185 protein-coding genes, 3 rRNA genes and 1 riboswitch (2 of these 189 running past the window's edge) are annotated in these 230,686 nt (G+C 73.5%); of the genes, 50 read left to right on the top strand and 138 right to left on the bottom strand.

Annotated elements, in window-relative coordinates:
- The 5 genes from ACQPYD_RS09175 to ACQPYD_RS09155 all read right to left on the bottom strand — a co-directional run.
- A protein-coding gene (locus tag ACQPYD_RS09175; RefSeq protein WP_433700580.1) for a DUF5682 family protein crosses the window boundary here: on the bottom strand, window positions 1-3,566 show its 5' portion. Its footprint begins 163 nt before the window's first position; 3,566 of the gene's 3,729 nt are visible here — the first part of the coding sequence; the start codon lies at window positions 3,564-3,566; its stop codon lies off the left edge, out of view.
- 5 nt (window positions 3,567-3,571) lie between these two features.
- Complete coding sequence (locus tag ACQPYD_RS09170; protein ID WP_267949027.1) at window positions 3,572-4,714, bottom strand: ATP-binding protein; 1,143 nt, start codon at window positions 4,712-4,714, stop codon at window positions 3,572-3,574.
- A 180-nt stretch (window positions 4,715-4,894) separates the two neighbouring features.
- Window positions 4,895-9,748 (bottom strand): hypothetical protein, encoded by a 4,854-nt coding sequence (locus ACQPYD_RS09165; protein WP_433700579.1) that lies wholly within the window; start codon window positions 9,746-9,748, stop codon window positions 4,895-4,897.
- Window positions 9,745-10,638, bottom strand: a complete 894-nt coding sequence (locus tag ACQPYD_RS09160) for a DUF4132 domain-containing protein (RefSeq protein WP_433700578.1) — start codon at window positions 10,636-10,638, stop codon at window positions 9,745-9,747. The genes ACQPYD_RS09165 and ACQPYD_RS09160 overlap by 4 nt, the downstream gene beginning before the upstream one ends.
- A gap of 347 nt (window positions 10,639-10,985) precedes the next feature.
- Window positions 10,986-11,951 carry a heme o synthase gene (locus ACQPYD_RS09155; protein WP_433700577.1) on the bottom strand — a complete coding sequence of 322 codons (966 nt, stop codon included), beginning with the start codon at window positions 11,949-11,951 and terminating at the stop codon, window positions 10,986-10,988.
- Window positions 11,952-12,623: 672 nt separating this feature from the next.
- On the opposite strand from ACQPYD_RS09155, the gene tkt reads away from it, so the two are divergent.
- From tkt to ACQPYD_RS09125, 6 genes are all read left to right on the top strand, one after another.
- The gene (gene tkt, locus ACQPYD_RS09150) at window positions 12,624-14,717 is read left to right on the top strand and encodes a transketolase (protein WP_433700576.1); all 2,094 of its coding nucleotides are present in this window, start codon (window positions 12,624-12,626) and stop codon (window positions 14,715-14,717) included.
- Between the two features lie 84 nt (window positions 14,718-14,801).
- On the top strand, window positions 14,802-15,908 hold the full coding sequence (tal, locus tag ACQPYD_RS09145; RefSeq protein WP_433700575.1) for a transaldolase: 1,107 nt from the start codon (window positions 14,802-14,804) through the stop codon (window positions 15,906-15,908).
- A gap of 138 nt (window positions 15,909-16,046) precedes the next feature.
- The gene (zwf, locus tag ACQPYD_RS09140) at window positions 16,047-17,612 is read left to right on the top strand and encodes a glucose-6-phosphate dehydrogenase (protein ID WP_433702003.1); all 1,566 of its coding nucleotides are present in this window, start codon (window positions 16,047-16,049) and stop codon (window positions 17,610-17,612) included.
- Between the two features lie 28 nt (window positions 17,613-17,640).
- Entirely contained in the window at window positions 17,641-18,567 is a 927-nt protein-coding gene (locus tag ACQPYD_RS09135; protein ID WP_267949021.1) for a glucose-6-phosphate dehydrogenase assembly protein OpcA, read from the top strand.
- Window positions 18,564-19,310: a 6-phosphogluconolactonase gene (gene pgl / locus ACQPYD_RS09130; RefSeq protein ID WP_355013467.1), complete on the top strand. Its 747-nt coding sequence runs from the start codon at window positions 18,564-18,566 to the stop codon at window positions 19,308-19,310. The genes ACQPYD_RS09135 and pgl overlap by 4 nt, the downstream gene beginning before the upstream one ends.
- Before the next feature lie 159 nt (window positions 19,311-19,469).
- Complete coding sequence (locus tag ACQPYD_RS09125) at window positions 19,470-20,072, top strand: pyridoxamine 5'-phosphate oxidase family protein (protein ID WP_433700574.1); 603 nt, start codon at window positions 19,470-19,472, stop codon at window positions 20,070-20,072.
- An 81-nt stretch (window positions 20,073-20,153) separates the two neighbouring features.
- Here ACQPYD_RS09125 and ACQPYD_RS09120 read toward each other — a convergent pair whose 3' ends face one another.
- The 7 genes from ACQPYD_RS09120 to ACQPYD_RS09090 all read right to left on the bottom strand — a co-directional run bounded on the left by ACQPYD_RS09120 (window position 20,154) and on the right by ACQPYD_RS09090 (window position 32,095).
- Entirely contained in the window at window positions 20,154-21,014 is an 861-nt protein-coding gene (locus tag ACQPYD_RS09120; RefSeq protein ID WP_433700573.1) for a MerR family transcriptional regulator, read from the bottom strand.
- Between the two features lie 213 nt (window positions 21,015-21,227).
- On the bottom strand, window positions 21,228-22,730 hold the full coding sequence (locus ACQPYD_RS09115; protein WP_433700571.1) for a UDP-N-acetylmuramoyl-L-alanyl-D-glutamate--2,6-diaminopimelate ligase: 1,503 nt from the start codon (window positions 22,728-22,730) through the stop codon (window positions 21,228-21,230).
- 683 nt (window positions 22,731-23,413) lie between these two features.
- Window positions 23,414-25,540: a multicopper oxidase family protein gene (locus ACQPYD_RS09110; RefSeq protein WP_433700569.1), complete on the bottom strand. Its 2,127-nt coding sequence runs from the start codon at window positions 25,538-25,540 to the stop codon at window positions 23,414-23,416.
- Between the two features lie 204 nt (window positions 25,541-25,744).
- Window positions 25,745-27,355: an alpha/beta hydrolase gene (locus ACQPYD_RS09105; protein WP_433700568.1), complete on the bottom strand. Its 1,611-nt coding sequence runs from the start codon at window positions 27,353-27,355 to the stop codon at window positions 25,745-25,747.
- A 142-nt stretch (window positions 27,356-27,497) separates the two neighbouring features.
- On the bottom strand, window positions 27,498-29,072 hold the full coding sequence (locus tag ACQPYD_RS09100; RefSeq protein WP_433702002.1) for an alpha/beta hydrolase: 1,575 nt from the start codon (window positions 29,070-29,072) through the stop codon (window positions 27,498-27,500).
- 332 nt (window positions 29,073-29,404) lie between these two features.
- Window positions 29,405-31,567 carry a CRISPR-associated protein gene (locus ACQPYD_RS09095; protein WP_433700566.1) on the bottom strand — a complete coding sequence of 721 codons (2,163 nt, stop codon included), beginning with the start codon at window positions 31,565-31,567 and terminating at the stop codon, window positions 29,405-29,407.
- A gap of 153 nt (window positions 31,568-31,720) precedes the next feature.
- The gene (locus ACQPYD_RS09090) at window positions 31,721-32,095 is read right to left on the bottom strand and encodes a hypothetical protein (RefSeq protein WP_267949013.1); all 375 of its coding nucleotides are present in this window, start codon (window positions 32,093-32,095) and stop codon (window positions 31,721-31,723) included.
- A 376-nt stretch (window positions 32,096-32,471) separates the two neighbouring features.
- Here ACQPYD_RS09090 and ACQPYD_RS09085 point away from each other — a divergent pair, with 376 nt between their 5' ends.
- Complete coding sequence (locus ACQPYD_RS09085) at window positions 32,472-33,623, top strand: hypothetical protein (RefSeq protein ID WP_433700565.1); 1,152 nt, start codon at window positions 32,472-32,474, stop codon at window positions 33,621-33,623.
- Window positions 33,624-33,745: 122 nt separating this feature from the next.
- Here ACQPYD_RS09085 and ACQPYD_RS09080 read toward each other — a convergent pair whose 3' ends face one another.
- From ACQPYD_RS09080 to ACQPYD_RS09055, 6 genes are all read right to left on the bottom strand, one after another.
- Window positions 33,746-35,863: a TIGR03986 family type III CRISPR-associated RAMP protein gene (locus ACQPYD_RS09080; protein ID WP_433702001.1), complete on the bottom strand. Its 2,118-nt coding sequence runs from the start codon at window positions 35,861-35,863 to the stop codon at window positions 33,746-33,748.
- 158 nt (window positions 35,864-36,021) lie between these two features.
- The gene (locus ACQPYD_RS09075) at window positions 36,022-36,783 is read right to left on the bottom strand and encodes a hypothetical protein (RefSeq protein ID WP_433700563.1); all 762 of its coding nucleotides are present in this window, start codon (window positions 36,781-36,783) and stop codon (window positions 36,022-36,024) included.
- Window positions 36,784-36,842: 59 nt separating this feature from the next.
- On the bottom strand, window positions 36,843-38,495 hold the full coding sequence (locus ACQPYD_RS09070) for an RAMP superfamily CRISPR-associated protein (protein WP_433700562.1): 1,653 nt from the start codon (window positions 38,493-38,495) through the stop codon (window positions 36,843-36,845).
- Window positions 38,492-40,729, bottom strand: coding sequence for a hypothetical protein (locus ACQPYD_RS09065; protein ID WP_433700560.1), 2,238 nt, complete (start codon window positions 40,727-40,729; stop codon window positions 38,492-38,494). Before ACQPYD_RS09065 ends, ACQPYD_RS09070 begins: the two co-directional genes overlap by 4 nt.
- An 82-nt stretch (window positions 40,730-40,811) precedes the next feature.
- Window positions 40,812-41,495, bottom strand: a complete 684-nt coding sequence (locus ACQPYD_RS09060; protein WP_433700559.1) for a hypothetical protein — start codon at window positions 41,493-41,495, stop codon at window positions 40,812-40,814.
- Window positions 41,492-43,396 (bottom strand): hypothetical protein, encoded by a 1,905-nt coding sequence (locus ACQPYD_RS09055; protein ID WP_433700558.1) that lies wholly within the window; start codon window positions 43,394-43,396, stop codon window positions 41,492-41,494. The genes ACQPYD_RS09060 and ACQPYD_RS09055 overlap by 4 nt, the downstream gene beginning before the upstream one ends.
- A 362-nt stretch (window positions 43,397-43,758) precedes the next feature.
- Between ACQPYD_RS09055 and ACQPYD_RS09050 the strand changes: the two genes are divergently transcribed.
- A complete protein-coding gene (locus ACQPYD_RS09050; RefSeq protein ID WP_433700557.1) occupies window positions 43,759-43,938 on the top strand; it encodes a hypothetical protein in 180 nt (59 codons plus the stop codon).
- 255 nt (window positions 43,939-44,193) lie between these two features.
- On the opposite strand, the gene cas6 is transcribed toward ACQPYD_RS09050, so the two are convergent.
- Window positions 44,194-45,153: a CRISPR system precrRNA processing endoribonuclease RAMP protein Cas6 gene (gene cas6 / locus ACQPYD_RS09045; RefSeq protein WP_433700556.1), complete on the bottom strand. Its 960-nt coding sequence runs from the start codon at window positions 45,151-45,153 to the stop codon at window positions 44,194-44,196.
- 264 nt (window positions 45,154-45,417) lie between these two features.
- Here cas6 and ACQPYD_RS09040 point away from each other — a divergent pair, with 264 nt between their 5' ends.
- A complete protein-coding gene (locus tag ACQPYD_RS09040; protein ID WP_433700555.1) occupies window positions 45,418-46,443 on the top strand; it encodes a hypothetical protein in 1,026 nt (341 codons plus the stop codon).
- A 12-nt stretch (window positions 46,444-46,455) separates the two neighbouring features.
- Here the strand turns inward: ACQPYD_RS09040 and ACQPYD_RS09035 are convergent, their stop codons facing one another.
- Window positions 46,456-48,249, bottom strand: coding sequence for a solute symporter family protein (locus ACQPYD_RS09035; protein ID WP_433700554.1), 1,794 nt, complete (start codon window positions 48,247-48,249; stop codon window positions 46,456-46,458).
- Window positions 48,249-48,680: a DUF485 domain-containing protein gene (locus tag ACQPYD_RS09030; RefSeq protein WP_433700553.1), complete on the bottom strand. Its 432-nt coding sequence runs from the start codon at window positions 48,678-48,680 to the stop codon at window positions 48,249-48,251. The genes ACQPYD_RS09035 and ACQPYD_RS09030 overlap by 1 nt, the downstream gene beginning before the upstream one ends.
- Before the next feature lie 529 nt (window positions 48,681-49,209).
- On the opposite strand from ACQPYD_RS09030, the gene ACQPYD_RS09025 reads away from it, so the two are divergent.
- Window positions 49,210-49,485, top strand: coding sequence for a hypothetical protein (locus ACQPYD_RS09025; RefSeq protein ID WP_433700552.1), 276 nt, complete (start codon window positions 49,210-49,212; stop codon window positions 49,483-49,485).
- Between the two features lie 173 nt (window positions 49,486-49,658).
- Here ACQPYD_RS09025 and ACQPYD_RS09020 read toward each other — a convergent pair whose 3' ends face one another.
- From ACQPYD_RS09020 to ACQPYD_RS08990, 7 genes are all read right to left on the bottom strand, one after another.
- Entirely contained in the window at window positions 49,659-50,756 is a 1,098-nt protein-coding gene (locus tag ACQPYD_RS09020; protein WP_433700551.1) for a GNAT family N-acetyltransferase, read from the bottom strand.
- Between the two features lie 198 nt (window positions 50,757-50,954).
- Window positions 50,955-52,160, bottom strand: coding sequence for an imidazolonepropionase (hutI, locus tag ACQPYD_RS09015; RefSeq protein ID WP_433700550.1), 1,206 nt, complete (start codon window positions 52,158-52,160; stop codon window positions 50,955-50,957).
- Entirely contained in the window at window positions 52,160-53,497 is a 1,338-nt protein-coding gene (locus tag ACQPYD_RS09010) for a formimidoylglutamate deiminase (RefSeq protein ID WP_433700549.1), read from the bottom strand. The genes hutI and ACQPYD_RS09010 overlap by 1 nt, the downstream gene beginning before the upstream one ends.
- 128 nt (window positions 53,498-53,625) lie before the next feature.
- Complete coding sequence (locus tag ACQPYD_RS09005) at window positions 53,626-54,867, bottom strand: allantoate amidohydrolase (RefSeq protein ID WP_433700548.1); 1,242 nt, start codon at window positions 54,865-54,867, stop codon at window positions 53,626-53,628.
- Complete coding sequence (hutU, locus tag ACQPYD_RS09000; protein ID WP_433700547.1) at window positions 54,864-56,522, bottom strand: urocanate hydratase; 1,659 nt, start codon at window positions 56,520-56,522, stop codon at window positions 54,864-54,866. Before hutU ends, ACQPYD_RS09005 begins: the two co-directional genes overlap by 4 nt.
- A 56-nt stretch (window positions 56,523-56,578) precedes the next feature.
- Window positions 56,579-58,126 carry a histidine ammonia-lyase gene (gene hutH, locus ACQPYD_RS08995; protein ID WP_433700546.1) on the bottom strand — a complete coding sequence of 516 codons (1,548 nt, stop codon included), beginning with the start codon at window positions 58,124-58,126 and terminating at the stop codon, window positions 56,579-56,581.
- Between the two features lie 131 nt (window positions 58,127-58,257).
- Window positions 58,258-58,998 (bottom strand): MerR family DNA-binding transcriptional regulator, encoded by a 741-nt coding sequence (locus tag ACQPYD_RS08990; protein WP_433700545.1) that lies wholly within the window; start codon window positions 58,996-58,998, stop codon window positions 58,258-58,260.
- 260 nt (window positions 58,999-59,258) lie between these two features.
- Here ACQPYD_RS08990 and ACQPYD_RS08985 point away from each other — a divergent pair, with 260 nt between their 5' ends.
- Window positions 59,259-60,020, top strand: a complete 762-nt coding sequence (locus tag ACQPYD_RS08985; protein ID WP_433700544.1) for an IclR family transcriptional regulator — start codon at window positions 59,259-59,261, stop codon at window positions 60,018-60,020.
- Here ACQPYD_RS08985 and ACQPYD_RS08980 read toward each other — a convergent pair.
- Window positions 60,012-60,692: a hypothetical protein gene (locus ACQPYD_RS08980; RefSeq protein WP_433700543.1), complete on the bottom strand. Its 681-nt coding sequence runs from the start codon at window positions 60,690-60,692 to the stop codon at window positions 60,012-60,014. The two genes, ACQPYD_RS08985 and ACQPYD_RS08980, sit on opposite strands and share 9 nt — an antisense overlap.
- Window positions 60,693-60,824: 132 nt before the next feature.
- Between ACQPYD_RS08980 and ACQPYD_RS08975 the strand changes: the two genes are divergently transcribed.
- Window positions 60,825-61,082 carry a hypothetical protein gene (locus ACQPYD_RS08975; RefSeq protein WP_330157184.1) on the top strand — a complete coding sequence of 86 codons (258 nt, stop codon included), beginning with the start codon at window positions 60,825-60,827 and terminating at the stop codon, window positions 61,080-61,082.
- Window positions 61,083-61,456: 374 nt separating this feature from the next.
- Here the strand turns inward: ACQPYD_RS08975 and ACQPYD_RS08970 are convergent, their stop codons facing one another.
- The 10 genes from ACQPYD_RS08970 to uvrC form a co-directional block, all read right to left on the bottom strand.
- Window positions 61,457-61,834, bottom strand: a complete 378-nt coding sequence (locus ACQPYD_RS08970; protein WP_433700542.1) for an RNA polymerase-binding protein RbpA — start codon at window positions 61,832-61,834, stop codon at window positions 61,457-61,459.
- An 81-nt stretch (window positions 61,835-61,915) separates the two neighbouring features.
- A complete protein-coding gene (secG, locus tag ACQPYD_RS08965; protein ID WP_267948988.1) occupies window positions 61,916-62,152 on the bottom strand; it encodes a preprotein translocase subunit SecG in 237 nt (78 codons plus the stop codon).
- A gap of 290 nt (window positions 62,153-62,442) precedes the next feature.
- The gene (tpiA, locus tag ACQPYD_RS08960) at window positions 62,443-63,219 is read right to left on the bottom strand and encodes a triose-phosphate isomerase (protein ID WP_355013410.1); all 777 of its coding nucleotides are present in this window, start codon (window positions 63,217-63,219) and stop codon (window positions 62,443-62,445) included.
- A gap of 72 nt (window positions 63,220-63,291) precedes the next feature.
- Complete coding sequence (locus ACQPYD_RS08955; protein ID WP_433700541.1) at window positions 63,292-64,476, bottom strand: phosphoglycerate kinase; 1,185 nt, start codon at window positions 64,474-64,476, stop codon at window positions 63,292-63,294.
- A 136-nt stretch (window positions 64,477-64,612) separates the two neighbouring features.
- A complete protein-coding gene (gap, locus tag ACQPYD_RS08950) occupies window positions 64,613-65,617 on the bottom strand; it encodes a type I glyceraldehyde-3-phosphate dehydrogenase (RefSeq protein WP_267948985.1) in 1,005 nt (334 codons plus the stop codon).
- Window positions 65,618-65,948: 331 nt separating this feature from the next.
- Window positions 65,949-66,929 carry a DNA-binding protein WhiA gene (gene whiA, locus ACQPYD_RS08945; RefSeq protein WP_267948984.1) on the bottom strand — a complete coding sequence of 327 codons (981 nt, stop codon included), beginning with the start codon at window positions 66,927-66,929 and terminating at the stop codon, window positions 65,949-65,951.
- Between the two features lie 201 nt (window positions 66,930-67,130).
- Window positions 67,131-67,523, bottom strand: coding sequence for a DUF488 domain-containing protein (locus ACQPYD_RS08940; protein ID WP_433700540.1), 393 nt, complete (start codon window positions 67,521-67,523; stop codon window positions 67,131-67,133).
- 38 nt (window positions 67,524-67,561) lie between these two features.
- Window positions 67,562-68,536, bottom strand: coding sequence for a gluconeogenesis factor YvcK family protein (locus ACQPYD_RS08935; protein ID WP_433700539.1), 975 nt, complete (start codon window positions 68,534-68,536; stop codon window positions 67,562-67,564).
- Between the two features lie 253 nt (window positions 68,537-68,789).
- Complete coding sequence (gene rapZ, locus ACQPYD_RS08930) at window positions 68,790-69,674, bottom strand: RNase adapter RapZ (protein WP_267948981.1); 885 nt, start codon at window positions 69,672-69,674, stop codon at window positions 68,790-68,792.
- Window positions 69,671-71,698, bottom strand: coding sequence for an excinuclease ABC subunit UvrC (gene uvrC, locus ACQPYD_RS08925; RefSeq protein WP_433700538.1), 2,028 nt, complete (start codon window positions 71,696-71,698; stop codon window positions 69,671-69,673). The genes rapZ and uvrC overlap by 4 nt, the downstream gene beginning before the upstream one ends.
- A gap of 231 nt (window positions 71,699-71,929) precedes the next feature.
- On the opposite strand from uvrC, the gene ACQPYD_RS08920 reads away from it, so the two are divergent.
- The gene (locus ACQPYD_RS08920; protein ID WP_433700537.1) at window positions 71,930-73,063 is read left to right on the top strand and encodes a mechanosensitive ion channel family protein; all 1,134 of its coding nucleotides are present in this window, start codon (window positions 71,930-71,932) and stop codon (window positions 73,061-73,063) included.
- Between the two features lie 78 nt (window positions 73,064-73,141).
- Here the strand turns inward: ACQPYD_RS08920 and ACQPYD_RS08915 are convergent, their stop codons facing one another.
- From ACQPYD_RS08915 to ACQPYD_RS08850, 14 genes are all read right to left on the bottom strand, one after another.
- A complete protein-coding gene (locus ACQPYD_RS08915; protein ID WP_267948978.1) occupies window positions 73,142-73,528 on the bottom strand; it encodes a Rieske (2Fe-2S) protein in 387 nt (128 codons plus the stop codon).
- A 133-nt stretch (window positions 73,529-73,661) separates the two neighbouring features.
- Window positions 73,662-74,363 (bottom strand): RDD family protein, encoded by a 702-nt coding sequence (locus ACQPYD_RS08910; RefSeq protein ID WP_433700536.1) that lies wholly within the window; start codon window positions 74,361-74,363, stop codon window positions 73,662-73,664.
- A 221-nt stretch (window positions 74,364-74,584) separates the two neighbouring features.
- Complete coding sequence (gene uvrA / locus ACQPYD_RS08905) at window positions 74,585-77,419, bottom strand: excinuclease ABC subunit UvrA (protein ID WP_433700535.1); 2,835 nt, start codon at window positions 77,417-77,419, stop codon at window positions 74,585-74,587.
- Window positions 77,420-77,752: 333 nt separating this feature from the next.
- Window positions 77,753-78,772, bottom strand: coding sequence for a TerC family protein (locus ACQPYD_RS08900; RefSeq protein ID WP_433700534.1), 1,020 nt, complete (start codon window positions 78,770-78,772; stop codon window positions 77,753-77,755).
- 370 nt (window positions 78,773-79,142) lie between these two features.
- Entirely contained in the window at window positions 79,143-80,225 is a 1,083-nt protein-coding gene (locus ACQPYD_RS08895) for a glycosyltransferase family 4 protein (RefSeq protein WP_433700533.1), read from the bottom strand.
- On the bottom strand, window positions 80,222-81,844 hold the full coding sequence (gene murJ, locus ACQPYD_RS08890; RefSeq protein WP_433702000.1) for a murein biosynthesis integral membrane protein MurJ: 1,623 nt from the start codon (window positions 81,842-81,844) through the stop codon (window positions 80,222-80,224). Before murJ ends, ACQPYD_RS08895 begins: the two co-directional genes overlap by 4 nt.
- A gap of 10 nt (window positions 81,845-81,854) precedes the next feature.
- Window positions 81,855-82,925, bottom strand: coding sequence for a hypothetical protein (locus tag ACQPYD_RS08885; protein ID WP_433700532.1), 1,071 nt, complete (start codon window positions 82,923-82,925; stop codon window positions 81,855-81,857).
- On the bottom strand, window positions 82,922-84,025 hold the full coding sequence (locus tag ACQPYD_RS08880; protein WP_433700531.1) for a copper transporter: 1,104 nt from the start codon (window positions 84,023-84,025) through the stop codon (window positions 82,922-82,924). Before ACQPYD_RS08880 ends, ACQPYD_RS08885 begins: the two co-directional genes overlap by 4 nt.
- The gene (steA, locus tag ACQPYD_RS08875) at window positions 84,022-85,194 is read right to left on the bottom strand and encodes a putative cytokinetic ring protein SteA (RefSeq protein ID WP_433701999.1); all 1,173 of its coding nucleotides are present in this window, start codon (window positions 85,192-85,194) and stop codon (window positions 84,022-84,024) included. The genes ACQPYD_RS08880 and steA overlap by 4 nt, the downstream gene beginning before the upstream one ends.
- 207 nt (window positions 85,195-85,401) lie before the next feature.
- Window positions 85,402-87,111 carry a DNA repair protein RecN gene (gene recN / locus ACQPYD_RS08870; RefSeq protein WP_433700530.1) on the bottom strand — a complete coding sequence of 570 codons (1,710 nt, stop codon included), beginning with the start codon at window positions 87,109-87,111 and terminating at the stop codon, window positions 85,402-85,404.
- A 75-nt stretch (window positions 87,112-87,186) separates the two neighbouring features.
- Window positions 87,187-88,113, bottom strand: a complete 927-nt coding sequence (locus ACQPYD_RS08865; RefSeq protein ID WP_433700529.1) for an NAD kinase — start codon at window positions 88,111-88,113, stop codon at window positions 87,187-87,189.
- 111 nt (window positions 88,114-88,224) lie between these two features.
- Window positions 88,225-89,025, bottom strand: a complete 801-nt coding sequence (locus tag ACQPYD_RS08860; RefSeq protein WP_433700528.1) for a TlyA family RNA methyltransferase — start codon at window positions 89,023-89,025, stop codon at window positions 88,225-88,227.
- A gap of 21 nt (window positions 89,026-89,046) precedes the next feature.
- Window positions 89,047-89,226, bottom strand: a complete 180-nt coding sequence (locus tag ACQPYD_RS08855) for a hypothetical protein (protein ID WP_267948969.1) — start codon at window positions 89,224-89,226, stop codon at window positions 89,047-89,049.
- A gap of 30 nt (window positions 89,227-89,256) precedes the next feature.
- A complete protein-coding gene (locus ACQPYD_RS08850; RefSeq protein ID WP_433700527.1) occupies window positions 89,257-89,988 on the bottom strand; it encodes a membrane fusogenic activity family protein in 732 nt (243 codons plus the stop codon).
- 195 nt (window positions 89,989-90,183) lie between these two features.
- Between ACQPYD_RS08850 and ACQPYD_RS08845 the strand changes: the two genes are divergently transcribed.
- Both ACQPYD_RS08845 and ACQPYD_RS08840 read left to right on the top strand, forming a co-directional pair.
- Complete coding sequence (locus ACQPYD_RS08845; RefSeq protein ID WP_267948967.1) at window positions 90,184-90,534, top strand: SCP2 sterol-binding domain-containing protein; 351 nt, start codon at window positions 90,184-90,186, stop codon at window positions 90,532-90,534.
- A gap of 52 nt (window positions 90,535-90,586) precedes the next feature.
- On the top strand, window positions 90,587-91,876 hold the full coding sequence (locus ACQPYD_RS08840; protein ID WP_433700526.1) for a DUF1015 domain-containing protein: 1,290 nt from the start codon (window positions 90,587-90,589) through the stop codon (window positions 91,874-91,876).
- Here the strand turns inward: ACQPYD_RS08840 and ACQPYD_RS08835 are convergent.
- The gene (locus ACQPYD_RS08835; RefSeq protein ID WP_433700525.1) at window positions 91,857-93,356 is read right to left on the bottom strand and encodes a serine hydrolase domain-containing protein; all 1,500 of its coding nucleotides are present in this window, start codon (window positions 93,354-93,356) and stop codon (window positions 91,857-91,859) included. The genes ACQPYD_RS08840 and ACQPYD_RS08835 overlap by 20 nt on opposite strands.
- Before the next feature lie 392 nt (window positions 93,357-93,748).
- On the opposite strand from ACQPYD_RS08835, the gene ACQPYD_RS08830 reads away from it, so the two are divergent.
- On the top strand, window positions 93,749-94,756 hold the full coding sequence (locus ACQPYD_RS08830) for an HAD-IIA family hydrolase (protein ID WP_433700524.1): 1,008 nt from the start codon (window positions 93,749-93,751) through the stop codon (window positions 94,754-94,756).
- Window positions 94,757-94,773: 17 nt separating this feature from the next.
- Here ACQPYD_RS08830 and ACQPYD_RS08825 read toward each other — a convergent pair whose 3' ends face one another.
- Window positions 94,774-95,292 carry a single-stranded DNA-binding protein gene (locus ACQPYD_RS08825; RefSeq protein ID WP_433700523.1) on the bottom strand — a complete coding sequence of 173 codons (519 nt, stop codon included), beginning with the start codon at window positions 95,290-95,292 and terminating at the stop codon, window positions 94,774-94,776.
- A 350-nt stretch (window positions 95,293-95,642) separates the two neighbouring features.
- Here ACQPYD_RS08825 and ACQPYD_RS08820 point away from each other — a divergent pair, with 350 nt between their 5' ends.
- Both ACQPYD_RS08820 and ACQPYD_RS08815 read left to right on the top strand, forming a co-directional pair.
- Window positions 95,643-96,641 (top strand): MBL fold metallo-hydrolase, encoded by a 999-nt coding sequence (locus tag ACQPYD_RS08820; RefSeq protein WP_433701998.1) that lies wholly within the window; start codon window positions 95,643-95,645, stop codon window positions 96,639-96,641.
- Between the two features lie 65 nt (window positions 96,642-96,706).
- On the top strand, window positions 96,707-97,114 hold the full coding sequence (locus ACQPYD_RS08815) for an N-acetyltransferase family protein (RefSeq protein ID WP_433700522.1): 408 nt from the start codon (window positions 96,707-96,709) through the stop codon (window positions 97,112-97,114).
- Here ACQPYD_RS08815 and ACQPYD_RS08810 read toward each other — a convergent pair.
- Both ACQPYD_RS08810 and ACQPYD_RS08805 read right to left on the bottom strand, forming a co-directional pair.
- A complete protein-coding gene (locus tag ACQPYD_RS08810; RefSeq protein ID WP_433700521.1) occupies window positions 97,090-97,518 on the bottom strand; it encodes an NUDIX hydrolase in 429 nt (142 codons plus the stop codon). The genes ACQPYD_RS08815 and ACQPYD_RS08810 overlap by 25 nt on opposite strands.
- 65 nt (window positions 97,519-97,583) lie before the next feature.
- The gene (locus ACQPYD_RS08805) at window positions 97,584-98,273 is read right to left on the bottom strand and encodes a hypothetical protein (protein WP_433700520.1); all 690 of its coding nucleotides are present in this window, start codon (window positions 98,271-98,273) and stop codon (window positions 97,584-97,586) included.
- A gap of 54 nt (window positions 98,274-98,327) precedes the next feature.
- On the opposite strand from ACQPYD_RS08805, the gene ACQPYD_RS08800 reads away from it, so the two are divergent.
- Window positions 98,328-99,158: a hypothetical protein gene (locus ACQPYD_RS08800; RefSeq protein WP_433700519.1), complete on the top strand. Its 831-nt coding sequence runs from the start codon at window positions 98,328-98,330 to the stop codon at window positions 99,156-99,158.
- A gap of 246 nt (window positions 99,159-99,404) precedes the next feature.
- Here the strand turns inward: ACQPYD_RS08800 and rrf are convergent.
- From rrf to tyrS, 4 genes are all read right to left on the bottom strand, one after another.
- Window positions 99,405-99,520, bottom strand: a 5S ribosomal RNA gene (gene rrf, locus ACQPYD_RS08795).
- A 107-nt stretch (window positions 99,521-99,627) separates the two neighbouring features.
- Window positions 99,628-102,720: ribosomal RNA gene (locus ACQPYD_RS08790) — 23S ribosomal RNA — on the bottom strand.
- A gap of 365 nt (window positions 102,721-103,085) precedes the next feature.
- Window positions 103,086-104,617 (bottom strand): 16S ribosomal RNA (locus ACQPYD_RS08785).
- Together the 16S, 23S and 5S rRNA genes form the textbook arrangement of a ribosomal RNA operon.
- Before the next feature lie 807 nt (window positions 104,618-105,424).
- On the bottom strand, window positions 105,425-106,723 hold the full coding sequence (gene tyrS / locus ACQPYD_RS08780) for a tyrosine--tRNA ligase (RefSeq protein ID WP_344186024.1): 1,299 nt from the start codon (window positions 106,721-106,723) through the stop codon (window positions 105,425-105,427).
- Between the two features lie 215 nt (window positions 106,724-106,938).
- Between tyrS and ACQPYD_RS08775 the strand changes: the two genes are divergently transcribed.
- The 3 genes from ACQPYD_RS08775 to ACQPYD_RS08765 all read left to right on the top strand — a co-directional run bounded on the left by ACQPYD_RS08775 (window position 106,939) and on the right by ACQPYD_RS08765 (window position 108,883).
- Window positions 106,939-107,181, top strand: coding sequence for a hypothetical protein (locus tag ACQPYD_RS08775; RefSeq protein WP_433700518.1), 243 nt, complete (start codon window positions 106,939-106,941; stop codon window positions 107,179-107,181).
- Window positions 107,174-107,782, top strand: coding sequence for a TetR/AcrR family transcriptional regulator (locus ACQPYD_RS08770; RefSeq protein WP_433700517.1), 609 nt, complete (start codon window positions 107,174-107,176; stop codon window positions 107,780-107,782). The genes ACQPYD_RS08775 and ACQPYD_RS08770 overlap by 8 nt, the downstream gene beginning before the upstream one ends.
- 411 nt (window positions 107,783-108,193) lie before the next feature.
- The gene (locus ACQPYD_RS08765; protein ID WP_433700516.1) at window positions 108,194-108,883 is read left to right on the top strand and encodes a GmrSD restriction endonuclease domain-containing protein; all 690 of its coding nucleotides are present in this window, start codon (window positions 108,194-108,196) and stop codon (window positions 108,881-108,883) included.
- Between the two features lie 49 nt (window positions 108,884-108,932).
- Here ACQPYD_RS08765 and ACQPYD_RS08760 read toward each other — a convergent pair whose 3' ends face one another.
- The 32 genes from ACQPYD_RS08760 to ACQPYD_RS08605 all read right to left on the bottom strand — a co-directional run bounded on the left by ACQPYD_RS08760 (window position 108,933) and on the right by ACQPYD_RS08605 (window position 148,177).
- Complete coding sequence (locus ACQPYD_RS08760; RefSeq protein WP_433701997.1) at window positions 108,933-109,343, bottom strand: hypothetical protein; 411 nt, start codon at window positions 109,341-109,343, stop codon at window positions 108,933-108,935.
- 245 nt (window positions 109,344-109,588) lie between these two features.
- The gene (gene lhgO / locus ACQPYD_RS08755) at window positions 109,589-110,812 is read right to left on the bottom strand and encodes an L-2-hydroxyglutarate oxidase (RefSeq protein WP_433700515.1); all 1,224 of its coding nucleotides are present in this window, start codon (window positions 110,810-110,812) and stop codon (window positions 109,589-109,591) included.
- A gap of 122 nt (window positions 110,813-110,934) precedes the next feature.
- The gene (locus tag ACQPYD_RS08750; protein ID WP_433700514.1) at window positions 110,935-111,390 is read right to left on the bottom strand and encodes a DUF742 domain-containing protein; all 456 of its coding nucleotides are present in this window, start codon (window positions 111,388-111,390) and stop codon (window positions 110,935-110,937) included.
- Window positions 111,380-114,022, bottom strand: coding sequence for a nitrate- and nitrite sensing domain-containing protein (locus ACQPYD_RS08745; protein ID WP_433700513.1), 2,643 nt, complete (start codon window positions 114,020-114,022; stop codon window positions 111,380-111,382). The genes ACQPYD_RS08750 and ACQPYD_RS08745 overlap by 11 nt, the downstream gene beginning before the upstream one ends.
- Window positions 114,023-114,295: 273 nt before the next feature.
- Complete coding sequence (locus ACQPYD_RS08740; protein WP_433700512.1) at window positions 114,296-115,213, bottom strand: sirohydrochlorin chelatase; 918 nt, start codon at window positions 115,211-115,213, stop codon at window positions 114,296-114,298.
- A gap of 157 nt (window positions 115,214-115,370) precedes the next feature.
- Window positions 115,371-115,967 carry a GTP-binding protein gene (locus tag ACQPYD_RS08735; protein WP_433700511.1) on the bottom strand — a complete coding sequence of 199 codons (597 nt, stop codon included), beginning with the start codon at window positions 115,965-115,967 and terminating at the stop codon, window positions 115,371-115,373.
- Window positions 115,948-116,442 carry a DUF742 domain-containing protein gene (locus ACQPYD_RS08730; protein ID WP_267948949.1) on the bottom strand — a complete coding sequence of 165 codons (495 nt, stop codon included), beginning with the start codon at window positions 116,440-116,442 and terminating at the stop codon, window positions 115,948-115,950. Before ACQPYD_RS08730 ends, ACQPYD_RS08735 begins: the two co-directional genes overlap by 20 nt.
- The gene (locus ACQPYD_RS08725; RefSeq protein ID WP_267948948.1) at window positions 116,439-116,873 is read right to left on the bottom strand and encodes a roadblock/LC7 domain-containing protein; all 435 of its coding nucleotides are present in this window, start codon (window positions 116,871-116,873) and stop codon (window positions 116,439-116,441) included. The genes ACQPYD_RS08730 and ACQPYD_RS08725 overlap by 4 nt, the downstream gene beginning before the upstream one ends.
- A gap of 1 nt (window position 116,874) precedes the next feature.
- Window positions 116,875-119,394: a nitrate- and nitrite sensing domain-containing protein gene (locus ACQPYD_RS08720; protein ID WP_433700510.1), complete on the bottom strand. Its 2,520-nt coding sequence runs from the start codon at window positions 119,392-119,394 to the stop codon at window positions 116,875-116,877.
- A 355-nt stretch (window positions 119,395-119,749) separates the two neighbouring features.
- Window positions 119,750-121,168: an argininosuccinate lyase gene (gene argH, locus ACQPYD_RS08715; protein ID WP_433700509.1), complete on the bottom strand. Its 1,419-nt coding sequence runs from the start codon at window positions 121,166-121,168 to the stop codon at window positions 119,750-119,752.
- 100 nt (window positions 121,169-121,268) lie between these two features.
- Window positions 121,269-121,802 carry an arginine repressor gene (locus tag ACQPYD_RS08710; RefSeq protein WP_330157761.1) on the bottom strand — a complete coding sequence of 178 codons (534 nt, stop codon included), beginning with the start codon at window positions 121,800-121,802 and terminating at the stop codon, window positions 121,269-121,271.
- Window positions 121,799-122,746 carry an ornithine carbamoyltransferase gene (gene argF / locus ACQPYD_RS08705; RefSeq protein WP_433700508.1) on the bottom strand — a complete coding sequence of 316 codons (948 nt, stop codon included), beginning with the start codon at window positions 122,744-122,746 and terminating at the stop codon, window positions 121,799-121,801. The genes ACQPYD_RS08710 and argF overlap by 4 nt, the downstream gene beginning before the upstream one ends.
- On the bottom strand, window positions 122,743-123,951 hold the full coding sequence (locus ACQPYD_RS08700) for an acetylornithine transaminase (RefSeq protein WP_433700507.1): 1,209 nt from the start codon (window positions 123,949-123,951) through the stop codon (window positions 122,743-122,745). Before ACQPYD_RS08700 ends, argF begins: the two co-directional genes overlap by 4 nt.
- Window positions 123,948-124,952 (bottom strand): acetylglutamate kinase, encoded by a 1,005-nt coding sequence (gene argB, locus ACQPYD_RS08695; RefSeq protein ID WP_433700506.1) that lies wholly within the window; start codon window positions 124,950-124,952, stop codon window positions 123,948-123,950. Before argB ends, ACQPYD_RS08700 begins: the two co-directional genes overlap by 4 nt.
- The gene (locus ACQPYD_RS08690; protein WP_433700505.1) at window positions 124,949-125,725 is read right to left on the bottom strand and encodes a bifunctional ornithine acetyltransferase/N-acetylglutamate synthase; all 777 of its coding nucleotides are present in this window, start codon (window positions 125,723-125,725) and stop codon (window positions 124,949-124,951) included. Before ACQPYD_RS08690 ends, argB begins: the two co-directional genes overlap by 4 nt.
- 18 nt (window positions 125,726-125,743) lie before the next feature.
- Window positions 125,744-126,772 carry an N-acetyl-gamma-glutamyl-phosphate reductase gene (argC, locus tag ACQPYD_RS08685; RefSeq protein ID WP_433701996.1) on the bottom strand — a complete coding sequence of 343 codons (1,029 nt, stop codon included), beginning with the start codon at window positions 126,770-126,772 and terminating at the stop codon, window positions 125,744-125,746.
- A gap of 149 nt (window positions 126,773-126,921) precedes the next feature.
- Window positions 126,922-128,367 (bottom strand): NAD(P)/FAD-dependent oxidoreductase, encoded by a 1,446-nt coding sequence (locus ACQPYD_RS08680; protein WP_433700504.1) that lies wholly within the window; start codon window positions 128,365-128,367, stop codon window positions 126,922-126,924.
- Between the two features lie 165 nt (window positions 128,368-128,532).
- Window positions 128,533-129,027, bottom strand: coding sequence for a MarR family winged helix-turn-helix transcriptional regulator (locus ACQPYD_RS08675; protein ID WP_433700503.1), 495 nt, complete (start codon window positions 129,025-129,027; stop codon window positions 128,533-128,535).
- A 242-nt stretch (window positions 129,028-129,269) separates the two neighbouring features.
- Window positions 129,270-130,496, bottom strand: a complete 1,227-nt coding sequence (locus ACQPYD_RS08670) for an aspartate aminotransferase family protein (RefSeq protein WP_433701995.1) — start codon at window positions 130,494-130,496, stop codon at window positions 129,270-129,272.
- Window positions 130,497-130,981: 485 nt separating this feature from the next.
- Entirely contained in the window at window positions 130,982-133,471 is a 2,490-nt protein-coding gene (pheT, locus tag ACQPYD_RS08665; RefSeq protein ID WP_433700502.1) for a phenylalanine--tRNA ligase subunit beta, read from the bottom strand.
- Entirely contained in the window at window positions 133,471-134,589 is a 1,119-nt protein-coding gene (pheS, locus tag ACQPYD_RS08660; RefSeq protein ID WP_330157755.1) for a phenylalanine--tRNA ligase subunit alpha, read from the bottom strand. The genes pheT and pheS overlap by 1 nt, the downstream gene beginning before the upstream one ends.
- 178 nt (window positions 134,590-134,767) lie before the next feature.
- On the bottom strand, window positions 134,768-136,006 hold the full coding sequence (locus tag ACQPYD_RS08655) for a sensor histidine kinase (protein WP_378554910.1): 1,239 nt from the start codon (window positions 136,004-136,006) through the stop codon (window positions 134,768-134,770).
- A gap of 533 nt (window positions 136,007-136,539) precedes the next feature.
- Window positions 136,540-137,382 (bottom strand): TrmH family RNA methyltransferase, encoded by an 843-nt coding sequence (locus ACQPYD_RS08650; RefSeq protein ID WP_433700501.1) that lies wholly within the window; start codon window positions 137,380-137,382, stop codon window positions 136,540-136,542.
- A 28-nt stretch (window positions 137,383-137,410) separates the two neighbouring features.
- Window positions 137,411-137,782 carry a 50S ribosomal protein L20 gene (gene rplT / locus ACQPYD_RS08645; protein ID WP_378779806.1) on the bottom strand — a complete coding sequence of 124 codons (372 nt, stop codon included), beginning with the start codon at window positions 137,780-137,782 and terminating at the stop codon, window positions 137,411-137,413.
- Window positions 137,783-137,950: 168 nt separating this feature from the next.
- Window positions 137,951-138,145, bottom strand: coding sequence for a 50S ribosomal protein L35 (rpmI, locus tag ACQPYD_RS08640; RefSeq protein WP_267948934.1), 195 nt, complete (start codon window positions 138,143-138,145; stop codon window positions 137,951-137,953).
- A 183-nt stretch (window positions 138,146-138,328) separates the two neighbouring features.
- A complete protein-coding gene (gene infC, locus ACQPYD_RS08635; RefSeq protein WP_267950310.1) occupies window positions 138,329-138,895 on the bottom strand; it encodes a translation initiation factor IF-3 in 567 nt (188 codons plus the stop codon).
- A 423-nt stretch (window positions 138,896-139,318) separates the two neighbouring features.
- On the bottom strand, window positions 139,319-140,140 hold the full coding sequence (locus ACQPYD_RS08630; protein WP_433700500.1) for a shikimate dehydrogenase: 822 nt from the start codon (window positions 140,138-140,140) through the stop codon (window positions 139,319-139,321).
- Window positions 140,140-142,854, bottom strand: a complete 2,715-nt coding sequence (gene mltG / locus ACQPYD_RS08625) for an endolytic transglycosylase MltG (protein WP_433700499.1) — start codon at window positions 142,852-142,854, stop codon at window positions 140,140-140,142. Before mltG ends, ACQPYD_RS08630 begins: the two co-directional genes overlap by 1 nt.
- Complete coding sequence (ruvX, locus tag ACQPYD_RS08620) at window positions 142,854-143,339, bottom strand: Holliday junction resolvase RuvX (RefSeq protein ID WP_267948931.1); 486 nt, start codon at window positions 143,337-143,339, stop codon at window positions 142,854-142,856. The genes mltG and ruvX overlap by 1 nt, the downstream gene beginning before the upstream one ends.
- Window positions 143,340-144,493: 1,154 nt before the next feature.
- Window positions 144,494-147,163, bottom strand: a complete 2,670-nt coding sequence (gene alaS / locus ACQPYD_RS08615; RefSeq protein ID WP_433700498.1) for an alanine--tRNA ligase — start codon at window positions 147,161-147,163, stop codon at window positions 144,494-144,496.
- 334 nt (window positions 147,164-147,497) lie between these two features.
- The gene (locus tag ACQPYD_RS08610) at window positions 147,498-147,788 is read right to left on the bottom strand and encodes a hypothetical protein (protein WP_433700497.1); all 291 of its coding nucleotides are present in this window, start codon (window positions 147,786-147,788) and stop codon (window positions 147,498-147,500) included.
- Window positions 147,785-148,177, bottom strand: a complete 393-nt coding sequence (locus tag ACQPYD_RS08605) for a DUF948 domain-containing protein (protein WP_267948928.1) — start codon at window positions 148,175-148,177, stop codon at window positions 147,785-147,787. Before ACQPYD_RS08605 ends, ACQPYD_RS08610 begins: the two co-directional genes overlap by 4 nt.
- Before the next feature lie 382 nt (window positions 148,178-148,559).
- On the opposite strand from ACQPYD_RS08605, the gene ACQPYD_RS08600 reads away from it, so the two are divergent.
- The gene (locus ACQPYD_RS08600) at window positions 148,560-150,122 is read left to right on the top strand and encodes a serine/threonine-protein kinase (protein WP_433700496.1); all 1,563 of its coding nucleotides are present in this window, start codon (window positions 148,560-148,562) and stop codon (window positions 150,120-150,122) included.
- Between the two features lie 246 nt (window positions 150,123-150,368).
- Here ACQPYD_RS08600 and ACQPYD_RS08595 read toward each other — a convergent pair whose 3' ends face one another.
- Both ACQPYD_RS08595 and ACQPYD_RS08590 read right to left on the bottom strand, forming a co-directional pair.
- A complete protein-coding gene (locus ACQPYD_RS08595; protein ID WP_433700495.1) occupies window positions 150,369-151,766 on the bottom strand; it encodes a replication-associated recombination protein A in 1,398 nt (465 codons plus the stop codon).
- A gap of 76 nt (window positions 151,767-151,842) precedes the next feature.
- Window positions 151,843-153,897, bottom strand: a complete 2,055-nt coding sequence (locus tag ACQPYD_RS08590; protein WP_433700494.1) for a SpoIIE family protein phosphatase — start codon at window positions 153,895-153,897, stop codon at window positions 151,843-151,845.
- A 582-nt stretch (window positions 153,898-154,479) separates the two neighbouring features.
- Between ACQPYD_RS08590 and ACQPYD_RS08585 the strand changes: the two genes are divergently transcribed.
- The gene (locus ACQPYD_RS08585; protein ID WP_267948924.1) at window positions 154,480-154,623 is read left to right on the top strand and encodes a hypothetical protein; all 144 of its coding nucleotides are present in this window, start codon (window positions 154,480-154,482) and stop codon (window positions 154,621-154,623) included.
- A gap of 103 nt (window positions 154,624-154,726) precedes the next feature.
- Here ACQPYD_RS08585 and aspS read toward each other — a convergent pair whose 3' ends face one another.
- Both aspS and ACQPYD_RS08575 read right to left on the bottom strand, forming a co-directional pair.
- Window positions 154,727-156,487: an aspartate--tRNA ligase gene (gene aspS, locus ACQPYD_RS08580; RefSeq protein WP_433700493.1), complete on the bottom strand. Its 1,761-nt coding sequence runs from the start codon at window positions 156,485-156,487 to the stop codon at window positions 154,727-154,729.
- A 266-nt stretch (window positions 156,488-156,753) separates the two neighbouring features.
- On the bottom strand, window positions 156,754-157,431 hold the full coding sequence (locus ACQPYD_RS08575) for an MBL fold metallo-hydrolase (RefSeq protein ID WP_267948922.1): 678 nt from the start codon (window positions 157,429-157,431) through the stop codon (window positions 156,754-156,756).
- Window positions 157,432-157,881: 450 nt separating this feature from the next.
- Between ACQPYD_RS08575 and ACQPYD_RS08570 the strand changes: the two genes are divergently transcribed.
- Window positions 157,882-159,114: a DUF349 domain-containing protein gene (locus ACQPYD_RS08570; RefSeq protein WP_433700492.1), complete on the top strand. Its 1,233-nt coding sequence runs from the start codon at window positions 157,882-157,884 to the stop codon at window positions 159,112-159,114.
- 94 nt (window positions 159,115-159,208) lie between these two features.
- Here ACQPYD_RS08570 and ACQPYD_RS08565 read toward each other — a convergent pair whose 3' ends face one another.
- The 14 genes from ACQPYD_RS08565 to pyrR form a co-directional block, all read right to left on the bottom strand.
- Window positions 159,209-159,898, bottom strand: coding sequence for a hypothetical protein (locus tag ACQPYD_RS08565; RefSeq protein ID WP_433700491.1), 690 nt, complete (start codon window positions 159,896-159,898; stop codon window positions 159,209-159,211).
- Between the two features lie 182 nt (window positions 159,899-160,080).
- Complete coding sequence (gene metK / locus ACQPYD_RS08560) at window positions 160,081-161,274, bottom strand: methionine adenosyltransferase (protein WP_267948919.1); 1,194 nt, start codon at window positions 161,272-161,274, stop codon at window positions 160,081-160,083.
- Between the two features lie 299 nt (window positions 161,275-161,573).
- Entirely contained in the window at window positions 161,574-162,764 is a 1,191-nt protein-coding gene (gene coaBC / locus ACQPYD_RS08555) for a bifunctional phosphopantothenoylcysteine decarboxylase/phosphopantothenate--cysteine ligase CoaBC (protein ID WP_433701994.1), read from the bottom strand.
- Window positions 162,765-162,975: 211 nt separating this feature from the next.
- Entirely contained in the window at window positions 162,976-163,242 is a 267-nt protein-coding gene (rpoZ, locus tag ACQPYD_RS08550) for a DNA-directed RNA polymerase subunit omega (protein WP_267948918.1), read from the bottom strand.
- Between the two features lie 143 nt (window positions 163,243-163,385).
- A complete protein-coding gene (gene gmk / locus ACQPYD_RS08545; protein ID WP_433700490.1) occupies window positions 163,386-163,973 on the bottom strand; it encodes a guanylate kinase in 588 nt (195 codons plus the stop codon).
- A 319-nt stretch (window positions 163,974-164,292) separates the two neighbouring features.
- Window positions 164,293-164,616 carry an integration host factor, actinobacterial type gene (gene mihF, locus ACQPYD_RS08540; RefSeq protein ID WP_267948916.1) on the bottom strand — a complete coding sequence of 108 codons (324 nt, stop codon included), beginning with the start codon at window positions 164,614-164,616 and terminating at the stop codon, window positions 164,293-164,295.
- 414 nt (window positions 164,617-165,030) lie between these two features.
- Complete coding sequence (pyrF, locus tag ACQPYD_RS08535) at window positions 165,031-165,738, bottom strand: orotidine-5'-phosphate decarboxylase (protein ID WP_433700489.1); 708 nt, start codon at window positions 165,736-165,738, stop codon at window positions 165,031-165,033.
- A gap of 319 nt (window positions 165,739-166,057) precedes the next feature.
- Complete coding sequence (locus ACQPYD_RS08530; RefSeq protein WP_433700488.1) at window positions 166,058-166,999, bottom strand: dihydroorotate dehydrogenase; 942 nt, start codon at window positions 166,997-166,999, stop codon at window positions 166,058-166,060.
- A 37-nt stretch (window positions 167,000-167,036) separates the two neighbouring features.
- On the bottom strand, window positions 167,037-167,936 hold the full coding sequence (locus ACQPYD_RS08525; RefSeq protein ID WP_433700487.1) for a dihydroorotate dehydrogenase electron transfer subunit: 900 nt from the start codon (window positions 167,934-167,936) through the stop codon (window positions 167,037-167,039).
- A 296-nt stretch (window positions 167,937-168,232) separates the two neighbouring features.
- Entirely contained in the window at window positions 168,233-171,535 is a 3,303-nt protein-coding gene (carB, locus tag ACQPYD_RS08520) for a carbamoyl-phosphate synthase large subunit (RefSeq protein ID WP_433700486.1), read from the bottom strand.
- Window positions 171,536-171,551: 16 nt separating this feature from the next.
- A complete protein-coding gene (carA, locus tag ACQPYD_RS08515; RefSeq protein ID WP_433700485.1) occupies window positions 171,552-172,697 on the bottom strand; it encodes a glutamine-hydrolyzing carbamoyl-phosphate synthase small subunit in 1,146 nt (381 codons plus the stop codon).
- 59 nt (window positions 172,698-172,756) lie between these two features.
- Complete coding sequence (locus ACQPYD_RS08510; protein ID WP_433700484.1) at window positions 172,757-174,058, bottom strand: dihydroorotase; 1,302 nt, start codon at window positions 174,056-174,058, stop codon at window positions 172,757-172,759.
- 159 nt (window positions 174,059-174,217) lie between these two features.
- Window positions 174,218-175,126 (bottom strand): aspartate carbamoyltransferase catalytic subunit, encoded by a 909-nt coding sequence (locus tag ACQPYD_RS08505; RefSeq protein WP_267948909.1) that lies wholly within the window; start codon window positions 175,124-175,126, stop codon window positions 174,218-174,220.
- Window positions 175,126-175,734 (bottom strand): bifunctional pyr operon transcriptional regulator/uracil phosphoribosyltransferase PyrR, encoded by a 609-nt coding sequence (gene pyrR, locus ACQPYD_RS08500; protein ID WP_433700483.1) that lies wholly within the window; start codon window positions 175,732-175,734, stop codon window positions 175,126-175,128. Before pyrR ends, ACQPYD_RS08505 begins: the two co-directional genes overlap by 1 nt.
- 558 nt (window positions 175,735-176,292) lie before the next feature.
- On the opposite strand from pyrR, the gene bldD reads away from it, so the two are divergent.
- Together bldD and ACQPYD_RS08490 are read left to right on the top strand one after the other, a co-directional pair.
- Entirely contained in the window at window positions 176,293-176,787 is a 495-nt protein-coding gene (gene bldD / locus ACQPYD_RS08495) for a transcriptional regulator BldD (RefSeq protein WP_013154123.1), read from the top strand.
- Between the two features lie 271 nt (window positions 176,788-177,058).
- Window positions 177,059-177,673 carry a GNAT family N-acetyltransferase gene (locus ACQPYD_RS08490; RefSeq protein WP_330157733.1) on the top strand — a complete coding sequence of 205 codons (615 nt, stop codon included), beginning with the start codon at window positions 177,059-177,061 and terminating at the stop codon, window positions 177,671-177,673.
- On the opposite strand, the gene metF is transcribed toward ACQPYD_RS08490, so the two are convergent.
- Window positions 177,585-178,514 (bottom strand): methylenetetrahydrofolate reductase [NAD(P)H], encoded by a 930-nt coding sequence (gene metF / locus ACQPYD_RS08485; RefSeq protein WP_433701993.1) that lies wholly within the window; start codon window positions 178,512-178,514, stop codon window positions 177,585-177,587. The genes ACQPYD_RS08490 and metF overlap by 89 nt on opposite strands.
- Before the next feature lie 203 nt (window positions 178,515-178,717).
- Between metF and ACQPYD_RS08480 the strand changes: the two genes are divergently transcribed.
- From ACQPYD_RS08480 to ACQPYD_RS08465, 4 genes are all read left to right on the top strand, one after another.
- Window positions 178,718-179,809: a polyprenyl synthetase family protein gene (locus ACQPYD_RS08480; RefSeq protein ID WP_433700482.1), complete on the top strand. Its 1,092-nt coding sequence runs from the start codon at window positions 178,718-178,720 to the stop codon at window positions 179,807-179,809.
- A gap of 112 nt (window positions 179,810-179,921) precedes the next feature.
- On the top strand, window positions 179,922-181,235 hold the full coding sequence (locus ACQPYD_RS08475) for a DUF418 domain-containing protein (protein ID WP_433700481.1): 1,314 nt from the start codon (window positions 179,922-179,924) through the stop codon (window positions 181,233-181,235).
- Window positions 181,236-181,303: 68 nt separating this feature from the next.
- Complete coding sequence (locus ACQPYD_RS08470) at window positions 181,304-182,197, top strand: SDR family oxidoreductase (RefSeq protein ID WP_433700480.1); 894 nt, start codon at window positions 181,304-181,306, stop codon at window positions 182,195-182,197.
- A gap of 152 nt (window positions 182,198-182,349) precedes the next feature.
- Entirely contained in the window at window positions 182,350-183,354 is a 1,005-nt protein-coding gene (locus ACQPYD_RS08465) for a zinc-binding dehydrogenase (RefSeq protein ID WP_433700479.1), read from the top strand.
- A 270-nt stretch (window positions 183,355-183,624) separates the two neighbouring features.
- On the opposite strand, the gene thiE is transcribed toward ACQPYD_RS08465, so the two are convergent.
- Together thiE and ACQPYD_RS08455 are read right to left on the bottom strand one after the other, a co-directional pair.
- Window positions 183,625-184,293, bottom strand: a complete 669-nt coding sequence (gene thiE / locus ACQPYD_RS08460) for a thiamine phosphate synthase (protein WP_433700478.1) — start codon at window positions 184,291-184,293, stop codon at window positions 183,625-183,627.
- A 132-nt stretch (window positions 184,294-184,425) separates the two neighbouring features.
- On the bottom strand, window positions 184,426-184,803 hold the full coding sequence (locus ACQPYD_RS08455; protein WP_267950307.1) for an Rv2175c family DNA-binding protein: 378 nt from the start codon (window positions 184,801-184,803) through the stop codon (window positions 184,426-184,428).
- A 107-nt stretch (window positions 184,804-184,910) separates the two neighbouring features.
- Window positions 184,911-185,024, top strand: a riboswitch (TPP riboswitch).
- A 28-nt stretch (window positions 185,025-185,052) separates the two neighbouring features.
- On the opposite strand from ACQPYD_RS08455, the gene thiO reads away from it, so the two are divergent.
- From thiO to thiI, 7 genes are all read left to right on the top strand, one after another.
- Complete coding sequence (gene thiO / locus ACQPYD_RS08450) at window positions 185,053-186,261, top strand: glycine oxidase ThiO (protein WP_433701992.1); 1,209 nt, start codon at window positions 185,053-185,055, stop codon at window positions 186,259-186,261.
- Window positions 186,262-186,269: 8 nt separating this feature from the next.
- Entirely contained in the window at window positions 186,270-186,485 is a 216-nt protein-coding gene (thiS, locus tag ACQPYD_RS08445) for a sulfur carrier protein ThiS (protein WP_433700477.1), read from the top strand.
- Between the two features lie 2 nt (window positions 186,486-186,487).
- Entirely contained in the window at window positions 186,488-187,270 is a 783-nt protein-coding gene (locus ACQPYD_RS08440) for a thiazole synthase (protein ID WP_433700476.1), read from the top strand.
- Window positions 187,271-187,750: 480 nt separating this feature from the next.
- Entirely contained in the window at window positions 187,751-189,718 is a 1,968-nt protein-coding gene (gene pknB, locus ACQPYD_RS08435; protein ID WP_433700475.1) for a Stk1 family PASTA domain-containing Ser/Thr kinase, read from the top strand.
- A 179-nt stretch (window positions 189,719-189,897) separates the two neighbouring features.
- Complete coding sequence (locus tag ACQPYD_RS08430; RefSeq protein ID WP_267948898.1) at window positions 189,898-190,554, top strand: response regulator; 657 nt, start codon at window positions 189,898-189,900, stop codon at window positions 190,552-190,554.
- A gap of 164 nt (window positions 190,555-190,718) precedes the next feature.
- Window positions 190,719-191,744, top strand: coding sequence for a 6-phosphofructokinase (locus tag ACQPYD_RS08425; RefSeq protein ID WP_267948897.1), 1,026 nt, complete (start codon window positions 190,719-190,721; stop codon window positions 191,742-191,744).
- Between the two features lie 340 nt (window positions 191,745-192,084).
- Window positions 192,085-193,374, top strand: coding sequence for a tRNA uracil 4-sulfurtransferase ThiI (gene thiI / locus ACQPYD_RS08420; protein WP_433700474.1), 1,290 nt, complete (start codon window positions 192,085-192,087; stop codon window positions 193,372-193,374).
- A gap of 66 nt (window positions 193,375-193,440) precedes the next feature.
- Here thiI and aroF read toward each other — a convergent pair whose 3' ends face one another.
- On the bottom strand, window positions 193,441-194,487 hold the full coding sequence (gene aroF / locus ACQPYD_RS08415) for a 3-deoxy-7-phosphoheptulonate synthase (RefSeq protein ID WP_267948895.1): 1,047 nt from the start codon (window positions 194,485-194,487) through the stop codon (window positions 193,441-193,443).
- A gap of 384 nt (window positions 194,488-194,871) precedes the next feature.
- Between aroF and ACQPYD_RS08410 the strand changes: the two genes are divergently transcribed.
- The gene (locus ACQPYD_RS08410; protein WP_433700473.1) at window positions 194,872-195,525 is read left to right on the top strand and encodes a molybdopterin-dependent oxidoreductase; all 654 of its coding nucleotides are present in this window, start codon (window positions 194,872-194,874) and stop codon (window positions 195,523-195,525) included.
- Here the strand turns inward: ACQPYD_RS08410 and macS are convergent.
- From macS to ACQPYD_RS08395, 3 genes are read right to left on the bottom strand one after another with little or no spacing between them, the layout of a single operon-like run.
- Complete coding sequence (macS, locus tag ACQPYD_RS08405) at window positions 195,489-196,751, bottom strand: MacS family sensor histidine kinase (protein ID WP_433701991.1); 1,263 nt, start codon at window positions 196,749-196,751, stop codon at window positions 195,489-195,491. The two genes, ACQPYD_RS08410 and macS, sit on opposite strands and share 37 nt — an antisense overlap.
- A gap of 57 nt (window positions 196,752-196,808) precedes the next feature.
- A complete protein-coding gene (locus ACQPYD_RS08400; protein WP_433700472.1) occupies window positions 196,809-197,720 on the bottom strand; it encodes a hypothetical protein in 912 nt (303 codons plus the stop codon).
- On the bottom strand, window positions 197,717-198,514 hold the full coding sequence (locus ACQPYD_RS08395; protein ID WP_433700471.1) for an alpha/beta hydrolase: 798 nt from the start codon (window positions 198,512-198,514) through the stop codon (window positions 197,717-197,719). Before ACQPYD_RS08395 ends, ACQPYD_RS08400 begins: the two co-directional genes overlap by 4 nt.
- 404 nt (window positions 198,515-198,918) lie before the next feature.
- Between ACQPYD_RS08395 and ACQPYD_RS08390 the strand changes: the two genes are divergently transcribed.
- Entirely contained in the window at window positions 198,919-199,737 is an 819-nt protein-coding gene (locus ACQPYD_RS08390) for a lysophospholipid acyltransferase family protein (RefSeq protein ID WP_433700470.1), read from the top strand.
- Window positions 199,738-199,834: 97 nt separating this feature from the next.
- Here the strand turns inward: ACQPYD_RS08390 and ACQPYD_RS08385 are convergent, their stop codons facing one another.
- Together ACQPYD_RS08385 and ACQPYD_RS08380 are read right to left on the bottom strand one after the other, a co-directional pair.
- Entirely contained in the window at window positions 199,835-200,782 is a 948-nt protein-coding gene (locus ACQPYD_RS08385) for an ROK family glucokinase (protein WP_267948891.1), read from the bottom strand.
- Window positions 200,783-200,923: 141 nt separating this feature from the next.
- Entirely contained in the window at window positions 200,924-201,397 is a 474-nt protein-coding gene (locus ACQPYD_RS08380) for a hypothetical protein (RefSeq protein ID WP_433700469.1), read from the bottom strand.
- Window positions 201,398-201,936: 539 nt separating this feature from the next.
- On the opposite strand from ACQPYD_RS08380, the gene ACQPYD_RS08375 reads away from it, so the two are divergent.
- Window positions 201,937-203,736, top strand: a complete 1,800-nt coding sequence (locus ACQPYD_RS08375; RefSeq protein WP_433700468.1) for an AMP-dependent synthetase/ligase — start codon at window positions 201,937-201,939, stop codon at window positions 203,734-203,736.
- A gap of 337 nt (window positions 203,737-204,073) precedes the next feature.
- On the opposite strand, the gene qcrB is transcribed toward ACQPYD_RS08375, so the two are convergent.
- Genes qcrB through ctaE form a run of 4 tightly spaced genes read right to left on the bottom strand, consistent with a single transcriptional unit; the run spans window position 204,074 to window position 208,447 of the window.
- On the bottom strand, window positions 204,074-205,726 hold the full coding sequence (gene qcrB / locus ACQPYD_RS08370; RefSeq protein ID WP_433700467.1) for a cytochrome bc1 complex cytochrome b subunit: 1,653 nt from the start codon (window positions 205,724-205,726) through the stop codon (window positions 204,074-204,076).
- Between the two features lie 3 nt (window positions 205,727-205,729).
- Window positions 205,730-206,872, bottom strand: a complete 1,143-nt coding sequence (qcrA, locus tag ACQPYD_RS08365; RefSeq protein ID WP_267948887.1) for a cytochrome bc1 complex Rieske iron-sulfur subunit — start codon at window positions 206,870-206,872, stop codon at window positions 205,730-205,732.
- On the bottom strand, window positions 206,865-207,803 hold the full coding sequence (gene qcrC / locus ACQPYD_RS08360; RefSeq protein ID WP_433700466.1) for a cytochrome bc1 complex diheme cytochrome c subunit: 939 nt from the start codon (window positions 207,801-207,803) through the stop codon (window positions 206,865-206,867). Before qcrC ends, qcrA begins: the two co-directional genes overlap by 8 nt.
- 17 nt (window positions 207,804-207,820) lie before the next feature.
- Entirely contained in the window at window positions 207,821-208,447 is a 627-nt protein-coding gene (gene ctaE / locus ACQPYD_RS08355; protein WP_433700465.1) for an aa3-type cytochrome oxidase subunit III, read from the bottom strand.
- Window positions 208,448-208,928: 481 nt separating this feature from the next.
- On the opposite strand from ctaE, the gene ACQPYD_RS08350 reads away from it, so the two are divergent.
- The 3 genes from ACQPYD_RS08350 to trpD all read left to right on the top strand — a co-directional run bounded on the left by ACQPYD_RS08350 (window position 208,929) and on the right by trpD (window position 210,749).
- Window positions 208,929-209,366 carry a hypothetical protein gene (locus ACQPYD_RS08350; RefSeq protein ID WP_267948885.1) on the top strand — a complete coding sequence of 146 codons (438 nt, stop codon included), beginning with the start codon at window positions 208,929-208,931 and terminating at the stop codon, window positions 209,364-209,366.
- A gap of 20 nt (window positions 209,367-209,386) precedes the next feature.
- On the top strand, window positions 209,387-209,509 hold the full coding sequence (locus ACQPYD_RS08345) for a hypothetical protein (protein WP_267948884.1): 123 nt from the start codon (window positions 209,387-209,389) through the stop codon (window positions 209,507-209,509).
- A 154-nt stretch (window positions 209,510-209,663) separates the two neighbouring features.
- Window positions 209,664-210,749, top strand: coding sequence for an anthranilate phosphoribosyltransferase (gene trpD / locus ACQPYD_RS08340; protein ID WP_433700464.1), 1,086 nt, complete (start codon window positions 209,664-209,666; stop codon window positions 210,747-210,749).
- Window positions 210,750-210,820: 71 nt separating this feature from the next.
- Here the strand turns inward: trpD and ACQPYD_RS08335 are convergent, their stop codons facing one another.
- The 3 genes from ACQPYD_RS08335 to ACQPYD_RS08325 are packed head-to-tail and all read right to left on the bottom strand — an operon-like array spanning window position 210,821 to window position 213,618.
- The gene (locus tag ACQPYD_RS08335; protein WP_433700463.1) at window positions 210,821-211,096 is read right to left on the bottom strand and encodes an Lrp/AsnC family transcriptional regulator; all 276 of its coding nucleotides are present in this window, start codon (window positions 211,094-211,096) and stop codon (window positions 210,821-210,823) included.
- Window positions 211,097-211,151: 55 nt separating this feature from the next.
- Window positions 211,152-211,916, bottom strand: a complete 765-nt coding sequence (locus tag ACQPYD_RS08330; protein ID WP_330161823.1) for a rhomboid family intramembrane serine protease — start codon at window positions 211,914-211,916, stop codon at window positions 211,152-211,154.
- Window positions 211,894-213,618 carry a DEDD exonuclease domain-containing protein gene (locus ACQPYD_RS08325; RefSeq protein WP_433700462.1) on the bottom strand — a complete coding sequence of 575 codons (1,725 nt, stop codon included), beginning with the start codon at window positions 213,616-213,618 and terminating at the stop codon, window positions 211,894-211,896. Before ACQPYD_RS08325 ends, ACQPYD_RS08330 begins: the two co-directional genes overlap by 23 nt.
- Before the next feature lie 131 nt (window positions 213,619-213,749).
- On the opposite strand from ACQPYD_RS08325, the gene ACQPYD_RS08320 reads away from it, so the two are divergent.
- The 5 genes from ACQPYD_RS08320 (at window position 213,750) to ACQPYD_RS08300 (ending at window position 219,644) form a co-directional block, all read left to right on the top strand.
- Window positions 213,750-214,031 carry a hypothetical protein gene (locus ACQPYD_RS08320; RefSeq protein WP_267948878.1) on the top strand — a complete coding sequence of 94 codons (282 nt, stop codon included), beginning with the start codon at window positions 213,750-213,752 and terminating at the stop codon, window positions 214,029-214,031.
- The gene (locus tag ACQPYD_RS08315; protein ID WP_433700461.1) at window positions 214,028-215,419 is read left to right on the top strand and encodes an NYN domain-containing protein; all 1,392 of its coding nucleotides are present in this window, start codon (window positions 214,028-214,030) and stop codon (window positions 215,417-215,419) included. The genes ACQPYD_RS08320 and ACQPYD_RS08315 overlap by 4 nt, the downstream gene beginning before the upstream one ends.
- Window positions 215,420-215,808: 389 nt before the next feature.
- Window positions 215,809-216,810, top strand: a complete 1,002-nt coding sequence (locus tag ACQPYD_RS08310; RefSeq protein ID WP_267948876.1) for a C40 family peptidase — start codon at window positions 215,809-215,811, stop codon at window positions 216,808-216,810.
- 342 nt (window positions 216,811-217,152) lie between these two features.
- Complete coding sequence (locus ACQPYD_RS08305) at window positions 217,153-218,196, top strand: NlpC/P60 family protein (RefSeq protein ID WP_433700460.1); 1,044 nt, start codon at window positions 217,153-217,155, stop codon at window positions 218,194-218,196.
- A 299-nt stretch (window positions 218,197-218,495) separates the two neighbouring features.
- The gene (locus ACQPYD_RS08300; RefSeq protein ID WP_355013271.1) at window positions 218,496-219,644 is read left to right on the top strand and encodes a glycosyltransferase family 4 protein; all 1,149 of its coding nucleotides are present in this window, start codon (window positions 218,496-218,498) and stop codon (window positions 219,642-219,644) included.
- A 23-nt stretch (window positions 219,645-219,667) separates the two neighbouring features.
- On the opposite strand, the gene ACQPYD_RS08295 is transcribed toward ACQPYD_RS08300, so the two are convergent.
- The 4 genes from ACQPYD_RS08295 to ctaC all read right to left on the bottom strand — a co-directional run bounded on the left by ACQPYD_RS08295 (window position 219,668) and on the right by ctaC (window position 224,281).
- Entirely contained in the window at window positions 219,668-220,978 is a 1,311-nt protein-coding gene (locus ACQPYD_RS08295; RefSeq protein WP_433700459.1) for an Ig-like domain-containing protein, read from the bottom strand.
- 252 nt (window positions 220,979-221,230) lie between these two features.
- Window positions 221,231-221,656, bottom strand: a complete 426-nt coding sequence (locus ACQPYD_RS08290) for a cytochrome c oxidase subunit 4 (RefSeq protein WP_267948872.1) — start codon at window positions 221,654-221,656, stop codon at window positions 221,231-221,233.
- 10 nt (window positions 221,657-221,666) lie between these two features.
- Entirely contained in the window at window positions 221,667-223,334 is a 1,668-nt protein-coding gene (ctaD, locus tag ACQPYD_RS08285; protein WP_433700458.1) for an aa3-type cytochrome oxidase subunit I, read from the bottom strand.
- Entirely contained in the window at window positions 223,334-224,281 is a 948-nt protein-coding gene (ctaC, locus tag ACQPYD_RS08280) for an aa3-type cytochrome oxidase subunit II (protein WP_433700457.1), read from the bottom strand. Before ctaC ends, ctaD begins: the two co-directional genes overlap by 1 nt.
- Before the next feature lie 411 nt (window positions 224,282-224,692).
- Between ctaC and ACQPYD_RS08275 the strand changes: the two genes are divergently transcribed.
- A complete protein-coding gene (locus ACQPYD_RS08275; RefSeq protein ID WP_267948869.1) occupies window positions 224,693-224,941 on the top strand; it encodes a sulfurtransferase TusA family protein in 249 nt (82 codons plus the stop codon).
- 177 nt (window positions 224,942-225,118) lie between these two features.
- Here ACQPYD_RS08275 and rpsD read toward each other — a convergent pair whose 3' ends face one another.
- The 7 genes from rpsD to ACQPYD_RS08240 all read right to left on the bottom strand — a co-directional run.
- The gene (gene rpsD / locus ACQPYD_RS08270) at window positions 225,119-225,730 is read right to left on the bottom strand and encodes a 30S ribosomal protein S4 (RefSeq protein ID WP_433700456.1); all 612 of its coding nucleotides are present in this window, start codon (window positions 225,728-225,730) and stop codon (window positions 225,119-225,121) included.
- A gap of 363 nt (window positions 225,731-226,093) precedes the next feature.
- The gene (locus ACQPYD_RS08265; protein WP_267948867.1) at window positions 226,094-227,065 is read right to left on the bottom strand and encodes a carbohydrate kinase family protein; all 972 of its coding nucleotides are present in this window, start codon (window positions 227,063-227,065) and stop codon (window positions 226,094-226,096) included.
- A 233-nt stretch (window positions 227,066-227,298) separates the two neighbouring features.
- Entirely contained in the window at window positions 227,299-227,646 is a 348-nt protein-coding gene (locus tag ACQPYD_RS08260; protein WP_267948866.1) for a HesB/IscA family protein, read from the bottom strand.
- Between the two features lie 295 nt (window positions 227,647-227,941).
- A complete protein-coding gene (gene pspAB / locus ACQPYD_RS08255; RefSeq protein WP_433700455.1) occupies window positions 227,942-228,541 on the bottom strand; it encodes a PspA-associated protein PspAB in 600 nt (199 codons plus the stop codon).
- A 44-nt stretch (window positions 228,542-228,585) separates the two neighbouring features.
- Window positions 228,586-229,506 (bottom strand): zinc metalloprotease HtpX, encoded by a 921-nt coding sequence (gene htpX / locus ACQPYD_RS08250; protein ID WP_433700454.1) that lies wholly within the window; start codon window positions 229,504-229,506, stop codon window positions 228,586-228,588.
- 345 nt (window positions 229,507-229,851) lie between these two features.
- On the bottom strand, window positions 229,852-230,130 hold the full coding sequence (pspAA, locus tag ACQPYD_RS08245) for a PspA-associated protein PspAA (RefSeq protein ID WP_330161715.1): 279 nt from the start codon (window positions 230,128-230,130) through the stop codon (window positions 229,852-229,854).
- Window positions 230,127-230,686, bottom strand: the 3' portion of a protein-coding gene (locus ACQPYD_RS08240; protein ID WP_433700453.1) for a PspA/IM30 family protein. Its footprint extends 184 nt past the window's final position; the window shows 560 of its 744 coding nt (coding positions 185-744); the start codon falls outside the window, past its right edge; the stop codon is at window positions 230,127-230,129. Before ACQPYD_RS08240 ends, pspAA begins: the two co-directional genes overlap by 4 nt.

Here is a 230,686-nt window from a genome sequence, read left to right as displayed (position 1 = left end):
GCGAGCGCGCGTACCTCGGCCAGGGTGCGGGACAGGTTCCCGCCCTCCTCGAAGTCGGTGACGAGCGCGACGATCGTCCTGCTGGGGACCCCGACCTTCGCCCGGGTGTGCGCCAGCCCCGCGCCGATGTCGGTGCCGCCGCCCACGGACACCTCCAACAGGAGGGACAGCGGGTCCGGCACCCGGTCGGTGAGGTCCACGACCTCCGTGGAGAAGGTCGTGAACGACACGCTCAGCGCGGGCAGGCCGTGCAGGACCGCCGCGACGAGGGCCGCGTAGACCGTGGAGCGCTCCATCGACCCCGACACGTCCACGACGATGTGGACGTGCCAGTCCGCGCTCCGCCGCGCCCTGGTCCGGAAGACCGGCGCCTCGGGGACCAGCAGCGGTCCGTCCGGGCCGGGGCGGACCGTGCGCAGGTTGGCGCGGACGGTGCGGCCGAGGTCGAGCGGCCCGCCGCGCCGGCGGGTGGGGCGCGGCACGGACAGGCCCGACAGCGCGGGGCTCATGCGGCGCGCGAGCTGCCGCACCAGCTGCTCCGTGATCGCCGCGACCAGGGGCCGCAGCTTGGCCAGACGCGCCTCGGGCAGCGCCCCGGCCAGCGAGAGCACCTGTTCGAGCAGGTCGACGGAGGCCGTGACCCGGCCGGGGTCGAGGCGGTCGAGGGCGTCGGCCCGGCCGCGCGCGGCGGCCCGGCCCAGCACCTCCTCGCGGACCGTGCCGCCGAAGAGGTCCTGGAGCTCCTCGTCCCACCGGCGCGCGGCGGGTTCGGGGCTCCCGTCGCCGCCCCTCGCGCCGGGGCGGTCGGAGGTCTCCTGGGAGCCCTCCCCGTGGCCGCGGCCGTACAGCTCGTCGAGCGCCGCCGACGCCCTGCGGGCCAGGGGCCCGCCGCCCCGGGGCCGGCGCCCGAGGACGAGCCGCCACCGGTCCGCCGCCCCGATGGCGTGCGGGACGGACGGACCGGCGGTGTCCCCCGACCCGGTGGGAAGCGGTGCGGAGGGGGCGCCGGGGCCGTCCGCGGCCCGGCTGCCGGCGGCGGGAGCGGCGGTCCCCGCCCCCGAGGGGGCCGCGTCCGCGCCGTGGAGGAGCCCCGGCACCAGGGCCTCCAGGGCCGCTCGTGCGGCGGCGTCCGCTCCGGCCAGCGCGAGGGCCAGCTCCGGCGGCGCCTCCAGGCGGGCGTCCACCTCGCCGATCCTCTCGGTGACCGCGTCCAGGAAGCGCGAGCGCGCCGCAGCCGACAGCGCCTCGAACCCCTCGCGCAGGGCGGGCAGCCGCGTGAGGAAGCCGGGGTCGGGCCAGGCCTCCACACGTGCCGTGAGCGCGTCCAGGACGCCGGCGTCGGCCTCGACCACGGGGGCGGCCACGGTCAGGGCCCCGGCCAGGCGCAGGGCGAGCGGCCCGCCCCCGGCCGCCGCCTCCACCCAGCCGGCCAGGCGTACGGCCATGTCCCCGGGCGCGAGGTCGCCCAGGAGCATCAGCGCGGCGGAGGCCGCTCCCTGGGCGAGCGGCCCGCCGCTCTCGGCGAGCAGTCCCAGGTGCCACAGGAGTCGCTGGGACCCCACCGCGCCGGGAATCGGCGCCTGGTCCTGGACCAGGCGCACGACCCGCAGCAGCGCGGCGGCGTCCGCCGGGTCGGTGCTGCCGGAGACGCCCGGGACGGAGGCGACCGCCGCCTCGGCCAGCCGCACGCGCAGCCGGTGCAGGGGCTCGGGGGCGCGCGGCATGCCCGGCACCTGGCCCGAGACGACGCGTTGGACCCGGTCGTGGAGCTCCACGGCGTCGGACAGGCCCGCCCGCGGCAGCACCTCCTCCCGGACGCGGTCGCCCAGTTCGGCGGCCAGGTCGGTCAGGGCGCACTCGGCGGCCTGGGTGAGGAGGGCGCCGGCGGCCTCCGGTGTCAGGGAGCCCTCCCCGCCGTCGCCGGCGTCGCGGAGGCGTGCGGCGACGCGGCCGCGCGCGGCCTGTTCGAGGGTGGGCCCGTAGCAGGACGCGAGTTCGAGGGTGGCGCCGGTGGCCGGTGTCCAGCGCGCGGTCCACAGGCGGCCCAGGGTCTCCCCGTCGGCGGTGGGCCCGCCCTGCCGGGGTTCGGCGTAGGAGACGCCCGCCGCGTACAGGCGGTGGAGGGCGATGTGGCGTTCGCGGTCGCGGCCGCCGCGCAGGGGGTCCAGTCTCAGGTCCCGGCCCTCCTCGCCCGGTCCGGGCAGGCCGAGCCGGCGGAGGAGGGAGGCGGCGTCGGCGACCAGGCCGGAGACCGGGGCGCCGGGGGCGGGGGCGCCGCGCCGGGAGCCGACCAGCTCGTGCTGGGCGGCACGGGCCAGGGCGCGGGCCCGGCCCAGGGGCTCGCCCTGGGCGAGAGCGCCGGAGAGGCCCTCCACCAGCTCGCGGCGGCCCGGGGCGGGCAGTCCGCGCAGGGCCGCGAGGTCGCGGGCCATCCGGTAGGCGGCGGTCGTGTCGGGCACCCCGCACACGTGCCCGTCCGCGCGCAGGCGGCCGCCGATGGCGGACAGGCGCCGGACGGCCGCGCGTTCGACCCCCTCGGGGTCTCCCCCGGCCGCGTGGACGTCCTGCTGCCACTCGGGGTCCCGGATCCCGGCCGGGTAGCCGGAACGCGAGTCCAGGAGGGCGAAGGTGTAGGGGATGAGGGCGGTGGAGACCCCCTCGCCGGGCTGCTCCCCGGGTACGGGGACAGCGATCCCGCCGGTGGCCGGGAGGCCTTCCGGCTCGGGCCCCCTCAGGAACGCCGCCGCGGCGGTGTCCGGCGCGCCGCCCGGGTCCCCCTCCCCCGGCGGCCGGACCGCGGCGGGCAGGGCGTGCGGGGGGAGGAGCGCGGCGGCGTGGAACGCGCCCACGACCGCCACGGGCCTGGCGGCGCCGATCTCGCCGATGCGGCGCCGCATCCAGGTCTCGCGGGCGCGGTCCCGGGCTCCCACCCCGCCCGCTCGGAGGGCGGCGGCGCGGTGCGCCCACCCCAGGGCGAGGGCCGCCCTGCGGACCCTCTCGGGGGCGGCGCCGTACGAGCGCGCCTCCACCAGCCGGTCCCACAGCTCCTCCCCGTCCTCGACGCCGGCGGCGCGCAGCAGCGCGCGGTCCGGTGCCGGGCCCTCGGCCGGGCCGGCGCCGCCGTCGTCGACGACGGCCAGGGAGGCGGGCAGGTCCACGGCGTGCACGGGCACGCCCCGGGCACGCGCCCAGCGGACCGCCGCGAGCTCGGGCGAGAAGTCGGCGAAGGGGTAGTAGGAGTGCTCCCCCCGCCCGGCGTCGCCGAGCACGAGGGCGACCGGGGCCACCGTGTCCGGGTGGCCCAGCCACTCCAGCCACGGCCCGGCCTCCAGCGGGAGTTCGACGAGCACGGCGTCGGGGTCCGCCGCGTCCAGGAGCGCGGGGACCGCCGCGGCGAGCACGGGCGAGTGGTGGCGCACCCCGATGAGGAGGGGATCCGTGCACGCCGCCAGCGCCTCGGGGACGGCTGCGGCCCCCGTCGGCCCGCAGAGGAGCTCTGCGGCGTCCGGCGCCGGGGCCCCGCCCGCGGCGGGCGAGGGCCCCCGGTGGTCCGGTTCGTGGGACACGCGGCTCACTCCCCCACGACGTGGCGCAGCTCGTACAGGCGCTTCCACAGCCGGGCCCCGTTCTCCGCCCGGTGGCGGATGGCGGAGTCCCAGTAGGCGAGCAGGCGCCCCTGGTCGTCGGGGTCGTCCTTGCGGACCGCTCCCAGCAGGTAGCCGGGGACGAGGGCGAGGGGGTCGGCCGCCCCCAGGTAGGCGGTCTGCAGCCCGAGGGAGGTGGTGACGCCCACCGCCTCGGCGGTGCTCATGACGGTGGTGGGCCGCTCCACGGGCCAGCCCTCGACGGAGGCTCCGGAGCGCAGGTCCCGGAAGGCGGTGACCAGCGCTTCGAGCACGGCGTCGTCCACGGGGAGCTCGTGGCCGTGGCGGGCCAGCGCCGTGCCCGCCTGGCGGCGCACGAGGTCCACCTCGGCCTCCAGGTCGGCGATGGGCGGGACCACCTCGAAGTTGAAGCGGCGCTTGAGCGCGGCGCTCATCTCGGACACGCCCCGGTCGCGCAGGTTGGCGGTGGCGATCACGTTGAAGCCGGGCCGCGCCAGGAACTGGCCGTCGTCGGTGAGCTCGGGGACGGCCATCCGCCGGTCGGAGAGCAGCGAGACCAGGGAGTCCTGGACCTCGGGCAGGCAGCGGGTGACCTCCTCGACCCGGACGACGCGGCCCGTCCGCAGCGCCGTGAGCACCGGGGAGGGCGCGAGGGCGTCGACGGTGGGGCCCTTGGCGAGCAGGAGCGCGTAGTTCCAGCCGTAGCGCAGGTGTTCCTCGGTGGTTCCCGCGGTCCCCTGCACGGTGAGCGAGCCGGTTCCGCTGACGGCGGCGGCGAGGAGTTCGGACAGGAGCGACTTGGCGGTGCCCGGTTCGCCGACGAGCAGCAGGCCGCGTTCGCCCGCGAGGGTGACGACGCAGCGCTCGACGAGCCCGCGCTCACCGACGAACTTGGCGGGGATCTCCATGCTCGAGGGGAGCCCGTCGACGGGGGCGGGCAGCCGCAGCGCGGCGCCGCCGCTGCCGACGACGAAGGTCACGACGGCGCGGGGGGTGAGCCGCCAGCCGGGCGGGCGCGGCCCGGGGTCGTGGGCGGCGAGGAAGGCGAGTTCCCCGGCGTACCGGAGTTCGGCGGGCTCGATCTGGACGTCGGGCGCGGTTTCTGGCACCGCTTCTCCTCGGGGTGGGTTCTGGTCGGGTCTGGCGGGGACGGGCGGGGCCGGTCCGCGCGGCGCGGAGGACGCCCGCGGCGGCCGGGGGCGCCCCGGCCGGCTCCGGCGGTGCGGAGCCGGCGGGGAACGGGTCCCGGTCCGCGTCCGTGCCCGGGGGCGCGGCCGCGGACCGGCGGGCTACCGGCCGGGCCGGTCCCCGTCGCGGAAGCGTCCCCATGCCTCGGCGAAGAGGTCCGGCAGGGGGCGGGCGGCGTGGAACCTCACCAGCCGGCCCGAGGGCAGGCGGTTGCTCCGTGCGCCCAGGTCGTACAGCGGCAGCTTCCACGCCTCGTACGGCAGGTTGGGCGCCTTGGCGTCGGTCCAGGGGCCGGGGACGAACACCGAGCGCCCCGACCGGGAGCGCTTGGCGGTCAGCACGAGGTCCGTCGCCGCCAGCTCGGCCTGGACCTTCTTGTGGCGTGCGGGGGTCCACCCGTTGACCGCGCGGATCCTGCGGTCGGTGGGTTCGAGCAGCGTCAGCAGCTGGAGGTACAGGCGGGCGGCGTCCGGCGAGAGCCCGAGTTCGGCGCGGGCCTCCTCCAGGATCCCGGGGGCCGAGGCGGCCGGGTCGTGCTCCCGGGCGCCCTCGGGCAGCTTCCCGGAGGAGACCCGCTCGGCCAGGGAGGTGAAGCCCTCGCCGAGCAGGAGTTCGACCTCCGCGAGGACCCCCTGCCCGGCGTAGCCCGAGCCGTCGGCCACCACGCTCCGCAGCACCCTCGAACGGACGTCCCGTCCCAGCCCGGACGGGCGGAACCACACCTGCAGCACGCCGCGGCCGTCGGCCGTCAGCACAGCCACGCCGTTGTCGGCGCTCTCCGCGAACGGGGTGCCGCCCGCGGGGTCGCGGTAGGGTTCGCCCCCCACCTCCTCCAGGCGCCGCCGGGCGTCGGTGACCCACATCGCCCCCACGCCGAGCAGCAGCCCGGGGGCGCCCAGCAGCTCCCGGACCGCGGCCAGAGTGGCGGGGACGCCCTCGCGCACCGGGTCCCCCGCGGGGAGCTCGTTGCAGGCCCACGGGACGAGGTGGGCGAGGTCGACGAGGACGGCGCTCAGCCGCCCCGCCTCCACCGTGGTGTGGAGGAGTTCCGTGTAGGCGTGGTGGCGGCTCTCGGACAGCCGGAGCCGTGAGACGACGTCGCGGTCCAGGGCCGCCTCACCCGTGTGGTCGGCGAGGAGGCGCAGCCGCTGGAGGCCGACCCGGTCCAGCCCCGACGCCCCGAACGCCGTCAGGGTGGACTCCGGCAGGGCGAGCCGGCGTCCGAAGCGGGCGTTCCACGCCCGGGCGACGCGTTCGGCGACCCCGGACACGCCTCCCGGCTCCCACAGGGCGGCGATGCCCTCCGGTGTTGCGGGCAGGGCCTCGCGGTACAGGTCGAGCACGTCCTGCGCGGTGACGCCGGCGAACTCCTCGGCGGCGAACTTGGCGCCGACCGCCGACAGTCCCAGCTCGCGCCGGGCCAGGTCGGGGACCGCGCCCCCGCCGGCCCACCACGGGGCGCGCAGCAGCAGTTCCGCGGCCTCCGGGATCAGCCCTGTGTCCCCGGCGAGGGCCTCCGCGGCGCCGGGGTCCCAGGGGATCGGGCCCCGTTCGGCGACGGCGGCGGTGAACGCGGTGAGCTGGGCGGCGTCGCCCCAGGCCAGGTCGGCCCGGCGGCGCTCGTACCCGGCCCCGGGGGACTCCGAGGACGGGGTTGCGCCCGTGCGGGCCTCCACGAAGGTGTGCACGGTGCCGCGCTCGGAGCGCTCCTCCGCGCCGGGGACCCTGGAACGGACCCCCACGTCGGCGCGGCGGATCCCCTCCCCCGCCAGGGGCGTGAACTCCTCCCCGCCGACGACCCTCCCCGTCTCCACGGTCGCGGCGCGGTCGGCGAAGAGGGTCCCCGACCACCTCCGCAGGAAGTCCAGCAGGGCTGCCCGCTCGTCCTCGCCGACGGCGGGCAGGGCGGCCTGCCAGGCCAGGGCGCCGATCCGGCCGAGGAGGACGCTCCAGTCCGCGCTGGTGAGGGGCCGGTCCGCGAGTTCCCCCGCGCCGGCCTCCCCCCGCAGGAACCGGGAGGTGGCCTCCAGGTGGGCCCTGGCGTCGTGGTCGTCCCTGCCCAGGACGGGGAGGAAGCGGTACAGGCCGCGGGCCAGGGGCTCCGACTCGGGCCTCCTCTGCGCGCGCTCCACGGTCCGGCGGATCCCGGCGAGGTAGTCGCCCAGCTCCGCCCGGAGCCCGGCGGCCGAGTGCGCGAACCCGGCGACGTTCCGGACCAGGCTCTCGTCGGGGACGGCCCCGTCCGCGGAGAGCAGTGCCCCGGCCGCCTTCGGGGTGAGCTCGGTGCCCGCCGTCCCGTCCGCGCGCCGCTCCGTCTCGGCCGCGTCCAGCAGCGGGCCCAGGTCGGCCGCGGACACGCGGCGCAGGAGGGCGGACGAGCGGGGGTCCCTCACCGTCATGAAGTGCCAGAACACGGGTTCGGGGAGGTAGGGGACGCCCCACTTGGCGGTGCACTCGCAGGCGGCGCCCGTGTGGCAGCTCCAGACCTGCCCGGAGCCGTCTGCCGCCAGGAGGGTGGCGCCCCCGGCGCCGCTGAGCGCGTGGGTGGCGCCGCCCGGGGCGGTGAACAGGGCGGCCGGGACGGTGGAGGCGTAGGAGTGGCGCCCCCTCCCGTCCGGGACGCGCACCTCGGCGGAGCGCCCGTCGGGGGCGGTGATCCGGAAGTCGGTGTGTCCCGCGCCGCGGCCGAGCCAGACGACCGCGAACCCGGCGACCCCGTGGGCCCCTCCGAGGGGGGAGCCCTCCGTCGGCCCGTCCAGGGGGCCCAGCGTGCAGGCGTGCAGGAGGAGCCTCTCCCCTTCTGCGAGGGGCTGCTCCTCCAGGAAGGCGGGCAGGCTCCCGCGGCCCCGGTCCCCGGTGGCGGGGTCCGTCTCGTGCAGCCGGCCGCGGTCCAGCACCCAGTGGGTGCGGCCGTCGCCGAGCACGTGGCGGTCGGCCTTGCCGGGGTCGTCGCCGGCCCGGACGGCGCGGTGGCCGCCCATGCGGGCGCCGTCCGCGGTGAGCTGGGCGACCCCCGGGCTCCCGCCGCGCGCCCCCCAGGAGTACACGGCGGAGCCGTAGCCGGAGAACACGAGCACGGTGTCGGGGTCGGTGGTCCAGTAGCCGCGGTTCTCGCGGTCGGCCCGGTAGACGACGAGGAAGGCCCCGTCGGCGTACACGGCCCGGACGTCCCTGGCCCCCGCCGGCAGGCGGGGCACGTGCTCGGCGACCCGGCCGCGCGGCCCGACCGCGATCACCTTGGCGGCGGAGGCCAGGGTGAGGACGGGCCAGCTGGCGGTGCCGCTGATCCCGGGACCCTTGCCGGTACCGGTCGCTCCGAGCTCCCTGGCGGCCTCCTCCAGCGCCTCCCAGGCGTACTCGCCGACGATCCCGGCGCGCAGGGTCACGGCGAGCGCCCCGGCGACGTCGACGGACTCCAGCTGGGCGAGGCGGTCGGGGAAGGCCCGGAAGGCGTCGCCCCCGACCTCGGACCTGAGCTGCCCCAGGTGGAGGCCGAGCTGGGCCAGGGCCGTCCCGCCCATGGCGCCGACCAGCTCTCCGAGCCGCCGGTCCACGTAGGGGTGCAGGTACTCGTGGGGCAGCAGCTCGTCCAGGACCCGGCCGTGGTGCCGGCCGTACCCGGTGGCGGAGGCGGCGAGCACGGGTTCCCACACGGGGTCCGCCCGCACGTGGGCGAGGTCGCGCCGGGGGGCTCCGCTCCGGTCGACCACCCAGGACTCCAGGTCCAGGGCGGCCTCCTCCGGCGGGAGCACGGGCACGCCCAGTTCGAGGCACAGGTCGAGGAGCACCGGGGAGATCTCGCCGCGGAACCGGCTGCCGCGCCCTCCGAGGCCGACCGGGTCGCCGTCGGCGCGCAGGCGGCCGGCGAGGCGCGGCACCAGGTCCAGGAGGCGGTGCGGCACGCTCCGCCGCCAGCCCCGGCAGTGGGAGACCATCCGGGAGAACCAGGCCGCGGCGCCTCCGGGGACCGGCCGGGCCGGGTCGGCGAGGAGGTCGACGGCCCCGGCGTCGTCGAGCATCTCCAGCCACCACTGCTGGAACGCGGCCCCGCCGGAGACGAAGAGGCCGAGCAGGGCGCGGGCGGCGTCCTCGTCGGAGCGGCCCAGGGCGACCAGGCCCGGCCGCGCCGCCTTCCAGAAGCCCTCCGGGGCCGAGGACGTGGCGGGCACGGTGAGGAGCTCCCGCAGGACGTCGGCCTCCTCACGGGCCGGGTCGAGCCCGGCGGCCCCGGCGAGGGAGCGGATCTGCTTGGGCAGGCCGGTCCAGGGCGGGAGCCCGCCCAGGGTCCGGCGGATGCTGAGCTCGCGGAACTCCGCGTAGGCGCGGGCGGGCTCGTAGCGCGCGGCGAGTTCGGCGGCGTGCCCGGCCAGGGCCTTGACCGTGAGGGCGCCGGCGAAGGCGAACTCCAGGAAGGCCTCCCGGCGGGTCGCCTCGTCCACGGGCAGGCTGTAGACGCGTTCGGCCTCGCGGGCGCGGCCGAACATGACGGCGGCGGTGCGCGCGTTGTCCGCCGCGACGAACGCGCGGCCCGCCTGCTCCCAGTAGGAGGGCAGGTGGTGCAGGGGCACGCCCTCGGCGATGCGCGCGAACTCGTCGGAGGCCGGGCCGGGGCGGTTCGCGGCCAGGCGGGCCGCGCGTTCCATGGGGCGGACCAGGGCGAGCGCCTCGGCGCGGCGCTCCGGGTCGTTGACCAGTGCCCACTCGGGGTAGCCGAGGCCGCGCGGACGGGCCAGCGCCAGGGGTTCGGAGGCCTCCTCCACGGTGAAGCCGAGGAAGTCCAGGGCCGCGTCCTCGGCGGGGGCGAGGGTGTCGGGGACGAGCCGCACGACGGTGCGCCCGCCCAGCGCGGGGTGGGTGTAGGCGCGGGCGCGGACGGTGTCGGCGGCGCCGTCGGCCGGGGCGTCCAGGGGGGCGAGGCCCGCCTCGAGGAGGCCGGCGCCGGTGGTGGTGGTCACGACTGCGTCGTCTCCTCTTCGGTGTTCCTGCGGCCGGCGTGGATCAGCTCGGCCATGCGGATGCCCTCGGACCAGGCGATGGGTCCCACGTCGCCGAGCCGGAGGGGGCGCTCGGCGTCGTCGACCCACAGGAGCCGGCCGGTCGCGGTCTCGTAGTCGGGCGCGTCCGAGCCGATCCAGTAGCGGGCCTGGACCGGGCGCCCCCGCTCCGTGACGCGGCAGACGGCGTAGCCCCCGCGGACCGTGAACCCGTACCGCTGGGCGCGTCCGGTGGCGTGGCGCAGCTGGTCGAACTCCCCGCCGGAGTAGTCCTCGACGGCGGTGGCCCCGGCCTCGACGGCGTCGGGCTTGCGGTGGATCGCGCGGGTGAGCTGCGGCAGGCGCTGGGTGATGCCGAGTTCGAGGGCGAACTCGCGGACGTCCTCCAGGTCCTCGAGGAGGACGGGGTGGGCCGGGACGACCCGGTCGGCGTCCAGCCAGACGCTCTCGGCGTCCAGGTCCAGGACGCCGATCCGGCCCCGGTCGTCCACGCCCCGCAGGAAGCCGCCCTCGCCGCCCCCGGCCGGGACGACGAAGAGGTCGGTGAGCAGCTCCCTCCAGGCGGGGTCGGCCCACACGCGGGCGATCACGGAGGCGGGCACGGGGAGGGAGCCCAGGAGCCAGGACTCGACCCGTTCGACGCACTCGCGCTCGTGGAGTTCGAGCCGGAGCAGGACGCCGCGGAGGTGTTCGGCCTCGGCGGACTCGCGCACCTTCTTGGGGACGGTCTTGAGCCTGCGGCCCCTGGCGTTGCGGCACACGAGGGAGGCGCCGTCGAGGGCGAGCGCGTAGCCGTCCGGGCCGTCGGTCCAGACCGGCTCGGCGGCAGGGGGTGGGGAAGTCGTTGCCATGGTGAGGTTATAGCGGTGACCGGTGACAACACGGGACGCAGCCGTCGTAGGCGCCTTCTCCGCCACGAAGGGTGGCGTTCCCGTGCACCGCGGGTCACCGCCGCCGCGCGGCCGGGGGCCGCCGGGCCGACTCCCACCCCGCGCTCCGCGCCGGCCCCGCGCGGCCGGGACGCGGCGGCGGGGGCCGGTCGCCCGCCACGGCGGATATGCCCCGCGGGGCCGCGTCGATCTGCTTCTCCGCCTGCTCCACGCGCTTCCCCGCCGCCGCGCACGCGCGGGGCCGCGGGCGGCGGACAGCACGGTGGCGCCGCCCCCGAGGGGACGGCGCCACGTGTGCGTCGGCGGGGTCAGCCCAGCGCGTTCGCGATCAGCGGGTCGACGGTGACCGCCACGAACAGCAGCGCCAGGTAGGCGTTGGACAGGTGGAAGAAGCCCATCGTCTTGAGCTGGGCGCCGGTGACGCCCGCCCGGGAGCGGCTGAGCAGGCGGTGCGCCTGGAACACCAGCAGCGCGCCGAGGGCGACGGCGACCGCGCCGTAGAACCAGGTGGTGCCGGCGACGGGCCAGAAGACGACCGACACGACGGCGGTGGCCCAGCTGTAGAGCACGCACTCCAGCAGGACCCGGCGGTCGCTGGCGACCACGGGCAGCATCGGCACCTTGGCCTGCGCGTAGTCCTCCCGGTAGCGCATGGCCAGCGTCCACGTGTGCGGCGGCGTCCAGAAGAACACGACCAGGAACAGGACGAACGGCGCCCAGTCGAGGCTGTCGGTGACGGCCGCCCAGCCGATCAGCACCGGCATGCACCCGGCGATGCCGCCCCAGACGACGTTCTGGGCCGTGCGCCGCTTGAGGAGCAGCGTGTAGACGAAGATGTAGAACAGGATCGCGAAGACCGACAGCGCGGCCGACAGCAGGTTCACGAGGAGCGCGAACCCGACCGTGGAGCCGACCGCGAGCACCAGCCCGTAGGTGAGGGCGCCCCGGGGGGTCACCAGGTCCATCGCGCCGGGACGCTGCCTGGTGCGACGCATCTCACGGTCGATGTCGCGGTCGATGTAGCAGTTCATCGCGTTCGCGCTGGCCGCGGACATCGTGCCGAAGAGGAGGGTGGCGACCGCGGTCCACAGCGGTGGCACGCCTCCGGCGGCGACGAACATCACCGGGATGGTGGTGATGAGGAGGAGTTCGATGACGCGGGGCTTGGAGAGCGCCACGTAGGCCTTGACGTACTCGCCCGTGGTGGCCCTGCGGGGGGCCTCGGGTTCGTGGCCGTCGGGGGTGGTGCCCGGTACGCGGTTCGTGAGCGCCATCAGTGCCGCGCCCTCACGGCCGGACGGCTCGCTCGCGTCCCCACGGGGGGTACCGGCTCGGTTTCAGACACGCGGATACCTCGACAACTCTCGGGATTTCGACACTGCTCGCCACGCGGGGCCGAGCGGACCGACAAAGCGTCAGGAACGGCGAAAACCCCGTCAACGACATACTGTAGTACTTCCTCGCGGGGACCGTGGACCAGCCCCCTCACAACGAAAGGCCCTGGTCCCGGCTCCGCGGATCGCACACGGGCCGCCGGGTGTACAGAAGGGTCGCACACGCCCCGTCGCTCATCCAGCCTGCCACGCGCCGGGGTCCCCCGGGCACGGGCCTCCCGCGGCGCACGGCCCGCGCCCCTCCGGACCAGCGGAGCTACCACACGGTAATGAGAGGTGTCGGGCAACGACATCCCGGGGCGCGGACGATAGGCTCGAACACGGCCGAACCTGTCGTGGTCTCCCGGCCGCGGCGGCCGTCGCCGGGGGCACCACCGATGACGCGTCCGCGCCTTGACAACCGCAGCGCGGCCCGCCCTCCCGCACCCCTCACGGCCCCGTCCCTCCGGCGGGCCGTCCCGGGGCGCCCGGCGCCGCCGATGACCAACGCAACCGACGCACCCAGCCCGCAGCCCGGGCGCGAGGGGTGCCCGAGAAGGAGAACGAAAGTCCGTGAACGCCCACACCCCGCAATCCCTGGAGTGGTCGGACCTCGACCTCCGCGCCGTCGACACGGTCAGGGCGCTGGCGATGGACGCGGTAGAGAAGTCGGGTAACGGACACCCCGGCACCGCGATGAGCCTGGCTCCCGCCGCGTACCTGCTGTTCCAGAAGGTCATGCGCCACGACCCCGCCGCGCCCGACTGGGTCGGCCGGGACCGGTTCGTCCTGTCGATCGGCCACTCCAGCCTCACCCTGTACATCCAGCTCTACCTCGCCGGATACGGGCTGGAGCTGGACGACCTCAAGTCCCTGCGCCAGTGGGACAGCCTGACCCCGGGCCACCCCGAGGTCGGCCACACCGCCGGTGTGGAGACCACCACCGGCCCGCTGGGCCAGGGCGTGGGCAACGCCGTCGGCATGGCGATGGCGGCCCGCCGCGAGCGCGGCCTGTTCAACCCCGAGGCCGGTCCGGGCGCGAGCCCGTTCGACCACCACGTCTACGCGTTCTGCTCCGACGGCGACGTCCAGGAGGGCGTGAGCCACGAGGCGAGCGCCCTGGCCGCCACCCAGAACCTGGGCAACCTCATCATGATCTGGGACGACAACCAGATCTCCATCGAGGACGACACCCGCATCGCCCACTCCGAGGACGTGGCCGCGCGCTACCGCGCCTACGGGTGGCACGTGGAAGAGGTCGACTGGACCTCCACCGGCTCGTACGTGGAGGACATCGACGCCCTCTACCAGGCGATCCTGCGCGGCAAGGCCGAGACCGAGCGTCCGACCTTCATCAAGCTGCGCACCGTCATCGGCTGGCCCGCGCCCAACGCGCAGAACACCGGCGCGGTCCACGGCGCCGCCATGGGCACCGACGAGATCTCCGCCACCAAGCGCATCCTCGGCCTGCCGGACGAGCCGTTCGGGGTCCAGGACGACGTCATCGAGCACACCCGCAAGGCCCTGGAGCGGGGCAGCGAGGCCCGCGCCGAGTGGCAGACCGCCTTCGACGCGTGGCACCAGGGCGCGGGCGAGCGCGCCGAGCTGTTCGACCGCCTCGCCGCGGGCAAGCTCCCCGACGGCTGGGAGGAGGCGCTGCCCACGTACGAGCCCAGCGAGAAGGGCGTCGCCACCCGCAAGGCCAGCGGTGACGTGCTCTCGGCCCTGGCCCCGGTGCTCCCGGAGCTGTGGGGCGGCTCCGCCGACCTGGCCGGGTCCAACAACACCACGCCCAAGGGCGAGCCGTCCTTCCTGCCGTTCGAGCGGGCCAGCAGCAAGTTCCCCGGCAACCCGTACGGGCGCGTGCTGCACTTCGGCATCCGCGAGCACGGCATGGGCTCGATCCTCAACGGCATGGCGCTGCACGGCCCGACCCGCCCCTACGGCGGCACCTTCCTGGTGTTCAGCGACTACATGCGCCCGGCCGTCCGCCTCGCCGCGCTGATGAGGCTGTCGGTCACCTACGTGTGGACGCACGACTCCATCGGCCTGGGCGAGGACGGCCCCACCCACCAGCCGGTCGAGCACCTGTGGGCGCTGCGCGCCATCCCCGGCCTCGACGTGATCCGCCCGGCCGACGCCAACGAGACGGCCGTCGTGTGGCGCGCGGTCATGGAGAACTCCGGCCGCCCGGCCGCGCTCGCCCTGACCCGGCAGAACGTGCCCGTCCTGGACCGGTCCGAGTACGCCCCGGCCGAGGAGGCCGTCAAGGGCGGCTACGTGCTGGCCGAGGCGACCGGCGGATCTCCGGAGGTCATCCTGCTGGCGACCGGCAGCGAGGTGCAGATCGCCGTGGAGGCCCGCAAGGTCCTGGAGGAGGCCGGAACGCCCACCCGCGTCGTGTCCATGACGTGCGTGGAGTGGTTCGAGGACCAGAGCGAGGAGTACCGCGAGAGCGTGCTGCCGTCGTCGGTGCGCGCCCGCGTGTCCGTCGAGGCCGGCATCGCCATGGGCTGGCGCTCCTACGTCGGCGACGCCGGCGAGTCGGTGAGCCTGGAGCACTTCGGCGCCTCTGCCCCGTACCAGACCCTGTACGAGAAGTTCGGCTTCACCACCGAGGCCGTCGTGGAGGCGGCTCGCAAGAGCGCCGCCAGGGCCGGACGCTGACAGCGCGGGTCCCGCCGTCGCCCGGCGGGACCCGCTCCCCTTGTGCGAGAGGGCGGCAACGCCCGTGAGGAAGGCGCGAACACCATGAGCAACCCACTCGAGGACCTGTCCGGGGCAGGCGTGTCGGTCTGGCTGGACGACATCAGCCGCACACGGCTGCGGACGGGCAACCTGACGGAGCTGATGACGACCCACAAGGTCGTCGGCGTCACGTCCAACCCGAGCATCTTCGACAAGGCGCTGTCCGAGGGCGACGCCTACGACGAGCAGGTGAGCGAGCTCGCCGCGCGCGGCGTCTCGGTCGAGGAGGCCGTGCGCCTGCTCACCGCCTACGACATCCGCTGGGCGGCGGACACCCTCCGCCCGGTGTACGACGCCACCGACCGCGTCGACGGCCGGGTCTCCCTGGAGGTGGACCCGCGCATGGCCATGGAGACCGAGCGCACGGTCGCCGAGGCCAAGGCCCTGTGGTGGCTGGTCGACCGCCCCAACCTGATGATCAAGATCCCCGCGACCGCGGAGGGCCTGCCCGCCATCACCCGCGTGCTGGGGCTGGGCATCAGCGTCAACGTCACGCTGATCTTCTCCCTGGAGCGCTACCGCCAGGTGATGGACGCGTTCCTGGAGGGCATGGAGCTGGCCCGCGCCAACGGCCACGACCTCTCCCGGATCCAGTCCGTGGCCTCGTTCTTCGTCAGCCGCGTGGACACCGAGGTGGACAAGCGGCTGCGGGCGATCGGCACCGAGGAGGCCACCGCCCTCCTCGGCCGCGCCGCGCTCGCCAACGCCCGCCTGGCCTACCAGGCCTACGAGCAGGTGTTCGAGGGCAAGGAGTGGAAGGCCCTGGAGGCGCTCGGCGCCAAGCCCCAGCGCCCGCTGTGGGCCTCCACCGGCGTGAAGGACCCCGCCTACGAGGACACCCTCTACGTCACCGGGCTGGTCGCGCGCGACACCGTCAACACGATGCCGCAGGCCACCCTGGACGCCGCCGGCGACCACGCGGTGGTCACGGGCAACACCGTGCTCGGCAGCTACGCGCAGGCCCACGCCGACTTCGCCGCCCTGGAGGCCGCGGGCGTGAACCTGACCGAGGTGTTCGGCCACCTGGAGACGGACGGCGTCGCCAAGTTCGTCGCCTCGTGGGAGAGCCTGCTCAAGGGCCTCTCCGAGAAGCTGGCCGCCTCGGCCTGAGGCGCCCCCTCCCGGGCCGCGGGCCCGGGAGGGCCCCCACCCCCGGTCCCCGTCGCCGCCCGCGCCCCGGAGGCGCGGGCGTCCGGCCACCGCCCACCGGCCGCTCTCAGAAGGAAGAGACCTGTGAAAGAACCGGTGATGCCCGGAGCGGTACCCAACCCGCTCCGCAACGCCCTGGACCGCAGACTGCCCCGCATCGCCGGCCCCAGCGTGCTGGTGCTGTTCGGTGTCACGGGCGACCTGGCCAGGAAGAAGCTCCTCCCCGCGATCTACGACCTCGCCAACCGGGGGATGCTGCCGCCGGGCTTCGGCCTGGTGGGGTTCGCCCGCCGCGACTGGGAGGACCAGGACTTCGCCGAGCAGGCGCACGAGGCGGTGCGCAAGTACGCGCGCACGCCGTTCCGCGAGGACGTGTGGCGCCAGCTCAGCGAGGGCGTCCGGTTCGTACAGGGCGACCTGGACGACGACGACGCGTTCGACCGCCTGGCGGAGACCGTGCGCGAGCTCGACACGGTGCGCGGCACGGGCGGGAACTACGCGTTCTACCTCTCGCTGCCGCCCAAGCTGTTCCCGACGGTGGTCAAGCAGCTCAAGCGGTCCGGCCTGGCCGAGCCCGGCGAGGACGACGGGCCCGCGGGCGGGGGCGGCCTGCGGGTCACCCCCTGGCGCCGGGTGGTGATCGAGAAGCCGTTCGGCCACGACCTGGAGAGCGCGCAGGAGCTCAACGCGGTGGTGGACGACGTGTTCCCGCCGTCGTCGGTGTTCCGCATCGACCACTACCTCGGCAAGGAGACGGTCCAGAACATCCTGGCGCTGCGCTTCGCCAACACCCTGTTCGAGCCCCTGTGGAACCGCAGCTACGTGGACCACGTGCAGATCACCATGGCCGAGGACATCGGCGTGGGCGGACGCGCGGGCTACTACGACGGAATCGGCGCGGCCCGCGACGTCATCCAGAACCACCTCCTGCAGCTCCTGGCCCTCGTCGCCATGGAGGAGCCGATCTCCTACAGCGCGGACGCGATCCGCGCCGAGAAGGAGAAGGTCCTGGCCTCGGTGTCGCTGCCGGAGGACCTGGGAACCGGGACCGCCCGCGGCCAGTACGCCGCGGGATGGCAGGGCGGCGCGGCGGTGCGGGGCTACCTGGAGGAGGAGGGCATCCCCTCCGACTCCGTGACCGAGACCTACGCGGCGCTGAAGCTGGCGGTGGACACCCGCCGCTGGTCGGGGGTGCCGTTCTACCTGCGCACCGGCAAGCGGCTGGGCCGGCGGGTGACGGAGGTGGCCCTGGTCTTCCAGGCCGCCCCGCAGCAGATGTTCCCGCGCACCGACGTCAGCGAACTGGGGCAGAACGCCCTGGTGCTGCGCATCCAGCCGGACGAGGGCGTCACGCTGCGGTTCGGCTCCAAGGTGCCGGGCGCGAGCATGGAGGTCCGTGACGTGAGCATGGACTTCACGTACGGGCAGTCCTTCACCGAGGCCAGCCCCGAGGCGTACGAGCGGCTCATCCTGGACGTGCTCATCGGCGACCCGCCCCTCTTCCCGCGGCAGGAGGAGGTCGAGCTCTCCTGGCGCATCCTCGACCCGGTCGAGGAGTACTGGGCCGCGTCGGGCCGGCCCGAGCAGTACGGCTCGGGCACCTGGGGCCCGGAGTCCGCCGAGAACCTGCTCGCCAGGGACGGCCGCCAGTGGCGGCGCCCGTGACCAGCCACGACCACGCGGGGAGGAACCCATGACGCTCTACCTGCCGCGCACCACGACGTCGCAGATCACCGAGGCGCTCATGTCCGAGCGGCTCAGCGTCGGCGGCGGCGCCATGAACATGGTGCTGACCCTGGTCATCGTCACCGACGAGGCCGACCACTACGACGCCGTGCGCGCCGCCACCGAGGCGGGCCGCGAGCACCCCTCGCGCGTGGTGGCCCTGATCCGGCGCGACCCCGACGCCGAACCCGCCATCGACGCCGAGATCCGCAGACCCGGCACCTCCGGGCCGGGCGAGGCCGTGCTGCTCCGGCTGTACGGTCCGCTCGGCGAGCACGCGGACTCGGTGGTCACCCCGCTGCTGGTCCCCGACGCCCCCGTGGTGGCGTGGTGGCCGGGCGCGGGCCCCCTCAACCCGGCCGCCGACCCCGTGGGCCGCCTGGCCCAGCGCCGCATCACCGACGCGCTGCGCGCCCCCGACCCGTTGCGGGACCTCGTGGAGCGGGTGGCCCACTACCGCCCGGGCGACACGGACCTGACCTGGACCCGGCTGACGCCGTGGCGCTCGCTCCTGGCCAGTGCCATGGACCAGCCGTGCGGGTGGGTGAACTCGGCGAGGGTGACGGCCGAGGCGCACTACCCGAGCGCCGAACTGCTGGCGGCGTGGCTGTCGGACCGGCTGGAGGCGCCCGTGGAACGGGCCGTCTCCCACGGCCCCGGGCTGACCGAGGTCAGGCTGACCACCTCGGAGGGGGACATCGCGGTCTCCCGGGTGGACGGCAGGGTGGCCACGCTGTCGCGGTTCGGGCAGCCGGACCAGACGGTGGCGCTGGCACGGCGCGGCGCCGCACTGGCGCTCGCCGAGGAGCTGCGCCGCCTGGACGCCGACGAGACCTACGAGAGCGCGGCCCACCACCTGGGTCCGCTGCTCGCGGAGAGCGGAGCACGAGGATGAGCGAACCGGAGATCGTCCGCCACGCGGACGCCGCGGGGCTGGCCGACAGCGTCGCGCTGAAGCTGGTCAACATGATCGTCCAGGCCGAGGCGGACAAGCGTGACTTCCACCTCGTCCTGACCGGTGGCGGGATCGGCATCCGCGCCCTGGAGGCGGTGCGCGACCACGCCAACGAGGCCGGGATCAGCTGGGCCCACGTCCACCTGTGGTGGGGGGACGAGCGCTACCTGCCGGACAAGGACCCCGAGCGCAACGAGACCCAGGCGTGCGCGGCGCTGATCGACTCGATCTCCGTGCCGAGCCACCAGGTGCACCCGATCCCCGCCTCCGACGGGCTGGACGGGGGCCAGGTGGAGCACGCGGCGACCCGCTACGGCCGGGAGCTGGCGGTGGCGGCGCGCGGGAAGGGTCCCGTGCCCGTGTTCGACGTGTGCCTGCTGGGGGTCGGCCCCGACGCCCACGTGGCCTCGCTGTTCCCCGGCTTGTCGGGGGTGCGCGAGGACGAGGCGTCCGTCGCCGCGGTGCGCGACTCGCCCAAGCCGCCGGCGGAGCGGGTGACGCTGACGCTGCCCTCCATCCGTGCGGCCCGCGAGGTGTGGGTGCTGGCCTCGGGCGAGGGCAAGGCCGAGGCCGTGCGCCTGGGGCTGGCCGGGGGCAGCGTGGACGAGGCCCCGGTGGCCGGCGCCCGCGGCGCGGAGAGGACCGTGTTCTGGGTGGACGAGGCCGCGGCCTCCGAGCTGTAGCGCGCGACGGCGCGTGCGGGCGCCCCGGCCGTTTCCGGCCGGGGCGCCCGCGTGTCCGGCCCCGGAGCGGGCCGCGGCGGCGCCCGGGGCGCGCCCGGTGGCCGCATCCGGCCGGTCCCGCCCCGGGCAGCGGCGCCCCCTCCTGCCAGAATGGCCGCCATGGCGAACATCCACGACACCATCGGCCCACGGCTGGCCCGGTTCCTCCTCGACCAGCCGGTGTTCTTCGTCGGCACGGCGCCCCTGGGCGCGGAGGGCCACGTCAACGTCTCCCCCAAGGGCATGGACGGCACCTTCGCCGTGCTCGGCGAGCACCGGGTGGCCTACCTCGACTACACCGGGTCGGGCACCGAGACCATCGCCCACCTGCGGGAGAACGGCCGCATCGTGCTGATGTTCTGCGCCTTCGACGGACCGCCGAACATCGTCCGCCTCCACGGCCGGGGGCGTGCCGTCCTGCCCTCCGAGGCCGGGTTCGAGGACCTCCGCTCCCATTTCCCCAAGGAGCGCACACTCGGGCAGCGGGCGGTCATCGTGGTCGACGTCCACCGCGTCTCCGACTCGTGCGGCTTCTCCGTCCCCCTGATGGACGTGCGCGGCGACCGCGACCTGCTGGACCGCTACCACGAACGCCGCGATCCCTCCTACTTCACCGACTACTGGCGGACACGCAACGCCACCAGTATCGACGGCCTGTCCGGCGTGCCCGAGCCGTCCGGTCCGGAGGCGGGGACGCCCGAGGACGCCCGCACCCGGGCCTGAGGGGCGCCGGGCGCGGGAGCACGGGCACGGTGGGTGGCGGGCACCGCGCGCGGACCCTTCCCCGCGCCCCGGCCGCGTGGCTCAGGTGACGTCCCCGGCCTCACCGAGCGGGCGCAGGCGCACGGCGGTCTCCGTCCCGTCCCCGTGCAGGATGTGGCGCATGCACGAGTGGTCGGGGAAGAGGCCCTCCGGTGTGTGCGCCAACAGCTGGAGGTGGGCCATGGCGTACTTGGGCGTCGAGTTCCGGCCCGGGAGGCGGATGGACAGCTCCTCCCTGGCCTCGAAGTCCTGCACCTCGACCTCCCCGGCCAGGGCCGCCAGCGCCTCGGCCCCTGCGGCGACCGGGACCTTGGCCACCCAGTGCGGGCCCTCCGGGGTGAGTGCCCTCTCCCTCTGCTCGGCGGTCTCCCCGGACCAGGCGAACCAGGGGGCGCCCGTGACGGCGGCGCCGTGTTCCGCCGCCAGGGCGCCGAGCTCCGCCACCGTGGCCGTGACGGCTCCGGTGACCGCGTCCCAGTCGTACTGGTCGGGCCGGCCCCCTCGCCGCTCCACGGCGACCGGGGGGACGGTCCTCGACAGGACCGTCGTCCCCGGCGCCTCCCCGCGCCGGACCCCGGGCGGGTCGGTGAGGAGTGCGCGGGCGGTGGCGATCGCCTCGTCCTCGGCCCCGCGCCGGCGGTGCAGGGCCCCGGTGTGCTCCTCCAGCAGTGCGGCGGCGGTGTCGGGGGCCTCCAGTGCGCGGCGGACGTCCTTGACGCTCATACCGGCGCCGCGCAGCGCCGTGACCAGCACGGCGGTCGCGACCTGCTCGATGGAGTAGTAGCGGTACCCGGTCTCCCCGTCGACCTCGGCGGGGACCAGCAGCCCCTCGGAGTGGTAGAAGCGCAGCGTCTGCGGGGACAGGTCGCTCATCTCGCTGAATTCCTTGATGGACAGGCTCATACCGCCAGTCTCGGGGTTGCGGTAACCGCAAGGTCAAGCCCGCGGCCGCGGGTCCTCCCGCCGCCCGGGGGCCCGGGCCCCCACCGTGTGGGAGGCGGCGCCCGTCACGGCGGCCGCGGAGGGGGCGCTCCCCCGCCGCGCGCCGCGGCCTCCTCGGCGGCCGGACGCGGGACGGTCGCAGCCCCGCCGCCGCGCTCCCGGGGCCGCGTTCCCTCACGCCCCCGAGTGCACCGCGGCCCGGGCCCGGGAGAGCTCGCGGACGGTCGCCATGTCGTCGAAGGGGAGCATTGCGCCGCCGACGATCTGGTACGGCTCGCTGCCCTTGCCGGCGAGCAGGACGACGTCCCCCGGACCGGCCGAGGCCAGGGCGGCGGAGATGGCCGCACGGCGGTCCCCGTCCCGTTCGTACGGGGTGCCCGTCCCCGCGAGCCCCGGGGCGACCTGGTCCATGATCGCCTCGGGGTCCTCCCACCTCGGGTTGTCCGAGGTCAGGAAGCACAGGTCGGAATGGGTTCCCGCGATCTCCCCCATCCGCGCGCGCTTGGTCGTGTCGCGGTCGCCCCCGCAGCCGAAGACGGTGAGGACCCGCCCCCGGGCGAACCCGCGGATCGTCCGGAGGACCTTGTCCAGCGAGTCCGGCGAGTGGGCGTAGTCGACGACCACGGACACCCCGTGCGGGGCCTCGAAGCGCTCGAACCGGCCCGGGATCTGCGGCATGCGCTCGAGCGCGTCCACGAGGGCGCCCAGTTCGTGGCCGAACCAGTGGCAGGCGGCCAGGGCCGCGAGCGCGTTGGACACCGAGAAGCGGCCCGGCACCGGGATGGCCGCCGGATACCCGCGGCCGCCGTGGTGCAGGACGAAGCGCGTCCCCGAGGCGTCGACCTCCAGGTCCGTCGCCCGGTAGTCGGCCTCCGCGTCGATGGCGTAGGTCGTCACCGCGCCGGGCATCATGGCGGGGATCGCCGCACCGACCGGGTCGTCGGCGTTGACCACGGCGTGGCGGCACATGCCCTGGAACAGGCGCAGTTTGGCGTCGCGGTAGTCGTCCATGGTGCCGTGGTCGTCCAGGTGGTCCTGGGTCAGGTTGGTGAAGATCCCGACGTCCACGGAGGAGCCCTCCACACGGTGGTGGAGCAGGCCCATCGACGTGGCCTCCAGCACCACGCTGAGGGTCCCCCTGTCGCGCATGCGCCCCAGGATGTACTGGAGGTCGGGGGCCTCGGGGGTGCTCAGCACCGAACGGGGCATCGGGACGGGGTCGCCGCCGGTGCGGCTGCCGGAGGTGCCGATGACACCGACCCGGGCCCCCTTGGAGATGCGCAGCAGCGACTCGTACATGGACGACACCGAGGTCTTGCCGTTGGTCCCGGTGACCGCCACCACGTCCATCCCCCGGCCCGGGTGCCCGTGGTAGCGGGCGGAGACGAGGGCCGCGGCGACACGGGCGTCGGCCACCCCGACCACGCAGGCGCCCTGGGGCGCGAACCGGGACGCGGGGTCCGACGGCCCGGTCTCGACGAGGACGGCCGACGCGCCCCGGGCGAGGGCGGACGCGACGCCGTCGGTCCCGCCCTCCTCGTGTCCGGGCACGGCGACGAACAGGGATCCCGGGGACACCCGGTGGGCGTCCAGGCACGGACCGGCGGTGATCCGGGTGTCCGGGTCGCCGTGCAGGATCCGGTGGTCATGGCCTTCGAGCAGCTCGCTCAGCTTCACGAGGGGTTCCCTTCGAGCGTGGCGCGCGCCGTTCGCACGGGCGGCGCCGGTGGGCACGGCCGACGGGATGCCGCGGGCCGGCGGAGCAGGGAACGGTGGTGCGGTGTGGCGGGCCCGGTGAGGGGCGGGCGCGGCTCCCGGTCAGGGGGCGGCGCACCGTGTGGGAGGGGGCGCGGCGCACCGTGGCGCACGGGGGCCACGGGGACGACGCGGTGGAGGCGGCCGGAACCGCGGGTGAAGGTCGCTAGCCGTGGCCGTGGAGAGCCCGGAGCCCGGTACGGGGGGCCTCGGGCACGGCGCAGGTCGAGCCCGTGACGGCGGAGGGGGCACGGCACGGGGCGGCGAGGGGTGAACCCTGTCCACACGCGCGAGTACCGGCCATGCTCCGAGTGTACGCGCCCGGTCGCGGACCGCGGCGGGCGGAGCGCCGGTACGGGGGCGCGGGGTGGGGCAGCGCCCGCCCGGAGACGTGGGGCGGAGCAGCGCCCGCCCGAGGACGTGGGGCAGCGCCCGCCCGGAGACGTGCGGCGGGGCAGCACCCGCCCGGGGGCGTGGGGCGGCGGCCGGCGGAGCCGTGCGGGGCGGGGAGGGCGACCGGGCCGGAAACAGGGCGGCCCCGCCCCGACACGCGTCCGCCCCCGCACGGGCCCGGCCGACGGGGCCCGGCCCGCGGGGGGCGGGCCTCACTCCCGCTCGCCCTCCGACTCCTCCGCCCCGGCGTCCGGCACCTGCGGTTCGGCCCCTTCGACGAGGCGCGGGTCACGGCCGGACACGCCCAGTTCGCGTCCGGCGGCCCGGAGCAGGCCCTCCCGCAGGAGCTCCTCCGGGCCCGCCGCGTCCCGGGCGATCCGGACAGCCGTCGCCGCGGCGCCGTGGCCCATGGTGTGGCCGAACCGGGCGATCTCCGGGGGCGCCACGTTGAACGGGCGCATCATGCCCATGTCCTCGTGTTCGAGCAGGTGGCAGTGGTACATGTACCGGCCCGTCCCTCCCGTGAACCGGCCCATCACGCTCACCATCGTCCCCGGCCCGACCCGGATCACGTCCTTCCACCCCTCCTCGTCCGGGTTGACCACGCCCGCCCCCGCGAAGGCGAGGGGGTGCCGGGTGGTCTCGCTCACCCGGTCGAAGCCCGAGACGTCGTAGGTGTCGCGGCGCAACGCCTGGAACCTGGTGAGGTGGATGTGCATCGGGTGCATGGGGCCCCCGAGGTTGAGGAAGCTCCACATCTCCCACCCGTCGAGCGGGACCACGAAGTTGATCGTGTCCATGAAGGTCGAGGCGGCCTTGCGGTAGGTGCGCAGGCGCCCCGAGTGGTCCCGGATCCGGATGTGGTCCCCCGCGGGGTGCGCCGCGTGTCCGTCGTCCGCGTGCGCCGTGTGCGCCCCCGCCGTGTGCGGGGAGTGGTCACCGGGCGCCGCCACGTGCTCCAGCTCCAGGAACTTGGGGTGCGCGAACGCGTCCGGCTGCGTGATCAGCACCATCCGGTGGCCGTGGTCGGGGTGGTCGTCGTGCGTCACCCTCACGTAGCCGGCCTTGAGCGCGGGGTTGGCCGGAGGCGTGAAGGAGTCCGTGACCCCGGTCGCCGAGACCCGGAACTGCATGACGGCGGGGAAGAGCTCGCCGCGGGTCGGCCTTCCCTCGTCGTCGACCATCACCAGCCGCAGCCGGGACGCCTTCCCCGCCTCCGTCCCGAACTTCTTGAAGTCCACGAGGAGGTCGGCCCGCTCGGCCGGGGAGACGGTCAGCCGCCCCCCGAGGTCGATGGGCCTGCCCAGCCGCCCGCTGTCCGTGCCGACCTGGAGCACCGCCCCGCGGACCTCCTCCGGGGTCGGCGCGGTCAGGTTGCCGCTGTCGTCCTCCTTGAACAGGCTCAGCGTGTAGGTGCGGGCGTTGGCCCCGTTGAGGACCCGGAAGCGGTACCAGCGCCGCTCCACCTCCAGATACGGCCAGATTTTCCCGTTGACCGTCTGGTAGGGCCCGGTGAAGGGGAGCGTGGACGGCCAGGTGGTGGGGTCGTCCGGATCCACGCCGTCGCTGCCCGTACCGGTCGCCGGGCCGTCCGCCAGGGCGACCACCTTGTGCAGGAGCCGCGCGGTGGGCGGGCTCCCGGGCCTGCCGTCCGTGGTCTCCAGGTTGCGGTCGCCGAGGATGAGCGGGACCTCGTGGACCGTGCCGCCGTCCTCGCCGCTGGTGGGGGTGAGCGCCTCGTCGTCCTCGTCCCGCAGGATGTAGGCCCCGAACAGCCCGGCGAAGACGTTCCACCGGGTGATCCCCATCGCGTGGTCGTGGTACCAGAGCAGGGTGCCGGGCTGGTCGTTGGCGTACTCCGAGAGCTGGGCGCGTCCCGTGTAGACGGCGTCGTCCGTCCACCCGTCGCTCCCCCCGTCGGTGTAGCCGCCGTGCTGGTGGGTGACGCTCCACGGACGGATCGCCTCGACGGCGGTCGCGGTCGCGGCGCCCTCGCTGCCCGGCCGGGAGGGGGTGCCGGGCGGTCTCGGCGGCACCCAGATGTGGCGTACGGGGTACTTCTCGCCGGTCGTGATCGCGTTCTCCCAGATCACCCGGATACGCGTGCCCCTGGCCACGTCGAAGGTCGGCCCGGGGACCGTCCCGTCGTAGGCGAACGCCTCGGTGGCTGGCTCGCCCCGCACGTCCAGCTCCGAGTGCAGGCTCACCTTCGTCCGCTTCAGCCGCACCGTCACCTGGGCCACCCCGTCGGGGCCCTTCTCGGACAGGTCGGCCTCGGCGGGGACGGGCAGGGCGTCCTTGAAAGGGGTCAGTCCGAGTTGCTTGGGCAGGTCGGCCATGGTCATCCTCCGTGTGGTCGGAACGGCTCGCGCGGGCGGTCCCCCTCCCGCGCCGGTGTCGGGCGCGCCGGCCCCCTGGGCCCGGCCTCCGGCGGTCCGTCCGCGGACGGACCGCCGGCCGGGTCCCGGTCGCCGGACGGCGTCGGGGGAGGGCGGCGCCGCGGTCCGCCCGGGGCGGGAGCGGCAGGCGGCCGCGGGCGCGGCCTAGACGAGGACCTGGGGGCAGCTCAGGCCGTGTTCGGGCACCTTCCCGCTGATCAGGTACTCGTCCAGGGGGTTGTCCACGCAGGCGCTCTTGCCCCTGCCGTACACGGTGTGGCCGCCGCCCTCGTAGGTGACCAGGACGGAGGTCGTCAGCCGGGCGTGCATGCGCTGCGCCCACCGGTAGGGGGTCGCGGGGTCCCCCGCGTTGCCGACGAGCACGATCGGCGGGGCCGCGGACGCCGTGAACTCCTGGGCGCCGGTCTCCGCGAGGGGCCACCGCGCGCACGAGGCCGTCGCCCACACGGGCGCGCCGCCGAACAGCGGGGCGCGCAGCTCGGCCTCCTCCACGGCCTCCCGGTAGGCGCTCAGGTCCTCCGGGTCGTCCCGGTCCGCGCACATGACGGCCGTGTAGGCGTCCGCGTCCTCGTCCGCCTCCCGGCCGAAGGCGCGGTCGTACATGTACTCCAGGTACCGCCGGTAGGTCTCGGACCCGGTGTCCCCCTCGGCCAGGTCCGTGAAGAACCCGGCCAGGTAGTCCCAGGTCCACTCGTCGTAGAGCTGGGTGGCGACCATCTCCGCCAGCATCTCGCCGGTGACCGTCCGCCCCCGCACGGTCGGCCGGTCCCGGTCGAACCGCTCCAGGAGGGCCGGTGTCTCCTTCACCGCGGCCCGGCCCGACGTGAACGGGCAGTTCTCCACGGTCCGGGCGCAGTGCTCGGCGACCATCTCCCAGGAGTCCTGGAAGGCCTCCTGGACCTCCACCGCGAGCCGGGCGTTGGAGGGCGCCGTGTCCACGACCCCGTCCAGGATCAGCGCCCTCGTCCGGTCGGGGAACATGTCGGCGTACAGGGCCCCGACGTGGGTGCCGTACGAGTAGCCGACGTACGTCAGCCCCTCGTCCCCGAGGGCGTCGCGGAGGACGTCGAGGTCGCGCACCACGTTGACGGTGCCCATGCGCGACAGGAACCCCCCGCCGACGGCCTCCGCGCAGCTGCGCCCGTAGGCCTCGGCGGCCTCGCCCAGCCCGCGCAGGTCGGCGGCGGTCCTCGCCGCGGGGTCCCCGGGGGCCACGCGTTCCAGCTCCCGCTCCCACGCCTGCGACCCGTCGCAGTCCAGGCCCCCGCTCCGCCCGACCCCGCGGGGGTCGAACCCCACCAGGTCGAAGGAGGCCTGCACCCGCTCCCCCAGGAAGGGGTTGCGCATGCCGTCCACCGTCGAGACCCCCGGCCCCCCGAAGTCGACCACCAGCGACCCCCGGCGCTCCGACTCCGGGCCGTGCGCGGGCCTCCGGGCCAGCGCGATCCCGACCGTCTCCCCGTCGGGGCTGCCGTAGTCGACCGGGACCGTGAGGGTGCCGCACTCCAGCTGCGCCATCCACGGCGGGGTGCCCCCGCCCGCGTCGGCGTCGACCGCGTCCAGCTCCGCCTGCGTGAAGCACGGGCTCCACGCGATGTCCTGGCCGTAGAACGGAAGGGGCACGTAGGCGTCGGCGGGCGGCCGCGCGGAACCCGTGGTCACCGCGAGGACGACCGCCAGCCCCCCGGCCCCGAGGACGGCGCGCGCTCCGCCGAACCGCCCGAGAGCACCCGTACACCAGCGCCTTGTCCGCACCGTGGCTCCGTTCCCGTCAGCGCCGACCGGCCGCTGCCGGGGCCTTTCGCACCATTTCAGCGGAGAACACACCGATCACGGACGGTAACATTCCGTTCGGGAGGTAAACAGTCGGTCTTGTTTGCGGGCGTCCGTCCACGTCTCAGGCGCGCGGACAGGTGAGACCGGAACGCGGCGCCTCCCCCGTCAGCAGGTAGGCGTCCACGGGCCGGTCCACGCAGGGGCTGCGCTCCTTGCCGTACAGGGTGTGCCCCGCCCCCTCGTAGGTGACCAGGACGCCCGTCTCCAGCTGGTCCGCGAGCTCCTCGGCCCAGGCGTAGGGGGTGGCGGGGTCCCCGACGGTCCCGATGACGACGATCGGCGGGGCGTCCGGGGCGGTGATCCCCGTGGGCGCCTCCTCGCTCTCCGGCCAGTACGCGCACGGCAGCTGCTCCCACACCAGGTCGGGGCCGAACAGCGGGGACAGCCCGGCCGCGCGGTCGGCCGCGTCCCGGTAGGCCGCCACGTCCTCGGGGTCGGCGCGGTCCGCGCAGTTGACGGCGGTGAACACCGCGTTCGCGTCCTGGTGCTCCATGCGGGGGTCGACGTCCTCCGGGTCGACGTCCTCGTACTTGCCGAACGTGTTGTCGTACAGCTCACCGAGGCGGCGCGCGGTCCCCTCCCCGTCGTCCGCGGCGAGGGCGGCGAGGAGGGCGGCCAGGTAGTCCCAGCTCTCCTCGTGGTACAGCTCCATGCCGATCATCTGGAGCAGGGTCTCGCCGTCGACGGGGATGCCCTCGACCTCGGCGGGTTCGCGGTCGAGCCCCGCGAGGAGCTCCTGCATCCGCGCGTCGGCGCCGCCCTCCCCGGGGTCCGCGCCGGCGAACGGGCACCCGTCGGCCTCCGCCGCGCAGTGGGCGGCGAACATGTCCCAGGTGTTCTGGTGGGCGGCCACCTGGTCCAGGGCGATCCCCGCGTTGGACAGCTCGGTCTCCACGGCGCCGTCCAGGACCAGCGCCCGCGTGTTCGCGGGGAACATCTCGGCGTAGAGGGCGCCGATGTGCGTGCCGTACGAGTAGCCCACGAAGCTCAACCGCTCGTCGCCCAGCGCGTCGCGGACGACGTCCAGGTCGCGGACGACGTTCACCGTGCCCAGGTGGGCGAGGAACTCCTCCCCCACCGCCTCGGTGCACGCCTCTGCGTAGCGGCGGGCGGCGTCCTCCAGCGGCTGGAGTTCCACGTCGGTCAGGTCCTCGGGGTCGGTGTCCGCGACGCGCCGGAACGCGTCGTCCAGGACGTACCGGTCCCCGCACGCGAAGCCCCCGCTCTCCCCCACGCCGCGGGGGTCGAAGGAGACCAGGTCGAAGGCGGCGCGGACCTCGTCGCCGAAGTACGGGAAGTCCAGCATCTCGATGCCCGACACACCGGGGCCGCCCGGGTTGAGCACCAGGGACCCCAGCCGCTCCTCCGCCGGGCCGGTGGCGGGGGCCCTGATCAGCGCGATCTCCAGCACCGTCCCGTCGGGCCGGTCGTGGTCCAGGGGGACGGCCACGGTCCCGCACTCCAGGGTCTCCAGCCAGGCCGCGTCGGCCCCCCACCCGGCGAGTTCGCCGACCTGCCGCTCGTCGTAGCAGGTGCGCCAGCGCACCTCCTGCCCGGCGAAGGGCCCCTCCTCCCCGGGCGGCGCGGACGAGCACCCGGCGAGCAGCAGCACCGCGGCCGCGGCCCCCGCCGGCACCGCCCTCGGGGCCGCCCCCGCTCCCGTGCCTCCCCCGACGCCCGCTGCTCCCCTGCCCACGCGCGGCTCCGTTCCTGTCCCCGCGCCCCCGCGCGGCGGCCGTGTCACACCGGGACCGGCTCGTCCCTCACCGGAGAGGGTGCCGTACGGACCCCGGGCGATCCACCCGCCGGTCCGGCGCCGTCCCGGAAAACAGAAGTGGCGGCCCCGGAGGGCCGCCTCCGGCCGGGCGGTCGCCCTCTCGCGGCGGGGGGCCGTCCCGCCGGGCCGCGGGCGGAGGGAGGCGGGCGGACCGGAGTGCACGGGACCGCGTCCCGGACCCCGGCCCGGACTCAGAGCAGGGTGACGTCGGTGTCGAACAGGTCCGGGAGGTCCTCCGGGGAGGCCACCGCCACCAGCGGGCGCAGGGGCTCGCCGAAGCCGATCCGCGCGTGGCGCCCCCGCCCCTCCCCCTCGGTCTGGGTGATCCAGTCGACCAGTTCGACGGCGCGGCTGACGTCCCCGCCGGGCCGGGTCAGGGCGACCACGGTCCCCGCCACGTCACAGCCGGTGTTGAGGAGCAGGGTCGCGGAGAACACGCTCTGCGCCCACGCGCCCCGGCCCACCGGGTGCGCGCCGCCCCCGGGGGTGCGGCGGCGGGACCAGCCGGGGGCGGCCAGCCCCACGGCCCGGTCGCCGAAGGTGAGCACGAGGCTGGGCCGCTCCTGCGCGGACAGGCACTCCACCGGGTGGCCGAGCGAGGCGTCCGCCCACACCCCGACGGCGCCCCCGGCCGCCCGGACCAGGGCGTCGCGTGCCGCGTCGAGCAGGTCGGCGTCGACCTGGTCGCGGGCCTCCCCGCACGCCCACCCCGCCAGGGGGCCGGTCAGGGGCGAGTACCCCGGAAGGAGCAGCGGCCAGTCCACGGCGGCGCGCCCCCTCAGGGGCACGGAGCCGTGGGTCATGCAGACCACGGTGCGCCTGCGACCGAGCTGGTAGGTGACGCAGGCGCCCGACCGGCGCGCGGCCAGTGCCAGGCCGAGGCTCATCGCCTTGGTCCCGGTGGTGATGTCGACGACCACCGGCGCCGCCGCCCCGCCGGACCGCTGTTCGGCGATCCACCGCCGGGCGACCCCGGTGACCGCCTCCGTGTCGGACCCGTCCACCGGCTCCGGGGTGAAGCGCACGCGGTCGCGGTAGCCGCCCTCCTTCAGCTCGGCGGCCCCGGGCCGGACCGCGCCGGGGTTCTCGGCCGCGTGCAGCGTGCGCGCGGCGGCCTCGCGCACGCCGGTCAGGACGCTCTGCCGGGAGGGCAGGACGAGCGTGTCGGCGGGGCGGTGGGCGTGCACCGCGGTGAGGGTCCCCATGCGGCTGCCGCCCAGGGAGGTGACCAGCAGGGGGCCGTCCCCCGGCCCGGGGTGGCGTTCGGGCGGCTCCGCCCCGTCCGGACGCGGCTCCGGCGGCGCGGGCGGCCGCGCGCCACCGCCGCGACGCGGCGGGGCGCCCAGGCCCGGGAAGAACGCCTTGCGGACCTCCTCGAACGAGGTGAGCCGGGCGAGCAGGTCGTCCAGGCTCCACACGTGGACGCTGCGCGCGCTCAGCGCGGGGTTGTACGCGGTGACCCGGTCCCGCAGCCCCGGGACCGCGGGACCGGAGTGGACGAACAGCACCTGGACCGCTCCGCCGAAGACCCGGCGGGCCTTGGTCACGGTCCACCCGGCTCGGGCCACCACGTCGTCGGGGCGGGACTTGGCCTCGACGCACAGCACGCGGTGGCGGTAGCGGACGACCGCGTCGAAGTCGGCGACGGCTCCGCCGGGGTGGAGCGGGTCGGCGACCTGCCGGGGGCCGAGCACCTCCGTGCCCCGGTGGCGGCGCGTGTGCCGCAGCAGGTGGGAGAGGACCCGGCCCTCGGCGACGACGCCCCGGCGCACCGCCGGGGACATGTCGGGGAACCGCGCGAGGAGCGCCTGCTTGCCGCCCTGGACGAAGAGGCGGACGGGTTCGGGGTCGCGGTCGTCGAGCCAGCGGGCGCCGTGGATCCCGGCCAGGGTGCGCAGGTCGACGCCGTCGCCGACCACGGGGCGTCCCGGACGGGAGCCGTCCGCGGTGCGCAGGACGTCGCGCTGGGCGTCGAGGTAGTGGCGCCAGCCGGGGGCCCGGGGGTGTCTGTCGGGGGGCAGCGCCTGTTCGTGGAAGAGCGCGGCGGCCACGCTCATCACCTTGGTCCCGCCGGTGTAGTCGAGGAACCAGGGTTCTCCCCCGTTGTCCCGGTGGAACGCGGCGAGGGTGTCGGTGACCGGCCCGAAGTCGTGCGGGTCGGGTCCCACGCTGGCCACCCGCACCGACGCCCTGTCGGCGAGCCGTTCCACCGCGCGGGCGACCCGGTGCGCGACGGGGAGGGTTCCGTCGCTGCCGAGCAGGACCAGGCGGTCGGCGGGGAGGGTGAGCGAGGACAGCAGGGCCGGGGTGGGGTTCTGCCCGACGAGCACGACGGCGGTTCGGGGACTGTCCACATTGTCCTTCGCACGGGGGGCGGGGGCGGTTTCGGTACGCACAAGCTACTGCCGGGATCCGCCCTTTCTCCAGGGCGGGCGCCGGCCGGTCGGGCCCCGGGGAGAGGCGGGGCGGAAGCGGTCGCCCCGGGGCCGGGCGGGGAGGCCGGGCGGTCAGGCCCCGACCCTCTCCTCCGCGGCCGGGGCCCTCCCGCGCACCGGTGAACCGCTGATCACGAAGGAGCGGCAGGCGGTCACCACGCCCTTGCCGTCGCGCACGAGGTCGGAGGGGACCAGGAGGTCGCGGCGCTCGGGGTGGGCGGAGCCGACGACGGAGGACACGATGAACCACACCCCGTCCTGCGGCTCGGGCAGGTTGGCCCTGGTGCGCTCCTCGGCCATCAGCGGCACCCCGGCCACCTCCAGCCCGACGGGCACGCGCACCGCCTCGACCCTGGCCGGCGCGTCGGACCCCGGCCAGCGGCGGATGACGCGGGAGCTCTCGTCCACGACCGTCACCGCATGCGGCGTCAGGTTGACCACCGGCATCCGGCACCCTCCGTTCGTCTCGGTCCGCGGCGGCCGGCCGGCGTGCCGGGTCCGGCCGTACCGCGCACCGGTCCAAGGCCTTCACCGCAGTCTCTCGGACACACGCGCGGGGGGTCGGCGGACGTGCGCACCGGGCCGACCCCGGGAAAGAAGTGGGGCCCTTGTTTCGAATGTCCATTTCATCAGCACCAGGACTGGTTTATGCAACCTGATAATCCAGCCCAAGAATTGACATTTCCCTATGTGTGGCCCTATTTTGCTATACGACCTCCCGTTCGCGCGGGGGTGTCACCTGAGGTCTCACGTCTCTTTCACATGTGCTTTCCCGGAGGGCTGGGAAAGCAACCGGCCCCGGAACACCCGGGGAGAAGAGTTCGTGAGCACGCACCACTGCTCCGCCTGGGAGCTGTTCGGCTCCGCCGCCTTCCTTCGCGTCTTCACGCGCGTCCTGGGGTGCGGGCCGTGCTCCTCGGACGGAACCGCGCAGGGCTGCTCGGGCCACTCCGAACAGTTCTGCGACTACGTCGACCTGTGCGCCGAGCACTGCCCGTGCCCGGTGCACGGGGCGGATCCCGACGGCGTCATCGCCGTGCGCATGCGGCGTGCCGCGCCCGGCGCCGCGGGTGTGGACCGCACCGCCGCGCACCGGCTGCGCGACGCCCTGGACGACGTGCGCCGGGACCGCTCCTACAAGAACCTGCGCCGCGTCTACCCGCAGAGCGCGCCCGACGGCCGGATCCGCTGCGCGTTCTCCGAGCGCCCGCGCCGCTGGGCGCAGCGCCGCGACGTCGCCCTGGTCGCCACGGACGTGGTCGACCAGGAGGCGCTCGCCATGCTGGTGCTCACCGCGGGCTGGGGCAACCCCGCCGCCGACCTGCCCGAGGACATCCACCCGGGCGAGACGGTCTCCTTCACGGAGGACGGCAGCGCCGTGCCGGTCGCCGACCTGCACGGCCGCACGCTCACCGCCGTCAAGGAGCCGCCCATGGTCTCGACCGCCACGGGCGACTACCTGCTGCGCAAGCTGGCCGAGCTGGCCGCCGGGCGCGACGCCGACCCGGGCCGCACCCCCGACCAGCGGCGACGCCTCGTGCTCCGCGGCCTCCTGCCCGAACTGAACGGCGAGGACGTCGCCCGCCGGCTGACCGGTGTGCTGGGGCGGATGGCCACGACCATGCCCCGGCACTTCGCGCTGGTGCAGCAGGCGCGCGGCCGGGCCCGCAGCGCCCCCTACTCCCCCGTCCCCGACACCGACCCGGCGGAACCCGCGGAGGACCCCTCCCGGCGGCGCGAGGTGCTGAGCGAGGCGGAGCGCTCCTGGCTGCGCCGTACCGGCCTCGCGCTGACGACGCGGGCCCAGGAGTCGCGGTCGGCCTTCGACGCCGACCCGCAGGGCGCCCTGGAAACCCTGCTGTGCCGGCTGCTCGACGAGGGGAACGACGTCCCCGCCCTGTGGGCGGGGGCCCAGGACGATCCCGACCTGCGAGCGGACCTCGTGGAGGCCCTGGCGGAGGCCATCGACAGATAGGGCCTCCCCGGGCGGCCCGGGGCGCGCCCCCGCACCGCACCGGCCCGCGGCGGGTCCGGTCGACGAACCGTGCCCCGGGCCGGGGCCCTTCCGCGCGGCGCGCCGGAAGGACCCCTCGCCGCTCAGGCCCCCGGCCCCCGCCCCGCGTCGGAGAAGCGCCTGGCCAGCGGGGGGAGGACGGGGTACTCGGCGAACTCGCGCAAGGACATCACCGCCGTCTCCTCCAGGGGCAGGCGTCCGCGCCACCGGCCGGCCAGGCACACGTCGCGCGCCTGCTCCACCTCGCGCCACCGTTCCGGGCCGGGCCCGCCGGGCAGCCGCCGCGCCGCCAGAGCGCCGTCGAAGGCGTCGAGGAACCCCCTGACCTGGTCGTCGGTGGCCCGGGCGACCCCGGCGGACGGGTCCAGGTCCAGGGCGCGGGCGCGCCGGTCCACCAGGTACAGCTCCGGCGCCAGGTGCACGCTCCCCAGGCCCAGCGACTTGCCCATCCCGATCTTGTGCGCGTACTCGGGGTCGGCGGGATCCCCGCCTCCGACCGGGTTGTCGAGCAGCAGGGCCCGCAGCAGGACGCCGAGTTCTCCGTCGGTGAGGTTGGTGAAGGTGATTCGCGAGTGAAAGGTGAGGCCGTCCCGGAGGGGGACCACGTCGCGCTCGGTGTCCCGGGGCGGCTTCGCCCGGTGTCCGGGGTCCAGCACCGTCAGGTCCAGCTCCTCCTGGGCGCGCGCGTCGTGGCGGAAGGGGCGGGCGCCGCCCGCGGGGTGGCGGTGGAGGTACACCTTGTACCCGCCCAGGCGCACGTGCCCCTCGTGCGACCAGGTGACGATGTCCGGCCGGTCCCCCGACCCCGCGTCGGGCCCCTGCACCAGGTAGTTCGCGAAGCAGCCGCGCTGGGGCGAGAGCAGGCGCACCCGCAGGACCGCCCCGCCGGGGTAGTCCGGGTCGGGGTCGAAGGAGAGCGCGCTGCCGAAGGAGACGCGCCCCTTGGACGCCCCGGCCTCGCCGGCGAAGGTGTCGGTGTCGCCGAACAGCGCGCGGCACACGTCCACCGGGCGGCCCGCGCGCCCGGCGCGGTCGGGGTCGCCGTGCTGGGGCCCGAGCACGGGCCCGGGGACGGCTCGGCGGACGGGGTTGTCCTCGCTGACCGCGATGCGGTAGCCGCCCGAGCGGCCGAAGGACACCACCGCCCCGGACAGGTCGACGTCGAACCACACGGGTTCGAGGCTGCGGCGCGGCAGTCCGCCGCCGCCGGTCCCGGCCACCGGTTCGCGGGCCGGTTCGGCGCCGCCGGCCCCCAGGCCGTCGGGGAAGGCCGCCCTCTGGTAGCCGGTGACCTGTTCGGCCGACTCGAACAGCTCCACCATGGGCCCGGGCACACGCAACCGCCCCCCGCGCAGGTCGCGGGGGCGGGGGAAGAGGTAGGCGTTGCGGCGGTCCCCCGCGGCGGCCCCCGTCAGCACGACCAGGGCCTGCACGACCCCTCCCCGGTCGGGGCCGTCCGCTCCGGCGGTCAGGGCCGCGAGGTGCTCCCGCGCCTGCCGGGCCGTGGGGGCGACGGCGGCGATCCGCCGCTCCCCCGGCAGGTGGACGGCGTACACCCACCGGTGCTGGAGGCGTCCGTGCTGCTCGTGGGCGGTGGGCACGTAGGTGTTCCCGCGGGGCGGGTCGGGAAAGTCGTCGACGCCGAAGTCCCAGGTGCGCAGGCTCTCGCGCAGGACCGTGAAGGGCACCTTGAGGGCCTGGCCGGGCTCGGCCGAGACAGCGGTGCCGGGGACCTCCACGACGTACCAGCAGCCGTCCGGCGGGGAGTGGAACAGGAACCCCTGCCTGGTGCGCAGCCCCGCGCGGCGCCTGCGGTAGTCGGCGTGCTGCCGGGCCATGACCTGGCGTGCGCGGGTGGACAGGCCGCTGTCCGCGCTGCCGGGGTCGATGCGCACGGGAGCGCGGAAGAACAGCATCGGCGTGTTGACCGGGCCGGTCTCGCCGCCGGTGAGCATGCGCACGGTGTTGCGGACGAGGCCGCGCAGGCTCGAACCGGGCAGGGCGGGGAGGAGGCGTTCGCCGTGGGGGAACCGTAGGGAGGAGCCGACCCGGCCGGGTTCGGGGGTCTGGCCGACGAAGGTGGGGGTGAGCGTGGTGACGGCCAGGTCGATCCACCCCGAGAGGGTTCCGTCCACCGTGCGGTCGTGGCTGCGCAGCAGGTCGTCCGTCACGTGCCCGGCGTGCAGGTCGGCCGCGGGCACGGGGGTCTCGGCGAGCGCGACCAGGCCGTAGGGCGCGGTGGCGCGGAACCGCCCGCCCCGCCCGCCCGCGGCCGCGTCCGCCGCGGCGGCGGGCCCGGGGGGCGCCCCCGGCGGCGGGCACGGCCTGCCCCCGAAGCGCGAGGCGACGTCGCGGGGGTTCACCACCGGCGCTCCTCCTCGGCGATCTCGTCCCCGGTGCCCACGTCGAACTCCGGTCCTGTCGGCTTGGCGCCGGACCGCATCCCCGTGAGCCGGTGGAAGGCCACCCCCACCGCCCCCGTCCCGGGGTCGGACGCCCAGTACTCCCGCACGGTCAGCCACGTACCGGCGCTCTCCAGGGCCGCGCCGCGCCCGCCCGGACGCGGGCGGGCGCGGCCGGTGAAGTCGGTCCACCCCACCGGCAGGGCTGCGCGGGTGCCGGAGGGCTCGCTCGTCGCCGAGAAGGGCACGTCCCCGCCGAGGGTGCGGCTGTGCGCCCGGCCGTTCCACCCCTGGAGGAGGAACGAGCGGTCGCGCGGGCGCAGCCACTCCGGGAGCGGGGCGGGGTCGTCCGCGCTGATCCACCCGTCCTCCGCCCCCTCCCCGAGCCTGATCTGGGCGCGGGGTCCGAACACCAGGACCTCCAGGACGCGCCACCGGTCGGTCGCGGGCCTCAGCGCGGGGGCCGACAGGTCGGCGGTGGACGGGTGGTCCGACCGGCGCCAGCGCCCGCCCGGGCACGCGCCGGTGATCCGCCCGTCGCCGAGTTCGGCGAGCAGCCACTGCGGGGCCCCCGGCGCCCCGGGGATCCCGTCGGTCCCGGTGTCCAGGAGGCGGCAGCGGGCGCCGCGCGTGAAGACGTCGTCGAGGACGTCCTCGACCTGTCCGCCGTCCAGCCGCCGGACGGCCAGCCCCTCCGGCCTCGGGGGTGTGTGGTCCACCTGTGCTCCCTTCCGTCCCGTCGTCCGTCCCCGCCCTGCGCCCCCGGCGCGCGGCGGCCTCACCGCTCCCCGCCGGCCCGCGCCCCCTGTTCCCCCCGCGCCGCCCCGCCCCCCGGCGCGAGCCGGGTCCTCAGGGCCGACACCCACCCGCGTGCGGTGGCCGCCTCCGCGCTGCCGGGGGCGAAGAGCGCCGTGAGCAGGTCCACCCGGTGCGGTGGCCCGCCGCCACCGGTCCAGGTGGTGAGGGCGGCCCGGGTCGCGGTCAGGCGCCCGTTCCCGCTCCCCGCTCCGGCCCCGAGGGTGTCGAAGGGGACCGTCGCCAGTTCTCGCACGACGAGCACGAGCAGGCCGCGCACCGCGTCGTCGGGGTCGCGGACGTCCAGGACCACCTCGCCGCTGCCACCGCAGTGCAGGTCGCTCGTGAACACCCGTCCGTCCACCGCGTCGCCGAACAGGGAGTCCACGGTCAGGCGGGTGGCGGTCAGGTGCGCGCCGCCGCTGAGAGGGGGGACTGCCCGCAGGCGCACCCGCGAGGGGCGCGGGCGCGCGCCCTCGGGTCCGGTGTCCGCCCCCCACCAGTGGGCGTGCCATTCCTGCCACCGGGCCCCCTCCGCGCCGAGGTGCTCGGCGGCGTCCCGGACCAGCCTGCCGCCGATCCTCTTGAACAGGGCGAACAGGGCGGTGTCCCCGAGCACCGGCGCGAGGCGGACGGAGGCCTTGTCGGCGTCGGACACGACCGGGCGGTGGCGGTGTGCCCGGTCCACGGTCCCGAGCCTTTCTGGAGCGGGCACGTCGCCGACCATGATCAGGCCGGGGCGGGGGCTGCGCGGCGGCGGTCCGCCGGGATCGGGCTGCTCGGCCACGGCCAGCGTCAGGCGCAGTTCGGCGCGGTGGCGCCGGTCGGGGCGGGCGGGGCGTGCCTCCAGGCGGGCGGCCGCCGCCGCCCGCCCGTGGGCGCGCAGCCGCGCGGCCAGCGCGGTGGACAGCTCGGCGGGGGCGTCCGCGAGCGCCGCGGCCCCGCGCTCCCAGCGGTCGGCCCAGGACCGGGCGTGGTAGGCGAACCAGGCGCGCTCGTCGGTGAGGTCGTGCCGCTCCGCGGTCCAGTGCGTGGCGCGGACGGCGCCGTGGCCGCGCCCGGTCCGCCCCCCGACGCGGATGCCGGGGCCCTCCCCGGAGAACCCGTCGGCGGCCAGGACCAGCAGGTCGAGCAGGGGCTCCTCGTCGGCGGGGGCGGGCACGCGCAGCCGCATGTGGGCGGTGAACACGGTGCCCGCCGGCAGCACCTCCCACTGCCACATGAGCCCCGGGCGGACGGTACCGGAGGCCGGGTCCACGCGGGTGCCGACGCGGACGGCGACGGTCGTGCCCTCGGGCAGCTCGGCGGCGGCGTCGTCGACGTCCAGGGCGCTCGCCGCGGGCGCGTCCGGCTCCCCGCCGGGCGGGGGTCCGGACTCCGCCGCCCCGAAGAGCCGGCCCACCCGGCGGGGGTCCTCGGTGCGGGCCGCGAGTTCGTGGCGCAGCAGGCCCGCCAGGGTGGTCGCGCGCAGCCGGGGCACGCCCGTGCGGGGGTCGCGGTCCACGCGCAGGTCGACGTCGCCCTCCGCAGCGTGGCGGGGCACCGCCCGGGCCGCGCCGATGTGGGTGTCGGAGAGCAGGCACAGCCGGACGGCGATCTCCCAGAGCGGCCCGGGGCGGGCGGGGCGGGTGCTCAACCGCCTCCCCCAGGCTCGTGGCGGCCCTCCTGGGCGGCGCGCAGGACCCGTCCGGCCTCGGACAGCCAGGAGGAGGCGAGGAGCAGCGCCAGGCGGGGAGCGGCCCGGCGCTCCCACACGCGGGCACGGGGGGAGAGCCCGCTGGGGTGGTCGCGGGGCGGCAGGCCGTCGGTGAGGGAGAGGTCGACGGCGGCGAGCGCCCGGGAGTAGGCGGGGCTGTCCGGGGGCTCGGGCCTGTTGTCGCGCCACCACGCGGCGGCCGCGCCACCGTCGGCCAGGGCTCCGAGCCAGGACTGCACGGAGACGGGACCGGGCCGGCCGGGCCGGGACAGCCGGGCCCCGGCGAGGGCGCGGACGGCGCGGTCGTGCAGGGCCTTGTGCGTGCCCGCCCGGTCGGCCCGGCCGCGCGCACGGCCGGAGACGGTGCGGCCGAGGGCGGTCAGCGCGTCCTCGGGCGTGCGGTGGGGGTGGCCCACAACCTCGCGGAGGCGTCCGAGCAGGCTGGGCGTGAGGGGGGCGAGCCCCCGGGCGGAGTCCCGGGCGAGGGAGCGTGCGTGGTCGCGGACCGGACGGGAGGCGGCGTTCCACAGGAGTTCGTCGTAGAGCTCCTCGAGCCCGCCCTCCCCGCCCGTGGCGGCCGGGATCGCAGGGACCACAGGAGCCTCCGGGACCACAGGGACCACAGGTGCCTCCGGCACCACAGGGGTCACAGAGGACGCAGGGGTCACCGGGACCGTTGGGGCCACCGGGACCGTTGGGCCCTCAGGCACCACAGGGGTCACAGGAGATGCTGGGATCACAGGGGGCACAGAAGCCGCTGGGGACGCAGGAGACTCTGACACCACAGGGACAACATGGGGCGCAGGAGCCTCCGGCACCGCAGGAGACACAGGGACCGCAGGCGCCTCAGGAGCCTCAGGAGCCTCAGGAGCCTCAGGCACCATAGGGGCCACAGGAGACGCTGGGACCGCAGGGACCGTTGGGACCGCAGGAGACACAGGAACCACAGAAGCCGCCGGGACCGCCGGAACCGCCCCGGCGGACGCCGGCGCGGGCGGGACACGCGCGGGGGCCCGGCCCGTGGACGGGGCCGACGCGAGGGGGACGGCGGTCGGCGCGAGGGGGCGGGGCCCGCCCGGCGGGACCGGGAGGAGCGTGAACTGGCCGTGGCCGTCCACCACCCGTTCGCCCAGCGGGTGGGCCTCCAGGTCGCGGGCCTGGTCCGCGGTCAGGCCGCCGTCGAGCCGCAGGCGCACCACCGCGCCCGGCACGGCCGCCCACCGCTGCGCCATCGGCCCCCGGTAGCCCCGGTGGTAGGCGCCGAGCAGCCCGGCCTCCACGTGGTGGGCGAGCACCCTGGCTCCGGAGCCGGGGAGGCGGCGGGCGAGGAGGTCGAGCACTGCGGGCACCAGCGCCCGCGGGCTGGACTGGCCCTCCTCGCCGACCAGCAGGGCCGGGGAGAGCAGCAGGAGGTCGAGGGGGGCGCCGGGGGGCCAGTGGCGCGGGTGCGGGTGCGCGACCCGGTCGGGCGACAGCAGCCGGCGCGGGTCCGCGGGGGCCACGCTGACGCCGCCGTGGGCCCGGGTCCCGCCGGAGCCGAGGGTGAGGGTGCCGTCCGCCTCGTCGAGGACCTCGGCGACGCGCTCGGCGAGGTCGCGGAGGGAGCCGCCGTCGGCGGCTAGCAGCTGCCAACGGGCCTCGAAGACCTGGCCTGGGTCGACGGTGGTCGCGAAGAAGGGGACCCCCTGGGACCGGTCGCCCGTGCGGGACCGGCCGAGGTACTGCTCGGCGGTGGTGCGCACGGCGGCGCGCAGGGAGCGGTCGAGGGTGACGTGTCCGCGAACGGCCCGGTAGGGGGTGGCGGGGTCGGTGCCCGCGAAGACGTCGACGGTGGTGTCGCCGTTCTTGCCCGGTGTGTAGAGGTGGGCGGGGGCCGGGTAGGCCACGAGCGCCCGCGCCGGAGCCGAGTCCGCGGGGAGGCCCGGGTCGGCCCCCGGTTCGAGGCGCGGGTAGGCGGGGGCGAAGCGGATCCGGTCGCCGCGGGCGACCCAGTCGAGCAGCTCGCGCTCGCGGCCGGCGCGCCGGAGCGCGGCGGCGAGCATGCCGCGCTGGGCGCGCCCGCCGATGGAGTGCTCCGAGTCGATCCGCAGCGGGTCGAGGGAGGTGCGCACCGCCAGGGTGTCGGTGAGCACGTAGCGCAGCGGCAGGTAACCGGTGGCGGGGAGCGGGTTCACGCGCCCACCACCGCGGGCGGCGCGGTGCCCGCCGCGGGGGCGGGGCGCCGGCCGTGGGACGCGTCCTGGAGGGGGCCGGTGTTCACATACGTACCCCTTCCCGGTCCGGCCCCTTCCTCACCGGCGCGGCCAGGCGGAGCGTGACCTCGTGCGGGTCGTCCCCGTCCGCCCCGGACAGGCGCACGTCCACCCGGCCCCGTCCGCGCGTGGTCCTCAGCCCGATCCGGGTGGTGGCCAGGCAGGCCCTGGCCAGCAGCCGCCAGTGCGCCTCTCCGGGGGCGGTCGCCCAGGTCAGCGTCGCGGACAGGGTCGGCCCCGGCAGGAGCACCCGGTTCGTGCGCAGCCTCCCCGGCTCGGGGGCCCCGTCCGGTCCGACGGCGGTCCCCGACTCCAGGGCGGTGTACGCGTCCGTGACCGCCCGGCGCAGGACGGAGCGCAGGGGTTCGTCCCGGCCGGCCAGGGCGCGCGCGACTGCCGAGCGGACGTCCTCGCCCAGGACGGCGTGACCCACCCGCAGCATCCGGTCCGCGCCGTGGGAGCGCCTCCGGCCGAACACCTCGTCGCACGCGGCGGCCAGCTCCGGGGCCGCCCCCAGCGCGTCGGCCGCCCCCGCGCGCAGCCTGGCCGCGAGGCGGTGGCGCGGCAGGTAGGGCAGACCGTGCTCGTCGGTGACCACGTCCGTGTCCGCGCCCGTCCCGTCCGCGCTCGCGCCGACGAACAGCGCGGGGGAGGCCAGACGCACGACGATGCGGTCCGGGGGGCTCACGTCCGCGCACCCCCCGGCGGAGCCGGGGGGTGCGGGCCGCCGGGACCCGCGCTCCCCCGCGGCCGGGGCCGGCGGGGATCGAGCGCCGCCGCCAGCCCGGGGTCCAGGTACAGGTCCATCACCTCGACCGCGTCGAGCAGCGCGCCGGGGGTCCACCCTCGGGGGAGACCGACGGGGCCGCCGGTCACACGGGCGCGGCGGGCGAGCTCGGGGCCGGGGTCGGCGCCCGACTCCAGCAGGGGCACGAGGGACGAGACCAGCCAGCTCCGCCGCCGGGCGTCCCCCTCCGCGAGCAGGCTGCCGGGGGCGGACGCCGACAGGTACCGGTCGAGGAAGCGGGCGAACCCGGTCCCGGTCAACGGCAGCCCGGTGCGGGGGACGGGCGCCAGGCGGGCGCCGTCGAGGCGGCGCAGGACCCGGTCGACGCCGTCGAACCGCGTCGTCCAGGCGACGGCGTGCTCGTCCGGCGCCCCGGGGTCGGCCTCGGCGAGCGCGACCCTGTGCTCCTTGGCCCTGCGGCACATCGCCTCGCACAGGTCGTAGCCCAGGGAGAGGGGCGCGCCGACCGGCTGGACCGCGATCCCCACCCCGACCGTGGGCACGGAGGTGGTGTGCTCGCCCCCGTCGGGGCGGCGCACGGTCCGGCCCGCGCCCGCCGGTCCGCCGTGGGCCCCGGCGAGCGCGCGGTGCAGCGCCACTCGGGGGTCGCGGGGGTCGCCGATCCGCTCCGGGTCGGCGTCGAGCCAGTCGAGCGCGTAGCGGGCCAGGCTCAGGGCCAGGCGGGCGTCGCACAGGACGGTGAGGTCGTCCCCGGCGACCACGATGGGGCGCACCGGAATCCGGACGGGGCCGGGCGGGACGTGGTGGAGGGTGACGGGCCGGGCGGCGCCGGCGCCCGGGATGACGGGGGCCCGACCGGGCTCGGCCCGCACCGTGGCGGCCACCGCGCGCACCAGGACCCGGGCCAGTCCCTCGGTGAGGCCGGCGATGCGTCCGGACAGGAGGCGCTGGGCCATCGCCCCGGAGCCGGGCACGCGGGGGTCCCCCGCGCGCTCGCGGTAGGAGCCCAGGATGATCCCGAGCCCGTTGACGTCGATGTGGACCACCGCGATCCTGCTGACCTCGCCGTGGTCGCGGCCGAGCCGGTCGACCTCCATCGGGAGCGCGAGCGCGGGCGCACCGGTGGCGGTGGCGGCTCCGGCCAGCCAGTCCGCGCTGTGGGCGCGGTGCCAGCGGCGGCCGATCCCCCGGGCCCTGGCGACGTCGGCCGCCACCCGCTCGTGCACGTCGGGGTGGTCGTCCTGGGCCCGGCTGCTGTCCACCGTCTCGGCCGGGCCGCCGCTGACGGAGCAGACCGCGGTGATGCCGTATCCGTGGGCCGGTGTGTGCAGCGCCGACATGTGCCGCCTGGCCTCCCGCAGCCTCTGCGGGAGGACCGCCAGGGCCGCGTCGACCCCGGCGACGGGCGCGGGGGCCGCCGCGGCGCCCGGTCCGCCGTCCGCCGGCGCCCCCGGGCCCGCGACCTCCGCCGCACCGTAGGGGACGTGCGCGACCACGGGGGTCAGGTCGCCCGCGCGGTCGCGCAGCCGCCGCGTGTAGCGGGCCGTGAACCGGCGCGCGGCCGCCGCGTCCGGGAAGACCGCCGTGAGCGCCCCTCCCGCGTCGCGCAGGACCACGCAGCCGGGGGGAACCAGGTCGGCGATCCCGTGCTCGGCGTCGGAGGTGTCGGTCAGCTCGGCGACGAGCGCCGCCCGCCCCACCGCGTCCAGGATGCGGCGCCCGCTGTACACGTAGGCCTGGATGCCGCGCAGGTCGACGCCGACCACCACACCGCTGGGCGGCGGCCCCCCTGCGTCCGGGGCGGCGCCGGGCGGGCTGTGCGGTGCGGGAACGGGGGTCACCGTGTCGGGTCTCCTCGTCGGCGGGTGCGGGGAAGGGCGCGGGGAGGGGAGGGCTCGGGCCGCGCGGGGCCGCCTCCCGGGGACTCCTCTCGGACGGTGCCCGCCCTCCACCGGCCGGGAGACCACGGATACCACCCGGGCCCGGGGGCCGCTCCTCCGGGGGCGGTCGACGCCGGGCCTCGGCCGCGTGGTGGTGCAGGGCCCGGAGGCCGCCCCTCCGGGGGCCGTCGACGCCGGGCCTCGGCCGCGTGGTGGTGCCGGGCCCGGAGGCCGCCCCTCCGGGGGCCGTCGGCCCGCCCGGGACCGGGGCTCTGTCCGAGAGAGCTGGGTGCACCGCCCTTCCCCGGCACGGAGGTCTCCCCATGGCACCGCACACGTCCGAGACGATCGCTCTGCGCGGCCCCGACCCGCACGCCCCTCCCGCGGACGCGCCCGAGCTCGTCCCCCGCGAGCTCGTGCCGCACCTGCGGGGGCTGGCCCGCGCGCTCCGGGACCGGGACACCGGGCGGACGGCGCCGGAGGGAGGGGCCCCGCACGCCTGAGTCGCGCGGGGCCGGGCGGCGCCGCGGGCCGAAGCCGCTGCCCGGCCGGGCAGCGGCTTCGGCGCCTCCGGGAGCGGCCTCCGGCACACACGACCGGCGGGGCGAGGGGCGCCGGCACACACGACCGGCGGGGACACGGCGGGGAGGGGGCACCGGCTCCCACCCCCGTCCACGGGGTGGGAGCCGGCGCGGCCGGACCTGGTCGGGCACCGGTCCCCGCCCGCCGTCCTCGGGCGGGAACCGGCGGTCTGGGGGTCAGTCGAACAGCGTGCCGCCGAACTCCTCGGCCTCGGCGACGGCGCGGACGTGGGTGTCCCCCACCCGCTGGGGGGTGCGCCGGGCCACCCGGTTCGGCATCCTGCGCGCGCGGGACACGGGCGCCTCCGCGAACGGCCGGCCGCAGGTGACCGTGTCCACGCGCACCGAGCCGAAGCCCTGGGCGGTGTACTTGCCGACACCGGCGAGCTCGAGGAGTTCGAGGAGGGTGGCGAAGGCGTCGGAGTGGCGCCGGTCGCCGCCGGCCATCTCCAGCCTGAAGCCGCCGTGCCAGCCCAGGACGGTGCGGTTCTCGGCGTGGTGGTGCTCGGCCAGCCGCACCTCCTCCCCCGGCAGGGGCGTGCGGCGCACCTGGGCCATGCCGCCCAGGACGAGTTCGAGCCAGTTCTCGGCGAGGGCCGGCGGCGCGAACCGCGCCACGGCGCCGACGGCCCCGCTGCCTCCGACGATCCCGCCGCCCGAGCGGTGCACGGCTCCGAAGAGCCGCCGCGGGCTGGGCCAGATGTGCGGTATGCGCTCGCCCGTGGCGTCGCGGGTGGTCATGACGACGGGCGTCCGGCTGCGCACCTCGGCGGCGCGCACCGCCGACGGGCCCCGCGGCTCGACGAGCATCTGGGCGTAGGTGCGCTCGTGCGTGCGCGTCACCGAGAGGGGCACCAGCAGGTGGTCGCCGATCCGCTGCGGGTCGCCGACCAGGTCCTCCGGGTCCAGGGAGGGCGGGACCTCGTCGTCGAGCCAGGTCAGGGTCCAGTGGTGCAGGCGGTCGCCCAGGGGGCGCGGCCACCCGTTCATGGACCACCGCTTGGCCGCCGCGTGCTCCTCCGGGGGCTGCGGCCACCACCGGTTGAGGAGGCCGTGGCAGTCCTCGGGCCGGATCGGCCGCGCCGTGTCCGACAGGTCACGCAGGATCACGGTCCACCGTCTCGGCACGGGCACCACCCCTTCGCGTGGTCGTGACGGCGTCCGGTGCGCGCCGTCCTCGGTTCACCGAGGACTTCTCTCGGACAGTCGCGGGGCGGGCCCGCTCCCGGTCCCCGGCCGTCTCCACCAGGCGCGGCGCCGTCCGCCGGTCGCGGCTCGCGACCGTCCCGCCGACGTGCCGGGCCGGCCGGCGCCTCCCGTGCCCCGGCGGGCGCTCCGGGTGCGTACGCTTGCAGGCGTACGCGACGCGCCCCGCCGACCGCCCACGACACCGGAGACGCCGTGCCCCGCCTGAGCCACACCTTCGACATCACCGCAGTGGACCGGGAGGTGGTCGGGCGGATCGTCTCCGCCCTGCACGAGGTCGCCCGGAGCTGCCGGTTCGACGGCCGGGGATGGCTGCTCCCCCCCGACCCGGAGTCGTGGGAGCGCCTGGTGGCGCGGGCGGACGAGCTGGGGCTGGTCGACCGGGAGTCGGCCGAGGAACTGCGCGAGGAGCGGCGCGCCGCCGCCGCGCGGTTGCGCGAGGGCTCCCCCCGGACGGCGGCGGAGGCCGACGAACTGGAGGTGGCCGCCGCGGAGCTCGCCCTCCAGCTGCAGACCGGGCGGCACCTCGCGCCCCGGAGCCACTACCTCCTGGCCGAGCTCTCACCCGAGGGCGTGCCCGTCGAACCCGCCGACGACGAGGAGAAGGGGTGGAGCGGTACCGGGCTGACCGTCACGGCCTGGGACGAGACGGGCACCTCCTCCGTGGACTTCAGCATGCCCGACGCGGCCGGCGGGACCGAGCCGCCGGTCACCTGGGGGACCGTCACCCACGACGCGCCCGCGGGCCTGCTCACCTGGGCCGCCGAGGTGAGGCTGCCCGGCAGGGGCGCCTGGCTGCGGTCCGCGGCGGGAGAGCTCCGGTTCTCCACCGGTGACTGGTACTCGGCGGTCTCCGGCCGGGGCGGCGGCCGTCCGGCCCGCCTGCGCGCCCGCCACGCCGTCGCCGAGGTCGACGCCTGGCTGGCGCCGACCGCCGGGGCGGACGGCCGCTGGTCGGTGGAGGCGGTGCTGGACGTGCGCGGCAAGGGGCTCTTCCGCCCGGTGGTGTCGGCGGCCGTGTGGGCGGCCGCCTCGTCGTTCCGGCGGGCGGAACGGCGCGCCGCCAGGCTGGGGACGGGCGAGCCGACCACCCGGCAGCAGCTCGATCGGACGGCCCTCGCCTGGGACCGGATCGCGCGCAACGCGCCCCACCTGCCGGAGCTGCTGCACGACCTGGCCGCGGCCCTGGCCGCCGCGGGCCCCCGAGAGGGCTCCCGCTGACCCGCGGTCCGCTCAGTCCTGGTCGGCGCCCCAGCCGGTCAGGGAGCGCACGCGGAGTTCGGTGAACCTGGCGGTGTTGCGCTCGGCCGAGAGCAGGCTGCCGACGATCGCGCACGCGAAGCCGACCGGCACCGCGACCAGGGCCGGGTTCTCCATGGGGAAGACCTGGACGTCGATCCCCGCGGGCAGCACGGAGAGGTTCTCGCCGGTCACCGGGTCGGTCATGCCGGACATGACCGGGGACAGGAGCATGAGCAGCAGTGTGGCCGACAGCCCGCCGTAGACCCCCCACTCCACTCCCCGGGTGTTGAAGCGCCGCCAGAACAGGGTGAGCACGATGACCGGGAGGTTGGCGGCGGCCGCGATCGCGAAGGCCAGCCCCACCAGGAAGGCCACGTTCTGGTCCCGGGCCTGGACGGCGAGCACGATGGCGATCCCGCCGACCAGGCAGGCGGAGAGTCGCGCCACCCCCACCTCCTGCGTCTCCCGGGGCCTCCCCCACATGAGGACGTGGCCGAACAGGTCGTGCGCGATGGAGGACGAGGAGGCCAGGGTGAGGCTCGCGATGACGGCGAGGATGGTGGCCAGCGCCACGGCGGAGATCAGGGCGAGGAGCACGGCGGCGCCCGCGGGGCCCGCGGTCAGCCGTCCCACCTCCTCCGCGAGCATCGGCACGGCGGTGTTGCCGGACGGGTCGAGGGCGAGGATGCGGTCGGTGCCCACGAGGGCGGCGGCGCCGAACCCCAGCGCGAGCGTCATGAGGTAGAAGACGCCGACCATGACGATGGTGCGCTGCACGGAGGCCCGCGCGGAGCGGCCGTCGGGGACGGTGTAGAAGCGGATGAGGATGTGCGGCAGCGCGACGGTGCCGAGCACCAGCGCCAGTCCGAGGCTGATCAGGTCGAGTTTGTTGAACAGGGTCCGGGCCGGGTCGCCCGGCACCTCCACCCCGAGGCGCAGACCGGGTTCGAGGAACGCCTGCCCGTGCCCGCTGGCCTCGGCCGCCCCGCCGAGCAGGGCGCGCGGGTCGAAGGAGAACAGGGCGAGCACGAGGGCCGTGAGCAGGCCGGTGGCGCCCAGCAGGGCGACCGCCTTGATGATCTGGAGCCAGGTGGCGGCCTTCATCCCCCCGTACATGACGTAGGCGATCATGAGCACTCCGACGAGCACGATCGCCCCGGTGCGCGCCTGCCCCGCGTCCATCCCCAGGAAGGTCCCGCCGTCGTGCAGTCCGAGCAGGACGGCGACCAGGGCCCCCGCGCCGACCATCTGGGCGACGAGGTAGAACACGCACACGGTGACGGTGGAGACGGCGCAGGCCAGGCGCACCCGTGTCCGGCGCATGCGGAAGGCGGGCAGGTCGGCCATGGTGAAGCGGCCGGTGTTGCGCATCAGCTGGGCCATGGGCAGCACCAGGAGCCAGGCCACCAGGAAGCCGATGGAGTACAGGAACCCGTCGTAGCCCTGGAGGGCGATCATCCCGGCGATGCCCAGGAAGGACGCGGCCGACAGGTAGTCGCCGGTCAGGGCCAGCCCGTTCTGCGTGCTGGAGAACCCGCGCCCGCCCGCGTAGAAGTCGACCGCGCCCCGGGTGGTGCGCCTGGCGCGGACGGCGACGGCGAGGGTGACCAGGACGAAGAGGGCGCACAGGCCGATCGTCCACGCGTGGGCGATGCCGAACTGGCCCTCCAGCACGCCCCCCGGCACGACCGCGGCGCCGTCGGCGAGGGCCTGTGCGCGGACGGCGCCGTCCCCCGCGGCGGCGCCGTCCGCGGCTCCCGCGGAGGGGTCGGCCGCGGCGGCCATCAGCGCACCGCCGCGGCGTCGGCGCGGGCCCGGTCGCGGACCTCCCGCGCCAGCGGGTCGAGAGAGCGGTCGGAGAAACGGCTGAACGCCCAGGCGAGCACGAACGTGAGAAGGAACTGTCCGATTCCCATGACCAGTGCCACGTTGACCGAATCCACGATCTCGATGCTCATGAAATCGCGCGCGTACGCGGACAGGAGCAGATAGGACAGGTAACCGAGAAGGAATGACGACACCAGCAGGACCGCCTGGAGCGTGAATCCCCTTCGGAGTTTCACGAAGCCCGGATCGACCGACATGCGCTCGCACGCGTGCGCCGCTTCCGCGCGCGCACGGCGCCGCTCCGCCTCCGACCTGCCCTCACGGTCGCCGAAGTGCTCCCCCCGGTCTCCGACACGCCCCCGGTACGCGCCCTCCATGTACTCGACCACGACGCTCCCCCCGTTCCTCGACCGCGCCCGCTCCCCGCGGGACCCGCCATTCGCCGGTGCGCACCCCGCGTGCTCCCCCCACCGGTTTTCCGGGACGGCTCCGCCCGCTGGGCGGCCCGCTCCGGATCGGCAACACACTAGCCACGCGCACCACTCCGCGTTCACCGAATTCGCACATCCACTTCCCGGAATTCCGGCGCGCCGACACGAGAAATCGGACGAAGAAGAGAGAAGTCGATCACCCGGCCCCATATCGCCCCGGCGCCATTTCCCGGGTCGCGGCGGCGGCGCCCGAACCGCCCCCGGCCCCGCGCGACCGGGATCACAGCCCCTCCCGCACCAAGCGGACCCGCTGGTCACCGGGGGCACTCGCGCCACACGTTGGCGCATATGTCGCCGGTCTTCGCTAGGCTTCGGGGCGACCCCGAACCCATGACGGAACCCCGGCGTTCAGCCGGTTTCCGCGTTCGTACAGGTGTATGATTAAGGGGTCCGCACATTCACGCGATACCGAAGGGAAATCCCCGCCGTGGTCACCGAGGTCTTCACGCGCAAGTACTGCGATCCCCACGCCGTTCGCGAGGAGAAGGTCGAGGCGAGTGAGGTCATCCAGTTCGCCTGGGACGGCGCCGTCCGTGAGGTCGACGCCTGCGGCGAGTGCTTCAAGGAGCACGAAGCCCGCCTGGAGCCCCTCGTCGACTACTCGCGTCCGGTGAAGAAGCGCCGCGTCACCAAGAAGTCCTCCCCCTCCTCCACCGAGGATTCCGGGAACGGCGACGACGCCGCGGACAGCGACGGCGAGTAGCAGCAGGAGACCTCCGGGGAACGGTCCTCCCGTGCCCCAGGAGACACCTCATCGCGTCAACCGCGAGCGGGGGCGGCGACACCCCCGGTGGTCGCCGCCCCCGCGTCCTCGCGGCCCCGCCCCGCGGACACGCGTCCCGCCGCGGGCCGCGCGGCCGGCGCCCGCCGGACCGCTCAGCCCTGGCCCATCAGCCGGGCTAGCCTGCCGCCGTGCCGCGCGGCCCCGCCCGGTCCCCCCTGCAGCGCCTCGGCGACCGGAACCCGGGCCTGCACGTACGGGCCGCCCTCCCCGTGGAAGCGCACGGAGGCGCCGAAGCGCCGCATGATCCGCATCATCCCGGCGTTGGCCAGCGCGGTCTCCGCCCGCACCTCGGCCAGGCCCCAGTCCGCGGCGATCACGGTCAGCTCGCGGGCCAGGGCGGTGCCCACCCCGCGCCCCTGCCAGGCGTCCTCCACCAGGAAGGCGATCTCGCCGACCCCCGGGTCGAGGGTGTACATCAGGTGGCCCAGGGCCACCGGGTCCTCCCCGCCCCGGGGGCGCACCGCCAGGGTGAGCCCGCGCCCGGGGTCGCAGAACACCCTCAGCATGTACGGGCTCAGCTCCGCCATCCCCGCGAAGTAGCGGCTGCGCACGGTCTCCGCCGAGCAGCGCCGGTGGAGGCCGCTCAGCGCGGGCGCGTCGGCCTCGCGCACCTGGCGCAGGGACAGCTCCTCGCCCCCGGCGGTACGGACGGTCCGGTCGGTGGGCACCGGCCCGGTCGAGGGCATCACCGAGCGCACCAGCGCCTCGGCCCGGCTCGACTCCGTCCAGGTGAAGGCGTGCGACCGCCGCCGGACGAGGACGCCGCGGAGCGGTCCGACGGGCACCAGCATGGCGGTGCCCGCCGGATCGGCGGCCTCCTCGACACTGGTCAGGTTGGTCCAGTGGGCCCCGTCCGCCGCCAGGAGTTCGGCCAGGGCGTCGGGGAGCCCGTTGGGGTGCGACCGCAGCCTCGCGGTGAGCAGCAGCGCCCGGGTGACGTCGTCCCCGACCTCGCGCCTCTGGGCGGGGACGGCCGTGACCGTGCCGGTGGGGCAGTGCTCGCCGAGCGCCCGGACGGCGACGGCGTGGTCGCCGGGGATGTCGACGACGAACTCGTCGACCACCCCGGACACGTCCGTGTGGATGGAGAGTCCGACGATGTCCCCGCCGCAGCGCGCGAGGGCGCCGACGACCCCGGCGAGCCCGCCCGGCCGGTCCTCGACAGCCGTCCTGATCCGCCAAAGGCTCACTGCGGCCCTCCCTGGGAGAAGGTGCACCCGCCGCCCCGGAACGACGCTGTTCCGCGGCGGCGGGACGCGCACCGACGTGGAACCAGAGTGGGCGGCCCAGGTTTCGCGGACGTTAGCCGCCCGTTGAGTTCGGACGGCTTTTCACGGGCCCCGGACCTCCCCGCGTCATACTCCGTCGTCCGGGCGGGCGGCCCCGGGTCAGGGCCGTCCGGCGACCAGCTCCCCGTCCTTCCAGACCGCCGCGACCTGCGGGACCCCGGGGCGGTAGGCCAGGTGGACGTGGTCGGGCGCGTCGAGCAGGGTGAGGTCGGCGCGCGCGCCCGGGGCGAGGTGGCCGACGTCGGTGCGGCGCAGGGCCCGCGCACCGCCCGCCGTCGCGGCCCACACCGCCTCGTCCGGGGTCATGCCCATGTCGCGGACCGCGACGGCGATGCAAAAGGCCAGGCTGGAGGTGAAGCAGGAACCGGGGTTGCAGTCGCTGGCCAGGGAGACGACCGCCCCCGCGTCGATGAGGGCGCGTGCGTCCGGGTAGGGCTGGCGGGTGGAGAAGTCCACGCCCGGGAGCAGGGTGGCGACCGTGGGCTCGGGGCGTCCGCCGGCCTCGGCCAGGGCCTCCACGTCGGCGGCGGACAGGTGGGTGCAGTGGTCCACGGAGGCGGCGCCGAGTTCGACGGCCAGGCGCACGCCCGGCCCCTCGCCCAGCTGGTTGCCGTGCACCCTGGGCAGCAGGCCGCGCTCCCTCCCCGCGGTGAGGACGCGGCGGGAGGCGTCCTCGTCGAAGGCGCCGCGCTCGCAGAAGACGTCGACCCACCTCGCGTGGGGCGCGCAGGCGTCCATCATGGGACCGGTGACCAGGTCCAGGTAGCCCGCGGGGTCGTCGGCGTACTCGGGGGCGACCACGTGCGCGCCGAGGAAGGTCACCTCGTCGGTGACCCGGGCGGCGACGGCCAGGCAGCGCTCCTCGTCGCGCGTGGTGAGCCCGTAGCCGGACTTGACCTCCAGGGTGGTCGTGCCCTGGGCGCGGGCCTCGCCCACGAGGCGCCGCGCCCCCGCGAGCAGGTCGGCGTCGGAGGCCTCGCGGGTGGCGGCGACGGTGGTGCGGATGCCGCCCGCCGAGTACGGCTGCCCGCTCATGCGCGCGGCGAACTCGCGGCTGCGGTTCCCCGCGAACACGATGTGGGAGTGGCTGTCCACGAAACCCGGGACGACGCAGCGCCCGGCCGCGTCGACCCTCGCGTCGGCGTCCGGCGCCTGGGAGCGCGGGCCCGCCCAGGCCACCCTGCCGCCCTGCACCACCAGGGCGGCGTCCCGGATCTCGCCCACGGCGCCGCGGCCCCGGGAGGGGTCGTTGGTGACCAGGGTGGCGATGTCGTCGATGAGGATGCTCTCGGGCACGTCGGCCATCAGTGGATCTCCTTGATCACCGTGTCGAGTTCGTGCGCGGTGTCGGGCACGAGCGTGTGGACGCCGTCGCGGACGGTCCAGCGGCCGTCGGCCATCACGTGGCGCACGTCGGCCGCGGAGGCCGCGAAGACGACGGCGTCGGCGGCGCGCGCGGGGTCGGCCCCGGCCAGCCGGACGCCGTCCAGGGGGATGTTGACCAGGTCGGCGCGCGCCCCGGCCCGCAGCGCGCCCGCGTCCTCCCAGCCGAGGGAGGCGTGCCCGTGGGCGGTGGCGGCGCGCAGGAGCGCGCCGGTTCCCAGGGTGCCGCGCCTGTGGGTGCGCAGGCGCTCGTGGAGCTCGACCGCCCGGGCCTCCTCGAACAGGTCGAGCTGGGCGTGCTGGTCCGTGCCCAGGGCGATCGGGGCGGGCAGCAGGTCGCCGGTGCGGGGCAGGCCGTCGGCCAGGTCCCGCTCGGTGGTGGGGCACAGGCACACGGTGGCGCCGGAGAGCCGGACGGCGCCGACGTCGTCGTCGGTGAGGTGGGTGGCGTGCACGAGGCTGGTGCGCGGCGTGAGCACGCCCGCGTCGCCGAGCACCCGTGCCGGGGTGCGGCCGTAGGCGGCCAGACAGGCCGCGTTCTCGGCCGGCTGTTCGGAGAGGTGGGCGTGCAGGGGCGCGTCGCGGTCGGCGGCGTAGGCGACGACGTCGGGCAGCTGCGCGGCGGGGACGGCCCGTACCGAGTGGACGGCGGCGCCCGCCAGCGCGTGGTCACCGACGGGAACGAACCCGGCCGCCCGGTCGGCCCACCGTGCGGCGTCGCCGTCGCCGAAGCGCCGCTGGGCCCCCTCCAGCGGCCGGTGCGCCCCGCCGGGGTCCAGGCCGCCGGCCAGGTAGCACACGTCCAGCAGGGTGATGCGGAGCCCGGCCTCGGCCGCCGCCCGGACCAGGGCCGCGCCCATGGCGTTGGGGTCGGCGTAGCGGGTCCCGCCGGGGGCGTGGTGGAGGTAGTGGAACTCGCCCACGCAGGTGACGCCCGCCAGGGCCATCTCCGCGTAGGCGGCCCTGGCCAGCCGCAGGTAGGTGTCCGGGTCGAGCCGGTCCGCGACGCGGTACATGGCCTCGCGCCAGGTCCAGAACGACCCGCCGCCGGTGTGGGTGCGCCCGCGCAGGGCCCGGTGGAAGGCGTGCGAGTGCGCGTTGGCCAGGCCCGGCAGGGTGAGGCCGGTGAGGGTCTCGGCTCCTGCGGGCGCGGCGGCTCCCGGGCTCACGGCGGTGATGCGGCCCCCGGCGGTCTCGACGAGCACGCCGTACTCGGGGCTCCCGTCCCCGGCCCCGGTCCAGGCCCACTCGCACCACACGCGGCGCGGCTCGGCCCCGCCCCCGGCGGTCCGGGCCCCCGCGGTCCGGGCCCCCGGCCCGCCCGGAGCGGTTGCGGCGGCGCCCCCCGCCCGCGGCGGCCCGCCCGGGACCGCCCCCAGAGCGCCGGTCACCGGGCGCCGCCCCGGCGGACGGGGCGGGCGAGGAGGTCCTGGAGGACGTCGGCCAGGGCGAGCACCCCGGCGTGGCAGTCCTCGGGACGGGCGTACTCCTGCGGGGAGTGGGACACCCCGGTCGGGTTGCGCACGTACAGCATGGCGGTGGGCACGTGGGCGGCGAGCACGCCCGCGTCGTGCCCGGCGCCCGTGGGCAGCAGCGGTACGCGCGGGTCCGGGGCCCCCGCCCCGACCACGGCGGCCAGGCGGTCGCGGAGGCCGTGCGAGAACTCCACCAGGGGTGTGAGGGACTCGGCGTCCATCGCGTAGCCCACGCCGTGGTCGCGTGCGGCGCCCGCCGCGGCCGCGCGGACCCCGTCGACGACCGCCTCCAGGGACGCGGCGTCGGCGGCGCGGGCGTCCAGCCAGGCGCTGACCCGCGACGGGACGGCGTTGGTGCCGTTGGGGTCGATCAGGGCCCTGGCGACCGTGGCGCGGGCGCCGTGCCGCTCCGCCTGGGCGCGCGCGGCCAGGATCGCGTGCGCGAAGGGCAGCATGGGATCGCTGCGGTCGTCGAGCCGGGTGGTCCCGGCGTGGTCGGCGCGTCCGGTGAAGTCCATCCGCCAGCGGCCGTGCGGCCAGATCGAGGCGGCCACGCCCACCGGGTGCGCGGTGTCCTCCAGCGCGCGCCCCTGCTCCACGTGCAGCTCCACGAACACGTCCAGGTCGGCGAGGGCCCCGGGGTCGGCGCCCATCGCCGCCGGGTCGTGCCCGGCGGCCTCCATCGCCTGCCCCCAGGTGACCCCGGAGGAGTCGGTGAGTCCGCGCGCGCGTTCGGGGGAGACCTCTCCCGCGCTCAGCCTGCTGCCCAGGCACGGGACGCCGAACCGGCCGCCCTCCTCCTCCGCGAACACCGTGACGGCGAGCGGGCGGGCGGGCGCGACCCCGCGCCCGCGCAGCTCGTCCACGGCGGCCAGGGCGGAGGCGACACCGAGCGGACCGTCGAAGGCCCCTCCGTCGGGCACCGAGTCCAGGTGGGACCCGGTGGCCACCGCCCCCGGCCCGGGGGCGCCCCACCAGGCCCACAGGTTGCCGTTGCGGTCGGCGCGCACGTCGAGCCCGCGCGCGGTCGCGGCCTCCGTGAACCAGGCTCGGGCGTCGGTGTCGGCGCCCGTCCAGGCGTGGCGGCGGTAGCCGCCGCTCCCGGCGTCGCGTCCCACGGGCTCCAGGTCGGCCCACAGGCGGTCGAAGCTCACTCGCCCTCCTTCATGGGGACGCGGACGCCGTGCGCCTCGGCGACGCGCTCGGCCTCGGGGTACCCGGCGTCCACGTGGCGGATGACGCCCGTGGCGGGGTCGTTGGTGAGCACCCGCTCCAGCTTGGCGGCGGCCAGGTCCGTGCCGTCCGCGACGCTGACCTGACCGGCGTGGAGGGAGCGGCCCATGCCCACGCCGCCGCCGTGGTGGACGGACACCCAGGACGCGCCGGAGGAGGTGTTGACGAGCGCGTTGAGCAGCGGCCAGTCGGCGATGGCGTCGGAGCCGTCCCTCATGCCCTCGGTCTCGCGGTAGGGGGAGGCCACGGAGCCCGTGTCCAGGTGGTCGCGGCCGATGGCCAGCGGCGCCGAGATCTCGCCGGAGGCGACCAGTTCGTTGAACCTCAGCCCGGCCGCGGCGCGCTCGCCCTGGCCCAGCCAGCAGATGCGGGCGGGGAGCCCCTGGAACGCCACCCGCTCCCCCGCCAGGCGGATCCACCGGGCCAGGTGCTCGTTCTCGGGGAACAGGTCGAGGACGGCACGGTCGGTGCGCGCGATGTCGGCGGGGTCCCCGGACAGCGCGGCCCAGCGGAACGGCCCGCGGCCCTCGCAGAAGAGCGGGCGGATGTAGGCGGGCACGAACCCGGGGAAGTCGAACGCCCGGGTGAACCCGCCCTCGCGCGCCTCGTCGCGGATGGAGTTGCCGTAGTCGAACACCTCGGCGCCCGCGTCGAGGAAGCCGACCATGGCCTCCACGTGCGCCGCCATGGACTCGCGCGCCCGGAGGGTGAACTCCTCGGGCTCGGCCCGGGCCAGGTCCTTCCAGTCCTCGACGCAGACGCCCGCGGGCAGGTAGGCGAGCGGGTCGTGGGCCGAGGTCTGGTCGGTGACGACGTCGACCGGGGCTCCGCGGCGCAGGAGTTCGGGGAACACCTCGGCGGCGTTGCCGAGCACGCCGATCGACAGGGGCCGCCGCTCGTCCCGCGCCTTCACGGCGAGGTCGAGGGCGTGGTCGAGGCCGTCGGCGCGCACGTCGAGGTAGCGGTGCTCGATGCGGCGGTCGATGCGGCTGCCGTCGCACTCGACCACGACGGCCACGCCGTCGTTCATGGTGACGGCGAGCGGCTGCGCTCCCCCCATGCCGCCGAGGCCCGCGGTGAGGGTGATCGTCCCGGCGAGCGTTCCGCCGAACCTCTTGGCGGCGACGGCGGCGAAGGTCTCGTAGGTGCCCTGGAGGATGCCCTGGGTGCCGATGTAGATCCACGACCCGGCGGTCATCTGCCCGTACATGGTGAGGCCCCGGGCCTCCAGGCGGCGGAACTCGGGCCAGTTCGCCCAGTCCCCCACGAGGTTGCCGTTGGCGATCAGCACGCGCGGGGCCCACTCGTGGGTGCGCATGATGCCGACCGGCCGGCCGGACTGCACGAGCAGCGTCTCGTCCCCCTCCAGGTCGCGCAGGGAGGCGGTGATGCGGTCGAAGCTGCGCCAGTCCCGCGCCGCCTTGCCGGTACCGCCGTAGACCACCAGCTCCTCGGGGTGCTCGGCGACCTCGGGGTCGAGGTTGTTGTGGAACATGCGCAGGGCGGCCTCCTGCGGCCAGCCCTTGGCGGACAGTGCGGTGCCGCGCGCGGCTCGGACGGTACGCGGGGTGCTCATGCGGGGCTCCTCGTTCGTGGTGGGCCGGCGCGGCCCGGTGCCGGGCCGCGCCGGGGTCAGGCGAGCGCGGTGACGGTCTCGGCCGCCCCGACCACGGATCCGTCGGCGACCATGGCCGCGACGGCGGCGATCTCGGGGGCCAGGTGGCGGTCGGGGCCGGGGCCGTCGACCCTCTCCCGGACGGCGCGCAGGACGGCGCCGGTGGCCGGGCCGGGCCGCAGCGGCGACCGCAGGTCCAGGGCGCGGGCGGCGGTGAGCAGTTCCACCGCGAGCACGCTGGTCAGGCCGTCCACGGCGCGGCGCAGCTTGCGGGCGGCCGACCAGCCCATGGACACGTGGTCCTCCTGCATGGCCGAGCTGGGGATGGAGTCGACGCTGGCGGGGACGGCCAGGCGCTTCAGTTCGGAGACGATGGCGGCCTGCGTGTACTGGGCGATCATGTGCCCGGAGTCCACGCCGGGGTCGTCGGCGAGGAAGGCGGGCAGCCCGTGGGAGCGGGACACGTCGAGCATGCGGTCGGTGCGGCGCTCCGCGATGGACGCGGTGTCGGCGACCGCGATGGCGAGGAAGTCGAGGACGTAGGCGACGGGCGCCCCGTGGAAGTTGCCGTTGGACTCGATCCGACCGTCGTCGAGCACGACGGGGTTGTCGATGACGCTGTCGAGTTCGCGCCCGGCCACGAGGAGGGCGTGGGCGAGGGTGTCGCGCGCCGCTCCCGCGACCTGGGGGGCGCAGCGCAGGGAGTAGGCGTCCTGGACGCGGTTGCAGTCGGGGCCGCGGTGGGAGGCGACGATCGGGGAGTCGGCCAGCAGGGCGCGCAGGTTGGCGGCGGAGGCGGCCTGCCCCGGGTGCGGGCGCAGCCGCTGGAGCTCGTCGGCGAACACCCTGTCGGTGCCCAGCAGCGCCTCGACGCTCATCGCGGCGGTGATGTCGGCGACCTTGAGCAACCGCTCCAGGTCCGTGCAGGCCAGCACGAGCATGCCGAGCATGCCGTCGGTGCCGTTGATGAGGGCCAGGCCCTCCTTGGCGCCCAGTTCCACCGGGCGGATCCCGGCCTCGTGCAGCGCGGTGGAGGCGGGCTTGGCCTCACCGGCCGCGTCGCGCACGTCGCCCTCGCCCATAAGCGCGAGCGCCACGTGCGACAGCGGCGCCAGGTCGCCGGAGCAGCCGAGGCTGCCGTACTCGTGGACGACCGGTGTGATCCCGGCGTTGAGCAGGGCGGCGAGGGTCTCGACGGTGGCGGCCTCGACGCCGGTGCTGCCGGAGGCCAGGGTGCGCAGGCGCAGGAGCATGAGGGCGCGTGTGACCTCGCGCTCGACCTCGGGCCCGGTGCCCGCCGCATGCGAGCGGATGAGCGAGCGCTGGAGACGGGCGCGCAGGTCGGGGGCGATGTGGCGGGTGGCGAGCGCGCCGAAGCCCGTGCTGACCCCGTAGGCGGGGACCTCGCCCCGGGCGAGGGCCTCGACCCGTTCCCGGCCGTGCCGGACGGCCTTGCGGGACTCCTCGGAGAGGATGACGCGGGCGCCGTGGCGCGCGACGTCGAGGACCTGGGCCGGGGTGAGCGGGGCGCCGCCGACGACGACGGGAGGAACTGCTGTGGACATGCCCCCATTGGACCGCCCGGACGGCCCCGGGTGAAGCGCTGACACGGCGGTTCCGTCTGACATCTCAGACGCGGGCGCCCTCCGCCGACCGCGGCCGGGGCGGACGGGCGCGGCTCCGGCGCGTCCGGTCCTCAGCCGGGCGGCGCCCCCGAGGTCCGGCCCGACCCGACCCGCGTCCGCGCGTCCAGGACCCGGCTGAGCAGGGCGGCCGCGTGGAGCATGGCCGCGCCCCGCGCGGTCAGCCTGCCCTGCCAGTCCTCCAGGGCGCCGGCCAGGGTGTCGGCGCCCCCCGCCGTCCGGATCCGCTCGACCACCGCGGCGATGTGCCCCAGGGGGTGGCCCCCGCGCCGGAGGAGGTGGGCCAGCTCGGCGTCGCGGACGTCGTGCGGGCCGAACACGCGGTAACCGGTGGAGGGGTCGCGCCCGGGGGCGAGGATGCCGGCGGCCTCCCAGTTGCGCAGGGTCGCCGGGGTGACGCCCAGGCGGCGCGCGAGCGCGCCGACGGTGCGGGTCCCGGTGTCCGCCGTCGGCTCAGGAGCGGCGCCGGCCCGCCCCGCCAGGCGGCCGACCGCCTCCCGCACCGCGGCGAGGGTCTCCCGGTCGCGGAGCAGCTGGAGGTGGCCCCGGTCGATGGCCTCCAGGGCGTCCTCGGTCCGGCCGTCGTGGAGCGCCCGCATGATCCTGCCCGCGGACGGGTACCCGTGGGCCGGGACCAGGGCGAGGTAGGCGCGCAGGGCCGCCGCGTGCGCCTCGGTGTAGACCCGGTAGCCGCTGGGGGTCCGCTCTGCGGGCGGCAGGAACCCGTCCCGCTCGTAGTTGCGTACCGCCTGGGTCGAGATACCGTGCTCGTGCGCGAGGTCGGATGGTCGCATCGTGTTCCCTGGTTGGAGACTTTTCCGGAGATCTGCGCGGCGGGGCCGGCCGAGGTCTCAACGGTTCTTTCGAGGATAGGGCGAAGGCGCCGGGACCGGGCGCAGGGGGTTCCCCCTCCGCGCCCCGCACCGCCGCCGGAGACCCGGGACGGCCGGTAGGCCTTCCGCGCCCAGGTCCGCGCCGCCCTGGGTGGAGGAGACGGGCGGGCCGGGGCCGTTCGGCACCTGCCGGGGACGGCGGGGCGTGGGACAATCGGCGCATGAGCCTCGTTCCGGCCGCGACACGGGCCCTGCGGCTGCTCCGGTTCCTGGCGGCGCGCCCCGGTCCGGTGTCCGCCTCGGCCATCGCCGCCGGGCTCGGCCTCCCGCGCTCCAGCGTCTACCAGCTGCTGGAGGCCATGGCGGAGGAGGGGTTCGTGACCCACCTTCCGGAGGAGCGCCGCTGGGGCCTCGGCGTGGCGGCGTTCGAGATCGGCTCCGCCTATCTGCGCCACGACGGCGTGGAACGGCTGGCCCGCCCCCTGCTGCACCAGCTCACCGAGAGCACCGGCGCGACCGCCCACCTGGGCGTGCTGCACGGGGCCGACACCCTGTACCTGCTCAAGGAGCAGCCGCCGCACGCCGCGCCGCTGATCACCGGGGTGGGGGTGCGCCTGCCCGCGCACCTGACCGCGTCGGGGCGGGCGATGCTGGCGCGCCTGCCGCGCGCCCAGGTGCGTGCCCTGTACCCCGACGCGGCGGCGTTCACCGACCGCACCGGGCGCGGGCCGACCACCCCCGGGGAGCTGCGGCGGCTCCTGGAGCAGGAGCGGCGCCAGGGCTGGTCCATCGAGGACGGCCAGGTCACCGAGGGGTTCGTGTCGGTGGCGGCGGCGGCCTCGGACCACAACGGCCACCCCGCCGCGGCGATCAGCCTGACGGTCCCGAGCGCGCGACCGGTGACCCCGCAGGCGCTCGCCGGGAGGGCGCGCGACGCCGCCGCGGAGCTGACCCGGCGGCTGGACGGGCGCGCCTCACCGTAGCGGCGGGGTCCGCTCCACGACGGAGGGCAGCGGCGCGGTGCGCTCCACCATCCGCAGGATCCGCTCCTTGTGCTCCTTGGGCACCTGCACGTAGAACTGCGTGGGCGCGTCCACCGGGTCCAGTCCGAGGCTCTCGGCGGTCTCCGCCCAGCTCGGCAGCTCGGTCCCGGTGCGGTGGGTGTCGAGCACGAACTCGATGAAGTACGTCAGCCGGCGCCCGCCCGTGTGCACCTCGCGGACGCGGCGGATCTCGGGCCACGCGATGAACGTCCCCTCGCCCGGGAACCACCACTTGCGCTCCTGGAGGACCGTGACGCCGTCGCTGTCGGCGCTGATGCCCTGGCGGGTGATGCGCTGGGGCAGGCCCCGCACCATGAGGAGGTTGCTCCCCGGTCCGACGAAGAGCATGGTCAGGCCGGCCACCGCCCACAGCGAGACCGAGCCGACCGTGGTCTCCTCGCGCAGCACGTGCCAGACCATGGATCCCAGGACGACCAGGAAGCCCAGGGTGAGGGCGCCCGAGAAGTACGCGGCGGTCATCCACATCCGCGTGTTGGGGCCGCGCAGGCTGACGTACCGGCGCAGGTGCGAGACACCGCCGGGGGGCTGGGTCAGGTCCGAGGGGATGCCCCGCGCCGCAGGGGGCACGTCCGCGTTTTCGGGGGAGGCCATGCCCCCATTCTTCCAACTCTTTCGGGTGCTCCGTGCGGCGCGACCCCCTGGAACGGGCCCGGCGGTGGCCGCGCCCGGCCAATCCCGCCAAAGTCCGGGCGGCCGGGGCGGCAGCCCACTAGAGTCCGGTCCATGAGGCCCAACGCGAACGAGTACGAGACCGAGCTGCGGCTCAACGGCGAGGTCATCGTCCTCGACGGCATGCCCTACCAGGGCCGCACCGTGCTTCCGGAGGGGCCGGAGCAGTTCGCTCCCCTGGAGCGCTGGGCCAAGGGGGTGGCCGAGACGCTGGGAGAGCCGGTGACCTGGCGTGCCATGGAGAAGGGCGAGCTCGCCGGACGCGGAACCGTGCAGCCCGGTCCCGGGGCTCAGAACCGCCGGGCGCTCTGAGCCCCGCACTTGGCGCACTGGAACTTGCGGTCGTCGCCGAGAATCCAGTCGTGGTCCCCACCGGTAGGACACGCTGACATCGACACCATCTCCTCAAGGGGCTTCGGGGGTGTGCGTGGCGATCACCCTATGTCCCACCAGCCACATCAGTCCCGAGAATGAGAGAGTTGTTCCCTTCTTCATGTCTAAGGAGGGTTTTCAGTCGACCTGGCCCGAATTTCACCACTCTCCGACTTTAAGCACACACGCTCCGTGACAGCGGAGGTCTTCCGGGCGAGAGGGGCCGGCCGCGAGCGCCGCGGCGGCCGCGAACGCGGGAAGGGGCCCGTCGCGACGGCGACGGACCCCTTCCGCGAGGTCTTCGGGACCCCGGCCTAGTTCTGCGCGGCGGCGGCCCTCATGTGGGCCTCGACCACGGCGCGGTCGGCACGCAGCTTGGCGAGGGCCTCGTTCAGGATGAGCTTGCCCTCCTCCTCGCTGCGGCGCTCCTTCACATACGCCAGGTGGGTCTTGTAGGGCTCGGTGCGCGGCGGTGAGGGGGGGTTCGCCTTGTCCTTGCCCGCGGGGAAGCCGCAGCGCGGGCAGTCCCACTCGTCGGGAACCAGAGCTTCGCTCGCGAAACTGGGCACGACCTCGTGCAGGTTCGCGCAGTAGAACGGAACCCGCACGCGCGGGGCTGCCTCGCCCCGCTCCGCCTCGCCCATCGGGCCGGCTCCGACACGGCTGCCACGGATGGCACTGCCACTACCCACGAAAAACTCCTTCAGCGAACTGGCCCACCGGATGATCGGGCGAGCTTGACTGTGGACTGGGGGCGCCCCGCGGCTCGCGGGTCACATGCCCCGGTTGATCAGCAGGCCGAGAACGACGATCGAGAGGATCCACGCCACCGCGATGACGATGGTCATCCGGTCCAGGTTGCGTTCGACCACCGAGGATCCGCCGAGCGAGGACGTGACGCCACCGCCGAACATGTCGGAGAGGCCGCCGCCCTTGCCCTTGTGCATGAGCACCAGGAGGACCAACAGCACGCTGAGAAGCATCACGAAGATGGACAGACCGAGGATCACACGCTCACCCGTAGCTCGACCCCGCAGCGGGGGGATGGAAACCTCGATCCCCCATTTCCCGCCCGTACCGGCGGCGGCGCCGCGGCACCGGGCCTGTACGGAGAAGGGGAAGGAGGAGACCGGGGACAATTTCGGATTTTACCGTGCCTTGGCGGCACGGGTGGGGAAACCGCGAGGCACGGAGAACCCCACAGCGAAGTCTAGCCCGACCGGCGGACCTGTCGGGCACTCCGCCCGTCACCGTTCGACATCGAAGGGTGACGGGCGGGACGGCACGAGGCGCCCGGGGACTACTTCTCGCCGAAGCGGATCACCTTGACGAACTCGTCCGCCTTGAGGCACGCGCCGCCGACCAGGGCGCCGTCGACGTCGTCCTCGGCCATGATGCCGGGGGCGTTGTCGCCCTTGACCGAGCCGCCGTAGAGCACGCGCACCGCGCCCGCGACCTCGGGCGAGTAGAGCTCGGCCAGGCGGGCGCGGATCGCCGCGCACACCTCCTGGGCGTCCCCGGGGGTGGCGACCTCTCCGGTGCCGATGGCCCACACGGGCTCGTAGGCGACCACGATCCGCTCGGCCTGCTCGGCCGTGACCTCCTTGAGGGCGCCGTCCAGCTGGGCCAGGACGTGCTCGACCTGCTGTCCCGCCTTGCGGACCTCCAGGCCCTCCCCGACGCACAGGATCGGCACGATGCCGTGCCTGTAGGCCGCCTTCACCTTGGCGTTGACCAGGGCGTCGTCCTCGTTGTGGTACTCGCGGCGCTCGGAGTGGCCCACCAGCACGTAGGAGCAGTCGAGCTTGGCGAGCATGGCGCCGGAGATCTCACCGGTGTAGGCGCCCTTGTCCTGCGCGGAGATGTCCTGTGCGCCGTAGCCGATCTTGAGCTTGTCGCCGTCGACCAGCGTCTGGACGCTGCGCAGGTCGGTGAACGGCGGCAGGACGACGACCTCGGCGTTGTCGTAGTCCTTGTCGTTCAGCCCGAACGCCAGCTTCTGGACGAGCGCGATGGCCTCCAGGTGGTTGTTGTTCATCTTCCAGTTGCCCGCGATGAGCGGCAGGCGCTTGGCCATGTTCGTACTTCCTGTCTGGGAGGGATCGGGTCGGTGGCCGACCGTGTGCGTCGGCCTTCCGGGGGCGCGGTCCTACCGGAGGGCGTCGATGCCCGGCAGGTCCTTGCCCTCCAGGTACTCCAGGCTGGCGCCCCCGCCGGTGGAGATGTGGCCGAAGGCCTCCTCGTCGAAGCCCAGCGCGCGCACGGCCGCGGCGGAGTCCCCGCCGCCGACCACGGTGAACGCGTCCGAGTCGACCAGGGCCCGGGCCAGGGCACGGGTGCCGCCCGCGTACGGCTCCATCTCGAAGACGCCCATCGGGCCGTTCCAGAACACGGTCCTGGCGTCGGCCAGCTTCCCGGCGAAGAGCTCCTGGCTCCTCGGGCCGATGTCCAGGCCCATCCGGTCGGCCGGGATGGCCTCGACGTCGACCGGGGCGTGCGGGGCGTCGGCGGCGAACTTCTCGGCCGCGACGACGTCGACGGGCAGGACGATCTCCACGCCCTCGCGCTCGGCGCGCTCCAGGTAGCCGCGCACGGTGTCGAGCTGGTCGGCCTCCAGCAGGCTGGAGCCGACCTCGTAGCCCTTGGCCTTGAGGAACGTGAACACCATGCCGCCGCCGATGAGGATGCGGTCCGCGGTGCCCAGCAGGTTGTCGATGACGCCGAGCTTGTCGGAGACCTTGGAGCCGCCCAGGACCACCGCGTAGGGGCGCCGGGGGTCGGCTGTGAGCGTGCGCAGGACCTCGACCTCGGTCAGGACGAGCCCGCCGACGGCGTGCGGGAGCTTGCCGGGGAGGTCGTAGACGCTGGCGTGCTTGCGGTGCACGGCGCCGAAGGCGTCGCCGACGTACAGCTCGGCGAGCTCGGCGAAGCGGTCGGCGAGCTCGCCCCGCTCGGCGTCGTCCTTGCTGGTCTCCCCGGGCTCGAAGCGCACGTTCTCCAGCAGCGCGACCCCGCCGTCCCGGAGGGAGGCGGCGGTCGCCCGGGCGGACTCGCCCGCGGTGTCGGCGGCGAAGGCCACCTCGGCGCCCAGCAGTTCGCCCAGCCGGGCGGCGACCGGCCGCAGGGAGTAGCGGGGGTCCGGGGCGCCCTTGGGGCGGCCCAGGTGCGCGGCGACGATGACGCGGGCGCCGCGCTCACGGAGCTTGACGATGGTCGGCAGGGCCGCGCGGATGCGACCGTCGTCGGTGATGCGTTCTCCGTCCAGGGGCACGTTCAGGTCGGCCCGGACGAACACGCGCTTGCCGGAGACGTCGAGGTCGTCGATCGTCCGCATGCTGGTCTCCTCGTTGGGGTGTGGTCTGCTCTGTCCCGGACGGTACGGCCGGGGGGTGCTCACGACGGCACCCCTCCGCGCGCACTGCGGGCGAAGGGGTGCCGTCTCACGCGCCGGTGGCCAGGGGGCCGGGGCGTTACAGGCTGGAGCCGACCAGCTTGGCCAGGTCGGCGAGGCGGTTGGAGTAACCCCACTCGTTGTCGTACCAGCCGAGGATCTTGACCTGGTTGCCCGCGACCATCGTCATCTTCGAGTCGAAGGTGCAGGAGGGCGGGGTGCCGACGATGTCGGACGAGACGATCTCGTCCTCGGTGTAGACCAGGACGTCCTTGAGCGGGCCCTCGGCCGCGGCCTTGAACGCGGCGTTGACCTCGTCCTTGGTGGCCGGGCGCTCCAGGGTGACGACCAGGTCGGTGGCGGAGCCGTCCGGGACGGGGACGCGCATGGCCATGCCGTCCAGCTTGCCCGCGAGCTCGGGGATGACCAGGGCGGTGGCCTTGGCGGCGCCGGTGGTGGTCGGGATGATGTTCTGCGCGGCCGCGCGGGCACGACGCAGGTCCGAGTGCGGGAAGTCCAGGATGACCTGGTCGTTGGTGTACGCGTGCACCGTGGTCATCAGGCCCTGGACGATGCCGAAGCTGTCCAGGAGCACCTTCGCCATGGGCGCCACGCAGTTGGTGGTGCAGGAGGCGTTGGAGATGACGTGGTGGCTCGCGGGGTCGTACTTGTCGTCGTTGACGCCCATCACGACGGTCAGGTCCTCGCCCTTGGCGGGCGCGGAGATGATGACCTTCTTGGCGCCCGCGGCGATGTGCTTCTTGGCGTCCTCGGCCTTGGTGAAGCGGCCGGTGGACTCGATGACGACGTCCACGCCGAGGTCGGACCAGGGCAGCTGGGCCGGGTCGCGCTCGGCGAGGACCTTGATGTTCTTGTCGCCGACGCGGATGAAGTCGTCACCGACCTCGACGTCGCCGTCGAGGGTGCCGAGCACGGTGTCGTACTTGAGCAGGTGCGCGAGCGTCTTGGTGTCGGTGAGGTCGTTGACCGCGACGATTTCGATGTCGCTGCCGCCGGCGGCGACCGCGCGCCAGAAGTTGCGGCCGATCCGACCGAAGCCGTTGACGCCTACACGGATGGTCACGGAACCAATCTCCTCATATGTCGCACATCAGTTTCACCCGCGCGTTCGCACACTCCCGGGGAAACCGGACTGGTACAGCCCGACCCAACCGTGTTGAACAGCGTGAACGCGTAACAGGTGTTCACAAAGAGCCTAGCGGAATGTCGACGGGGAGCCGTTCCGACCCCGCGTCCAGCGACCCGCCACCCCTCGCGGGTTCGCGACCATCCTGACATCGCAAAGCTAAGAGGTCTATACCATTTTCGGAAGTTATCCGGGAGTTTTCCCAGTTAACAAAGCCGAACATCCGCATTGCGGCCCTGTTGCCGCCCTTCCCCCGCCCTGCCGGGGCTCAGGGGACGAGCATGTCCGGAGTGAGGTTGGCCTCGGTCCCCTCGATGCCCAGGTCGCTCGCCCGCTTGTCGGCCATCGCGAGGAGCCTGCGGATGCGGCCGGCGATGGCGTCCTTGGTCAGCGGCGGAACGGACAGCTGGCCCAGCTCCTCCAGCGACGCCTGCTTGTGCGCCAGGCGCAGCTGGCCCGCCGCGACGAGGTGCTTGGGCGCCTCGTCCCCCAGGATCTCCAGGGCCCGCTCCACGCGCGCCCCGGCCGCGACCGCCGCACGCGCGCTGCGCCGCAGGTTGGCGTCGTCGAAGTTGGCCAGGCGGTTCGCGGTCGCCCGCACCTCCCGCCTCATCCGGCGCTCCTCCCACGCCAGCACGCTCTGGTGCGCGCCCAGCAGGGTCAGGAGGGCGCCGATGGAGTCGCCGTCGCGGACCACCACGCGGTCGACTCCGCGCACCTCCCGCGCCTTGGCGTGCACCTTGAGGCGGCGGGCGGCGCCGACCAGCGCCAGCGCGGCCTCCGGCCCGGGGCAGGTGACCTCCAGGGACATCGACCTGCCCGGCTCGGTCAGGGAGCCGTGCGCGATGAACGCGCCCCGCCACGCCGACTCGGAGTCGCAGGCCCCTCCCGCCACCACGTGCCGGGGCAGGCCCCGCACCGGGCGGCCGTTGTTGTCCACCAGGCCCGTCTGGCGGGCCAGGGACTCGCCGTCCTTGATCACCCGCACCACGTACCGGTTGCCCTTGCGCAGCCCGCTCGGGGAGAGCACGACCACCTCGGACTCGTGTCCGAACACCTCCGAGATGTCCTTGCGCAGACGCCGCGCGGCCGCACCGGTGTCGAGCTCGGCCTCGATCACGATCCGCCCGCCCACCAGGTGCAGTCCCCCGGTGAAACGCAGGATGGTGGACACCTCCGCCTTGCGGCAGCATGGCTTGAGAATGGCCAGACGGCTCAACTCATCCTTCACCACGCCGGTCATCGCCATCGCTGCGATCCTCCCCTTGGAACAGCCCGAACCGGCACCGCGCGCTCGGTACCGGGGATGCGCCCCCGCGGGCTGGCCGCCGGGGACTTTCTCCGAGGCAGACTACGTTACGGGACGCTCGGTGCCGACCCCCGGACGGCGTGTCGCCCCCTCGCCCTCCCTCCCCGCCGGGGTGCTGTCGGCCTTCGTGTCGGTGTGGGGTCAATTGCCCCCCGCCCCCGGCAGGAGCTCCTCCAAGCGGTCGCGCAGGACGACGGCGTGGTTGTGCTCCGCGTCCTTCGCGGCGTACAGGAGCGTGACCGGCCCCCGGCGGGCGGCGTCGAGGATCGGCGACAGCGCGTCGGGGCGCGAGTCCAGCTCCGCCCGGTAGCGCTCGGCGAACTCGCGGAAGCGCTCCGGGTCGTGGCCGAACCAGGCGCGCAGCCCACTGCTCGGAGCCGCCTCCCGGACCCAGCGGACGCCCTCCATGGAGGCCTTGCCCACCCCGCGCGGCCACAGCCGGTCCACGAGGAAGCGGGGTCCCGGAGGTTTCCCGCCGCCCCGGTCCCGCACCTCGTCGTAGACGCGCTCCAGGTACACGTTCCGTTCGGCCATGACGCCGGTCTTCCCCGGCCGGCGGCCGGGGGAACCCGTCAGTCGACCAGGATCCGCTCGAAGGCCGCCGCCAGCAGCTCGGCGTCGTGGCGGGGGCTGCCGTCGGAGCGCGACAGGTCGCCCAGTTCCAGGCGTCCGCCCAGCTCACGCGTGACCGCCCGCAGCGGCTCCGCGTCGTCGACGGTGCCGCGGTCGGCCAGCACCACGTCCACCCCCAGCTTGGGGGCGTGCTCGCGCAGGACCTCCAGGTAGGTCTCGGGCCGGAAGTCGTCGGTCTCGCCCCTCTGCGGGGACAGGTTGAGGGTCACCAGCCGCCGCGCCCGGGTGGTGACCAGCGCGTGGGCCAGATCGGGGACCAGCAGGTGCGGGAGCACGCTCGTGAACCAGGACCCGGGGCCGAACACGATCCAGTCGGCCTCGCGCACCGCCTTGACGGCCTGCGGGCTCGCGGGCGGGGCCTCGGGGATCAGGGAGACGGAGCGCACCCGGCCGCTGGTGCTGGCGCACGCCACCTGCCCGCGCACCGTCGTCAGCTCGTCGGGCCGCTCCGGGTCCAGGCCCGAGACCTCGGCGGCGATCTCCAGCGGGACCGAGGACATCGGCAGGACCCTGCCGTGGGCGCCGAGCAGCTGCCCGACCCAGTCCAGTCCGGCGACGGAGTCGCCCAGGAGTTCCCACAGGGCCACGATGAGCAGGTTGCCCACGGCGTGGCCGTGCAGCTCGCCCTCCGAGCTGAACCGGTGCTGGAGCACCTGGCTCCAGGTGTGGCCCCACTCGTCGTCCCCGCACAGGGCGGCGAGCGCCATGCGCAGGTCACCGGGCGGGAGGACCCCCAGCTCCTGCCGGAGCCGACCGCTGGAACCACCGTCGTCGGCGACCGTGACGACCGCCGTCACGTCGGTGGTCACCCTTCGCAGGGCGGAGAGGGAGGCGTGCAGCCCGTGCCCCCCGCCCAGCGCGACCACCCGGGGTGGGCGCGGCCCGTCCCCGTCCGGCCCGGTGCTTCTCGCCATGGCTGTGGCCTGCCCCCTCGTCCCGACTGCAGCGGACGCGCCGGACCGTGCCGCCGAGGACGGCGGGCAGCAGGTCGGCACACGCCCCCGGTCCGCCGGCGTCCCGTCCGCGCGGGGAACGGCACCAGCGGTGACCGGGCCAATCTAGGGGAAGACGCCCCTCTTGGCGATTCGGTTGACCCGCCCTGCCGCCCCCGGGCGCGCGACCGGCCCGGTTCCGGCCGGCCGTCCGTCCCCGCGCGTGTCCCCTCCCCTACTCCCGGCCCACGTCGCGGTGCACGACGTGCACGTCCACCCCCTGTCCGCGCAGCCGGTCGGCGAACTGCTCGGCCATGGCCACGCTCCGGTGCTTGCCGCCGGTACAGCCCACCGCGAGGGTCATGTAGTGCTTGCCCTCGCGCTGGTATCCGGCGATGGTCAGCCTGAGGACCTCCGAGTACGCCTCCAGCATCTCCTTGGCCCCGTCCTGGGACAGCACGTAGTCGCTCACCGGCGCGTCGCGGCCGTTCATGGGCCTGAGCTCCGGCACCCAGTGGGGGTTGGGGAGGAAACGGCAGTCGAGGACGAGGTCGGCGTCCACGGGGAGCCCGTGCTTGAAGCCGAAGGAGACCACGTTGGCGCGCGGCCGGGACTCGTCGCTCTCCCCGAAGAAGCCGATCACCCGCGCCTTGAGCTGGTGCACGTTGAGCTGAGAGGTGTCGATGACCAGGTCCGCCTCGCCGCGGACGGCGAGCAGCGTCTCGCGCTCGCGCGCGATGCCGTCGGTCAGGCGGCCGTCGCCCTGGAGCGGGTGCGGCCTGCGCACCCCCTCGAAGCGGCGGACCAGGGCGTCGTCCCCCGCCTCCAGGTAGAGCACCCGTGCGACGATGTCGCGCTTGCGCAGCTCCTCCACCGTGGACAGCAGGTCCTCGGTGAAGGCCAGTGAGCGCACGTCCACGACCACCGCGACCCGGGGGACCGCCCCGTGCGTGCGGCCGGCCAGCTCGATCATCGTGGGCAGAAGGCCCGGTGGCAGGTTGTCCACCACGAACCAGTCCAGGTCCTCCAGGGCCCTGGCCGCCGTGCTGCGGCCCGCACCGGACATCCCGGTGACGATGACCACCTCGGGCGGCAGCTCCCCGCCCAGTTCGACCGTCATGTGTCTCCTTCCCCGTCAGTGGTGTCTCCTGCTGAGGCCCCGTCACCCTCCCCGCCCCGTCCGGCGGGGCCGCCGGACAGGTGCGCGTGCACGGTCTCGGCCAGCTTGGGGCCGATGCCGGGCACGTTCGCGATCTCCTCGGCCGAGGCCGAGGCAAGTCTCTTCACCGAGCCGAACTCCTTGATCAGGGCGGACCTTCGCGCCGGGCCCAGCCCGGGGAGCTCGTCCAGGCTGCTGCCGGTCAGGGCCTTGGCCCGCTTCTGCCGGTGGTAGGCGATGGCGAAGCGGTGCGCCTCGTCGCGCAGCCGCTGGAGCAGGTACAGGCCCTCCCCGGTGCGCGGCAGGATCACCGGGTCCTCGTCGCCGGGCAGCCACACCTCCTCCAGGCGCTTGGCCAGGCCGCAGACGGCGACGTCCTCGATGCCGAGCTCGTCCAGCGCGCGGCGCGCCGCCTCGGCCTGGGGCCTTGCTCCGTCCACCACCACCAGGTTAGGCGGGTAGGCGAACTTCCCGGGTGACGGTTCGTCGTCGGTCCGGTGACCACCGGGCTCGCCGGTCTCGCCCATCCGGGCGACCTCGCCGCTCCTGGAGCTCTCCTCCAGGTAGCGGCGGAACCGCCGCCTGACCACCTCGTACATGGCGGCGACGTCGTGCTGCTCGCGGTCGCCCTCCCCGCTGCCGCGGATGGAGAAGCGGCGGTACTCCGACTTGCGCGCCAGCCCGTCCTCGAACACCACCATGGAGGCGACCACGTGCTCCCCCTGGAGGTTGGAGATGTCGTAGCACTCGATGCGCAGCGGGGCCTCGGCGAGGTCGAGGGCCTCCTGGATCTCGTTGAGGGCGCGGCTGCGCGTGCTCAGGTCCCCCGCCCGGTGGGTCTTGTGCCGGGCGAGCGCCTCCCTGGCGTTCTTCTCGACCGTCTCCATGAGGGACTTCTTGTCCCCCCTCCGCGGCACCCGCAGGTCGACGGCGGAGCCCCGGTGCCCGGAGAGCCAGGCGGCCAGCGCCTCGGGGTCGGCGGGCTCGTGCGAGACCAGGACCTCGCGCGGCACGGCGGTGCCGGTGCCCGCGCTCTCGTCCGTGCCCTCGGCCGCGCCGTAGAGCTGGCCCAGGAACGTCCGCATGAGCTCGGCGGGGCCGGCGTCGGTGACCTTGTCCACCACGTAGCCGCGCTGCCCGCGGATGCGGCCGCCGCGCACGTGGAAGATCTGCGCCGCCGCCTCCAGCGGGTCGTCGGCCATGGCGATGACATCGCAGTCGGTGGAGTCGGGCAGGACGACGGCCTGCTTCTCCAGGGCGGCGCGCAGGGCCTCGATGTCGTCGCGGATGCGCGCGGCGCGCTCGTACTCCATCTCCCCTGCGGCCTCCCTCATCCGCGCCTCCAGCTCGCGGATGAACCGCCCGGTGTCCCCGGCCAGGAAGGAGCAGAAGTCGTCGGCGAGCTCGCGGTGCTCCTCCGGGGTGGCCTTGCCCACGCACGGCGCGACGCACTTGCCGATGTAGCCGAGCAGGCACGGGCGGCCGCTGTTGCGCGCGCCGCGGAACACCCCCGCCGAGCAGGTGCGCACCGGGAAGACCCGCAGCAGCAGGTCGACCGTCTCGCGGATGGCCCAGGCGTGGGAGTAGGGGCCGAAGTAGCGCACCCCCTTGCGCTTGGCGCCGCGCATGACCTGGACGCGGGGGAACTCCTCGTTGAGGGTCACCGCCAGGTAGGGGTAGCTCTTGTCGTCGCGGTACTTGACGTTGAACCGGGGGTTGTACTGCTTGATCCAGGAGTACTCCAGCTGGAGCGCCTCGACCTCGGTCCCGACGACGGTCCAGTCGACGTCGGCCGCGGTGGAGACCATCTGCTGGGTGCGCGGGTGCAGCCCCGCGAAGTCCCGGAAGTAGGAGGAGAGGCGGGGCCGGAGGCTCTTGGCCTTGCCGACGTAGATGACCTGCCCCGACGCGTCCCTGAACCGGTAGACGCCCGGCGAGGTCGGAATGGATCCGGGTGCGGGACGCAGGTGAGGAGTCACAGCCATGACCCCATTCTGGTAGGTCGGGGGGACAGACGGCCACTCGCGGACCGCCCGGGGCCGCCGTGGCGGGGCTCACGCCGGCCGCCGGGGGCTCCGGCGCCCCGGCGGCGGAGGGGATCCGCACGTGCGGGTGCACCCCTGGTCATGCAAACGTCACGATTGCGCATCTGCATGGTCTAGGTTGGGCGGGTACAGACGAACTTCCGGACATGAACGACAAGGAGGACCCTCGTCGTGGACCCCTCCCAATGGATCGCGATCGGCATCGCCGTCACGCTCGCGCTGCTGCTGGTGTTCGCCATCAGATGGGTGCTCAAGAACAAGCTCGCCAAGGCCTGGCGCGTCGCGGACTACGTGGTCGCGCGCACGCGCGTCTCCGGCTACACGGCGGCCGCGGTGGTCGGCGCCAACCTCGCGCTGCCCGACAAGACGGACGTGCCCTGGAGCACGTACCAGGTCATCGAGCACGCGATGCAGATCCTCATGATCGGGTCGCTGACGGCGCTGGGCATCAGCCTGGCGCACGCCGTCACCGACATGGTCCTCGCCCGGCTGTCGGTCGCCAACGGCGACGCCGACCGCAAGGCCCGGCGCCTCCAGACCCAGGTGCGGCTGCTGCGCCGGGTCATCACGTCGATCATCGTGGTCCTGGCCATCGCGTCGATACTGTTCACGTTCGACTCCGTGCGGGCGCTCGGCGCCGGGCTGCTGGCCTCCGCGGGCATCATCGGCATCGTCGCCGGTGTCGCGGCCCAGTCGACCCTGAGCAACCTGTTCGCCGGGCTCCAGCTGGCCTTCAGCGACGCGCTGCGCATCGGCGACGTGGTCGTGGTCGAGGGCGAGTGGGGGCGCGTCGAGGAGCTGAGCCTGGTCAACGTCACCATCAAGATCTGGGACGAGCGCCGCCTGGTCGTGCCGGTCGCGAACTTCACCACGACCAGCTTCGAGAACTGGACCAAGCAGGGCACGGCGATCACCGCGAAGGTCATGCTCCCCCTGGACTGGGAGGTCCCGATCGCGGAGCTGCGCGAGGAGGCCGGCCGCCTGATCACCTCCAGCTCCAACTGGGACGGGCGCAGCTGGTCGTGCCAGGTCGTCGACGTCACCCAGACGGGCGAGGTGGTGGTGCGGGTGGTCGCGACCGCCGCCGACACCGGGGCCCAGTGGGACATCGCCTGCGAGATCCGCGAGCACCTGATCGGGTGGCTGGTCGAGCACTACCCCGAGTCGCTGCCGCGCAGCCGCACCGAGTTCGTCTCGGGGGACGACGACGCCTCGTACGCCACGCAGTTCCCCACCTCGGCGTTCCGCCGCCGGGAGCCGAACGGCGTCACCGGCCCTCCCGGAGGAGACCCCGGGGAGAGCTGATCCGACGCGGACGGCGCCCGGGGCCCCGCGCTCCGGGCACCGTCGTGCGTGCGGGCCCGGGCCCCGGGCCGCTCCGGATCAGTCCAGGATGATGTCCTCGCCGTCGATCGTGACGGTGAACCCCTCCAGCGGCTCCTGCGCCGGACCGGTGACCACCTCGCCCGTCGAGATGTCGAACTCGCTCCCGTGGCACAGGCACCGGATGACGTCGTCGACCTCCTGGACGGTGCAGCCCCCGTGCGTGCAGGAGGCGCTGAACGCCCGGTAGTCGTCCTTCTCCGGCTGGGTCACCACCAGCTTGCTGTGGTGGAAGACCGCGCCCGCCCCCTCGGGGACGTCGGTGGTCTGGCCGACCACCTGGCCGCGCCGGACGTCCTGCGGACGGGGCGGTTCCCCGCCGCAGGCGCTCACGGCCGTGACGGCCGCCGCCGCGCCCGCCGTTCCGAGCAGGCTCCGCCTGCTCACCCCGCACCCGCACGTCCTCTTACCGGCCACGACCGAACGCTCCCTCACCTGCGCGGAAATATCACTACACAATGTAGTAGGCGTCAAGGGGTGCCCTGCGCCGGGGCCCCTCGGGAAGCTCCCCCGGCCGGGGCTACGGGGCCGGGGGGTGCGCCTGCGGGTCGGCGACGTCGAGCACCACGGTCCCCGCGATCCTGTCGTGCAGGCCCTGCCGGTTGGGCCTGTTCCAGGCGGCCATGCCGCCGGTGAGCACCGCCATGACGGCGACCAGCAGCCACCAGAGCCAGCCGAGGGCGAAGAACAGCAGGTACACGAACAGGAAGGGCAGCGCCAGCAGCGCGGCGCGCACGACCAGGGCGGTGATGCGCACGGCGCCCAGGCTGCCGGTGCCCTCCACCGGCGCCACCTTCAGCCCCAGCCTGCGCTTGCCCAGGGTCTGGCTCCGCCGGGCGAGGGCGAAGGTCTCGTAGCCGGTGTAGAACGCGAACCAGACCACCGACAGGAAGACCGGGTACCGGTCCTCGATGCCCTGCGTCGACCCGTTGGAGACCTGCTGGACGCCGACCCAGGCCAGCGTCACGACGAGTCCGACGAGCAGCGCGGGCAGGGCGACCAGGCCGAGGTCGATGAGCCTGGCCATGACCCGGGTCCGCCAGCCCGCCAGCGGGTACAGCCGCTCGGGCCCGGGAGGGGCGGAGGGGGCCGCGTGCCCGCCGCCGGGCACGGTGGTCTCGTCCGGGTCCGCGGGGGCGTACCCGTACGCCCGGTCGTGGGGCGGCTCCTGGCGGCCCTCCGGCCGCACTCCGTGTTCGGGTCCGGGCGGGGGAGCGTTCATGGCGGTGGCCGACCTCCTGGCTGTCGAGGGGCTGCGCGGGGCAGGGTGGCGCACGGACACGCCCGACTGTACCCACCCGGCGGCACCCGTCGTGATCGGGCCGATCCGCTGTGGCCGGCCCCTTCCGCGTCCCGGTCGGCGCCGGGCGGCCCCGGCCCGGGACGGCGAGGGGCCCGCCCCCGCCGGGTTCGGCGGGGGCGGGCCCGTTCGGCCCCGGACCGCTAGAGCAGCTTGGCGAGGAACCGCCCGGTGTAGGACTCGGCGACCGCCGCGACCTCCTCCGGGGTGCCCTCAGCGATCACCGTGCCGCCGCCCGAACCGCCCTCGGGTCCCATGTCGATGACGTGGTCCGCGGTCTTGATGACGTCGAGGTTGTGCTCGATGACGATCACCGTGTTGCCGGTGTCCGCCAGCCGGTTGAGCACGCCCAGCAGCTTGCGGATGTCCTCGAAGTGCAGGCCCGTGGTCGGCTCGTCCAGCACGTACACCGTCCGGCCGGTGGAACGCCGCTGGAGCTCCGCCGCGAGCTTGACGCGCTGGGCCTCACCGCCCGAGAGGGTGGTGGCGGGCTGCCCGAGCCGGACGTACCCCAGGCCGACGTCGTCCAGGGTCTGGAGGTGGCGGCGGATGGCGTTGATCGGCTCGAAGAACTCCAGCGCCTCGGAGATGGGCATCTCGAGCACCTCGGAGATGCTCTTGCCCTTGTAGTGGACCTGGAGGGTCTCCCGGTTGTACCGGGCGCCGTGGCAGATCTCGCAGGGCACGTAGACGTCGGGCAGGAACTGCATCTCGATCTTGAGCGTGCCGTCGCCGGCGCAGGCCTCGCAGCGGCCGCCCTTGACGTTGAAGGAGAACCGGCCGGGCTGGTAGCCGCGCGTCTTGGCGTCGGTGGTCTGCGCGAACAGCTTGCGGATGTGGTCGAAGACCCCGGAGTAGGTGGCCGGGTTGGAGCGCGGGGTGCGCCCGATCGGGCTCTGGTCGACGTGCACGACCTTGTCGACCTTGTTCATGCCGTTGACCCGCACGTGCCGGCCGGGCACGTCGCGCGCGCCGTTGAGCTCCTTGGCCAGCGCCTTGTACAGGATCTCGTTGACCAGGGTGGACTTGCCCGAACCGGACACGCCCGTGACGGCCGTGAACACGCCCAGCGGGAACGCGACGTCGATCCCGTGGAGGTTGTTCTCCCGGGCGCCCTTCACCACCAGCTCGTGCCCCTTCGTGAGGGGGCGCCGCCCCTCGGGGAGCGCGATGACGCGCCGGCCGGACAGGTACTCGCCGGTCAGCGACGTCTCGGAGGTGAGGAGTTCGTCCACGATGCCGGACACCACGACGTGCCCGCCGTGCTCGCCCGCGCCGGGGCCGATGTCCACCACCCAGTCGGCGGCGCGGATGGTGTCCTCGTCGTGCTCGACCACGATCAGCGTGTTGCCGATGTCGCGCAGCCGCTGGAGGGTCTCCAGGAGGCGGGCGTTGTCGCGCTGGTGCAGGCCGATGGACGGCTCGTCGAGCACGTACAGCACTCCCACCAGACCGGAGCCGATCTGCGTGGCGAGCCTGATCCGCTGGGCCTCGCCACCGGAGAGCGACCCGGAGGAGCGGGCCAGGCTCAGGTAGTCGAGGCCGACGTCGAGCAGGAAGCCGAGACGGGCGTTGATCTCCTTGAGGACCTGGGCCGCGATGACCGCGTCGCGGTCGGAGAGCGTGAGTCCGGCGAGGAAGGCGGCGCTGTCGGTGAGCGACATCTGCGCGACGTCGGCGATGGACCGGCCGCCCACCGTCACGGCCAGCACGACCGGCTTGAGGCGGGTCCCCTCGCAGGTGGGGCAGGGCACGGTGCGCATGTACCCCTCCAGCCGCTCGCGACCGTAGTCGCTCTCGGTCTCGGAGTGGCGGCGCTTCACCCAGGGGATGACGCCCTCGAACTCGGTGTAGTAGGAGCGGTTGCGCCCGTACCTGTTGCGGTAGGTGACGTGGACCTGGGTGTCGTGCCCCTCCATGAGCGCCTTGCGCGCGCGGCGCGGCAGCCGCTCCCAGGGGGTGTCCAGGTCGAACCCGACGGCCTCGCCGACCGCGGTCAGGATGCGCTCCCAGTAGCCGCTGTTGGGCCCGCCCGACCAGGGGCCGATGGCGCCCTCGGCCAGCGTCTTCTCCGGGTCCGGGACCAGCAGCTCGGCGTCGACCTCCATGCGGGTGCCCAGGCCCGAGCAGTCGGGGCAGGCGCCGTAGGGGGCGTTGAAGGAGAAGGAGCGGGGTTCGAGCTGCTCGAAGGAGAGGTCGTCGTAGGGGCAGTAGAGGTGCTCGGAGAACACCTTCTCCCGCTCGGCGTCGTCGGCGTCCAGGTCCACGAAGTCCAGGACGATGGTGCCGCCGGCGAGCTTGAGCGCGGTCTCGACGGAATCGTTGAGCCGGCCTCGGGCGCTCTCCTTGACGGAGAGCCGGTCCACGACCACGGCGATGTCGTGCTTGTCGTAGCGGCCCAGCTTGGGCGCCTCGTCCAGGCGCACCGCCTCGCCGTCCACGATCGCCCGGGTGTAGCCCTTGGACTGCAGGTCCTTGAAGAGCTCGGTGTACTCGCCCTTGCGTCCGCGCACGACCGGGGCCAGCACCTGGAAGCGGGTGCCCTCGGTCATCTCCAGGACACGGTCCACGATCTGCTGCGGCGTCTGCCGCGCGATCTCCCGGCGGCACTCCGGACAGTGCGGCACGCCGATGCGGGCCCACAGCAGGCGCAGGTAGTCGTACACCTCGGTGATGGTGCCGACGGTGGAGCGCGGGTTGCGGCTGGTGGACTTCTGGTCGATGGACACCGCCGGGGACAGGCCCTCGATGAAGTCCACGTCCGGCTTGTCCATCTGGCCGAGGAACTGGCGCGCGTAGGCCGAGAGGGACTCGACGTAGCGGCGCTGCCCCTCGGCGAAGATCGTGTCGAAGGCCAGCGACGACTTCCCCGACCCCGACAGGCCGGTGAACACGATCATGGAGTCACGCGGCAGGTCCAGCGAGACGTCCTTGAGGTTGTGCTCTCGGGCTCCCCGGACTACCAGTTGTTCGACCATCGAGTGAGACATCCTTCGGCATAGGCGCACCGGGTCGCGGACCGCGTCCGATGACGGCGGGCGACCCGTGTGTGGCTTCGCGGCGTGGCGGGCGAACGGCCTCGGGCGACCGCCTCGGCCTCGGAATCGGGCCGGTGAGGGGATGCGGGGAGGCCTCCGGCCTTCCCCGTCCGTCAAGACTAACGATCGCCGACGTCGGTTTCTTCCACTACGGAGAAGTGGTGGCGCCCCGGCGCTCACGCGCCAGGACACCACCACTATAGACGAACAGCTGTTCGAAAAAGGCCGTTCCGCAGGATGTCCGCGGGCCGCCCGGAGGCCGCCCGCCCGAGATCAGGACCTGTCGGCCGGAACGTCCTTCTCCTCCTCGACGGCGGGCTTGGCGCGCTCGTCGATCCTGGACTTGACGAGGCTTCCGACGATGGTGATCGTCATGATGCCGAGAATCACGGTCAGCGAGGTGCCGATGCCGATGTCGACGATGTGGATGCCGTTCTCGTGCAGCGCGTGGAAGATCATCTTCACGCCGATGAACAGCATGATCGCCGACAGGCCCCAGCTGATGTAGGCCAGGCGGTCCATCAGGCCGGCCAGCAGGAAGTACAGCTGGCGCAGGCCCAGCAGGGCGAAGGCGTTGGCGGTGAAGACGATGTAGGCGTCCTGGGTCAGGCCGAAGATCGCCGGGATGGAGTCGACCGCGAAGACCAGGTCGATGACGCCGATCGCGAGGATGACCAGGAGCATCGGGGTGACGTGGCGCTTGCCGTCGAGCTTCACGGTCAGCTTGGCGCCGTGGTACTCGCTGCTGACCGGCCAGAAGCGCTTGACCAGTCGGACCACGGGGGTCTGCGTGAAGTCCTTCTCCTCCTCGTCGCCCTTGATGTGGTCACGGAGGATCTTGTAACCGGTGTAGATCAGGAAGGCGCCGAAGAGGTAGAAGACCTCGCTCCAGGCGTTGATCACCTGGGCGCCGAGGACGATGAAGATGCCGCGCATGATGAGCGCGATCACGATGCCGACGAGCAGGACCTCGTGCTGGTACTTCCTGGGCACCGCGAAGGAGCCCATGAGGAGGTAGAACACGAAGAGGTTGTCGATGCTCAGGCTCTTCTCGGTGACGAAGCCCGCGAAGTACTCCGCGCCGGCCGCGCCGCCGCCGAAGTACCAGACCCCGAAACCGAAGAGGATGGCGATGCCGATGTAGAAGGCCGCCCACCAGGCAGCCTGCTTGATCCCGAACTCCTGGGGACCCTTTTTCTTGCTCCAGGGGTGGTCGACGATGGCCAGGTCGATCACCAGGACGGCGATCATGCCACCGATCGTCGCAGCCCACACCCACATGGGAACGTCCACAGACGGATTCTCCTCCGGTTGGTGCGCGCGAGCAGTGTGCACGCACGTCGAACTACCGGAGGTCTCTCCCGCTCACGTCCGGAGGACGGGAACCGACGGCACCGGGAGAACGACTCTGTACTCCGTGATGACGACACCGCCGCGACAGGGATACTCCCCTCACGTGAAAACAAGGGTACCGGTCGTGCGCACTCCGTGACACACCTTCGGACCCACTGATCAGGATGGCATCTCCGGCCTCTCCCGGGAAGACGCGGCGGCGGTGGTATTCATCGCTCCCCCGGGACACATGGGTCAGACCCCCGGGTAGGGGTCCCCGTCCCCCGGTCCGGGGGATCCCGCCGCGCCCCGCCTCCCGGCGCCCCGCGGCTCAGCGGCGGAGCACCGACTTGTAGACGGCGGCGGCGGCCTCCACCGCGTCCTCCTCGCTCGGCAGCGTCCGCGCGGTCTCCCGTGCACGGGTCCGCAGGTCCGCGGCCAGCACGGGGTCGTCCAGGACCCGCCCCACCGCGGCCGCGAACGCCTCCGTGTCCCCCGGCGGCACCATCAGCACCGTCCCCGCGTACAGGTCGGGGATCCCCCCGACCCGGGTGGAGACCACGGGCAGCCCCGCCCGCAGCGCCTCCATGATCACCAGCGACGGCCCCTCCCACTGGCTGGTGAGGCAGAACACGTCCGCGGCGGCGAGGAGGTCGGCCACGTCCGAGCGGTGGCCGAGCATGCGCACGTCGGCGTCCATCTCGGCCGCCGTGTCGTGCAGCCGGCCCCAGAGGGGGCCGTCCCCTGCGATCGCGATCACCGGCTCCGGGCTGCGGGCGGCGATGGAGGGCGCCGCGTCCAGGAGCATGTGCAGCCCCTTCTGCTCCGCGAGCCGGCCGATGGTCAGCAGCAGGGGGCGGTCGGGAAGGACGGCCAGGTCGGCGCGCGTGGCCTCGCGCCCGTTCAGCGGCGTCCCCGTCTCCGGCGCGGCCACCACCGCGAGGCGGGCCTCCCGCGCCCCGAGGGCGCGCATCCGCCGCACCAGGTCGCCGGACACTCCCAGCACCGCGTCCGCGCGGTGGGCCACGATCCGCTCCAGGAGGGGGTAGGCCAGGGCCAGGAGGCCCCCGACCGGCGGCGGCGCGTTGTGCGCCGTCACCACCAGCGGCCGGGCGCCCGCCAGCGCGCAGAGGGCCCCGGCGCGCATCCCGTGCGCGTGAACCACGTCCGCGCCGCGCGTCAGCGAGCGCAGGAGCAGCACCGCGCCGGGGTCCCCCGCCGAGGGCGCGGGACCGATGGGCACCGGGGAGAAGCGCAGGCCCTCCGAGGTGAACCCGAACTCCTGCTCGGCCTCGGCCGGGCCGAGCACCGCCACCCGGTACCCGCGGGCGCGCAGCCCCGCGCCCAGTGAGCGGACGTGGCGGCCGACGCCTCCTGTGCTGGTACCGACGACCAGCGCGATCCTGCCGTTCACCGCTTCCCCCTCCTGCGTTCGAGTACGGTCCTGGCCCGGTCGGCGACGGCCCGCACGGCGGCGCGGTCCGCCAGGGCCGCGACCGCCGCGTAGACCACCAGCCCCGCGGCGCCCGCCGAGGCGGCCGCCCCCGCCGACTGCCACACCCCGTCGGCGGGCAGGAGCCCGGCGACCGCCCGGCCCGCCACCCATCCGGCGCCGCCGCCGAGGGCGGCGGCCAGCACCGAGCGCGCCACGCCCTCCAGGGCGCCGCGGCCGTGCGCGCGCGCCACGCCCGCGCAGAGCAGTACGGCGGCCAGGGTCAGGCCGACCGTGCTGGCCGCGCCCAGTCCGGCGATCGACCATCCCGGGGGGAGCAGCCACACCAGAACCGCGGCGCACGCCGTCACCACGAGCCACCCCACCACCTGGGCTGCGGCGGCGGAACGTCCGTGGTGGGACGCGTACAGGGCCCGGCTGAGCAGGGCGACCAGGCCGAAGCCCACCACACCCGGAGCGTAGGCCAGCAGGGCGCGCTCGAGGGTCTGCGGATCCTGCTGGGCGAAGACCCCGGCCACCGGGGCGGCGGCGGCCGCCAGCGCGGTGCCCACCCCGGCCGTGGCCACCACACAGGCGCGGGCGCCTCCGGCGGCGAGCGCGGCGAACCCCTCGCGGTCGTGTTCGGCGTGGGCCACGGCGAGGGCGGTGAAGGCGCTCGTCGCGATGGGGACCGCGATCACCCCGTACGGGAGGGTGAACAGGGCCCACGCGTAGGTGTAGAGCACGGCCGCCCCCGGGCCCCCGCCCCAGTTGGCCAGCGCCACCGACAGCAGGAGGCACACCTGCATGGCCACCAGCGGCAGCAGTGACGCCGCCGCCAGGGAGCGCACCCGTCCCCCCACACCGGCGGGGAACGTCAGGCGCGGCCGGGGTCGCGTCCTCAGCCGCGCGGCGGGGCCCAGCACCGTCAGGAACAGGGCCGCCGCCCCCGCGGTGGTGCCGAGCGACAGGGTGAGCTCCGCCGCGGCGGGCAGGCCCGCGACGTCCTGGCGGTGGCCGCCGCCCAGCGGCACGAAGGCCAGGCAGGCGGCGATCACCACGAGGCTGGACAGCAGCGGCGCCAGCGCGGGCGCCAGGAACCTGCGGTGCGCCTGGAGGACGCCGTACAGGACCGAGGCCAGCCCGTAGAAGACGATCTGAGGTGCGAAGACCACGAGCATGCGGGAGGACAGGGCGAGCAGCGCCTCCCCGTCGCAGCCGGCTCCGGCTCCGAGCATCAGCGCCGTCACCGGTGGCGCCGCGAGGGCCAGCAGGACGGACAGCGGGACGGACAGGAGCAGCACCCAGGTGATGAGCGCGGACGCGGTGCGGCGCACCTGGTCGTGGTCGCCGCGGGCGGCGGCCGAGGCCATGACGGGGACGACCACGGCCGTGAGCGCCCCGCCGATGACGATCTCGAACAGGACGGCGGGGATCTGGTTCGCGGTGACGTACGCGGTGCCCAGGCAGGTGTCGCCGACGGTCTGCGAGAAGACGACCGTGCGGCCGAACCCCGCCAGGCGCGCCCCGACAGTGGCCACCGCGATGAGCGCCGCCGCCGCGCCGACACCGCTGGTCACGCCGTGGACGGCGCGGGACACCGCGGACACCTCACGCGCACCTTCCCACCGGGCGCCCTTCGCCCGGGGCGCCGGCACGCCCCTCGTCCTCCGCCCCTCCGGCGGCCGTCCTCCGGACGGGGCTCCTGCCCCACTGGTCGAGGCGGCGCAGGGCCGGGACGCGGTCGATGACACGGGAGAAACTGGTCACCTCGCTGGCCAGGGTCAGGGCGGCCACCGCGCCGAACAGCGCCAGGCGCACCGGGCGCGGCGCCTGCGCGACGGCGGCGGCCCCGAGGGCCGCGCCCAGGGCGTTGGCCCCCGCGTCGCCCAGCATGGAGCGCTCGGCCAGTTCGTCGGGGAGCAGCGCGGAACAGGCGCCCACCACCGGGCCGAGCAGGGGCGCAGCGGGCGAGGCCAGGGCCGGCGCCGCGGCGAGGAGGGCGAACTTGGCGGCGCGGCCGGGGCGCAGGTCGAACAGGTTGACCAGGTTGGCGCCGGCCGCGATGAGCGCGCCGTCCACCAGGGTGTCCACCGGCCCGCGGCGCAGCAGGGAGGCGGCCGCGACCCCGGTGGCGCCGATGCCGACCATCTTGACCAGGCCGGTGGTGACCTCTCCGCGCGCGAGCGCGGCCAGGTGTCCGCGCAGGCCACGGGCCTGGCCGTTGCCCGACAGGTCGTCGTAGGCCCCGAACGCGGCGGCCCCCGCCGCGGCGAGGGCGGACGCGGCGCGCACCCGCGGCGCCGGCCCGGGGACGAGGAGGCTCGCGGCGCACACCCCCGAGGCCAGGGCCGGGCCCTCCTGGAGGGTGACGACGCGGCCCCGGAAGTTGCGGCGCAGCCAGGCGGAGGGGGCGTCCGCACCGGGCGTCCCCGCGGAGCCCTCCGCCCGGGGGTCGCCGGGGACCGTGCCGGTCGCGCCGTCCGCCCCCGTCCCGGCGGGGGCGCAGGCGCGCTCGGGCAGGGTGAGCACGGCGTAGGCCGCCCGGGCGGCGGCCGCGCCGACCACGGCGCCCGCCAGGCCCTGCGCCAGGGAGCGGAGGGGCGGCGGGACGGGTCGGCGCCCGCCGGCGGCGGGCGCGACCGCGGCCGTGCGCACGGCGTGGGAGAGCACGGGCGTCACTCCCCGCCCCTGACGGTGCGGCGGGACTCGTCGGCGCCGCCCCTGCTGCCGGTCGCCGCCTCCTCCGCGGCGCCGGACGCCGCGTCGTCCGCCTCGCGGGCGGCGGGCAGCGGGTCGGGCAGGAACCCCCGGACCCCCTCACCGATCCCGTACGCCCCGACGCCCCCCTCCAGGTTCTCGGCCAGGGCCAGAACGGCGATGATGTCGCCCATGGGGCGCCCGGTCACGTCCGCGGTGGCGAACTCCGGCTCGGCCGCGCGGGCCTGGGCGAGCATCCCGTCACCGCGGGAGGACGGCACGTCGCCGGCGAGGACGGCGGCGCCGACCTCCCTGTGCAGGGCGGTGGTGACGGTGGTGAGCACCGCGTTGACGGCCTCCCGGTCGGCCCCGTCGGAGGCCCCCGCCGCCGGCGCGAGGACGACCAGGGCGTCGGCGGACACGGCCGGGTCGCCCTCGACCTGGACCAGACCGCCCTCGGAGAAGGCGTCCAGGACGGCCTCGGCGTCGTGGGAGCCACCCCCTCCGGAGGTCTCCTCCACGTCCCGCGGGTCCTCCGTCGCCCGTCCGGCGCCCTCCGCGTCCCCGTCGCCGGACCCCGCGCCGTCGGCGGCCGCCAGGGCGCGTCCGAGCTCCGTGCCCGCCTTCTCGTAGGGCCCTCCGGTCAGGCCGTCGGGGTCCTGGGAGACCTGGATCGACAGCTCGTCGACGAAGGTGGCGTTGCCCGCGTCCACGAGGGCGTCGGTGACCGCGACCCGGCCGACGACCTCGCCGCCCGCCTCCTCGACCCGCGCGGCGAGCCCGTCGGCCACCTCGGGGTTCGCCCCCGGGGCCGTCACCACGACCACGCCCAGGCCGGTGAGGCGGCCGTCGAGCATGTCCGAGGACACGGCCTCGGCCATCTCGTCGGCTCCGGCGTTGACCTTGTCCGCGACGTCGCGCTCGGAGCGCAGGTCCTCGCTCTGGCCGCGCAGGTCCGCGGTCTCGGACTGGAGTGTGTTCAGCAGGGGGTCCTGGAGCATGGTGGTCCCCAGGACCAGCCCCACGGTGAGCGCGAGGAACACCGCGACTATGGACACCAGGTGGTAGCGGAAATCGATCACGTCAGCAGTCCCGTCAGCCAGTAGGAGAACACGTCCCAGCGCGCCGCGAGAAAGGTGAGGTAGACCTGTCCCGCCGGTGAGCTGTAGGCGGCGACCACGATGGTGAGCAGACAGGCGGCGACCAGCCCGAGCAGCGCCCAGGGCGAGATGCGCGAGCGGTACAGGCGGCTGACGCCCTTGGCGTCGACGAGCTTCCCGCCCACCCTGAGCCTGGTCAGGAAGGTGCTGGCCATGCCCGAGCGGCCCTTGTCGAGGAACTCCTCCAGGGTGGCGTGGGTGCCCACCGCCACGATGAGGGCGGCGCCCGAACCGTCGGCCAGCATCATCGCCACGTCCTCGCTGGTGCCGGTCGCCGGGAAGACCACCGCGTCGTAGCCGAGGTCGGTGAGCCGGGGGAGGCCGGGGGCCCGGCCGTCCCGGTAGGCGTGCACGACGAGTTCGGCGCCGCTCGCCAGGGCCTGGTCCGACACCGAGTCGAAGTCGCCGACGATGATGTCGGGCCGGTAGCCGCCCTCCATGACCGCGTCCGCGCCGCCGTCCACGGCGATGATGACGGGTCTGAACTCGCGGATGTAGGGGCGCAGGGCGGCGATGTCCTCGCGGTAGTGGTAGCCGCGGACCACGATGAGGACGTGGCGCCCCTCCATGTCGGTCTCGATGTCGGGGATGCCGATGCCGTCCAGGAGCAGGTCCCGCTCGTGCTGGAGGTAGGCCATGGTGTTGGCCGCGAACGCCTCCAGCTGTGTGGCGAGCCCGGTGCGGGCCTCGGCCATGGCGGCGCTGACGGTCCCCGCGTCCTGGAGGGTCCCGCGGGCGAGCGCCTCGTCGCCGCGGTACAGGGTGGCGCCCTCCAACCGGAGCCGCTCGCCGTCGCGGACCCGGGTGAAGACCTCGGGGTCGACGTCGTCGACGAGGGGGATGCCCGCCGTGACGATCATCTCCGGCCCCTGGTTGGGGTAGCGGCCGCTGATGCTCTTGGCGACGTTGAGCACCGCCGAGACCCCGCAGCCGACCAGCGCCTCGGCGCTGACCCGGTCCAGGTCGACGTGGTCGATGACGGCGATGTCGCCGGGGCGGAGGCGTTTGGTCAGGTTCTTGGTGCGGCGGTCCGAGCGGACGGGCGCGACCAGCCCTGTGGGAGCGTCCGCCCGGGAGCGGCGGAACCGCATGACTGTGGCGCTGAGCGCATCCGTTACCTTCATCGCTGGCATACTGTCAGAACGCGACTACGGTAAGTCATAACACCTGGGAGATCGGCGTGTTCGGGCAGGACCGCCGTCACCACCCCAACGGGGACGCCGACGGCGGCCTGCCACCGCCCTACCCGGGAACGGGCCCGTCTCACACATCCGCCCCGGGGGCCCCGGGGCCCCCGCTCAGGCGGCGGGGTAGGCGCGCTCCGGGTCGGCGTTGGTGAGCAGCTCCTCGGCGTGGGCGCGGCCCAGCTCGGAGTCCTCCAGGCCGGCGAGCATCCGCGACAGCTCGCGGACCCGGCCCGCGCGGTCCAACCGCACCACGCCGCTCTCCGTGACCAGGCCCTCGGTCGACTTCTCCACCACCAGGTGCGCGTCCGCGAACGCCGCGACCTGCGGGAGGTGGGTGACGACGATGACCTGGGAGCGCTGCGCGAGCTTGGCCAGGCGGCGGCCGATCTCCACCGCGGCCTTGCCGCCCACCCCCGCGTCGACCTCGTCGAAGACGAACGTCGGCACCGGGTCGGCCCCCGCGAACACCACCTCGATGGCCAGCATCACCCGGGAGAGCTCACCGCCGGAGGCGCCCTTGTTGAGCGCCAGCGGCGGTGAACTGGGGTGCGGGGCCAGCAGGACCTCGACCTCGTCGCGTCCGTACGGGCCGAACTCCTCGCCCGTGGTGATCCGCACGCTCACGCGGGCGTGCGGCATGGCCAGGGCGGTCAGCTCCTCGGTGACGGCCGCGCCGAAGCGGTCGGCCGCCTCGGTGCGGACGCGCGTCAGCTCCGCGGCGCACCGGTCCAGCCCCTCGTACAGCTCGGCGGCCTCGGCGCGCAGGGCCTCGATGCGCTCGTCGTCGTTGTCCAGGTCCGCCAGCCGCTTGGCCGCCTCCGAGGCCCAGCCCAGCACCTCGTCCGTGGTCTCGCCGTACTTGCGGGACAGGGAGGTCAGGAGCGCGCGGCGCTCCTGCACCTGGGCCAGGCGGCCGGGGTCGGCGTCCACGGACTCGGCGTAGGACGCCAGCTCGGTGGCCGCGTCGGTGAGGATGTAGGACGCCTCGTCCAGCCGGTCGCCGATGGCGGCCAGCTCCGCGTCGTGCTCGCGGACGGAGGCCACCGCCTGGCGGGCCGCGGAGAGCAGCGCGGCCACGTCGACCTCCACGTCGGAGGCGGGGTCCCCCGCCAGGGCCTCGTGGGCGGTGGTCGCCGCCACGCGCAGGCCGTCGGCGTGCGCCAGGCGCGTCTCCTCCGCCAGGAGTTCGGCGTCCTCGCCGGGCAGGGGCTCGGCCGCGGCGATCTCCTCCACCCCGAAGCGGAGCATGTCGGCCTCCTGGGCGCGCTCGCGCGCCCGCTCGACCAGCTCCTCGAGCTCCGCGGTCACCTCCCGGTGGCGGCGGTAGGCCAGGGTGTACTGCTTGGCGGCCTTCGCCAGCTGCTCGCCGGCGAAGCGGTCCAGTGAGGAGCGCTGCCGGTCGGCGCGCAGGAGCCGCTGCTGGTCCGACTGCCCGTGGACCGCCACCAGGTCGTCGGCGAGGTAGGCGAGCAGGCTGACGGGAGCCGAGCGACCGCCCATCGTGGCGCGCGACCGGCCCTCGGCGGACACCGCCCGGGTGAGGATGAGGACGTCGTCGTCGATGTCGCCCCCCGCCTCCAGCACGCGGTCGGCCACACGGCCGCCTGCGGGAACGGTCAGCCGCCCCTCCACCACCGCCCGGTCGGCGCCGGGCCGTACGCGCTGGGGGTCGGCCCGCCCGCCGAAGAGCAGCCCGAGCCCGGTGACGACCATGGTCTTTCCCGCGCCGGTCTCACCCGTGACGACGGTCAGCCCCGGTGACAACTCCAAAACGGCGTCGTCAATGACCCCGAGTCCCTGGATACGGACTTCTTCGAGCACCGATCCCTCTCCTGTGGTTGGCTCCACTTCGTTGCGCGCGCTCGTCCGAACGCCGCGCCGGAACGCACTCCGCGTTCAGTGACCGTGCTCGACCCGCCCGCGCCAACCCGCGACCGGAAGGCCGAACTTGGCCACCAGGCGGTCGGTGAACGGCGCCCGGTGCAACCGGGCCAGCCGGACCGGCGTATCGGCACGGGTGATCTCGATTCGTGCCCCCGCGGGCAATTCGACCATACGCCGTCCATCACACCAGAGCACCCCCGGCGCCGTGTCCGGAAGCACCTCGAAGGCGATGGTGGCGTGCGGCCCCACGACCAGGGGCCGGGCGAACAGGGCGTGCGCGCTGAGCGGCACGACCAGGAGGGCCTCCACGTCGGGCCACACCACCGGCCCGCCCGCGGAGAAGGCGTGCGCCGTGGACCCCGTCGGGGTGGCGCACACCACCCCGTCGCAGGCCCAGCGGGAGAGCGGGCGGCCGTCGATCTCCAGGACGGCCTCCAGGATGCGCCGGGACTCGCCCTTCTCCAGCGTGGCGTCGTTGAGCGCCCAGGAGCGCACCGACGGGGCCCCGTTGTTGCGCCCCCCGTTGAAGACCGCGACCTCCAGGGTCATGCGCTCCTCGACGTCGTAGTCGCGGTTGACGACGCTGCGCACGGTGGCGCCCAGGTCCTCGCGCTCGGCCTCGGCGAGGAAGCCCACGTGGCCCAGGTTCACACCGAGGAGCGGCGCCCCGGCGGGGCGGGCCATCTCGGCGGCCCGCAACAGGGTGCCGTCGCCGCCCAGGACCATGACCAGCTCCACCCCCTCGGCCGCGTCGGCGGACCCGACGGCCTCGATCGGGGAGAGCACACAGCCCACCGCGGCCAGCTCCTCGACCTCGGCCTTGAGCATGCGCACGGTCAGGCCGGCGCGGCTGAGGCTCTCGTGGACCAGTTGCGCGCTGCGCACCGCCGCGGGCCGACCGGTGTGCGCCAGCAGGAGAACACTGCGTCCGCTGGTCATCGCCGTCCCCTTACGTTCGCTCCCCGACAGGGGAGCCCGAGTACTGGCCGGGAGCTTCGCTGACCCGGCCGGGTCACGTTACCGGACACCTGAGACACGGTGCCATGCCCGTCAGCTCGGCCCCTCCTCGACGGCCCGGGCCAGGTCGGCCGGGTCCAGGGCCGGGGCTCCCGCGCGCAGCCACAGGAAGTACTCGACGTTTCCGGAGGGCCCCGGGAGCGGGCTCGCGGTCACGCCGACGACGCCCAGGCCCAGGGAGAGGGCGTGGGCGGCGACGTCGGAGACCGCCTCGGCGCGCAGCGCGGGCTCGCGGACCACTCCCCCCGCGCCGACCTTGTTCCTGCCGACCTCGAACTGCGGCTTGACCATGAGCACGAAGTCCGCGTCGGCCGCCACGCAGTCCTTCAGCGGCCCCAGGACCAGTTTCAGGGAGATGAACGACAGGTCGCCGACGACCAGATCCGGGCGCGGTTCGCCGATCTGCTCCGGGGTGAGCTCGCGGACGTTGACCCGCTCCATCACCCGCACCCGGTCGTTGCTGCGCAACGACCAGGCGAGCTGCCCGTAGCCGACGTCGACCGCGGTGACGTGGGCCGCCGTACGGCGGAGCAGCACGTCGGTGAAGCCGCCGGTGGAGGCGCCGGCGTCCAGCGCGCGGCGGTCGGTGACGTCCAGGGCGAAGGCGTCGAGGGCGCCGATGAGCTTGTGGGCGCCCCGGGAGACGTACGGGGGTTCGTCGGAGGGGGCCCTGACCACGATGGGCTGGTCCTGGCCCACCTGGGTCGCGGCCTTGGAGGCCACGACCCCGGCCACCTTGACGAACCCGCCGTCGATGATCTCGGCGGCGTGGCCCCTGGAGCGTGCGTGCCCGCGGCGGACCAGTTCCGCGTCGAGCCGAGTACGTTTTGCCATGGTCACCTACGATACCGAGAGTTATCGGGGGGTGTTCGCGTTCTGGTCGAGCGCCCCGAGCACACCGGACAGCTCCCGGTGCAGGGCGTCGAAGACCGCGACGTGCTCGGACGTGGGTCGGGAGCCCAGTGATTCCAGGCGCTCCCGGGTGCCGCTGAGGGTCTGCTCGGCCACGGCCTCGGCCTGTTCCTTGGGGTCCATGGTTCTCCCGGTGATCGCGTTCGACCGACTCTACTTCTTCGCGGGGCCCTTGCCCTTGGGGGTGCGCTTGGCGGTGGAGCGCGCCCGCGCCGTCTTGGCAGGGGCCCGGGTTCTGGCCTTGGTCCCGGCCGCTCCGGCCTCGGCGGGCGCGGCCTCCTCCCCCTCCCCGGCGGGCTCCCCGGCCCCGTCCCGGCCGTCGGCCGCGGCGTCGGAGGAACCCTCGGGGCCGTCGCCTCCGGGCGACTCCCGGACCTCCGGGGCCCCGTCTCCGGCGGCCCCTTCCGTCTCCGTCGGGGCGGCGGGTCCGCGGGCGGCGACCGCGTCCGCGTCCTGTCCGGCGGGACCGGCGGCCGGAGCCACCGGGGAGGCCGCCCCCACCGCCCCGGGGGCCAGGGCCCTCTCCACCGCGTGGCGGGCGGCCAGCCGCCGCTCCAGCTCGGCGACCCGGCGCACCAGCCGCTCGTGCTCACCGCGCGGGACCACGTCCATCCGCTCCAGCTGGCGCCCGACCTCCGCGCGGACCAGGTCGGCGAGGGCCGACCTGTTCGCCTGGCTGGTCTCGATGAGCTCGCCCGCCAGCGCCTGGATGCTCTGCCCCACCCGCGGGGGCGGGGTGTCGCCCTCTCCCGCCCCGGAGGGGGCGGGGCCTCCGGCGCCGTTCGCCCTCAGCAGGGTCTTGGCGGCGGCGACGGCCTGCTTGCGCGAGAGTTCGGTGAGGCCATTGGCGGCATCGAGATAGGTGCGTACCGCGTCGACGACCATGATTCAGGTGCTCCTTGATGGGACCGCGGGAGAATGGGGAGGGGCCCGGGAAGCAGGGGCCACTGCGCAGCGGGGGGCGCTTCCCACGCTACCCCTGCGGGGCCGCCGTTGACACGCGTTCGCGGCAGGCCATCCCATTCGTCACTGCGGCCCCGGAAGGATTCCCGGCGCACCGCGGTAGGGCATGATGTCGCCATGAGCAGCATCGACGCCTGTCTCGCGGGAATCGAGAAGATCAACCGGCGCATCCTCTCCGAGTCCGAGGAGAAGCGGCGCAAGCACATCCGCGAGCGCTCCGTCAGCGTGGTGGTCCCGGACCTGGGGACCGCCTTCGACATGCGCCTGACGGTCGGGGGCCTGACCGGCCTCACCCACCGGCCCGCCGACCGCGCGGCCCCGGAGCCGCAGGTGCGGGTCACCGTCGACAGCGACGACCTGGTGGCCCTGTCCGAGGACCGCTTGGACGCCGCCCGCGCCCTCCTGGGCCGCAGGGTCAGGGTGGACGCGAGCGTCGGCGACCTCCTGCGCCTGCGGCGCCTCCTCTGAACCGGCGCGCGGGCGGACACGACGGACCCCGCACGGCGGGTACGTTGCTGGGATGCCACGCCACGCTCTCGAACTGGCCCCCTTCCGCGGTCTGCGCTACGCGGCCCCGGACGTGGACCGGTTCATCGACGGGGACTTCGACCTCGCACGACTCCTGACGCCGCCCTACGACATCCCCGACGCCGAGGAGGCGCGGAAGCTCCAGCGGTCCGACCCCCACAACGCGGCCCGCGTCACCCTGCCCTACGAACTGGGCAGGCAGGACCCGGACAGCGCCGTGCCGCACCGCTACCGCGCCGCCGCCGACCTCCTGCACAGCTGGATCGGCGACGGGGTCCTCGCCCTGGACGGCGAGCCCGCCCTGTACGTGTACGAGCAGGTCACGGCGGACGGCCGGCGCCAGCGCGGACTGGTGGGCAACCTGCGGCTGCCCGAGGACGGCGCCGGGTCGGCGGTGCGCCCGCACGAGGACGTGGCCGACCCGCCGGTGCGCGACCGGTTCGCCCTGATGGGCCTGGCCCGGGCCAACCTCGAACCGATCTTCCTGGTCTACCGGGGCGGCGGCGGGGCCGCGACCGCCGCGACCGAGGCCGCGGCGGCGCTCGCCCCGCTGGTGTCCGCACGTACCCGCGACGGCTCCGAGCACCGCCTCTGGGCCCTCACCGACCCCGGTGAGCTGCGGCGTGTGGCAGCCGACCTGGCCGGCCGCTCCGCACTGATCGCCGACGGGCACCACCGCTACGCCGCCTACCGCCGCCTCCACCGGGAGTACCCCGACCCGGGATGGGGCTACGGGCTGGCCCTGCTGGTCGACAGCGACACCCACCCGCCCCGCCTGGGGGCCATCCACCGGGTGCTGCCCGGCCTGGACACCGACACGGCGGTCCGGGAGGCCCGGGGGGCGGCCACCGTGGAACCGCTCGGCACGGCCTCGCCGGAGGTCCTGGCCGGGGTGGCGGCCCGGGCCGGGTCGGAGTCCCCCGTCCTGCTGCTGGTGTCGCCCGACGGGGACGCCCACCTGGCGCACGGCTTCGACGAGGGCGTGCTGGAGCGTGCCATGCCGGAGCGGTCCCCCGCGTGGCGCCGCCTTCCCACCGCGGTCCTGCACGAGGTGCTCATGCCGCTGTGGGAGTTCCCGGAGGACCTGGTGCGGATGGTGCACGACGACCCCGCCGAGGCGGTCGCCGCCGCCCACCACGAGAAGGGGACCGCCGTCGTCGTGCCCGCGCTGGGCGTGGGCCAGGTGTACGCGGTGGCCGACCGCGGCGAGCTGACCCCGCGCAAGTCCACCTCGTTCGGCCCCAAGCCGCGCACCGGGCTGGTCATGAGGGTTCTGGACTGAGCGTCCGGCGCGGGCGGGCCAGCGCGACCGCCCGCGCCGCGTACACCGCGGCGAAGGCCAGCGCGGCGGTCACCAGGAGCACCACGGCCGTGGGCGCGGTGTAGAGGCTCTGGAGCCAGGTGAGGTCCCGGCCCTGGGCGAGCAGGGCCACCAGCCGGTGCGGGACCACCGCGGCGCAGACCACGGCGAGGCCCGGCACCAGCCGGAGCGCGGTGCGCCACCGGGCCCGCCCCCGCGCCGCGGCGGCCCACCTCCCGGCTCCGCGCACGCCCCGGACGGCCAGGAAGCACGCCGACACGGCCAGGCCCGCCAGGACCGCGTCCACCGCAAGCAGGAGCGGTCCGGCGGGAGGCGCCGGCTCGCCGCCGTCGGCCAGGGCGACCAGTCCGTGGAGCAGCGCCGAGGCGTCGGCGCCGCCCAGTCCGGTGTTGGCCATCACCGCGATCCCGTGGCCGCTCTCCGGAAGGAGCGCCTGGTGGGCGGTGTAGGTGAACTGGATGCCGCCGTGCGAGAGCATCGGCGCACCGGCGGGTGTCTCTCCGACGTCCCAGCCCAGCCCCTTGCGCTCCCCTCCGCCGCCTCCGCCCAGCGGGGCGTGGGTGGCGGCGACGCCCTCCTCCGAGAGGATGCGCGCGCCGTCCGCGCCCCGGCCCCCGCTGTTCTGCGCGACGAGCCACCGGGCCATGTCCGCGGCGGTGGTGACCATGCCCCCCGCGCCGTTGACGTAGCTCGCGGGTTCGACGGCGGGGACGGCGTTCCCCAGGACGCCGACGTGCCCCCGGGCCACCCCGGCCCCGAAGACCTCTCCGACGGTGTCGACGGTGACCGTGTCGTCCATGCCCAGGGGCGCGAACGTGCGCTGTTCGAGGAACTCGCCGAAGGGCAGGCCGCCGACGACCTCCACCAGGCGTGCCGCCACGTGGTAGTTGGGGTTGTGGTAGTTCACCTCCGTGCCCGGCTCCGCGGCCAGACCGGCGCCCGCCAGCCGGGCGACCGCGCCGGAGAGGTCGTCGGGGGCGGGTTCGCTCTTCTCGCGGAAGGCGGTGTCGGACATCCCGGAGGTGTGGGTGAGCAGCTGGCGGACGGTGATCTCCGCGCCGCGCGGGTCGGCGAGGGCGAACCCGGGCAGCCGCTCGGCCACACGGTCGTCGAGCCCGACCTCCCCCTCCTCCACGAGCTGCATGACCGCCAGGGCGGTGAACGCCTTGCTGACGGAGGCCACACCCATCGGGGTGTCGGCGGTGATCGGCCGGCCCCTGGAGTCGGTGCCGTACCCCGCGACGTGGACCACGTCGGCGCCCCGGGTGACGGCGACCGCGGCGCCGGGCAGCGGCGAGGACGCCAGGTAGTCGTCCAGGTAGGCGTCCACGGTGCCGGGGGTCAGCCCCCCTCCCCCGGGGGCCGCCGTGTCCGCGGCGGCCGGACTCCCGGCGAGGAGGAGGACGGAGGCGGCGAGCAGCGCCGCGGGAAGTCTGAACATGGGTCCATGGTGTTCGCCGGCGCGCCTCCGGCGCCACGGAGCCGGCCGCAGTGCCGGCCTGGGGTTCTCCGCACCCGCACGGTGGGGCCGGCCCCCTAGGGCGGCGACCGCATGCCCCGGCCGGGCCCCGCCACCGCTGCCCCGGACAGGGGCCGGGGCCCGGCTCCGGCCCCGCGTCCGGGGCGGGGGTCCCGGCCGTGCCCATCGGCATGGACGGGGCGAAGCGCTCCGGTCCCGCGGCCGGGGGGGGCGGGACCGCGCCCCCGTCCCCGGCCGCTCCGGCCCCGTGCGACACAGGGCACACCCGTTGCGGGGGTGCGCGGTCACGGGGCCGGAGGCCAGGCCATAGCCTGAACACCGACCACGCCACCGCACGGAACAGGTTCCCCGACATGTCCCTGCTCGCCGCAGACCGTCCCCTGAACACGCTCTACGACGCGATGCTCCTGGACCTGGACGGGGTCGTGTACATCGGCCCGCACGCGGTGCCCGCGGCCCCGGAGGCGGTGGGCAAGGCGCGAGCCGCCGGCGCCAAGGTGGCGTTCGTGACCAACAACGCCGGCCGCACCCCCGCCCGGATCGCCGAACACCTCACGCAGTTGGGGGTGGCCGCGGCACCCGACGACGTGGTGACTTCTGCCGAGGCGGCCGCCAGGCTCGTGAGCGAGCGCCACCCGGCGGGTTCGGACGTCCTCGTCGTGGGCGACACCGGCCTGCGGCAGGCGGTCCGGAAGATGGGCCTGCGCCCGGTGACGGTGGCCTCGGACTCGGTCGTGGCCGTGGTCCAGGGGTACTCGCGGAGCATGAGCCGGGACCTGCTCGACCAGGGGGCGCTCGCGGTGGCGCGCGGCGCGCTGTACGTGGCCAGCAACGCCGACGCCACCGCGCCCAGCGAGTGGGGCGCCACTCCGGCCAACGGGTCCTTCGTCCGGGTGATCGCGCACGCCACCGGGGTCGAGCCCGTCGTCGCCGGCAAGCCGATGCGCCCCCTGCACGAGGAGGGCATCCGACGCACCGGCGCCCGCAACCCGCTCATCGTCGGAGACCGCCTCGACACCGACATCGAGGGGGCCACCGTGCACGGCGCGGCAGGCCTGCTGGTGCTGTCCGGGGTGACCGCACCCGCGGACGTCCTCGCGGCCCCCGAGCACCAGCGGCCCGCCTACCTGGCGTGGGACGTGTCGGGCATGAACGACACGCACCCGGAGGTGGAGCACACCGGCCACGGGGCCCGCTGCGGCGGGTGGACGGTGACCGTCACCGGGGGCGCTCCGGCGATCGAGGGGACGGGCGACCGGTTGGACGGCCTCCGTGCCCTGTGCGCGGCCGTGTGGGCGGACGCCACGGTGGACCCTGGCGGCCCGGCCGCGCGCGACGTTCTGGCCCGCCTGGGCTGGTGAGCACCCGAGCCGCGGCCTCACCGCCCCGGCTCCTCGCGCCCGCCGCGCCCCGATCCGGCCGCGCGGACCAGCGTCGCGGTCCTCGCCTCCACCTCGCAGACACTGCGAACCCCCTCCCGCCCGCGCCAGGTACGGCGGCGCAGCTCCCCGCTCATCTGGACCACGTCGCCCAGCCTCCAGGCGCGGATCCCCTCGTGCAGCTCCTGGTCGAAGCTGGCGCAGGTGATCGAGTCGACCCCCCGGCCGGCGTACCGGCTGTCGGTCGGCCTGGCCACGCAGACCCGCCAGGTGGCGACGCGGTCCCCGCTGGGGAGCTCGCGCACGAGGGGCTCCGCGGTGACACGCCCCGCGACCACGATCTCGTTGCGGTGGCCCGGCTCGCGAGGGGGCCCGGCCCCGTCGGAGGGGTCCGCCTCCCCGCGGCGGTCGGCCGCGCGAGCGCCGGGCCCGGGAGGGGGTTCCGTCGCGGCGCCGGGCTGTTCGGTCGGTGGGCGGGCCGCGGCACGCCGCCGGGCGGCCGCCGTCTCCTGTCGCATACGTCCTCCTGGGATGGTGGGCGGGGGAAGGGGCGCGACGCGGCGGAGGGCTCGGAGGCCGCCGGGGGGGCCGGCGCTCCGCGGCTGGTCGGGGCGTCTGCGCTGATCTCCAGGATCGCCCGGCCCGCCCCCGCGGGGAAGGCCCCGCCGGAACCTGTGGACAACCTCCGGCGACCCGCACCGGCCCGCGCGCCGCGGATCCCCCCGGACGCCCGCCGTCCCCGCACGACCCGTCCCTCTACTCCGCCCCCCGGTCCGACCTGTCATGACACCCTTGTCCTAGAGTCGGATTCGGTTCGGGACAGGTCCTTCCCGTGCCGCACGCAACCGAGGGAACAGGGGTGCTTGCCGTGCACGACGACGTGGACGTGAGCGGTCCGCCCGAGGGGATCACCCCCCTGGGCGACGACATCTTCGCCATCGACACGATGCTCGCCGGATACCCGGGGGTCGTGTCGAGCTACCTCATCCGGTCCGAACGGCCCTGCGTCGTCGAGGTCGGCACCGCCGCCTCGGCCCGCGTCCTGCACGGCGCCGTCACACGCCTGGGGCTCGCACCCGAGGACCTGGCCACCATCGTCGTCACCCACATCCACCTGGACCACGCGGGCGGCACCGGTGACATGGCCGCCCTCTTCCCCAACGCCGAGATCGTGGTGCACGAGCGCGGCGCCCGCCACCTGGCCGACCCGAGCCGGCTGATGGCCAGCGCCGCCATGGTGTGGGGCGACCGGTTGGAGACCCTGTTCGGGCACATGAGCCCCACCGACGCCGCGCGGATCCGCGCCGTGGGCGAGACGGGTGAGATCGACCTCGGCGGCGGCCGCACACTCGCCTCCCACTACGCGCCCGGACACGCCAAGCACCACATGGGCCTGGTGGACTCCCTCACCGGCGACCTCTACGTCGGCGACGCGCTGGGCGTGTACAGGCCGCTCACCGGGGACGTCAGCCCCGCCACCCCGCCGCCGGACTTCGACCTGGACGCGTGCCTGCGCACCCTCCGGCTCTTCGGGGACATCGGCGCCCAGCGGCTGATGTTCTCCCACTTCGGCGCGGTCACGGCGGTTCCGGAGACCCTCGACAAGGCCGAGGGCGAACTCCGCCTGTGGGTGGAGACGGTGCGCGAGTCCCACGGGACCACCGGGGACCTCGACCACGCCATCGCCATGGTCCGGGACAAGGTGGTCTCCAGGTACAGCCCGCTCCCCGCCGACGCACCGCCGGAGTCCGCCGCGGTCCTCGACATCCTCGCCGGGCCGGAGACCAACGTGTCCGGCATCGTGCACTGGCTGGACCGGCTCGCGCAGGAGCAGGCCGAGCGGAAGGCGGACGGGGAGCGCTCCTGAGGCCCGGGCCCCGGCCCGGCGGAAAAGGGGGTGCGGCCCCTGTCGGGCTCGCCTGGTCTCGCCGCATGACAGTCGAGATCCGCCCGGCCCGACGGGCCGACACACCCGGTCTCTTCTCCCTCCTCCACCGCACGAACCCGTGCCGCGTGCTGACGGAGGAGGTCGTCCTCTGGCGGCGGCTGGACCACCCTTCGGTCGAGTTCGAGGAGACCGTCCTCATCGCCGTGGAGGAGGACGGGAGCGTGGTCGGCCGCATACGCGCCGCGCTCCGGCGCGGCGGAGAGGCCGCCCCGGGGACCGGGGTGTCGGTCCTCGCCTCGACCGCGGCCCTGCACCTGGCCCGGGACCGGGGCGCCGAGCGCGCCTACACCGGCCACCACGAGGACAACGCGCCGATGCCGGCCGTCAACCGGCGGCTCGGGTACGAACCGGTCGCGGCCGCGACCGTCTACTCCAGGACGGTCGGGGGCTGAGCGGCCGGGGCCCCGGGCAGCCCCAGCTCCCGCAGGAGGTGCGCGTAGACGCCGTCCGCCCAGGACAGCTCCCGGTCGGCGGGCAGGACGTCGAAGGACCGCACCCCCACGGTCTCGAAATCCCCGCTCAGGGGTTCCAGCCCGGTCACCCTGGCGTGGGTGACGACGGTGACGTGCCCGCTCGCGAGGACGTAGTGGCCCACGACCCCGACCTCGCCCAGGGTGGCGCCCGCCTCTTCGCGCGCCTCCCGCCGGGCGGTCTCCTCGACCGTCTCGCCGGGTTCGGAATGGCCGCCCGGGAACTCCCAGCCCCGGTCCCTGTGGCGGACGAGCAGGGGTCGGTCGCCGTCGAAGGTCAGGCAGACCACCGAGTCGTGGGCGCCGGGGAGCGCCCCCAGGCGCACGACGGCACCGCCGAGCGGCTGTTCACCGCCCGGCGGCGCGGTGCCGTCGGTGTCCCGGAACGGGCTCAGTACCTGTCCCGCGGTGCCCGGCCGCCGTCACGGTCGTCACGACGGTCACGGCCCTCGCCGGCGGGGGCCTCGTCGGCCTCCGGGAGCTCCTGCTCCTCGGCGTCGGTCCAGACGATGCCGTCCTCCGTGTCGACGTCGACCAGCTCGACGCCCTCGAGCGCGGCCAGCCTCTCGTCGGCGTCGGTCACACCGTCGCTGTCCACGGCCGAGGCCCGCGAGAAGTACTCACGTGCGTCGTCCTCGCGCCCCAGCTCCTCCAGGACGTCGGCGTAGGCGTAGAACAGGCGGGCGACCCACGGACGGGCCCGGCGCTCCTTCAGCTCCGGAACCTGGAGTTCCGCCAGGGCGGCCTTGGCGTCACCCATGTCGCGGCGCGCGCCCGCGGCGACGATCCGCAGCTCGATGCGGTCGGCGGTGTCCAGGGAGGCCGCGGCGGGGTCGCCGGTGATCTCCAGCGCCCGCTCGGGTCGGCCCAGACCGCGCTCGCAGTCGGCCATGATGGCGAGGAAGCTGTCCCGGCCGCTCATCCGGCGTGCGGCCCGCAGGTCCGACAGGGCCTCCTGCCACTTGCCGACGGTGTAGGCGGCCACACCGGAGGCCTCGCGCACACCGGGGACACGCGACGCCTTGCGGCGGGCGTAGGCGGCATGGGCGTAGGCCCGCTCGGGGTCCTCGTCCAGGAGCATGCCTGCGGCGACGATGTGCTTGCCGATGAGCTCGGCCAGGGACTTGGGCAGCGAGTGGAGGTCGCGCCGGGTCTCGGGGTCGAGCTGGGAGAAGGTGGCCTCCTCCGGAAGCTGCGGCGGGATGTCGGCGGGGTCGCGGTCCTCGCGGGGAGGGCGACGGTCGTCGCGCCGGTCGTCCCGGCCCCGGAAGCCGCCTCCTCCGCGCCGGTCGTCCCGGCGGTCCCCGCCCCGGAAACTTCCACCGCCACGGTCGTCGCGTCCGCGGAAACCGCCGCGGTCGCCCTGGGGGGCACGGTCGTCACGGCGGAAACCTCCACCGCCACGACGCTCGCCCTGCGGAGCACGGTCGTCGCGTCCGCGGAAACCACCACGGTCCCCCTGCGGAGCGCGATCGTCACGGCGAAAACCTCCGCGATCCCCCTGCGGGGCACGGTCGTCACGCCCTCGGTAGCCGCCGCGGTCGCCCTGGGGGGCACGGTCGTCACGGCGGAAACCTCCACCGCCACGACGCTCGCCCTGCGGAGCACGGTCGTCGCGTCCGCGGAAACCACCACGGTCCCCCTGCGGAGCACGGTCGTCACGGCGGTCTCCTCCTCGGAAACCACCGCCCCGACTGTCGTCACGACCCCGGGCGCCACCGCGATCATCCCGCCGGTAGCCGCCGCCACGGCGGTCGTCGCCTCTGTTGTCCCGGGAGCCGCTGTAGCCGGATCGGGAGCGGGGTCCTTCACCACGTCCCCGACCGCCAGGCTCGCCGGAGCGGTCACCGCCATGCTCGTTTGCTCCGGAGTCCTCGCGGTCTCCCGATCGGCTGTCCTCAGTCATCCAACCCGTCCGTCAACACTCAAAAGCGCTGCCACCTTGAGCAGTAGCAGCGCGTCATAGTACTCGTGCTCTCCAGCTTACGACATGACATCGCCGCCCACCGCCAAAGCGCCGGCCACCCGACTCCGCCGACCAGTGGGAACTCTCTCCACGGCCATCCCGCACACCACCCGATTCACAAACGCACAAACCTGGGCACAAAAAAGAGGGCCCCAACAGCCCCCAAAAACAACCCCACCCCACACAACACCCACACACAAAAAAGGAGGGGGCCGCCCCACAAGGCGACCCCCTCCCCACAAAAAACCGTGGCAGCGACCTACTCTCCCACCCCACCACAGGGCAGTACCATCAGCGCAAGGAGACTTAACGACCGGGTTCGGAAAGAGACCGGGTGTGACCCTCCAGCAATAACCACCACGGAAACCAACACCACCACAAAACCCTCAACCCACCACAACCCCTGGCAAGGAGAATCCCACAGCGGAAAACCGTGTGAACAAGTGTGCGCGAACATCCAATTATCTGCAGCGGACAAGCCCTCGGCCTATTAGTACCGGTCAGCTCCACCCCTCACAGGGCTTCCACACCCGGCCTATCAACCCCGTCGTCTACAGGGAGCCTTACCCTCTCAAAGGAGGCAGGAGACCTCATCTCGAAGCAAGCTTCCCGCTTAGATGCTTTCAGCGGTTATCCCTCCCGAACGTAGCCAACCAGCCATGCCCTTGGCAGGACAACTGGCACACCAGAGGTTCGTCCGTCCCGGTCCTCTCGTACTAGGGACAGCCCTTCTCAAGTCTCCAACGCGCACAGCGGATAGGGACCGAACTGTCTCACGACGTTCTAAACCCAGCTCGCGTGCCGCTTTAATGGGCGAACAGCCCAACCCTTGGGACCAACTCCAGCCCCAGGATGCGACGAGCCGACATCGAGGTGCCAAACCATCCCGTCGATATGGACTCTTGGGGAAGATCAGCCTGTTATCCCCGGGGTACCTTTTAGCCGTTGAGCGACACCGCTTCCACACGCCGGTGCCGGATCACTAGTCCCAGCTTTCGCTCCTGCTCGACACGTCCGTCTCACAGTCAAGCTCCCTTGTGCACTTACACTCAACACCTGATTACCAACCAGGCTGAGGGAACCTTTGGGCGCCTCCGTTACTCTTTGGGAGGCAACCGCCCCAGTTAAACTACCCACCAGACACTGTCCCCGAACCGGATCACGGTCCAAGGTTAGATGCCCGAAACAGTCAGAGTGGTATTTCACCAACGCCTCCACCGCCACTAGCGTGACAGCTTCACCGGCTCCCACCTATCCTACACAAACCATCCCAAACACCAATGTCAAGCTATAGTGAAGGTCCCGGGGTCTTTCCGTCCTGCTGCGCGAAACGAGCATCTTTACTCGTAGTGCAATTTCACCGGGCCCATGGTTGAGACAGTGGGGAAGTCGTTACGCCATTCGTGCAGGTCGGAACTTACCCGACAAGGAATTTCGCTACCTTAGGATGGTTATAGTTACCACCGCCGTTTACTGGCGCTTAGATTCCCAGCTTCGCAGGAGCGAACTCCCACTAACCGGTCCTCTTAACGTTCCAGCACCGGGCAGGCGTCAGTCCGTATACAGCGTCTTACGACTTCGCACGGACCTGTGTTTTTAATAAACAGTCGCTTCCCCCCGCTATCTGCGACCCCACCCAGCTCAGACCGCAAAGGCCATCACCAGACAGGGCTCCCCTTCTCCCGAAGTTACGGGGACAATTTGCCGAGTTCCTTAACCATGGTTCACCCGAACGCCTCGGTATTCTCTACCTGACCACCTGCGTCGGTTTAGGGTACTGGCCACACACGAACTCGCTAGAGGCTTTTCTCGACAGCATGGGATCACTCACTTCACCGAAAACGGCTCGGCATCACGTCTCAGCCTTCACGGGAGGCGGATTTGCCAACCCCCCAGCCTACACGCTTACCCCCGGACAACCACCGCCGGGTAGAGCTACCCTCCTGCGTCACCCCATCACTTACCTACTACAAGCTCGGATCCCAGACCAGCCACAAACAGAACCCGAAGGTCCCATAAGGAGCCGGCGTGGTTAGCATCACCTGATTCGATACTGGGCGCTCGTGCACGGGTACGGGAATATCAACCCGTTATCCATCGACTACGCCTGTCGGCCTCGCCTTAGGTCCAGACTCACCCTGGGCGGATTAACCTGCCCCAGGAACCCTTAGTCAATCGGCGGCAACGTTTCTCACGTTGCTTTCGCTACTCATGCCTGCATTCTCACTCGCACACCCTCCACCACACGATCACTCGGCAGCTTCACCGGATGCACGACGCTCCCCTACCACACCAACACAAGGTTGGCATCCACAGCTTCGGCGGTGTGCTTAAGCCCCGCTACATTATCGGCGCAGAACCACTTGACCAGTGAGCTATTACGCACTCTTTAAAGGATGGCTGCTTCTAAGCCAACCTCCTGGTTGTCTCAGCAACTCCACAACCTTTCCCACTTAGCACACGCTTAGGGGCCTTAGCTGATGATCTGGGCTGTTTCCCTCTCGACTACGAAGCTTATCCCCCGCAGTCTCACTGCCGCGCTTCACTTAACCGGCATTCGGAGTTTGTCTGACGTCAGTAACCTTGTAGGGCCCATCAGCCAAACAGTAGCTCTACCTCCAGCAAGAAACACGCGACGCTGCACCTAAATGCATTTCGGGGAGAACCAGCTATCACGGAGTTTGATTGGCCTTTCACCCCTACCCACACCTCATCCCCCAGGTTTTCAACCCTGGTGGGTTCGGGCCTCCACGAGGTCTTACCCCCGCTTCACCCTGGACATGGGTAGATCACTCCGCTTCGGGTCCACAGCATGCGACTCAAACGCCCTATTCAGACTCGGTTTCCCTACGGCTACCCCACCCGGGTTAACCTCGCCACACACCATGACTCGCAGGCTCATTCTTCAAAAGGCACGCCATCACCAAAGACAAGCTCCAGCTCTGACGGCTTGACAGCACACGGTTTCAGGTACTATTTCACGACCCCTCACCGGGGCACTTTTCACCTTTCCCTCACGGTACTAGTGCACTATCGGTCATCAGGACGTATTTTGGCTTAGCAGGTGGTCCTGCCAGATTCACACGGACTTTCACGGGCTCCGCGCTACTCGGGAGAACACCAACGCCTAGACTCTTCCTTCACCTACGGGACTCTCACCCACTACGGTTCCGCTTCCCAACGGATTCAGCTAAAAGAATCACTCAGCGCTCCAGATCGGCAGACCTGGAAAGATGCATCCCACAACCCCGCACACGCAACGACTGCCGTCTATCACACGCGCACGGTTTAGCCTCTTCCCCGTTCGCTCACCACTACTAGGGGAATCACTGTTGTTTACTCTTCCTACGGGTACTGAGATGTTTCACTTCCCCGCGTCACCACCAACTACCCTATACATTCAGGTAGCGGCAACCCGACACAACTCGGGCTAGGTTTCCCCATTCGGACACCCACGGATCAAAGCTCGGTTGACAGCTCCCCGTGGCCTATCGCGGCCTCCCACGTCCTTCATCGGCGCCTGATGCCAAGGCATCCACCGTGTGCCACTATCACTTGGCCACTACAGATAACAAGATGCTCGCGCACACTATTCACAAGTCAAAACACCAACCGCACACCCTCGCACCACATCCCCCACCACCGGCCGGCACACTCACGTGCACCCACCCGCAACGAAGAAGAGTTCCTCGGGGCGGTCCGCGGGAAACAAACCGACCACCCGCCCCCCGCAAGGGAGAGCCAGATGGTCGAGGTTGCTTCCTCAGACACCCAACAGCGCGCCCCCCGACGCTTCTAGTCGCCGGAGGCAAAGCCTGATTCTCTAAAGCCACTCCCGAAAACAGGCGATCCGAAGACCGGCCCGAACGGGTCCACTTACGAGTCCGACCAGCCATAGGAAGAGGCTGATCTTCAAAGACTCCTTAGAAAGGAGGTGATCCAGCCGCACCTTCCGGTACGGCTACCTTGTTACGACTTCGTCCCAATCGCCAGCCCCACCTTCACTCATTCCCTCCCCGAAGGGTTAGGCCACAAGTTTCGGGTGTTGCCGACTTTCATGACGTGACGGGCGGTGTGTACAAGGCCCGGGAACGTATTCACCGCGGCGTTGCTGATCCGCGATTACTAGCGACTCCACCTTCATGGGGTCGAGTTGCAGACCCCAATCCGAACTGAGACCGGCTTTTAGGGATTCGCTCCACCTTGCGGTCTCGCACGCCCATTGTACCGGCCATTGTAGCATGTTTGCAGCCCAAGACATAAGGGGCATGATGACTTGACGTCGTCCCCACCTTCCTCCGAGTTGACCCCGGCAGTCTCCTATGAGTCCCCACCATAACGTGCTGGCAACATAGAATAGGGGTTGCGCTCGTTGCGGGACTTAACCCAACATCTCACGACACGAGCTGACGACAGCCATGCACCACCTGTCACCCACCAACTAAATGACCCTGTATCTCTACAGGTCCACGGGCGATGTCAAACCTTGGTAAGGTTCTTCGCGTTGCGTCGAATTAAGCAACATGCTCCGCCGCTTGTGCGGGCCCCCGTCAATTCCTTTGAGTTTTAGCCTTGCGGCCGTACTCCCCAGGCGGGGCGCTTAATGCGTTAGCTGCGGCGCGGAAACCGTGGAAAGTCCCCACACCTAGCGCCCAACGTTTACGGCATGGACTACCAGGGTATCTAATCCTGTTCGCTCCCCATGCTTTCGCTCCTCAGCGTCAGGTAAGGCCCAGAGACCCGCCTTCGCCACCGGTGTTCCTCCTGATATCTGCGCATTTCACCGCTACACCAGGAATTCCAGTCTCCCCTACCTACCTCTAGCATGCCCGTATCCACTGCAGAACCGGAGTTAAGCCCCGGTCTTTCACAGCAGACGCGACACGCCGCCTACGAGCTCTTTACGCCCAATAATTCCGGACAACGCTCGGACCCTACGTATTACCGCGGCTGCTGGCACGTAGTTAGCCGGTCCTTATTCCCCACCTACCGTCAACCCCCAGAGAACTGGGAGCCTGCGTTGGTGGTAAAAGAGGTTTACAACCCGAAGGCCGTCATCCCCCACGCGGCGTCGCTGCGTCAGGCTTTCGCCCATTGCGCAATATTCCCCACTGCTGCCTCCCGCAGGAGTCTGGGCCGTGTCTCAGTCCCAGTGTGGCCGGTCGCCCTCTCAGGCCGGCTACCCGTAATCGCCTTGGTAGGCCGTTACCCCACCAACAAGCTGATAGGCCGCGAGCCCATCCCTGACCGAAAAACTTTCCACACACCGCCATGAGGCGGTGTGTCGTATCCGGTATTAGACGGCGTTTCCACCGCTTATCCCAGAGTCAGGGGCAGGTTGCTCACGTGTTACTCACCCGTTCGCCGCTCGTGTACCCCGAAGGGCCTTACCGCTCGACTTGCATGTGTTAAGCACGCCGCCAGCGTTCGTCCTGAGCCAGGATCAAACTCTCCATAAAGGTCATACCATCCGTCCCGGCGACCAGGGGTCGGCCTGGGGCGGATAAACCTAGAAGTAATCCTGACCAACCGGGTTGCCCCGATTAATCAAAGGAACCCTTCACACCGAACCACTGTTCGGGTGACGGGGCCAAAACAAACATGGCTTAAAGAAAATCAAACACGCGCTGTTGAGTTCTCAAGAAACAACCGCCCTTCCCGTACAAGCGCCAGCCTTTTCGGCTGTCTGCTCTTCCGTGGAAGGCGTCTGCGTTTCCGCTTTATTGTGTCTTTACTTTATCAGGTGTTCCGCGCCCCGCCAAATCGGCGGTTTGTGGTGGTTCTGATCGGGGTAAAGCCCGTTTGCTTCGTCTGCTTTTGTCCGAATGGACTGGGCTTTTGAAGCGACTCCCTGAGTTTACATGGCCGGAGCAGTGCTCGAACCGCGTGATCCAGAGAAGAGATTGTGCCGCTCGTCGCGGACCGGTGCCGAGTCTTCCCAGTGGAAGCCCGCCGTGCCGCAGCGACTCTGTCGACTATAGGGAGGGTGGGGGCGGACGTCAAGTCAGAGCCCGGAGCCGATGTGGAACCGGCGCTCCGGGACCCTGTCGCCCCGTCCCGGGCGGCTTCTGAAGGCCCCTGACGTGCCCGGTTCCCGTTCCGGAACCGCGTGTCACGTCGCCTGTTGTGCCAGACAACGACGATCGTGCCCGGGAGATTCCCTGCCGAAACCCCCATGCGGCCGCAAAGTTTCGAGGACGGCCGGTCCCGGACACAGCCGTGGGCCGGCGCCCCCAGGAGCGTCGGCCCACGGCCACAGCACGTCGTCAGCCGTCGAGGACGACACCGCCGATGTTGCGCTTGCCCTTGCGCAGCACCACGTAGCGCCCCTGCAGGACGTCGGCGGTCCCGAGCCGGGCCTCGACGTCGGTCACCTTCACGTTGTTCACGTAGGCGCCGCCCTCCTGGATGGCGCGGCGGGCGGCGGACTTGCTCGGCGTCAGACCGCTCTGCGCGAACAGGTCCGCGACGAGCAGGCCGTCGACCGGTCCCGCGACCTCGGCCCTGGGCACCTCGGCCAGCGCCGCATCGAGCGTCCGGCCGTCCAGCTCGGACAGGTCCGCCCGGCCGAACAGCGCCAGGCTCGCCTCCCGGACCTTGCGGCACTCCTCCTCGCCGTGGACCAGCGCGGTGAGGCCCTCGGCCAGGGTGCGCTGGGCGGCGCGGGCCTGGGGCCGCTCCTCCGTCTGGCGCTCCAGCTCGGCGATCTCGTCCTCCGAGAGGAAGCTGAAGGTCTTCAGGTAACGGACCACGTCCCGGTCGTCCGCGTTGAACCAGAACTGGTAGAAGGCGTACGGCGAGGTCAGTTCGGGATCGAGCCAGATGGTGCCGGACTCGGTCTTGCCGAACTTGGAGCCGTCGGCCTTGGTGAGCAGGTTCGTGGTCATGCCGTGCGCCTGGCCGTGCGGCTCGTTGCCGTCCATCCGGCGGACCAGGTCCAGGCCCGCGGTGATGTTGCCCCACTGGTCGGAGCCGCCGGTCTGGAGGGTGCAGCCGTAGCGCCGGTAGAGCTGGACGTAGTCGTAGGACTGGAGCAGCACGTAGCTGAACTCGGTGTAGCTCATGCCCTCCCCGTCGAGCCGGCTCTTGACCGTCTCCCGGGCCAGCATCTGGTTGACGCTGAAGTGCTTGCCCACGTCGCGCAGCAGCTCGATGGCGTTGATCTCGCGGAGCCAGTCCCCGTTGTTGGCGAGCACCGCGTCGGTGGGTCCCGCCTGCTCGCCCTCGGGGGTGAAGCGCAGGAACGCGGAAAGCTGCCCGGCGAGGTTGTCCACCCAGCCCCGGACGGTGTCCACCGAGTTGAGCCGGCGCTCCGCACTGGGCTTCGGGTCGCCGATGAGCCCGGTGCCCCCGCCGACGAGCGCGATCGGACGGTGTCCGGCCTGCTGGAAGCGCGCGAGGGTGAGGATCTGGGTGAGGTGGCCCACGTGCAGGCTGCCCGCCGTCGGGTCGAAGCCGCAATACAGGGTGATCGGACCATCGGCGAGGGCCTTGCGGAGTGCGTCAAGGTCGGTCGTCTGCGCGAGCAGGCCGCGCCACTGGAGTTCGTCGATGATGTCGGTCACTGTGTTGCTCTCTGTCGTGTAGGCGGACCCCGGGGCCCGATCTGCCTCGGAGTCTAGGCGGAATGCCGCTGGGCATCACGTGGTTTTCCCCCTCCCCCACGCTATCGGCTGCGCCGGCGCCCCTGGTCGCGCGGTCCGGCCGCCCCGGAGCGGGCCTCCCGGGGAGCCCGGGCTTCCCGTTGACACCTTTGGCTACTAGGATTAGCGTTTTGGCTATGCACATAAGCCACAGTGGGAAGACCGTGCGCCGCCTTCGGCGCCCCCTCGGCCGGACCGCCTGCGGCGTCCACGGAGCCGGGAGCCTCAGCCCCCTCGGGATCTTCGTGCCCGGCGTGTTCGGCCACCGCCCCTCCGTCCGCTTCGTCGGCACGGGCGCCGCCATCGCGGCCGGGGAACGGCCCGGCCCGGTCGTGCCCGCCGTGGAGGCGCTGACCGAGGGGGGCGTCGCCGGTGCCTAGGGCTGGACTGACCCCGGCGGTGGTGGCCGAGGAGGCGGCGCGGCTCAGCGACGAGGAGGGGTTCGACTCCCTGTCACTGGCCGCGGTGGCCAAACGGCTCGGGGTGGCCACGCCCAGCCTGTACAAGCACGTCGACGGGCTGCGGGGGCTGAGGCGGGAAGTGGCGCTGCTGGGCGCGAACGGCATCGGCGAGGAGGTGCAGCGCGCCACCGTGGGCCGGGCCGGTCCGGAGGCCCTGCGGGCGACGGCCGACGCCTACCGCCGCTACGCGCACGCCCACCCCGGGCGCTACGTCGCCCTCCAGCAGCTGCCGGTGCTGGCCGGGCCCGGGGCCGAGCCGGCCACCGACCCCGTACGGGTCCTGGCCGCGGTCCTGAGCGGGTTCGGCATCGCCGAGGACCAGGCCGTGCACGCGATCCGGGCGCTGCGCAGTGCGCTGCACGGGTTCGTGGACCTGGAGACGCGCGGCGGTTTCGGTCTGCCCGAGGACGTGGACCAGTCCTACGCGCTGCTGGTGGAGGGGTTCGTGCGCGCCTTCCAGGGGTGGTCGGCCACCTCGCCCGGCACGGGTGCGGCACCCGAGGACACGAGGGAGGGGTAGGCGACGCCGGCCGGACACTCGGAAGTCGCGGGCATCGTCGAAGCGTTGCGCCCGGAGCTGCCCATGGGGGCGCTCCCGGTCGCGACGCAGCCGCCCGACCCGGTCCTCCTTGCGCTGTCGGTGCCGGGGGGAGCGGGAACCGGCAGGGGCCGTCCTGTACGCGTGGCGGACGCTCCGGGGCCATCCGAACCGCACGCGGGCCCTGATCCGCGGCATCGGCACCGGTCTCCTCCTGGTGGGCTCGTCCGGGTACGACCTCACCGCCTCCGGAGCCCTGGACCCCGGGACCCGTCCCAGGTGAGGGATTCCTGACCCCGGACGGAGTTCCCGCAGGGTGGGGGCATGGGCCAAGCTGGTGGACACGACCGTTTCGCCCCCCGTGTGGCGCCCGACCCGTTGTGGAGTCCCCTGATGCCCAAGAAGTCGTCGAAGATCGGCGGCGCACTGTCCGCCGTGGTCGGCGTGCTCGCCGTCGCCGCGTTCGTCCTGTACCAGCTGGGCGTGATCGATCTGGCGCCCGAGGGCGCCGCCGAGCCGCAGGGCGGCGACGCCGCGGCCTCGGAGCTGTCCGTGGAGCAGGCCCGCTCCCAGCTGGAGGAGCTGCGGATCGAGGAGGAGGACGACCCGCCCGGGTACGACCGCGCGCTGTTCCCCCACTGGGACACCGGCGTCCAGGAGAACTGCACGACCCGCCAAGCGGTCCTGATCCGCGACGGCGACGCCGTGGAGACCGACGAGGACTGCCGGCCGGTGTCCGGATCCTGGTACAGCGCCTACGACGGTGAGACCTTCACCGACCCGCAGGACCTCGACATCGACCACATGGTCGCCCTGAAGGAGGGCTGGCGCTCCGGAGCCCACGCGTGGACGACCGAGGAGCGCGGCCGGTTCGCCAACGACATGGACTCCACCCAGCTGTGGGCGGTGAGCGCCTCGACCAACCGGTCCAAGGGGGACGCCGACCCCGCCGAGTGGATGCCCCCGCTGGAGTCCTCGCACTGCGACTACGCGGTGTCCTGGATCGAGGTCAAGCACGTGTGGGACCTGACGGTGGACCCGGACGAGGAGTCCGCTCTGCGCGACATCCTCTCCGGTTGCTGATCCGCCCGGACGAGGGCGCGGGGCCCCGGTCGACCGGGGCCCCGCCCGGTCAGCCGGAGTCCGTGCCCGGCGCGATGCCCCCGGCCGTGGCGAGGAGCTCCTCCTGGCCGACGAGGCCGGAGGAGTCGCGGACCTCCACCGCCACGCCCTTCGCGGGCGCCCAGAACACCTCGGTCTCGCCGCGCAGGGCGGTGTGGCCGTTGTTGTCGAACTCCTCGAGCGCCCAGTCGGGCGAGCGCTCGTGGTACTCGGTGAGGAAGTCGCGGACGGCGGCCAGGTCGGAGAGCGCGGAGCCGCGCATGACCAGGACCTGGAGGAGGACCCTGACCCCTCCCCCCTCCATCGTCCTCTCCCAGACCCGGGTGGAGAAGGACACGTCGCCCCACTCGTAGTCGAAGTCCGAGACCGAGGTCCGGTCGTCGATCTGTGCGGGCAGGTGCCCGATGCTGAAACCGTCCAACTCTCCCCCTCGTGGGCTGGTGGCGGCCGGGGCCGCCGTGAGTGCGAGCGCGAGCGAGGTGGCGAGTGCCACCGCGATCCACCTGGCAACGGACATGTTCACCTCCGGCGACGGTCGTGGGACCGTCCCGGACCACCGCTGTCTCTCATGGTGGGGCGCTGCGGAAGCCGCTGCCAGAGCGTTCTCCGGCCTGTGGACAACCCGGGCCCGGCGCTCGCGGGAGCGGCGCCGGGCCGGGTCGTGTCCTACCCGCGGGGCGGGTGCACGAACGTGTCCGTGAGGAACTCGGCGATCGCCAGTGCGGAGGTCGCCGCGGGCGAGGGGGCGTTGCGCACGCACACGACCCGGCCGTGCGCGTCCACCCGGAAGTCGTCGAGCAGGGCACCGTCCCGGCCCAGCGCCTGGGCGCGCACCCCCGCCGGCGCCGGGCGCAGGTCGGCCGCCACCAGCTCGGGGAGGAGCTTCCTGGCCTGGGAGGCGAAGGCGGCGCGCGAGGCCGACACGAGGGTCTCCCTGGCCCCGACCGCCCAGTGGCGGCGCGCCAGCCGCCAGAACCCCGGCCACGACAGGGTGCTCGCGAGGTCGCCGGTGCTCAGGTCGCGGGCGCTGTAGCCCTCCAGCGCGGTGGCGAGGACGGCGTTGGGGCCCGCCATGACCTCGCCGTGGACGTGGCGGGTGAGGTGCACGCCGAGGAAGGGGTACCGCGGGTCGGGGACCGGGTAGAGCAGACCGTTGACCAGGTGGCGGCGTTCGGGGACGAGTTCGTGGTACTGGCCGCGGAAGGGCACGACCCGCGGGTCCTCCGCCGCCCCGGCCATGCGCGCGAGACGGGCGCTGTGCAGTCCGCCGCAGGCCACGAGCCGGTCGAACCGGTGGACGGACCGCTCCCCGCGTGGGTCTCCCGTGAGGGCGCGGACCCCGTCGTGGTCCTGCCGCAGGTCGATGACGGGGGTGTTCAGCAGGACCCTGCCGCCGGAGCGGCGGACGTCGTCGGCGAGCTGTTCGGCGACGGCCGCGAAGTCGGTGACGGCCGTGTGCGGTGAGTGCAGCGCACCGGTCCCCGCCGCGTGGGGCTCGATCTCGCGCAGTCCCCCGGGGCCGAGCCGCGTGACGCCCGGGACCCCGTTCTCCCGGGCCCTGCGGCCGATGTCGTCCAGGCGGGCCTCGTCGTCGGCGTCCACGGCGACGAGGACCTTGCCGACCTCCTCGTAGGGCAGGCCGTGCTCGGCGCAGTAGTCCTTGAGCAGCCCGGCACCGCGGCGGCAGAGTGTGGCCTTGAGGGAGCCGGGGCGGTAGTAGAGCCCGGCGTGGACCACCCCGCTGTTGTGTCCGGTCTGGTGCGCGGCCACCCGGTCCTCCTTCTCCAGGACGGTGACCCGGGTGCCGGGGCGGTGGAGGGCGAGTCGTCGTGCCAGGGCGAGTCCGACGATCCCCGCTCCGATGATGCCGATGTGTTCGGTGCTGCGCATGGCGGCACGCTAGCAACCCGGGCCGGGGCCCGCGCGGGCGGGGACGGCCGGTGGACGCGTCCCCGCCGGGGACCGCGGGGCCTCCGGGGCCCCGCGGGCGGGGACCCCTCCGAGGTCCGTGGTCAGAGCGAGCGCAGGCCGACGAGGACGGCGTGCAGGATCTCCCCGCTGCCGAGCGGCCGGGAGGGACCGCACCGCTGGAGCGCCCCCTCGGCGACCATGGCGGAGACCATGCACCTCACCTGGCCGACCGGCAGTCCCACCTCGGCGGCGAGCTCGACCACGGTGCGGGCGCGCAGGGCGTGTTCGAGGATGGCCTCGCGCTCGGGCCGCAGCCACTCGCGCCGACCGGGGGTGCGGGCCGCCATGACCAGTGTGAGCAGGTCGATCCCGTGCGCGCCCGGGTCCTCGAGGTCCCCGCCCCCGGGGTCCCCCGCCGCCACCGCGAACGGGCGCAGGAAGCGCTCCCCTCCGGATTCGGTCACGCGGTCGGCGCCCCCCGGCGGCCGGACCGGACCCGGCCCCGGCTCGGGGGCCCGTTCGGCGGGGCGGCGGACGCGGGTTCCTTCAGTGCTCACCGTGTCCCCCCGGCGGTGTCGGCACGGACATCCGGGGGTCGCCGGCGCCGTGGGGGCCTTCCTCCCGGCGCGGGGCCGACCGCTTCGGCAGCGCGGGCTGCCGGGGTCCGCCCGCCTGCGCCGGTTCGGGGCGCCTCTGCGGGAGGGGGCCCTGCGGCCCCGTCCGGACGCCGGGACCGTTCGGCCGCAGGCCGTGCTGGGGGCCGGTGGTCCGCGCCGGCGGAGCGGGGTCCCGGAGTTCTCCCCGGCCGGGGAAGGCGGCGGGGGCGCCCCCGCCGCCCCCGGGTACGGCGTACCCGGGGGCGCGGTCGGGGCCTCCCGGCGCGGACGCCGGCGGGGCCGTCCGGGGGACCCGCCTTCCCCCGGGGTCGACCGGGACCCACGGCCCGTCGGCGCGGTGGGCGTTCGGCACCCTCTTCGGGCCGCGGTACCCGTAGGCGGGGTCGGCGTCCCGCATGCCGTCCGGGGGTGGGGGGACGACGCTCTGCGGACCGCTCCGGCCGGGGGCGGGGAGGACGCTCTGGGCGCTGGTCTGCCAGGGTTCCGGCACGGGGTTCTGCGGACCGCTCGGCCCTGTCGGCCCGAAGCCGGCCGAGGGGTGTGCGCCGGTGTCCCGGACCGCCTGCTGCGAGCCCGTGACCGTCACCGGGTTCTCGACCGGCTCCAGCAGCGACTCGGGGAGGAGCGCCGTGGCCCGGGTGCCCCCGTAGGGGGACGGCCTGAGCCACACCCGCACGCCGTGCCGCTCAGCGAGGCGGGCGACGACGAAGAGTCCCAGGCGGGGGTCGTCCGGAAGCGCCATCACGTCGAACTCGGGAGGACGGCTGAGCGTCCGCTCGGCCGCGGCGTAGCCGTGGTCGGACATGCCCAGGCCTCGGTCCTCGACCTCGACCACCAGCCCCTCGGCGGTCGGGGTGCAGCTGACGTCCACGGGGGTGCCCGCCGGGGAGAACTGGGTGGCGTTCTCCACCAGCTCGGCGAGCAGGTGGACCACGTCGGCGACCACCTGGCCGTGCATGAGCACACGGGGGGCGGACGTCAGCCGGACGCGCTCGAAGTCCTCGGTCTCGGCGATGGCGGCGCGCAGCACGTCGACGAGCGGGTGCGGCTGCCGCCAGCGCCGCGCCGACTGCCCTCCGCCCAGGATGATGAGGTTGTCGGCGTAGCGCCGGGCCCGGGTGGCCATGTGGTCCAGGCGGAACAGGCGGCGCAGCGCCTCGGGGTCCTGCTCGTGGTACTCGATCTCGTCGAGGAGGCGCAGCTGCCGCTGGACCAGGTTCTGGTTGCGGAAGGCGATGCCGAGGAAGGCCCGGTTGGCGCCCCGCCTGATCTCCGCCTGGCGCACCGCGGCCTCCACCGCCGTGAGCTGGGCGCTGTCGAAGGCCTCCGCGACCTGCCCGATCTCGTCGTCGCCGCACTCGTCGAGCGGCGGCAGCTCCTCGTGGACGTCGACCTTCTGGCCGCGCTGGGCCCTGTCGACGATGTCGGGCAGGTCCTCGTCCCGCTCCAGGATCTGTCCGCGCAGGCGGAGCAGGCGCACGGTCAGGCGCCGCGAGGACCTGCTCACCACGGCGATGGCCACCACCCCGCCGGCGAGGACCGTCCCGGCCGCCGCGATGCCCAGCGACACGCGGAGCAGGGCCGCGCTCCACGCCATGTCGACGGTGCGCTCCGCCTGGGCGAGGGCCAGGCCGTCCAGGGCGGCCACGGTCCGGGGTGACGCCTCGTCCCACTCCTCCGCGCCGACGTCGACGGAGGTGTTCAGTTCGGAGGCCGCGGACTCCGCCGCCGGCACGTCGGGGTCCGACACGGTCTCCCTGAGCGGGGGCCGTGTGACCACTTGGCGGCTGAGGTCCTCGGTGCGGGACCAGGCCTCCGAGGCGGTCATGTCCTCGTAGTGCTCCCGCACGCTCGGGTGCATGACGGGCGCGGCCGACTCCAGGGTGTCCCGGTAGGAGGCGGTCAGGTAGGTGAAGTGCGCCGTCTCCTCGTAGCCCATCTCCCCCCGGGCGATGCTCCCGGCGAGCAGGGCGTCGGCGGTGGCGCTCTCGGCCCTCGCGCCGAGGAGCTCGCCGGTCAGGACCGCGTCGGTGAGGTTCGCACCGCCGTCGGTGGTGTGCACCAGGGCGGTGGTCGCGTCGGTGGTGACGTCGAGGACCTCACCGAAGCCCAGGAGGGTCTCCTCCCGTGCGGCCGCGTGCTCGTCGATGCGCGTGCGGATCCCGGCGAGGGCCTCGGGGCTCTCCGTGACCGCGGACGCGCTGCGCCGGACCTCGTCGTCGCGGGTGCCGCGCAGGCGCTCGGCCAGTCCGACGGCGGAGGACAGTGCGGCGTCGGTGGCCGCCCTCTGCTCGTCGAGCGCGGCGGAGGCCTCCTCGTCGGGCCCGCTGCTCTCGAAGCGCCCCTGGTAGACGAGGGAGAGCCTGCGTTCGAGGCGCAGCTCCTCGGCCGCGCGCGAGAAGACCTCGGTCCCCTCGCGGGCCTGGTGGACCGCCCCCATCAGCTGGACCGCCTGGACCGTGCCCACTGCGGCCACGACGAGCCAGAGCGCCAGGAAGCACAGGCTCGGGATGAGCACGATGCGGGTGAGCTGTCCTCGGATCGTGGAAGCGTTGTCGCGGTTTCTGCGCATGGCCCCCTCCGGCCTGTGCGGATGCCGGGGCCCGGGAGGGCGCCTCGGCGGCTTTCGGCCCTGCCGAGGCTATCGAAAAATCGTTGCCGTATGCTGTCAAATGATCACTAGCAGTTGCCTTTTCTCCGGCGCGACATCCCGGCGGCTGTGCTAGCCCAGCCACCCGGGGCCGACGAACCCGCAGGTGGGAACGGCGAAGGGGCCGCCCGTGACAACGGGCGACCCCTTCGCGACCCTCTCCGGTGCCCGCGGGGGCACGGCGTGTCGCGCCCCTCAGGACTCCGGGCGGTGCCGAGAGCCCACGGGGGCGGGCAGTTCCTCCGCCGTCGGCGGCTGCTCCACTCCCAGCGAGTTGAGGACCTCGGCGTAGCGCAGGGCGGCGATCTTGCCGAGGAGGCTGTCCGCGCCGAGCGACGCGCCGAGCCGGGCGCCGAAGCGGGCCGCGATCGCCTCCATCTTCTCGACGGACAGCTCGGGGCCGAGCGCGCTGGGGGCGATCACCGGGCGCCGGCAGCCTCCCTGGCGCAGCTGGCCGACGATCTGCTCCACCGAGGCCTCGTTCTCCAGGTCCGCGGGCAGCACGGTCAGGCCCAGCCGGGCGGCGAGCAGGACCGCGGTCACCCCCGCGGCCCCGACGGCGCCCTCGCCCCCGACGGCGCCCACCACGACGCCGTCCGCCATGGTGGTGTTGCGGGCGACCACGCTGATCAGCCTCATGCGGTCGGCCCGGACGTATCCGGCCTCGGCCAGGCGCAGGTGCAGCACCTCGGCGAGCATCGGGTGCGGCCCGAGCCCCTCGGTGACGCGCACGTCGGCGCCGGTCCGGACGGCCGCGTCCTCGATCGCGGCCGAGACCCTCCGGTGCGGAGCGGTCACCAGGGGGACGACGACGCCGCCCAGGGGCCTTTCGTCCGAGGGGCCGAGGTCGGCGAGCGCCTCGGCCAGGGTCTGTTCGTCGCCCTCGACGTGCCCGTAGCGGATGGTCACCTCGGGGCGGTAGGCGCGCACGAGGTCTGCCATCCGGGCACCGATCGACTCGCCGTCGGCGCCCCTGGCCTGTTCGGCCGTGCCCGGGACCGCCATGATCAGCGCGGGAGTGCCGAACCAGTTGTCGAAGGACAGCGGGTTGCGGTGGCGGCCGGAACGCCGCTTGGGCAGTTCGCGTGGGGGAAGTCGGTCAGAGTTTCGCATACCAGGATTCAGATGAGAGGCGGATTGGGGTGCCCAGTCGGAAGAGTGGTCGTCGGACGCGACATTGTAGCGTTCAACACCATATTCACGGGCGTGTCTCCTGAACGTATACCGAGGCGTCCCCCAGGTGGGGGGCCGGGGGGACGCCTCGCCCGGATCAGCCGCTCATGGCGGGGCTTCGGCCCTGGATCACGTGGGTGACCAGCTCCACCAGCACCTCCTTGCAGGATTCCCGGTCACGCGCGTCGGCCATGACGATCGGCACCTCCCCGGAGATGTCCAGCGCCTCGCGGACCTCTTCCTGGCAGTAGTCGGCGGACGCGTCGAAGCGGTTCACCGCCACCACGAAGGGCACGCCCCTGCGCTCGAAGAAGTCCACCGCGTGGAAGCAGGTGTGCAGGCGGCGGGTGTCGGCCAGGACGATCGCCCCCAGCGCCCCCTCCGCCAGTTCGTCCCACATGAACCAGAACCGGTCCTGGCCGGGGGCGCCGAACAGGTACAGGACGATGTCGGGGTTGATCGTGATCCGGCCGAAGTCCAGCGCGACCGTGGTGGTGGTCTTCTCCTCCACCCCGCCGAGGTCGTCCACCCCGTAGCTGGCCTCGGTCATCACCTCCTCGGTACTGAGCGGGGTGATCTCGCTGACGGAGGAGACCAGGGTGGTCTTCCCCGCGCCGAAACCCCCGGCGACGATGATCTTGACGGCCTGCGGGATCGCCTCCGGCGGCCGGTTCTCAGAGTCTGCGGATGCCATCGAGTACCGCCTGAAGTACTTTCTTCTCGGGAAGCCGTGTGACCGGCGCGGACGCGCGGGTGCGCACGTCGCCGGCGGCGACGAGGTCCCCCAGGAGCACCCTCACCACCGTCAGGGGGATGTCGAGCCTGGCGGAGATCTCCGCCAGCGATATGGGTCTGCGGCACAGACGCATGATCGCCTGGTACTCCGGTTCCAGGGCCCGCTCCTCCCGGTCCCGGGCGGCCACCACGATGGTGATCATGTCCAGTCGCGGCCCCGTGGGCGGCCGGGTGCGGCCCCTGGTCATGGTGTAGGGGCGCACCAGGGAGCCCGCGGGGGCGTCTCCGACGCCCGCCGAGGGCCCCTCCGATGTCGGGTGCCCCCTCCCCCGGTTCCACGACGGCGCGGGTCGCCGGGGGAACGGACCGGTCGTCGGCCTGCCGGGGGCGGGACCGGTCCACCCCGTCCCGCGCTGTTCCTCGGAGGTGTTCACGAACCGGTACCTCCCATGAAGCTGAGCCGCCCCGGCCTGCGCGGCGCGGCGGTGAGGAACTGTCCCACCCTCTTGATCCGCAGGTTCATCTCGTAGGCCACCAGGCCCACATCGGCGTCCTCCCTGGCCAGTACCGCCAGGCACGCGCCCGCCCCCGCGGCGGTGACGAAGAGGTAGGAGTGCTCCATCTCGACCACTGTCTGACGCACGTCGCCGCCGCCGAAGTGCCGTCCCGTGCCCCGTGCCAGGCTCTGGAAGGCCGATGCCAGCGCCGACAGGTGCTCGGCGTCGTCAGAGGCCAACCCCCGCGAGCGTCCGAGCAGCAGCCCGTCGGCGGACAGCACGATCGCGTGCTCGGCGCCGACGACGCGGTCGACCAGGTCGTCGAGGAGCCAGTCCAGGTTGTCCGCGGCGTTGCTCTTGCCCACCATCTCAGTCGCTCTCTCCCGTGTGATCGTCGGCTCTGCCGCCGACCTGACCGTCACTGTCGTGTTCGCGGCCGTCGGCATCGACGTCCGCCTCCCGTCCTCGCCGGGTCCCGGCGCTGAAGGCGTCCATCATCCGGCGCGCCTGTTCGGGGCTCCTCTGTGTGGGGCCTGGGGCATCCGGGGTCTCCCGCTCCGGTTCGGTCTCCTGTCTGAGCTGGGGCGCGAGACTGGCCTGGCGCCTGCGCCTGGGGAGCCCCTCCCGCTCGGGCCCGGCGCCCACGAGGCCTCCTCCCGGGACCGGGTCGGCGGCGGTCGCGGGCCGCACCGCCGCGGGGCCGGACGGGTCCGGGCCGTCCACGGGCTCGGGGACCCGGCGCAGGGGCGCCGGGTTCCGCGCCCCCTGCCCGTCGGTGTCGCCGTCCCCGTCCCGGTGCGGGGGGACCGGACGCAGGACGGGCCTGGCCCGGCGGGGCGCGTAGCCGGTGTCGAGCAGGTCGGAGTCCGTCTCCGCCTCCTCCTGCCGGCGACGCTCCCGGGCCGCCTGGCGCGCGGCGACCGGGGGCCGCTCCGGAGCGGCGGAGGAGGCGGCGACCAGCGTCCCCGGGATGAGCACCACGGCCCTGGTCCCCCCGTAGGGCGAGGGGCGCAGCTGGGCCTTGATGTCGTGCTTGACGGCGAGGCGCGCGACGACGAACAGGCCCAGGCGCGAGTCCGCGCCCGGGGCCATCACGTCGAACTCGGGTGCTTCGCTGAGTGTCCTGTTGGACGTGTTCAGGACGTCCTCGGGCATGCCGAGTCCCCGGTCCTCGATCTCGATGGCCACGCCCTTGGGCACCGACTCGGTGGCGATGGTGACCTCGGTGTGCGGCGGCGAGTAGGCGGTGGCGTTCTCCACGAGCTCGGCGAGCATGTGGATGACGTCGGCGACGGCGGCGCCCGCGAGCGCCAGGTCCGGCACGGACGTCAGCCTGACCCTGGCGTACTCGTCGGTCTCGGATATGGCGCCCCGCAGGATGTCGATGAGCGGGACGGGGTGGCGCCAGCGCCGTCCGGGCTGGGCCCCGCCCAGGATGATGAGGTTCTCGGCGTGGCGGCGGCCCCGGGTCGCCAGGTGGTCGAGCTGGAAGAGGCTCTCCAGCAGGTCGGGGTCCTCCTCCTCGCGCTCGACCCGGTCCAGCAGCTGGATCTGGCGTTGGAGCAGTGACTGGTGGCGGTGGGCGATGCCGAGGAAGACCCGGTTGACCCCCGCGCGGATGTCGGCCTGCTTGACGGCCGCGCCGACGGCGGTGCGCTGGGCGATGTTGAAGGCGTCGGCGACCTGGCCGACCTCGTCGTCGCCGTGGTCCAGCTGCTTCAGCTCGGTGTCGATGTCGACCTGGTCGCCCGCCTCCAGGCGGCGCACGATGCGGGGCAGGTCGCTGCGGGCGGAGCCGAGGGTGTCGGCCCGCAGCTTGGCGAGCCGGTGGGTGAGGCGGCCCGCCGAGCGGGCGGCCACCCCGTAGGCGACGGTGCCCGCGAACAGGGAGGTGATGCCTCCGCCGAGGGCGAGCGTGAGCATCCAGGTGCTGGCGTCCTCGGTGGCCGTGACGACGGAGGCCGTCCGGGCTGCGGTGATGCCGGCCAGGTCCGCGTTGACCTGGTCCGCGACCTGGCGCCAGTCCTCGAGCCCCGGGGGGGGCCCGGGATCGCGGACCACCTCCGCGGTGAGGGGGTCGACGCTGACGGGCGCCTCGTGGAGGGCGAGGGTGTCGGCGATGCCGAGGGCGTCCTGCCACGCGCCGCTCCCGGCCAGGGTCGCCAGGGCCGGCGGTTCGCGGTCGTCGGGCGCGGCGCCCGGGTGGACGGTCTCGACGCGGTGGCGGGCGTCGGCGGTGAGCTCGGCGACCCGGGTCTGCTGGTCGCGGTCGAGGTCCCCGCGGGCGATGACGGAGCTGACGAGGGCGTCGGCGTGGCTGAAGCTCTCCTGGGCCCACATCAGGTCGGTGGCGGCCGAGGCCTCCGAGGAGGCCGGTCCGTTGTCGAGGGCGCGCGCCGTCCCGGCGTAGAGGCGGATGCCCTGCTCGATGGCCCCGGTGTAGGCGCCGACGGTGCTTTCGGCCCGCCCGGGGGCGGCGAGGGTGTCGGCGCGCAGGTCCTGGACGCGCGTCAGCGAGTCGAAGAAGTCCGCGGTGAGCGACTCGGTCGCCGGGTCGTCCAGGTCCCCGAGGGTGTCGCGCAGGTCCCGGACCCCTTCGAGGGCCTCGTCGGTCAGCTCGGCCTCCTCGACGAGGGCCGCCCGCGTGTCGGCCCCGGGCGCCGCGATGTACTCCGCGGTCAGGCGGCGCTCCTGCTGGAGGAGGCCCAGGGCCGCGGCCAGCTGGATCCCGGCGCGTCCCTCGCCGACCGCGGCTCTGAGGGAGACGGCCTGGGCGAGTGTGGCGGTGCTGAGCACCACGAACAACACCAGGAAGGTGATGCTGGGGATCAGCACGATCTTGTTGATCTGCGCCCTGATACCGCGGCCGGCGCCTCCCGACTGCCCCATTGCGTTCCTCCCACGGACTGGTCGCGGGCACCGGTCGGGTGTGGCTGCGCCGCGTCCCCCGAGGCGTGCCCAGGGCCGCGTCATTCGGGGGTCGGTCACGTTGCGCGCAGGGGGGACCACGCATGGTGCCCGCAGACTCAGGACGCTACAGCACCCGGACGGCGGGCGCGGGGGGAATGCCGAAATGGATATCCCGCGGTGGGAGGGATCGCGGAGGCGGTCGTGGAACGGGGACGCGCGAGCGCGCACGGGCACGCACCGGGTGGGGAGGGGCCGCCGCCCCGGGGCACCGGGGGCCGAGAACGCGCGCGGGCGCGCACCCCGGGGGGTGCGCGCCCGCCGGGGCCCGGGAAGGCTAGGGCCGGAAGGCCTTGCGGTGCTCCTCGACGCCGGAGCGCAGCTTCTCCAGCTGCTCGGCGACCCGGATCGGGGCGGTTCCGCCGCGCCCCGATCGGGAAGCCAGCGATCCGCTGACGGTGAGGACCTCGCGCACCGCCGGAGTGAGGTGCGCGGAGATCGCGGCGAAGTCCTCGTCCGCCAGGTCGGGCAGGTCGATGCCGCGCTCCTCGCACACCCGCACGCAGGTGCCCGCGATCTCGTGCGCCTCGCGGAACGGCACCCGCTCTCGCACCAGCCACTCCGCGATGTCGGTGGCCAGGGAGAAGCCCTGCGGCGCCAGCTCGGCCATCCGGTCGGTGTGGAAGGTCAGGGTGGCGACCATGCCCGTCATCGCGGGAAGCAGCAGGTGGAGGGTGTCGACCGCGTCGAACACCGGCTCCTTGTCCTCCTGGAGGTCCCGGTTGTAGGCGAGCGGCAGGCCCTTGAGGGTGGTCAGCAGGCCGGTGAGGTCGCCGACGAGACGGCCCGCCTTGCCGCGCGCGAGCTCGGCGACGTCGGGGTTCTTCTTCTGCGGCATGATCGACGAGCCGGTGGAGAAGGCGTCGTCCAGCGTGACGAAGGAGAACTCCTTCGTCGCCCACAGGATGACCTCCTCCGAGAGCCGGGACAGGTCGACGCCGATCATCGCGGTGACGAAGGCGAACTCGGCGACGACGTCGCGGGCGGCGGTGCCGTCGATCGAGTTCTCCACCGAGTCGGGGAACCCCAGCTCCTCGGCGACGGCGCGCGGGTCCAGGCCCAGGGACGAGCCCGCGAGCGCGCCGGAGCCGTAGGGGGACACCGCGGCGCGGCGGTCCCAGTCGCGCAGCCGCTCGATGTCGCGCAGCAGCGGCCAGGCGTGGGCCATCAGGTGGTGGGCGAGCAGGACCGGCTGGGCGTGCTGGAGGTGGGTGCGGCCGGGCATGGCCGCGCCGGGGTGGGCGCCGGCCTGGTCGGCCAGGGCCTGGACCAGGTCCAGCAGCTGGTCGGCGATCTCGCGGGCCTCCTCGCGCAGGTACATGCGCACGAGGGTGGCGATCTGGTCGTTGCGGGAGCGCCCGGCCCGCAGTCGGCCCCCGAGCTCGGCGCCGACCCGCTCGATGAAGCCGCGCTCCAGGGCGGTGTGCACGTCCTCGTCCTCCAGGACGGGCGTGAACTCCCCGGAGGCCACGTCGGCCTCCAACCTGTCCAGGCCGGCGATCATGCGGTCCAGCTCGTCCTCGTCGAGCAGGCCCGCGCGGTGCAGGGCCCGGGCGTGGGCACGCGAGCCGGCGATGTCGTGGCGGGCGAGCCGCCAGTCGAAGTGGGTGCTCAGCGACAGCCGTGCCAGGGCCTGGTCGGGGCCGCCCTCGAAGCGGCCTCCCCACAGGCGCAGCGCCTCGGGCTGGTCGGCCATGGTGGTCTCCTTGACGTGTGTGGGCGGGGTGCGGGGCCGGGGCTCCGCACCGCCGGGGTGTCTCCTGCCGGGACGCGCGGTCCCGTCCGCGCGGTCGCGGCTACGGTCTGCGGTCCGCCAGCCGCAGGAGGGCGGCGGCCAGCTCCTCGCCCCCCTGGGGGTCGCGGGAGATCACCATGATGGTGTCGTCCCCCGCGATGGTGCCCAGGATGGCGTGGAAGTCGGTGTGGTCGATGGCCGACGCCAGGTACTGCGCCGCACCGGGCGGGGTGCGGACGATCACCATGTTGGCGGAGGCCTCCGCCGAGACCAGCAGGTCCTCGGCCAGGCGGGTGAGCCGCGCGCCGGAGACCTGTTCGAGGTCGAGGCTGTCGGGGCGGGTGCGCTGGAGGCGCTCGCCCCCCTCGCCGGGGAGCACGTACGCCAGGTGGCCCGCGGCGGTGCGGAGCTTGACCGCGCCCAGCTCGTCCAGGTCCCTGGACAGCGTGGCCTGGGTGACCTGGACCCCGGCCTCGGCGAGGCGCCGGGCCAGCTCGCCCTGCGACCGGACGTCCTCCCGGGTGAGGACGTCGGTGATCCGCGCGTGCCTGGCCGCCTTGGTCATCGGCGCGCTGCCGCCGCTCTCCCCCGTCATCGCGGTTCGGGGCCGGGCGCGTCACTGGATTCGAGCAGGAAGGCGAGGAGCGCCTTCTGGGCGTGGCGGCGGTTCTCGGCCTCGTCCCACACGACGCTGCGGGGGCCGTCGATGACCTCGGCCGAGATCTCCTTGCCCCGGTAGGCCGGCAGGCAGTGCAGGACGATCGCCTCGGGTGCGGCGGCGGACAGCAGAGCGGTGTCGACGATGTAGGGGCGGAAGGGCGCCTCGCGGTCGCCCGCCTCGTCCTCCTGTCCCATGGAGACCCAGGTGTCGGTGGCCAGGACGTCGGCGCCGTCCGCGGCCTCCCGGGGGTCGGTCGTGACCGCGACCGACCCCCCGGTCCGCTCCGCGATCCGGGCGGCGCGGGCGAGCACCCCGGGGTCGGGACGGTAGCCGTCGGGGGCGCCGACGCGGACGTGGAGTCCGGCGGTCGCGCCGCCCAGCAGGTAGGAGTGGGCCATGTTGTTGGCGCCGTCGCCGAGGTAGGCGAGGGTGAGCCCGGCCAGGCTCCCCTTGTGCTCGCGGATCGTCTGGAGGTCGGCGAGGATCTGGCAGGGGTGGAACTCGTCGGTGAGCGAGTTGACCACCGGGACGGAGATGTGGGCCGCCAGGGTCTCCAGGTCCTTCTGGGCGAAGGTGCGCCAGACGACGGCGGCGACCTGGCGCTCCAAGACCCGGGCGGTGTCCTCCAGGGGTTCGCCGCGGCCCATCTGGGTGCTGCCGGAGTCCAGGACGAGCGGGCTGCCGCCGAGGTCGGCGACGCCGACGCTGAAGGACAGGCGGGTCCGTGTGGACGGCTTGTCGAAGATCAGGGCGACGGTGCGCGGGCCGGCGAGCGGCCGGTGGCCGAAGCGGTCCTTCTTCATGTCGTCGGCGAGGTCGAGGACCCTGGCCTGCTCGTCCGGGGTCAGGTCGTCGTCGCGCAGGAAGTGGCGGGTCACTGCTGCTCCTTCGTCGCCGCGGCCTCCGCCGCGTCCAGGACGGTCGGCAGTGCCTCGATGAACACGCCGATCTGTTCGGGGGTGATGACCAGGGGCGGGGCGATCCGCACCGCGTCGGGGGCCACCGCGTTCACGAGGAACCCGCGGACGGCGGCCTGCTCCTGGACGTGCGCGGCGTGCGGGCCGGACAGCTCCAGTGCCCGCCACAGCCCGCTGCCCCGCTGTCCGGCGAGCAGGGGGTGGTCGATGCCGTCGAGCTGCTCGGCGAGCAGGTCGCCCATGACGGCGGTGTGGGCCAGCAGCCCCTCGTTCTCGATGGTGTCGATGACGGCGAGGGCGGCGGCGCAGGCGACGGGGTTCCCGCCGAAGGTGGAGCCGTGGTCGCCCTTGTGGAAGGCGTCGGCGTAGTCGCCGAAGCCGACGCAGGCGCCGATGGGCAGTCCGCCGCCCAGCCCCTTGGCGAGGGTGAGCACGTCGGGCCGCACGTCCTCGGCCTGGTGGGCGAACCACGCGCCGGTGCGGCCGATGCCGCTCTGGATCTCGTCCAGGACGAAGGCGGCGCCCGTGGCGTCGCAGATCTCGCGGACGCCGGCGAGGTAGCCCTCGGGCGCGGGGACGACCCCGGCCTCGCCCTGGGTGGGCTCGGTGAACACGGCGACGCAGGACTCGTCGACGGCGTCGCGGAGCGCGTCCAGGTCCCCGTGGGGGACGAAGCGCACGTCCATGCCGAACGGCCCGAAGGGCTCGCGGATGGAGTCCTTGCCGGTGAGGGCGAGGGAGCCGGAGGTGCGTCCGTGGAACCCGTGGGACGCGGCGACGAAGTAGTGGCGTCCGGGGCCGGCCGCGCGCTTGACCAGCTTGAGGGCGGCCTCGTTGGCCTCGGTGCCGGAGTTGGCGAAGAAGACCTTGGCGTCGCCTCCGAGCAGCCCCACGAGGCGCTCGGCGAGTTCGACCTCCCGCTCGTGGACGAACAGGTTGCTGGTGTGGGCGAGGGTCGCGGCCTGGTGCGCGACCGCCTTGACCATGGCGGGGTGGCCGTGTCCGAGGCTGGACACGGCGATCCCGGCGATGAGGTCGAGGTACTGGCGCCCGTCGGCGTCGTAGACCTCGCAGCCGCGGCCGAGGGTGAGGACCACGGGCGGGACGCCGTAGTTGGGCATGAGCGAGGCGGCGAAGCGCTCGCGCAGGGTGGAACTGCTGGTCACTGTGCGCCTCCTGCGTTCGTGACGGCGGTGGTGGTCGCGGTGTCGGCGGCGTGTCCCGGGCGCGGGACGTGTCCGTTTCCGGTGAGCCCGGCCTCCAGCCTCTCGTCGGCGACCATGGTGCCGACGCCCTGGTCGGTGAAGACCTCCAGGAGAAGGGAGTGGGGCACGCGGCCGTCGATGATGTGGGCCTGGGGGACGCCGCCCTCGACGGCGTGCAGGCAGGCCTCCATCTTGGGGAGCATCCCCGACGAGAGGGAGGGCAGCAGCTCCCTGAGCTCCTCGACCGCGAGCCTGCTGATCAGCTCGGTGTTGGCCGGGAAGTCGGCGAACAGGCCCTCGACGTCGGTGAGCACGATGAGCTTGCTGGCGCCGAGAGCGACCGCGAGGGCGGACGCGGCGGTGTCGGCGTTGACGTTGTAGACGCCGCCGTCGTCCGCGCGGGCGACGCTGGAGACCACGGGGATGCGGCCGTCGGCGATGAGCGCCGCGACGGCCCCGGGGTGGACCTCGGTGATCTCGCCGACGCGGCCGATGTCGACCGCCTCCCCGTCCACCTCGACGCTCTTGCGCTCGGCGACGAGGAGGTTGGCGTCCTCCCCCGACATGCCCACGGCGAAGGGTCCGTGCTGGTTGACGAGTCCCACGATCTCGCGGTTGACCTGGCCGGTGAGGACCATGCGGACGATGTCCATGGCCTCGTCGGTGGTGACGCGCAGGCCGGCGGTGAAGGTGGACTCGACCCCGGCCCGGGCCAGCTGTGCGCTGATCTGGGGGCCGCCGCCGTGGACCACGACGGGGCGCAGGCCCGCGTAGTACAGGAAGACGATGGACTCGGCGAAGCGGACCCGCAGCTCCTCGCTGATCATGGCGTTGCCGCCGTACTTGACCACGACCGTGCGGCCGTGGAAGCGGGAGAGCCAGGGCAGGGCCTCGATGAGGTGGGACGCCTTGTCGATGGCCTGGGCCTGGTCCGCTGTCGGATGTGCTGAGCGCGCGATCATGTCGGGTTCTCGTCGGTGTCGGGGGTGTCGGCGCCGACCTGGGCGGCCAGCTCTGCGAGCACCTCGGTGAGCAGTGCGGCGAGGGTGTCCTCGTCGGGAGTGGTGCCGCTGGCGCCGCTGGCCATGAGCAGCACCGTGTCGTTGGTGGCGGTCAGCGGGCCGAGGGCCTTGCCCGCGGCGTCGGCGAGCAGGCGTCCGCACTGCTCACCGGTGATGTCGGCGTCGGTCGTCAGGACGTACAGCCCGGTGGAGAGGGAGGCGTCGGGGCCCTTGGCCATGGCGCCGACGGTGTGGCCGTCGGCACGCCTGAAGGCGATCTTGACGACGGTGTCGGTGGTGCGCACGGCGTCGGCGGCGTGCAGCCCGCCGCTCCGGCCGGCCTCGGCCACGGCGGCGGTGAGGCCCGTCCGCACGGCGTCCAGCGGGAGGCGGGCGCCGACGGGCCCGGCCGAGCACAGGACGATCTCGGCGGCGGAGTCGCCGAGCAGGTTCGCGGTGTGCTCGGCCAGGGCGTGGGCGTCCTGGAACCCCGGGGGGCCCGTGCCCGCGTTGGCCCCGCCCGAGTTGAGGGCGGCGGCGCGCACGCGTCCGCCGGAGACGACCTGGCGGGTCCACAGGACCGGGGCCGCCGGGTCGGCCGAGCCGGTGAGGACGGCTCCCGCGGCGCGGGAGGGGCCGTCGTTGATGACGACGGCGACGTCGCGGGCTCCGTCCGCCCTCACTCCGGAGGCGACTCCGGCGGCGCGGAACCCGAGGGGTGCGGTGACGCTCACGGTGGTGTGGTCCTCGTCCTAGGGGGCGACCGCTGCGAGCGGCAGGCCGGCGGTCTCGGGCAGTCCGAGGGCGATGTTGGTGCTCTGGACGGCGCCGCCCGCGGTGCCCTTGGTGAGGTTGTCCAGGGCGGCGACCGCCACCATGCGGCCCGCCCCGGGGTCGACGGTGACCTGCACGAGGGTGGTGTTGGCGGCCAGCGTCATGGCGGTGCTGGGCCAGGTCCCCTCGGGGAGCAGGTGGACGAAGGGCTCGTCCGCGTAGGCGGTCTCGTAGGCGGCTCGGACCTGGTCGGCGGTGGTGCCGGGGCGCAGGGGCGCGGTGCAGGTGGCGAGGATCCCGCGGGGCAGCGGCGCGAGGATCGGGGTGAAGGAGAGCCGGACCGGCTCGCCGGTGACGGCGGTGAGGTTCTGGACGATCTCGGGGTTGTGCCGGTGGGCGCCGCCGACCCCGTAGGGGCTGAGCGCGCCCATGACCTCGCTGCCCACGAGGTTGGGCTTGGGCGCCTTGCCGGCGCCGGAGGTTCCGGTGACCGCGACGACGGTCAGGTCCGGCTCGACGAGCTGCTCGGCCAGTCCGGGGAACAGGCCCAGGGTGGCGACGGTGACGTGGCAGCCGGGAACGGCGACGCGGCGGGCCCCGGCGAGCCGGTCGCGCTGCCCGGGGAGTTCCGGGAGGCCGTAGGGCCAGGTGCCGGCGTGGGGGGTTCCGTAGAAGCGTTCCCACGCGGCGGCGTCCTCGAGGCGGAAGTCGGCTCCGCAGTCGACGACGAGGACGTCGTCGCCGAGCTGCTGCGCGATGTCGGCGGACTGGCCGTGCGGCAGCGCGAGGTACACGATGTCGTGTCCGCTCAGCGCGTCGATGTCGGTGGGGGCCAGGACGCGGTCGGCCAGGGGCAGCAGGTGCGGCTGGTGCCGGATGAGCGGGGTCCCGGCGTTCTTGGCGGCGGTGACCGCGCCGATCTCGATCTCGGGGTGGCCGAGGAGCAGTCGGAGCAGCTCGCCCCCCGCGTAGCCGCTGGCCCCGGCGATCGCCGCGCTGTATCCCATGCCGCTCCCCCTCGTCTCGTCTGACTGGACTATCATGCATCCCACTGCAAATTTATGCAACCCAGTTCGGGGCTCCCCCGGGAGGAGGAGCGGGACCGGAGGGGAGGGACGGGACGCGGCACGGGGCCGCCGGGCGGCTCCGCGCGGTCTCAGCGGCGTGCGATGCGGGTGGCGATGCCCGCGAGGCGGGAGGTGTGCCCCTTGTCCTCGGTCCGGGACTCGCGGCGGTCCGCGGTGCGGTAGAGGCCGTGGACGACCCTCGTGCCCGCCCAGCGCAGGGGCTCGGGCTCCCAGCCCCGCACCTGGTGGCCGACCCACGGCAGGCGGGTCAGCTCCGTCCGGCGGCCCAGGACCAGGTCGCGCAGCGTGCGGCCGGCGAGGTTGGCCGCGGCCACCCCGCTGCCCGCGTATCCGCCGGCCCAGCCCAGGCCGGAGACGGTGTCCATGTGCACGCTCGGGCACCAGTCGCGCGGGACCCCGAGCAGCCCGGACCAGGCGTGCTCGACGGGCACGTCGGCCACGTCGGGGAACATCCGGGTGAGCGCGCGCCACAGGTCGGCGATCTCCTGCGGCGGGGTGGAGCCGTCCTGGCCGGCTCCGGGGCGGTGCGGCACCCCGCGTCCGCCGATGGCGATGCGGTCGTCCGCCGTGCGCTGGGCGTAGACGTAGGCGTGGGCCGCGTCCCCCAGGACCTCGCGCCCCTCCCAGCCGATCTTCTCCCACAGTTCGGCGGGCACCGGCTCCGTGACGATCATCGAGGAGCGCATGGGGATCCACTCGCGGCGCTGACCGCGCAGGTCGGAGGTGAAGCCCTCCGTCGCGCGGACGACGTGGTCGGCGGTGACCGTGCCGTGGTCGGTGACGACCGCGGGGCGGGCCGCGCCCCGCCGGGGCCGGATCTCCTCGACCGCCGTGTCCTCGAAGACGTCGACGCCCAGGCCGGCCACCACGCGGGCCAGACCCGTGACCAGCTTGGCGGGGTGCACGCGCGCGGCGTGCGGGGAGTGGGCCGAGGCGACGGCCCCGGCCACGGACAGCCGCGGCTCGTGGTCGTGCGCGAGGAGGTGGATGTCGTCGGGCCAGTAGCCCCACTCCTGCAGGTACTCGATCTCGGCCGTCAGGCGCTCCTGCTGCGCCGCGTTCGTGGCGACCAGGCGCATGCCGCCGCGCACGAGGTCGGCGTCGACCCCCTCGGCCTCCGTGACGGAGACCACCTCGTTCACGGTCTCCATCATGACCCGCTGGAGGGCGATCATCGAGGACTTGCCGTGTGACTGCGCGTAGCGTTCGCGGGAACCGGAGAACTCCGCCGAGAGCCACCCTCCGTTACGACCCGAGGCGCCGAACCCTGCGAACTCACGTTCGACGACGGCCACCCGCAGATCCGGCTGCGCCTTCTTGAGGTAGTAGGCGGTCCACAGGCCCGTGTAACCGGCTCCGACCACGCAGACGTCGTAGTCGGCGGCCCCGGGGAGGGACGGTCTGCGCTCGGGGAGCCCGATGTCCCGGAACCAGAAGGAAACGCCCCCGTTCGCGAATCGTGAGGACCGGGGAATCGGCCTCATCTGCGCCGCAGTGGTGAACGGTCTCATCATTCCCCCCGGAACCTTGTGTGCCCACGGCCCATCCCCGCGCGGGACCCACGAACTCCCGCCAACCTACACGGGAACGTCGATCCATGGGATGTTTCCCCACCGCCCCGCGGACGCGCCCGCCCCGAGAGCGAGGCTTCGGTTACGCAGCGTTCCGGCACTCGGTACTCATTCTCCACACGAGCTGTCACGGAGAGTACGCGCGATGACCGCGAGCCGCCGGACCCCCTCGGCGCCCAGAGGTGCGAGCACGTGCTCGCGGAGCCTCTCGACGTGCCTGGTCCGCGCCCTGCCGATGAAATCCAGTCCCTGCTCGGTGAGCGCGGCGTAGACGACCCGGCGGTCGGAGGAGCAGTTCTCCCTCATCAGGTGGCCCTCCCGCTCCAGCCGGTCCGCGAGCTTGGTGAAGCCGCCCGTGCTCAGGCTGACCTCGCGGGCCAGTCGGCTCATCGGCAGACGGTGCCCGGGGGTGCGCTGGAGCCGGATCAGGACCTCGAACCACGGCCCCGCCATGTCCTTGCCGTCCGGGGTTATACCGCCCAGGAGCTTGGGCTGGACGACGTTCATCGCCTCGTGGACCAGGCCCCAGGCGGTGATGAGGTCGTCGTCGCCCGGCGTGTCGTCGCCCGCGCCCGCCGCGGCGTCGATCGGCTGTGTCGTCATGGCCCACTCCCTGTCCGTCCCGGGGCGGACGCCGATGCGCATCTCACCCTCAAGAAATATCTTCCCAGTAAATATTACTCGAAGTCTGGGATGTGGCACAGGTTTTTCCCCGGATACGCGTCACGCCCGGTGCGTCGGCGCGACGTACCAGGCGTGGTGGTCGGGAACGGACCCCTCGGGTGCGTCCCCCTCGTCCTCGACCGGGTCCCGCCGCACCCCCCGGATGGGGCGGGACCCGGTCCTCAGTGGCGGGCTGCCACCGCGTCCAGCGCGGCGGAGAGCGTGGAGACCAGGTGGTCGATCTGCTCCCAGGTGATGACCAGCGGCGGCGAGACCAGGAGCGACGTGGGGATCGCGCGCACGATGACACCCCGGGCCCGTGCCTCGGCGAACACCTCGGCCGTGGTGATCCCCCGGCCGCTCAGCGCCTCCTCCGTGAGTTCGACCGCGCCCATCACCCCGACCCCGGAGCGCACCTCGGCCACCAGCGGGTGGGAGGCGAGCCCCTGCAGGGCGACGTCCAGGTGCCGCTCCACCTCCAGCGACACCGTGAAGAGGTCCTCGCGCTCCAGGATGTCCAGGTTGGCCATGGCCGCGGCACATGCCGTCGGGTGCCCGGCGTAGGTGGTCCCGTGCATGAACGCGTTGCCCTCGCCGTTGTAGAACGGGTCGGCCACGTGTCCTCCGACGACGATGCCGCCCAGGGGCAGGTAGCCGCTGGAGACGCCCTTGGCGAACACCACCATGTCCGGGCTCACCCCGAACCGCTCGATACCGAACCAGTTGCCCAGGCGGGCGAAGCCGCAGATGACGCTGTCGACGACGAACAGCACGCCGTACTTGCGGCAGATCCGGGCGACCTCGGTGAAGTAGTCCTCCCGGGGCGGGTAGACGCCGCCCGAGCCGATCACCGGCTCCGCGAAGTAGGCCGCGACCCGCTCCGGCCCGACACGCAGGATCTCGGCCTCCAGCGCCGCCGCCGAGTCGTGCGGCACCACCGAGGTGTCCTCGACCACCCTGCCGTAGCCGTGGCGGAAGCGGTCCATGCCGGAGATGCTCGTGCCGAAGCCGTGCAGCCCGTGGTAGCCGCCGGTCCGGCTGATGAGGTGCGTGCGCCCGGGCTGTCCCGTGACCGCCCAGTAGCGGCGGGCGAGCTTGGCGGCGGTCTCGATGGATTCCCCGCCCCCGGAGGTGAGGATCACCCGGGGGTCGGCGACCGGCGCGTGGGCGGCCAGCCGTTCGCTGAGCTCCACGGCGGGGCCGTTGGAGAAGTCCCCGTAGACGGTGTAGGCGTCCAGGGTGCTGATCTGGCGGTGGACGGCGTCCGCGATCTCGGTGCGTCCGTGCCCGACGTTGCAGTACCAGAGGCTGGCCGTGCCGTCGAGGTACCGGTCCCCGGACGCGTCCCACAGCCACACGCCCTCGGCGCGGGCCACCATGAATTCGGGGCCCCTGGCCACGGTGTTCATGTCGCAGAACGTGTGCCAGAGACGGCTGGGCTCCCCGTGTTCCTTGGGAGTGAGCGCGGACGAGACAACCGTTTCGGTCATATGGCGACCTCCGAGCCGTGTCATGCGCAAGCGCGCAGCGGAAAACTCAGGTTGATCCGACCTGCACCGGGCGCCCGGGTGCGGCAGGTGCTTGCAGGCTAAGCTTGCGACCCACCTCACAGCAAGAGCCAAAACGAAGATTCATGCCCCGAAACCCAAACTTCATTCCGGCTACCCGGGGGGATTGGCACCAAAACCCTTACTGGGCTGGAAAAACAGGGCTGAAAATAGTCTGGAATCCGGGCTCCCCCGCGAGGCGTTTCGCAACAGGCGAGCCCAGATGACGACATCCCGCAGCACTGTCTTAACACAGAGGAGCGGGGCCGGTCACTCCCTTCCCGGAAGTGGCCGGCCCCGCCTCGCGGCGCCCGGGAACGGGTCCGCCGACCCGGGCGCCGCGGTCGTCAGCCGCGCAGGACGGCGCCGGTGCGCTCGGCCGCCAGGGCCACGGCGGCGTCGCGGGCCGCGCCCGCCTCCTCCGCCGTCAGCGTCCGGTCCCCCGCACGGAACCGCAGGGTGAAGGCGACGGACTTGCGCCCCTCCCCGACCTGCTCCCCCGTGTAGACGTCGAACAGCCGCACGCTCTCCAGCAGCTCGCCCGCGCCCTCCGCCAGGGCCGCGCTGACGAGGCCGACCGGGACCGACTCGTCCACGGCCAGCGCCACGTCCTGGGTGGCGACCGGGTAGGTGGACACCTCGGGGGCGACGACCGGCGGGCGGGCGCGCTCGATCCGGTCCAGGTCGACCTCGACGGCGGCGGCCCGCTCGGGCAGCCCGAACGCCTTCACCGTGCGCGGGTGGAGCTCGCCCGCGTGTCCGACGAGCAGGCGCTCGCCCCCGACCCGCACGTAGAGCGCGGCGCAGCGGCCCGGGTGCCAGGGGGCGTGCTGGTCGGCCTCGACCTCCAGCTCGACCCCGGCGGTCCGTGCGACGTCCCGGGCGGCCTGGACCGCGTCGGCCCACGTCGCCGCGCGGCCGGGCCCCCACCATCCGGCCCGCTCGAAGTCGCCGGCCAGCACCGCCCCCACACGGCGCGGCTGCTCGGGCACGGCCGCGTCGATCTCGGCGAGCTCGTCGGTTCCCGGGCCGCGGTCCACCGGCAGCAGCGGGGCCCGGCCGGCCCCCTGGCGGGGCCGGTAGACCAGGCCCGTCTCGAACAGCGCCACGTCGGCGAAGCCCCGTCCCACGTTGCGGGCCAGCGCCTTGAACAGGCCCGGCAGCAGCGTGGTGCGCAGCAGCGGCTCCTCCTCGTTGAGGGGGTTGGCCAGGCGCAGGGCGGCGCGGCGCCCGTCGTCGGCGGGGAGCTGGAGGCCGTCGAGGTCGCGCTCGCCCACGAACGGGTAGTTGAGCACCTCGTGGTACCCGGCGTCGGCGAGGGTGCGGCCGACCGCGCGGCGCAGGCGCTGCCCGGCGGTGAGTCCGCGCCCGCTCCTGGCGCGCGGCGGGATCGAGGGGATGTTCTCGTAGCCCTCGAAGCGGATGACCTCCTCGGCGAGGTCGTTGGGGTCGGTGAGGTCGGGCCGCCAGGACGGCGGGGTGACCCGGAGGAGGTCGCCCTCCTCCTCGACACGGCAGCCGATGCGCCGCAGCCACGTCCGGGCGGTGCCCTCGGGGTAGTCCACCCCGGCGACGGAGCCCGCGTGCGAGGCCCGCACGGTGATCGGCTCGCGCGCGGTGGTCCGGTCGATGTGGGTGTAGGCCGTCTCGACGGCGGCGCCGCCCAGCTCGGCGAGGAGTTCGGCCGCGCGCGTGGCCGCGACCAGCTGCACGGCGGAGTCGACGCCGCGCTCGAAGCGGCGGGAGGACTCCGAGGACAGCTGGTGGCGCCGCGAGGCACGGGCGGTGTGCATGGCGTCGAAATGGCCCGCCTCGACCAGCACCTCCGTGCTGGTGGAGGAGATCTCCGTGGTCAGTCCGCCCATGACGCCGGCGATGTTGACCGGCCCGCTGTCGTCGGCGATGACGATGTCGTCGGGGTCGAGGGAGCGCTGGACGTGGTCCAGGGTCTCCAGCTTCTCCCCCGCCCCGGCGGCCCGGACCCGCAGCGGACCGCGGAGGGCGGCCCGGTCCCAGGCGTGCAGGGGCTGCCCGAGTTCGAGCATCACGTAGTTGGTGACGTCGACGGCCAGGGAGATCGGCCGTACGCCGCTCTGGTGGAGGCGGCGCTTCATCCACAGCGGGGTGGGCGCGCCGGGGTCGAACCCCGTGGCGCCGCGCAGGACGTAGCGGTCGCACAGCGCCGGGTCGACCTCGGCCGCCGGGCCCTCACCGATGGGCGCGGCGACGGCGACGTCGGCGGGGTCGCGGAAGTCCACCCCGTAGAGGGCCGCGGTGTCGCGGGCGACGCCGCGCAGGGACAGCGCGTAGCCCCGGTCGGGGGTGACGGCGATGTCGAGAACGTCCTCGCGCAGGCCCAGGGGGCCGATGGCGTCCTCGCCCGGGGCGCCGGAGCCCTCGGGGAGCACGATGATGCCGCTGTGGTCGTCCCACAGGCCCAGCTCGGAGGCCGAGCAGATCATGCCCGCGGACATCCTGCCGTAGGTCTTGCGCGCTCCGATCCGGAACCCGCCGGCCAGCTCCGCCCCGGGCAGGCTCGTGACGACGAGGTCGCCCTCCGCGAAGTTGCGGGCGCCGCAGATGATCTCCTGCGGCTGGCCGGTGCCGTTGGCGTCGCCGACGTCCACGCGGCAGTGGCGGATGGGCTTCTTGAAACCGGTGAGCTCCTCGATCTCCAGCACACGGCCGTAGACGACGGGGCCCTTGACGTCGGAGCCGAGCTCGTCGACGGTCTCGACCTCCAGGCCGGCCAGGGTCAGCCGGTCGGCGAGGGCGCGCGCGGTGACGTCGGCCGGGAGGTCGACGTACTCACGCAGCCAGGAAAGGGGGACGCGCATCAGTTCTCACTCCCGAACGCCGAGGTGAAGCGGATGTCGCCCTCGACCATGTCGTGCATGTCGCGCACGCCGTGCGCGAACATCAGTGTCCGTTCGATTCCCAGGCCGAAGGCCCAGCCGCTGTAGACCTCCGGGTCCACTCCGGCGGCGGTGAGCACGCGCGGGTTGACCACTCCGCAGCCGCCGATCTCGATCCATCCCTCGCTGGAGCAGGTGCGGCACGGTGCGTCCGGGTCGCCCACGGACGCGCCCCGGCAGACGAAGCACTCCATGTCCACCTCGGCGGAGGGCTCGGTGAACGGGAAGTAGGAGGCGCGGAAGCGGGTCCGCAGGCCCGCCCCGAACATGGTCTCGACGAAGGCGTCGATGGCGCCGCGCAGGTGCGCGAGCGTGATGCCGCGGTCGACGACCAGGCCCTCCAGCTGGTGGAAGACCGGGGTGTGGGTGGCGTCCAGCTCGTCGGTGCGGAAGGTCTTCCCGGGTGCGACCACGTACACCGGCAGCTCGCGCGACAGCAGCGCGCGGACCTGCACCGGCGAGGTGTGGGTACGCATGACCAGGCCGGACTCGCCGCCGTCGGGCCCCTCGACGAAGAAGGTGTCCTGCATGGTGCGGGCGGGGTGGTCGGGCTGGAAGTTGAGCGCGTCGAAGTTGAACCACTCGGCCTCGACCTCGGGGCCCTCGGCGACCTCGAACCCCAGGCCGACGAAGATGTCGGCCATGCGCTCGGCGACGGTGGTCAGCGGGTGGCGGGCGCCGCGCGGTGCGCGGTCCCACGGCAGGGTGACGTCGACGCGCTCCTCGATGAGGACACGCTCGTCGCGCTCGGTCTCCAGGACGGCCTGGCGGGCCTTGAGCGCCTGGCCGACGTCGCGGCGGGCACCGCCCACGCGCTTGCCCGCGTCGGCCTTCGCGGCCGGCGGCAGTGCGCCGATCTCCCTGTTGGCCAGGGCCAGCGGGGAGCGGTCCGAGGCGTGTGCGAGCCGGACCTCCTTGAGTTCGGCGAGGTCGCCGGCCGCCTCGATGGCGGCCAGCGCCTCCTCGCGCATGCGGGCGACCTCGTCGGGGTGCAGGGGGGTCACCTCGACCGGGTCGAAGGAATTGTTCGGTGCAGACATGGTTGGTTGCCTCGCCGCCGTTCCCCGCCAAGGGGTCGGGCGGCAGTCACGGTCCGCGACGGGGCGGACGAAGCCGACAGAAGAGCACAGGCGGATGTCGAGCATGCCCGGGTAAGGACCTGTTGCCGGGTCCGGGACACGCCGTGGAGCCCACCGGGGGCGCTGGAGGTCTGAGGGCTCAGACGAACTCGGGCGTCCCGGCGGGCATGGTAAATCGGAACTCCGCGCCGCCGCTGGGGGCGCGTCCGACGGTGATCGTGCCACCGTGGGCCTCGACGAGGCCCTTGACGATGAACAGGCCGAGGCCGGTCCCGCTCCGGCGCTTGCTGCGCCAGAACTGGCGGAAGACGCGCGGAATGGTCTCGGGTGCTATGCCCTGGCCTTCGTCGCGCACCGACACCGCTGTTCCTCCCTCGCACGGCTCGATCACGATACTGACAGTACCAGCGCCGTGCCGCACCCCGTTTTCGACGAGGTTGGACAGTATCTGGTGGAGTTTGTCGGAGTCGATCCACATCTGCGGGAGCTCTCCGCGGGCCTCGACCCGGAAGCGCTCCTCCGACTCGCCCGCCGCGACGTATCCGGCGACGACCCGGCGCACGGCGCCGGGGAGGTCGACGACCTGGCGGCGGATCTCCAGGCGCCCCGACTCGATGCGGGACACGTCGAGGAGGTCGTGGATGAGGCGGGTGACGCGGTCGGCGTCGGCGTTGACCGTCTCCAGCATGAACAGCTTCTGCTTGTCGGTGAGCCTCTCCCACTTGGTGAGCAGGGTGGAGGTGAAGCCCTTGACGCTGGTCAGGGGGGAGCGCAGTTCGTGGGCGACCTCGGACACCAGGTCCGCGCGGCTGCGCTCGGCCCGGGTGGAGGCGTCGCGGAGGGTCAGGACCAGGCGGACGAGCTCTCCGCCGGGCCGCGCCCGGACGTAGCGCGCGGCGACCAGTATCTCGCGCTCGTCCGGCAGGAAGAGGGCCCGTTCGGGCTGGCGGACGCGGTCGCGGGCGCCGCCGTAGGGGTCGCTGGCCTCCCACCAGTCCTGGCCGTCGTGGCCGACCAGGGGCAGGACGGCGCGGTAGTCGCGGCCCAGCGCCGCGTCGGTGGGGACGCCGGTGAGCTGGGCGGCCTGGGTGTTGAAGAGGACGACGCGGCCGGCGGCGTCGGCGACGACGACCCCGTCGGGCAGGTCGTCGGCGTGCAGGGGGGCTCCGGCGAGGCCCGCGGAGGCCCCGGCGACGTCCATGAGGGCGACGGAAGGGGGTTCGTTCCACGGTGCGGGGCCGGTCCGGGGGGAGGCTCCGCGTGCCGCGGCCGCCTCGGCGGAGGCGGGGTCGGCTCCCTGCCCGGGGTCGTCCGACGGGTGGGCGGCTCCGCCGCCCGAGTCCTCCGCCGGGTGATCCGCCTTCCGGCCGCTGCCCACGCCTCTCCCCGCTCCCCTTGAAGGTCCACGACCGCAGGCTCCTGGGCCGAGGACCGCTGACCGGCCGTGTCCGAGAAACACCGCGGACACCACCGCAGGTTGTCTACCCTGCACTTCCACCTGGTACGCCTTGCGGCCCGGGTCGGAGCGTACGACGGGGGACGAGCGTACAAGCACCCTCCGCGAGCGCCGCCACCCGGGAACGGGCATCGTCGACCCTCCCGTGCGAGGTCTGCTCACGCGGTGTCGTCAACCCCGCCCGGTGACGGCGTGCCGCACGGCGCCCCGCCCGCGGCGCGGACAGGGCGGCCCGGGTCCGCGCACGACGCGCACGAACCTCCGTGATCCTGGTCAGACCCTATCTGCACTCGGGCCCCGTGCACGTGCATTTCGGGTGGAAGGGGCAGACCGTGACCGCTCGCTCACAGGGAGCGGATGGGGTGGAACACCCGTCTTCGGTACCCCCGGGGTCGATCACCCGGAGTGACGAACCGGTGTGTGAGCTGGCATGATCCGATGGCCCCGGACCGGGGTCAGGAACGTCTCTGCTGGCGTGCGGTGGTGTAGAGGCACACCGCGGCGGCCGTGGCCAGATTCAGGCTTTCGGCCCCGCCGTAGATCGGAACGCTCACCGCTCCGTCCGTCAGGGCGACGATGTCCTCCGGCAGGCCCCAGGCCTCGTTGCCGAACACCCATCCGACCGGACCGTCCAGGTCACCGCCGTCGGCGACACCGTGGAGGTCCCTCGTTCCGCCGCCGTCGGCGGCCCACACCTTGGCGCCCCTGTCGTGGAGGAAGTCCACGGCGCTCGCCACCGGCACGCCCACGACCACGGGCAGGTGGAACAGGCTCCCGGCGGAGGCCCTCACGCACTTGCCGTTGTAGGGGTCGACGGAGGCGTCGGTGAAGATGACGACGTCGGCCCCGGCCGCGTCGGCGGTGCGCAGCACCGTGCCCGCGTTCCCGGGGTCCCTGACGTGGGAGAGGACGACCGCGAGCCGGACGTCGCCGATCTCGCCGAGGGGGACGTCGACGAACTCGCAGATCGCGATGATCCCCTGGGGGGTCACCGTCTGGGCCAGCTCCGACATCACGTCCAGGCTGACCCTGTGGGTGGGGACGCCCGCCTCCCGGGCGGCGTCCACCAGGTCGATGTGGCGCTGCATGGCCTCCGCCGTGGCGTAGACCTCCACCACACCGGGGGCGGTCCCGCCCCGGGGGGACCGCCCGCCGTCCGCTGCGGCGAGCGCCTCCCGCACGGCCTGCGGCCCCTCCGCGAGGAAGCGCCGCTCACGTTGGCGGAAGGTGCGTTTGGCGAGCCGCCGAACCCCCTTGATCCTGGGTGACCGGATACTCGTGAACTCGTGGCTCGCCATCGCTACTCGCTGCTCAGTCCTGGACCGGTTACGCGGCGGCCTCGGCGGGGAGGGCCTTCTTGGCCGACTCCACCAGGGTCGCGAACGCGGCCTCGTCGTTGACGGCCAGCTCGGCCAGCATGCGACGGTCGACCTCGATGCCGGCCAGCTTCAGGCCCTGCATGAAGCGGTTGTAGGTGAGGCCGTTGGCGCGGGAGGCAGCGTTGATGCGCTGGATCCACAGGCGACGGAACTGCCCCTTCCGGTCCTTGCGGTCCCGGTAGGAGTAGGTCATCGAGTGGAGCATCTGCTCCTTGGCCTTGCGGTACAGGCGCGAACGCTGCCCGCGGTAGCCGCTCGCCCGGTCGAGAACGACCTTGCGCTTCTTCTTGGCGTTGAGAGCCCGCTTCACGCGTGCCACTGTGACTCCCTCGTTGTGTCTTCCGGCGCGCGCGGCGCGCCGACCGGCCCGGCTCTGAGAAGCCCGGCGGCCGTGTTCGCTTCGGGTTGTCCCCTCCCGGGGGCCGTCACCGTGCCGGCTGGACCCCGCACGTGGGCGCTTCCGGGAGGGAGGGGAAGGTCCTCGGTCCTACTTGCCGAGAAGCTTCTTGATGCTCTTGGTGTCCGCGGGAGAAAGCACGGCCTCGTTGCCCAGCTTGCGCTTGCGCTTGGAGGTCTTGTGCTCAAGGATGTGGTTCTTGTTGGCACGGCGGCGCATGATCTTGCCGGAGCCGGTGACCTTGAAGCGGTCCTTGGCCCCACTGTGGGTCTTGTTCTTCGGCATGTTCGCCGTGTCTCCTACTCCGTCGGCGTGCCACCCGCGCGAGGCGGACGACACGGTTCTTCCGCTGCTACAGCGGGGACCCCTGCGCGCCGGTACTCCGACGCATCCTGGCCGTGTCCGCACAGCCCACCCCACCACCCGGTGCCTTCCCGGCGTCCGGGCGGTGGGGGACTACGTCCGCCGCTAGACGGCTTCGTCCTGCTCGCGGCGGGTCTTGTCCCCCGCCGCCGCACGGGCCTCGGCCTTGTGCTCGGACCGCCGCTTGTGCGGACCGATCACCATGACCATGTTGCGGCCGTCCTGCTTGGGCTGCGACTCCACGGTGCCGAGGTCCTGGACGTCCTCGGCCAGCCTTGCCAGCAGTCGGCGGCCCAGCTCGGGGCGGGACTGCTCGCGGCCGCGGAACATGATCGTCACCTTGACCTTGTCCCCGCTCTTGAGGAACCGGACGACGTGACCCTTCTTGGTCTCGTAGTCGTGCGGATCGATCTTCGGGCGGAGCTTGATCTCCTTGATGATCGTGTTCGACTGGTTCTTGCGCGATTCGCGGGCCTTGACCGCGGACTCGTACTTGAACTTGCCGTAGTCCATCAGCTTGGCGACCGGCGGGCGCGCGGTCGGCGCGACCTCGACCAGGTCGAGGTCGGACTCCTGGGCCAGACGCAGGGCGTCCTGCACGGAGACGATTCCGACCTGCTCACCGTTGGGTCCGACGAGACGGACCTCGGGCACCCGGATGCGGTCATTGATACGGGGCTCGGCGCTGATGAGACCCCTCCCTAGCTTTCTCGGATTACCTGGGACCGACCGTCCGCCAGGCGGCGGACGATCTGTTCGACCGGGCCGCCCGAGTCCGTCGGGCCACCCGATAGCGTCGGGGTCCCCGTAAAGCGAAAACCCCGCCAGCGTGTGCAAGCGGGGTGATCCGATCGGATATTCCTGGCGAGGGGCACCGCGCGCGCCGAACGCCCCGGACAAGGGCGTCCGACGAAAAGAGCGCGAGCTCTCCATCGTCAGAACCGGAACCTGCGCGAGCCGTACCCGGCAGGTGGGAGGATCATCTCCGCTTGCGGCTCCGGTGTGAGACACACCGGACCAAGTCGATTACGTTCCCAATATAGCAGCAGACGGAAGCCTGTCGTCCCGCGCGCGCGATCTCCCGGCCGCGCGCCCTCAGGACGCCTCCCTGCGGGCCAGTTCGGCCTCTCCCGCGGCGCGCATGGCCTCCACCGGGACGTCTGCGGCCCCGGTCATCAGCCGGACCTGGGCGACGGCCTGGTGCAGCAGCATCGGGAAGCCGCCCACGGTCCGCCCGCCGCGCGAGGCGACCGCCTCGGCGGCGCCGGTGGGCCAGGGGGCGTACACGACGTCGAACAGGTCGGCCCGCGATCGGGCGAGGCGCTCGGCGTACCGGTCCGCGGCCCCGGAGGGCAGGGAGGAGACCACCAGGTCCGCGTCCAGGTACTCGTCGATCGCGGACAGCGGGGCGACCTCCACCGGGTGGCCGAGCCGCCGGGCCGCCGCGGTCACCTCGCCCGTCCGGGCGGTGTCGCGGGCCAGGACGGCGACCGCCGAGGCCACCCCCAGCAGGCGGAGCGCGGCGACGGCGGACGCCGCCGTGGCCCCGGCGCCCAGCACGACCGCGTTCCGCGGCGCGACGCCGGCCTCGGTGAGGGCGGCGGCGATCCCGGCGACGTCGGTGTTGTGGGCCTCCCAGCCCGCGCCCCGGCGGACCAGGGTGTTGGCGCCGCCGACCTGGCGTGCCAGATCGGTGACCGTGTCGGCCAGGTCCAGCGCACGGCGTTTGAGGGGCATGGTCAGCGACAGCCCCGCCCACTCGCCGCCGAGCCCGGAGAGGAAGGGGGCGAGCCCCTCCTCCCCGCACTCGTACAGGCCGTAGGACCACCCCTCCAGCCCCATCTCCGCGTAGGCGGCGGCGTGCAGGACCGGGGAGAGGGAGTGGGCGACCGGGGATCCGAGGACTGCGGCGCGCACTACTCGCCGCCTCCCCAGGTCTCCTCGAACCTGGCCTTGAGCTCGTTGAACTCCGCCTCCGTGGAGGCGAACTCGGTGACCCCGTTCTCCGGGTCGGTGGCGACGAAGTACAGCCAGTCGCCCTCCGCCGGTTCGAGGGCCGCCTCGATGGCGTCCTCCCCCGGGGCGACGAACGGGCCGGGGGGCAGACCGCTCTTGTGGTAGGTGTCGAACCCGCTGGTGTCCGCCTCGCACTGGGCGAGCTGGTCGTTGTTCAGCGCGATGCCGTACTCGCCGATGGCGTAGAAGCAGGTGCTGTCCATGCCCAGGTTCATGCCGATGTCCAGGCGGTTGTAGATCACCCGGGAGATCATCGGCATGTCCTCGGCCTTGCCGCTCTCGGCCTGGATGATGGACGCCATCGCCATGATCTCGTTGGGGTCGTAGCCAGCGTCCTCGGCCCGCTCCTCCAGCCCCATCTCCTCGGTCACGTTGCGGTGGTGGGTGACCATGGTCTTCAGCATGGACATGGCCTCGGTGCCCGGGTCGAACCGGTAGGTCGCCGGGAAGAGGTAGCCGGCGGACCCCTCCGTCGCGTAGTCGGGGAGTCCGAGCTCGTCGGTCTGCTCGTGCGCCGACTGGAGCTCCTCCAGGGGGACGCCGGTCCGGTCGGAGAGCTCCTGGAGCACCTGCTCGTTGCGCAGGCCCTCCCGGATGGTGACCTGTCCGCCCAGGCGGCTCGCGGGGTCGAGCAGTGCGGCCACGGCGGCCTCGCCGCTCATCCCCTCGGCCAGGGAGTACGTGCCGGGGACCAGGCCGTCGCCGATCTCGTCCTCGGGGACGGCGTCCAGGGCGTTGACGAAGGCCCGGGAACTGGCGACGACGCCCTGGTCGGCGAGGTTGCCCGCGATGGCGGAACCGCTCTCCCCGTTCTCGATCACGAACACGACCTCGCCGCTGCCCTCGCCGGAGAAGTCCTCCGGGAAGACGTAGGTGCGCATGACGACGTAGCCGCCGCCCCCGACCACCAGGATCAGGACGAGGACCAGGACGACCATCAGGCCCTTGCTCATGCCGCGGCGGCCCCTGCCCCTGCGGTTCGCGTTGGCGCGGGCCCGCTTGAGCTCCTTGGCCTTCTTGCGGCTGCTGCGGCCGCCGCCGTAGGCCTCGGCGATGTCGGCGAGCGCGGGCTCCTCGTACTCCTCGGGCTCCTCCTCGGGCTCCTCGGCGCGGCGGCCGCCGCGCCTGCGGCGGCTCCGGCGGCCCGCGGGCTCCCCGTCCCCGTCGTCCCCGCCGCGCCTGCGGCGGCTCCGGCGGCCGGCCGGTTCGGACTCGGGCTCCTCCCCGGGCACGTCCGTCCCGGGGTCGGCGTCCTCCTCGCCGTCGTGGGCGGCGTCCGCCCCGGGGGGCGCCTCCTCCACCGGGGCGCCCCGCCTGCGGCGGCGCCCGCCGCGGCGGCTCCTGGGCGCCTCCTCCACCTCGTCGAAGGCGCCGGAGGACGTCTCCTCCTCCGGCTCGGGGTCGCGGGCGGCGCCGCGGGGCTCCTCCTCGTCGCGCTCGGCGCGCGCACGGCGGGCGCCGCGGCGGCGGGTCGGCCCGGGCACCGCGGCGAACGCGCCCGTGTCGGCGGAACCGGTCAGACCGGGGAAGCTCCCCGAGTCGAAGGCCCCGCTGTCCTCGGGTGCGTCGTCCAGGAACCCGCCGGTCGGCTCGTCGTCCCGGCGGCCCCGCTTGCGCCGGCCCCTGCGACCGGCCGGCTCCTCCTCCACCGGCACCACGCCGGTGTCGGCGAAGCCCTCGTCCGCGGGAGCGCCACGACGGCGACGACCGCCCCGTCGGCCCGCGGGCGGCTCGGAGGCCGGGAGCGCGCCGGTGTCGGCGGGGCCCTCGTCACGCGACCGGCCCTCCGGGGCGAAGGCCCCGGCGTCCTCGGGTGCGTCGTCCAGGAACCCGCCGGTCGGCTCGTCGTCGCGACGACCGCGCTTGCGCCGGCCCCTGCGACCGGCCGGCTCCTCCTCCACCGGCACCGCGCCGGTGTCGGCGGAACCCTCGTCCGCGGGAGCGCCACGACGGCGCCGGGGCTCGGGCTCGGACCCGGCCTGGCTCCGGCGCCCGCGCCGGGGCTGGGGTTCGTCGGCGGCGCGGTCCCGGGGCCGCGCGGGCTCGTCGGCGGGGCGGGCCGGCGCCGAGGGCGCGCCCAGGTTGGCGAGCGCCGCGAGCGCGTCCTGGGTCGGGTCGGCGGCCGGACCTCGGTGCGCGCGGGAGGGGTCCTGCGGCTGTGCGCGGTCCCCGGTCCCCGGCTCGTCAGCGCCCCGCGACCGGTTGGCTCCGGAGCGCGCGGCCCGCCCTCCGCGCAGCGCGTCGGCGGCTCCCGTGCGGCGGGGCTGTCCCGGCGGGGGCTCGGCCGGCGGCTCGGCCCGGCGCCGGCGTCCGGGGGGCGGGGCGTCGGGGCTCAGCGGGTCGTACTCCCCGTCGGCCCGGGACGCGTACCCGTGCGTGCGGAACTCGCCCGTGGAGTTCCCGGTACGGCGGAACCCGCCGGTGCCCGCACCGGGGTCGGCGGCGTCGGGAGCGGTGGGGGCCTCGCCCCGGGCCGGGGGCTCAGGACGCGCCCGCCGTCCGCGTGAGGGCGGCTGGGCGGGCAGCGGGTCGCTGAGCGGGTCGTAGTCGTAACCGCGCTCGCGTTCGTTACGTCCACGATAGGGATTATCGGGGTAGTCATCCCTGTCGTTCATCATTCTCCCTGGCTGGAGCGGACGATCTCGCCCGGGGGCTGGCCTGTTGACCGTTCCTGGTCCAAGGCACTCTGGAGCAGGACGGTGGCCGCCGCCTGGTCGATGACCGACCTGCGGGCCCGACCGCCTCTGGCCCCCTTCTTCGCGAAGGAGGCGCCGGAGAGCAACTGGCTCTGCGCGGTCACCGTGGTGAGGCGCTCGTCGACCAGGCGGACGGGGACGGGGTACAGGTGTACGGCGAGTGCGTTGGCGAACTCCCTGGCGGAGCGGGCCGCGGGGCCCTCCTCGCCCGAGAGCGAGGCCGGGTAGCCCACGACGACCTCCCGCGCCTCGCGCTCGAGGACCAGCAGGGCGATGCGCTGCTTGTCTCCCCGGCCGCGCGGGATGGTCTCCACCGGGCTCGCGAGAGTACCGCTGGGGTCGCTGGCGGCCACTCCGATACGGGCGTTGCCCGGGTCGATGGCCAGTCGCACACCGTGCCTCAAGAGGACCTCTTCCCCGGACCGGGGTTGATGCGCGGGCGGGCCGTGCCGTCGGCGGCACGGCACCGCTGCTGGGGAATCCTCAACACGGTGGTCCTGTTCGTCAGCTGGATTGCGGGAAGCTCCGCACAGACAGCCGTGTGATCGGCTGTGACGCGCCACAGTATGCCCGATTCGATGACAGTGCGCAGCCTCGGCGGCGCTCGTGGGCGTCCGGGGCCGCTGCCCGTACCGGCGGTCCCGTGCGAGGGGGTCACGACGGGGTTCGGGTCGGGCGCGTTCGCTTCGAGTGTAAATCACACTCGTCCCGCCGCGGGGCGCCGCGGGTCGCCGGGGCCCTCCCCCTCCTGGGCGCTCACCCACGGGTGGACCCCTCGCACGTCCCGCTTCCGGCGGTGGCGGCGCCGGAGGCCGGCGGGGCCGGACGGTCCGGGTCCGGGACCGCCACGAGGGGTCCCCCGACGGTCGGCAGAGCGGTCTCCGACGTGCCGGACGCGGCCGGTGAGCTGGGGCGGACCCGGGTTCCGGAGCCGGTCCGGGAACGGGTCCGGGAGCGGGTCCGGAGCCGGTCGGCGGCGCCGGTGGCACACCCCTCGGCGGCTGTGGCGGGGAGCCGGGCCCCCGCCCCGGCCGGAGCGGCCGGGCCCGGGGCCGTGAGCAGCGCCACGGCCGGGCCGATCGGAACCTGTTGTCGCGGGACCATCCTCATAGTCACGAAGAGTTACATTACAGAGGACTGTGTGACTATGCGTGATTTCGCCGCCGTGTCCCGTCTGCGCCCCCGTCACGGGACGGCGGGACGGGGCCGGGAGCCGGGGCGGTGCGGGGCAGGCGCCGCGGGCCCCGGGAAGCGGGACGCGGCCGGGAGCCGGGGCGAGGCACGGAGACGGGCCCCGGCGGCGGGCGCCGCGCGAGGGGACCGCGGGCGGCACGAGGGCGGCGGGGCGCGCCCGGGGGCGACGCGTGGACGACCGGGTGCGGTGGTAACGCCCGTGCGGTGCGGATGACGGCGCGGGGAGCCGGTGCGCGGCGGGGGTCGTCCACAGGCGCGGCCGGGGGGTTTCCCGGCCGCCCCGCGCGTGGTCCCCTGGAAACAGGGGGTCCTCCGCGCGGGGCGGCACGGTCATGCCCTCCGGCCGCTCGGCCCGCGTCTGCTCCTAGGCGCCGGCGACGCGCGCCTCCACGGCGCGCAGCGCCTCGTCGACCTTGGACGGGTCGCTGCCGCCGCCCTGCGCGATGTCCGGCTTGCCGCCGCCACCGCCGCCGAGCGCGCGTGCCGCGACGCCCACCAGGTCGCCCGCCTTGATGCCCGCCTTCTGCGCGGCCTTGTTGGTCGCGATCACCACGACCGGGCGGTCCTTGGGCACGGCGGTCATGGCCACGACCACCGGCTCCTCCTCGCCCAGGCGGCCGCGCACGTCCAGGACCAGCGTGCGCAGGTCGTCGCCGCTCGCGCCCTCGGGGGCGGAGGCCGCGACGACCAGCGCCGCCCCGTGGCGGCGGGCGCCCTCGGCGATGGACCCGGCCGCCTGGAGCACCTGGGCGGCCCGGAGCTTCTCGATCTCCTTCTCCGCGACGCGCAGGCGGGAGACCATGGAGTCGATGCGCTCGGGCAGCTGCTCGCGCGGCGTCTTGAGCTGCTCGGACAGCTGGCCGACCAGCGCCGACTCCTTGGACAGGCGCTTGAACGCGTCCACTCCCACCGCCGCCTCGACGCGGCGCACACCGGAGCCGATCGAGGACTCGCCGAGGAGCTTCACGATGCCGAGCCGGGCCGTGGAGGGGACGTGGGTGCCGCCGCACAGCTCGACGGAGTAGTCGCTCATCTCCACGACCCGCACGCGGTCGCCGTACTTCTCGCCGAACATGGCGAGCGCGCCCATCTTCAGCGCCTCCTCCAGGCTCTTCTCCTCGGTCCGCACCGCGATGTCGCCGGCCAGGACCGTGTTGACCTCCTCCTCGACCTCGGCCAGGCGGTCGCCGCCCAGCGCGGTGTCGGAGGTGAAGTCGAACCGCAGCTGGCCGGGCCGGTTCTCCGAACCGGCCTGGCCCGCCGACGGGCCGAGGGCGTTGCGCAGCGCGGAGTGGATGAGGTGGGTCGCCGAGTGGGAGCGCTCGATCGCGTGGCGGCGGCCCGTGTCGATGGTCGCGTGCACCACGTCGTCCAGGACGACCTCGCCGGAGCGGACCGTGCCGCGGTGCACGAACAGGCCCGGGATCGGCTTCTGCACGTCCTCGACGTCCACGACGCCGCGTCCGTCCACCGTCAGCGTGCCCGTGTCGGCGAGCTGGCCGCCGCTCTCGGCGTAGAACGGGGTGCGGTCCAGGACGATCTCGACCTTCTCCCCCGCGCGGGCCGCGGGCGCCGAGACGCCGCCGACGACGATGCCCTTGACGTGCGACTCGCTCTCGGCGTCGGAGTAGCCGAGGAAGTCGGTGGACCCGGCCCCCTCCAGGAGCTGCGCGTACAGGGAGATGTCCGCGTTGCCGAGCTTCTTCGCCTTCGCGTCCGCCTTGGCGGTGTCCTTCTGCTTCTGCATCAGCTCGCGGAAGGAGGCCTCGTCCACCGTCAGGCCCTGCTCGTCGGCCATCTCCAGCGTGAGGTCGATCGGGAAGCCGTAGGTGTCGTGGAGCTGGAAGGCGTCAGACCCGGAGAAGGTGGTGCCGCCCGCCTGGCGGGTGCGCTCGGCCGCGCGGCCGAACAGCGCGGTGCCCGCGCGCAGGGTGTCGGCGAAGTTCCTCTCCTCGTTGTCGATCACACCGTGGACGACGTCGGCCTTGTCGAGCAGGTCGGGGTAGATGTCCTTCATCGCGTCGATGCTGACCCCGGTCAGCTCGTGCAGGAGGAAGGCGTCGTCGCCCGACAGCAGGCGCAGGTTGCGGATGGAGCGGCGCAGGATGCGGCGCAGGACGTACCCGGCCTTCTCGTTGCCGGGCTTGACGCCGTCGGCGACGAGCATGACGGCGCTGCGCACGTGGTCGGCGACCACGCGGAGCATGACGTCCTGCTCGTGGTTGTCGCCGTAGCGCGTGCCGGTCAGCTCCGCCGCCCGGTGCAGGACGCGGCCGATGATGTCGGTCTCGTAGATGTTGTCGACGCCCTGCAGGACCGCCGCGAGGCGCTCGAGGCCCAGGCCGGTGTCGATGTTCTTCTTGGGCAGGTCGCCGACGATCGGGAAGCCGGTCTTGTCGCCGCCCTCACCCCGCTCGTACTGCATGAAGACGAGGTTCCAGATCTCGATGTAGCGGTTCTCGTCCGCCTCGGGACCGCCCTCGGAGCCGAACTCGGGCCCCCGGTCGTAGAAGATCTCGGAGCACGGGCCGCAGGGTCCGGGGACGCCCATCGACCAGTAGTTCTCCTCCATCCCCATGCGCTGGATGCGCTCGGGGCGCACCCCGACCTTCTCGCGCCAGATCTGCTCGGCCTCGTCGTCGTCGAGGTAGACGGTCACCCACAGCTTCTCCGGGTCGATGCCGAAGCCGCCGTCCTCCACCGGGGTGGTGACGAGCTCCCACGCCAGCGGGATCGCCTGCTCCTTGAAGTAGGCCCCGAAGGAGAAGTTCCCGAGCATCTGGAAGAAGGTCGCGTGCCGGGAGGTCTTGCCGACCTCCTCGATGTCCTTGGTGCGGATGCACTTCTGGACGCTGGTGGCCGTGGCGTAGGGGGGCGTGCGCTGACCCAGGAAGAAGGGCTTGAACGGGACCATGCCTGCGGGGACCAGCAGCAGCGTGGGGTCTTCGGCGATGAGGCTTGCCGAGGGCACCACGGTGTGTCCGTTCTTCTCGAAGAAACTGAGGAAGCGGCGCGCGATCTCTGCCGTCTCCATTGATGCCCTCCTGTGCTCGGCTCCGCCGCCGTGGGCGACGGGTCGTCCCTGCGCGGGACCGTCTGACGCGTGGTCGGTGGTGGCCCATGCTAGGGGGACCCGCCGGCCGGCGCGCGTGGTTTACGGGTGGCCGCCGGGGACCCGTCCTGGTGACGACAACGGCGGCGGCCTGGTTGTTCCAAGGCTATCGCCGCTGACCACCGCCGGGCCCCGTGCTTCCCCGCGTGCGGGGCGGACCGCGTGGCGGGAGGGCCGCGGCACGGGCCCGGTCCCGCGGACGGCGGTCAGGGGGCCGGGCCTCTGCGCGAACGCGGGGCGGAGCGCGGGACCGGGCCTACTCCCCGGGCTCCCCGGGGAGCTCCCGCGCCGGTCGGCGGCGGGACGCGGGCAGGTCCCGCCCACGGGTGGGGGCGTAGCGGCGGAGGAGTTCCTCCTCCTGTTCGCGGACGGCGTCCGCGAGGTCGTCGTTGAACTCGCGGAGGGCGCCCCGGTACTCGGTGACGTGGCCCTCCATCCGCTCGGCGATCCCGCCGGGGGTGAGCGAGCGCCTGGCGCGGTTGAGGCGGTGGACCGCGTAGCCGCCGATGGCGGCGCCCGCGGCGAGGTAGAACAGCTTGCCGATCACCGGTTCGCCTTCCTCCTGCGGCCCCGGACCACGGCCAGCGCCCGGCGCCGGCCGAGCACGCGGCGCACCCCGTAGGAGAGCGAGGCGACCCGCACCAGGGGGCCGGTGACCACCGAGCGGGTCAGTGCCGTCATGGTGGAGACGTCCTCCGAGGACGCCTGCACGTTGGCGGTGATCTCCTCGACCCGCTCGAGCGAGGTGTTGGTGCGCTCCACGGTGGACGCGACGTCGTCCAGGAGCGGCGGGGTGCGGTCCCCCAGGTCCGAGACGACCTTGGTCGCCTCGTTGATGAGCTTGATCAGTTTGACGAGCGCCACGCACATGAACGTGGCCAGCACCGCCCAGACCACCGCGGCGACGAGCGCGGCGACCTCTCCTCCGGTAAGCATGCGGGCTCCGTGAGCAGATAGAGGTGTACTTCAAGTGTGCGGCGGCCCCCTCGCTCGCGCGTCGGGGCTGGGGGCCGGGGTACGGGGGAGCCGGTGACTGCGCCGGGTCGGGCCTCCCGAGTGGTGAACCGGGCCTCCGCGTACGGGCCGGGCCGGTTTCGGCCGACCCTATCGCGTCACGGAGGCGGGCGCGCGGGCGCGCCCCCGTGTCGTGCGGGGTGTCAGGGGTCACGTATCGCTCCTCCTCCCGCGGTGGCCGGTGCAGGACGCGGGGATCGACGCGGGGGCGGCTCTGCCGGAGAATCACCGGGGGGCGGGAACTTCACTACGATGTCCGGACACTCGGCTTCCCGCCTGCCCCTGAAGCGTCGACAGGACACCCATGAGCCCTCGTTCTCCCCGAGAGATCTCCGTACTGGTACCGCCGGACCTCGCCCCCCTCTACCCGGACGACCCCTCGCGGATCGGCCCCTACCTCGTCCTCGGGCGGCTCGGCCAGGGGGCCACCGGGACCGTCTACGCGGCCGTCGACGTGGCGTCGTCCACCGCCGGCGACCGGCTGGTCGCCGTGAAGGTGCTCAGGTCCCCCGAGCTGGACTCGCCGGACGCCTACCCGGCCCTGGAGCGCCGCCTGCGCGCCCTGTCCAACGTGAATTCCAAGCGCGTCGTCGTGCCCTCGGCCTTCGACGCCGACGCCAACCCGCCGTGGCTGGCCATGCCCTACCTGGCGGGCGAGCGGCTGTCGCACTACGTCACGAAGCGCGGCGGGCTCGGCACGGGCAAGCTCATCGCACTGGCCACCGGTCTGGCCGAGGGCCTGTCCGTCCTGCACGCGCGGGGGGTGGCGCACGGGTCGCTGCGCCCCAGCGAGGTCCTGCTGGAGTCGCACGGTCCGCACATCATGGAGTGCGCCGTCGCCGCCTCCCCCGACCGGATGCGCGGGCTGGGCGCGACCTGGCTGAGCCCCGAGCGGTTCCGGGGCGGTGAGGCCACGCCCGCGTCCGACGTGTTCGCCTGGGGGGCGGTCGTGGCGTTCGCGGGGACGGGGCGGCTGCCCTTCGGCCCCGGGGAGCCCGAGGAGATCGCCGAGCGCGCCGCGAACGGGGACTTCGACCTGAGCGGGCTCGCCCGGGGCCTCCAGCCCGTGGTGGGCAGGGCCCTGGCCCCCGACCCCGGCGGGCGCCCCGTTCTGCGCGAGGTCATCGGGGCGGTCATCGCGGTGTGGCACTCCGAGCACGGCGGCGAGGCCTCCCCCTCCGGGGGCGCCCCGGCGGGCCGCGACGACCTGGCGCGCATCCTGGAGCGCGAGTGGCACGCCGTGGAACCGCCCGCGCGGGTGCCGGAGGTGATCCGCCTGGAGGGGCGGATGTCCAACCGGCGCCCCACGAAGGCCCTGCTGGTCGCCGGGAGCGCGGTGATCGCGCTCGCACTGGTCGGCGCCGGCGTGTGGGGGGTGTCCCGCCTGTTGGGCCCCTCGGACGGGGAGGCCCTCGTCGCGGACGCGTCGGAGGAGGAGCCGGCGGCGGAGAGCCCGGCGGCCGACGAGGAGCCGCGGACCCTGGTGGTGCGGTTCGACCCGGCCGAGCAGGAGGACCTGGCGGAGGGGCCGTGGGTCTACACCCCGGTGGACCGGGACGACGAGCCGGTCCGCGGCCAGGGCATACCCAGCCACTCGGCGTGGGCGGAGCAGTGGGACGAGGCCGGCGACCCCGGGCAGGCGACGATCGCGCCCGACGCCGAGGTGCTGTGCGCGAAGTTCTGCGCCGCCCCCGACCACGTGTTCCTCGACGAGGAGGGGCGCGGCACCTGGGAGCTGACCGGGAGCGACTTCGTCGACTACCTGTCGTGGGGCCCGGTCGTGATCGTGGAGGTGACCTTCGCCGACGGGGAGCCGGACGGGGGGCCGCGGGAGATCGTGCAGATCACGGAGTTGTACACCGACTAGACGGACCGGCCCGGGCGGTCGGGGACGCGGGAGGGCCGCCGCGCGCGCCGTGGAACCGGTGGGGGCCGCCGTGTGCGACCGCCCCGTGTGCGCCTCCTTCCGCCCGTTCCACCGGGTCGCGGGCACCGGCCCCCGGCCGGACGGGGGCGGTGGAAGCGCTCCTCCCCGCCTCCGGACGGGCGGGGGCGGGCCCCGTGCCCCGGCCCTGTCGCACGGGGCCGGCCCCCCGGGGGCGGGCCCGCCCCTCTACCCCCCGCTCTTGAGCACTCCCCTGATGCGCTCGAGCACCTCGGAGAACCTGCGCTCCGCCCCGTGCCGGGTGGGCCTGTAGTACTCGCGCTCGGTGAGCCCCTCGGGGGCGTGCTGCTGGGGGGCGACCCCGCCGGGGAAGTCGTGGGCGTAGCGGTAGCCCTTGCCGTGGCCGAGTTCGGCCGCGCCCTTGTAGTGCCCGTCCCGCAGGTGCGGGGGCACCGGTCCGGCGCGGCCCGCCCGCACGTCGGCCATGGCCGCGTCGATCGCGCTGACGACGGCGTTGGACTTGGGTGCCAGGCTGATGTGGATGACGGCCTGGGCGAGGTTGATGCGCGCCTCGGGCATCCCGATGAGCTCCACCGCCTGGGCCGCCGCCACGGCCGTCTGGAGGGCGGTGGGATCGGCCATGCCGACGTCCTCGCTCGCGTGCACGACGATCCTGCGCGCGAGGAACCGCGGGTCCTCCCCCGCCTCGATCATCCGGGCGAGGTAGTGCAGGGCGGCGTCGGGGTCCGAGCCGCGCATGCTCTTGATGAACGCGCTGATGACGTCGTAGTGCTGGTCGCCGGAGCGGTCGTAGCGCACGGCGTGCCGGTCGACGGCCCGCTCGACGTCCTCGGCGGTGATGGTCACCGGTCCGGCGCCGGACCCCGCCGCCTCGGAGCCGTCCTCCGGCGCCCCCTCCCCGGCCGGGGGCCCGCCGGAGGGGGAGGGCCCGGCCACCAGGGCGGCCGCCTCCAGGTAGGTCAGGGAGCGGCGCCCGTCCCCGCCGGCCAGGCGGACGAGGTGGTCGGTGGCCTCGTCGGACATGGCGTACCGGCCGCCCAGACCGCGCTCGTCCGTCAGCGCACGGTCCACCAGGGCGCGGATGTCGTCGTCGTCCAGCGACTCCAGGGAGAGCAGGAGGGAGCGGGACAGCAGCGGGCTGACCACGGAGAAGAACGGGTTCTCGGTGGTCGCCCCGATGAAGCTCACCCACCGGTTCTCCACGGCGGGCAGGAGCGCGTCCTGCTGCGTCTTGTTGAACCGGTGGACCTCGTCGACGAACAGGAGGGTGCGCGTGCCGTGCATGCCCATCCGGCGCTTGGCCTCGTCCACGACCGCTCGGACGTCCTTCACCCCGGCGTTGACCGCCGACAGCTCCACGAACCGCCGCTTGGTGACCCTGCTGACGACGGTGGCCAGGGTGGTCTTGCCGGTTCCCGGCGGGCCCCACAGGAAGACGGACATGGGCGCGTCGTCCTCGACCAGGCGGCGCAGCGGACTGCCCCCGCCCAGGAGGTGGCGCTGGCCCACGACCTCGTCGAGGGTGCGCGGCCGCATGCGCACGGCGAGCGGTTCCTGCCCCTTGGCGGCTTCTGCCCCGGCATCGTCGAACAGTGTTTCGGACACCTGCCCAGGGTAGGGCTGGCCGGGGACCGTTCGGTCCGGCGGGCGGGGCGTGCGCCCGGCGGCCGTGCCCGGGCGCTCAGGAGGCGGGCGTCGCGGAGGTGGTCGTCGCGGGGGCCTCGGGCGCGGGCTCCGCCGGGACGGGGGTCATCCGGGTGATGAGCAGGGCGATGTCGTCGCCGCGTCCGGCCGGGGCCATCTCGGCGATGACGTGCGCGGCCTCCCCGGGGTTCTCGTAGTGCGCGGCGAGGGCTTCGCCGACCTGGGCGAGGCCGTCGCCCATGGGGAGTTCCGAGCTCTCCACCAGGCCGTCGGAGCACAGCAGCAGCGTGCTGCCGGGCGGGAGCATGCGGGTGGTGACGGCGTACTCGGTGTCGGCGAGCACCCCCAGGGGCGGGCCGGTCTCGGGCTCCCACAGCTCGTAGCCGCTCCCGGAGGCCAGGACGACGGGCGGCTGCCCGGCCCAGGCCGCCTGCATGACGCCGCTCTCGCGGTCGACCACCAGGTAGCCGCAGGTGGCGAAGACGATCTCGCCGGTCTCGGTGAGGAGCCGGTTGGTCTCCCCGAGGACGACCCCGGGGTCGGACTGGTTGGTGGCGTAGGCGCGGAAGGCCACGCGGATCTGGCCCATGGCCGCGGCGGCCTCGACCCCGTGTCCCTGCACGTCGCCGACGAGCAGCCCGACCTTGTTGTCGGGGAGTTCGATGACGTCGTAGAAGTCGCCGCAGATCCGCCAGTCCGCCCGGGAGGGCAGGTACTTGGTGGCGATGTCCATGTCGGGGAAGCTCGCCACCTGGCGGGGCAGCATGCGGCGCTGGACGGCGTCGGCCAGCTCCAGTTCGGCCTGCTGGGCCTTGATGCGCTGGAGTGCCTGGCCGGCGAGCCCGGCGAAGGTGAGCATGAGCGCGCGCTCGTCGCGGCTGGCGTGGTGGGGGCGGTCCCAGACCATCTGCCAGACGCCGAGGGCGACCTTGCCGTCCCCGAAGATGGGCACGGTCGCCCAGGCCTGGCCGCGCACCTGGCGCATGAGCTCGACGGCCGCGGGGAAGCGGCTGATGATCTCCGCGCGGCTCTCGAAGAAGCGGGGCTGGCGGTCCTGGATGACCGCTCCCATGGGGAAGTCGGTGTCGTCGGCGCGGCGGCCGTCTATCTGGTCGATGTTGCCGCCCCGGGTGCGCGCGCCGGGCGACCCGCGCAGCACGCCGCCCTCGACGTACAGGGCGATGGCCTGGACCCCGCCGAAGATCGGCAGGAACTCCTCGCTGAGCAGGTCCATGACCTTGTCGACCGTGGTGGCCGAGACGAGCTTGGAGGACAGCTCCGTGACGAGGCGGCCGTGCTCGGCCTCGGTGCGGCGGCGGTCGGCCAGGCGGCGGACCAGCTGGACGTGCTCGGTGACGTCGTCGACGATGCCGACGAGCCGGTCGGGGTCGCCGGGGACGTAGCGGGCGCGCACGTGCAGGGAGCGCTCGTCCCCGAGCCGGTCGAAGACGCGGAAGCGCTGCTCGTAGTCGCGTCCGGTGAAGGAGGCGGACATGGCGTCGCGGACGCGGGCGATGTCGTCGGGGTGGACCCGTTCGAGGATGCGTTCGAGCTCCCGGTCGTTCCCCGCCAGGAGGGCGCCGAGCGGGGTGGGGCCGAAGAGCTCGCGCAGGCGGCCGTTGCCCAGTTCCAGGCTCCACAGCACGGAGTCGGAGTTGTCGGTGCGGAGTTCGCCGACGACCCGCAGGTCGGCCTCCTCGGTGGAGAGCACGTGCATCAGGACGACGACGCGGCGGTCCTCCCCCGCGGAGCCCTCCCCGTCCGGTCCGGGCAGGGGGCGCAGTTCGACCTCGACCAGGCGGGACCCCTTGTCCGTGACGCCCAGGTGCAGGCGGGAGCGGCGGCCCCGGTTCCCGGCGGCCGCCTCGGCGTGGGCACGGGCGCCGCGCCGGACGTCGTCACCGTCGAGGAGGTCGTGCCACACCAGTCCGGCGAGGTCGGACTCCCCGCGTCCGAAGAGCTCGGTGAAGGCGTGGTTGGCGTGCAGGATCGCGCCGTCGGCCGTGGCCAGCACCATGGGCTCCGGGGCGTGGGAGAACGCCCTCGCGAGCGCGCTCTCGGAGCCGTCGCCTGAAGCGCGTTTTCCGTTCACGTATGACTCATCCTCATGTCGTCTCGGACGTCACACCCGCGTTCAGGCGCGGTCACCCCGGGAACGTTCCGATCGGCTCATTCTAGTGGCCGTACCGGGGTCTGTTCCGGTGGTGGAGCTGGGCGGGCGGCAGGGCCCGCACCGCAGGGCGCCGACGGGACCCGGTCGGGCGCGGACCACCATGGTCCACCAGCGGAGGGGGGAGGGCGCAGGGTTCCACGCCCGTGGCCGCATTCGTCCGGACACGGGGCGTGAATCGTTACGCTCGTGTGACTCAATGGCGCAGAATGCACTCCGCCACCACTCCGCACGCGAAAGGGGACATCCCCACTGGCACATCGTGTTCACTCCAGGACACGTGTGGATCGCGGTACGGGAAGGGTGATTCGCCCCCAACGGTAGGGGATGGCGGCCCCCGGCGCATCCGCGCCCGGGCGGCGGGGCCGGGTTCGGCCGTCTTCGGGCCGAACGGCTACGCCCGATAGTCGACGAATATCTCCGTGTGACCGTTTAGGAAGGTTCAAAGTAGGCCTAATCCGGGCACCGAACATGAAGTGTGAAATTCTCCGACCCCCTGAGGACATGCCCATGTACCTGGTGCTCAAGCGTGCCGTGGCGACGTTCAGGATCAGCGGCACCGTCTGGGACTGGGACTGCCGACTGTGCGGCAGCAGCAACTCCGACGGCGACCACTCCTGCTGGAGCTGCGGGGGCAGGAAGCCGTAGCCGCTCCGTCCCCGGGGCCGGCACACTCCCGGAACCGCGTCGGGGGCGGTGCGCGTCCACCGCGCACCGCCCCCGTCACAGGGTCCTCAGGACCCCTCCGGACCTACTTCCGGCCGGCCCTGGCCTGCGCCTCGGCCTCCGGGTCCGCGTCCACCCCGGCCTCGGCCCGCTGGGCCCCGGTGATCGGTGTGGGCGCCCCGGTCAGCGGGTCGCCGCCCGAAGCGGTCTTCGGGAACGCGATGACCTCGCGGATGGTCGGCTGTCCGGCCAGGAGCATGATGATCCGGTCCCAGCCCACGGCCAGGCCGCCGTGCGGGGGCGGGCCGAACTTGAACGCCTCGAGCAGGAACCCGAACTTGGACTCCGCCTCGGCCTTGCTCAGGCCGATCGTGTCGAAGACGCGCTGCTGCATCTCGGCACGGTGGATACGGATGGACCCCGAGACGAGCTCGTAGCCGTTGAGCACCAGGTCGAAGGCCCGGGAGTTGGTGGTGCCCGGGTGGTCCTGGAAGTCGTCCTCGTCCTCGACGGCCGGAGCCGTGAAGGGGTGGTGCACAGGCTTCCAGGAGCCCTCCTCGTCGGCCTCCTCGAACAGCGGCATGTCGGTGATCCACAGGATCTCCCAGAGGGAGGTGTCGATCAGGTCGCACCGCTTGCCGATCTCCAGGCGCGCGGCGCCGAGCAGCTCCTGGCTCTCGGTGCGCTTGCCCGCCGCGAAGAAGACGGCGTCGCCGGGCGCCGCGCCGACCTCGGCGGCCAGGCCCTCGCGCTCGGTGTCGGACAGGTTCTTGGCGACCGGGCCCCCCAGGGTGCCGTCCTCCTGGACGAGCACGTAGGCCAGGCCCTTGGCGCCGCGCGAGCGGGCCCACTCCTGCCAGGCGTCCAGCTCCTTGCGGGTCTGGGACCCGCCGCCCGGCATGACCACGGCGCCCACGTAGGGGGCCTTGAAGACCCGGAACGGGGTGTCCGCGAAGTACTCGGTGACCTCGACCAGCTCCTGGCCGAACCGCAGGTCCGGCTTGTCGGAGCCGAACCGGTCCATGGCCTCGGCGAAGCGCATCCGGGGGAACCGCTCGGGCAGCTCGACGCCGCGCACCTCGCGCAGGAGGCGGGTGAACAGCTTCTCGCCGACGGCGAAGATGTCCTCCTCGTCGACGAAGCTCATCTCCAGGTCGATCTGGGTGAACTCCGGCTGGCGGTCGGCGCGCAGGTCCTCGTCGCGGAAGCAGCGGGTGAGCTGGTAGTAGCGCTCCATGCCGCCGACCATGAGCAGCTGCTTGAACAGCTGCGGGGACTGCGGCAGGGCGTACCAGTGGCCCGGCTGGAGGCGGACGGGGACCAGGAAGTCGCGGGCGCCCTCGGGGGTGGAGCGGGTCATGTACGGCGTCTCGACGTACACGAAGCCGAGGTCGCGCATGACGTCGTGGGCGACGTAGGTGGCCTTGGAGCGCAGGCGCAGGTTCTCCGCCATCTCCTGGCGCCGGATGTCCAGGTAGCGGTAGCGCAGGCGGGTCTCCTCCGCCACGTCCGCGGCGCTGTCCAGCTGGAAGGGCAGCGGGGCGGACTCGCTGAGCACCTCGATCTCGTCGGCGGCGACCTCGATCGCGCCGGTGGGGATCTCGGGGTTCTCGTTGCCCTCGGGCCGGACCCGGACCGTGCCGGTGACCTTGATGCAGTACTCCGCGCGGAGGTCGTGGGCCAGGTCGTCCTCGCGGACGACGACCTGGGCCACTCCGGAGGCTTCGCGCAGGTCGAGGAAGACCACTCCGCCGTGGTCGCGGCGGCGTGCCACCCAGCCGGCGAGGACAACGGTCGCGCCGGCGTGCTCGGCGCGCAACGCACCTGCCTCATGCGTGCGTATCAACGAACTTCTCCTTCAGCGTCTCGGTTCGTGTCAAGTGTGCCCGACCTGCGCTTTGGTACGGGCCGATCCTGTGCACACCGCCCGCGCGCACCCGGGTCCCGTGGCCGGGGACGGCGGTGTGGAAACCACCGGAACCCGCCTCAGGCGGGGCCGGTGCGGGTATCTCGTCCGTCGCGGGGCCCGGGGGTCGCGCTCGGGGCGTCGACGCCTCTGCGGTGTTCGGTGGTCATCACGTCGTTCCTGCGGGGTGGGTCGTCCGGGCGGGCTCAGCCGGCGATGTCGCGCAGGTACGGATTGGTGGCGCGCTCCCGCTCGACCGTGGTGGCGGGGCCGTGGCCGGGCAGGACCTGGGTGCCGTCGGGCCGGGCCAGGACCGCGTCGGCGAGGCTGCGCAGCATGGCCTCGTGGTCCCCGCCGGGGAAGTCGGTGCGTCCGATGGACCCGGCGAAGACGAGGTCGCCGGCGAACATGACGGGGACCCCGTCCTCCGTGGTGACCGTGTAGACGACCGAGCCGGGGGTGTGCCCGGGGGTGTGCTCCACCCCGACCTCCAGGCCGGCGAGGGACAGGGTGTCGCCCCCGGCCACCTCGACCAGGTCCGAGGGTTCGGCGTGGGGGCCCTCCCCCAGCAGGGAGGACAGCCGGGCGGCGAAGCCGGGGTCGACCCCGGCGGCGGGGTCGGTGAGCAGGTGGCGGTCCCGGGCGTGCACGTGGACCGGCACGCCGTGGCGCCCGCCGAGCTCCGCGGCCGACCACACGTGGTCGAAGTGCCCGTGCGTGAGCAGGACCGCGACGGGCGTCAGGCCGTGCTCCGACAGCACCTTCTCGACCTGTTCGGCCGCCTCCTGCCCGGGGTCGACGACGATGCAGTCGCCGCCGGGGGCCGGTGCCAGCACGTAGCAGTTCGCGGCGAGGGGCCCGGTGGGAAGTGCGGCGATGAGCACGGCGGATGTCGTCCTGTCCTCGGTCGGGTGCGCGGTCGGAGGGGCGGGCCCGCGGTTCGGACGCGCGAACCCTCAGGTGCAGAGCCTACCGAGGCACGGGAGGAGGGGCGACCCGTCGGGCACCTCGGCGAAAGCGTTTGATCACCATTCGATCACCGCGCGCGGCTCGCCTCTTTGCCAAACCGCGTGGTAATGCCATATTGGTCACCGTCGTCGTGTGCGCCGAGGCCCCGACCTGCGCCTCTTCCGGGCGGGTGCGCGGCCCGGAGGGACACACGGGGACGCGCGGACACGCATGATCTGCGCCGATGTGAATCACGGCGCGTCGCCGCCCGTCGAATCGTATGGATATCGTGCTGAGCACGGTGGTTCCCATCACGACGCGGCGCGCGAGCGGCGCGACGACCCGAGCCCGCCCCACGGCGGGGCTCATGACAGCAGGAGGACACGGTGACCACGGACCCTTGGGGCCGCGTAGACGACGACGGCACGGTCTACGTCCGCACGAGCGAAGGTGAGCGGGTCGTCGGATCGTGGCAGGCGGGGGCGCCGGAGGAGGCTCTGGCGTTCTTCCGGCGCAAGTACGACGCCCTGGTCACCGAGGTGGAGCTGCTGGAGAAGCGGCTCCGCAGCACGGACCTGTCCGCCGCCGCCGCGATGTCGAACATCGACAAGCTGCGCTCCGCCGTCACCGATGCGAACGCCGTCGGCGACCTGGAGTCGCTGGGCAGGCGGCTGGACGCCCTCTCCGGCCGCGCCGAGGAGCGCAAGGTCGAGCAGAAGCAGGCGCAGGAGCAGGCCCGCGGGCAGGCCCGGGAGACCAAGGAGCGCATCGTCGCCGAGGCCGAGCGGGTCGCGACCGAGACGACGCACTGGAAGTCCGGCGGCGAGCGGATGCTGCAGCTCATCGAGGAGTGGAAGAAGGCCCCCCGGGCCGACCGTCCCACCGAGCAGGCTCTGTGGAAGCGGATGTCCGCCGCGCGCAACTCCTTCTCCAAGCGCCGCAAGACGTACTTCGCGAACCTGGACCAGGAGCGCGACTCCGTGCGCGTGGAGAAGGAGCGCATCGTCGCCGAGGCCGAGGCGCTGTCGGGCTCCGACGACTGGGGGCCCACGGCCCGCGCCTACCGCGACCTCATGCAGCAGTGGAAGAGGACCGGGCGCGCGGACAGAGCGAGCGAGGACAAGCTGTGGACGCGCTTCAAGGCGGCCCAGGACCGCTTCTTCGACGCGCGCAACGCGACCTTCGCCGAGCGCGACGCGGAGCTGCGGGTCAACGCCGACGCCAAGGAGCGGATCCTGGCCGAGGCCGAGGCGGAGATCCCGGGGATCTCCGACCCGCGCCGGGCCCGTGCCCGCCTGCGTGACTTCCAGGAGGCGTGGGAGGAGGCCGGTGAGCTGCCCCGCGACGTGCGCGACCAGCTCGAGGGCGCCTTCCGCCGGATCGAGGACGGCGTGCGCCGGGCCGAGGACGCCGAGTGGGAGCGGAGCAACCCGGAGGCGATCGCCCGCGCCAGGGACACGGTGTCCCAGCTGGCGGCGGCGATCACCGACCTGGAGGCCAAGCTGGAGAAGGCCAGGGAGCGGGGCGACGACCGGCGCGTCAAGGAGCACGAGGACGCCCTGGAGGCGCGCCGCTCGTGGCTGGCCGAGGCGGAGAAGGCCCTCGACGAGCTGAGCTGAGCAGGCCGGGCCACAGCGTGCGGAAGGGCCGCGCCCCGCGGGGCGCGGCCCTTCCGCGTGTGCGCGCCCGGCACGGCGCGTCCCGTCCGGACCGCTAGCGGTGCGCGTCCAGCTCGTAGACGTCGGCGCCGTCCGTGAGCGTCCTGACGTTCGCGGCGGGCTCCGGTGCGGGGCCGCCGGGCAGGTGCGGGAGCGGGTCGGACCGCCGGTCGCGCCGGTGGCGCGCGTAGCCGCCGATGCAGGCCGCGGAGGCGGCCAGGAGGAGCAGTCCCACGACCACCCGGACGAGGGGCGCCGAGCCGTGGACCCTGTGCACGGCGGAGGAGCACGCGGCCAGCGCGGCCCCCGGCTCGGGCCGCAGGCACACGGTGGTGACGGGGTGCGCGCCGCCCTCCCGGACCCCGGTGATCTCCCCGGTGACCCGGAAGTCCGCCCGTTCGCCCGACGCCAGGTCGTGGGTCCACGCCACCTGCCCCTCCTCGACCCCGGCCCTGGTCCCGGCCGAGCCCGAGACGTAGCGCATCGTGGACGGCAGGAACTGGACGATCTCGGCGTCCGGGAGGTCCCCGGCGCCGGAGTTGCGCACCCGGATGGTGTACTCGACGTGGTCCCCGGGGCGCAGCCGCTCCTCGTCGGAGCGCGTCCCCAGGGACACGTGCAGGGTATCCGCCCCCGGTACGGCCGCGTCGTCCGCCGACGGGCCCGGGCCGGGTGCGTGGTGGGCGCCGGGCAGGGCGATCATGGCCGCCAGGCCCAGTGCCGACATCGCCGTGGTCACGGCCATGGTGCTTCCTCCGCGTGCGAGCACAGAAAATTACCTTGTGTGCACATGTCATAACACGGAGTAGTTGTTTTGGCCGTGCGCCATGCGGGAGGCGGGCGCGGACACACCGGGGGCGGGCGGCCGCTCGGGCCGCCCGCCCCCGGGACGGGCTCCGTCCGGGGACGGAGCGGGAGAGGTCGGGCTCAGACGCCCACGAACGACCGCAGCGCGGCGGCCCGCTCGGTGCTCTCCCACGTGAACTCGGGCAGCTCCCGGCCGAAGTGGCCGTAGGCGGCCGTCGCGGAGTAGATCGGGCGCAGCAGGTCCAGATCGCGCACGATCGCGGCCGGACGGAGGTCGAAGACCTCCTTGACGGCCTTCTCGATCAGCTCCGGGGCGACCGTCTCGGTGCCGAAGGTCTCGATGAACACACCGACCGGGTGGGCCTTGCCGATGGCGTAGGCCACCTGGACCTCGGCGCGCTCGGCGAGCTCGGCGGCGACGATGTTCTTGGCGACCCAGCGGGTGGCGTAGGCCGCCGAGCGGTCCACCTTCGACGGGTCCTTGCCGGAGAAGGCGCCGCCGCCGTGGCGGGCGTAGCCCCCGTAGGTGTCCACGATGATCTTGCGCCCGGTCAGTCCGGCGTCGCCCATCGGGCCGCCGATCTCGAAGCGGCCGGTCGGGTTGACGAGCAGCCGGTAGTTGTCGGACTCCAGGCCGAAGGCGGCCACGACCGGCTCGATGACGTGCTCGCGGATGTCCGGGGCGAGCATCTCCTCCAGGTTGATGTCCGCGGAGTGCTGGCTGGAGACGACGACGGTGTCGAGGCGCACGGGGACCTGGCCCTCGTACTCCACCGTGACCTGGGTCTTGCCGTCCGGGCGCAGGTAGGGCACCGTGCCGTTGCGGCGGACCGCCGCCAGCCGCTCGGAGAGCGAGTGCGCCAGCTTGATCGGCAGCGGCATCAGCTCGGGGGTCTCCCGGTTGGCGTAGCCGAACATCAGGCCCTGGTCGCCGGCGCCCTGCCGGTTGAGCGCGTCGTCCTCGTTCTCGACACGCGCCTCGTAGGCGGTGTCGACGCCCTGGGCGATGTCCGGGGACTGGGCGTCGATGGAGACGTTGACCCCGCAGGAGTCACCGTCGAACCCCTTGGCGGAGGAGTCGTATCCGATCCGGAGGATCTTCTCGCGCACGATGGCGGGGATGTCGACGTAGGTCTGGGTGGTGACCTCACCCGCGATGTGGACCTGACCGGTGGTGATCAGCGTCTCGACGGCGACCCGGCTGCGCGGGTCGTGGGTGAGCATCGCGTCGAGGATCGCGTCACTGATCTGGTCGGCCATCTTGTCGGGATGGCCTTCGGTGACCGACTCGGAGGTGAAAAGGCGGCGGGACACGTTGCGTGACTCCTTGCAGCGGCTGCTGGCTGACATGTGTCGGTGCGGCACAGCGCTCCGGCGGCCTGCCGGGGGCGGCCAATGCCGACCGACGCGGTTGGTTATCGGTCCACTGTAACCGGACTGGTGGGGACGGGCGTCCGGCTGCCGACCGCGTCGCATGTCGGCAAGGACACCCGTTCGCAGTGTGGCGTACTCGGCGGTAGGAATCCAGTCCTGGTGTCCAGGCTGTTCGTCCGCGGGCACCCCGTCTGCCTGTGCGAACGCCCACACGGGCGGACCCGGGGCCGCGGAGGCCGTCAGGGGAGGCGTTCGACGACCAGGTCCCACACGCGGTCGGCGAGGTCGTCCTTGGGCCCGGTCGGGATGTCCGTGACGGAACCGTCGGCGCCCAGGACGACCGCCTGGTTGTCCTCGGTGCCGAACGCGCGCCCTCCCCCGACCTGGTTGACCACGAGGAGGTCGCAGCCCTTCCTCTCCAGCTTCGCGCGGCCGTTGGCGACGACGTCGTCGGTCTCGGCGGCGAACCCGACGATGGTCTGCCCGGGCGCCTCCGACGCCCGGGAGGCCACCAGGCCCGCCAGGACGTCCGGGTTCTCGACCAGCTCGATGGGCCCGGGGGCCGCACCGGACTTCTTGATCTTGGAGGCGACGCTCCTGACCGGCCGGAAGTCGGCGACGGCCGCGCTCATCACGACCGCGTCGGCGCCGCGCCTCTCGGCCTCCATCGCCTCGGCGAGCTCGGCGGCCGAACCCACCCGCACGACACGGGCCCCGGCCGGGTCCGGGAGGGAGACGTTGGCGGCGACGAGGGTGACGTCGGCCCCGCGCGCGGCGGCGGTGCGGGCCAGGGCGTACCCCTGCTTGCCGGAGGAGTGGTTGCCGAGGAACCGGACCGGGTCGATGGCCTCCCTGGTGCCCCCGGCGGAGACGACGACGCGGCGGCCGGCCAGGTCGGGGGCGGCGGCTCCGCGGCGCAGGACCAGCCGTGCGGCCTCGAACAGCTCGGAGGGCTCGGGGAGGCGGCCGCGTCCGCTGTCGGCGCCGGTGAGGCGTCCCACGGCCGGGTCGAGGACGACGGCGCCCCGCGCGCGCAGGGTGGCCACGTTCGCCCGGGTGGCGGGGTGCTCCCACATCTCCGTGTGCATCGCGGGCGCGAACACCACGGGGCACCGCGCGGTGAGCAGGGTGTTGGTGAGGAGGTCGTCCGCCAGGCCGGCGGCGGCCCTCGCCATGAGGTTGGCGGTGGCCGGGGCCACGAACACGAGGTCGGCCTCCTGCCCGATGCGCACGTGCGGGACCTCGTCGACCCCGTCCCACACCCCGGTGGTGACGGGCTGCCCGGACAGGGCCGCCCAGGTGGGCTCGCCGACGAAGCGGAGTGCCTCGGCGGTGGGCACGACCCGGACACGGTGGCCGGACTCGGTCAGACGGCGGAGCAGCTCGCACGCCTTGTAGGCGGCGATACCGCCGCCGACGCCGAGGACCACCCGGGGAACGCTCTGTGTCTCACTCACAGGAAGGAGTTCTACCAGGCCCGGCCGAGCGGGCGCGCACCGGTCCCGCGGACGGCCGCGCCCCCCGCGCGCCCGACGGGGCGGTGGAGGGCGGTGTGCGGGCTCCGGCGGCACGCTGCGGTCGCGCCGGACTCCGCCGCGCCTGCCGGCCCGTGGCACGGGACGGCCGCGGCGGAGGGGCGGATCAGGTGCCCTCGTAGGGCTCGGCGGTGAGCAGGCCGGACTTGACCTCGCGCAGGGCGATGGACAGGGACTTCTCCTGCACCTGGGTCTCGACCAGCGGGCCGACGTACTCCAGGAGGCCCTCGCCGAGCTGGGCGTAGTAGGCGTTGATCTGGCGGGCCCGCTTGGAGGCCATGGTGACCAGGCTGTACTTGCTGTCGACGAGCTGCAGCAGGTCGTCGATGGGCGGATTGGTGATGCCTTCGGCGACGGGCTCGGTACCAGCCACTTCGTTTACCCCCAGGGAAGGTCTCCGGCTCGTCGGAAGCCGTGACGTGATCGTTCGGGACGTGTTCGAGGATACGCGGCGCCTCCGGGCGCAACCCCGGAGCGGGCGGACGCGGGCGGCGGTGGCCGTGGGCCCCGCCGCTATCACACCTTGGGCGCGTCGATCAACGCTAGCAGCTCGGCGCACACTTCCTGCACGGACGTGTTGACGAGCGTGGTGTCGAACTCCTTCTCGGCGGCGAGCTCGACCTTGGCGACCTCCAGCCGGCGACGGATGACCTCGTCGGACTCGGTGCCGCGCCCGGTGAGGCGGCGGACCAGCTCCTCCCAGGAGGGCGGCGCGAGGAAGACGTGGTAGGCCTCGGGCATGGTCTCGCGGATCTGGCGCGCGCCCTGGAGCTCGATCTCCAGCAGCACGGGGGCGCCGGCGGTCAGGCGGGCCTGGACGGGGCCGCGCGGGGTGCCGTAGCGGTTGCCCGCGAACCTGGCCCACTCCAGGAGCTCGTCCTCGGCGACGAGGCGGTCGAACTCCTCGTCGGTGACGAAGTGGTACTGGACGCCGTCCTGTTCGCCGGGCCGGGGCGCGCGGGTGGTGGCCGAGACCGAGAGCCACACGTCGGGGTGCTCGCGCCGCAGGTTGGCGACCACGGTGCTCTTCCCCACACCCGAGGGGCCGGACAGGACGATCAACCGCTTCTCGGCCGGACGGGACTCGGATGCGCGTTCGGGCATGTGTGTTCGGGGCTTCCCTTCGGGGCCTGTCCGCCGCGGGGCCGGAGGCCATCGGCCGCGCTCCGGGAACCTGGCGGGACCGGGCGCGTCGCCGTGCGGGCGGCTGCTGTGCGGGGGTGTCCGCGAACGGTCGCGGGAAGCTCCATTTATACCACCGAGCCGCGGTGCGGCGGACGGTTGTGACCTGGGGCCATCCGTCCGCCGACCGCGGCTCGCGCTGTGGCTTCACCGTGAGCCCGCCGCTGTCGCGGCGCGCTCTCCGCCGCGACTGTGGGGGACGCGGACGGGCCGGTGTACTGCGTACTGCTCCTACCGGGTGTTACTTGGTGAGGTCACCGAACTCGGCCTCCAGGGCCGCGCGCTGGTTGGTCCCCAGACCGCGGACACGGCGCGACTCGGCGATGTTGAGACGCTCCATGATCTGCTTCGCACGGACCTTGCCGACACCGGGGAGGGATTCCAGCAGAGCCGAAACCTTCATCTTGCCGATGACGTCGTCCTTGAGGCCGTTGGCGAGCACCTCGGACAACGAGATGCCGCCGTTCTTCAGCTTGTTCTTGACCTCCGCGCGCTCTTTTCTGGCCTTAGCGGCCTTCTCCAGAGCCGCGGTGCGCTGTTCAGGTGTGAGGGGAGGAAGGGCCACGCCGGGTCACCTCGGATTTCTACTCGTTTGTAGAGGGCGGACGCCTGCGCAAGTTAGTAGGTCTGACCCCTGTTAGGCAACGTAAAGTGCCCTTTCAGCGGCTATTTCATCGAACTAACTACGTAGAGTTACCATTCAATTGCGGTCGGAGACGAAATACAGGACCTTGGTCCCGATTGGGCCGAGCATAAAGCGCGTCACCAGCGCAGGTCACAGAGGGGTGACCCGGGTCACTCAAGGCAGTCTGTTCCGAGTTTCGGACACACCTAATTGGTGACCGTCAGTGATCCATAACCGCGCGTGATGAGCTCGCTTCATCGGTTCGTCCCCGGGATCCTTCGATCCCCTCGCCCCTTCCCCCGGGACACCGTCGAAGGGTGCTCCCGGCGCCGTTCTCCCGTCCGTCCGCCTCCCCTAGACCCTGGCCCCGGCCCGCCGCACGGCGGCCGCGAGGGAGGCCGCCGCCGCGCCGGGGTCCGGCGCCCGCGTGATGGGGCGGCCGATGACCAACAGGTCGGCCCCCGCCTCGATGGCCTCCTCCGGGGTGGCGACGCGCGACTGGTCCCCCTTGTCCGCCCCCGCCGGACGCACTCCCGGCGTGATGAGGGTGACGTCCGGCCCCACCTCCGAGCGCACCAGCGCCACCTCCCGGGGGGAGCACACCAGGGCGCGCGCCCCGGCGCCCACCGCCAGCGCGGACAGGCGACGCACCGCGTCCCGGGCCGGGCCGAGCAGCCCCACCTGCTCCAGGTCCGCCTCGTCCATGGAGGTGAGCACGGTCACGGCGGCGATCCTGGTGTCCGGGGCCGCCTCCGCGGCCGCGCGGACCATGTCCGCCCCTCCGGAGGCGTGCACCGTGAGGAAGGAGGGGCGCAGCCACGCGACGCTGCGCGCGGCGCCCTCGACCGTGGCCGGGATGTCGTGGAGCTTGAGGTCGAGGAAGACCCCGAGCCGGCCGGCCCCGCGCACCGCGCTGACCACCTCCGGGCCGTAGCGCAGGTACAGCTCCAGCCCCACCTTGACCGTACTCACGTGGGGTGCGACGGCCGAGGCCCAGGTGGCCGCCGTCTCGATGTCACCGGCGTCGATCGCGACGGCGATGGGCGCGGAAGGCGCGGTCATGTCGGTCTCTCCAATCGTGTGCCACCGGCTCCGTGCCGGTGCGTGCAACATCCGCACGTGCTTACCGATGTGCTTACCGAAGCATCGGCCGATGCACGTCCACTGTCCTGTGCACACCATCAAGGTGTGCGATTCCCCGGATGAGTCGCTTCATGCGCCCATTCCGTATCACTTCCCCGTAACGGCCGCCCAGACGGACGCAGCCCGACGCTCCCCCGGGATCGCCCCCTTGCGCCAGGTTGCGCCTGTTTGGTCGCACAGAGCCATCTCAACGCCGTTCAGGCCGGTCAGGGCCCTTGTGCGCCGTGTGCCCGACCTGTCACGCCCCGGCCCCCTGCCGGTGGGCCGCTCCCACCACGTCCGAGGCCCTGGCGAAGCCCCGCGCCTCCAGCGCCTCGGCGAACTCCCGGAGCACGCGGCTGCAGGCGGACGGGTCGGAGAAGTTGGTCGTGCCGACCGCCACGGCGCTCGCCCCGGCCGCCATGAACTCCAGGACGTCGGCGCCCGTGCGGACGCCGCCCATCCCGATGATGGGCACCCCGGGAAGCGCCTCGTGCACGCGGTAGACGCACCCCACGGCGAGCGGCCGGATCGCCGGGCCGGACAGCCCGCCCATCCCCCCGGCCACCGCGGGCCGCAGGGTGCGGGTGTCCACCGCCATGCCGCGCACGGTGTTGATCATGGACAGGCCGTCCGCGCGCGCCTCCACGCACGCCGAGGCCAGCTCCACCACGTCGGGGACGTCGGCGGCCAGCTTGGCCAGCACCGGCAGGTCCGAGCGGGCGTGGGAGCGCACCGTCCGCACCACCGCCGCCGCGTGGGAGGCGTCGTCGGCGAAGTGGCGCCCCGACGGGTCGGCCGGGTCGGGACAGGACAGGTTCACCTCGATGGCGCTGACGCCCTCGGCCGCCGAGATCCGCCTGGCCAGCTCGCCGAACTCGCCCACCCCCGCCCCGGCGATGGAGACGATGGCCCGGCCGCCGCGGGCCAGCAGCCAGGGCAGGTCCCGCTGGAGGAACACGTCCACCCCGGGGCCCTGCATGCCCGTCGTGCTCAGCATGCCGCTGGGCGTCTCGGCCATGCGCGGCGCCGGACGCCCCGCGTGGGGCTCCAGCATCACCGACTTGGTCGTCACGGCGCCGATCGACGCGATGTCGAAGAACTGGGACAGTTCACGGCCGGAGCCGGCGCACCCGGCGGCGGTCACCACGGGGTTGGGCAGGTCCATGCCGCCCACCCGGGTCCTGAGGTCTGCGTTCACGTGCCTTCACTCGGTCGTGTGTGTGTCGCCGCCCGGGTCAGGCGATGTCGCGCGCCGACTCGGCGGCGCGGGCGGCGCTGGAGCCCTTCCACCCCGGGGCGCCCAGGGCGTCGAAGGGGATGGTCCCCACGTCGTCGAAGCGCACCTGCTCGCCGCGGAACACCGGGCCGTCCACGCAGGAGCGCACCATGCGGGTGATGCCGTCCTCCCCCACCACGGGGATCACGCAGGTCATGCAGATCCCCGTGCCGCAGGCCATGGTCTCCTCCACCGCCACCTGGACGGGGACCCCGTGGCCGCCCGCCACCGCGGTGACGGCGCGGAGCATGGGCATCGGGCCGCAGGCGTACACCGCGTCGGACCGGCACTCCTCGATCACGCGGCCCAGGACGTCGGTGACCCGGCCCCTGGTGCCGAACGAGCCGTCGTCGGTGGTGAAGGCGGCGGTCTCGGCGATGCGGCGGGCGGTGATCGCGCTGAACACCCGGTCGGCGGAGGCCGCGCCGAGCACGAAGTCGACCCGGCACCCGCGCCTGCGCAGCGACTGGGCGAGCGGGAACAGCGGCGCGCTGCCGGAACCGCCGCCCACGAGCACGCAGTTGACGGGTTCGCGCGGCAGCGGGAACGGCCGGCCCAGGGGGCCGACCACGTCCAGCAGGTCGCGCGACCTCCGCTCGGACAGCCAGGCGGTGCCGGTGCCGCGCACGGAGAACAGGAACTCGACGGTGCCGCCGTAGTCGGGCTTGACGTCGTGGATGGCGAAGGGACGGCGCAGCAGGGTGCTGGAGTGGTCGCCGCCGACCGCCACCGAGACGAACTGGCCCGAACGGAACCGCTCGGCGATCCCCGGGGCGACGACGGTGATGGCGTAGTAGGCGTCCACCCTGCGCACGTTCAGCACGGGGCACCTGACCTGCACCGGTCCGTTGTCGCTCATGGTCTCGGGGAAGCCTCTCTCGCCTCGGGCGCGCGGGCGCCGCGGTGTCCCCGCGGCGCCCGCACTCTACTGCCGGGACCCCGCCCGGAGGCGGGGCAGCCCTGTCCCTACAGCCTAGGCCGTTCGGTGGGCGCGCCCCGCTCAGCGCACCGGCGCCGCCCCGGGGGGACGGCGCCGCGGCCGCCTCCCCCGCCCCGCACCCGGCGGATCGGGGGACACGCGCCGCCGGTGTCCGGACCGCCCCGTGGCGCTCCTCACACCCTGTCCCGTCCGGGCCCCGGACGGGGAGGCCCCGGCTACTCCCGGTCGGCGCCGAGCGCCCTGGCGTGCTCCTGGAGGGAGCGCACCCCGACGTCGCCGCGCACGCGCGCCTCGATGGCCTGGACGGCCGCGGCCAGCCCCTGCACGGTGGTGACGCTGGGCACGCCGCGCACCACCGCGGCGGTGCGGATCTCGTACCCGTCCAGACGCGGCCCGGCCTGGCCGGCGCTGCCGAACGGGGTGTTGACGATGAGGTCCACCCCGCCCTCGTGGATGAGCTGCACGATCGTGCGCTCCCCGTTGGGGCCGGGGCCCGCGCTGTGCTTGCGCACGACGGTGGCGCGCACGCCGTTGCGGCGCAGCACCACGGCGGTGCCCTCGGTCGCGAGGATCTCGAAGCCCAGGTCGGCGAGCCGCTTGACCGGGAAGATCATCGAGCGCTTGTCGCGGTTGGCCACGGAGACGAACACCTTGCCCCGGGTGGGCAGGGAGCCGTTCACGGCCAGCTGGGACTTGGCGTAGGCGGCGCCGAACTCGACGTCCAGGCCCATGACCTCGCCCGTGGAGCGCATCTCGGGGCCGAGGATGGTGTCGACCCCCTCGCCCTCCTTGTCGATGAACCGGTTGAACGGCAGCACGGCCTCCTTGACCGACACCGGGGCGTCGGCGGGCAGGTCGCCCCCGTCGCCGGTGGCGGGCAGCATGCCCTCGGCGCGCAGGTCCGCGATGGACGTGCCCGCCATGACGCGGGCGGCGGCCTTGGCGAGCGGCACCGCGGTCGCCTTGGACACGAACGGCACGGTGCGGGAGGCGCGCGGGTTGGCCTCCAGCACGTTGAGCACGCCCGAGGCCAGCGCGTACTGGACGTTGATGAGGCCGCGCACGCCGGTGCCGCGGGCGATCGCCTCGGTGGAGTAGCGGATGCGCTCGATGTCCTCCTGTCCCAGGGTGATCGAGGGCAGGGTGCAGGCCGAGTCGCCGGAGTGGATGCCGGCCTCCTCGATGTGCTCCATGACCCCGCCCAGGTACAGGTCGGTGCCGTCGTAGATCGCGTCCACGTCGATCTCGATCGCGTCGTCCAGGAAGCGGTCGATGAGCACCGGGTGCTCGGGGCTGACCTGGGCGTTGCGCTGGATGTAGTCGGCGAGCATCGTCTCGCTGTAGACGATCTCCATGCCCCGGCCGCCCAGCACGTAGGAGGGGCGGACCATGACGGGGTAGCCGATCTCGTCCGCCGCGGCCTTGGCCTCGGCGAAGGAGTAGGCGGTGCCGTACTTGGGGGCGGGCAGCCCCGCCTCGGCGAGGACCTTGCCGAACTCGCCGCGGTCCTCGGCCAGGTCGATGGCCTCGGGGCTGGTGCCGATGATGGGCACCCCGTTCTCCTTGAGCCGGCGGGCCAGCCCGAGGGGGGTCTGGCCGCCCAGCTGGACGATGACCCCGGCGACCGTGCCGCTGAGCTGCTCGGCGCGGACGACCTCCAGCACGTCCTCCAGGGTGAGCGGCTCGAAGTAGAGCCGGTCGCTGGTGTCGTAGTCGGTGGAGACGGTCTCGGGGTTGCAGTTGACCATCACGGTCTCGTACCCGGCCTCGGAGAGGGCGAAGGAGGCGTGGACGCAGGAGTAGTCGAACTCGACGCCCTGGCCGATGCGGTTGGGACCCGAGCCCAGGATGATGATCTTGGGCTTGTCCCCGTCGGGGACCTCGGTCTCCTCGTCGTAGCTGGAGTACAGGTACGGCGTCCGGGCGGCGAACTCGGCGGCGCAGGTGTCCACGGTCAGGTAGACGGGGTGGATGCCGAGGGCGTGGCGGAGTTCGCGGACGACGTCCTCGCTCCGGCCGGTGATCTCGCCGATCTGGACGTCGGAGAAGCCGAGGCCCTTGGCCTCGCGGAGCAGGTCGGCGTCGAGCTTGGGCGCCTCGGCGAGGACGCGCGCCGCCTCCTCCAGCCGGAGCATCTGGTCCAGGAACCACGGGTCGATCCTCGTGGACTCGTGGAGCTCCTCGACGGTGGCCCCGGCGCGGAAGGCCTGCTGGACCTGGCGCAGCCGGTGCTCGGTGGGGACGGCGGCCCTGCGGAGGAGCTCGTCCTTGTCACCGGGGCTGCCCGCCCAGGTCAGCCCCACCCCGGCCTTCTCCAGCGAGCGCATGGCCTTCTGGAGGGCTTCGGGGAAGGACCGGCCGATGGCCATGGCCTCGCCCACCGACTTCATCGTGGTGGTGAGGGTGGGGTCGGCCCCGGGGAACTTCTCGAAGGCGAACCGCGGCACCTTGACGACCACGTAGTCGAGCGTGGGCTCGAAGCTGGCCGGGGTCTCCTTGGTGATGTCGTTGGGGATCTCGTCGAGGGTGTAGCCGACGGCGAGCTTGGCGGCGATCTTGGCGATCGGGAAGCCCGTGGCCTTGGAGGCCAGGGCGGAGGACCGCGAGACCCGGGGGTTCATCTCGATGACGATGACCCGGCCGGTGGTGGGGTGGACGGCGAACTGGATGTTGCAGCCGCCGGTGTCCACGCCGACCTCGCGGATGACCGCGATGCCCAGGTCGCGGAGCTCCTGGTACTCGCGGTCGGTGAGGGTCATGGCGGGGGCGACGGTGATCGAGTCGCCGGTGTGCACGCCCATGGGGTCGAGGTTCTCGATGGAGCAGACCACCACGACGTTGTCGTTGGTGTCGCGCATGAGCTCCAGCTCGTACTCCTTCCAGCCGAGGATGGACTCCTCCAGGAGCACCTCGGTGGTCGGGGAGAGCGCGAGGCCCTGTCCGGCGATGCGGCGCAGCTCGGTCTCGTTGTGCGCGAAGCCGGAGCCCGCGCCGCCCATGGTGAAGGAGGGGCGCACGACGACCGGGTAGTTCAGCGCCTCGGCGGCGTCCAGGCACTCCTGGAGGGTGTGGCAGATGCGCGAGCGGGCGGACTCGCCGCCGATCCGCTCGACGATGCGCTTGAAGCTCTCGCGGTCCTCGCCGGACTGGATGGCGTCGATGTTGGCGCCGATGAGCTCGACGCCGTACTTGTCCAGGATCCCGGCCTCGTGCAGGGAGACGGCTGCGTTGAGCGCGGTCTGCCCGCCCAGGGTGGGCAGGAGCGCGTCGGGGCGCTCCTTGGCGATGATCTTCTCGATCATCTCGGTGGTGATCGGCTCGACGTACGTGGCGTCGGCGATCTCGGGGTCGGTCATGATCGTGGCCGGGTTGGAGTTGACCAGGATGACCCGCAGGCCCTCGGCCCGCAGGACACGGCAGGCCTGGGTGCCCGAGTAGTCGAACTCGGCCGCCTGCCCGATCACGATCGGGCCGGAGCCGACCACGAGGACGGATGAAAGATCACTACGGCGCGGCATGCTCTTGTTCCTCTAACTACTTGGCAGCCGGAGCGGGCTGGGCGTCGGACATCAGGGTGACGAACTCGTCGAAGAGCTCGGCGGCGTCGTGGGGGCCCGCGGCGGCCTCCGGGTGGAACTGGACGCTGAACACGGGCCGGTCCAGCAGCCGCAGGCCCTCGACGACCTGGTCGTTGAGGCCGATGTGGCTGACCTCGGCCCGGCCGTAGGGGGTGTCGAAGGGGGTGTCGAGCGGGGCGTCCACGGCGAAGCCGTGGTTCTGGCTGGTGATGGCGACCTTGCGGGTGCGGGTGTCGATCACCGGCTGGTTGACGCCGCGGTGGCCGAAGGGCAGCTTGTAGGTGCCCAGGCCCAGGGAGCGCCCCAGGATCTGGTTGCCGAAGCAGATGCCGAAGAGCGGCTTGCCGGCGTCCAGGACGCCGCGCATGGCGTCGACGGGGCCGTCCGCGGTGGCGGGGTCGCCGGGGCCGTTGCTGAAGAACACGCCGTCCGGGGCCAGGGCGAGGATGTCCTCCGCCGTGGCCGCGGAGGGCAGGACGGTGACCCGGCAGCCGCGCTCGGCGAGGCGCTGGGGGGTCATGGCCTTGATGCCGAGGTCGACGGCGGCGACGTGGAACCGGGTCGGGACCCCCTCGGGGGGCAGGACCTCGTAGGCGGCGTCCGTGCTGACCTCGGCGGCCAGGTCGGCGCCGGCCATGCGGGGCGCCTCCAGGACGCGGGCGAGCAGCTTCTCCGGGTCGGTCTCGACGGTGCTGACGGCTGCGCGCATGGCGCCCCGGTCGCGCAGGTGGCGGGTGAGGGCGCGGGTGCCGGTGAGGGCGATGCCGACCACGCCCTGGCGGCGCAGCTCCTCGTCCAGGGTCCGGCGGGCCCTCCAGTTGGAGGTGATGCGCGCGGGCTCGCGGACGACGTACCCGGCGACCCAGATGCGGCCGGACTCGGGGTCGTCGTCGTTGACGCCGGTGTTGCCGATGTGCGGGGCGGTCATCGTGACGATCTGGCGGTGGTACGAGGGGTCGGTGAGCGTCTCCTGGTACCCGGTCATGCCGGTGTTGAAGACGATCTCGCCGAAGGTCTCGCCGGTGGCGCCGAAGGATCGGCCGCGGAAGACCCGGCCGTCCTCGAGCACCAGAATCGCCGGTCCGCCGGTTTCCTCGGACACGTTCTCCCCCTCTGCCGCACCAGGACCGGCCTGGGCGTTCGCTGCTGTCGCTGCCGTGTTCACTTGATCTTGCCTTCCAGGACGGTGGGGGTGCCGCGCAGGAACGTGGCGCGGACCCGGCCCGGCAGGGTCATGCCCCGGAAGGGGGTGTTGCTGCTCTTGGTCGCCATGGCCGCACCGTCCACCGCGACCGGGTCGGCCGGGTCGTACAGGACGACGTTGGCGGGCTCGCCCTCCGCGAGCTCGCGGCCGTGCCCCCCGACGCGGCCGATGCGGGCCGGCGCCGCGGACATGCGGTCGGCGACCCCGGCCCAGGTGAGCAGGCCGGTGTCGACCATCGTCCTCTGCACGACCGCCAGGGCGGTCTCCAGACCGACCATGCCCATCGCGGCGGTGGACCACTCGGTCTCCTTCGCCTCCCTCGGGTGCGGGGCGTGGTCGGTGGCCACGATGTCGATGGTCCCGTCGGCCAGGCCCTCGCGCAGTGCCTCCACGTCCTCGGCCGTGCGCAGGGGCGGGTTGACCTTGTAGATCGGATCGTAGCTCTCCACCAGCTCGTCGGTGAGGAGCAGGTGGTGGGGGGTGACCTCCGCGGTCACGTCGCAGCCGCGGGCCTTGGCCCAGCGGATGATGTCGACCGAGCCCTTGGTGGAGACGTGGCACACGTGCAGGCGCGAGCCGACGTGCTGGGCGAGCAGGCAGTCGCGGGCGATGATCGCCTCCTCCGCGACGGCGGGCCAGCCGGGCAGGCCGAGCCGGTCGGAGACGCGGCCCTCGTTCATCTGCGCGCCCTGGGTGAGGCGGGGCTCCTGGGCGTGCTGGGCGACGACGCCGTCGAAGGCCTTGACGTACTCCAGGGCCCTGCGCATGAGCAGGGCGTCGGAGACGCAGATGCCGTCGTCGGAGAAGACGCGCACCCGGGCGGCGGACTCGGCCATCGCGCCGATCTCGGCGAGCTGCTCCCCCGCCAGGCCCACGGTGACGGCGCCGACCGGGCGCACGTCGCAGTAGCCGGCCTCGCGGCCCAGGCGCCAGACCTGCTCCACGACCCCCGCGGTGTCGGCGACGGGGTCGGTGTTGGCCATGGCGTGGACGGCGGTGTAGCCGCCGGCCGCGGCGGAGCGGGAGCCGGACGCGACGGTCTCGGCGTCCTCGCGGCCGGGCTCGCGCAGGTGGGTGTGCAGGTCCACCAGTCCGGGCAGGGCGACCAGTCCGGTCGCGTCGACGGTCTCGGCCCCCTCGGGGGCCTCCAGGTCCGGGCCGATCGCGGTGATCAGGCCGTCGGCCATGAGGATGTCGACGGGGTCCCCGCCGAGCGGGCGGGCGCCGCGGATCAGGTGCGGTCCGTTGGTGTCGGGCATGGCGGTGGTGACTTCCTCGTGTTCTCGGGTGGAGGCGTGGTTCGCGCGGGCGCCGGCGGGAGGGCGCTCACCGCGCGGGGCCGGCTCGGGCGCCGGCGGGTGCCGGCCCCGGGGGCGCCGGCCGCGGGACGGGGCGGCGTCTCCCGGGGAGGGCGCGGGCTAGGAGCCGCCGAGCAGCAGGTAGAGCACGGCCATGCGCAGGCTGACGCCGTTGGCGACCTGCGCGGTGACGGTGCACCGGGGCGAGTCGGCGACCTCGGCCGCGATCTCCATGCCGCGGACCATCGGTCCGGGGTGCATGACGATGGCGTGCTCGGGCATCCGGGCCAGGCGCGCGCCGTCGAGGCCGTAGTTGCGGCTGTACTCGCGCACGGAGGGGAAGAACGAGTCGCGCATGCGCTCGGCCTGCACGCGGAGCATCATCACGACGTCGGACTTGGGCAGGACGTCGTCGAGGTCGTAGGAGACCTCGCACGTCCAGGTGTCCACCGAGACCGGCAGCAGGGTGGGCGGCGCGACCAGGGTGACGTGGGCCCCCAGGGTGGTGAGCAGCAGGACGTTGGAGCGCGCGACGCGGCTGTGCAGGATGTCGCCGACGACGGCCACCCTGAGGCCGTCCAGGCGCCCCAGCCGCTCGCGCATCGTGTACGCGTCGAGCAGTGCCTGGGTGGGGTGCTCGTGGGTGCCGTCGCCCGCGTTGAGGACGGAGCCGTCCACCCAGGTGGCGAGGCGGTGGGCGGCCCCCGAGGCGCTGTGCCGGATGACGACGGCGTCGGCCCCCATGGCCTGGAGGGTCAGCGCGGTGTCCTTGAGGCTCTCGCCCTTGGAGACGCTGGAGCCCTTGGCCGAGAAGTTGATGACGTCGGCGGACAGGCGCTTGGCGGCGAGCTCGAAGGAGGTGCGGGTGCGCGTGGAGTCCTCGTAGAAGAGGTTGACCACGGTGCGGCCGCGCAGGGTCGGGAGCTTCTTGACGGAGCGGTCGCCGACCTGGGCGAGTTCGGCCGCGGTGTCCAGGACGAGGGTGGCCTCGTCCCTGCTGAGGTCTCCGGTGGAGAGCAGGTGGCGCATCATGCGTTCCCCTCGGTGGAGCCGGGACGGGGGCCGGGGGCCCCGGGTCGGGAGGCGCCGGACGGGGGCCGCGAGGGGCCGAGCAGGACCGCGTCGTGTCCGTCGGTCTCCTCCAGGCGCACGGTGACGTTCTCGCGCAGGGAGGTGGGCAGGTTCTTGCCCACGTAGTCGGCGCGGATGGGCAGTTCGCGGTGGCCCCGGTCCACGAGCACGGCGAGCTGGACGGCGCGGGGCCGGCCCAGGTCGCCGAGGGCGTCGAGGGCGGCGCGCACGGTGCGGCCGGAGAAGAGCACGTCGTCCACGAGGACGACGACGCGGTCGTCGAGTCCGCCGCCGGGGATCTCGGTCCTGCCGAGGGCGCGCACGGGGGCCGATCTGAGGTCGTCGCGGTACATCGTGATGTCGAGGGAGCCGACGGGGACGGCGAGGTCCTCGACGCGTCCGATGCGCTGCGCCAGGCGCCGGGCGAGCGGGACACCGCGGGAGGGGATGCCCAGGAGGGTGACGTCCCCGCCGCCCTTGGTGCGTTCGAGCACCTCGTGGGCGATGCGGGTCAGCGCCCGGTTGATCTCGTTGCCGTCGAGGACGGCGCGGGTGCCGTCGGGCACCTCGGGCGACGGTTCGGCGACGCCTTCGGCATCACCTTTCGTCGGCTTTTGGACACGCAAAGTAGTGACCCCTTCCCTGCCTCACAGAACAGGTCCTTAAAGGATGTCGATCGGCCCCACGCTACCAGCGACGATCGGGCCACCCGAGGGGCGGTCCGAGGTCGGAAACGGCCAGTGTGACTCTGGTCACACCATTGAGGGGACTCTCATCGCCCAGGAGTAGCCATATCGCCACGCAGTGGATACGACCACAGAATGGTTGAAAGGTGAAATTCCCTGTAGAAACGGGCTTTGTGGACCAGCGCGACGCCCCTCTCGTCCCGAACCATCCGGACATGAGAGGAGTCTCACTTACGCACGGTTTGGCCACCGATTAGTCGCGTTTCACACCAACGGCTTGACCTGGGGGGCAGACCCCCCTACCGTCACTGTCTGTAACCACTACCGGGTGGGGTTGCACCCCGTGACCATCCGCTGAGCCGCACAGGCGGCTCGCCGAGTACGAGCGGACGTCCCCCCACCACGCCAGCCACCGTCACGGCCGGGAGCGACAAGAACATGCCATCCGAATACGCCAAGTCCCTCGGTGCGCGACTGCGCGCCATCCGCACCCAGCAGGGCCTGTCCCTGCACGGGGTGGAAGAGAAGTCCCACGGACGCTGGAAGGCCGTCGTGGTCGGCTCCTACGAGCGCGGCGACCGCGCCGTCACCGTCCAGAAGCTGGCCGAGCTGGCCGACTTCTACGGGGTCCCCATGTCGGAGCTGCTGCCGGGCGGCGCCGCGCCGACGCCTCTGGGCCCGACACCCAAGCTGGTGATCGACCTGGAGCGCATGCAGCAGCTGCCGCAGGAGAAGGCGGGACCGCTCTCCCGCTACGTCGCCACCATCCAGAGCCAGCGCGGCGACTACAACGGGCGCGTGCTGTCCATCCGCCAGGAGGACCTGCGTTCACTCGCGGTCATCTACGACAAGTCGCCCGGCGACCTGACCGAGGAGCTGATCAACTGGGGGGTCCTCGACCCCGAGGCGCGCCGCGCGGTCGACGCCTTCTAGGGACCGGGGAACACACGAAGGTCGCACCCGCTCGACGAGAACCGGCACCCCGCGGGGCGCCGGTTCTCGTCGTGTCCGGGGCCGGCGCAACGGCGCGGCCGGGCGTGGGGCTTCCCCTCCCCAACCCGGCCGCGCCGCACTCCGCCGGGCGGACCCGGCGGAAGTTAATCGAACGCCTGTTCGATAGAACCCAGTTAACCCCAGCCCGCCCGACCCGTCAAGGTCCCCCGCGCCGAGGGCGCGTCGGCGCCCCGTGCCCTAAAATCGGGCTGTGGTAGCCGATACCGAGTTGCGTGAACTGGCGCCGCCCGCCTTCACGCACGCCGTTCCCGCGCTGCTCCGGGTGTACGAGGCCGCCATGCGCCCGCCGCCCGAGCAGCTGCCCGGCCGCGCGGCCGTCATGAACGGCCACGCCTACTACCCGGGCTTCCGCGCCGTGGTCGCGCTCCGCGAGGGGCGCCCCGTCGGCTTCGCCTACGGCTTCCACGGCGTGCGCGGCCAGTGGTGGCACGACATGGTCACCGAGGGGCTGCACGCCGGCGGGCGGGCGCGCCAGGCGCGCCGCTACCTCGCCGACCCCCTGGAGATCGCCGAGGTGCACGTCCACCCCGAGGCGCAGAACCAGGGCGTGGGACGGGCCGTGCTCCACGCCCTGTGCGAGGGGCGCGGTGAGCGCACCGCCGTCCTGTCCACGCGGACGGGGCCGTCGGCGGCGCGCCACCTCTACCGCTCGTGCGGGTTCACCGAGGTGCTGGAGGACTTCGCCTTCCCGGGCAGCCCGGACCAGCCCTTCTCGATCATGGCCGCGCGTCTGCCCCTGACGGGCTCCGACGACCGGAGACCTCACGGAAGATCTGCCTGGTGGCCTTGGACTGGTTCGAGGTGATGAAGTGGATGCCCGGCGCGCCCTCGTCGAGCAGGCGCTCGCACATGCGCTGGGCGTGCTCGATGCCGAAGGCCCGCACCGCCTCGGCGTCGTCGCCGAAGGACTCGAACCGCTCCGCCAGGGCGCGCGGGAAGGGGGCCCCGGAGAGCTTCTCCGAGCGCGGGATGAAGGACGAGCGGACCACGGGGAACACCTCGGGGATGATCGGCACCTCGCACCCCCGGGCCGCCACGCGGTCGCGCAGCCGCAGGTAGTCCTCCGGGTCGAAGAACATCTGGGTGATGGCGTAGTCGGCGCCCGCCTCGCACTTGCGCACGAAGTGGTCGGTGTCGGTCTCCACGTCGGCCGAGCGCGGGTGCTTGTACGGGAACGCGGCCACGCCCACGCAGAAGTCGCCGCTCTCCTTGAGGAGTCGGACGAGCTCCTCGGTGTAGGTCAGGCCCTCGGGGTGGCTGACCCACTCGCCGTCGGGGTCGCCGGGGGGGTCTCCCCGCACGGCGAGCATGTTGCACACGCCGGCGTCCGCGAAGCGCCCGATGAGGTGGCGCAGCTCGGCGACGGAGTGGTCGACGAGCGTCATGTGCGCCACCGGCATCAGCGTGGTGTCGGTGGCGATGCGTTCGGTCGTCTCCACGGTCAGCCCGCGCGTGCTGCCGCCCGCGCCGTAGGTGACCGAGACGAAGGACGGGCCGAGTGCCTCGATCTCCCGGATCGCGCGCCACAGCCGCTCCTGCGACTGGGGCGTGCGCGGTGGGAAGAACTCGAAGGAGAACATCGGCTCGCCCGCGTTGAGGAGTTCGCGGATATGACGCGGCCTGGGGGCCGGGCTTCGGGGCGCCACGGGGCGTGTCGGTGCTGCCAGCATGTGTACCAGCTTAGGCGAAGCGCACTCACGGACAGGGATCGGCGTCCCACTGTGCGGGACCGTGTACCGGCGGACCGGCGCGGGGCGCGCCCGGTGGGGCGGCGGACCCGCCCGCCCCGGCGGAGCGTGTCGGCCGAACCGGGGTGAGGACGCCCCGAACAGCCGATAACGTGCAGGACATGGCCCCTTCCTCTTCTTCCACTTCCGCACTCTCCCCGTCCGTCTTCGCGGCCCGCCCCGCGGTGGACCGCGAGCTGGCCGGATTCGGCGCCGCGCACCGCGAGCTGGTCCTGGGGATCGGCGAGGAGCTGGCACCCGCCATGGACGCCCTGGAGGCGATGCTCGCCGGCGGCAAGCGCCTGCGCCCGACCTTCTGCTACTGGGGGTGGAGGGGCGCCGGGGGCGCCGCCGACGACGAGCGGCTGATCCGTGCCGCCGCGTCCCTGGAGTACCTCCAGGCGTGCGCGCTCATCCACGACGACGTGATCGACAACAGCGACACCCGCCGCGGTCTGCCCGCCACCCACAAGCGGCTGGCCGGGCTGCACGCCGACCAGGGGTGGAGCGGCGACGGCGACGGGTTCGGCCGGGGGGCGGCGATCCTCATCGGCGACCTGTGCCTGGTCTGGTCGGACGAGATGTACCAGGCCAGCGGGTTCCCGCCGGAGGTGCTGCGGGAGGGGCGGCGCCCCTTCGACGCGATGCGCACGGAGGTGATGGCCGGGCAGTACCTGGACACCCTGGAGCAGGTGCGCAGCACGAGCACCCGCGAGGCCGCCCTGCGCGTGATGCGGTACAAGTCGGCCAAGTACACGGTGGAGCGCCCCCTGCACCTGGGTGCGGCCCTGGCGGGCCGGTACGAGGAGCTGGCGGGGGTCTACACGGACTACGGCCTCCCGCTGGGCGTGGCCTTCCAGCTGCGCGACGACGTCCTCGGCGTGTTCGGCGACCCGTCCACCACGGGCAAGCCCGCCGGCGACGACCTGCGGGAGGGCAAGCGCACACTCATCGTCGCCGAGACGCTGGCCCGCACCGGGGCCGCCGACGGCGAGCGCTTCGCCTCCCTGCTGGGCGACCCGGACCTGTCGGTGGACGCGGTCGAGTGGATGTGCGGGCTGATCGAGGGCTCGGGCGCGCTGCGCGCCTGCGAGGACCTCGTCGAGGAGTACGCCGGACAGGCCGTGGCCGCCCTGGACAGCCCCGAGCTGGACGCGGACGCCCGCGAGCCGCTGCGCGCCCTGGTGGTGGCGGCGACCGCGCGCACCCACTGAACCCGCACCCCTGAGGGGATATTCAGGGGCTTCCCAGCGCGAAAGTACGTTGTGCCCGACTTCGTCCTCCGGTTGAATCGTCGAAAGCCCTAGCGCGACCGGAGGACACCCCATGTCTGGGCACACCGTCTCTCGAGGCCCGGCGGACGCGGGTGAACGGGCGCTCGCCCCCGACCTGGCACGCGGGTTCATGCTCCTGTTCATCGCGATCGCCAACACCGTCTGGTACCTGTGGGCCGTTCCCATGGGCGGCCTGAGCGCCCACCCCGAGCCCGGGGGCGTGCCGGACGCGGCGGCGCAGTTCTTCACCGTCGTCGCGGTCGACGGGCGCAGCTACCCGATGTTCGCGTTCCTGTTCGGCTACGGCATGGTGCAGCTCGCGCGGCGCCAGGAGGCCGCGGGAGCGGACGCGGGGGCCGTCGACGCGCTGCTGCGCCGCCGCAACCTGTGGCTGCTCGCGTTCGGCCTCGTGCACGCGCTGCTGCTGTGGATGGGCGACGTCCTGGGCGCCTACGGACTGGCCGGCCTGCTCCTGGGCTGGCTGTTCCTGCGCCGCAGGGACGCCACCCTGCTGGTGTGGGCCGGGGTCCTGACCGGCTTCATGCTGCTGCTGTCGGCCGCCGGCCTGGTCGGCCTGGCGCTCATGCCCGCGGACCAGCCCGCGATGGCGGGTCCGGGCATGGACGACATGGCCTCCAACATCGGCAACCCCTCGATCCTGGGCGCCGCGATCGGGCGGCTGTCGGTGTGGCCGCTCATCGTGCTCGGCCAGGGCCTGCTCGGCCTGACCGTGCCCACGGCGATCCTGCTCGGCTTCTGGGCGGCGCGCCGCCGGATCCTGGAGGAACCGGGCCGCCACCTGGTCCTGCTGCGGCTGACGGCCGCCGCCGGCATCTCCCTCGGATGGCTGGGCGGCGTCCCCTCCGCGCTCGCCCAGGTCGGGGCGTGGGACCTGACCGTCTCCCAGGGCGGCATGCTGGCCCTGCCCCACATGGTGACCGGCCTGGCCTGCGGCATCGGCTACGTGGCGCTGACCGCCCTGGTCGCCCACCGGATCCAGGCGGGCGGCCGCGGGCCCGGCCCGGTGGCGACCGCGCTGAGCGCGACCGGCAAGCGGTCGCTGTCGGCGTACCTCGCCCAGTCGGTCCTGTGCGCGCCGGTCCTGACCGCCTGGGGGCTGGGCGTCGCGGCCCACCTGTCGCCGTGGTCGATGTTCCTGTTCGCGGTGGGGGTCTGGCTGGTGACGGTGGCCGGCGCGTACGCGCTGGAGCGCGCGGGCAGGCGGGGCCCGGCCGAGGTGCTGCTGCGCCGGCTGGCCTACCGGGGGACCGGACGGGGGTCGTCGGAGGGCGCTCCCGGAGGCGACGGCACAGGTCCTCCCGCGGGGCCCGGCGGGGGGAAGGGCCAAGAGCGCACCACCCCCTGACCCGGACGCGCAAAAAGCCGCGTGCCGATGAGTGCCCGGCAGGCCCTCGTACCTCAGGATGGGGTGTCATGGGCGACGATCACATGACAAACCACACCATAGGTGTGACCGGGGCGACCGGGGCGCTGGGCGGGCGGGTGGCAGCCCGGATCGCACGGCTCGGATTGGCGCAGCGCCTCATCGTGCGCGACATCAACCGGGCGCCGGAGTACCCGGGCAGCACCGCGGCGATGGCGGCCTACGAGGACACGGCGGGCTTCGAGCGGGCCTGCCGGGGTGTGGACACACTGTTCCTGGTCTCGGCGACCGAGTCCGAGGACCGGATGGACGTCCACCTGAGCGCGGTGGACGGGGCGGTCCGCGCGGGGGTGTCCCGGATCGTCTACCTGTCCTTCCTGGGGGCCGGTCCGGCCGCCGTGTTCACGTTCGCGCGCACGCACTTCTACACCGAGGCCCACATCAGGTCGACGGGGGTGCGGTACACGTTCCTGAGACCCAGCCTGTACCTGGACCTGCTGCCCGGCTGGGTGGGGGACGACGGCGTGGTGCGCGGCCCGGCCGGTGACGGCCGGGTCGCGTGGGTGTCCCGTGACGACGTGGCGGACGTGGCGACGGCGGTGCTGACCGACCCGGCGACCGCGCTCGCCTCGGAGGACACGACCCACGACGTCACCGGCCCGGAGGCCCTGACCCTCGGGGCCACGGTCGACAAGCTGGGCACGCTCACCGGCCGCTCCGTCCGCTACGTGCCGGAGACCTGGGAGGAGGCGCTGGAGTCGCGCCGCGCCACCGGCGCCCCGGAGTGGGCCGTCGAGGGATGGGCCTCGTCGTACGCCGCGATCGCCGCGGGTGAGCTCGACGAGGTCGCCCCGACGGTGCCCAAGCTGACCGGACACCCGGCCCAGTCCATCGAGGGGTTCCTCCGGCGCCATCCGAGCGCCCTGTCGCACGTCGGGGTCTGAGCACCGCCCGCCCGCCACCGCCGCGCCCCGTGCGCGGCGGTTTCGTCGTCCCGGGGGCTTCTCCCGCACCGGGACTTGACCTCAATATTACTTGAAGTACCAGGCTGGGCACCGCCGGCGGAGAGCACGGCGCGACAGCGAGGAGATCTGGTATGCGAGCGGTACGGGTGGACGGGTTCGGCGGCCCCGAGGTCCTGGTGGCCCGGGAGGTGCCCGAACCGGAGCCGGGACCCGGGCAGGTCGTGGTGGAGGTGGCGGCGTCCAACGTGATGTACCTGGACACGCTGGTCCGCAGCGGGTGGGGGCTGGACTACTTCCCGGTGGAGCCCCCGTACGTGCCGGGCGCGGGGGTGGCCGGGACCGTGGTCCGGGTCGGCGAGGGGGTGGCCCCGGAGAGGGTCGGCGCGCTGGTCGTCACCGACACCGGCCGTGCCGCCCCCGAGGGGGGCGAGCCCGTGCCCCCCTTCGGCGGGTACGCCCAGCGGGTCGCCGTCCCGGCGTCGGGACTGGTCGACGTCCCGGAGGGCCTGGACCCGGAGCAGGCGCTGGCGCTCCTGCACGACGGGCCCACCGCCCTCTCGCTGGAGCGCAGCGGCGGGTTCGGCCCCGGCACGTGGGTGCTCGTGCTGGCGGCGGCGGGCGGGGCCGGCAGCCTGGCGGTCCAGCTCGCCGCCGCGGCCGGGGCGCGCGTCGTGGGAGCCGCCCGGGGCCCGGAGAAGCTGGCCCTCGCCCGTGGGCTGGGGGCGGAGGCGGTCGTGGACTACTCCGAGCCCGGATGGGTGGAGCGGGTCCGCGAGGCCACCGGCGGCGCGGGCGCCGACGTGGTCCTGGACGGGAGCGGCGGCGACCTCGGCGAGGCGGCGTTCGGCGCCGTGGCCGACGGCGGACGCTTCCTCTCCTACGGCTCCGCGGGGGGCCGCTTCTCCGAGGTGGACGCCGGGGAGGCGGAGCGCCGCGGGATCGAGGTGTTCGGCCTCTTCGACCTGGAGGACGGGAAGCAGGGGCCGAGCGGCGACGTGCGCCGGATCCTGGAGATGGCCCGCTCCGGGCGGGTGCGACCGCACGTGGGGCTGACGCTGCCCCTGGAGCGGGCGGAGGAGGCCCACCGGGCGCTGGAGGAGCGCCGGGTCCTGGGCAAGGTGCTCCTCGTGCCGTGAGGCCGGTGGGACGGACCACCGGCCGGGCGCGCGGCCGCGAGGCCGCCGTCCCGGGGCCCCTCCCCCGGCGGCGGGGCGGACGCACCGCCCGAACAGCCTGCCGGCCGGGAGGGCGCGGACGCGCGGGCGGCCGTCGACGGGGCTCAGCGCGGCGACCGCGGCCACCGGTCCGCGCGGGGGCCGCGGTGGCGCCGCCGCCCCGGCCCCCTCCCCCGGCGGCGGGACGGCGTCCTCGCCCTCACGGGGCCCGGCGGGGCCGGGAAGTTCCGCTCAGCCCCCGGTGCGGGCGGTCAGTCGCTCGCGCAGCCCGGCCGCGGCGGCCCGGGGGTCCTCGGCCTCGGTGATCGCGCGCACGACCACGACCCGGCGGGCGCCCGCCTCCACCACGGCGTCGATGTTGGTCGCGTCGATCCCGCCGATGGCGAACCACGGGCGGTCCGCGCCCAGTGCGGCGGCGCGTTCGACCAGGGACAGGCCCGCCGCGGGGCGGCCCGGCTTGGTGGGGGTGGCCCAGGTGGGGCCGACGCAGAAGTAGTCGCTCCCGGCCTCCTCCGCGGAGGAGGAGGCAGCCGCGATGTCGTTGTTGGAGCGGCCGATCACGGGGTCCGCCCCGATGATGTCGCGGGCCATCGGCACCGGCAGGTCGCGCTGGCCCAGGTGCAGGACGTCGGCGCGCACCGCGCGGGCGATGTCCGCGCGGTCGTTCACCGCAAGCAGGGCCCCATGCCGCTCACAGGCCTCCCGCATGACCTCCAGGGCCGCGATCTCCTCGCGGGCCTCCAGCCCCTTGTCCCGGAGCTGGATGATGTCCACCCCTCCAGCCAGGGCCGCGTCGGCGAACTCGGCGAGATCACCGCGCCCGGTCCGGGCGTCGGTGCACAGGTACAGAAGGGATGCGTCCAGGCGCTTGCGCAGGCTGGTTCCGTGGCTGGTCCTCACCCCGCCCACCCTAGGCCCTCGCCGGCCGGCCCCCCGAGGGGAGGCCGCCCGACGGCGCGCCGCGCCGCGTTCCGCGGATCGTTCCGGACCCGCGTCCGCCGACGCCCGCCGGGAGCGCCCACGGACCACGCGCTAGAAGGCCATGCTCTGGGCGCGGCGGCGCACCTCGGTGCCCCGGTTCTCGCGCATCGCCTGGATGGGCGTGCCCGGCAGGGTGTCGTCGGGGGTGAAGAGCCAGCGCAGGGCCTCCTCCGTGGAGAAGCCCGCGTCGGTCAGCAGCACCAGGGTCCCGGGCAGCCCCTTGACGAGGTCGTCGCCGTCGATGAAGGCGGCGGGGACGGACAGCTGCCCTCCGCGGACCACACCCATCATGCGGTTCTCGCGGATCAGGGTCTTGATCCGGTTGGGGCTCACGCCGAGCGGCGCGGCCGCCTCCTTCAGGGTCAGCCACTCGCCGACCAGCGTGTCGATGTCGATGTCGCTTCGTGTCACCCTCCCAATCTGCCACATCCGCACCGGGCCCGGACACCTTCCGGGGCCGCGGGGGCCGGGCGCCGTGGAGATCCCCACCACTGCCACGCATTCCGGGAGGAGGTTCTAGGATGGGGACAGACCTCTGCACATCCCGCGGGAGCCGGGTGGGACCCGGCTGAGAGGGAGGCTGTGAGCCTCCGACCGCACGAACCTGATCCGGGTCATGCCGGCGAAGGGAGTGGGAACAGCGCCGTGCGCACGAAGAACGACCCCCGCCGCGCAACGATTCGTCCTACCAATGACGGCCCCGGGGACGCGCCGGAGCGGACCGTCGTCGTGGTCGGCGGCGGCCTCGTGGGGAGGGTCACCGCCTGGCGGGCCGCCCAGGAGGGCCTCCGCGTCACCCTGGTCGAACCCGACCCCGTGACCGGCCCCGCCGGCGCCCGTGCCGCCTCCACCGTCGCGGCGGGCATGCTCACCCCGGCCACCGAGGCCGTGTTCGGCGAGGAGCCCCTCATGGAGTTCGGGGTCCGCTCCGCGGGCATGTACCCCGGGTTCGTCGCCGAACTGGAGGCGGCCGCCGGGATCCGCGTGGGCTACCGCACCACCGGGACCCTCCTGGTGGCCTTCGACCGCGACGACATGGCCGTCCTCACCGACCTGCACCGGCTCCAGGAGCGCCTGGGCATCGCCACCGAGCGCCTGACGAGCCGCGAGTGCCGCCGGCTGGAGCCGGTGCTCGCCCCGTCCGTGCGCGGCGGAGTGCTCGCCCCCGACGACCACTCCGTCGATCCCCGGCTGCTGCTGCGCGCCCTGGCCGCGGCGGGCGGACGCGCGGGAGTCACCGAGACCGCCGGGCGGGCGGAGGAGGTCACGGCCCCCGGCCCCGGGGGCTCCCGGCTGGGCGTGCGCTTGGACGACGGCCGGGTCCTGCCCGCCCACCAGGTCGTCCTGGCCGCAGGCTGCTGGAGCGACCGCGTCACGGTGCCCGAACCGGTGGTGCCGCCGCTGCGCCCGGTCAAGGGCCAGCTCCTGCGCGCCCGGGTGCCGGCCGGAGAGGCGCCCCTCGTCGGCCGCACGGTCCGGGGCCTGGTGAGGGGCTTCACCACCTACCTGGTGCCGCGCGCCGACGGAGAGGTGGTCATCGGCGCCACCCAGGAGGAGCTGGGCTACGACACCTCGCTCACCGCCGGGGGCCTCTGGCAGGTCCTGAGGGACGCGCGCGAGCTCGTCCCGGGGGTGACCGAGCTGGAGGTCACCGAGACCTGTGTGGGACTGCGCCCGGGCTCACCGGACAACGAGCCCCTGCTGGGGCCGACCCGGGTCCCCGGCCTGCACCTGGCCGCGGGGCACTTCAGGCACGGGGTCCTGCTGACCCCGGCCACCGGGGAGGCCATGGCGCGCGCCCTCACCACGGGCGCCCTGCCGGAGTACGCGCGCAGGTTCGCCGCGGACCGGGCGTCCGGCGACGCGCACACGACGACGTGGGAGTAGGAGAGGCAGTGCAACTCATCATCAACGGCGACCTCCGCGAGTTCGCCGACGGCACGACCGTGGAGGCGGTCGTCCGCGACCTGACCGCGCCGGGCGGCGGCACGATCCCCGGCGGGATCGCCGTGGCCGTCAACGACGAGGTGGTGCGCCGGGCCGCGTGGGCGGACGGCGCGCTGGGCACGGGCGACCGCGTGGACGTCCTCACCGCGGTCCAGGGAGGCTGAGCATGAGCGGACACGGAACCGGACACGTCGAGGACCCCCTGGTGATCGCCGGGACCTCCTTCGGCTCGCGGCTGATCACCGGCACCGGCGGGGCGCCCTCCCTGGAGGTCCTGGAGGAGGCCCTGGTGGCCTCCGGGACCGAGCTGACCACCGTGGCCATGCGCAGGGTCTCCCCCGGCGCCCGGGGGTCGGTGTGGGACGTGCTGTCCCGCAACAGGATCCGCGCGCTGCCCAACACCGCCGGGTGCTTCACCGCGGCGGACGCGGTGCGCACCGCCCGGCTGGGACGCGAGGCCCTGGGCACGGACTGGGTGAAACTGGAGGTCGTGGCGGACGAGCACACCCTGCTGCCCGACCCGGTGGAGCTCCTGGACGCCGCCGAGCAGCTGGTGGACGAGGGGTTCACCGTCCTGCCCTACACCAACGACGACCCGGTGCTGGCCCGGCGCCTGGAGCAGCTGGGGTGCGCGGCGGTGATGCCGCTGGCCGCGCCGATCGGCTCCGGGCTGGGGATCCGCAACCCGCACAACCTCGAACTGATCGTGGAGGGCGCGGGTGTCCCCGTGATCGTGGACGCCGGGATCGGCACCGCCAGCGACGCCGCCCTCGCGATGGAGCTGGGCTGCGACGCGGTCCTGCTGGCCACGGCCGTGACCCGCGCGCAGGACCCTGTGCGCATGGCCGCCGCGATGCGCGACGCCGTCCGGGCCGGCCGGGGCGCCCGCCTGGCCGGGCGCATCCCGGTGCGCCGGCACGCCCTCGCGTCGTCCCCCGCGGTGGAGTAGCGCCCGGCGCCGGGGCGCGGCCCGCCGCCGCGCACGCCCCGGGAGGGCCGCCGGCCGCGTGTCGCGCCGGGCCGGGGCGCACGGGGCGCGTGTTCCGTCCGGGCGTGACCGGTCCCACCCGGGCCGTCCCGCCGGGACGGACCTCCGGGGCCGCGACGCCGCGGGGACCGGGCCTCCCGGTTCCCGGACCGGGGGCCCGGCGCGCACCGGGCCCGCGAGGTCCGGAGCGCCGTTCCCGGAACGTTTGGAACCGTCCCCTAACGTGGGATGGGTGTGCGGCCCGACGGAGGGCACCGCACGCTCGCCGATGAACCAGGCGCGAACGCCCGCCACCGAGGGTGGGGAGGCGCGACGCGACCGCGAACCGCGGGGCAGACCTGGCGTGGGCTTCCGCTATCGTGTCGGTTCGACACCCGGTGTCGGGTACGCGCCACCAACCGCGACAGCCCGCGCTCCCCGCAGCAAGGACACTACTCCGCCGTGGACATGACGACTTCCGACCCGCTCGTAGGCGCGACCCTCGACCGACGCTACTTCGTCGAGTCCCGGATCGCCGGAGGCGGGATGGCGACCGTCTACGTCGCCCACGACCTGAGGCTGGACCGCCGCCTGGCGTTGAAGGTGATGCACCCGTCGCTGGCACAGGACCCCACCTTCGTCCAGCGCTTCATCAACGAGGCGCACTCGGTCGCCAAGCTCTCCCACCCCAACGTCGTCCAGGTCTTCGACCAGGGTGAGGACCAGGGACACGTGTTCCTGGCGATGGAGTACGTGCCCGGCCGCACCCTGCGCGACCTGCTCAAGGCCCGCGGACGCCTGTCCCCGCACGAGGCCCTGAACGTCATGGCGTCGGTCCTGGCCGCGCTCGGCGCCGCCCACCAGGCGGGCATGGTCCACCGCGACGTCAAGCCCGAGAACGTCCTCCTCACCGAGGACGGCCGGGTCAAGGTGGCCGACTTCGGCCTGGCGCGCGCCGTGGAGCAGTCCAACCAGGGCCTCACCCGGACCGGCACCCTCATGGGCACCGCCGCCTACCTGGCGCCGGAGCAGATCGAGAAGGGCGTCGCCGACGCCCGCAGCGACGTGTACGCCGCGGGCATCATGTTCTACGAGCTGCTGACCGGCGGCCAGCCGCACACCGGCGAGACGCCCATCGCGATCGCCTACCAGCACGTCAACGAGGACGTGCCCCGCCCCTCGCACTTCCTTCCGGGCCTCCCGCCCGAGGTGGACGCGCTGGTCACCAAGGCCACCGAGCGCGACCCCCGCTACCGTCCGGGCAACGCGGGCCAGTACCTGGCCAAGGTGCTGGAGGTCCTGCACCGCCTGCCGGCGCAGGCCCCCGGCGGCGAGGCGCCGCTCGCACCCGTCGCCCCGACCGCCGCGACGGCGTCCGTCACCGCCCCCCAGCTCATCGCGGGCGGGGCGGGACCGGGCACCGAGAACGCCACCATGGTCGTGGACATGAACAGCGCGGGGCTGCGCGACGACGGCTACGACGGGGACGACTACGACGACTACCCGGACGAGCGCGACGCCCCGCGGCGCCGCGGGCTGCTGATCGGGATCGGCGCCGCCGCCCTGGCACTGGTGCTGCTCCTCACCGGCTGGTGGTTCCTCGTCGGGCGGTTCGAGTCCGTGCCGGACGTGGTGGGGCAGAGCCCCGAGGCCGCGCGCGAGGCCATCCTCGACGAGGGGCTGGTCTACACGCTCGCGGAGGAGCCCGTCTACAGCGACGCCGAGCCGGGCAGCGTCGGCCGGACCGATCCCGGACAGGGCGAGCGCCTGTCGCCCGGGGACGAGGTGACCGTGTACGTCTCCCAGGGCCCGCAGAACGTGACCATGCCCGACCTGGCGGGCGAGGACGCCGCGAACGCCCTCGCGGCGCTGGAGGACCTCGGGTTCTCCCCGGACAACCTCGAACAGGTGGACGTCGACGACGAGGACGTCCCGCCCGGCGAGGTGATCTCCACCGACCCGGAGGCGGGCGCCGAGGCCGACCGGGAGGGCACCGTCACGGTCACCGTCAGCCGCAGCATCTCCGTTCCGGCCGTGGTCGGCCAGGAGCAGGGCGCCGCCCGGACCGCCCTGGAGGAGCTCGGTCTGACCGTCAGGGTGGTCGAGGAGGAGAGCGAGGACGTCGACGAGGGCCTCGTGATCCGGCAGAGCCCGGACAACGGCGCCAGCGTGGGAGCCAACGGCGAGGTCACCCTGACCGTCTCCACCGGCCCCCCGGGCGTCACGATCCCCGACGTGGTCGGCATGCCGGTGCGGGACGCCGAGGAGGAGCTGGAGGACGCGGGCTTCGACGTGAACGTCGAGCGCGTCCTCGGCGGCAGGGTGGTCTCCCACCAGTCGCACACGGGCGAGGCGCCGGAGGGCACGGAGATCACGATCACCGCGACCCCGGGCGGCATCGACTTCGGGGAATTCGAAGAGGACGACTGACGCGCATGCCCGGGACCGGGCGTGCGGGCAGGGGCGTGCGGGCCGGTCCGGCCCGCACGCCCCTGCTCCGTTCCGCCCCCCGGACGGCGGCGGGGCCGGCGCGCCCCTGCGCCGACACGTCCCGCACGGGCCCGCGGACCGCCGGCACGGGGCCGCCCCGGTCGGGATAGGGTCCCTGCATGGCGACCGAGGAGATCCGGGTACTGGTGGTGGACGACCACCCGATGTGGCGCGAGGCGGTCGCGCGCGACCTGGGCGAGGCCGGGATCGAGGTGGTGGGGACGGCGGGCGACGGCGCCAAGGCGCTGCGCATCGCCCCGGCCGCGCGCCCCACCCTGGCGGTGGTGGACCTGCACCTGCCGGACATGACCGGGGTCGAGCTGACGGCGGGCCTCGTCGCGATGCCCGAGCCCCCGCAGGTACTGGTCCTGTCCGCGAGCGGGGCCGGCGACGACGTGCTGGCGGCCGTGAAGGCCGGGGCCACCGGCTACCTGGTCAAGTCGGCGGGGCGGGACGAGCTGCTCGACGCGGTGCGCCGCGTGAACACCGGCGAGGCCGTGTACACCCCGGGTCTGGCCGGACTCGTGCTGGGCGAGTACCGCAGGCTGTCGTCGTCCGACCGCGTCCGGGAGCCCCGGGCGCCCGCGCTGACCCCGCGTGAGACCGAGGTGCTGCGCCTGGTCGCCAAGGGGCTGGCGTACAAGCAGATCGCCCAGCGCCTGACCATCTCCCACCGCACCGTGCAGAACCACGTGCAGAACACCCTCACCAAGCTGCACCTGCACAACCGGGTGGAGCTCGTGCGGTACGCGATCGACCAGGGCCTGGACGAATAGCGGACAGTGCCCCCGCCCGGTTCCGGTCGCGCTCCCACGCGTACGGCGACGGCGTTCCGGGACTGTTCGCCTCCCCGGGTTGGCCACGGGGAGCCGGGCCCACTATGGTCTAGACCATATGGCGTCTCGCGCCGTGGGAACACACAACGTCGAGGAGAATTCGTATGCGAGTCGGGGTGCTGACCGGTGGCGGAGACTGCCCTGGTCTGAACGCGGTCATCCGCGCCGTGGTCCGCAAGGGCATCAAGGACTACGGGTACGAGTTCATCGGCTTCCGGGACGGCTGGCGCGGACCGCTGGAGGGCGACACCGTTCCGCTGAACGTCGAGTCCGTGCGCGGCATCCTCCCCCGGGGCGGCACCATCCTGGGCTCGTCCCGCACCAACCTCATGAAGATCGAGGGCGGTGTGGAGCGCGTCAAGGACAACATGGCCGCGCTCGGCGTCGACGCGCTGGTCGCCATCGGCGGCGAGGACACCCTGGGCGTGGCCCGCCAGCTGCACGACCGCGGCGTCAACGTCGTGGGCGTGCCCAAGACCATCGACAACGACCTCAACGCGACCGACTACACCTTCGGTTTCGACACGGCCGTGAACATCGCCATGGAGGCGATCGACCGCCTGCACACCACGGCCGAGTCGCACCACCGCGCCCTCGTCGTGGAGGTCATGGGACGCCACGCCGGATGGATCGCCCTGCACTCGGGCATGGCCGCCGGCGCCAACGTCATCCTCATCCCGGAGCGCCCCTTCGACATCGACGACGTCGTCAAGCACGTCGAGAGCCGCTTCCAGACCCAGTACGCGCCGATCATCGTCGTCGCCGAGGGCGCGCACCCCAAGGAGGGCCAGATGGAGCTGGCCACCGGCGAGACCGACTCCTTCGGGCACGTGCGCCTGGGCGGCATCGGCCAGCGCCTCGCCGAGGAGATCGAGAAGCGCACCGGCAAGGAGGCGCGCTCGGTGGTCCTGGGGCACGTGCAGCGCGGCGGCACCCCCACCGCGTTCGACCGCGTGCTGGCGACCCGCCTGGGCGTGAACGCCATCGAGGCCGTGCACGACAAGTCGTTCGGCAAGATGGTCGGCCTCCAGGGCACCGCCATCGTCCGCGTCGACCTGGCCGAGGCCACCGACACCCTCAAGACGGTCCCGGCCGAGCGCTACGAGGAGGCCGAGGTCTTCTTCGGCTAGGCCCGCCGCGAGCTCCGGGAGCGCCCACGACACGGGCCGGAACCGTCGGAACACGGACCTCCGGTGCCTCCCGGACACCACCGGCCCCGTCGGCCGACAGCCACGCGCGGCGGCCCCGGGCCGGTGAGCGCCCTCTTCCCAGCTCCCAGGGGAGGGGGCGCGTCCGCGTCCGGGACCGCCGCAACACTGTGTTTACCGCCGCATGCCCTCCCACCCCGTCGGAAAACGGTTCGAGCGGTCGGGGGGATGTTCGATACTGGAGGGCGGCGCTGGACACCCGGTTCCACCGCCGACGCTCCCACCTCGTACCGGGCCGTAGGCATTCACCGGAGGTAGCACCATGTCCGCGTCGCTCGAGTCCGCGCCGCTCCCCGTCGCCGAGGTAGGAGCCGAGGCCGGGCTGGGCGAGCTCTGCGTGCTCATGAAGCTCGGCGAGATCGTCCTCAAGGGCTCCAACCGCAAGCTGTTCGAGCGGCGGCTCCACAACAACATCCGCGCCTCCGTGCGCGACCTGGGCGAGGTCCGCCTCTCCCAGCGCGGCGCGGGCGTCATCATCGTCCGCAAGCCCGGCGCCTCCGACCTGGAGGTCGCGGAGATCGCCGACCGCATGGCCAACGTCATGGGCGTGGTGTGGGTGCACCTGGTCCGCCGGGTGGCCAAGGACCTGGACGCCATCACCGACATCGGCGTGCGCTCCCTGGCCGGGCGCCAGGGCTCCTTCGCGGTGCGCGCGCGCCGCCGCGACAAGCGCTTCGGGATGACCTCCTCCGAGCTGGCCGGGTACCTGGGCTCCAAGGTCATCGAGGCGCACGGCTACCCCGTGAACCTGAAGCGGCCCGACAACACCCTGTACGTCGAGGTGGACAAGGACGAGGCGTTCGTGTTCACCGACGGCATCCCGGGCCAGGGCGGCCTGCCCGCGGGGATGAGCGGTCGCGGACTGGTGCTGATGTCCGGCGGGATCGACTCCCCCGTGGCCGCGCACCGGATGATCCGGCGCGGGCTCAAGGTCGACTTCCTGCACTTCTCCGGGATGCCGTTCACCGGCCCCGAGTCCATCTACAAGGCCTACAGCCTGGTCCGCCAGCTGGACCGCTACCAGGTGGGATCGCGCCTGTTCGTCATCCCCTTCGGCAAGGCCCAGCAGCAGCTGAAGAGCTCCGGCATCGAACGGCTCCAGATCGTCGCCCAGCGGCGCCTGATGCTCAAGACCGCGGAGGCCCTCGCCGACGACCTCGGCGCCGAGTGCCTGGTCACCGGGGACGCCCTCGGCCAGGTCTCCAGCCAGACCATGACCAACCTCACCGCGCTGGACGACGCCGTCGACCTGCCGATCCTGCGCCCCCTCGTCGGGATGGACAAGACCGAGATCATGGACCAGGCCCGCAGGATCGGCACCCTGGCCATCTCGGAGCTGCCCGACGAGGACTGCTGCACCATGCTGACCCCGCGCCAGGTCGAGACCGCCGCCAAGATCCCCGACCTGCGCCAGATCGAGAAGCGCCTGGACGCCGAGGAGCTGGTCGAGCACCTGGTCACCACGGCCCAGGTGCACAAGCCGAGCTTCCTCGGCGACGCCGCGCCCAAGCGCCTCGACGGCGCGAGCAAGCCCGCCGCCGCCCGCCTCTGACACGGGCGCCGCGACGGCTCCGCCCCGCCACGTCCGACGTGGCGGGGCGGAGCCGTCGCCACGGCCTCAGAGACCGGCCAGCTCGCGGCCGGGCGCCGGGGTGAGGGTGCGCCCGCTCAGGGCGGCGAGGGTGCCGGCCAGGTCGCGCAGCTGTGCCAGGTCCTCCTCCAGGAGGGCCTGAGGACCGTCGCACAGGGCGGTCTCCGGGTGCGGGTGCACGTCCACGATGACGCCGTCGGCGCCGACCGCGACCGCCGCGCGGGACAGCGGGAGCACCAGTTCGCGCTTGCCGCCCGAGTGGGACGGGTCGACGATGACCGGCAGGTGGGACAGGTTCTGGGCGACCGGGACCGCGCTGATGTCGAGCGTGTTCCGGGTGGCCTTCTCGAAGGTGCGGATGCCGCGCTCGCACAGGACGATGTCGAGGTTGCCCCGCTGGGCGATGTACTCGGCCGCCATCAACCACTCCTCGATGGTGGCGCTCATCCCCCGCTTGAGCATGACGGGCTTGCCCGCGTCGCCCGCCGCCTGGAGCAGGGCGAAGTTCTGCATGTTGCGGGTGCCGATCTGGAGCATGTCGGCGTAGGAGGCGACGAGCTCGACGTCGGCGGCGTCCACCACCTCGGTGACGACGGGCAGGCCGGTCTCCTCGCGGACGTCGGCGAGGATCTTCAGCCCCGCCTCGCCCAGCCCCTGGAAGGCGTACGGCGAGGTCCGCGGCTTGTACGCGCCGCCGCGCAGCAGGGAGGCGCCCGCGGTGAGGGCCATCCTGGCTGCCTCGAGGGTCTGCTCCGGGGTCTCGACGGCGCACGGGCCGGCGATGACGGTGACGTTGTCCCCTCCGATCGGCACCCCCCGGACGCTGACGACGCTGCGGCTGTCGTGGTTCTCGCGGCTCACCAGCTTGTACGGCGCGGAGATGCGCAGGACGTCGCTGACACCGGGCTTCGCGGCCAGGCCCAGGTTCTGGAACCGCTCGACGTCCCCGACCAGGCCGATGATCGTACGGCTGACCCCTCGGGTCACGTAGGCCTCGCCTCCGGAGGAGGTGACCAGTTCGACGAGCGAGTCGATGTTGTCGGGGGTGGCGTCCGGCGCCATCACGATGACCATGTGGTTCGTCCCTAGCTGCTTGTCGGTGGGAGTGGCGGGACCGGTTCGCGCCCGGGACACGAAAAAACCCCGGGCTCTACCGGCCCGGGGCTCAAGTCGTCTGTGTCAGCGCAGCGCTTTACAGGCGACCGGGGTATCGGGCCGGTAGCCATAAAAGCGCCAAAAGTTCCGCTGCATGGCTGTGACTATAGCGCACGGTCGCGGCGTGCCCGCACGCACGGGGCGAGTGACCTGGCTCTCGTCGGCGCCTGGCAGGATGGCCGGACGCCGCGTTCCCCCGCGGCGGACGGGACAGGGAGGTCCCGGCGGGGGACACGCCCGACCCGTCGGCAGGGGCGTAGTGCAAGGGCCGGGCGGCCGGAGCGGGACGAGCAGGGGGACGTGTTGTCCGAGGGAGCGGACGGGGACGGCGGTGCGGGGGAGGAACGCGCCGGGCGCGCCGGGGGGTCCGGGATCCCGCCGGGCCAGGCCGTACGGTACGAGCACAGACCGCTGCACTACGGGCCTGTCCCCGTCTTCCGGCCGCACAGGTGGGACTTCCGGGTCATGGGCGCGACGGAGACCCTGGGCTCCTACCGGTGGACGTGGGAGGAGTTCGGCACGCTGCCCCGCACCGACTCGGTGAGCGACTTCCACTGCGTGATGCGGTTCAGCGTCCCCGGCGTCCCCTGGGGCGGGGTCCGCGCCCTCGACCTGGTCTCCGCCGCTCCCCCGGCCCCCGAGGTGACGCACGTGATGGCCTGGGGGGAGTACGGGTACAGCGCCAACCTGCGCCTGGACGACTTCCTGTCCGAGCAGGTCCTCCTGGCCACCCACCGCGACGGGGAGCCCCTCGCCCCCGAGCACGGCTTCCCGCTGCGGCTCGTGGTCCCCCACCTCTACGGGTGGAAGAGCGTGAAGTGGCTCCGCGCGGTGGAGTACATGACCGCCGACCGGCGGGGGTTCTGGGAGGAGCGCGGCTACCACAACCGCGCCGACCCGTGGAGCGAGCAGCGGTTCTCCTACCAGGAGGAACCGGGCCACGGGCCTCCCCTCTGAGGCGGGTCCCCCCGGGGGACGCGCATCTCCACCTCCGTTCCCTGCCCCGGGACCGAGACGTACTCGACGGTTCCCCCCAGGTCCCGCACACGCCCCCGGATGGACTGGGCCACGCCGAGGCGGCCGTCCTCGTGCGCCTCCTCCAGCCGGCCCGGCGCGATCCCCGGCCCCTCGTCGCGCACGGACACGGTCACCCCGTCGGGCTCGTCCTCCAGCAGCACCCAGGCACGGGTGCCGCCGGGGCAGTGCCGCTCCACGTTGTCCAGGGCCGCCAGGACCGCGGCGGTCAGCTCCTCGGCCGTGTGCGCGGGGAGGAGGACGGGGGAGGCCGGCGCGGACACCGAGACCCGGGACGACTCCGCCCTGCGGACCTGTTCGCGCAGGTCCACGGGGGCGCCGTCGAACCCCGCTCCCGGCCCGCCGCCCCGGGGCCCTCCCCCGGACCGCGGGCCGGCGTGCACGGCCGCGGCGCGGGCGGCCGCGCCGTCCCGTGCGCCGGCGCCCCGCGGCGTCCCGCGGGTCCCCGGCGCCCCCGCACGCGCGGCGCCGTCCCCGGACGGGTCCCCGCCCGGGAGCCCGTCCGCGACGAGGGCGCGCAGCCGCACCTCCTGCTCGCCCGCCATCCGGCCGAGCTCGGCGGCCTCGCCGCCGGCCTCGGCCCCGCGCCGGCTGACGAGGGCGAGCACCTGGAGCACGGAGTCGTGGATCGAGCGGGCGAGCTGCTCCCGCTCACGGAGGCGGGCCTCCAGGGAGACCGCCTGGGCGAAGCGCCGCTCCGCCTGTTCGGCGACCTTGGCCATGTACCCGACGACCAGGGACGCCAGCAGCAGGAGCACGACCCCCCGTGCGGTGGCGGCGGTGATGTTCGCGTCCATGACGACGCGCAGCGTGAGGTCGGCGAAGCCGTAGAGGAGGGCGACGACACCGGCTCCGCGCCGTCCCCAGATGACGGCGGCGGAGAGCGCCGCCCCCGCGAACCAGTAGCCGCTCAGGGGCGGGGCCTGGGTGAGGTAGAAGGGCGTGGCGGCGGCGGCCGTCGCGAACATGCAGGCGAACGCCACGGCCAGGTCGGCGGTGAGCAGGCGCCAGGTGCGGTGCTCGGGGCGCGCGTAGCCGTAGGTGGCGGCCACGGTCCACACGGCCATGGCCGCCAGGACCGTCCACGCGACCCAGGGCCTGGTCAGGGCTCCGTGGTTCTGGACCAGGAGGATGAGGGAGTAGACCAGGGTCGCGGCGCGGAAGACGGCGAACGCGCGCCAGAGGGGGACGTCGAAGCCCAGCGGTCAGACCACCGCCCCGTTGTCCGGCCCGTTGTCCCCGGGCGGCCGCGAGTCGGTCATGCGGAGGATGAGCACGACGAAGCTGGCGAGGAACGCCACCACGGCGAGGAACATCATCCAGTTCGGCAGGGAGACGCCGGCGAACGCCGCGCCGAACACCAGCACGGGTCCGCCCAGCAGTCCGAACCAGGCGGCGATGCCGACCCGGTCGCCCTTGAGCAGGGGAGGCGGGGGCGGGGGCTCGTAGTGGCCCTCCAGCTCCGCCTCGGCCCGGCGCCGAGCGTCCTCGTCCTCGTCGTCCTCCCCTGCCGCGTCGGGAGGGCCGCCGGCGAGCAGGTCGCCGTCGGGGGCGCCGCCTGCCCCGGGCCCGGTGTCCTCGCGCCGGTCGGAGGCCCCGAGGTTCTCGGCGTCCGGCCAGGCCACGCGGGTGGGCCGGTCGGAGGCGTCCTCGTCGTAGAAGCGCGCCACCAGGTCGTTCCAGACCTGGTCCTCGTCGGAGGGCCCGGCCTGCGCGGCGTCGGGGTCGCCGAGCGGCCCGTCGAGCAGGTCGCCGCCCGCGGGGCCGTCGGCCTGGGCGTCGGGGGCGGCCCCGCCCTCCGCGCCGTCGGCCTCGGGCCTGGAGTCCCCGTGCGGTGCGAGCAGGTCCGGGTCGGAGTGGCCCAGGTCGGGCAGCTCGGCGCCCAGGACCCGTTCCGCCGCGGCCCGCTCCTCGGCATCCACGTAGAGGTGGTCGGTGGGCGGGTCGTCGGCCCCGCCTCCGGACGGATCCAGGACGTCCTCGTTCAGGGGCACCGCGTAGGCGGCGATCCCGCTGCGTCGCAACGCCTCCAGCATCGTGTCGGCGTGCGACGGCGCGAGCAGGATGAGGGGCACGTAGGCGTCGGCGAGCAGGCCGTTTCCCCGACGTTGCGTCATCGGTCGGCTCCTTCCCCGCTTCTACGGTGCTCCCGCACGAAGGCGAGGCTTCCGTCGAAGATGGCGGCGGCGTCATGGTCGAGGGTCGCCACGTGGTAGCTGTCGTGCAGCAGGTGGATCGTCAGCCGGGTGTTGACCGCTCTCCTAGCGAGGATACGCAGACTCCGCGGTCCGACGACGTGGTCCTGGGTACTGCGATAGGCCAGAATCGGCGCTCGCAAACCGGACATGCCCTCCTGAACTGCGCGCCACAGCTTCGGGAGTGTCGCGGCGGCCGCGGTGGGGACCCGGTCGTACCCGCCCTCGGTCGTGTCGTCCTTGGAGACGTCGCTGGAGAGTCCCGGCGTGGAGGGCATGATCCGCGAGGCGAGGCGGCGGACCGGCGCGATGAACGGCAGCCTCGCGTCCTCCAGGGCCAGGGACGGGTTGACCAGCACCGCCCCGCGCACGAGGTCCGGGTGCTCCTGGGCCAGGCGCAGGGTGAGGGCCCCGCCCATGGACAGCCCCATGACGTACACCTCCTCGCAGCGCGTGGCCAGGTCCAGCAGGGCCCGTTCGGCCTCGGCGAACCAGTCGTCGCTGGTGGTGAGGTTCATGTCCTGCCAGACCGTGCCGTGCCCGGGCAGGAGGGGGATCTCCACGCTGCACCCCGCGGCGGCGAGGTGCTCCCCCCAGGGGCGCATCGAGTACGGGGACCCGGTGAATCCGTGACAGAGCAGTACGCCGACCTCCGACCCGCGGTGGCTGAAGGGCTCCGCCCCGGGGATGAGGGGTACGGTGTCGGTCGGTCTCACGGAGCGGCTCCAGGGGATCGTGCGGTGCGCGTCGGTGTCGGCGGTGCCGGCGTCGGCCGTGGACCGGGCGCCGCGGGGCGGCCCGGCCCCCGACTCCAGCCGTGAGGCTAGCCGCTCGGCGGAGTGTTTGTCATGGGTGCACACTAACGCCCCGGCCTCCGGGGGCGAGAGGGGCACAGCGCACTGCGGGGGCCGACTGAGTATCCTCGACTGGGTCGGGCCGAGAGCCCGTTTGGGGGCACTTTGGCAGTTGCCCCCGCACGGTGGGAGGATGGCGCACGTCAGGCGGCGGCTCCGACGTCCTCCCGGGGCGCGAGCCCTTCTGGCAATGTCGGTCGAGCGGGACAGTGAATCGTGGCAGGCCCTGCCCAGTCCTCCCCGCGTGTGCAGGGGTGATCTGAGCGATGTTCTACTGGGTGGTCAAGGCGTTCCTGGGGCCGATCCTGGCCGTACTGTGGCAGCCGCGCGCGGAGGGCGTGGAGAACGTGCCGCGGCGCGGTCCGGCGATCATGGTCAGCAACCACCTGTCCTTCTCGGACCACTTCTTCGGTCCGCTGCCGCTGCCGCGCAAGATCACCTTCCTGGCCAAGTCCGAGTACTTCACCGGCACGGGCGTGAAGGGGCTGCTGAGCCGGGCGTTCTTCACCGGCGTGGGCCAGATCCCGATCGACCGGTCCGGCGGCAAGGCGAGCGAGGCGGCGCTCCGCACCGGCCTGCGGGTCCTCAAGCGCGGCGACCTGCTGGGCATCTACCCGGAGGGCACCCGCTCCCCGGACGGCAAGCTGTACCGCGGCCGTACCGGCGTGGCGCGGCTGGCCCTGGAGTCCAAGGCCCCCGTGGTGCCGATGGCGATGATCAACCTGGAGAAGATCATGCCTCCCGGCCGCACCGTCCCCAAGCTGGGCGTGCGGCCCAAGGTCAAGTTCGGCAAGCCGCTGGACTTCTCCCGCTACGAGGGCATGGAGACGGACCCGCGCGTGCTGCGGGCCGTCACCGACGAGATCATGTACGCGCTGATGGAGCTGTCCGGCCAGGAGTACGTGGACCGCTACGCGCAGTCGATCAAGGCGGAGCTGGAGGCCGAGGCCAAGGAGGCGCGGCGCGAGCAGCACGCCGGCGACAAGGACCGCAGGCGCGCCGAGCGCGAGCGCCGCAAGGAGGAGCGCCGGGCCCGCAAGGAGGAGAAGCGGGCCGCGCGCAGCGGCGACGACGCGAAGGAGTAGCCCTCCCCCACGGCGTACGGAGCGGGTCCCCGTGACGGCACGGGGACCCGCTCCGTACGTGCGTCGGGCCGGCGGCCCGGGGCCGGGGCGCGGCGGGTCAGTGGCGGGCGAGGTCCCCGGCTCCGACGATGCCGGCCTCACCGCCCAGTTCGGCCAGGCGCACCTCGGCCAGGCGTCGGCCGGGCCGGCCCGACACGTGCCGGGCGAAGGAGGCGCGGACCGGGTCCAGCAGGATCGACCCGGCGTCGGAGACCCCGCCGCCCAGGACGAAGCACTCCGGGTCCAGGATGGCGGCCAGGTCCGCGAGTCCCAGCCCGACCCACTCCCCGACGATCCCGAAGCACTCCAGCGCGGCCTGGTCGCCCTCCAGGGCCGCCTGGGTGATGACGTGCCCCTCCACCTGCTCGACGACCCCGTCGGCCAGCTTGAGCATGCGCTCGGCGGCCCGGGGGTCGGTGCGGGCCCGGTCCTGCCCCTCCGCGACCAGGGCCCGGCCGCTGGCGTACTGCTCCCAGCACCCGTGGTTGCCGCAGGCGCAGCGGCGCCCGTGCGGGACCATCCGGTAGTGGCCGACCTCGGCGGCCACGCCGAAGCGGCCGCGGTGCAGGGCCCCGCCCATGACCAGGCCCCCGCCGATGCCGGTGCCCAGGGTGACGCAGACGATGTGGTCGCTGCCGCGCCCGGCGCCGAACCGGGCCTCCGCCCAGGCCGCGGCGTTGGCGTCGTTCTCGATGACCACCGGCAGGCCGACGCGCTCCTGGACGCGCTCCTTGAGGGGTTCGTCGTGCAGCCCCAGGTTGACCGCCACCTGGATGGTCGCGCGGTCCTCGTCGACGAACCCGGCCACGCCCACGCCGACGGCCCGGACGGACTCCGGCTCCTGCCTGCCGCACAGCTCGGCGACGGCCTTGGCGACGACGTCGGCCAGGCCCTCCGGGTCGGCGGCGGGGGTGGGGTACTTGACCTTGTCGAGGATCTGCCCGTCGCGGTCGACGACCCCGGCGGCGACCTTGGTTCCGCCGATGTCTACGCCGATGGTCAGCATGGGGGCTGCTCCTTCGCACTTACGCCCGAACTCTGACATAAGTCTCAAGGTTCATGGCAGAGGGTTTTCAAATGGTGTAAACCATTCGATTAAACCAGGCCGGAGGCGACCCCCGACACCCCGGGAGCGAAAGCCGCCGGGCTAACCCCGCTCCCCCGCCCCGGCCTGCCCGTCCGCGGCCTCCGGGACCCCGTCGGGCGTCGGCGCCGGCGGCCCGGCGGCGGGGCCCCTCCCGGCCTCCCGGCGCCCCGCGTCGTCCGCGCGGCCCTGCTCCAGGGAGCGCTCGACCACGCCCCAGGTGCGGCCGAGGGCGTCGAAGGCGGCCAGCCCCGCGCGCCCCAGGTGGCCGGCGACCTCGGGGGCGGACCTGCGCACGATGTCGAGGACCTCCTCCAGCGGGGGCCGCTCCTCCTCGCTCTCCAGCCGGATCGCCTCCTCCCACACGTCCCCCTTGGCCGGGGGCGCGGAGGTGACGGCGGCGACCCCGCGCTTCACCCCGGCCACCAGGAGTCTGCGCTGGAGGGTGTCGACCAGCCTCAGCGCGTCGTCGATGAGGTCCGGGGCGTCCCCCCGTCCCGCACCCGAACCGCCGTCGCGACCGGTGTTCTCCGCCATGTCCGCTTCCTCTCCTCGCGCCGCTTTCCTGGCTTCACGGTAACCGGCCCCGGCGGGCCCGGCGGGCTTTCTCAGGGCAGGTTCAGGGACGGGCCAGGGATGAGCCGGGGCTCCCCCGGCGTTGTCGCAGACGGCGGGGCGTCCGCCTGCAGAGCGTGACGAACCACCTCATTCAACTCATATGACACAGAGTTAACGTGATGTGCACAAAGACCATGGCAGGCGTATAGTCTCGCGTGCGTACGCGAAGTCAGCGGAATCACCCTCCTGACCTGCGCACTTCCGAATCCCCCGAGGGCGCCGCACGCCGTCGGACCGGGCGGGCCCGCGTACCGCACGACACTCCAGGGACTCGGACCCGACACGCCTGACGACAGGGGGACACCACGCTGAACAGCGCGTTCACTCCCTGCCACGCCCCGGCTCCGGATCACCGTTGGATACCGAACGGCAACACGTTCTACTCATGAGTAGCATTCTGTTGTTACGGTCGTCACGTCCCCACCTGTCCAGAACCCGTACACGTCCAGGAGCACCACGTGCGCGAATACAGCTCTCCCGCGAAGGCTGAGATCTCCGACGACGCGCGCCTGACCGACACGCTCTACGCGCGCGCGGTCGGCGAGCCCTCTGCCGTCGCCGCCCGCCGGCAGGAGTCCGGCCAGTGGCGCGACGTCACCGTCGCGGAGATGCACGGCGACATCGCCGCGTACGCCAAGGCCTTGATCGCCGCGGGCGTCGAGCACGGAGACCGCGTCGCCCTGATGTCGCGTACCCGTTACGAGTGGACCGTCGTCGACTACGCGATCTGGTCCGTCGGCGGTGTGACCGTCCCGATCTACGAGACCTCCTCCGCCGAGCAGATCGAGTGGATCCTCTCCGACTCCGCCGCCAAGGCCGCCTTCGTGGAGACCGGGGAGCACGCGGAGCGCGTCGAGTCGATCCGCGCCAAGGCTCCCGCTCTCGGCCCCGTCTGGCGCTTCGACGGCCCCGAGTTCGCGGAGCTGCGCTCCAGCGGGACCGAGGTCGCGGACGAGGCGCTGGAGAAGCGGCGCACCGCCGTCAAGGTCGACGACATCGCCACCCTCATCTACACCTCGGGCACCACAGGCCGCCCGAAGGGCTGCGAGCTCACGCACCGCAACTTCCTCTTCATCGCCCACAACGCCCTCGCGGGCCCCGCCAAGCAGGTGCTGCGCGGGAAGGAGAACCCCTCCACCCTCCTCTTCCTGCCCCTGGCCCACGTCTTCGCCCGCTTCGTCCAGGTGATGGTCGTCGAGGGCAAGGCGACCCTCGGCCACTTCCCGTCCACCGGTCCGGAGCTGATCGAGCAGTTCTCCGTCTTCCGGCCGACCTTCCTCCTCGCGGTCCCCCGCGTGTTCGAGAAGGTCTACACCAAGGCCGAGCAGAAGGCGACGGCCGAGGGCAAGGGCAAGATCTTCAACGCCGCCGCCGAGACCGCCATCGCCTACAGCAAGGCGCTCCCCACCGGGCAGATCCCGCTCGGGCTGAAGCTCAAGCACAAGCTGTTCAGCAAGCTGGTCTACGGCAAGCTGCTCGCCGCGCTCGGCGGCAACGCCGACTACGCCGTCTCCGGCGGCTCGGCCCTAGGCGCCCGCCTCGGCCACTTCTTCCGCGGCATCGGCTTCACCATCATCGAGGGCTACGGCCTCACCGAGACGACGGCGCCGACCTCGGTCAACAGCCCCGAGTTCAACAAGATCGGCACCGTGGGCCAACCCCTGCCCGGCACCACCGTGAAGATCGCCGACGACGGCGAGATCCTCCTCAAGGGCGACCACATCATGGTCGGCTACTGGCAGAACGAGAAGGCCACCAAGGAGGCCTTCACCGAGGACGGCTACTACCGCACGGGCGACCTCGGCACCCTCGACGACGACGGCTTCCTGAGCGTCACCGGGCGTAAGAAGGAGATCATCGTGACGGCGGGCGGCAAGAACGTCGCCCCGGCCGTGCTGGAGGACCGCATCCGCGCCAACGCCCTGGTCAGCCAGTGCATGGTGGTCGGCGACAACCGCAAGTTCATCGCCGCGCTGGTCACGATCGACCCGGAGTCGTTCGTGCAGTGGAAGGAGGCGAACGGCAAGACCGGCGAGATCGCGGACCTGACCCAGGACCCGGACCTCAACGCCGCCGTCCAGGCTGCCGTGGACAACGCCAACAACGCGGTGTCCAAGGCCGAGGGCATCAAGAAGTTCAAGATCCTGCCCAGCGACTTCACCGAGGAGAGCGGCCAGATGACCGCCTCTCTGAAGGTCAAGCGGCACGTGGTCAGCAAGCAGTGGAGCAAGGAGATCGACGACATCTACGGCGTCTGATCCCCAGGGCTCCGGAAGGGGGCCGGCCGCCGGGAGGCGGTCGGCCCCCTTCTCCGTGTGCGCCTCCCCCGGGCCCGGAGCGCCGACCCGCACCCGTGCGGGTCGGCGGCGGTGCGTCCCGCACGGGCGGGGCCGCCGCCCTGTCCGCGACCACGCGCCACCGGCCCGCCCCCTCCCGGGGGAGGCCGCCCGGACGTCTCCCGGGGGCTCACGGGGCCGCTGGGGACCGCCCCGCCCCGGCCGCGTCCCGCCGTCGGGGGCCGCCTCCGGGCGGGAGGGCGCGAACGCGACGGACCCGGCCGCGCGGTGCGGCCGGGTCCGTCGAACAGGAGGCGTCCTAGTGAGCGGACTCCTTCTCACCCTCCGGTGCGGAGTGGTGGAGGTGGTGGCCGCTGTGCGCCTCGACACCGTCGATGGACACGTTGTCCTTGGTGTACCAGTGGGCCAGGGCGCGGCGGAGCTTGCCCATGCCCTTGCGGGCCTCGGGGTTCTCCACGCCCTTGTCGTCGACGTCCGCGTCGTCCGCGAGGGCCGTGGAGCCGATGAGCGGCTTGCTCTCCAGCACCTCGGTGGTCTCCTCGGAGTTGCGCTTGTGGACCTCGATGAACTCACCGCTGGGGAGCTGGCGGATGGTGCCGCTCTCGTAGCCGTGCTCCAGGGTGTCGCGGTCCCTGCGCTGGAGGCCCAGGCAGATCCGCTTGGTGACGATGAACGCCACGACCGGCCCCACGAAGACCAGCACACGGAAGATGTACGTGGTCAGGTACAGGTCGATCGAGAAGGTCTCCGACAGGATGTCGTTGGACCCGGCGAGCCAGAGCACGCCGTAGGCGGTCATGCCCGCGACGCCCAGCCCGGTGCGGACCGGCGCGTTGCGCGGACGGTCGGCCACGTTGTGGACGCGCTTGTCCCCGGTGATCCACTGCTCGACGAACGGCCAGGCGCCCGGCAGGACGAAGAGCATGCCCATGACCCCGAGCCCCGGGACGAGCACCGCGATCGGCACCGCGTAACCGAAGACGCTGAAGTCGAAGGTGTTCGGGAAGATGCGCAGCGACCCCTCCAGGAAGCCCATGTACCAGTCGGGCTGGAGCCCGGAGGTGATGGACGTCGGCGTGAAGGGCCCGAACAGGTGGATCGGGTTGATCTGCACGAACGCGCTCAGACCCGCGATCACGGCGAACGTGAAGAAGAAGAATCCGCCGGCCTTGACCGCGAACGCGGGGAACATGGGTGTCCCCACCACTGTCTTCTCCGTGCGCCCGATTCCCGGGTACTGCGTGTGCTTCTGGTGCCACAGGATCATGAAGTGCGCCACGATCAGGGCCAGGAGCACCGCCGGGATCGCCAGCACGTGCAGCATGTACAGCCGGGTGATGATGTCCTCGCCGGGGAACTCCCCGCCGAAGAGGAACATCGACACGTACGTGCCCACCAGCGGCAGCGCCAGGATCACGCCCTGGAGGATCCGCACGCCCATGCCCGAGGGCAGGTCGTCCGGCAGGGAGTAGCCGAAGAGGCCCTCGATGATCGACAGCGCGAAGATCGCGATGCCGATCAGCCAGTTGATCTCGCGCGGCTTGCGGAACGCACCGGTGAAGAACACGCGGAGCATGTGCACCACGATCGCCGCCAGGAAGATCAGGGCGGCCCAGTGGTGGATCTGCCGGACGAGGAAGCCGCCACGCACATCGAAGTCGATGAACAGCGTGGAGGCGTACGCCTCCGACATGGGAACGCCCTGGAGGCGCTCGTAGGAGCCGTCGTAGACGACCTCCAGCATGCTCGGCTTGAACCAGAGCGTGAGGAAGACGCCGGTGACGAGCAGGATGATGAACGAGTACAGCGCGATCTCGCCCAGCATGAAGGACCAGTGGTTCGGGAAGACCTTGCGGAGGTTCTTCTCACCGGTCTTGGCCAGGTGGAAGCGGTCGTCGATGAAGTTTCCGACGCCGCGCAGCGCCTTGGGTGCTTGCGTGGTCTTACTCATCGACTAGTCCTTCGCATAATCCCAGAACGTCGGACCGGTCGGCTCCGTGAAGTCGCCGGTCGCGATGAGGTAGCCCTCATCGTCGACGCTGATGGGAAGCTGCGGCAGAGCGCGGTGCGCCGGTCCGAAGACGACCTTGGCGGCGTCCGCAGCGTCGAACGTTGACTGGTGGCACGGGCACAGGATGCGGTGCGTCGTGCGCTCGTACAGGGCTGCGGGGCAGCCCACGTGGGTGCAGATCTTGGAGTAGGCGATGATCCCGTTGTGCGTCCAGTTCAGACGCGTCTCATCGGTCCCCTCGATCGGCTCGGTCATGCCCTCCTTCCAGTCGTTCTCCGGGATCTTGATCAACAGGATCACGGATTTCGCCTGGTCGGTGAGGCTCATGCCGTGCGGGTGGTGCCCGTCGTCGATCGCGGGAAGGGCGGAGATCATCCCGTACGGGTCGTTCTCCAGGTCCTCCGCGCGGATCTCGCGGTGGGTCCCCTCGACGAACATGCGCATCCCGGGTTCCCACGGGGTGTGCTTCAGCTTGTCCCCGGGCAGCGGGCCGGTGTCGCGCAGCAGCACGATCGGGGCCAGGCCCAGGGGGACCATCGCCAGGATGAGCGTGCGCCGCATGAGCGGGCGCTTGGTGAAGCCGCTCTCGTCGGCGCTCTTCATGAAGAAGTCGCTGAAGGAGCCCTTCTCCTTCTCGTCGGACGCCAGGTCGTCGTAGGGCGAGTGCACCTCGTAGTGGGGCATCACCTGGCGCGCCCAGACCGTCATGCCCGCGCCGATACCGAACATGGCGACGGTGAGCGTGCCACCGAGCAGCATGTTCGAGTACTGGCCGATCTGCGGGTCGGCGATCGCGGGCTCGCCCGCCGCGTTGGGCGGGAACAGGAAGTAGGAGACGAGGAAGCCGATACCGCCGAGGAAGGCGATGATGAACCAGGCCGACGCGGCCTTCTCGCCGCGGCGCTGGACCTCCTCCGGGCGCGCGTGGGTCTCCGACGCCCGGTAGGGGCCGGCGTGCTCCTCGGGCGCCCCGGCGGAGGACTCGGTCACCACGCGTTCCTCCGCGGCGGCCGTCGGGGTCCCCACCACGCGCTCAGGCGTGTGGGCCCCGGCCTCGTTGTTGTCGTTGTTGTCGTTCTCAGTCATGTGCACGCTGCTTCGCGGTGATCCAGATCGCGCAGGCGACGATCAGGGCCAGGCCGACGACCCACCCGATGAAGCCCTCGGCGACCTGGCCGATCCGTTGGAGGTCGAAGACGCCGCCGGCGTTCGGCTCCGCCTGGAGGGTCTTCACGTAGGAGATGAGCTCGTGCTTCTCCTCGGGCGTGATGGCGCCGTCGCTGAACATCGGCATGGCGCCGGGGCCGCTGACCATGGCCTCGTAGATCTCGCGCGGGGAGGCGTCGTGGATCTCGGGGGCCCAGCGGCCGTCCGTGAGGGCGCCGCCGCCACCGGACCAGCTGTGGCAGTGCGCACAGTTGGTCAGGTAGAGCTTCATGCCCATGTCGGTGTCCTCGGCGCCCTCGATGTAGGAGTCGTACTCGGACTCCCACTCCTCGACGGCCGCCTCGTACGCCGCCTCGTCCTCGAAGTCCGCGCGGTTGGGCTCGGAGTCCGGGACCTCGTAGGGCACCTCGGCGCCGCTCTCGCCGTTCCTGATCTCCGCGTTGTAGTACGCGATCAGGTTGGCCAGGTCCTGTTCGGACATGGCCATGGGCTTGCGCGGCATCTGGCTGCTCGGGTCCATGGACGGCATGCGCCCGGTGCTGACCTGGAAGTCGATGGCCGCGGGGCCGACGTCGCGGAGGTCGGGACCGTTGGTCACGTTCCCCTCGGCGTCGTAGCTGCCGCTCCCGTCGTAGTTGTGGCAGCTCGCGCACGTCTGGTCGAAGACGGTCTTGCCCTCGGCGATGTCCACGTCATCCGGTGACGGGACGTCAGCGGCGAGAGTCTGCGCCTGGGCCTGGTCCGCGGTGGGTGCCAGGGCGGCATACCCCACCCCGAACAGGGCTAGCGCGAGGATGACGACGACATACCCCGCAAGGGGATGCCGTCGCCGCGCGGTAATCCATTTCACGGTTTCCCCGTTTCGGGTTACTGGATGAAGTAGATGGTGAAGAACAAAGCGACCCAGACGACGTCGACGAAGTGCCAGTAGTAGGACACGACGATCGCGCTGGTTGCCTGCTGGTGGGTGAAGCGCTTCGCGGCGTACGTGCGTCCCAGCATGATGAGGAACGCGATCAGCCCACCGATGACATGGAGACCGTGGAAGCCCGTGGTCAGGTAGAACATCGACCCGTAGGCGTTCGACTGAAGAGTCAGGCCCTCGTGGACGATGAGCTCGTAGTACTCGTAGGCCTGTCCCAGGATGAAGAACAGTCCCATGAAGAACGTCACGAAGAACCACATGCGCAGCTTCTTGACGTCGCCGCGCTCTGCGGCCCAGACGCCGGCCTGCGCGGTGAAGCTCGAAGCCACGAGGACCACGGTGATGGTCGTCGCCCACGGAACGTTCAGGTGGGTCGCCGGCCATGCCCCGAGGTCGGGGTTTCCATTGGTCACCGATCGGATGGTGAAGTACATCGCGAACAGCGCAGCGAAGAACATGAGCTCATTGGCCAACCACACGATGGTGCCAACGCTCACCAGGTCAGGACGCTTTGCCGCACCATGTGCTGGTGTCGGTGCTGTTTTTGGGTTCGCGGTTGCTGTCGCCACGGGAGCATTATTACGGCATCTCGCGGAGGTCCGTACTCGACCCCCCGTAAGGAGGCGGTTCAGTCCCGATATGGGCTGCCCCGGGCCGCCGCCACGGCCCTCGCACCGTGACTCGGGCGTTACTGTAGCGGCTCGGGCACCGCGAGTCCGCATCCGCCGCGCCCTCGGGGGCCGAAAAGCGCGATCCTGGGCGGCTGGGGCGATTCGTACCCCTCTTCCCGCCACTCCAACCCACCGCGGCCAACGCCCAGGTATCGAAACGATCACTGTTGGACAACGCCGCGCCCGGGGCGGGTGGGCGAACCCCTCCGAGGTACTGGCATCCTGTGGTGTCGAAGGTCTCAGCCGCCCGAAGGACCCGTCGGATCTCCTGGGCAGCGGGGCCACGAGGCAATACAGTCATAGGCATACAGCCAACGAACGCCTCGGCCGCACCCCCCACGGCGGCGGCCGCGGACAGACGCGATGGGACGGTTGCGCGATGGTGGTCAGCGGTACGGACACGGGTGCCAGGATGCGCGTGCTGGTCTACAGCGACAACGCCGACACCCGTGAGCAGGTCCGGCTGGCGATCGGCCGCCGCCCCGCGGCGGACGTCCCCCGGGTGGAGTTCGTCGAGTGCGCGACCGCGCCCGTCGTCCTGCGCAAGCTGGAGGACACCGACCCGGCCGCGGCGATCGACGTGGCCGTCCTCGACGGCGAGGCCTCCCCCGTCGGCGGGATGGGCCTGTGCCGCCAGATCAAGGACGAGATCTACCGCTGCCCGCCGGTCCTGCTCCTGGTGGGCCGCCGCGACGACGGCTGGCTCGCGACCTGGTCGCAGGCCGAGCAGGTCGTCAGCCACCCGATCGACCCCGTCGCGCTCGCCGAGTCGCTGGCCGAGCTGATGCGCCGGCGGGTCGCGGCCCTCAGCGGGTGATCCGGGTGGGAGGCGGACGCGTGGTGGACGACAGCGGCGAGCGGGACATGCGCCGCCGCCTCGTGGTGGGCGGGTCCCTCAACCACGGCGCCGACATCGGGCGATGGCGCGGCCGCGCCCCGTCCCCGTCCCCGGGGGCCTGAGGGCGGCCCGCCCGCCCGTCCGCCGGCGCCCGTGAGGGCCGCCCTGCGGAGGCGGGCAGCCGCCCCGGCGCCGGGCGGCGCGCACGCGCAACCCCTCCGCCGCGCGCCGCCTCCCCGGGTCCCTACGCCCGTTCCTCACCGTGGAGTCACCAGAATGAACGCCCCTGCCTCGCCCGCCCCCGAACCGTCCGCCGTCACCGAGCGGACCTGGTCGAACCTCATCACCGCCCTGCTCGGCGGTGTCACCCTCAGCAGCGCCGACACCGTCTGGGCGATGAACGAGATCATGTCGGGGTCGGCGACCGACGCCCAGATCGCCGGGTTCGCCATCGCGCTGCGCGCCAAGGGCGAGAGCGTGTCGGAGGTGACCGGCCTGGCCCAGGGCATGCTCGACAACGCCGTGCGCGTGAGCGTGCCCGGGCCGACCCTGGACATCGTCGGCACCGGCGGCGACCGGGCGCACACCGTGAACGTCTCCACGATGGCGGCGATCGTGGCCTCCGCGGCGGGCGCGCGCGTGGTCAAGCACGGCAACCGGGCCGCGTCCTCCTCCTGCGGCACCGCCGACGTGCTGGAGCGGCTCGGGGTGGTCCTGGACCTGCCCCCGGCGCTGACCGCGCGGGTGGCCGAGGAGGCGGGCATCACCTTCTGCTTCGCGCCCCTGTTCCACCCGTCCCTGCGCTTCGCCGCCAAGCCGCGCCGCGAGCTGGCCGTGCCGACGGTGTTCAACTTCCTGGGGCCGCTGACCAACCCCGCGCAGCCGACGGCCTCGGCGATCGGCGTCTTCGACGAGCGCATGTGCGAGGTCATCGCCGGCGTGTTCGCGCGCCGCGGCTCCTCCGCGCTGGTGTTCCGGGGCGACGACGGCCTGGACGAGCTGACCACGACGACCACGTCCACGGTGTGGGTGGTGCGCGACGGCGCGGCCCGCAGGGAGACCCTGGACCCGGCCGACCTGGGCATCGCCCGGTCCGGGGCCGAGGACCTGCGCGGAGGGGACGTGGAGTTCAACGCCCAGGCGGTGCGCGACCTCGTCGCCGGGCGCCCCGGGCCGGTGCGCGACGCGGTGCTGCTCAACGCGGGCGCCGCGCTGGCCGCCGTGGGCGGCGTGGAGGGGCCGCTGCTGGACGCCGTGGGCGCCGGGTACGCGCGGGCGGCCGCCGCCGTCGACTCCGGAGCGGCCGAGCGCACCCTGGAGAACTGGGTGGAGATCAGCCAGAGCCACGCCAAGGCGGTCTGAGGACGCGGGCGCCCGCCCCCGCCCTGCCGCGGGGGCGGGCGCCCGGGGTCCCAGGCGGATGCCGCCGTCCCCTACCAGCCGATCGCGAAGGCGGACTCCAGGTCGTGCTTGGAGTAGGCGCGGAAGGAGATGTGGGTGTCGGAGGACAGCACCCCGGGAACCTTGTTGACCCGCCCCGGGATCACCTCCGCCAGGTCCTCGTGCCGGCGCACGCGCACCATGGCGATGAGGTCGACGCCTCCGGTGACCGAGTAGACCTCGCTCACCCCGTCGATCTCCGCGATCGCCTCGGCGACCTCGGGGATGCGGTTGACGTCGGCCTTGACCATGACGATCGCGGTGATCACTGTGCCTCCAGGGCGGTTGGCCGCGGGAAGGCGGCCCCGGCCGCGCGGGGCGCCCCTAGTAGACGTCGGAAAGCCGCGTCCCGGAGCGCCATCGCAGCCGGTAGACCACCAGTCCCGCGATCACCCCGGCGATGAACCCGTACACGTGCGCCGCGTAGGCGACTCCGCTCCCGGCGCCGGGGGAGTTCGATGTGGTGACGTAGAGAAGATACTGAAGCACGAAGTAGCTTCCGACCAGGGCCCACCCCGGCAGGCGCATCGGGATCACCACGAACACCAGTGTGGTGACCCGGCTGCGGAACTGGACGACGAGGTAGGCGCCGAGCACGCCGGAGATGGCGCCCGAGGCTCCCACCATGGGCATCTCCCCCCCGGGTTCCACCAGGGAGAAGCCGTAGGCCGCCGCCACCCCGGTGACCGCGTACAGCAGCAGGAAGCGGACGCGGCCGATGCGGTCCTCCACGACGGGGCCGAAGACGAACAGGTAGACCATGTTGCCCAGCAGGTGCATGGCGCCGGCGTGCACGAACATGGAGCTGAGCACCGAGAACCACACGGACTTGCCGTCCACCGCCCCGCACTCGGGCACCGCGTGCGGGACCCGGTCCACCTGTCCGAGGATCTCGGCGGGCACCGCGCCCCAGCGCATGAAGTAGTCCTGGATGGCGCAGAAGCGGCCCACCATGTCGACCGGGTACCAGACGGCGGTGGCGGCCTGGGGGGACAGCAGGTAGACGAGGACGTTGACCGCGATCAGCGTGTACGCGACGACGGGGGCGCGGCGGACGGGGTAGTCGTCATTGAGCGGAAGCGCGGCCATGCGCCCAGTGTGTCATCTCCGTGTGCGCCTCCGCGCTCCGCAACGGGCATGTCCAGACCCCGTCGATGTCGACGAGCCTCGTCGCGGGGTCGGTGAGCCAGTCCAGGACGAGCTCGGTCTCCGCGGGCAGGGCCCTGGGGCTCGGCCCGTACCCCGGCGGGACGTACTCGGCGGTCGCCAGGAGCGAGTCCAGGAACGCGGTCGGATCGGTGCCCGGCCGCAGGACCGCGCTGGCCGCGAGGCGCCCGTGGCGGACCACGCAGGTCTCCCAGCCCGCGGCGGAGCGCCGGGAGGCGACCACCTGGGCCACCGATGCCAGGGCCGACAGCCGCTGGGCCCGCCGGGCGCCGCGCAGGAAGGCGGCGAGGCGGTCGCGGAGGGCGGCGGCCTCCTCGTAGCGCAGGGCGCCGGCGAGTTCGGCGATGCGCGAGGTGTGCGCCGCGACGACGGCGGCGGGGTCCCCGGTCATGGCCTCGCGCGCGGCGTCGGCGTGGACGGTGTAGGCCCCGCGCGCCTCGGTGCCGTCGCAGGGGGCGCCGCAGCGTCCCAGCTGGGCCAGGACGCACGGGTCGATCCTCCTGCTCTCGGAGAAGGTGTGGGTGCACTGCCGCAGCGGGAACGTGTGGAGCAGGGCCTCCTTGGCCTGCTCGGCGTCCCTGGCCGAGGCGTAGGGACCGATGTAGGGGGCCCCGTCGTCCTTGACCGCCCGCACCACGGACAGGCGCGGGTAGGCGTCGGTGGTCAGCTTGACCCACGAGGCGCGCTCGGGGTTGCGGGAGCGCCGGTTGTAGGGGGGCTTGCGCTCGGCGATGATCCGCAGCTCGCGGACGGACGCCTCGAGTTCGGTGGCGCACTCGATGGGGGTGACGCCCTCGACCAGCCCGGCCATCTCGCGGATGTGCCTGCGGCTCTCCGCCGCGGTGAAGTAGGAGCGGACCCGCCGCCGCAGGTTGTTGCTCTTGCCCACGTAGAGGCCGGCCCCGCGCGCGTCGGTGAACACGTACACCCCCGGGCCCTCCGGCAGGCCCTCCGCCAGGTGCCGTCTGGCCTTCTGCGCCCGGCTGGCGGGCTTGCTGACGGCGCGCAGCTCCTCCACGCTGGTCACGCCCATCGGCCCGAGGCGCCCGATCAGTCCGTGCAGGACCCCGACCGTGGCACGGGCGTCGTCCAGGGCGCGGTGGTTGGGGGTGACCGGAACCCCGAAGAACGCGGCGAGGGTGGCGAGCCTGTGGTTGCGGACCTCGCTCCGCGGGAGGATCGCCCGGGCCAGGCGCAGGGTGTCCACCACCGGGTACCCGGGCCAGGCCGACCCGTGGCGCTCGCACGCGGCCTTCAGGAAACCGGTGTCGAAGGCGGCGTTGTGGGCGACCAGGACGGTGTCCGGCTCCGCGTCGAGGAACGCGAGGACGCGGGGCAGGACCTCCTCCATGGGGGGCGCGGTCGCCACCATGGACTGGGTGATCCCGGTCAGCAGGGTGATGGCGGCCGGGACGGGCACGCCGGGGTCGACCAGGGTGGAGAACTCGCCGAGGACCTCTCCCCCGCGCACCCTGACCGCGCCGACCTCCGTGACCCGGGCGGCGGACGCGCTGGTCCCGGTGGTCTCCAGGTCCAGCACGACGAACGTCGCCGCGGCCAGGGGCGTGCCGAGGTCGCTGATGCTCGTTTGGACGCCGACGGGCGCCGCGGACTGTCGAACCACGCGGTCAGGCTAGTCGGCGGTGACGACCGAAATCGGTCGGGATACGGTCTGACCTGCCCGACATGGAAAGATGTGGGGGACGGGGCCGGAAGGTCCGCGGCCCCGTGACGAGCACGACACGAGGAGGAACCGTGGGGATCGCTATGCCGGGTGACAAGGAGCGGTGGCGGTGCACCGGATGCGGGAACCTCACGCGGTTCGACGTGACCAGGACGACCCGTTCGCAGGACTACCTCCACCTGGACCTCGCCGGTGAGGGCCGCGTCGAGGAGCGGACCGTGCTCTCGGAGACGGTCGAGCGCGTGAAGTGCCGCTGGTGCGGCGCCACCGACAGCGTCGAGGTCATCGCCCGCCCCGACGCCGACCGGTCGGCCACCGGTTCCTCGGCGGAGAGCCCGACGGGTCAGGCATGAGCGCCCGCCCCGAGGCGGGCGGCGACTCCGACGGCACCGGCCCGCGCGACGAGAGTGTCGACGTGACGCCCGGCGCCGACAGCGACGGGGAGCGGCTGCGCCGCCCCCTGCCCGAGCCGGTGCGCGCCCGGGTCGTCGAGTACGGTTCCGACGTGCTGGGCGGCATGCGCGCGAGCGAACTCCCCCCGCTGCTGCGCAGGGTCGCCAAGTTCGAGCCGCGCCGCCGTGCCAGGCTCGCCGGTCCGCAGATCGCCGCCCAGCTGGAGACCGACGGCGGCTTCCGCGACATGGTCGCGGCCCGGGTGCGGCAGGTGTGGCCGGAGCTGGCCGAGGGCCTGCACTCGGGCGTGGTGCCCCCTGCCGCGGACCCCGTGGCGGTGGCGGCCTGCGCGTACCTGCTGCGCCCCAAGGGCTGGCCGGAGATCATCGAGGACGTCCACCGGGAGCTGGAGCGCCTGGCCGGCGCCAGGGAGGTGGACGAGGCGGCCGAGGCGCTGGAGTCCGTGCGCCGCCAGCTGGACGAGGCCAGGAGCGAGCACCAGTCGGAGGCGGAGCGGCTGCGCTCCCAGCTCAGGGAGCAGCGCACCGAGATCGCCGAGCTGCGCCGCAAGGTGCACACGGAGCGGCAGCGGGCCAAGGGCGCCGCGGCGGAGGCCGCACGGGTCCTGGCCGAGACCTCCGACCGCGAGTCGGAGTCGGCCACGCAGATGAACGCCCTGGAGTCGGAGAACCGGCGGCTGCGGTCGCGGCTGGCCGCGGCCGAGGCGCAGGTGGAGAACGCCCGCCGCGCGGTGCGCGCCGGACGCAACGCGGACGAGGCGCGGCTCCGGGTGCTGCTGGACGTGCTGGTCGAATCCGCGCACGGGCTGCGCAGGGAGCTGGCGCTGCCCGCGGCCCTGGACAGCCCCGCGGACCTGGTCGCCGAGGCCGAGCAGCAGCGGCGGGTGTCGCTGGGCGGCCTGCCCGACGACGACCCGGGCCTGCTGGAGCACCTGTTGACGGTGCCCCGGGTCCACCTCCTGGTGGACGGCTACAACGTGACCAAGACCGGGTACGGGACCCTCCCCCTGGCCGACCAGCGCACACGGCTGATGGCCTCGCTGGAGGGGCTGGCCAGCCGGACCAAGGCCGAGATCACGTGCGTGTTCGACGGCGCCGACATCGACGCTCCCCCCGTGGCGGCCCCCACCCGGCGGGTGCGCCTGCTCTTCAGCGCCCCCGGGGAGACCGCCGACGAGCTGATCGTGCGGCTGGTGCGCGCGGAGCCGCCCGGACGCCCGATCGCCGTGGTGACCTCCGACAAGGAGATCGTGTCCGCGGTCCGGCGCGCGGGTGCGCGCGCGGTGCCCTCGGCGATCTTCCTGCGCCGCCTGGAGGCGCACGGCTGAGCCGCCCTCCGCTCCCCCCGGCCGGGTCCTCCCAGGGCCCGGCCGGGGGAGCGGCGCCTCCCCTCCGGCCGCCGCCGGGGCGTGGCGAGGCGCACAGCGGACACAAGCCCGCACGTTCCGGGCCACACCGCGCCCGACCGCTCCTTCCAGGCGTAACGTCCCCGCGGGAACGGTGGGTTCCCCCATGATTCGGGGGTTGTGCCCACAGATGTGGTTGAGACGAGCAGAGCGGTCCGCTAGGTTCTTCCCGAACGTGAGTGCTCCATCGGAGCCGAGGCAGGATCTGCGCCCTCCGGTCGGGACCCGCACACTCACCCGCCCCGCCTCCGCGCGGACACTGTCCTCCAGCACCCCTATGCGGACTTCCCAACCTCAAGGAGCGGACCGCCATGAAGAACCCCGGTGGTCGGCGTACAGCCCGCCGCATCGCAGCCACGACCGGTATCAGCGCTGTCGTCGCGAGTACCCTCATCGCCCCGGGCACCGCCTACGCGGAGCCGACCCAGGACGAGGTCGAGGACCGGATCGAGGAGCTCAACGAAGAGGCCGCGGCCGCCGTCGAGACCTACAACCAGGCCAAGGAGGACCACGAGGTCGCCGAGGCCCTGTACGAGGAGCTCGAGGAGCAGGTCGGGGACGAGGAGGAGCGCTACGAGGAGCTGCGGGGCAAGGTCCAGCAGCTGGCCAGCGCCACCTACCAGTCCGGTGAGCTGGACTCCACGAGCACCATCCTGACCTCCGACGGCCCCGAGGCCCTGCTGGAGCAGAACGCCGACCTGAACTACCTCTCCGAGGCCCAGAAGGCCGAACTGGACGAGTTCGGCGAGTCCTCCGAACGGCTGTTCAGCCTCAAGGACGAGGCGGAGGAGGCCCTGGAGGAGTCCGAGGCCGCCCTGGAGGAGGCCGACGAGGCCAAGACCGACGTCGAGGCGAAGATCGAGGAGCAGCAGGAGATCCTCGCCCAGTTCCCCGACGCCGACCGCTCCGCCGACGGCGCCGACTCCAGCGGCGGCCAGTCGTACACCGGCGGCGCGTCCGGCAGTGCCGGCGCGGCGCTGGACTTCGCCTACTCCAAGGTCGGCCTGCCCTACGTCTGGGGCGGCACCGGCCCCAACGGGTACGACTGCTCCGGCCTGGTCCAGGCGTCCTGGCGCAACGCCGGCGTCGACCTGCCCCGCACCACCTTCTCCCAGGCCGAGGTCGGCCACCGGATCAACGACATGAGCGCCCTCCAGCCCGGCGACATCATGTTCTTCTCCGGCGTGAACCACAACGGCCTCTACGCCGGCAACGGCCAGATGGTGCACGCGCCGAGCAGCGGCCGCAACATCGAGGTCGTGGACCTGGCCGCGTACTGGGCCGGACAGTTCGAGTTCGGCGTCCGCCCCTAGTCACGCCCGCGCACACGGAGAGGCCGCACCCGGTTTGCCGGGTGCGGCCTCTCCGTGTGCGGAGCGTAGCCGGGTAAGGGACACGGAAGGGGTTTCCGGACACCCGACGCCCCACGGCGGAACGTCACGAAAAGGTTGAGGTGAACCCGCGCGATGCACTAGTGTTCATCGCCGACAGCGGTTGCTCCTCTTCACCGCCCCCAGGCGGTGACAGCCGTGTCCCGACCGGGCCCCACAGCGTTCGGGCCGGCTCCCCGGCCCTTGAACCCCCACCCGGCGCAGTCCCTTGCTCCCGCTGAACCCCGCACGGCCCGGGACAAGGGGAGAAAGGTGTAACCCAACGTGTCTGCATCCCCTGGCGGCCGCAGGCGCCGCACAGCGGTCCTCGCCGCCCTCACCCTCGGGGCCCTCGTCATGCCCGCCGCGGTGGCGCACGCCGAACCGACCTCCGAGGAGGTCCGCGAGGAGATCGAACGCCTCGAAGAGGAGTTCATCGAGCTCAACGCGACCTACAACGAGGCCCAGGAGACCCACGAGGCCGCAGAGGAGAAGCTCGAGGAGGTCCTGGCGGAGATCGAGGCCGCCGAGGAGAACGTGGAGGAGCTGGGCCTGGACGTGCGCAAGCTCGCCGGGGCCGCCTACTCCAGCCCCGACTTCACCTCCTTCAACGAGCTGGTCACCTCGACCGGTCCCGAGAACGCCCTGGCCCACCAGGCGGACCTGACCTACCTCGCCGGCCAGAACGACGGGCAGCTGGCGCGGTACGCCGAGGAGCTCGCCAACCTGGAGACCCTGGAGGCCTCCGCGGTCGAGACCGAGGAGGAGGCGGCCCAGGCCCTCCAGGAGGCCGAGGACGCCACCGAGGAGGCCGAGGAGGCCCTCGCGGAGCAGGAGGAACTGCTCTCCCAGCTGACCGCCGAGGAGCAGGAGGCGGCGACCGAGAACGTCGGCGGGTCCGGCGGAGGGGACGGCGGCAGCACCGGAGGGGGCGGCGGTGGCGGAAGCTACACCGGCCCCGCCTCGGGCAACGCCAGGACCGCCCTGGACTTCGCCTACTCCAAGATCGGCATGCCCTACGTCTGGGGCGGCACCGGCCCCAACGGGTACGACTGCTCCGGCCTGACCCAGGCCGCCTGGAGCGCCGCGGGCGTGAGCCTGCCGCGCACCACCTACTCCCAGGTGAACGCGGGCCAGCGGGTGTCCTGGGAGAACAAGCAGCCCGGCGACCTGCTGTTCTTCTACCCGGGCGGCAGCGGCCCGGAGCACGTGGGCATGTACGCGGGCGACAACGTGATGGTGCACGCGTCCACGTCGTCCCGCCCCATCGGCACGGTGACCCTGAACGACTACTACCGCTCCAACTTCGTGACCGCCGTCCGCCCGTAGCGGCGGCAGGCGTCCCGGGGCCCCGCGGCAGATCGGCGGGGCCCTGCGGTGGCCGCGACACCCCGGTTCCCGGGAGGTCGCGGCCACCGCGTCGTCCGTGCGGGAGCGTGCAGCACGCGGAACCGGATCCCTGCCCCTCCCGCCTCGGGCACCCCGCGTCCCGCTACCTGTACGGCGTAGATCACCACAGGCCGATCCGCCGCACCCGAGGGAGGCGGCCCGGCGCCCGCCGGCCCCGGTTCGGCCCGAACGCCGGGTTCTCCCGGGGCGACCGCGCGAGACGCCCTAGACTCGCTCCCGTGTCGCGCACCCTGATCATCACCAACGACTTCCCGCCGCGCTCCGGCGGCATCGAGTCCTTCGTCCACGAGCTGGCCCTGCGCCGGCCCGAGGGCTCCGTGGTCGTCTACTGCTCCTCCCCCTCCCCCGGCGACGCCGCCGCGGACCCGCACTTCGACCTGCGCCAGCCCTTCCCCGTCGTCCGCGACGCGGCGGGCGTGCTGCTCCCCTCCCCCCGGGTGGCCGCGCGGGCGCGGGCCATCGCCGCGCTGGAGGACTGCGACTCGGTGCTCTACGGGGCCGCCGCGCCCCTGGGCCTGCTCGCGGGCGGCCTGCGCGGCCGGGTCCGCCGCCAGGTGGCCCTCACCCACGGGCACGAGACCGGCTGGTCGGTGGTCCCCGGCGCGAGCACGGCCCTGCGCCGGATCGGGGACACCACCGACACCGTGACCTACCTGGGCGACTACACCCGCAGGCGGCTCTCCCGGGCCCTGTCCCCGGCCGCCGCCGACCGGATGCGCCGCCTGGCCCCGGGGGTGGACGTCGAGCGGTTCCGCCCCGGGGCGGGGGGCGGGGAGGTCCGCGCGCGCCACGGCCTGGGCGGGCGCCCCGTCGTGGTGTGCGTGTCGCGCCTGGTGCCCCGCAAGGGCCAGGACACCCTGATCCGCGCCTGGCCCCGCGTCCTGGCGGACGTGCCCGACGCGGCCCTGCTCGTCGTCGGCGACGGCCCCTACGGCCCCCGGCTGCGCTCCGCGGCGGCGGGGATGGACTCGGTGGTCTTCACCGGCCCCGTCCCCGCCGCGGAGCTCCCCGCCCACCACGACGCGGGCGACGTGTTCGCCATGCCGTGCCGCACCCGCCGGGGCGGCCTGGACGTGGAGGGGCTGGGGATGGTCTACCTGGAGGCCTCCGCCACCGGGCTGCCGGTGGTGGCCGGCGACTCCGGCGGCGCGCCCGACGCCGTCCTGGAGGGCGAGACGGGCCGGGTGGTGGACGGCTCGCGGCCCGGGCCCGTGGCCCGGGCCCTCATCGGACTCCTGAAGGACCCCGACCGCGCCGCCCAGATGGGCGCACGCGGCCGGGAGTGGGTGGCGCGGACGTGGACCTGGGAGCACACGGCCGAGCGCCTGGAGGCGCTGCTGACGGCTCCGGGGCGTGCGGGCGGCTGAACCCCGGGCGGCGCCCCTGCCCGCTACAGGCCCTCGCCGTGCACGCTGCCCGGGGTGCCCGAGCCGTCGGTCACCTGGGGCTCACCGGTCTCGCTGTGCTTCAACCACTCCTTCCAGGAGCGCTGCCAGAAGCCCCACCCGTTGTCCCACTCCAGTTCGCGCCCGGTGCCGGTGGTCTCCAGGATGTCGCCCATCAGCGCCTGGTCGTGGAACCACCGGGCGTCCCGCACCGACATGTTGGTGCAGCCGTTGGAGGTGTTCGCGTGGCCGATACCGCCGTTCCACGGCGCCGCGTGGGTGAACTCGCCGCTGTCGGAGGTGCGCACGGCCCAGTCCACGTCGAGCCGGTAGTGGCCGGGCGAGCCCTCGGGGATGCCGACCGTCGCCGAGTCCATCACGAGCTCGGCGTACTTCTCCATGGTGACGTGCGTGCCGGAGGTGGTGGTGTTGAAGCGCTCGCGGCCCTTGCCGTTGCTCACCGGGATCGTGCGCACGAGCTCGCCGTCGATCTCCACCTGGAGCTCGTGGTCGGGAACGTGCATCGTGGAGACGAGCTCCCGGCCGACCTCGAAGTCGACACGGTCGTCCTCCGTCCCGTAGACGCCCTCGGACGCCTCCACCCCGGCCAGCCTCAGGTCGACGGAGACCTTCTGACGGGGTTCCCAGTACTCCCGGGGCCGGAACACCGCCGTCTCGTCGTCGACCCAGTTCCACGCGCCCTCGACCGGGTGCTCGGAGGTCACCTCGATGGAGTTCTCCACCTGGGCCTTGTTCTCCACCGGCACGTCGAAGCCGACGACGACGGGCATGCCGACGCCCACGGTCTGGCCGCTCTGCGGGTAGTTGGAGACGAGCCCGAGGCGTGAGTCCCCGTCGACGCCCTCGGTGTGGAACTCCGCGACGACCTCGGTCTGCTCGCCGCCGGCGTCCTCCGCCGTGGCGTAGACGCTCACCGCCGCGCCGGGGACGAGGTTCCGGTCGCTCTTCCACCGGGTGCCGTCCCCGCTCAGGGTTCCCGGGAACCCCGGCCCCTCCGCGTCCGCCCCGGCCTCCCCCGCCCCTCCGCCGGCCTCCGCGAGCGCGTCCGCGGCGACCTGCTCCACGCGGACGTCCGTGATGGTCCCGCCGGAGGCCTCCACGCGCACCGGCGTGTTGGGCGCCACGAGGACGGCGCCCGTCCCGGGGGTGACGGTGATCCCGGGGCCGGGCGCGTCCTCCCCGCCGGGACCTCCCGGGTCCCCGCCCGCGGTGGTGCAGGCCGTCGCCACGAGGACGACCGCGGCGGCCGCGGCCAGGAGGCGGCGGACCGCCGGACGGAAGACTCGTCCCTTCACGCCAAGGACCTCCAGCGTCGGTTGCGACGTGGCCCCGGTGCGCGGGACGGCACCTCGCACGCCGCCGGTCCCGGACACGCCGCGCACCGGACACGAGGCCCCGCGCCACGGCAGGGTCACCGAAAACACGACCCCGGCGGCCGGTCGGCCTCGCGGTGCGAGGTCTTCCGGCCACCGGGGTGGTGACAGTCGCATACTACCCGGAGTGCGCATTTGGGCACGGTATGTGCCCGATGCTCGGGGCGGCGCGTCCTAGTGCTGGAACTCCTTGCGGTAGTACTCGAAGATCCAGCCGATCGAGGTGAGGATGATCGCGAAGGCGCCCGTGATCACCATCCACCAGCCGATGGCCACGCCCACCGCGGTGAACGCGACGGCCATCGCGACGAACATCGGCCACCAGCTGTGCGGGCTGAAGAACCCGTACTCCCCGGCGTTCTCGGCGATCTCGCCGTCCAGCCGCTCCTCCGCGGGGAGCCCGTGGAAGCGCTCGCTGCGGCGGGCCGCCTGCCAGAGCCAGAAGCCGATCATCCAGCCGAAGCCGATGGAGACCACCAGGGCGGTGGTGCCCGTCCACTCGATGGCGCCGGTGTCCTGGTAGGACCAGTACACGTACAGGGCGGCAGCAAGACCGAAGAAGGTCGAGATGCCCATGAACAGATAGGCCTGCGTCTTCATGGCGAGATCCCTAGTTCCTCTCGGGGTCCGTGCCCGCCGGAACCGCGGCGTGCGGGTGGTTCAGGTCGAACGCGGGACGCTCCGAACGGATGCGCGGCAGCGACGTGAAGTTGTGCCGCGGCGGCGGGCAGGAGGTGGCCCACTCCAGCGAGCAGCCGTAGCCCCACGGGTCGTCCACGGTGACCAGCGGCGCCCTCTTCGCGGTGATGTACATGTTCCAGAAGAAGATGAGCGTCGAGGCCCCCAGCACGAACGACGACACCGAGGAGATCTGGTTCAGCTCGGTGAAGCCGTCTCCGGGCAGGTAGTCGGCGTAGCGGCGCGGGAACCCGGAGGCGCCCAGCCAGTGCTGCACCAGGAACGTGCCGTGGAAGCCGAAGAACAGCAGCCAGAAGTGGAACTTGCCCAGCTTCTCGTTGAGCATCCTGCCGGTGAACTTGGGCCACCAGAAGTAGAAGCCCGCGAACATCGCGAACACCACGGTGCCGAAGACCACGTAGTGGAAGTGCGCCACCACGAAGTAGGAGTCGGTGACGTGGAAGTCGATCGGCGGGGAGGCCAGGAGCACGCCGGTCAGGCCGCCGAAGAGGAAGGTGACCAGGAAGCCGATCGTGAACAGCATCGGCGTCTCGAAGCTCAGCTGCCCCCGCCACATCGTGCCGATCCAGTTGAAGAACTTCACGCCGGTCGGGACCGCGATGAGGAACGTCATGAAGGAGAAGAACGGCAGCAGGACCGCGCCCGTGGGGAACATGTGGTGCGCCCACACGGTGACGGACAGGCCCGCGATGGCGATGGTGGCGGCCACCAGGCTCTTGTAGCCGAAGATCGGCTTGCGGCTGAAGACCGGCAGGATCTCCGTCGCGATGCCGAAGAACGGCAGGGCGATGATGTACACCTCGGGATGCCCGAAGAACCAGAACAGGTGCTGCCACAGGATGGCGCCGCCGTGCTCGGCGTTGAAGACGTGCGTGCCGATCATGCGGTCGGCGCCCAGGGCGATCAGGGCGGCGGTCAGGACCGGGAACGCGATGAGCACCAGGACGCTGGTGAGCAGCGTGTTCCAGGTGAAGATCGGCATGCGGAACATCGTCATGCCGGGCGCGCGCATGCACAGGCCGGTGGTGATGAAGTTGACCGCGCCGAGGATGGTGCCCAGACCGGAGACGGCCAGGCCCAGGATCCACAGGTCGCCGCCCAGGCCCGGCGAGCGGACCGCGTCGGACAGCGGCGTGTACGCGAACCAGCCGAAGCTGGCCGCGCCGCCCGGGGTGAGGAACCCGCCCACGGCGATGAGGCTGCCGAACAGGTACAGGTAGTACCCGAACAGGTTGATCCGGGGGAAGGCGACGTCGGGGGCGCCGATCTGCAGCGGCATGAGGATGTTGGAGAACCCGACGAAGAGCGGGGTCGCGAACATCAGCAGCATGATCGTGCCGTGCATGGTGAACAGCTGGTTGAACTGCTCGTTGGACATGACCTGCATGCCCGGCGAGAACAGCTCGGCGCGCATGAGGAGCGCCAGGACGCCGCCGAAGAGGAAGAACGCGAACGAGGTGATCAGGTACATGTACCCGATGACCTTGTGGTCGGTCGACGTCAGCCAGTTGACGATGAGCGAGCCCGCGCTCGACGGCGCCTTGCCGTCGGTGCGAGCCGGTGTTGCCGTCGTGGTCATTACTCGTTCTCCTCGGCGTCGGCCGCGCCCGAACCGGTGCCCTCGGCATTCGATCCCTCGGCACCCGAGCCGTCGGCGGAGTCCGCTCCGGAATCCACGGCCTCGGCGGCCTCGTTGTCGGCGGTCACGGCCGCCTGCTCCTGCTCGGCGGCCCAGGCGTCGTACTCGTCCTGGGGAAGGACCTCGACGTTGAAGAGCATGCGGGTGTGGTCGACCCCGCACAGCTCCGCGCAGCGGCCGATGTACTGGCCCGCGCTGTCCTCGGTGAGGCTCGCCTGGAACGCGTTGTCCCGTCCGGGGACGACGTCCATCTTGAAGCCGAACTCGGGGATCCAGAACGAGTGGATGACGTCGGGCGAGTGGAGGTCGAAGTGGACGGTCGCGCCCTCGGGAAGCACCAGGGTGGTCTGCGTCGAGGGGTCGGCGGTGCCGTCCGGGTTGGGGATGCCCGTCTCGGAGAAGAGCACCTCGCCGCCGTTCTCCTTAGTGTCGTCGAGGTAGTTGAACTGCCAGGCCCATTGGAAGGCCACGACCTCGATGTTCACGTCGGCCGGCTCGTCGGTGTCCAGGATGATGGCCTGGTCCCGCGCGGTGAAGAAGAAGAGCACGGAGATGACGACGATCGGCAGGACGGTGTAGAGCGCTTCGATGGGCATGTTGTACCGCACCTGCGGCGGCAACTGCTCAGAGCGCTTGCGGTGGAAGATGACTGACCAGATGATCAGCCCCCACACGAGAATGCCGACCGCGAAAGCCGCCACCCAGGAGCCCTGCCAGAGCGAGAGAACACGCTCGGCTTGGTCGGTGATCGGCTCCGGCATGCCCAAACGAGTGAGATCGTTCGACGCGCAGCCGGTCGCGGCCAGCCCCAGCACGGCGAGCGCGGCGCCGCGTGGTGCCCATCGGCGCGGATTGGGGCGCCGATTTTCTTGGCGGGTCGGACTCACGGATTGCCTTCCCAGCGGTGAAGCCCGTGGATCCTCCACGGGCGGCCTAAGTGTCCAAAGCTTGTCAAGGGGAAACATTATCGCGAACCGCCCGGCGTGCCGTTCATGGGCTTACCTGGTCAGCGTGTTGCCAGACGCCCCTGCGCGGAACGCGCGGCGGTACGTGGAGCCGGGCCCGTTCGCCCGCGGAGGATACCCTCCCGGCTGGCTACGGAGCGCGGCCCGGCGTCCCCCCGGGCCCTCCTCCCCGCGGGCGACCCCGCCGCTCGTGGGCGGCGGTTCCGGAAGCTTCGCGAGGAAAGACCAAGGCGAGCGTATCGCTGGGTTTACGACGCCCTTAACCGGGTTCGCCTTAGGGGGCCGGGCGGGGCAGGATGGGGAGACAGGACGACGACGCGCAGGGGGTGTTCAGTGCCCGGGTATCCGCCGCAGGCCCCGCTGGTCACGGTCGAGGCGGTGGGCCGCAAGTGCCCCGTCCCGATCATCATGCTGGCCGCCAGACTGGGAGAAGTGCCCATCGGGTCGGTCATCGCGGTCACCGCGGACGACCCGGCCGCCAGGGCCGACATCCCCGCGTGGTGCCGCATGAAGATGCACGAGTTCCTCGCCGAGGAGCCCCTGGGGCGGGGTAGCGCGTTTCACATCCGCCGGATGTACTGAACCGGCCCCGGCGCGCGTTCCGCCATCCCGTTGCGATAACGATTCGCCGCCCGGTGTTTCCCGGGAGCGGCGCGGGAGGGCGGCCCGCACACGACGAGGCCGCGCGGACGGGGTCCGCGCGGCCTCTCCGGTCCCCGGTGCGCCCCTGGGGACGCGCGCGGGGCGCGGGGTTCGCGACTAGCGGGCGTAGAACTCGACGACGAGCTGCTCGTCGAAGGGCACCGGGATCTGCTCGCGCTTGGGGCGGTCGATGACCGCGATGCGCAGGTCCTTGTGGCTCACCGCGAGGAAGCCGGCGATCTTGTCGTCCGCGTGGACGCCCTCGGCGGCCTCGACGAACGGCACCATGGTGCGGGACTTCTCCCGGACCTCGATGATCTGGCCGGGCTTGACCTGGTACGACGGGATGTCGACCTTCTTGCCGTCCACGGTGATGTGGCCGTGGTTGATGAACTGGCGGGCGGCGTAGATCGACGCGGCCAGACCGGCGCGCAGCACGACCGTGGCCAGACGCATCTCCAGCTCGGCGAGCATCTCCTCGCCGGTGCGGCCGGAGCGCTTCTTCGCGTTCTCGTAGATCCTGACCAGCTGCTTCTCGGTCAGGTCGTAGTACCAGCGCACCTTCTGCTTCTCCGCCTGACGGACGGCGAAGTCGCTGCTGTTGCGGCGGACACGGCGACCGTGCTCACCGGGCGGGTACGGACGCTTCTCGAAGTAGCTGACCGCCTTACGGGTCAGCGGGGTGCCGGCGCGCCGGGACAACCGCACCTTCGGTCCGGTGTAGCGCATGCAATGTCCTTTCAGGGTGAATCAGGGAATCCCAGGTAAGGCTTGCCTAGATCTGGGAGGCGCTCACGGCGCCCGAGCCCCGACCGCGTGCCGTGGCACGGGGGTCCGGGGTGGGTTCCCCACCGTCGCGGCGACCCTGCGCGGACGGCTTGGGCTAGGTAACCGGTACGCGTTTCAGCGCACCGGCGGGCACGGGGCTCCCCGTGCGGGCGGCCGGGGCGCCCTGGGGCGCACGGCCGACCGTTCGGGGCGCGGCCCGGTCCGGGATCGGATCGGGTCGTGCGGGTCGCGACTATCTACTCTACGGGTTCCCGGGCACCGCCCCGACCCGCGCGGGCGGGGGACGGCGCCCGGGGCCCCCGGTCAGACGAACGGCCGGACCTCGGCGGCGGCCGCGGCGCCGTACGACTTCTCCACGCGCTCCAGCAGGGAGGCGCCGGTCATGGTGTACTCCTGCGGGCCGTCCGCCTCCAGGCAGTGCACGGCGGTGGCGTTGCCGACCTGGGCGGCCCGCTCCAGGGACAGGCCCCAGGAGTGGGCGGCCAGGAAGCCCGCGCGGAAGGCGTCCCCCATGCCGGTGGGGTCGACGAGGTTGTCGACCGAGGCCGCGGGGACGTGCAGGGCCGGCTCGCCCTCCCGGTCGATGCGGGCGCCCTTGGCCCCGAGGGTGGTGACGCGGGTGCCGACCCGGCTCAGGACGTCCGCGTCGGACCAGCCGGTCTTCTGCTCCGCGAGGGCCTTCTCGTACTCGTTGCCGAACAGGAAGGTCGCCCCCTCGATGAGGGTGCGGACCTCGGGGCCCTCCATCCGGGCCAGCTGCTGGGAGGGGTCCGCCGCGAAGGGGATGCCGCGCGTGCGGCACTCCTCGCTGTGGCGGACCATGGCGAGCGGGTCGTCGGCGCCGATGAGGACGAGGTCGAGCCCGCCGACCCGCTCCGCGACCGCCTGGAGCTCGATGTTGCGCGCCTCGGCCATGGCGCCCGCGTAGAACGAGGCGATCTGGTTCTGGTCGCGGTCCGTGGTGCAGATGAAGCGGGCGGTGTGCCGCAGCTCGGAGATGTACACGGCGGACGTGTCGACCCCGTGGCGGTCCAGCCAGGCGCGGTAGTCCTCGAAGTCGGCCCCCGCCGCGCCGACGAGGACGGGGGCGAGGCCGAAGCCGCCCATGCCGAAGCAGATGTTGGCCGCGACGCCTCCGCGACGGACGTCCAGCTCGTCGATCAGGAAGGAGAGGGACAACTGCTGGATCTGGTCGGGGATGATCTGTTCCGCGAACCGGCCCTCGAAGGACATGAGGTGGTCGGTGGCGATGGATCCGGCAACCGCGATACGCACGGGACGAAGGCTCCTTGGGTGGGAGGCGTCCGGTCGGGGCGACCGGACGGGTGCGGGCAGGCCGAGGACGTGCCCGTTTCGGACCGACCCAGGGTACCGAGTGCCGCTCCCGGCCGGGGTTCCGTCATCGGGATTCCCCGCGCGGGGCTGCGGAAACGGCGAGGGGGAGGGCGGATGTCCGCCCTCCCCCGGTGCCCCGCCGCCCGCCGCGGCCGGCGGCGGGGGCGTACTCCCTAGTTGAAGGAGTCGCCGCAGGCGCAGGAACCCGTGGCGTTGGGGTTGTCGATCGTGAACCCCTGCTTCTCGATGGTGTCCACGAAGTCGATCGTGGCGCCGACGAGGTAGGGGGAGCTCATCCGGTCGGTGACGACCTCGACGCCGCCGAAGTCGGTGACCACGTCCCCGTCCAGGTCGCGCTCGTCGAAGTAGAGCTGGTAACGCAGCCCCGAGCAACCACCGGGCTGGACGGCCACACGGAGACGGAGGTCGTCCCGGCCCTCCTGCTCCAGAAGCGCCCTGACCTTGCCGGACGCCTCGTCGGTGAGGTTGATCCCCTCGGTGACCTCGCTCTGAACCGTCATGTTGTAAAGCTCCTCTGAAAAGGGGTTGCGGCTGCCTGGCGACCCCTGGTCGCTTGGGGGACCGGCCCGCCGCGGCGGGTCCTGTCCTCTTCAACGGGTCCCAACGCCCGGGGCCGGTCCGGCATTCCGCCGTGCCGCCGCTGTGTTCTCCCTGCCACCGTTCCCCAGTGCCCCCTGGCGTGGGGGAGGTTCCGGCGAAGCACGGGTGTGCTCGTCCCCCCAGGGTAATTTGTCCGGCCCCGGGACGCCATCTCCCGGCGCGGTCCGTGCCGCCGGGACGGGGCCGCGCCCCGGGTCACAGGCCCGGCGCGCCGTAGACCGGGAACCAGCGGGAGCGGTCCCGCTCCAGGGGCAGGTCGTCGCCGACGGCGGCCTCGAGCTGGAGTTCGAGGGCGTTGTCCCTGTGCCGGCCGTCGCCGGTGGGCGCGAAGGGGTAGAAGGTCCCGCGCTTGTACAGGTACACGAGGCCCAGGGAGCGCGTCCCGTCCGTGAACCCGACGAGGGAGCACAGGAGCGAGGGTCCGTACCCGTTGGCCTCCAGGGTGGAGTTGACGGCGTGCAGGTCGGTGACCAGGCCGGTGATGTCGGGGTCGGTGACCTCCCCCTCCGCTCCCGCCGGGTCGTGCGTGCGGACGACCAGCCACGTGTAGCCGTAGTCGTCGGTGACCTGGTCGACCGGCGGCCCGTCGCCGGCGTCGAGCAGCGCGGTGATGTCGCGCTCCAGGTCGGCGAAGGCCGCGCCCTCGGTGGCGCGGAAGGCGACGGACCCCGTGCCGGTGGGCCGGAACCCGGCCGCGGCCCGCAGGGTGACGGCCGCCGAGGGCAGGCCGAAGAGGGCGTCGAGGTCGGGTGCGGTCGGCTTGGAGCGGCCCAGCAGGGCCCGCCAGAAACTCATCGTGTGCTCCCTCGTCGGTCGGGTGGCGCCCGCCGCGACCCCGCTCAGCGGCCCTGTCCGAGCTGCCGGGAGATCTCGGAGAGCTGGGACAGGCGCTGGTCGACCGGGGGGTGGGTCGCGACCAGCCGGCTGAAGCTGAACCCCTCGCGGGAGAGCGCGGGGGTGAAGAAGAACGCGTTGAACGGCTCCACCTGGCGCAGGTCGCGGCTCGGGATCCGCGCCATGTCGCCGGTGATCTTGGTGAGGGCGCTCCCCAGCACGGAGGGGCGCCCGGTCAGGTAGGCGGCGGCCCGGTCGGCCGAGAGCTCCCGGTACCGGGACAGCGCCCGGGTGAGCAGGAAGCTGAGCGCCCAGGCGACGGCGCTGACCAGGACGACCAGGAGGGCGACCACCGCGGGCGCCGGCCCGTTGTTGTTGCCGCGGCTCGCCCCGGCGAACATCGCGAAGCGCAGGCCCGCCTGGGTGAGGAAGCCCGCGACGATGCCGAGGAACCCGGCGACGGTCATGACCATGACGTCGCGGTGGGCGATGTGGGACAGCTCATGGGCGACGACCGCCTCCAGCTCGGGGCCCTCCAGGCGGCGCATGAGGCCGGTCGTCACGCAGATGACCGCGCTCTTCTCGTTGTGGCCGGTGGCGAAGGCGTTGGGGACGTCGGTGTCGGCGACCCCGACCCTGGGCTTGGCCATGTCGGCCATGGCGCACAGCCGGTCGACCACGGCGTGCAGCTCGGGCGCCTGCTGGGGCGTGACCTCCCTGGCGCCCATGGAGAACATGGCGATCTTGTCGGAGGCGAAGTAGCTGAAGAGCGCGAACCCGGCGACGAGGAGGACCACGAGCCACACGTTGAGCCCCACCAGGACCAGTCCGACCACGAAGGCCGCGTACACCAGGGCCAGGAGGCCCATGGTCGTCACCATCCGGGTGGTGAGCCCGCGGTCCGGCCTGAACTTGGAACCAGCCATGCCGCACTCCTCTCCCCGACTGTCTCGGAGTGTAGTTCGCACAGGTGAGAAAGGGGTCAAAGCGGTGTACAGCGTGTTCCCCACGGTGCGTCCCCCTCTCCGGTCAACGGGGACGCGGGGGCGCCGGGTTCCGCCGGGGCGGCCGGGCGCGGGGTGTTCCGGCGCACACCGGCCCCCGCACACGCCGAGGCCGCCGTGACGGTGTCACGGCGGCCTCGGCGAAAACACGCGCGCGCAGGCACCGAGCGCGGTTCCGACCGGCCGTGGCGGGCCTGTCGGATCCCGCTGCCCCTGTCCGGCGCACACCTGGACGGATGCGGTGTGCGCGGACGGAGAGGAACGGTCCTAGCCGGGGATGAGCCCGTCGTCCTGGAGCATCTGCCGCACCTCTTCCATGCTGGCGTCGGCGTGCGGAAGGATGAACTCGGACGGCTCCAGGGCGTCGGGGGGCAGCGGCCTGCCGTCCTCCCGGACCTTCGCGAGAAGGTCGTGCAGGGCCTGGCGGAACGTCTCCTCGTCACCCGACTCGATCGCCGACTCCAGCGCGGAGTCGAAGGAGTTGAGCAGTTGCAGGTCGGCGTCGGTCAGGTCGACCTGGCCCTCACCCATGATGCGGACGATCACGAGCCCTCCCGGTTCCCGGTGCTGCCGGCGCCGTTCCCGCCCTCGATCTGAGGGGTGGAGCTGCCGCCGCCGAGCTCCATCTTCATGCGCTCCAGCTCGGCCTCGACGCCGGTGGTGCTGGCCATCCGGTCGAGCTCGCTCTGGATGTCGTCCTTGGCGGTGCCGGTGACGTCGTCGAGCGCGCCGGAGGCGAGCAGTTCGTCGACGGCGCCGGCGCGGGCCTGCATCTCGGCGGTCTTGTCCTCGGCACGCTGGACCGCCATGCCGACGTCGCCCATCTCCTCGGAGATGCCGGAGAAGGCCTCGCTGATCTGCGTCTGGGCCTGGGCGGCGGTGTACGTCGCCTTGATGGTCTCCTTGCGCGTGCGGAAGGCGTCCACCTTGGCCTGGAGGCGCTGGGCCGCCAGCGTGAGCTTCTGCTCCTCGCCCTGGAGGTTGGCGTGCTGCTCGCGCAGGCCCTCGATCTGGGTGGCCAGGCCGGAGCGGCGGGTGAGGGCCTCGCGGGCGAGGTCCTCGCGGCCCTGGGTCAGGGCCGCCCGGCCCTGGTTCTCCAGCT

This window comes from Nocardiopsis sp. CA-288880, assembly GCF_050955985.1.
GTDB lineage: Bacteria > Actinomycetota > Actinomycetes > Streptosporangiales > Streptosporangiaceae > Nocardiopsis > Nocardiopsis tropica.
The sequence above is the reverse complement of the archived record's forward strand: the minus strand, read 5'-3'. Positions and strand labels throughout refer to the sequence as shown.

What these genes read in the sequence shown, in the direction of transcription:
- ACQPYD_RS08650 (WP_433700501.1), bottom strand. Translation starts at nt 137,382, where the DNA reads ATGGCGAGCCACGAGTTCACGAGTATCCGGTCACCCAGGATCAAGGGG.
- ACQPYD_RS08390 (WP_433700470.1), top strand. Translation starts at nt 198,919, where the DNA reads ATGTTCTACTGGGTGGTCAAGGCGTTCCTGGGGCCGATCCTGGCCGTA.
- ACQPYD_RS08740 (WP_433700512.1), bottom strand. Translation starts at nt 115,213, where the DNA reads ATGCGAAACTCTGACCGACTTCCCCCACGCGAACTGCCCAAGCGGCGT.
- ACQPYD_RS08350 (WP_267948885.1), top strand. Translation starts at nt 208,929, where the DNA reads ATGGTGGTCAGCGGTACGGACACGGGTGCCAGGATGCGCGTGCTGGTC.
- zwf (WP_433702003.1), top strand. Translation starts at nt 16,047, where the DNA reads ATGCCCGGAGCGGTACCCAACCCGCTCCGCAACGCCCTGGACCGCAGA.
- ACQPYD_RS08720 (WP_433700510.1), bottom strand. Translation starts at nt 119,394, where the DNA reads ATGGGGCAGTCGGGAGGCGCCGGCCGCGGTATCAGGGCGCAGATCAAC.
- rapZ (WP_267948981.1), bottom strand. Translation starts at nt 69,674, where the DNA reads ATGACGGTCGAACTGGGCGGGGAGCTGCCGCCCGAGGTGGTCATCGTC.
- ACQPYD_RS08330 (WP_330161823.1), bottom strand. Translation starts at nt 211,916, where the DNA reads ATGGCCGCGCTTCCGCTCAATGACGACTACCCCGTCCGCCGCGCCCCC.
- ACQPYD_RS08670 (WP_433701995.1), bottom strand. Translation starts at nt 130,496, where the DNA reads ATGAACACCGTGGCCAGGGGCCCCGAATTCATGGTGGCCCGCGCCGAG.
- ACQPYD_RS08565 (WP_433700491.1), bottom strand. Translation starts at nt 159,898, where the DNA reads ATGGCCGTGACCACGGCGATGTCGGCACTGGGCCTGGCGGCCATGATC.
- ACQPYD_RS08805 (WP_433700520.1), bottom strand. Translation starts at nt 98,273, where the DNA reads ATGCTCCTGGACGAGGACCCCGAGCGGGCCTACGCCCATGCCGCCTAC.
- ACQPYD_RS08775 (WP_433700518.1), top strand. Translation starts at nt 106,939, where the DNA reads ATGCACATAAGCCACAGTGGGAAGACCGTGCGCCGCCTTCGGCGCCCC.
- ACQPYD_RS08440 (WP_433700476.1), top strand. Translation starts at nt 186,488, where the DNA reads ATGAGCGGACACGGAACCGGACACGTCGAGGACCCCCTGGTGATCGCC.
- ACQPYD_RS08380 (WP_433700469.1), bottom strand. Translation starts at nt 201,397, where the DNA reads ATGGCGGAGAACACCGGTCGCGACGGCGGTTCGGGTGCGGGACGGGGG.
- pyrF (WP_433700489.1), bottom strand. Translation starts at nt 165,738, where the DNA reads ATGACCGCGCCTTCCGCGCCCATCGCCGTCGCGATCGACGCCGGTGAC.
- ACQPYD_RS08525 (WP_433700487.1), bottom strand. Translation starts at nt 167,936, where the DNA reads ATGAGCGACAACGGACCGGTGCAGGTCAGGTGCCCCGTGCTGAACGTG.
- ACQPYD_RS08680 (WP_433700504.1), bottom strand. Translation starts at nt 128,367, where the DNA reads ATGATGAGACCGTTCACCACTGCGGCGCAGATGAGGCCGATTCCCCGG.
- ACQPYD_RS09090 (WP_267949013.1), bottom strand. Translation starts at nt 32,095, where the DNA reads ATGCCGGTGGTCAACCTGACGCCGCATGCGGTGACGGTCGTGGACGAG.
- ACQPYD_RS09155 (WP_433700577.1), bottom strand. Translation starts at nt 11,951, where the DNA reads ATGGCGCTCACGAACCGCGTACCGGGCACCACCCCCGACGGCCACGAA.
- pheT (WP_433700502.1), bottom strand. Translation starts at nt 133,471, where the DNA reads ATGCGCGTCCCCCTTTCCTGGCTGCGTGAGTACGTCGACCTCCCGGCC.
- ACQPYD_RS08825 (WP_433700523.1), bottom strand. Translation starts at nt 95,292, where the DNA reads ATGCGACAGGAGACGGCGGCCGCCCGGCGGCGTGCCGCGGCCCGCCCA.
- ACQPYD_RS09125 (WP_433700574.1), top strand. Translation starts at nt 19,470, where the DNA reads ATGGCGAACATCCACGACACCATCGGCCCACGGCTGGCCCGGTTCCTC.
- uvrC (WP_433700538.1), bottom strand. Translation starts at nt 71,698, where the DNA reads ATGGCTGTGACTCCTCACCTGCGTCCCGCACCCGGATCCATTCCGACC.
- ACQPYD_RS08480 (WP_433700482.1), top strand. Translation starts at nt 178,718, where the DNA reads ATGGCCCCTTCCTCTTCTTCCACTTCCGCACTCTCCCCGTCCGTCTTC.
- ACQPYD_RS08815 (WP_433700522.1), top strand. Translation starts at nt 96,707, where the DNA reads ATGACAGTCGAGATCCGCCCGGCCCGACGGGCCGACACACCCGGTCTC.
- alaS (WP_433700498.1), bottom strand. Translation starts at nt 147,163, where the DNA reads ATGGAGACGGCAGAGATCGCGCGCCGCTTCCTCAGTTTCTTCGAGAAG.
- trpD (WP_433700464.1), top strand. Translation starts at nt 209,664, where the DNA reads ATGAACGCCCCTGCCTCGCCCGCCCCCGAACCGTCCGCCGTCACCGAG.
- argB (WP_433700506.1), bottom strand. Translation starts at nt 124,952, where the DNA reads ATGATCGCGCGCTCAGCACATCCGACAGCGGACCAGGCCCAGGCCATC.
- ACQPYD_RS08850 (WP_433700527.1), bottom strand. Translation starts at nt 89,988, where the DNA reads ATGGTCGTCGACGCGGTACGCACCTATCTCGATGCCGCCAATGGCCTC.
- ACQPYD_RS08975 (WP_330157184.1), top strand. Translation starts at nt 60,825, where the DNA reads ATGAGGCCCAACGCGAACGAGTACGAGACCGAGCTGCGGCTCAACGGC.
- argC (WP_433701996.1), bottom strand. Translation starts at nt 126,772, where the DNA reads ATGGGATACAGCGCGGCGATCGCCGGGGCCAGCGGCTACGCGGGGGGC.
- ACQPYD_RS08290 (WP_267948872.1), bottom strand. Translation starts at nt 221,656, where the DNA reads ATGAAGACGCAGGCCTATCTGTTCATGGGCATCTCGACCTTCTTCGGT.
- pheS (WP_330157755.1), bottom strand. Translation starts at nt 134,589, where the DNA reads ATGTCTGCACCGAACAATTCCTTCGACCCGGTCGAGGTGACCCCCCTG.
- ACQPYD_RS08585 (WP_267948924.1), top strand. Translation starts at nt 154,480, where the DNA reads ATGCCCATGTACCTGGTGCTCAAGCGTGCCGTGGCGACGTTCAGGATC.
- tpiA (WP_355013410.1), bottom strand. Translation starts at nt 63,219, where the DNA reads ATGGCCAAGCGCCTGCCGCTCATCGCGGGCAACTGGAAGATGAACAAC.
- carB (WP_433700486.1), bottom strand. Translation starts at nt 171,535, where the DNA reads ATGCCGCGCCGTAGTGATCTTTCATCCGTCCTCGTGGTCGGCTCCGGC.
- qcrA (WP_267948887.1), bottom strand. Translation starts at nt 206,872, where the DNA reads ATGACTGAGAACGACAACAACGACAACAACGAGGCCGGGGCCCACACG.
- ACQPYD_RS08725 (WP_267948948.1), bottom strand. Translation starts at nt 116,873, where the DNA reads ATGGTGGGCAAGAGCAACGCCGCGGACAACCTGGACTGGCTCCTCGAC.
- ACQPYD_RS08605 (WP_267948928.1), bottom strand. Translation starts at nt 148,177, where the DNA reads ATGCTTACCGGAGGAGAGGTCGCCGCGCTCGTCGCCGCGGTGGTCTGG.
- ACQPYD_RS08465 (WP_433700479.1), top strand. Translation starts at nt 182,350, where the DNA reads ATGCGAGCGGTACGGGTGGACGGGTTCGGCGGCCCCGAGGTCCTGGTG.
- argH (WP_433700509.1), bottom strand. Translation starts at nt 121,168, where the DNA reads ATGGCCGACCAGCCCGAGGCGCTGCGCCTGTGGGGAGGCCGCTTCGAG.
- ACQPYD_RS08765 (WP_433700516.1), top strand. Translation starts at nt 108,194, where the DNA reads ATGCCCAAGAAGTCGTCGAAGATCGGCGGCGCACTGTCCGCCGTGGTC.
- ACQPYD_RS08510 (WP_433700484.1), bottom strand. Translation starts at nt 174,058, where the DNA reads ATGCCCGACACCAACGGACCGCACCTGATCCGCGGCGCCCGCCCGCTC.
- uvrA (WP_433700535.1), bottom strand. Translation starts at nt 77,419, where the DNA reads ATGGTCGAACAACTGGTAGTCCGGGGAGCCCGAGAGCACAACCTCAAG.
- tal (WP_433700575.1), top strand. Translation starts at nt 14,802, where the DNA reads ATGAGCAACCCACTCGAGGACCTGTCCGGGGCAGGCGTGTCGGTCTGG.
- rpmI (WP_267948934.1), bottom strand. Translation starts at nt 138,145, where the DNA reads ATGCCGAAGAACAAGACCCACAGTGGGGCCAAGGACCGCTTCAAGGTC.
- ACQPYD_RS08940 (WP_433700540.1), bottom strand. Translation starts at nt 67,523, where the DNA reads ATGGCCGAACGGAACGTGTACCTGGAGCGCGTCTACGACGAGGTGCGG.
- ACQPYD_RS08830 (WP_433700524.1), top strand. Translation starts at nt 93,749, where the DNA reads ATGTCCCTGCTCGCCGCAGACCGTCCCCTGAACACGCTCTACGACGCG.
- ACQPYD_RS09035 (WP_433700554.1), bottom strand. Translation starts at nt 48,249, where the DNA reads ATGGCCGCCGCGGCCGACCCCTCCGCGGGAGCCGCGGACGGCGCCGCC.
- pgl (WP_355013467.1), top strand. Translation starts at nt 18,564, where the DNA reads ATGAGCGAACCGGAGATCGTCCGCCACGCGGACGCCGCGGGGCTGGCC.
- ACQPYD_RS08400 (WP_433700472.1), bottom strand. Translation starts at nt 197,720, where the DNA reads ATGACGCAACGTCGGGGAAACGGCCTGCTCGCCGACGCCTACGTGCCC.
- ACQPYD_RS08315 (WP_433700461.1), top strand. Translation starts at nt 214,028, where the DNA reads ATGAGCGCCCGCCCCGAGGCGGGCGGCGACTCCGACGGCACCGGCCCG.
- ACQPYD_RS08935 (WP_433700539.1), bottom strand. Translation starts at nt 68,536, where the DNA reads ATGGCGAGAAGCACCGGGCCGGACGGGGACGGGCCGCGCCCACCCCGG.
- thiI (WP_433700474.1), top strand. Translation starts at nt 192,085, where the DNA reads ATGTCCGCGTCGCTCGAGTCCGCGCCGCTCCCCGTCGCCGAGGTAGGA.
- ACQPYD_RS08430 (WP_267948898.1), top strand. Translation starts at nt 189,898, where the DNA reads ATGGCGACCGAGGAGATCCGGGTACTGGTGGTGGACGACCACCCGATG.
- steA (WP_433701999.1), bottom strand. Translation starts at nt 85,194, where the DNA reads ATGCGGTTCCGCCGCTCCCGGGCGGACGCTCCCACAGGGCTGGTCGCG.
- ACQPYD_RS08910 (WP_433700536.1), bottom strand. Translation starts at nt 74,363, where the DNA reads ATGAACGCTCCCCCGCCCGGACCCGAACACGGAGTGCGGCCGGAGGGC.
- ACQPYD_RS08310 (WP_267948876.1), top strand. Translation starts at nt 215,809, where the DNA reads ATGAAGAACCCCGGTGGTCGGCGTACAGCCCGCCGCATCGCAGCCACG.
- ACQPYD_RS09110 (WP_433700569.1), bottom strand. Translation starts at nt 25,540, where the DNA reads ATGGCCGACCTGCCCAAGCAACTCGGACTGACCCCTTTCAAGGACGCC.
- aroF (WP_267948895.1), bottom strand. Translation starts at nt 194,487, where the DNA reads ATGGTCATCGTGATGGCGCCGGACGCCACCCCCGACAACATCGACTCG.
- ACQPYD_RS08980 (WP_433700543.1), bottom strand. Translation starts at nt 60,692, where the DNA reads ATGGCCTCCCCCGAAAACGCGGACGTGCCCCCTGCGGCGCGGGGCATC.
- hutU (WP_433700547.1), bottom strand. Translation starts at nt 56,522, where the DNA reads ATGAGCACCCCGCGTACCGTCCGAGCCGCGCGCGGCACCGCACTGTCC.
- ACQPYD_RS09160 (WP_433700578.1), bottom strand. Translation starts at nt 10,638, where the DNA reads ATGGCAACGACTTCCCCACCCCCTGCCGCCGAGCCGGTCTGGACCGAC.
- gmk (WP_433700490.1), bottom strand. Translation starts at nt 163,973, where the DNA reads ATGCCCGAACGCGCATCCGAGTCCCGTCCGGCCGAGAAGCGGTTGATC.
- ACQPYD_RS08470 (WP_433700480.1), top strand. Translation starts at nt 181,304, where the DNA reads ATGGGCGACGATCACATGACAAACCACACCATAGGTGTGACCGGGGCG.
- ACQPYD_RS08675 (WP_433700503.1), bottom strand. Translation starts at nt 129,027, where the DNA reads ATGACGACACAGCCGATCGACGCCGCGGCGGGCGCGGGCGACGACACG.
- lhgO (WP_433700515.1), bottom strand. Translation starts at nt 110,812, where the DNA reads ATGCGCAGCACCGAACACATCGGCATCATCGGAGCGGGGATCGTCGGA.
- ACQPYD_RS08955 (WP_433700541.1), bottom strand. Translation starts at nt 64,476, where the DNA reads ATGCGGACGATCGACGACCTCGACGTCTCCGGCAAGCGCGTGTTCGTC.
- ACQPYD_RS09050 (WP_433700557.1), top strand. Translation starts at nt 43,759, where the DNA reads ATGGCACCGCACACGTCCGAGACGATCGCTCTGCGCGGCCCCGACCCG.
- ACQPYD_RS09120 (WP_433700573.1), bottom strand. Translation starts at nt 21,014, where the DNA reads ATGAGCCTGTCCATCAAGGAATTCAGCGAGATGAGCGACCTGTCCCCG.
- pspAB (WP_433700455.1), bottom strand. Translation starts at nt 228,541, where the DNA reads ATGAGTTTCTGGCGGGCCCTGCTGGGCCGCTCCAAGCCGACCGCACCC.
- ACQPYD_RS08710 (WP_330157761.1), bottom strand. Translation starts at nt 121,802, where the DNA reads ATGACGGGGGAGAGCGGCGGCAGCGCGCCGATGACCAAGGCGGCCAGG.
- ACQPYD_RS08745 (WP_433700513.1), bottom strand. Translation starts at nt 114,022, where the DNA reads ATGCGCAGAAACCGCGACAACGCTTCCACGATCCGAGGACAGCTCACC.
- hutH (WP_433700546.1), bottom strand. Translation starts at nt 58,126, where the DNA reads ATGTCCACAGCAGTTCCTCCCGTCGTCGTCGGCGGCGCCCCGCTCACC.
- ACQPYD_RS08735 (WP_433700511.1), bottom strand. Translation starts at nt 115,967, where the DNA reads ATGGCATCCGCAGACTCTGAGAACCGGCCGCCGGAGGCGATCCCGCAG.
- ACQPYD_RS08385 (WP_267948891.1), bottom strand. Translation starts at nt 200,782, where the DNA reads ATGCTGACCATCGGCGTAGACATCGGCGGAACCAAGGTCGCCGCCGGG.
- ACQPYD_RS08505 (WP_267948909.1), bottom strand. Translation starts at nt 175,126, where the DNA reads ATGCGCCACCTGCTCTCCACCGGAGACCTCAGCAGGGACGAGGCCACC.
- whiA (WP_267948984.1), bottom strand. Translation starts at nt 66,929, where the DNA reads ATGGCGATGACCGGCGTGGTGAAGGATGAGTTGAGCCGTCTGGCCATT.
- ACQPYD_RS08425 (WP_267948897.1), top strand. Translation starts at nt 190,719, where the DNA reads ATGCGAGTCGGGGTGCTGACCGGTGGCGGAGACTGCCCTGGTCTGAAC.
- ACQPYD_RS08600 (WP_433700496.1), top strand. Translation starts at nt 148,560, where the DNA reads ATGAGCCCTCGTTCTCCCCGAGAGATCTCCGTACTGGTACCGCCGGAC.
- hutI (WP_433700550.1), bottom strand. Translation starts at nt 52,160, where the DNA reads ATGGCCGACGTGCCCGAGAGCATCCTCATCGACGACATCGCCACCCTG.
- ACQPYD_RS08865 (WP_433700529.1), bottom strand. Translation starts at nt 88,113, where the DNA reads ATGACCAGCGGACGCAGTGTTCTCCTGCTGGCGCACACCGGTCGGCCC.
- ACQPYD_RS08455 (WP_267950307.1), bottom strand. Translation starts at nt 184,803, where the DNA reads ATGTGGCAGATTGGGAGGGTGACACGAAGCGACATCGACATCGACACG.
- ACQPYD_RS08990 (WP_433700545.1), bottom strand. Translation starts at nt 58,998, where the DNA reads ATGCGACCATCCGACCTCGCGCACGAGCACGGTATCTCGACCCAGGCG.
- ACQPYD_RS08860 (WP_433700528.1), bottom strand. Translation starts at nt 89,025, where the DNA reads ATGGCAAAACGTACTCGGCTCGACGCGGAACTGGTCCGCCGCGGGCAC.
- ACQPYD_RS09135 (WP_267949021.1), top strand. Translation starts at nt 17,641, where the DNA reads ATGACGCTCTACCTGCCGCGCACCACGACGTCGCAGATCACCGAGGCG.
- ctaD (WP_433700458.1), bottom strand. Translation starts at nt 223,334, where the DNA reads ATGACCACGACGGCAACACCGGCTCGCACCGACGGCAAGGCGCCGTCG.
- ACQPYD_RS08845 (WP_267948967.1), top strand. Translation starts at nt 90,184, where the DNA reads ATGAGCAGCATCGACGCCTGTCTCGCGGGAATCGAGAAGATCAACCGG.
- ACQPYD_RS08260 (WP_267948866.1), bottom strand. Translation starts at nt 227,646, where the DNA reads ATGACGGTTCAGAGCGAGGTCACCGAGGGGATCAACCTCACCGACGAG.
- ACQPYD_RS08835 (WP_433700525.1), bottom strand. Translation starts at nt 93,356, where the DNA reads ATGTTCAGACTTCCCGCGGCGCTGCTCGCCGCCTCCGTCCTCCTCCTC.
- ACQPYD_RS08475 (WP_433700481.1), top strand. Translation starts at nt 179,922, where the DNA reads ATGTCTGGGCACACCGTCTCTCGAGGCCCGGCGGACGCGGGTGAACGG.
- rpsD (WP_433700456.1), bottom strand. Translation starts at nt 225,730, where the DNA reads ATGCGCTACACCGGACCGAAGGTGCGGTTGTCCCGGCGCGCCGGCACC.
- bldD (WP_013154123.1), top strand. Translation starts at nt 176,293, where the DNA reads ATGCCATCCGAATACGCCAAGTCCCTCGGTGCGCGACTGCGCGCCATC.
- htpX (WP_433700454.1), bottom strand. Translation starts at nt 229,506, where the DNA reads ATGGCTGGTTCCAAGTTCAGGCCGGACCGCGGGCTCACCACCCGGATG.
- ACQPYD_RS08855 (WP_267948969.1), bottom strand. Translation starts at nt 89,226, where the DNA reads ATGGACCCCAAGGAACAGGCCGAGGCCGTGGCCGAGCAGACCCTCAGC.
- ACQPYD_RS08840 (WP_433700526.1), top strand. Translation starts at nt 90,587, where the DNA reads ATGCCACGCCACGCTCTCGAACTGGCCCCCTTCCGCGGTCTGCGCTAC.
- ACQPYD_RS08985 (WP_433700544.1), top strand. Translation starts at nt 59,259, where the DNA reads ATGAGCCTCGTTCCGGCCGCGACACGGGCCCTGCGGCTGCTCCGGTTC.
- mltG (WP_433700499.1), bottom strand. Translation starts at nt 142,854, where the DNA reads ATGAACGACAGGGATGACTACCCCGATAATCCCTATCGTGGACGTAAC.
- qcrB (WP_433700467.1), bottom strand. Translation starts at nt 205,726, where the DNA reads ATGAGTAAGACCACGCAAGCACCCAAGGCGCTGCGCGGCGTCGGAAAC.